Source organism: Flavobacterium sp. LC2016-01, from assembly GCF_009711135.1.
Lineage (GTDB): Bacteria > Bacteroidota > Bacteroidia > Flavobacteriales > Flavobacteriaceae > Flavobacterium.
This window is the reverse complement of sequence record NZ_WMIC01000002.1, coordinates 288,357-519,042: the sequence shown is the minus strand read 5'-3', so window position 1 is coordinate 519,042 and position 230,686 is coordinate 288,357. Positions and strand designations below refer to the sequence as shown.

192 protein-coding genes and 5 tRNA genes (2 of these 197 only partly in view) are annotated in these 230,686 nt (G+C 34.0%); 102 read left to right on the top strand and 95 right to left on the bottom strand.

All coding sequences use genetic code 11. The annotated features are described in order from the left end of the window. The 14 genes from nuoL to aspS form a co-directional block, all read right to left on the bottom strand. A protein-coding gene (gene nuoL, locus GKZ88_RS06610; protein ID WP_155101587.1) for an NADH-quinone oxidoreductase subunit L crosses the window boundary here: on the bottom strand, positions 1-1,482 show its 5' portion. It extends 402 nt beyond the left edge of the window; only the first 1,482 of its 1,884 coding nucleotides appear in the window; it begins with the start codon at positions 1,480-1,482; the stop codon falls past the left edge of the window. Between the two features lie 6 nt (positions 1,483-1,488). Next, on the bottom strand, positions 1,489-1,809 hold the full coding sequence (nuoK, locus tag GKZ88_RS06605; protein ID WP_133523522.1) for an NADH-quinone oxidoreductase subunit NuoK: 321 nt from the start codon (positions 1,807-1,809) through the stop codon (positions 1,489-1,491). Next, positions 1,809-2,348 (bottom strand): NADH-quinone oxidoreductase subunit J, encoded by a 540-nt coding sequence (locus GKZ88_RS06600; protein ID WP_133523521.1) that lies wholly within the window; start codon positions 2,346-2,348, stop codon positions 1,809-1,811. The genes nuoK and GKZ88_RS06600 overlap by 1 nt, the downstream gene beginning before the upstream one ends. Beyond that, a complete protein-coding gene (locus GKZ88_RS06595; RefSeq protein WP_155101586.1) occupies positions 2,348-2,893 on the bottom strand; it encodes an NADH-quinone oxidoreductase subunit I in 546 nt (181 codons plus the stop codon). The genes GKZ88_RS06600 and GKZ88_RS06595 overlap by 1 nt, the downstream gene beginning before the upstream one ends. A gap of 159 nt (positions 2,894-3,052) precedes the next feature. Beyond that, positions 3,053-4,111: an NADH-quinone oxidoreductase subunit NuoH gene (gene nuoH, locus GKZ88_RS06590; protein ID WP_196216450.1), complete on the bottom strand. Its 1,059-nt coding sequence runs from the start codon at positions 4,109-4,111 to the stop codon at positions 3,053-3,055. After that, entirely contained in the window at positions 4,111-5,142 is a 1,032-nt protein-coding gene (locus GKZ88_RS06585) for a 2Fe-2S iron-sulfur cluster-binding protein (protein WP_155101585.1), read from the bottom strand. The genes nuoH and GKZ88_RS06585 overlap by 1 nt, the downstream gene beginning before the upstream one ends. A 93-nt stretch (positions 5,143-5,235) precedes the next feature. Next, entirely contained in the window at positions 5,236-6,606 is a 1,371-nt protein-coding gene (gene nuoF, locus GKZ88_RS06580; RefSeq protein ID WP_155101584.1) for an NADH-quinone oxidoreductase subunit NuoF, read from the bottom strand. A 1-nt stretch (position 6,607) separates the two neighbouring features. Then, the gene (locus tag GKZ88_RS06575; RefSeq protein WP_155101583.1) at positions 6,608-7,138 is read right to left on the bottom strand and encodes an NAD(P)H-dependent oxidoreductase subunit E; all 531 of its coding nucleotides are present in this window, start codon (positions 7,136-7,138) and stop codon (positions 6,608-6,610) included. A 191-nt stretch (positions 7,139-7,329) separates the two neighbouring features. Beyond that, positions 7,330-8,568 (bottom strand): NADH-quinone oxidoreductase subunit D, encoded by a 1,239-nt coding sequence (locus GKZ88_RS06570; RefSeq protein ID WP_155101582.1) that lies wholly within the window; start codon positions 8,566-8,568, stop codon positions 7,330-7,332. 25 nt (positions 8,569-8,593) lie between these two features. After that, positions 8,594-9,115, bottom strand: coding sequence for an NADH-quinone oxidoreductase subunit C (locus GKZ88_RS06565; protein ID WP_155101581.1), 522 nt, complete (start codon positions 9,113-9,115; stop codon positions 8,594-8,596). A 1-nt stretch (position 9,116) separates the two neighbouring features. Next, positions 9,117-9,665: an NADH-quinone oxidoreductase subunit B gene (locus GKZ88_RS06560; protein ID WP_133523515.1), complete on the bottom strand. Its 549-nt coding sequence runs from the start codon at positions 9,663-9,665 to the stop codon at positions 9,117-9,119. Between the two features lie 151 nt (positions 9,666-9,816). Next, entirely contained in the window at positions 9,817-10,182 is a 366-nt protein-coding gene (locus GKZ88_RS06555; RefSeq protein WP_155101580.1) for an NADH-quinone oxidoreductase subunit A, read from the bottom strand. Between the two features lie 243 nt (positions 10,183-10,425). Next, positions 10,426-10,620 carry a cold shock domain-containing protein gene (locus GKZ88_RS06550; RefSeq protein ID WP_007137066.1) on the bottom strand — a complete coding sequence of 65 codons (195 nt, stop codon included), beginning with the start codon at positions 10,618-10,620 and terminating at the stop codon, positions 10,426-10,428. A gap of 305 nt (positions 10,621-10,925) precedes the next feature. Further along, entirely contained in the window at positions 10,926-12,677 is a 1,752-nt protein-coding gene (gene aspS, locus GKZ88_RS06545; RefSeq protein ID WP_155101579.1) for an aspartate--tRNA ligase, read from the bottom strand. 157 nt (positions 12,678-12,834) lie between these two features. Here aspS and GKZ88_RS06540 point away from each other — a divergent pair, with 157 nt between their 5' ends. Both GKZ88_RS06540 and GKZ88_RS06535 read left to right on the top strand, forming a co-directional pair. Then, positions 12,835-13,833, top strand: a complete 999-nt coding sequence (locus GKZ88_RS06540; protein WP_155101578.1) for a TlpA disulfide reductase family protein — start codon at positions 12,835-12,837, stop codon at positions 13,831-13,833. Positions 13,834-14,044: 211 nt separating this feature from the next. Beyond that, entirely contained in the window at positions 14,045-14,392 is a 348-nt protein-coding gene (locus GKZ88_RS06535; protein WP_155101577.1) for a membrane-binding protein, read from the top strand. Positions 14,393-14,422: 30 nt separating this feature from the next. Here GKZ88_RS06535 and GKZ88_RS06530 read toward each other — a convergent pair whose 3' ends face one another. The 7 genes from GKZ88_RS06530 to GKZ88_RS06500 form a co-directional block, all read right to left on the bottom strand. Continuing rightward, a complete protein-coding gene (locus GKZ88_RS06530) occupies positions 14,423-15,556 on the bottom strand; it encodes a PepSY-associated TM helix domain-containing protein (RefSeq protein WP_155101576.1) in 1,134 nt (377 codons plus the stop codon). Positions 15,557-15,789: 233 nt separating this feature from the next. Further along, positions 15,790-17,340, bottom strand: coding sequence for a PepSY-associated TM helix domain-containing protein (locus GKZ88_RS06525; protein ID WP_155101575.1), 1,551 nt, complete (start codon positions 17,338-17,340; stop codon positions 15,790-15,792). 3 nt (positions 17,341-17,343) lie between these two features. Next, positions 17,344-17,646 (bottom strand): hypothetical protein, encoded by a 303-nt coding sequence (locus tag GKZ88_RS06520; RefSeq protein WP_155101574.1) that lies wholly within the window; start codon positions 17,644-17,646, stop codon positions 17,344-17,346. Positions 17,647-17,665: 19 nt separating this feature from the next. Then, on the bottom strand, positions 17,666-17,998 hold the full coding sequence (locus GKZ88_RS06515) for a hypothetical protein (RefSeq protein ID WP_155101573.1): 333 nt from the start codon (positions 17,996-17,998) through the stop codon (positions 17,666-17,668). A 56-nt stretch (positions 17,999-18,054) separates the two neighbouring features. Further along, the gene (locus GKZ88_RS06510) at positions 18,055-20,535 is read right to left on the bottom strand and encodes a TonB-dependent receptor (protein ID WP_155101572.1); all 2,481 of its coding nucleotides are present in this window, start codon (positions 20,533-20,535) and stop codon (positions 18,055-18,057) included. 217 nt (positions 20,536-20,752) lie between these two features. Further along, on the bottom strand, positions 20,753-21,994 hold the full coding sequence (gene odhB, locus GKZ88_RS06505; RefSeq protein WP_155101571.1) for a 2-oxoglutarate dehydrogenase complex dihydrolipoyllysine-residue succinyltransferase: 1,242 nt from the start codon (positions 21,992-21,994) through the stop codon (positions 20,753-20,755). A gap of 72 nt (positions 21,995-22,066) precedes the next feature. Then, positions 22,067-24,841 (bottom strand): 2-oxoglutarate dehydrogenase E1 component, encoded by a 2,775-nt coding sequence (locus GKZ88_RS06500; RefSeq protein WP_155101570.1) that lies wholly within the window; start codon positions 24,839-24,841, stop codon positions 22,067-22,069. Between the two features lie 116 nt (positions 24,842-24,957). On the opposite strand from GKZ88_RS06500, the gene GKZ88_RS06495 reads away from it, so the two are divergent. Next, positions 24,958-25,509 (top strand): hypothetical protein, encoded by a 552-nt coding sequence (locus GKZ88_RS06495; protein WP_155101569.1) that lies wholly within the window; start codon positions 24,958-24,960, stop codon positions 25,507-25,509. A 72-nt stretch (positions 25,510-25,581) separates the two neighbouring features. On the opposite strand, the gene GKZ88_RS06490 is transcribed toward GKZ88_RS06495, so the two are convergent. Both GKZ88_RS06490 and GKZ88_RS06485 read right to left on the bottom strand, forming a co-directional pair. Further along, positions 25,582-25,935 carry a hypothetical protein gene (locus tag GKZ88_RS06490; protein ID WP_155101568.1) on the bottom strand — a complete coding sequence of 118 codons (354 nt, stop codon included), beginning with the start codon at positions 25,933-25,935 and terminating at the stop codon, positions 25,582-25,584. A 41-nt stretch (positions 25,936-25,976) separates the two neighbouring features. Next, a complete protein-coding gene (locus GKZ88_RS06485; RefSeq protein ID WP_155101567.1) occupies positions 25,977-27,002 on the bottom strand; it encodes a LacI family DNA-binding transcriptional regulator in 1,026 nt (341 codons plus the stop codon). Between the two features lie 165 nt (positions 27,003-27,167). On the opposite strand from GKZ88_RS06485, the gene GKZ88_RS06480 reads away from it, so the two are divergent. From GKZ88_RS06480 to GKZ88_RS06470, 3 genes are all read left to right on the top strand, one after another. Continuing rightward, the gene (locus GKZ88_RS06480; protein WP_155101566.1) at positions 27,168-29,807 is read left to right on the top strand and encodes a TonB-dependent receptor; all 2,640 of its coding nucleotides are present in this window, start codon (positions 27,168-27,170) and stop codon (positions 29,805-29,807) included. An 88-nt stretch (positions 29,808-29,895) separates the two neighbouring features. Next, positions 29,896-31,116, top strand: a complete 1,221-nt coding sequence (locus GKZ88_RS06475) for an MFS transporter (RefSeq protein ID WP_155101565.1) — start codon at positions 29,896-29,898, stop codon at positions 31,114-31,116. Continuing rightward, entirely contained in the window at positions 31,106-32,974 is a 1,869-nt protein-coding gene (locus GKZ88_RS06470) for a trehalase family glycosidase (RefSeq protein ID WP_155101564.1), read from the top strand. The genes GKZ88_RS06475 and GKZ88_RS06470 overlap by 11 nt, the downstream gene beginning before the upstream one ends. A gap of 217 nt (positions 32,975-33,191) precedes the next feature. On the opposite strand, the gene GKZ88_RS06465 is transcribed toward GKZ88_RS06470, so the two are convergent. After that, on the bottom strand, positions 33,192-34,166 hold the full coding sequence (locus GKZ88_RS06465; RefSeq protein WP_155101563.1) for a polyprenyl synthetase family protein: 975 nt from the start codon (positions 34,164-34,166) through the stop codon (positions 33,192-33,194). A gap of 264 nt (positions 34,167-34,430) precedes the next feature. Between GKZ88_RS06465 and GKZ88_RS06460 the strand changes: the two genes are divergently transcribed. The 6 genes from GKZ88_RS06460 (at position 34,431) to GKZ88_RS06435 (ending at position 42,845) form a co-directional block, all read left to right on the top strand. After that, complete coding sequence (locus GKZ88_RS06460; protein WP_155101562.1) at positions 34,431-34,952, top strand: YceI family protein; 522 nt, start codon at positions 34,431-34,433, stop codon at positions 34,950-34,952. Positions 34,953-35,060: 108 nt separating this feature from the next. After that, positions 35,061-35,660: a TetR/AcrR family transcriptional regulator gene (locus GKZ88_RS06455; RefSeq protein ID WP_155101561.1), complete on the top strand. Its 600-nt coding sequence runs from the start codon at positions 35,061-35,063 to the stop codon at positions 35,658-35,660. A 17-nt stretch (positions 35,661-35,677) separates the two neighbouring features. Next, a complete protein-coding gene (locus GKZ88_RS06450) occupies positions 35,678-37,009 on the top strand; it encodes a TolC family protein (RefSeq protein ID WP_155101560.1) in 1,332 nt (443 codons plus the stop codon). Between the two features lie 9 nt (positions 37,010-37,018). Then, positions 37,019-38,086: an efflux RND transporter periplasmic adaptor subunit gene (locus GKZ88_RS06445; RefSeq protein ID WP_155101559.1), complete on the top strand. Its 1,068-nt coding sequence runs from the start codon at positions 37,019-37,021 to the stop codon at positions 38,084-38,086. Positions 38,087-38,177: 91 nt separating this feature from the next. After that, complete coding sequence (locus GKZ88_RS06440; protein WP_155101558.1) at positions 38,178-41,354, top strand: efflux RND transporter permease subunit; 3,177 nt, start codon at positions 38,178-38,180, stop codon at positions 41,352-41,354. 246 nt (positions 41,355-41,600) lie between these two features. Beyond that, positions 41,601-42,845 (top strand): TCR/Tet family MFS transporter, encoded by a 1,245-nt coding sequence (locus tag GKZ88_RS06435; RefSeq protein ID WP_155101674.1) that lies wholly within the window; start codon positions 41,601-41,603, stop codon positions 42,843-42,845. A gap of 56 nt (positions 42,846-42,901) precedes the next feature. Here GKZ88_RS06435 and GKZ88_RS06430 read toward each other — a convergent pair whose 3' ends face one another. The 6 genes from GKZ88_RS06430 to GKZ88_RS06405 form a co-directional block, all read right to left on the bottom strand. Beyond that, positions 42,902-48,319, bottom strand: coding sequence for a T9SS type A sorting domain-containing protein (locus tag GKZ88_RS06430; RefSeq protein ID WP_155101557.1), 5,418 nt, complete (start codon positions 48,317-48,319; stop codon positions 42,902-42,904). 108 nt (positions 48,320-48,427) lie between these two features. Beyond that, a complete protein-coding gene (locus tag GKZ88_RS06425) occupies positions 48,428-48,865 on the bottom strand; it encodes a retropepsin-like aspartic protease (protein WP_155101556.1) in 438 nt (145 codons plus the stop codon). Then, entirely contained in the window at positions 48,817-51,477 is a 2,661-nt protein-coding gene (locus GKZ88_RS06420; protein ID WP_155101555.1) for a CHAT domain-containing protein, read from the bottom strand. Before GKZ88_RS06420 ends, GKZ88_RS06425 begins: the two co-directional genes overlap by 49 nt. A 150-nt stretch (positions 51,478-51,627) precedes the next feature. After that, a complete protein-coding gene (locus tag GKZ88_RS06415) occupies positions 51,628-53,580 on the bottom strand; it encodes a PKD domain-containing protein (RefSeq protein WP_155101554.1) in 1,953 nt (650 codons plus the stop codon). A 111-nt stretch (positions 53,581-53,691) separates the two neighbouring features. After that, positions 53,692-54,675: a hypothetical protein gene (locus GKZ88_RS06410; protein ID WP_155101553.1), complete on the bottom strand. Its 984-nt coding sequence runs from the start codon at positions 54,673-54,675 to the stop codon at positions 53,692-53,694. A gap of 190 nt (positions 54,676-54,865) precedes the next feature. Then, positions 54,866-55,165, bottom strand: a complete 300-nt coding sequence (locus GKZ88_RS06405) for a hypothetical protein (RefSeq protein WP_155101552.1) — start codon at positions 55,163-55,165, stop codon at positions 54,866-54,868. Positions 55,166-55,291: 126 nt separating this feature from the next. Between GKZ88_RS06405 and GKZ88_RS06400 the strand changes: the two genes are divergently transcribed. The 7 genes from GKZ88_RS06400 (at position 55,292) to GKZ88_RS06370 (ending at position 63,368) form a co-directional block, all read left to right on the top strand. Further along, positions 55,292-55,876 (top strand): sigma-70 family RNA polymerase sigma factor, encoded by a 585-nt coding sequence (locus GKZ88_RS06400; protein ID WP_155101551.1) that lies wholly within the window; start codon positions 55,292-55,294, stop codon positions 55,874-55,876. Positions 55,877-55,878: 2 nt separating this feature from the next. Next, entirely contained in the window at positions 55,879-56,601 is a 723-nt protein-coding gene (locus tag GKZ88_RS06395; RefSeq protein WP_155101550.1) for a tetratricopeptide repeat protein, read from the top strand. Positions 56,602-56,713: 112 nt separating this feature from the next. Beyond that, the gene (locus GKZ88_RS06390) at positions 56,714-58,378 is read left to right on the top strand and encodes a S41 family peptidase (RefSeq protein WP_155101549.1); all 1,665 of its coding nucleotides are present in this window, start codon (positions 56,714-56,716) and stop codon (positions 58,376-58,378) included. Between the two features lie 34 nt (positions 58,379-58,412). After that, positions 58,413-60,074, top strand: coding sequence for a S41 family peptidase (locus GKZ88_RS06385; protein WP_155101548.1), 1,662 nt, complete (start codon positions 58,413-58,415; stop codon positions 60,072-60,074). Between the two features lie 296 nt (positions 60,075-60,370). Beyond that, positions 60,371-61,150: a TatD family hydrolase gene (locus GKZ88_RS06380; RefSeq protein WP_155101547.1), complete on the top strand. Its 780-nt coding sequence runs from the start codon at positions 60,371-60,373 to the stop codon at positions 61,148-61,150. Positions 61,151-61,213: 63 nt separating this feature from the next. Continuing rightward, the gene (locus GKZ88_RS06375; RefSeq protein ID WP_155101546.1) at positions 61,214-62,350 is read left to right on the top strand and encodes a 1-acyl-sn-glycerol-3-phosphate acyltransferase; all 1,137 of its coding nucleotides are present in this window, start codon (positions 61,214-61,216) and stop codon (positions 62,348-62,350) included. Continuing rightward, a complete protein-coding gene (locus tag GKZ88_RS06370) occupies positions 62,340-63,368 on the top strand; it encodes an asparaginase (protein WP_155101545.1) in 1,029 nt (342 codons plus the stop codon). Before GKZ88_RS06375 ends, GKZ88_RS06370 begins: the two co-directional genes overlap by 11 nt. Positions 63,369-63,549: 181 nt before the next feature. Here the strand turns inward: GKZ88_RS06370 and GKZ88_RS06365 are convergent, their stop codons facing one another. After that, on the bottom strand, positions 63,550-64,791 hold the full coding sequence (locus tag GKZ88_RS06365) for an MFS transporter (protein ID WP_155101544.1): 1,242 nt from the start codon (positions 64,789-64,791) through the stop codon (positions 63,550-63,552). 90 nt (positions 64,792-64,881) lie between these two features. Between GKZ88_RS06365 and GKZ88_RS06360 the strand changes: the two genes are divergently transcribed. Next, a complete protein-coding gene (locus tag GKZ88_RS06360) occupies positions 64,882-65,751 on the top strand; it encodes a LysR substrate-binding domain-containing protein (RefSeq protein ID WP_155101543.1) in 870 nt (289 codons plus the stop codon). 60 nt (positions 65,752-65,811) lie between these two features. After that, positions 65,812-65,898 (top strand) — tRNA-Ser (locus tag GKZ88_RS06355). A gap of 34 nt (positions 65,899-65,932) precedes the next feature. Here GKZ88_RS06355 and GKZ88_RS06350 read toward each other — a convergent pair. The 3 genes from GKZ88_RS06350 to GKZ88_RS06340 all read right to left on the bottom strand — a co-directional run bounded on the left by GKZ88_RS06350 (position 65,933) and on the right by GKZ88_RS06340 (position 69,228). Further along, positions 65,933-67,102 carry an ATP-binding protein gene (locus GKZ88_RS06350; protein WP_155101542.1) on the bottom strand — a complete coding sequence of 390 codons (1,170 nt, stop codon included), beginning with the start codon at positions 67,100-67,102 and terminating at the stop codon, positions 65,933-65,935. A 272-nt stretch (positions 67,103-67,374) separates the two neighbouring features. Further along, positions 67,375-68,334, bottom strand: a complete 960-nt coding sequence (locus tag GKZ88_RS06345) for a nitrilase family protein (RefSeq protein WP_155101541.1) — start codon at positions 68,332-68,334, stop codon at positions 67,375-67,377. Between the two features lie 69 nt (positions 68,335-68,403). Beyond that, entirely contained in the window at positions 68,404-69,228 is an 825-nt protein-coding gene (locus tag GKZ88_RS06340) for a helix-turn-helix domain-containing protein (RefSeq protein ID WP_155101540.1), read from the bottom strand. Positions 69,229-69,541: 313 nt separating this feature from the next. Between GKZ88_RS06340 and GKZ88_RS06335 the strand changes: the two genes are divergently transcribed. From GKZ88_RS06335 to GKZ88_RS06310, 6 genes are all read left to right on the top strand, one after another. Then, entirely contained in the window at positions 69,542-69,904 is a 363-nt protein-coding gene (locus GKZ88_RS06335; protein ID WP_155101539.1) for an S-adenosylmethionine decarboxylase, read from the top strand. Between the two features lie 3 nt (positions 69,905-69,907). After that, positions 69,908-71,140: a DUF4178 domain-containing protein gene (locus GKZ88_RS06330; RefSeq protein ID WP_155101538.1), complete on the top strand. Its 1,233-nt coding sequence runs from the start codon at positions 69,908-69,910 to the stop codon at positions 71,138-71,140. Positions 71,141-71,337: 197 nt separating this feature from the next. After that, the gene (locus GKZ88_RS06325; RefSeq protein WP_155101537.1) at positions 71,338-71,553 is read left to right on the top strand and encodes a DUF350 domain-containing protein; all 216 of its coding nucleotides are present in this window, start codon (positions 71,338-71,340) and stop codon (positions 71,551-71,553) included. Continuing rightward, positions 71,546-73,066 carry a polyamine aminopropyltransferase gene (locus GKZ88_RS06320; RefSeq protein WP_155101536.1) on the top strand — a complete coding sequence of 507 codons (1,521 nt, stop codon included), beginning with the start codon at positions 71,546-71,548 and terminating at the stop codon, positions 73,064-73,066. Before GKZ88_RS06325 ends, GKZ88_RS06320 begins: the two co-directional genes overlap by 8 nt. After that, a complete protein-coding gene (locus GKZ88_RS06315; RefSeq protein WP_155101535.1) occupies positions 73,041-74,669 on the top strand; it encodes an NAD(P)/FAD-dependent oxidoreductase in 1,629 nt (542 codons plus the stop codon). The genes GKZ88_RS06320 and GKZ88_RS06315 overlap by 26 nt, the downstream gene beginning before the upstream one ends. Next, positions 74,647-75,675 (top strand): hypothetical protein, encoded by a 1,029-nt coding sequence (locus GKZ88_RS06310; RefSeq protein ID WP_155101534.1) that lies wholly within the window; start codon positions 74,647-74,649, stop codon positions 75,673-75,675. The genes GKZ88_RS06315 and GKZ88_RS06310 overlap by 23 nt, the downstream gene beginning before the upstream one ends. A gap of 140 nt (positions 75,676-75,815) precedes the next feature. On the opposite strand, the gene GKZ88_RS06305 is transcribed toward GKZ88_RS06310, so the two are convergent. From GKZ88_RS06305 to GKZ88_RS06295, 3 genes are all read right to left on the bottom strand, one after another. After that, a complete protein-coding gene (locus GKZ88_RS06305; protein WP_155101533.1) occupies positions 75,816-76,577 on the bottom strand; it encodes an SGNH/GDSL hydrolase family protein in 762 nt (253 codons plus the stop codon). Positions 76,578-76,643: 66 nt separating this feature from the next. Continuing rightward, entirely contained in the window at positions 76,644-77,426 is a 783-nt protein-coding gene (locus GKZ88_RS06300; RefSeq protein ID WP_155101532.1) for a DUF3050 domain-containing protein, read from the bottom strand. Positions 77,427-77,511: 85 nt separating this feature from the next. Further along, positions 77,512-78,693, bottom strand: a complete 1,182-nt coding sequence (locus GKZ88_RS06295) for an acyl-CoA dehydrogenase family protein (RefSeq protein ID WP_155101531.1) — start codon at positions 78,691-78,693, stop codon at positions 77,512-77,514. 165 nt (positions 78,694-78,858) lie between these two features. Between GKZ88_RS06295 and GKZ88_RS06290 the strand changes: the two genes are divergently transcribed. Next, a complete protein-coding gene (locus tag GKZ88_RS06290; protein WP_155101530.1) occupies positions 78,859-80,604 on the top strand; it encodes a helix-turn-helix domain-containing protein in 1,746 nt (581 codons plus the stop codon). A gap of 197 nt (positions 80,605-80,801) precedes the next feature. On the opposite strand, the gene GKZ88_RS06285 is transcribed toward GKZ88_RS06290, so the two are convergent. Both GKZ88_RS06285 and GKZ88_RS06280 read right to left on the bottom strand, forming a co-directional pair. Beyond that, on the bottom strand, positions 80,802-80,939 hold the full coding sequence (locus GKZ88_RS06285) for an rSAM-modified peptide (RefSeq protein ID WP_155101529.1): 138 nt from the start codon (positions 80,937-80,939) through the stop codon (positions 80,802-80,804). Between the two features lie 18 nt (positions 80,940-80,957). Further along, positions 80,958-81,143, bottom strand: coding sequence for a hypothetical protein (locus GKZ88_RS06280; RefSeq protein ID WP_155101528.1), 186 nt, complete (start codon positions 81,141-81,143; stop codon positions 80,958-80,960). 260 nt (positions 81,144-81,403) lie between these two features. On the opposite strand from GKZ88_RS06280, the gene GKZ88_RS06275 reads away from it, so the two are divergent. The 8 genes from GKZ88_RS06275 (at position 81,404) to GKZ88_RS06240 (ending at position 90,063) form a co-directional block, all read left to right on the top strand. After that, a complete protein-coding gene (locus GKZ88_RS06275) occupies positions 81,404-82,960 on the top strand; it encodes a vitamin K epoxide reductase family protein (protein ID WP_155101527.1) in 1,557 nt (518 codons plus the stop codon). Between the two features lie 53 nt (positions 82,961-83,013). Then, the gene (locus tag GKZ88_RS06270) at positions 83,014-83,184 is read left to right on the top strand and encodes a hypothetical protein (RefSeq protein WP_155101526.1); all 171 of its coding nucleotides are present in this window, start codon (positions 83,014-83,016) and stop codon (positions 83,182-83,184) included. 148 nt (positions 83,185-83,332) lie between these two features. Further along, a complete protein-coding gene (locus GKZ88_RS06265) occupies positions 83,333-83,530 on the top strand; it encodes a hypothetical protein (protein WP_155101525.1) in 198 nt (65 codons plus the stop codon). 86 nt (positions 83,531-83,616) lie between these two features. Next, positions 83,617-83,805 (top strand): hypothetical protein, encoded by a 189-nt coding sequence (locus tag GKZ88_RS06260; protein ID WP_155101524.1) that lies wholly within the window; start codon positions 83,617-83,619, stop codon positions 83,803-83,805. Positions 83,806-84,409: 604 nt separating this feature from the next. Further along, positions 84,410-84,592, top strand: coding sequence for a hypothetical protein (locus tag GKZ88_RS06255; protein WP_155101523.1), 183 nt, complete (start codon positions 84,410-84,412; stop codon positions 84,590-84,592). A 296-nt stretch (positions 84,593-84,888) separates the two neighbouring features. Further along, entirely contained in the window at positions 84,889-87,081 is a 2,193-nt protein-coding gene (locus GKZ88_RS06250; protein WP_155101522.1) for a peptidase domain-containing ABC transporter, read from the top strand. 3 nt (positions 87,082-87,084) lie between these two features. Further along, on the top strand, positions 87,085-88,380 hold the full coding sequence (locus GKZ88_RS06245) for an HlyD family efflux transporter periplasmic adaptor subunit (protein ID WP_155101521.1): 1,296 nt from the start codon (positions 87,085-87,087) through the stop codon (positions 88,378-88,380). A gap of 39 nt (positions 88,381-88,419) precedes the next feature. Further along, the gene (locus GKZ88_RS06240; protein WP_155101520.1) at positions 88,420-90,063 is read left to right on the top strand and encodes a S41 family peptidase; all 1,644 of its coding nucleotides are present in this window, start codon (positions 88,420-88,422) and stop codon (positions 90,061-90,063) included. Between the two features lie 500 nt (positions 90,064-90,563). Here GKZ88_RS06240 and GKZ88_RS06235 read toward each other — a convergent pair. From GKZ88_RS06235 to trxA, 4 genes are all read right to left on the bottom strand, one after another. Then, a tRNA-Asp gene (locus GKZ88_RS06235) sits at positions 90,564-90,637 on the bottom strand. Positions 90,638-90,723: 86 nt separating this feature from the next. After that, complete coding sequence (locus tag GKZ88_RS06230; RefSeq protein ID WP_155101519.1) at positions 90,724-91,650, bottom strand: DUF58 domain-containing protein; 927 nt, start codon at positions 91,648-91,650, stop codon at positions 90,724-90,726. Further along, positions 91,647-94,223: a M1 family aminopeptidase gene (locus GKZ88_RS06225; protein WP_155101518.1), complete on the bottom strand. Its 2,577-nt coding sequence runs from the start codon at positions 94,221-94,223 to the stop codon at positions 91,647-91,649. Before GKZ88_RS06225 ends, GKZ88_RS06230 begins: the two co-directional genes overlap by 4 nt. A gap of 525 nt (positions 94,224-94,748) precedes the next feature. After that, the gene (trxA, locus tag GKZ88_RS06220) at positions 94,749-95,066 is read right to left on the bottom strand and encodes a thioredoxin (protein WP_012023423.1); all 318 of its coding nucleotides are present in this window, start codon (positions 95,064-95,066) and stop codon (positions 94,749-94,751) included. A gap of 263 nt (positions 95,067-95,329) precedes the next feature. Here trxA and GKZ88_RS06215 point away from each other — a divergent pair, with 263 nt between their 5' ends. The 3 genes from GKZ88_RS06215 (at position 95,330) to GKZ88_RS06205 (ending at position 98,756) form a co-directional block, all read left to right on the top strand. Next, positions 95,330-97,795 carry an AsmA-like C-terminal region-containing protein gene (locus GKZ88_RS06215; RefSeq protein WP_155101517.1) on the top strand — a complete coding sequence of 822 codons (2,466 nt, stop codon included), beginning with the start codon at positions 95,330-95,332 and terminating at the stop codon, positions 97,793-97,795. Between the two features lie 99 nt (positions 97,796-97,894). Beyond that, a complete protein-coding gene (locus tag GKZ88_RS06210; protein WP_155101516.1) occupies positions 97,895-98,341 on the top strand; it encodes a very short patch repair endonuclease in 447 nt (148 codons plus the stop codon). A gap of 100 nt (positions 98,342-98,441) precedes the next feature. Further along, positions 98,442-98,756, top strand: a complete 315-nt coding sequence (locus GKZ88_RS06205) for an HPF/RaiA family ribosome-associated protein (RefSeq protein ID WP_155101515.1) — start codon at positions 98,442-98,444, stop codon at positions 98,754-98,756. Positions 98,757-98,888: 132 nt separating this feature from the next. On the opposite strand, the gene GKZ88_RS06200 is transcribed toward GKZ88_RS06205, so the two are convergent. The 9 genes from GKZ88_RS06200 to GKZ88_RS06160 all read right to left on the bottom strand — a co-directional run bounded on the left by GKZ88_RS06200 (position 98,889) and on the right by GKZ88_RS06160 (position 106,147). Continuing rightward, positions 98,889-99,560 carry a hypothetical protein gene (locus GKZ88_RS06200; RefSeq protein ID WP_155101514.1) on the bottom strand — a complete coding sequence of 224 codons (672 nt, stop codon included), beginning with the start codon at positions 99,558-99,560 and terminating at the stop codon, positions 98,889-98,891. Between the two features lie 188 nt (positions 99,561-99,748). Continuing rightward, positions 99,749-100,477 (bottom strand): PH domain-containing protein, encoded by a 729-nt coding sequence (locus tag GKZ88_RS06195; protein ID WP_155101513.1) that lies wholly within the window; start codon positions 100,475-100,477, stop codon positions 99,749-99,751. A gap of 72 nt (positions 100,478-100,549) precedes the next feature. Beyond that, on the bottom strand, positions 100,550-100,921 hold the full coding sequence (locus GKZ88_RS06190) for an MmcQ/YjbR family DNA-binding protein (protein WP_155101512.1): 372 nt from the start codon (positions 100,919-100,921) through the stop codon (positions 100,550-100,552). Between the two features lie 6 nt (positions 100,922-100,927). Next, positions 100,928-101,278: a DUF4260 domain-containing protein gene (locus GKZ88_RS06185; protein WP_155101511.1), complete on the bottom strand. Its 351-nt coding sequence runs from the start codon at positions 101,276-101,278 to the stop codon at positions 100,928-100,930. Further along, positions 101,275-101,676, bottom strand: a complete 402-nt coding sequence (locus GKZ88_RS06180; RefSeq protein WP_155101510.1) for a GNAT family N-acetyltransferase — start codon at positions 101,674-101,676, stop codon at positions 101,275-101,277. Before GKZ88_RS06180 ends, GKZ88_RS06185 begins: the two co-directional genes overlap by 4 nt. A 43-nt stretch (positions 101,677-101,719) precedes the next feature. Beyond that, positions 101,720-102,502, bottom strand: coding sequence for a cyclase family protein (locus GKZ88_RS06175; protein ID WP_155101509.1), 783 nt, complete (start codon positions 102,500-102,502; stop codon positions 101,720-101,722). Between the two features lie 87 nt (positions 102,503-102,589). Continuing rightward, positions 102,590-103,726: a radical SAM family heme chaperone HemW gene (gene hemW, locus GKZ88_RS06170; protein WP_155101508.1), complete on the bottom strand. Its 1,137-nt coding sequence runs from the start codon at positions 103,724-103,726 to the stop codon at positions 102,590-102,592. Positions 103,727-103,810: 84 nt separating this feature from the next. Continuing rightward, positions 103,811-104,365 (bottom strand): crossover junction endodeoxyribonuclease RuvC, encoded by a 555-nt coding sequence (ruvC, locus tag GKZ88_RS06165; RefSeq protein WP_347343857.1) that lies wholly within the window; start codon positions 104,363-104,365, stop codon positions 103,811-103,813. Between the two features lie 6 nt (positions 104,366-104,371). After that, the gene (locus GKZ88_RS06160; RefSeq protein WP_155101507.1) at positions 104,372-106,147 is read right to left on the bottom strand and encodes a WG repeat-containing protein; all 1,776 of its coding nucleotides are present in this window, start codon (positions 106,145-106,147) and stop codon (positions 104,372-104,374) included. A gap of 104 nt (positions 106,148-106,251) precedes the next feature. Between GKZ88_RS06160 and GKZ88_RS06155 the strand changes: the two genes are divergently transcribed. Together GKZ88_RS06155 and GKZ88_RS06150 are read left to right on the top strand one after the other, a co-directional pair. Then, a complete protein-coding gene (locus GKZ88_RS06155) occupies positions 106,252-107,196 on the top strand; it encodes a lysylphosphatidylglycerol synthase domain-containing protein (RefSeq protein ID WP_155101672.1) in 945 nt (314 codons plus the stop codon). Then, positions 107,193-108,296, top strand: coding sequence for a glycosyltransferase (locus tag GKZ88_RS06150; protein ID WP_155101506.1), 1,104 nt, complete (start codon positions 107,193-107,195; stop codon positions 108,294-108,296). Before GKZ88_RS06155 ends, GKZ88_RS06150 begins: the two co-directional genes overlap by 4 nt. A 123-nt stretch (positions 108,297-108,419) precedes the next feature. Here the strand turns inward: GKZ88_RS06150 and GKZ88_RS06145 are convergent, their stop codons facing one another. Both GKZ88_RS06145 and GKZ88_RS06140 read right to left on the bottom strand, forming a co-directional pair. Then, positions 108,420-108,905: a hypothetical protein gene (locus GKZ88_RS06145; RefSeq protein ID WP_155101505.1), complete on the bottom strand. Its 486-nt coding sequence runs from the start codon at positions 108,903-108,905 to the stop codon at positions 108,420-108,422. Positions 108,906-108,953: 48 nt separating this feature from the next. Then, positions 108,954-109,337, bottom strand: coding sequence for a hypothetical protein (locus GKZ88_RS06140; protein WP_155101504.1), 384 nt, complete (start codon positions 109,335-109,337; stop codon positions 108,954-108,956). Between the two features lie 45 nt (positions 109,338-109,382). Between GKZ88_RS06140 and GKZ88_RS06135 the strand changes: the two genes are divergently transcribed. Both GKZ88_RS06135 and GKZ88_RS06130 read left to right on the top strand, forming a co-directional pair. After that, a complete protein-coding gene (locus GKZ88_RS06135) occupies positions 109,383-109,883 on the top strand; it encodes a DUF456 domain-containing protein (protein WP_155101503.1) in 501 nt (166 codons plus the stop codon). A gap of 282 nt (positions 109,884-110,165) precedes the next feature. Then, the gene (locus GKZ88_RS06130; protein ID WP_155101502.1) at positions 110,166-110,768 is read left to right on the top strand and encodes a DUF937 domain-containing protein; all 603 of its coding nucleotides are present in this window, start codon (positions 110,166-110,168) and stop codon (positions 110,766-110,768) included. A gap of 59 nt (positions 110,769-110,827) precedes the next feature. Here GKZ88_RS06130 and GKZ88_RS06125 read toward each other — a convergent pair whose 3' ends face one another. The 5 genes from GKZ88_RS06125 to GKZ88_RS06105 form a co-directional block, all read right to left on the bottom strand. Beyond that, on the bottom strand, positions 110,828-111,736 hold the full coding sequence (locus GKZ88_RS06125) for a pseudouridine synthase (RefSeq protein ID WP_155101501.1): 909 nt from the start codon (positions 111,734-111,736) through the stop codon (positions 110,828-110,830). 322 nt (positions 111,737-112,058) lie between these two features. Then, the gene (locus tag GKZ88_RS06120; protein ID WP_155101500.1) at positions 112,059-113,015 is read right to left on the bottom strand and encodes a geranylgeranylglycerol-phosphate geranylgeranyltransferase; all 957 of its coding nucleotides are present in this window, start codon (positions 113,013-113,015) and stop codon (positions 112,059-112,061) included. Between the two features lie 62 nt (positions 113,016-113,077). After that, complete coding sequence (locus tag GKZ88_RS06115; protein WP_155101499.1) at positions 113,078-113,668, bottom strand: DUF502 domain-containing protein; 591 nt, start codon at positions 113,666-113,668, stop codon at positions 113,078-113,080. 75 nt (positions 113,669-113,743) lie between these two features. Then, positions 113,744-114,682, bottom strand: coding sequence for a mevalonate kinase (locus GKZ88_RS06110; RefSeq protein WP_155101498.1), 939 nt, complete (start codon positions 114,680-114,682; stop codon positions 113,744-113,746). Between the two features lie 48 nt (positions 114,683-114,730). After that, entirely contained in the window at positions 114,731-115,843 is a 1,113-nt protein-coding gene (locus GKZ88_RS06105) for a diphosphomevalonate decarboxylase (protein ID WP_155101497.1), read from the bottom strand. 152 nt (positions 115,844-115,995) lie between these two features. Here GKZ88_RS06105 and GKZ88_RS06100 point away from each other — a divergent pair, with 152 nt between their 5' ends. Together GKZ88_RS06100 and GKZ88_RS06095 are read left to right on the top strand one after the other, a co-directional pair. Continuing rightward, positions 115,996-116,472 carry a TspO/MBR family protein gene (locus GKZ88_RS06100; protein ID WP_155101496.1) on the top strand — a complete coding sequence of 159 codons (477 nt, stop codon included), beginning with the start codon at positions 115,996-115,998 and terminating at the stop codon, positions 116,470-116,472. A gap of 61 nt (positions 116,473-116,533) precedes the next feature. Beyond that, positions 116,534-117,526, top strand: coding sequence for a tetratricopeptide repeat protein (locus GKZ88_RS06095; protein WP_155101495.1), 993 nt, complete (start codon positions 116,534-116,536; stop codon positions 117,524-117,526). On the opposite strand, the gene GKZ88_RS06090 is transcribed toward GKZ88_RS06095, so the two are convergent. The 13 genes from GKZ88_RS06090 to GKZ88_RS06030 form a co-directional block, all read right to left on the bottom strand. Continuing rightward, positions 117,510-118,217, bottom strand: coding sequence for a hypothetical protein (locus GKZ88_RS06090; RefSeq protein WP_155101494.1), 708 nt, complete (start codon positions 118,215-118,217; stop codon positions 117,510-117,512). The genes GKZ88_RS06095 and GKZ88_RS06090 overlap by 17 nt on opposite strands. Before the next feature lie 6 nt (positions 118,218-118,223). Then, complete coding sequence (locus GKZ88_RS06085; RefSeq protein WP_155101493.1) at positions 118,224-118,973, bottom strand: hypothetical protein; 750 nt, start codon at positions 118,971-118,973, stop codon at positions 118,224-118,226. Between the two features lie 10 nt (positions 118,974-118,983). Further along, the gene (locus GKZ88_RS06080; protein ID WP_155101492.1) at positions 118,984-119,700 is read right to left on the bottom strand and encodes a hypothetical protein; all 717 of its coding nucleotides are present in this window, start codon (positions 119,698-119,700) and stop codon (positions 118,984-118,986) included. Positions 119,701-119,850: 150 nt separating this feature from the next. After that, complete coding sequence (locus tag GKZ88_RS06075) at positions 119,851-120,498, bottom strand: HAD family hydrolase (protein WP_155101491.1); 648 nt, start codon at positions 120,496-120,498, stop codon at positions 119,851-119,853. A 4-nt stretch (positions 120,499-120,502) separates the two neighbouring features. Then, positions 120,503-121,711 (bottom strand): NAD(P)/FAD-dependent oxidoreductase, encoded by a 1,209-nt coding sequence (locus GKZ88_RS06070; protein ID WP_155101490.1) that lies wholly within the window; start codon positions 121,709-121,711, stop codon positions 120,503-120,505. Between the two features lie 109 nt (positions 121,712-121,820). After that, positions 121,821-122,498 carry a glycerophosphodiester phosphodiesterase family protein gene (locus GKZ88_RS06065; protein WP_155101489.1) on the bottom strand — a complete coding sequence of 226 codons (678 nt, stop codon included), beginning with the start codon at positions 122,496-122,498 and terminating at the stop codon, positions 121,821-121,823. 198 nt (positions 122,499-122,696) lie between these two features. After that, positions 122,697-124,364: an alpha-amylase family glycosyl hydrolase gene (locus GKZ88_RS06060; protein WP_155101488.1), complete on the bottom strand. Its 1,668-nt coding sequence runs from the start codon at positions 124,362-124,364 to the stop codon at positions 122,697-122,699. A 290-nt stretch (positions 124,365-124,654) separates the two neighbouring features. Further along, positions 124,655-126,517 carry a glycoside hydrolase family 13 protein gene (locus GKZ88_RS06055; RefSeq protein WP_230392468.1) on the bottom strand — a complete coding sequence of 621 codons (1,863 nt, stop codon included), beginning with the start codon at positions 126,515-126,517 and terminating at the stop codon, positions 124,655-124,657. 166 nt (positions 126,518-126,683) lie between these two features. Next, on the bottom strand, positions 126,684-128,798 hold the full coding sequence (locus tag GKZ88_RS06050) for a glycoside hydrolase family 97 protein (protein WP_155101487.1): 2,115 nt from the start codon (positions 128,796-128,798) through the stop codon (positions 126,684-126,686). Between the two features lie 19 nt (positions 128,799-128,817). Continuing rightward, on the bottom strand, positions 128,818-131,121 hold the full coding sequence (locus GKZ88_RS06045; protein WP_155101486.1) for a glycoside hydrolase family 65 protein: 2,304 nt from the start codon (positions 131,119-131,121) through the stop codon (positions 128,818-128,820). Positions 131,122-131,199: 78 nt separating this feature from the next. Then, positions 131,200-131,853, bottom strand: a complete 654-nt coding sequence (pgmB, locus tag GKZ88_RS06040) for a beta-phosphoglucomutase (protein WP_347343859.1) — start codon at positions 131,851-131,853, stop codon at positions 131,200-131,202. A 15-nt stretch (positions 131,854-131,868) separates the two neighbouring features. Further along, positions 131,869-133,224 carry an MFS transporter gene (locus tag GKZ88_RS06035; protein WP_155101484.1) on the bottom strand — a complete coding sequence of 452 codons (1,356 nt, stop codon included), beginning with the start codon at positions 133,222-133,224 and terminating at the stop codon, positions 131,869-131,871. 178 nt (positions 133,225-133,402) lie between these two features. Further along, entirely contained in the window at positions 133,403-134,434 is a 1,032-nt protein-coding gene (locus tag GKZ88_RS06030) for a LacI family DNA-binding transcriptional regulator (protein ID WP_155101483.1), read from the bottom strand. A gap of 235 nt (positions 134,435-134,669) precedes the next feature. On the opposite strand from GKZ88_RS06030, the gene GKZ88_RS06025 reads away from it, so the two are divergent. The 4 genes from GKZ88_RS06025 (at position 134,670) to GKZ88_RS06010 (ending at position 143,255) form a co-directional block, all read left to right on the top strand. Beyond that, complete coding sequence (locus GKZ88_RS06025) at positions 134,670-137,612, top strand: TonB-dependent receptor (RefSeq protein WP_155101482.1); 2,943 nt, start codon at positions 134,670-134,672, stop codon at positions 137,610-137,612. A 17-nt stretch (positions 137,613-137,629) separates the two neighbouring features. Further along, positions 137,630-139,225: a RagB/SusD family nutrient uptake outer membrane protein gene (locus GKZ88_RS06020; protein WP_155101481.1), complete on the top strand. Its 1,596-nt coding sequence runs from the start codon at positions 137,630-137,632 to the stop codon at positions 139,223-139,225. A gap of 20 nt (positions 139,226-139,245) precedes the next feature. Beyond that, a complete protein-coding gene (locus GKZ88_RS06015) occupies positions 139,246-140,319 on the top strand; it encodes a SusE domain-containing protein (protein ID WP_155101480.1) in 1,074 nt (357 codons plus the stop codon). A gap of 62 nt (positions 140,320-140,381) precedes the next feature. Further along, positions 140,382-143,255: an alpha-amylase family glycosyl hydrolase gene (locus GKZ88_RS06010; RefSeq protein ID WP_155101479.1), complete on the top strand. Its 2,874-nt coding sequence runs from the start codon at positions 140,382-140,384 to the stop codon at positions 143,253-143,255. Between the two features lie 140 nt (positions 143,256-143,395). On the opposite strand, the gene GKZ88_RS06005 is transcribed toward GKZ88_RS06010, so the two are convergent. Both GKZ88_RS06005 and GKZ88_RS06000 read right to left on the bottom strand, forming a co-directional pair. Further along, entirely contained in the window at positions 143,396-143,620 is a 225-nt protein-coding gene (locus tag GKZ88_RS06005) for a DUF6814 family protein (protein ID WP_155101478.1), read from the bottom strand. A gap of 14 nt (positions 143,621-143,634) precedes the next feature. Further along, positions 143,635-145,131, bottom strand: a complete 1,497-nt coding sequence (locus tag GKZ88_RS06000) for an MFS transporter (protein WP_155101477.1) — start codon at positions 145,129-145,131, stop codon at positions 143,635-143,637. 347 nt (positions 145,132-145,478) lie between these two features. On the opposite strand from GKZ88_RS06000, the gene GKZ88_RS05995 reads away from it, so the two are divergent. Both GKZ88_RS05995 and GKZ88_RS05990 read left to right on the top strand, forming a co-directional pair. After that, positions 145,479-147,587 carry a prolyl oligopeptidase family serine peptidase gene (locus GKZ88_RS05995; RefSeq protein WP_155101476.1) on the top strand — a complete coding sequence of 703 codons (2,109 nt, stop codon included), beginning with the start codon at positions 145,479-145,481 and terminating at the stop codon, positions 147,585-147,587. 221 nt (positions 147,588-147,808) lie between these two features. Beyond that, positions 147,809-148,801 (top strand): Gfo/Idh/MocA family oxidoreductase, encoded by a 993-nt coding sequence (locus GKZ88_RS05990; RefSeq protein WP_155101475.1) that lies wholly within the window; start codon positions 147,809-147,811, stop codon positions 148,799-148,801. Positions 148,802-148,954: 153 nt separating this feature from the next. Here the strand turns inward: GKZ88_RS05990 and GKZ88_RS05985 are convergent, their stop codons facing one another. Together GKZ88_RS05985 and dnaE are read right to left on the bottom strand one after the other, a co-directional pair. Next, on the bottom strand, positions 148,955-149,926 hold the full coding sequence (locus tag GKZ88_RS05985; RefSeq protein WP_155101474.1) for an outer membrane beta-barrel protein: 972 nt from the start codon (positions 149,924-149,926) through the stop codon (positions 148,955-148,957). A 177-nt stretch (positions 149,927-150,103) separates the two neighbouring features. Further along, the gene (gene dnaE, locus GKZ88_RS05980) at positions 150,104-154,642 is read right to left on the bottom strand and encodes a DNA polymerase III subunit alpha (protein ID WP_155101473.1); all 4,539 of its coding nucleotides are present in this window, start codon (positions 154,640-154,642) and stop codon (positions 150,104-150,106) included. 332 nt (positions 154,643-154,974) lie between these two features. Here dnaE and GKZ88_RS05975 point away from each other — a divergent pair, with 332 nt between their 5' ends. From GKZ88_RS05975 to leuB, 7 genes are all read left to right on the top strand, one after another. After that, a complete protein-coding gene (locus tag GKZ88_RS05975) occupies positions 154,975-155,778 on the top strand; it encodes an SDR family oxidoreductase (RefSeq protein ID WP_155101472.1) in 804 nt (267 codons plus the stop codon). 72 nt (positions 155,779-155,850) lie between these two features. Next, on the top strand, positions 155,851-156,771 hold the full coding sequence (locus tag GKZ88_RS05970) for a helix-turn-helix domain-containing protein (RefSeq protein WP_155101471.1): 921 nt from the start codon (positions 155,851-155,853) through the stop codon (positions 156,769-156,771). A gap of 39 nt (positions 156,772-156,810) precedes the next feature. Then, positions 156,811-160,047: a T9SS type B sorting domain-containing protein gene (locus GKZ88_RS05965; protein WP_155101470.1), complete on the top strand. Its 3,237-nt coding sequence runs from the start codon at positions 156,811-156,813 to the stop codon at positions 160,045-160,047. A gap of 510 nt (positions 160,048-160,557) precedes the next feature. Continuing rightward, positions 160,558-161,952, top strand: coding sequence for a 3-isopropylmalate dehydratase large subunit (gene leuC, locus GKZ88_RS05960; RefSeq protein ID WP_155101469.1), 1,395 nt, complete (start codon positions 160,558-160,560; stop codon positions 161,950-161,952). A 170-nt stretch (positions 161,953-162,122) separates the two neighbouring features. Then, positions 162,123-162,719 carry a 3-isopropylmalate dehydratase small subunit gene (gene leuD / locus GKZ88_RS05955; RefSeq protein WP_155101468.1) on the top strand — a complete coding sequence of 199 codons (597 nt, stop codon included), beginning with the start codon at positions 162,123-162,125 and terminating at the stop codon, positions 162,717-162,719. 139 nt (positions 162,720-162,858) lie between these two features. Further along, positions 162,859-164,379 carry an alpha-isopropylmalate synthase regulatory domain-containing protein gene (locus GKZ88_RS05950; RefSeq protein ID WP_155101467.1) on the top strand — a complete coding sequence of 507 codons (1,521 nt, stop codon included), beginning with the start codon at positions 162,859-162,861 and terminating at the stop codon, positions 164,377-164,379. 151 nt (positions 164,380-164,530) lie between these two features. Further along, a complete protein-coding gene (gene leuB, locus GKZ88_RS05945; RefSeq protein WP_155101466.1) occupies positions 164,531-165,592 on the top strand; it encodes a 3-isopropylmalate dehydrogenase in 1,062 nt (353 codons plus the stop codon). 139 nt (positions 165,593-165,731) lie between these two features. On the opposite strand, the gene GKZ88_RS05940 is transcribed toward leuB, so the two are convergent. Together GKZ88_RS05940 and GKZ88_RS05935 are read right to left on the bottom strand one after the other, a co-directional pair. Further along, positions 165,732-166,088 carry an RNA-binding protein gene (locus tag GKZ88_RS05940; protein ID WP_073483663.1) on the bottom strand — a complete coding sequence of 119 codons (357 nt, stop codon included), beginning with the start codon at positions 166,086-166,088 and terminating at the stop codon, positions 165,732-165,734. Positions 166,089-166,219: 131 nt separating this feature from the next. After that, positions 166,220-166,702: a DUF6252 family protein gene (locus GKZ88_RS05935; RefSeq protein WP_155101465.1), complete on the bottom strand. Its 483-nt coding sequence runs from the start codon at positions 166,700-166,702 to the stop codon at positions 166,220-166,222. 197 nt (positions 166,703-166,899) lie between these two features. Between GKZ88_RS05935 and GKZ88_RS05930 the strand changes: the two genes are divergently transcribed. The 10 genes from GKZ88_RS05930 (at position 166,900) to GKZ88_RS05885 (ending at position 175,997) form a co-directional block, all read left to right on the top strand. Beyond that, positions 166,900-167,466, top strand: coding sequence for a 30S ribosomal protein S16 (locus GKZ88_RS05930; RefSeq protein WP_155101464.1), 567 nt, complete (start codon positions 166,900-166,902; stop codon positions 167,464-167,466). A 15-nt stretch (positions 167,467-167,481) separates the two neighbouring features. After that, a complete protein-coding gene (rimM, locus tag GKZ88_RS05925; protein WP_155101463.1) occupies positions 167,482-168,006 on the top strand; it encodes a ribosome maturation factor RimM in 525 nt (174 codons plus the stop codon). A 208-nt stretch (positions 168,007-168,214) separates the two neighbouring features. Then, the gene (locus GKZ88_RS05920; RefSeq protein WP_155101462.1) at positions 168,215-168,565 is read left to right on the top strand and encodes a four helix bundle protein; all 351 of its coding nucleotides are present in this window, start codon (positions 168,215-168,217) and stop codon (positions 168,563-168,565) included. 98 nt (positions 168,566-168,663) lie between these two features. Continuing rightward, positions 168,664-169,371, top strand: a complete 708-nt coding sequence (locus GKZ88_RS05915; protein ID WP_155101461.1) for a methyltransferase — start codon at positions 168,664-168,666, stop codon at positions 169,369-169,371. 247 nt (positions 169,372-169,618) lie between these two features. Continuing rightward, a tRNA-Asp gene (locus tag GKZ88_RS05910) sits at positions 169,619-169,692 on the top strand. A gap of 179 nt (positions 169,693-169,871) precedes the next feature. Beyond that, positions 169,872-170,693 carry an AraC family transcriptional regulator gene (locus tag GKZ88_RS05905; protein WP_155101460.1) on the top strand — a complete coding sequence of 274 codons (822 nt, stop codon included), beginning with the start codon at positions 169,872-169,874 and terminating at the stop codon, positions 170,691-170,693. Between the two features lie 261 nt (positions 170,694-170,954). Continuing rightward, complete coding sequence (locus GKZ88_RS05900) at positions 170,955-172,307, top strand: TolC family protein (protein WP_155101459.1); 1,353 nt, start codon at positions 170,955-170,957, stop codon at positions 172,305-172,307. A gap of 68 nt (positions 172,308-172,375) precedes the next feature. Then, positions 172,376-173,425, top strand: a complete 1,050-nt coding sequence (locus tag GKZ88_RS05895) for an HlyD family secretion protein (protein WP_155101458.1) — start codon at positions 172,376-172,378, stop codon at positions 173,423-173,425. A 1-nt stretch (position 173,426) separates the two neighbouring features. Continuing rightward, complete coding sequence (locus GKZ88_RS05890; protein WP_155101457.1) at positions 173,427-175,010, top strand: MFS transporter; 1,584 nt, start codon at positions 173,427-173,429, stop codon at positions 175,008-175,010. Positions 175,011-175,331: 321 nt separating this feature from the next. Then, positions 175,332-175,997, top strand: a complete 666-nt coding sequence (locus GKZ88_RS05885) for an HAD family phosphatase (RefSeq protein WP_155101456.1) — start codon at positions 175,332-175,334, stop codon at positions 175,995-175,997. A 147-nt stretch (positions 175,998-176,144) separates the two neighbouring features. On the opposite strand, the gene GKZ88_RS05880 is transcribed toward GKZ88_RS05885, so the two are convergent. The 6 genes from GKZ88_RS05880 to GKZ88_RS05855 form a co-directional block, all read right to left on the bottom strand. Beyond that, positions 176,145-177,083: a YCF48-related protein gene (locus GKZ88_RS05880; RefSeq protein ID WP_155101455.1), complete on the bottom strand. Its 939-nt coding sequence runs from the start codon at positions 177,081-177,083 to the stop codon at positions 176,145-176,147. Between the two features lie 97 nt (positions 177,084-177,180). After that, positions 177,181-177,576 (bottom strand): hypothetical protein, encoded by a 396-nt coding sequence (locus tag GKZ88_RS05875; protein WP_155101454.1) that lies wholly within the window; start codon positions 177,574-177,576, stop codon positions 177,181-177,183. Between the two features lie 75 nt (positions 177,577-177,651). Further along, entirely contained in the window at positions 177,652-178,251 is a 600-nt protein-coding gene (locus GKZ88_RS05870) for a hypothetical protein (protein WP_155101453.1), read from the bottom strand. A 34-nt stretch (positions 178,252-178,285) separates the two neighbouring features. After that, positions 178,286-178,942, bottom strand: a complete 657-nt coding sequence (locus GKZ88_RS05865; protein ID WP_155101452.1) for a DUF1080 domain-containing protein — start codon at positions 178,940-178,942, stop codon at positions 178,286-178,288. 332 nt (positions 178,943-179,274) lie between these two features. Then, on the bottom strand, positions 179,275-179,811 hold the full coding sequence (locus GKZ88_RS05860; protein WP_155101451.1) for a hypothetical protein: 537 nt from the start codon (positions 179,809-179,811) through the stop codon (positions 179,275-179,277). A gap of 167 nt (positions 179,812-179,978) precedes the next feature. Then, positions 179,979-180,060 (bottom strand) — tRNA-Leu (locus tag GKZ88_RS05855). Between the two features lie 109 nt (positions 180,061-180,169). Between GKZ88_RS05855 and GKZ88_RS05850 the strand changes: the two genes are divergently transcribed. The 7 genes from GKZ88_RS05850 (at position 180,170) to GKZ88_RS05820 (ending at position 187,491) form a co-directional block, all read left to right on the top strand. Then, positions 180,170-181,558: a dipeptidase gene (locus GKZ88_RS05850; protein ID WP_155101450.1), complete on the top strand. Its 1,389-nt coding sequence runs from the start codon at positions 180,170-180,172 to the stop codon at positions 181,556-181,558. A 241-nt stretch (positions 181,559-181,799) separates the two neighbouring features. Further along, positions 181,800-182,237 carry an energy transducer TonB gene (locus tag GKZ88_RS05845; protein WP_155101449.1) on the top strand — a complete coding sequence of 146 codons (438 nt, stop codon included), beginning with the start codon at positions 181,800-181,802 and terminating at the stop codon, positions 182,235-182,237. Positions 182,238-182,339: 102 nt separating this feature from the next. Next, the gene (locus GKZ88_RS05840; protein WP_155101448.1) at positions 182,340-182,762 is read left to right on the top strand and encodes a hypothetical protein; all 423 of its coding nucleotides are present in this window, start codon (positions 182,340-182,342) and stop codon (positions 182,760-182,762) included. A 17-nt stretch (positions 182,763-182,779) separates the two neighbouring features. Next, on the top strand, positions 182,780-183,742 hold the full coding sequence (locus GKZ88_RS05835) for a DUF6624 domain-containing protein (RefSeq protein WP_155101447.1): 963 nt from the start codon (positions 182,780-182,782) through the stop codon (positions 183,740-183,742). 158 nt (positions 183,743-183,900) lie between these two features. After that, complete coding sequence (locus GKZ88_RS05830; RefSeq protein WP_073483564.1) at positions 183,901-184,272, top strand: BlaI/MecI/CopY family transcriptional regulator; 372 nt, start codon at positions 183,901-183,903, stop codon at positions 184,270-184,272. Then, positions 184,269-185,687: a M56/M15 family metallopeptidase gene (locus GKZ88_RS05825; protein WP_155101446.1), complete on the top strand. Its 1,419-nt coding sequence runs from the start codon at positions 184,269-184,271 to the stop codon at positions 185,685-185,687. The genes GKZ88_RS05830 and GKZ88_RS05825 overlap by 4 nt, the downstream gene beginning before the upstream one ends. A gap of 121 nt (positions 185,688-185,808) precedes the next feature. Further along, on the top strand, positions 185,809-187,491 hold the full coding sequence (locus GKZ88_RS05820; protein ID WP_155101445.1) for a M56 family metallopeptidase: 1,683 nt from the start codon (positions 185,809-185,811) through the stop codon (positions 187,489-187,491). A gap of 200 nt (positions 187,492-187,691) precedes the next feature. On the opposite strand, the gene GKZ88_RS05815 is transcribed toward GKZ88_RS05820, so the two are convergent. Next, the gene (locus tag GKZ88_RS05815) at positions 187,692-189,056 is read right to left on the bottom strand and encodes a saccharopine dehydrogenase C-terminal domain-containing protein (RefSeq protein ID WP_155101444.1); all 1,365 of its coding nucleotides are present in this window, start codon (positions 189,054-189,056) and stop codon (positions 187,692-187,694) included. Between the two features lie 190 nt (positions 189,057-189,246). Between GKZ88_RS05815 and GKZ88_RS05810 the strand changes: the two genes are divergently transcribed. The 8 genes from GKZ88_RS05810 (at position 189,247) to GKZ88_RS05775 (ending at position 197,252) form a co-directional block, all read left to right on the top strand. Continuing rightward, positions 189,247-189,633, top strand: coding sequence for a DUF423 domain-containing protein (locus GKZ88_RS05810; protein WP_155101443.1), 387 nt, complete (start codon positions 189,247-189,249; stop codon positions 189,631-189,633). 300 nt (positions 189,634-189,933) lie between these two features. Beyond that, on the top strand, positions 189,934-191,538 hold the full coding sequence (pckA, locus tag GKZ88_RS05805; protein WP_155101442.1) for a phosphoenolpyruvate carboxykinase (ATP): 1,605 nt from the start codon (positions 189,934-189,936) through the stop codon (positions 191,536-191,538). A 319-nt stretch (positions 191,539-191,857) separates the two neighbouring features. Next, the gene (locus GKZ88_RS05800) at positions 191,858-192,958 is read left to right on the top strand and encodes a DUF4407 domain-containing protein (protein ID WP_155101441.1); all 1,101 of its coding nucleotides are present in this window, start codon (positions 191,858-191,860) and stop codon (positions 192,956-192,958) included. 213 nt (positions 192,959-193,171) lie between these two features. Then, a complete protein-coding gene (locus GKZ88_RS05795) occupies positions 193,172-193,660 on the top strand; it encodes a nuclear transport factor 2 family protein (protein ID WP_155101440.1) in 489 nt (162 codons plus the stop codon). 262 nt (positions 193,661-193,922) lie between these two features. Then, a complete protein-coding gene (locus tag GKZ88_RS05790; protein ID WP_155101439.1) occupies positions 193,923-195,305 on the top strand; it encodes an ammonium transporter in 1,383 nt (460 codons plus the stop codon). 142 nt (positions 195,306-195,447) lie between these two features. Beyond that, complete coding sequence (trmB, locus tag GKZ88_RS05785) at positions 195,448-196,125, top strand: tRNA (guanosine(46)-N7)-methyltransferase TrmB (protein ID WP_347343856.1); 678 nt, start codon at positions 195,448-195,450, stop codon at positions 196,123-196,125. Between the two features lie 43 nt (positions 196,126-196,168). Further along, entirely contained in the window at positions 196,169-196,807 is a 639-nt protein-coding gene (locus GKZ88_RS05780) for a LysE family transporter (RefSeq protein ID WP_155101437.1), read from the top strand. 118 nt (positions 196,808-196,925) lie between these two features. Beyond that, entirely contained in the window at positions 196,926-197,252 is a 327-nt protein-coding gene (locus GKZ88_RS05775) for an MGMT family protein (RefSeq protein ID WP_155101436.1), read from the top strand. A 137-nt stretch (positions 197,253-197,389) separates the two neighbouring features. Here GKZ88_RS05775 and GKZ88_RS05770 read toward each other — a convergent pair whose 3' ends face one another. Next, positions 197,390-198,715: a HAMP domain-containing sensor histidine kinase gene (locus tag GKZ88_RS05770; RefSeq protein WP_155101435.1), complete on the bottom strand. Its 1,326-nt coding sequence runs from the start codon at positions 198,713-198,715 to the stop codon at positions 197,390-197,392. A 199-nt stretch (positions 198,716-198,914) separates the two neighbouring features. Next, a complete protein-coding gene (locus GKZ88_RS05765; RefSeq protein WP_155101434.1) occupies positions 198,915-200,258 on the bottom strand; it encodes a sigma-54 dependent transcriptional regulator in 1,344 nt (447 codons plus the stop codon). Between the two features lie 158 nt (positions 200,259-200,416). Here GKZ88_RS05765 and GKZ88_RS05760 point away from each other — a divergent pair, with 158 nt between their 5' ends. The 7 genes from GKZ88_RS05760 to GKZ88_RS05730 all read left to right on the top strand — a co-directional run bounded on the left by GKZ88_RS05760 (position 200,417) and on the right by GKZ88_RS05730 (position 207,865). Beyond that, complete coding sequence (locus GKZ88_RS05760; RefSeq protein ID WP_155101433.1) at positions 200,417-201,661, top strand: efflux RND transporter periplasmic adaptor subunit; 1,245 nt, start codon at positions 200,417-200,419, stop codon at positions 201,659-201,661. A gap of 114 nt (positions 201,662-201,775) precedes the next feature. Then, positions 201,776-202,483: an ABC transporter ATP-binding protein gene (locus tag GKZ88_RS05755; protein ID WP_155101432.1), complete on the top strand. Its 708-nt coding sequence runs from the start codon at positions 201,776-201,778 to the stop codon at positions 202,481-202,483. Positions 202,484-202,612: 129 nt separating this feature from the next. Next, positions 202,613-205,045, top strand: a complete 2,433-nt coding sequence (locus GKZ88_RS05750; protein WP_155101431.1) for an ABC transporter permease — start codon at positions 202,613-202,615, stop codon at positions 205,043-205,045. A 296-nt stretch (positions 205,046-205,341) separates the two neighbouring features. Continuing rightward, positions 205,342-206,475 (top strand): Mrp/NBP35 family ATP-binding protein, encoded by a 1,134-nt coding sequence (locus GKZ88_RS05745; RefSeq protein WP_155101430.1) that lies wholly within the window; start codon positions 205,342-205,344, stop codon positions 206,473-206,475. Positions 206,476-206,553: 78 nt separating this feature from the next. Beyond that, entirely contained in the window at positions 206,554-206,793 is a 240-nt protein-coding gene (locus GKZ88_RS05740) for a NifU family protein (RefSeq protein WP_026727037.1), read from the top strand. 213 nt (positions 206,794-207,006) lie between these two features. Next, on the top strand, positions 207,007-207,486 hold the full coding sequence (locus GKZ88_RS05735; RefSeq protein ID WP_155101429.1) for a hypothetical protein: 480 nt from the start codon (positions 207,007-207,009) through the stop codon (positions 207,484-207,486). A 61-nt stretch (positions 207,487-207,547) separates the two neighbouring features. Continuing rightward, positions 207,548-207,865, top strand: coding sequence for a 2Fe-2S iron-sulfur cluster-binding protein (locus GKZ88_RS05730; protein WP_047777672.1), 318 nt, complete (start codon positions 207,548-207,550; stop codon positions 207,863-207,865). 170 nt (positions 207,866-208,035) lie between these two features. Here the strand turns inward: GKZ88_RS05730 and GKZ88_RS05725 are convergent, their stop codons facing one another. The 4 genes from GKZ88_RS05725 to GKZ88_RS05710 form a co-directional block, all read right to left on the bottom strand. Then, positions 208,036-209,025: an aspartate-semialdehyde dehydrogenase gene (locus GKZ88_RS05725; RefSeq protein ID WP_155101428.1), complete on the bottom strand. Its 990-nt coding sequence runs from the start codon at positions 209,023-209,025 to the stop codon at positions 208,036-208,038. Positions 209,026-209,167: 142 nt separating this feature from the next. Further along, positions 209,168-209,722, bottom strand: a complete 555-nt coding sequence (locus tag GKZ88_RS05720) for a hypothetical protein (RefSeq protein WP_155101427.1) — start codon at positions 209,720-209,722, stop codon at positions 209,168-209,170. 148 nt (positions 209,723-209,870) lie between these two features. Beyond that, a complete protein-coding gene (gene mscL / locus GKZ88_RS05715) occupies positions 209,871-210,245 on the bottom strand; it encodes a large conductance mechanosensitive channel protein MscL (protein WP_155101426.1) in 375 nt (124 codons plus the stop codon). 68 nt (positions 210,246-210,313) lie between these two features. After that, a complete protein-coding gene (locus GKZ88_RS05710; RefSeq protein WP_155101425.1) occupies positions 210,314-212,785 on the bottom strand; it encodes a bifunctional UDP-N-acetylmuramoyl-tripeptide:D-alanyl-D-alanine ligase/alanine racemase in 2,472 nt (823 codons plus the stop codon). Between the two features lie 220 nt (positions 212,786-213,005). Here GKZ88_RS05710 and GKZ88_RS05705 point away from each other — a divergent pair, with 220 nt between their 5' ends. Continuing rightward, the gene (locus tag GKZ88_RS05705; protein WP_230392467.1) at positions 213,006-213,611 is read left to right on the top strand and encodes a hypothetical protein; all 606 of its coding nucleotides are present in this window, start codon (positions 213,006-213,008) and stop codon (positions 213,609-213,611) included. Here the strand turns inward: GKZ88_RS05705 and GKZ88_RS05700 are convergent. Then, positions 213,606-214,310: a porin family protein gene (locus tag GKZ88_RS05700; RefSeq protein ID WP_155101424.1), complete on the bottom strand. Its 705-nt coding sequence runs from the start codon at positions 214,308-214,310 to the stop codon at positions 213,606-213,608. The two genes, GKZ88_RS05705 and GKZ88_RS05700, sit on opposite strands and share 6 nt — an antisense overlap. A 224-nt stretch (positions 214,311-214,534) precedes the next feature. Between GKZ88_RS05700 and GKZ88_RS05695 the strand changes: the two genes are divergently transcribed. Then, complete coding sequence (locus tag GKZ88_RS05695) at positions 214,535-214,888, top strand: hypothetical protein (protein WP_155101423.1); 354 nt, start codon at positions 214,535-214,537, stop codon at positions 214,886-214,888. A gap of 162 nt (positions 214,889-215,050) precedes the next feature. Beyond that, a complete protein-coding gene (locus tag GKZ88_RS05690; protein WP_155101422.1) occupies positions 215,051-217,258 on the top strand; it encodes a TonB-dependent receptor in 2,208 nt (735 codons plus the stop codon). 154 nt (positions 217,259-217,412) lie between these two features. On the opposite strand, the gene GKZ88_RS05685 is transcribed toward GKZ88_RS05690, so the two are convergent. Continuing rightward, a tRNA-Phe gene (locus GKZ88_RS05685) sits at positions 217,413-217,488 on the bottom strand. Between the two features lie 104 nt (positions 217,489-217,592). Between GKZ88_RS05685 and GKZ88_RS05680 the strand changes: the two genes are divergently transcribed. From GKZ88_RS05680 to GKZ88_RS05650, 7 genes are all read left to right on the top strand, one after another. Beyond that, on the top strand, positions 217,593-218,327 hold the full coding sequence (locus tag GKZ88_RS05680) for a type III pantothenate kinase (RefSeq protein ID WP_155101421.1): 735 nt from the start codon (positions 217,593-217,595) through the stop codon (positions 218,325-218,327). Continuing rightward, positions 218,320-219,549, top strand: a complete 1,230-nt coding sequence (locus tag GKZ88_RS05675) for a hypothetical protein (protein WP_155101420.1) — start codon at positions 218,320-218,322, stop codon at positions 219,547-219,549. Before GKZ88_RS05680 ends, GKZ88_RS05675 begins: the two co-directional genes overlap by 8 nt. A 50-nt stretch (positions 219,550-219,599) precedes the next feature. Beyond that, positions 219,600-220,151, top strand: coding sequence for an LPS export ABC transporter periplasmic protein LptC (gene lptC, locus GKZ88_RS05670; RefSeq protein WP_155101419.1), 552 nt, complete (start codon positions 219,600-219,602; stop codon positions 220,149-220,151). Between the two features lie 8 nt (positions 220,152-220,159). Next, on the top strand, positions 220,160-220,354 hold the full coding sequence (locus GKZ88_RS05665; RefSeq protein WP_155101418.1) for a hypothetical protein: 195 nt from the start codon (positions 220,160-220,162) through the stop codon (positions 220,352-220,354). Positions 220,355-220,356: 2 nt separating this feature from the next. Continuing rightward, entirely contained in the window at positions 220,357-221,616 is a 1,260-nt protein-coding gene (locus GKZ88_RS05660) for a hemolysin family protein (RefSeq protein ID WP_155101417.1), read from the top strand. A gap of 108 nt (positions 221,617-221,724) precedes the next feature. After that, a complete protein-coding gene (locus tag GKZ88_RS05655) occupies positions 221,725-223,824 on the top strand; it encodes a peptidylprolyl isomerase (protein WP_155101416.1) in 2,100 nt (699 codons plus the stop codon). Positions 223,825-224,098: 274 nt separating this feature from the next. Continuing rightward, positions 224,099-224,536: a hypothetical protein gene (locus GKZ88_RS05650; protein ID WP_230392466.1), complete on the top strand. Its 438-nt coding sequence runs from the start codon at positions 224,099-224,101 to the stop codon at positions 224,534-224,536. Between the two features lie 9 nt (positions 224,537-224,545). On the opposite strand, the gene GKZ88_RS05645 is transcribed toward GKZ88_RS05650, so the two are convergent. Both GKZ88_RS05645 and GKZ88_RS05640 read right to left on the bottom strand, forming a co-directional pair. After that, entirely contained in the window at positions 224,546-225,454 is a 909-nt protein-coding gene (locus tag GKZ88_RS05645; protein ID WP_155101414.1) for a GYDIA family GHMP kinase, read from the bottom strand. 91 nt (positions 225,455-225,545) lie between these two features. Beyond that, positions 225,546-226,859 carry a hydroxymethylglutaryl-CoA reductase, degradative gene (locus tag GKZ88_RS05640; RefSeq protein ID WP_155101669.1) on the bottom strand — a complete coding sequence of 438 codons (1,314 nt, stop codon included), beginning with the start codon at positions 226,857-226,859 and terminating at the stop codon, positions 225,546-225,548. Between the two features lie 180 nt (positions 226,860-227,039). On the opposite strand from GKZ88_RS05640, the gene GKZ88_RS05635 reads away from it, so the two are divergent. Both GKZ88_RS05635 and GKZ88_RS05630 read left to right on the top strand, forming a co-directional pair. Then, positions 227,040-229,211 carry a S9 family peptidase gene (locus tag GKZ88_RS05635; RefSeq protein ID WP_155101413.1) on the top strand — a complete coding sequence of 724 codons (2,172 nt, stop codon included), beginning with the start codon at positions 227,040-227,042 and terminating at the stop codon, positions 229,209-229,211. Between the two features lie 35 nt (positions 229,212-229,246). Further along, on the top strand, positions 229,247-230,686 hold the 5' portion of the coding sequence (locus tag GKZ88_RS05630; protein WP_155101668.1) for a peptide MFS transporter. It continues 237 nt past the right edge of the window; 1,440 of the gene's 1,677 nt are visible here — the first part of the coding sequence; its start codon is at positions 229,247-229,249; the stop codon falls past the right edge of the window.

Sequence of the window (230,686 nt, the reverse complement as noted above, 5' to 3'; positions counted from 1 at the left end):
AGCCGCTTTAGTGAAAAGAGGAGCAAGGTACTCATTTAACCAGCTGTTTCCTGGCAAACTAATTAATCCGCCAAAAGTTGCCAATATAGCTAAAATGATAAGTGGAATAGTGATTAATGCACCGCTTTCGTGTAAATGATGTTTTTGCTCTTCTGTTCCTCTAAACTCTTTAAAGAAAGTCAGGAACATTAATCTAAACATATAGAAAGCTGTCATGATTGAAGCAACAGATCCAACAACATATAGTGGAATACTGTGGTGGAAGGCAGTCATTAAGATTTCATCTTTTGAGAAGAAACCTGAGAAAAACGGAACTCCAGAAATAGCCAATGAAGAAATCAACATTGTCCAGAAAGTAATTGGCATCGCTTTGCGAAGTCCACCCATTTTACGCATATCCTGCTCGCCATGTAATCCGTGAATAACAGATCCAGATCCTAAGAATAAACAAGCTTTAAAGAAAGCGTGAGTGATTACGTGAAATACCGCTACTTCATATGCTCCAAATCCTAATGCTAAAAACATTAATCCTAATTGAGAAACTGTAGAGTAAGCCAGTACTTTTTTAATATCGTTTTGAACTAAACCGATTGTTGCAGCTACTAATGAAGTTATAGCTCCAATAATTGCAATTACAGTTTGTACATCAACAGCTAGATCAAAAACAAAATTTAATCTTGTAACCATAAAAATACCTGCTGTTACCATTGTAGCAGCGTGAATCAATGCCGAAACCGGAGTTGGTCCAGCCATCGCATCTGGCAGCCAAGTGTATAATGGAATTTGAGCTGATTTACCACAAGCTCCAATAAACAAACATAAAGCAGCTAAAGAAAGTAATGGTAAATTTAAATTTGAAGCTCCAGCAATTGCTGTTTTTAAAGTTGCATAATCTAAAGTTGAGAACATTGAACCAAGGATGAACATTCCAATCAAAAGACCTAAATCTCCAATTCTGTTCATGATGAAAGCCTTTTTTGCAGCATCGTTATAATCCTGGTTTTTATGCCAAAATCCGATAAGCAAATAAGAACAAAGTCCAACACCTTCCCATCCAATGAAAAGAACTAATAAGTTGCTTCCAATTACAAGTGTAATCATGAAGAATATAAACAGATTCAAATACGCAAAAAACTTGTGCATATTCTCATCATCATGCATGTAACTGATAGAGTATAAGTGAATCAAAGATCCGATTCCGGTTACGAATAATAACCAAAGAACAGACAATTGATCTAATAAAAATCCAAGATTGATTTTAAGATTGCTTATTTGAATCCAATCAAATAAAGTAACTTCAATTGCTTTTCCAGTTGAAGTTATTTGATTAAAAAGAACAAGCGTAACAACAAAAGAAATCGCTACAGCAACAGTTCCGATTGCTCCAGAAACTGTTTTCCCTAAGCTTTTTCCAAAGAAAACATTAATTAAAAATCCTAAAAAAGGAGTTAATACTAAAAGTAAAGCTAAATTGGTATCCATTTCTATTTATCCTTTTAAGTTTTTTAAGTTATCGATACTAATTGAGCCAATGTTTCTAAAAATAGAAACTAAAATTGCTAATCCAACTGCTACTTCGGCAGCTGCTACAGCCATCGAAAAGAATACGAAAACCTGTCCTTGAGCATCTTGATGATAAGTCGAAAATGCAACAAATAAAAGGTTTACAGCATTTAGCATGATTTCGATTGACATGAAAACGATAATAGCATTTCGTCTGTACAATACACCAAAAACACCAATACAAAAAAGTACAACACTTAAAAAGATGTAATTTTCAATACCTATTTGATTTAATATATTACCCATTATTTATTTAATTTTTCTTTTTTAGACAATAATACAGTTCCAATCATTGCAACTAAAAGTAAAACTGAAGCAAATTCAAATGGTACCATATATTCGTTCAATAATATTTTACCTAATACTTTAATAGATTGGAAATCTTCTCCAGTTGAATCGTATTCACCAACAATTGGTTTAGAGTTAATGAAGATTGTAATCAAAACAATCACAATCAAACAGAACGAAACAATAGCTCCTAAACGCGTAATTCTAGGTCGGTGAACATCTCTTTGCTCATTCAAATTCATAAGCATAATCGTAAACAGGAACAAAATCATAATGGCTCCGGAGTAGACTATAATATGTACAATTGCTAAAAACTGAGAATTTAATAGTAAATAATGACCGGCAATAGAGAAGAAACAAATCACTAAGTAAATCGCTGAGTGAATTGGATTTCGGCTAAAAATGGTCAAGAAAGCGGTAATTACCGTGATAAACGCTAAGAAACAAAATATAACTTGTACAGTTGTTGCGTGTGCAAAATCAGGAATATGTATCATTAGTTAGCGTTATTAAGTTGAGCATTTTTGATAGCCATTTCTAAAGGCATCACCAATTTGTCCTTTCCAAAAATGAAATCTTCTCTTTCGTAGCTGGCAGGAACTAAAACTTTAGAAGTAGTTAAGTAAATAGCATCTTTTGGACAAGCTTCTTCACATAAACCACAGAAAATACAACGAAGCATATTGATCTCGTATATTTCAGCATATTTTTCTTCTCTGTACAAATGTTTTTCATCCGCTTTACGTTCAGCAGCTTTCATTGTAATCGCTTCTGCTGGACAAGATAATGCACATAATCCGCAGGCAGTACAGTTTTCACGGCCTTGCTCATCACGTTTCAGCATATGCTGACCACGATAAACCGGACTCATTTGTCTAACCTGTTCAGGATAATGAATCGTAACTTTTTTTCTAAAAAGGTGTTTAAGCGTGATAGCCAAACCTTTTACAATCGCCACAAGATACAATCGCTCAATAAAAGTCATGTCCTTATTTGACACCACCTTTTTTCTACCCGATAATGATATAGTTTCTATTGACATTTTTTAATCTATGATTTATGATTTACAATTTGAGATCAATCAAATTCAAAATCTATTTTATTTTTATTTGAAGCTTAATCCTGCTATCCGCTGTATCTTTTATGGTGAACCCCACCATAAAAGGATGCCGCTTCTATCAGGGCTAGGTCATTACGGTTCTTAGAATCCTAAGGCAGCTGCGATATCGTGTCTCAATATAACAGCACCCGTAATCATAATATTAATAATCGAAAGCGGAATCAAAATTCTCCAGCCTAAGTTCATTAATTGGTCATATCTAAATCTTGGAATAGTCCAACGAACCCACATATAGAAAAATATGAAGAAACATATTTTTGCAAACAATACTGCAATTCCTAATAAGTTAGCTGTATTTACACCAACATTCTCTACTATATATTGCATTCCAGGATAATTATAGCCCCCAAAAAACAATACTGAAATAATAGTTGCAGAAGTAAACATACTTGCATATTCAGCAAATAAATAGAATCCCATTTTCATAGAAGAATATTCAGTATGATAACCTCCAATTAATTCACTTTCGCATTCTGCTAAGTCAAAAGGAGTTCTGTTAGTTTCTGCAAACGAACAAATTAAGAAAATTAAAAAGGATAAAGGCTGATACAAAACATTCCAGTTCATGCCTTGCTGCTGTAATGAAATTTCTTTTAAACTCATTGTTCCTGTCATCATCAATAATGCAATCATTGATAATCCCATTGCAACTTCATAAGAAACCATTTGCGATGCTGCACGAACAGCTCCCATTAATGAGAATTTATTGTTAGAAGCCCATCCACCAATCATGATACCATAAACTCCAACAGATAGAACTCCAAAAATGTATAATAAAGCGATATTTACATCTGTTGCCTGAAGAATAACTTCTCTCCCAAAAACATGAAGTTTATCTCCCCAAGGAATTACAGCACTTGTCATCAAAGCTGTACTCATTGAGATTGCCGGCCCTACAACAAATAAAAATTTATTAGGTGTATTTGGTTCAAATTCTTCTTTTGAGAATAATTTCATACCATCAGCAAGAGGCTGTAATAAACCTCCCCAACCTGCACGGTTTGGTCCAACACGATCCTGAAGGAAAGCAGCAACTTTACGTTCCGCCCAAGTAGAATACATCGCCATAATCATTGTTACAGCAAAAACCACAACAATTACAACACTTTTTTCTATAATAAACGCACCATCTACCATCATTAAGAATTTTTGTTGTTAGTGTTTAATGGAATTTCAGCCATACTAATTTTTTTACGGTCAATATCTCTACCCATAAGAATATTCTTTTCAGTATCGATTTGTACTTTCTCTAATTTTTGAGTGTAGTTATTTTGGTTGATAACAGAATCTTTTTCAAATTCTCTTGGTCCTTCAATAACCCAGTCATTCACATCTTTGTGATCAAAACGACAGCTGTTGCAAATGAATTCCTCAACTTCATGGTACTCGTCTTTACGACCCGTTACACGCTGAATTTCTCCACCAAACATCCAAACTGTAGTTTTACCGCAACATCCTGGAGTAGTACATTCTCTGTGCGCGTTATAAGGTTTGTTAAACCAAACTCTTGATTTAAAACGGAAAGTTTTGTCTGTTAAAGCTCCAACTGGACAAACGTCAATCATGTTTCCAGAAAACTCATTGTCGATTGCTTTAGAAATCCCAGTTGAAATATTAGCGTGATCACCACGATCTAATACTCCGTGAACTCTGTTGTCTGTCAATTGATCTGCAACTTGTACACATCTTTGGCATAAAATACAACGGTTCATATGCAGTTGAATATTTGGACCAATATCTTCTGGTTCAAATGTTCTTTTTTCTTCAATAAAACGTGATTTAGGATTTCCGTGCTCAAAACTTAAATTTTGAAGATCACATTCACCAGCCTGATCACAAATTGGGCAGTCTAATGGGTGGTTGATTAATAAAAATTCTGTTACAGATTTACGAGCTTCCGTTACTCTGTCAGAAGATTTACTGTTTACTTCCATTCCGTCCATACATCCTGTTACACAAGATGCCATTAATTTTGGCATTGGTCTTGGATCAGCTTCACTTCCTTTAGAAACTTCAACTAAACAACAACGGCATTTTCCGCCACTGCCTTTTAATTTTGAGTAATAGCACATGGCTGGCGGTACCAAATCTCCACCAATCATACGTGCAGCCTGCAGGATCGTTGTTCCTGGCTCTACGTCTATACTTTGACCGTCTATGGTTACTTTCATCTCTTTATGATTTGAATGTTGAAAGTCGGAATATTGAAAAGAATTGCTGTCCTTTTTAACATTATGAACTTTATAACTTTCTGCTTTTTATTTTTATACGATTACTTTACCGCCTACTAAATGCTTTACTTGTGAAAAAGGTTCAGCAACAAAGTGATCTCTATTTTTAATTTTTTCTGGGAAACGAACGTGATATTCAAATTCATCTCTAAAGTGACGTATCGCTGCTGCTACTGGCCAAGAAGCGGCGTCTCCTAGAGGACAGATTGTGTTTCCTTCAATTTTACTCTGAATGCTCCACAATAATTCAATATCTTCTTCACGGCCTTGACCGTTTTCGATTCTCCATAAGATTTTTTCCAACCATCCAGTTCCTTCGCGGCAAGGTGTACATTGTCCGCAAGATTCGTGGTGGTAAAAACGAGCAAAGTTCCAAGTGTTTCTTACCACACAAGCAGTATCATTGTAAACAATAAATCCACCAGAACCTAACATCGATCCGGTAGCAAAACCACCATCACTTAAAGATTCGTAAGTCATTAAACGATCTTCTCCGTTTGCTGTTTTGAAAATCAATTCAGCTGGTAAAATTGGCACAGATGAACCTCCAGGTACAAATGCTTTTAATGGACGGCTTGAAGACATTCCTCCTAAATATTCATCAGAATTCATGAATTCGTCAACGCTTAAACCTAATTCAATTTCGTAAACCCCAGGATTTTTAATGTGTCCGGAAGCAGAAATTAATTTAGTTCCTGTAGAACGTCCAATTCCAATTTTAGCATAATCGTCACCAGAATTATTTACGATCCATGGCACCGTTGCTATAGTTTCAACATTGTTTACTACAGTTGGATTTGCCCAAAGTCCTGAAACCGCAGGGAAAGGTGGTTTAATACGAGGATTTCCTCTTTTACCTTCCAAAGATTCTATAAGTGCAGTTTCTTCTCCACAAATATAAGCTCCAGCTCCACAATGAACATAAAGTTCAAGATCATAACCTGAACCTAATATATTTTTTCCTAACCAGCCTGCAGCTTTAGCCTCGGCGATTGCTCTTTCTAAAATTTTGTAAACCCACATATATTCTCCACGGATGTAGATATATGAAAGGTTTGCTCCTAAAGCGTAACTAGATGTAATCATTCCCTCGATCAATAAGTGAGGAATAAATTCCATCAAATAACGATCTTTAAAAGTTCCCGGCTCTGATTCGTCGGCGTTACAAACTAAGTGTCTTGGTTTTCCTGATTTTTTATCAATAAAGCTCCATTTCATTCCGGCAGGGAAACCCGCACCACCACGACCACGAAGACCTGATTTTTTTACCTCTTCAGTAACTTCATCTGGTGTAAGTGTTTTTAAAGCTTTTTCTACAGAAGCATAACCGCCATTTTGACGATAAACTTCGTAGGTTTTAATTCCAGGAATATTGATTTTATCTAATAATATTTTTTGTGACATCTTATTTATCGTGTAATATTATTTTATCATCTTTACAATCAGCGATTAACTGATCGATTTTATCTTCTGTCAATTTTTCTTTGTAGAAATCGCCTAACTGCATCATCGGAGCATATCCGCAGGCACCTAAACATTCTACGCCGGCAATGGTAAACATTCCGTCTGGAGTTGTTTCGCCCATTTTAATGCCTAATTTTTCAGAAGTATAATCCATTAAATTTTCGGCACCATTTAAACAACAGCAAGAAGTTTGGCAAAATTCGAACATGTATTTTCCAATTGGCTTTTGGTTGAACATGGTATAAAAAGTAACCACTTCATAAACCTCAATTGGTTTGATCTGAAGAATTTCGGCAACCTTATCTTGCAATTCAGTACTAAGCCAGTTGTTGTGAGCATCCTGCACTTCATGCAAAACAGGCAGTAAAGCCGATTTTTGTTTGCCTTCCGGATAATGACTGATCAATTCATTGATACGAGCGATCAATGCTTCAGTCATATTTATTTCTTGTTTGTAATGTTTACGTTCCATTTTTATTTTAGATTTTAGATTTTAGATTTTAGATTTTTCAATCTTTGTCCTTAATCCGTATTCTGCAATCTTTATTAGTTTTTAGATCTTTTGATCTGAATTCTTCAATTCTATATAAGTCTAGATTTTCAATCTAAATTTAGATATGCTATTCTGCAATCTAAAATCTAAAATCTTCAATCTAAAATTTTTTAGGCGTCTAATTCTCCTGCAATTACATTTAAACTTGATAAAATAACAATTGCATCTGATAATAAAGCTCCTTTGATCATATCAGGATATGCTTGGTAATAAATAAAGCAAGGTCTTCTGAAATGTAATCTATATGGAGTTCTGCTTCCGTCAGTAACTAAATAAAATCCTAATTCTCCATTTCCTCCTTCAACCGGATGGTAAATTTCTGCAACTGGTACAGGAACTTCTCCCATTACAATTTTAAAGTGATAAATTAGAGATTCCATATTATTGTAAACATCTTCTTTTGGAGGAAGATAATAATCAGGAACTTCAGCGTGATATTCGTTTCCTGCTGGCATTTTTTCTAAAGCCTGGCGAATAATGCTTAAACTTTCCCAAACTTCAGCATTACGAACACAGAAACGATCATAAGTGTCACCTGATTTTCCAACAGGAACATTAAAATCAAAATCTTCGTAAGAAGAGTAAGGTTGTGCTACACGTACATCGTAATCAACCCCTGCAGCACGTAAGTTAGGGCCAGTAAATCCGTAAGCCATTGCTTGTTCAGCTGTGATTGCACCTACATTTACAGTTCTGTCAAGGAAAATTCTGTTTCTTTCGAATAAGTTTACAAACTCTTGCCAAGCAACAGGAAATTCTTCAAGGAAAGTATCTAGTTTTTTGAAAGCTTCTGGTGACCAGTCTCTTTCGAAACCACCAATTCTTCCCATATTGGTTGTTAAACGAGCTCCACAAATTTCTTCATAAATCTCGTAAACTTTTTCTCTAAATTGAAAAACGTATAAGAAACCAGTATACGCACCTGTATCAACACCAAGAATCGAGTTACAAATTAAGTGGTCTGTAATACGAGCAAGCTCCATTACAATAACTCTTAAATATTGTGCTCTTTTTGGAACTTCAACACCCAGTAGTTTCTCTAAAGTCATCCACCATCCCATATTATTAATAGGAGAGGAGCAATAGTTCATACGGTCTGTAAGAGGCGTGATTTGATAGAAAGGGCGATTTTCGGCAATTTTTTCGAAAGCTCTGTGGATGTAACCAATAGTTGGTTCAGCCTCTAGAATTCTTTCACCATCCATTAATAGGATATTTTGAAAAATACCATGAGTCGCAGGGTGAGTTGGACCTAAATTCAGTACCGAAAGCTCGCTTCCGTCTTCGTTTAGTTTCTCCTTAATTATTTTAGCATAACGATGCTCTGGTGGTAATAATAGTTCTGACATTTTATAATGTTGAATTATTTATTTTTTAGCAATTTGTTGTTGTTCTTCCAAAGAATCTGTCGTCTTTATCAGTTCTTCCGCTGTCTTCCATTGGGAATTCTTTTCTCATTGGGAAAGACACCATTTCATCCATATTCAAAATACGTTTCAATTGCGGGTGACCAATAAAATTGATTCCGTAGAAATCGTATGTTTCTCTCTCCATCCAGTTTGAACTCAAGAAAATATTTGAAACAGTTTTGATTTCTGGCTTTTCACCATCTAAATAAACTTTAATTCTGATGCGTTTATTTTCGATCCAGTTGTGCATATGATACACTACTGCAAATTGACGATCTAATTCGTTATCTGGATAGTGAACTCCGCATAAATCTGTCAAAAAGTTAAATTGCAGATCAGCATCATTTTTTAGAAATAGAATTAACGCTGTGATTTTGTCAGCAGTTGTTTCTATTGAAAAAATATCTCTTTCTTGTTGGAAATTGAAAACATTAGTATCAAATGTTTCAATAAGTTTATCTTGAATCTGGGTATTTTCTAAAGCCATCTTATGAAATGTTATAGGAAGCTAATAATTCTTGGTATTCTGGTGAGCTTCTGCGTCTAACAGATTCGCTTTTTACCAAATCTTGTAATCTCATTACACCGTCTACGATTTGTTCTGGTCTTGGAGGACATCCTGGAACATAAACATCAACAGGGATTACTTTATCAATTCCTTGAAGAACCGAGTAAGTGTCGAAAATACCTCCAGAAGAAGCACAAGCTCCAACAGCAATTACCCAGCGTGGCTCAGACATTTGTTCGTAAACTTGTCTTAAGATTGGAGCCATTTTTTTAGAAATAGTTCCCATTACTAAAAGCATATCAGCCTGACGAGGAGAGAAACTCACACGCTCAGATCCAAATCGTGCCAAATCGTAATGTGATGCCATTGTTGCCATAAACTCAATTCCGCAACAAGATGTTGCAAAAGGTAAAGGCCAAAGAGAATTCGCGCGTGCCAAACCAACAACATCATTTAGTTTTGTAGCGAAGAAACCTTCTCCTACAACTCCCTCAGGTGGCGCAACCATATTTACATTTGAATCGCTCATTTTTATTTTAGATTGTAGATTTCTGATTTTAGATTTTTGATCTTGGAACCGAAATCAATATTTTAAAAATCAATATTGTGTTTTGAGAAATTATTTTTCAAATCTATCTCGATGGCTATCGGGACTAAAATCTGAAACCTAAAATCTTACTTTATTCCCACTCTAGTGCTTTCTTTTTGATGATATAGAAAAAACCAACTAAAAGTAAAGCCATGAAAACAATCATTTTTAACATTCCTTCAATTCCTAAATCCTTGAAGTTTATCGCCCATGGGTAAAGGAAAATTACCTCTACGTCGAACAATACAAACAAAATGGCTACTAGGAAATATTTTACCGAAAAAGGAATACGGGCATTACCAACAGATTCGATACCACACTCAAAGTTTTTGTCTTTAACTTCAGAGGTTCTTTTTGGGCCTAATTTTCCAGAAATTATAATAGTTCCTACCACAAAACCAACAGCCAGAATGAACTGCATTAAAATAGGAATGTAACTGTATTGATCAGATTGCATAAACTTGTGATTTTTACTTAAAGAATAAGCCACAAAGATAACTTTCAACTATGTAAATCACAAACTAAAGGAGGATATAAGTATGCAATGAAACCTCGTTTGTGTGTAATTTTTATTGATTATAAATAACGAGTGGTTTTTTTAATATTTTTTTAAGAAATGACCAAAAAAAAACGTTTCGAAATTAATCGAAACGTTTTCAAAACCATTCAGAGGCAAAAAAAATAAATTGCTATATTTTTCTTAGATTACTGCTACTTTAGCAGCAACTTTCCCTTTTCTTCCTTCTTCTTCTTCATAGCTTACACGGTCACCTTCGCGTAATTCTTCCGCGTTAATTCCTGAAGCGTGAACGAAGATGTCCTTTCCTGTTTCTTCGTCTGTAATGAATCCATAACCTTTAGATTCATTGAAAAATTTTACTGTACCTGTACGCATTGTAATTGTAATAATAATTTATAATAAAGCAAATGTAACATATTAACTAATACAAAAGACACGTACCTGTTAATTTTTTGTAAAAATTATTGATTTACAGTGTTTTTACGTGGTTTATTGCATCTAATATTATATGAAATACCCTAATTTGAGAATCGTTTATTGTAAGAATATAGGGAAAACCGAATTGTAAGAATTTTTTATCCTGATAAGTGTAAAATTTGCAATTATTCTTAAAAATTTAGAAATAAAAAAAGCAGCTGAAATTTTCAGCTGCTTTTTTAGTATAATTTAATTTTCTAAATTTAAATAGTATCAATTTTAATGTGCAATTCTTTCAATTGTGCATCATCAATTGCTGCTGGAGCATCGATCATAACATCACGCCCAGAATTGTTTTTAGGGAAAGCGATAAAATCTCTGATTGTTTCCTGACCTCCTAAAATCGCAACTAATCTGTCTAGACCAAAAGCTAATCCTCCGTGAGGCGGTGCTCCAAACTGGAAAGCATCCATTAAGAAACCAAATTGCGTTTTTGCTTCTTCTTCCGTAAATCCTAAATACTTGAACATTAACTGTTGTGTTGCTTTATCGTGAATACGAATTGATCCACCGCCAATTTCGTTTCCATTTAAAACCATATCATACGCATTTGCGCGAACTTTTCCTGGTTCTGTTTCCAGTAAAGCCATATCTTCTGGTTTTGGAGAAGTAAATGGGTGGTGCATTGCATGATAACGGCCACTTTCTTCGTCAAGTTCCAATAATGGGAAATCTACAACCCATAATGGAGCAAATTCTGCTGGATTACGCAATCCTAAACGAGTTGCTAATTCCATACGAAGTGCCGAAAGCTGCGCACGTGTTTTGTTTGCTGGACCAGAAAGTACAAAAATCATATCGCCAGGATTTGCTTCTGTTGCTTTTGCCCAATTTGCCAAATCATCATTGTCGTAGAATTTATCTACAGATGATTTAAAAGTTCCATCTTCGTTGCATTTTACGTAAACCATTCCAGATGCTCCAACTTGCGGACGTTTTACCCAGTCAATTAACCCGTCAATTTCTTTACGAGTATAATTTCCTGCTCCTGGAACTGCAATTCCCACAACTAATTCAGCTGCATTGAATACAGGGAATTCTTTGTGCTGTGCAAATTCGTTTAACTCACCAAATTTCATCCCAAAACGAATATCCGGTTTGTCATTTCCGTATGTTTTCATAGCATAGTCGTAGGTAATTCTTGGGAATTTATCTACTTCAATACCTTTAATTTCTTTTAATAAATGTCTTGTCAAGCCTTCAAAAACATTCAAAATGTCTTCTTGTTCAACAAATGCCATTTCACAGTCAATCTGAGTAAACTCTGGCTGACGGTCTGCACGTAAATCTTCGTCACGGAAACATTTCACGATTTGGAAATATTTATCCATTCCACCTACCATCAATAATTGTTTGAAAGTTTGAGGAGATTGTGGCAAAGCATAAAACTGCCCTTCGTTCATACGGCTTGGAACCACAAAATCTCTTGCTCCTTCTGGAGTTGATTTGATTAAGTAAGGTGTTTCAACTTCGCAGAAATCTAAATCAGATAGATATTTACGAACTTCCATTGCTACTTTATGACGAAATAATAAGCTGTTTTTTACCGGATTTCTTCTGATATCCAAATAACGATATTTCATTCTGATATCTTCTCCACCGTCCGTTTCATCTTCAATTGTAAATGGAGGAGTTAATGCCGAATTTAGAATAGTCAATTCAGAAACTAAAATTTCGATTTCACCAGTCGGTATGTTTTTGTTTTTGGCTTCACGCTCAATAACAGTTCCTTTTACCTGAATAACGAATTCACGGCCAAGTGTTTTGGCTAATTCAAAAACAGTTTTATCGGTACGGCTTTCGTCGAAAATAAGCTGCGTAATTCCGTAACGGTCGCGCAGATCGACCCAATTCATAAATCCTTTATCGCGTGATTTTTGAACCCAGCCCGCAAGCGTAACTTCGGTATTTATATTTGAAGCGTTTAACTCGCCGCAATTATGACTTCTATACATGATCTAAATTTTAGACTGCAAAAGTAAACACAAAAAATAAAATAATATAGTAAAGTGCTAAGTTGCTGCGTATAAATTTGAAATATTTTGTTAATTGTTAAATTTTACGATTCTAATTTCTTTAGATTTGATGTACTAAAAACAAACCTTAATATTTATGAAGAAATTTTTTATTGCCGGTTTAGTACTTTTCAGTGCTTTGAATATCAGTGCACAATCTAAAAAATATGTCACTTTTGAAGCCAATATTGCAAACAGAAATAGCGACATTATCAAAATTATTAATGACGGAAAAGTTGTTAAGACGATTAATGTTAATGCAAAAGGTATTTTTAAAGATACTTTAGTATTGAACGGAGGAAGAGGCCGTATGTATGACGGTGTTGAATCAACTGAATTGTTTTTGAAAAATGGCTATGATATAAAGCTTAAGATGGATGCTAAACAATTTGATGAATCAATAGTTTATAAAGGTAAAGGAAGTTTAGAAAACAATATTTTGGCACAGCGTATTCTGGCCGATGAGAAACTTTATGATAATAGTGTTGTAAATTTAGATGATGCCGCTTTTACTAAATTAATTGATGCCAAAAAAGCAGCTGATGCAGCCCGACTGAATAATAAGAAATTAGATCCTGAGTTTGTAAAGATTGAAACTGAAAATGGACAGCAAGCGATTGCTGAAATTACAGAACATCGTGACCAAGTGATGAAAATGGCGAAATTAAATAATACAGTATCGCCGGATTTCGAATTTGAAAACCATAAAGGAGGAAAAACAAAGCTTTCAGAATTAAAAGGAAAATACGTTTATATCGATCTTTGGGCAACTTGGTGCGGGCCATGTCGCGCTGAAATTCCTTTTCTTCAAAAAGTAGAAGAGAAATATCACGGAAAAAATATTGAGTTCGTGAGTGTTTCAATTGATGCTCCAAAAGATCATGATAAATGGCAAAAATTTGTAACGGATAAACAGCTTGGAGGAATCCAGCTTTTGGCTGATAATGAATGGAAATCTGATTTTGCAACAAGTTATAATGTAGTTTCAATTCCACGATTTATTTTAATTGATCCACAAGGTAAAGTTGTCGATTCAAATGCAACGAGACCATCTTCTCCAGAGCTCCAAACACAGTTAGATTCATTATTGAACTAATTTATTTACGAAATCGATAACGTTATAGTAACATTCTGATTTCATGGAAACAGCAGTAAAACCAGTGCCTGAGCGCTGGTTTTCTTGTTTTATTAAAATTTCCAATGTTAAGTTTTTACTCAATGTTACCAAATTGTTAAGCAAAAGTTTTTTTAATGTAAACATTTGATTATATTTGATAAAGATTTCTTAACATTAAATACCTACAGATATGAAAAAGAGTGTAATTTTAGCTGCGTTGTTGTTCTCTGGAATGTTAATTGCGCAGGAAACTAAACCTGAATTAGAAGCCGTTGGAAACAAGGTAAAAGCTACATATTACTATGATAATGGTAAAGTGCAGCAAGAAGGCTTTTTTAAGGATGGTAAGTTGGATGGTGTTTGGGTATCTTATGACGAAAAAGGAAATAAAAAAGCCGTTGGGGAATACACAGACGGAGTGAAAACTGGAAAATGGATTTTCTTTAATGAAGACAGTCTAAAAGAAGTAGCTTATGTTGACAGTAAAGTTAGCTCAGTGAAAAGTTTACAGAAAAATGCTTTAGCAAACAGAAATTAATTAATTTCGACAAATTATAAAAAAACCGCTTTATTTAAGCGGTTTTTTTATGTTCTTTTTTGACTTTTTTGACTTTTTTCGGCGTCCAAACCAAATTACAAAACCAGTTACAGGCAATGCTGATGCAAGCAGGCTGACTGTAAAAGCTATTATTTTTCCAGGCAAATCTAAAACTTGTCCGGTGTGAATGCCATAATTCATTTCTACAACCTGTAGTCCGAGCGTTTTTTTATCAAAAGTCTGACTTTGAATTAATTTCCCATCTGACGGATGAAAATAATAATTGCTCTGTTGATCGTATCGCAGCGTATGTGGGTACGCGCCTGTACTCACAATATCCGTTTTTTGCTGCGGTACCATAACAAAAAACATTTCGGCCTTTGGCTGGAGTTTCATTGTCTGTACAAAAGCTTTGCCAATTGCCGTAACAGAAATTGATTTGAATTTTGTAGTGTCGATTACGGGAGTTTTTGTTTCGGCGGCTTTGTCTCCGCCAAAATTAAATGTTTTATAAATTCCGTCGCCAACCCATTCGTAGGTAAAAGTTAAACCGGTAATGGCAAGAATAAGTGCAATCAACGCAATATAAAATCCGGAAGTATTGTGCCAGTCATAATTTACGCGACGCCATTTAGCATTCCATTTAATGGTGAAACTTCTTTTTATATCACTTTTTCGTTTTGGCCACCATTGAATAATTCCAGAAATCAATAATAAAATAAAAACGATTGTTGCGCCTCCAATGATATGTTTCCCAATATAATCAGGCAGAAGAAGATACAAATGAATGTATTCGACAATAATGAAAAAGTCAGTTTTGGGATTTTCGGTTTTTAAATATTGACCTGTGTAAGGATTAAAATAGAGATATAAATTTTCGGCATCTGAATACGTATAAACAATTGCCGAACGGTTTTTTCCGTAATAAGCGACCATGCTTATTTTGTTTTTTGGCACAATTTCCTTCGCTTTTTCTTTTAAAACCGAAGGCATCAAAAAGGGTTTATTCTGAGGTTCAACTAATCGCCATTCTTTTCGGGTAATGTCTTTTATTTCGTCATTAAAACAGAAAATACAGCCTGTAATACAGACAATAAAAACAATAAGCCCGGAAATTAATCCGAGCCATTTATGAAGAAAACGTATTTGCGTTTTGAATCCCATTTTTTTGATTAAAAGCGTAAAATTATGCGCAAAATTTATATGGGACAAATAATTCTAATTAATTCGTTCGCAAGTTTGATAAAGACAGGATTCTAATAAAAGAATTAATCTCGCAATCCGATAGCTATCGGGAGCGAAAGCGCAAAGTTTCTTTCACGCAGATTTGGCGGATTTATTTAAAATATTATCTGCTCAATCTGCGGAATCTGCGTGAAAAATTCCTTTGATTTCTTTTAAGAAACTATTTTTTTTGGTTTCAAATGATATGCGACGTACAATGAAATTGAAGCCAATAAAATCCAGAAAACATCAATAAAGAAGATCTGAATTTTGTTTTGCATAAAGGAATTCCAAAACCAGTTTCCGGTCACAATTCCGTTTGTAACAGGAATTAAAAAACCTAAAATACTTCCTGAAGTCAGGCAGCATTTATTGGTAAAAGAATCATTCTTTTTGATGATAAAAAAGATCGTAAGCAATAGCCATCCACCAAAATAAAGTGTAAATAGATTAGATTGATTTAAAGGATAAAACATTTTGCTTCCAATAAAGGCTAAGGCTGTAATTGGATACATACTCAAACAAATTGCCAAATAAATACGGACAACGGCAGCGTTAAAACGTCTTTTCTTTTCTGGCAGATTGTTTTTTTGTCTAGCCACTAACCAAATCATAACTCCTGAAATTATAACGAAACAAGTTATAATTCCTAAAATAAAACTGATAATTTTTAACGCATAACCGCCATAATCACCAAAATGAATTCGGTACAAAACATTCTTTACAACATCGAGATAGCCGTTTTGTAAAACAGGATCTTTTTTAGCAACTATTTTTCCGTCAGCAACTCGGTAATCAATTTTTCCTATTCCGGTAAATTTTTTGTGGCTCAGCAGTTCACCTTCCACCAAAACATGCATATTCGCATCGCCATAATTTTGAATAAAAACACGTGTAATTTCAAAATCGGCCCAATTGCTTTTTGCTTTTGCAACCAGCTGATTTACATTAAATGGATTTGCTAATTTTTTGTTTTCAAATTTATAATCGGCATCTGTATATTCGAGTTCCTTATATAATTTGTTTTGATCACCTCCGTACAATGCTATCACGGCAGGCGCAACGATTAAAAGTTTAATCATAAAAAAAGCTCCCGTAACAGCATACACAAATTGAAAAGGAAGGCCAATCATTCCTAATGCTGTATGTGCATCTGTCCATAGCGTTTTTAATTTTTCTTTCGGACGGAACATATAAAAGTTCGATACAATTTTGTTCCAATGAAGCAAAACTCCCGTTATAATGGCGAATAAGAAAAACAAAGCTGTAAATCCAGAAAGGTAATAGCCAATAGGATATGGAATTTGTGCAAAGAAATGCAGTCGATATAACAATTCGCCTAATGAATAGGATTCTTCGTAAGTATATGATTTGTAGTTTTTACTGTTAAGATAAAAAAACTGTCCTTCTTTTTGTTTGGCTGGAGCCAAAGTATCTTTGGTTCCTTCCATACTAACGGCAACTCTGTCTTCTATTGAAGGTTTAGAGATGGTAATATTTCTTCCGTGTAAAATATATTTTTTATCAAGATGCTGCAGTGCATCGTTGTAATCTAATTGAATTTCCTTTGTTAAAGCTGTAGATTCACTTCTTTCCCAATTGATGATTTCATCTCTAAAAAAAGAAAAAGACCCAGCGAAGAAAATTACAAAAAGAGCTACACTTATGACAATACCGCTGACAGTATGCGTGTGAAAATAGATATTATAATTACGGTTGTTCATAAATTAGTGCGCCGTTTGATTATAGGTTTGACCCAGATAGATAAAAAGACAAAAAAGCAGACTCAATAGAATATAGATACCCCAGATTTTCCAGCCACTTTTTGCTAAAAAAGCAACGACCATTAATGCAGTCCAAAGAATAAATCCGGTGAAAGCCATTGTCATCAAGACAGCAGCACGATTGAACCAAGCGGCTAATGCCAAATGAAAAGTTATAGATACAAAGTAGCCTCCTAAAATAGCAGCTGTGATTTTTAAAAAACGAGGCCAAAAGGCAGGAGTTAAATATTTCGGATTTGCTGGCATATCGTGGTTTAAACTGGTTTTAGTTGTAGTAGAATTCCAAAATTGCAATAAAAATAAACAATGCCAAAAGTGCTTTGCTGTTTACTTTTTTTAATGGAGTCAGAATAATAATCAGACTTCCAACAGTCATCAGCTGAATAAAAAACATCAAAGTGCCACAGCATAGTGACTTTGTTATAAGCCACATTGAATATGCAGACGCGAGCAAAATTAATCCTGTGATTTTAGTTTGTTTTGGATTTCGTTTCATCCACTTTTCAAAACCCAAATCATACGATAAAACGGCTCTTTTTGAAGTGTAATAAAGCGTGTAAAAAGCTAAAAAAACGATAAGACTGGCTATTGTTATCATATTTTATAGAATTTAAAAACACCTTTTTGTTGAATCAGAAAGGTGTTTTTTATTAATTAGAATCTATAAGAAAAACTTGCTGCTGCGCTTCTCATGTTTCTTGGGTGGATTGTAGACCATCCGTCATAAGTATCAACGTTTGCAATATTGTCAAGTTTAAGAGTTAATGTGAATTTTTCTGTTCCGTAGAAAATCGAAGAATTTAAAACAGTGTAAGAAGGAATTGCAAATTGTCCTGTAACCGTTCTGTTCATGATAAGGTTTTTATCAGCATAATTTCCTCCAAAACCTAAACCAAAACCGTTTAAGTCTCCTTCTGGAAATTTATAGCTAGCCCAGAAATTTACTAGGTTTCTTGGTCCAGAGCTTTCAGGTCTGTGGCCTACGAAATCTGGATCTCCAGCGTTTAAGATTGCATCTACATAGCTGTATCCTGCAACGATGTTTAAGCCATTAATAGGATTTGCGATAAATTCAGCCTCAAAACCTTTGTTTCTTTGTGCTCCATCTTGAAAAGCGGTTTGAGTTGTTGCAGTATAAACGATATAAACCTGATCTTTTACCTGAATATCATAGTAGCTGAATGTAGCGTAAAGTTTATCTTTAAATATGTTTAATTTAGTTCCAACTTCAAACTGATTTGCGTGTTCTGGTTTAAAAGTTCTTGGACGTCTGCTTCCGTCAGGTAAAATTTCTGTTACAGGAGCTGAGTTTGCAAAACCATCCATATAGTTTGCAAAAAGCGAAACTTTGTCAATAATTGGCTGATAAACTAATCCAAATTTAGGAGAAAATGCAGTTTGGTTAAAATCATCATCTTTTGTTGAAACATCACCAGCAGTCATAAAACGGTCAACACGTAAACTTGCCATTGCAGATAAAGCAGGAGTGAAGTTGATCACATCAGAAAAATAAGCACTGTAAACTTCTTGTTTTGTTTTAGCATTAGTCATTGAAGCATCAGCTAAAAGAGCATCAGATCCAGCTTTTGTTAATTTTCCGCTGTCGCCATTTGTAATGTATTTAGCAGGATCAGTAATTCCGAAAAATTCTTCGTTTACTGTTTTTGTATCAAGGTTTCCAATGTAGATACCTCCATTTGAAACATAACTTGAACCATTATCAATACCGCCTCTGTTGAAATAATCAACACCGGCAACAATTCTGTTTCTCATGCTTCCGATAACAAAATCACCAATAAAGTTTTGCTGAATGTCAGTTGTAAGTGTAGTTGAGTTTTGGTAGTTCATGTAACGGCCCAAAACAATTCCTTCTGTAATTCCAGGATAGTATTGTGTTCCTTCATATAAATATGAATAGTAACCATCTGATTTTGATGAACCTCTTGATACAACAGTCTGAGAAGTCCATTGATCATTGAATTTATACATCATTTGTCCTTGAAGGTTATATGATGGAGTTTTGATAGACAATTCGTTGCTAGTATAAGAACGTTTGTTGTCGTAACCTAATTCGTCGATATTGTGAACTCTAAGCGGTGCACCTCTATCTAAAAACAGCATAGTAGGGTTAGTTGCTTCATTGCTCATGAATTCTGTATTAATGAAAAACGAAAGTTTGTCACTTACTTGGTACGATAATGAAGGAGCAAAGAAAAATGATTTTCTGAATCCAGCATCTTGAAAACTGTTTTCAGTATGGTAAGCTGTGTTTAAACGGAAGTTTATTTTGTGTTCTTCGTCTAAAGGAGTATTAACATCTACAGTAACTCTGTTTAAGCCGTAACTTCCAGCAGTATAGTTTACCTCACCTCCAAAGTGGTCGTAAGGTTTTTTAGTAGTCAAGTTGATTAAACCTCCGTAAGAGATTAAGCTGCTTCCAAATAAAGTTCCAGATGGTCCTTTAATTACTTCAATTTTATCAATGTTTGCTGGATCTAAACTTCCGTTTGTTAATCCTGGCAATCCGTTAATCATTGTTGGCTGCACAGCAAATCCTCTTAAAGAGAAATAGCCTGCACCATCGCCGCCACGTCCAGTTGAAGCCCAAAGCGGCGTTAATCCTGGAGCGTTTTTAAGAGCATCGTCAATATTGGTAACCACTTGCTCTTTTAAAAGTTCGCTTGTAATTGTAGTATATACTTGTGGGTTTTCAAGATTTTTAAGTGGTAATCTTGATACTTGCTGCGTTTCTTTACGAGCCAAAGGATTTTTCTTGTTTCCTCCGTTGATTAAAATTTCGTCTAATTGCTCAGAATTTGAAGTAATAGTGAAGTTTTCTATAATTTCATCTCCACTATTAAGTGTAATGCTTTTTTCTTTAGAAGTAAAACCTACTGCAGAAACTCTAAGGGTATAACTTCCTGGTTTTACGTTTTTGATTTCGTAGTTACCATTGCTGTCTGTGTTGGTTCCAATTTTTGTACCTTTTAGTACAATTGAAACATTGTCGGCAGCTTGATTATTGTCTAAGCTGATTTTACCTTTTATAGTTGCTTTTTGCTGTGCCGAGATTGAAGTACTCGCTAATAGGAAAAAACAAAAGCTCAAAAAAGAAATTGTAAATTTATATTTCATTTTTATTTAGAATTGATTTGAATAGTGCAAATTTATGTTATGGTTGCCAACTATACAAGCTATTTTTATTTATTCTAAATAAAATAATTTTTAAAGGGTAAAATTTACATTTGTTTAAAAAATTAACATCTTAAGCTAAAATTAAGCTAATATTAAGAAAAAAAGCCTGTTCAAATTGATGAACAGGCTTTTTAATAGTATTGATTTTTTAATGAAATTACAATTCTAAAGCACGTTTAGCATCTCCGTTCATTAATAATTCTAATGGGTTTTCCAAAGCTTCTTTCACAGCAACCAAGAAACCAACAGACTCACGTCCGTCAATAATTCTGTGATCGTAAGAAAGTGCAACGTACATCATTGGGTGAATTTCAACTTTTCCGTTCACAGCAATTGGACGCTCAATAATATTGTGCATTCCTAAGATTCCTGATTGAGGAGGGTTGATAATTGGAGTACTCAACATACTTCCGAAAACACCACCATTTGTGATTGTGAAAGTTCCTCCAGTCATATCATCAACTGTGATTTGACCATCACGAGCTCTTAAAGCTAATCTTTTGATTTCAGCTTCAATACCGCGGAAAGTTAATAATTCAGCATTACGAACAACAGGAACCATTAATCCTTTTGGTCCAGAAACTGCAATTGAGATGTCAGCAAAATCGTAAGCGATTTTGTAATCACCATCCATCATTGAGTTAACATCTGGATATAATTGTAAAGCTCTTGTAACTGCTTTTGTAAAGAATGACATGAAACCTAAACCTAAACCGCCATGTTTTGCTTTGAAAGCATCTTTGTATTCATTACGAATTTGGTTGATCGGTGTCATGTTTACTTCGTTGAAAGTAGTAAGCATAGCTGTTTCGTTTTTAGCCGAAACTAATCTTTCTGCTACTTTACGACGTAACATAGATAATTTTGTACGCTCAGTTCCACGGCTTCCTCCTGTTGGAGTTCCCATAGAAGGTACTGCATTTACAGCATCATCTTTAGTGATTCTTCCACCTTTTCCAGTTCCTGAAACAGTTGCCGGAGCGATATTTTTTTCATCTAATATTTTTCTTGCTGCAGGAGATGGAGTTCCAGCTGCATAACTTGGTGCTGCTGCTGGAGCCGGAGCTGCTTTTGGAGCCTCAGCTTTTACTTCTGCTTTTGGTGCTTCAGCTTTTGGAGCTTCTGCTGCTGGTGCAGCTGGAGCGCTTCCTGCTGGTTTTGCAGCATCTGTATCAATTAAACAAACTACAGCGCCTACTGCTACAGTATCACCTTCTTCAGCTTTTAGTGTAATTACACCGCTCATTTCAGCAGGTAATTCAAGAGTAGCTTTATCTGAATCAACTTCAGCAATAGCTTGATCTTTTTCTACATAATCTCCGTCTTTAACTAACCAAGTTGCAATTTCAACTTCTTTTATTGATTCCCCTGGTGATGGGACTTTCATTTCTAAAATCATCTTTGTTTTTGTTTAAGGTTTTTATGGTTTCAATCCCGATAGCAATCAGGATTGAAACTTGAAACATTCTTTTTATCTGAATAAATTTTTATCGAATACCATTCTAATTGCATCTGCATGACGACGTTTTGCACGTGTATAACTTCCAGATGCTGGAGCAGCATAAGCTTTTAACGAAGCTAATCTCCATTTTACAAGATCAAAGTTCATTAACATAAAGCTGTAAGCTCCCATGTTTTTAGGTTCTTCCTGAGCCCAAACATAATCATCAGCATTTGGATATTGTGCGATAATTGCTTTTAACTGCTCAACTGGTAAAGGGAATAATTGCTCGATACGAACAACTGCAACATCATTTCTTCCGTTGTTTTCTCTTTCTGCAACGATGTCATAGTAGAATTTACCAGTAACAAAAACTAAAGTTTTTACTTTCTTTTTATCTACTGTATTATCGTCAATTGTTTCTTGGAAACTTCCGCTTGCTAACTCTTCAACTGTAGATACGCATCTTGGATCACGTAATAAACTTTTTGGAGAGAAAACTACCAAAGGTTTACGGAAATTCGTTTTCATTTGTCTTCTCAACAAGTGGAAGAAGTTTGCTGGCGTTGTACAGTCAGCAACGTACATGTTTTGTCTTGCACAAAGCTGTAAATAACGCTCCATTCTTGCAGAAGAGTGTTCTGCACCTTGACCTTCATATCCGTGAGGCAATAATAAAACGATACCATTTTGGTTGTTCCATTTATCTTCTCCACAAGAAATGTATTGGTCAATCATAATTTGAGCTCCGTTAGAGAAATCTCCAAATTGTGCTTCCCAAATTGTTAAGGCTTTTGGGTTTGCTAATGCATATCCGTAATCAAAACCTAGAACTCCGTATTCAGATAATAGAGAATTGAATACGCCAAATTTTCCTTTTTTGTTTTCGATACCATTTAAAAGAATTACTTCTTCTTCTGAATCTTCTACTTTAACAACAGCATGACGGTGAGAGAAAGTTCCTCTTTCAACATCCTGACCAGAAATACGAACATCAAATCCTTCTGTTAAAAGCGAACCGTAAGCAAGTGCTTCTGCAGTTCCCCAATCAAGAGTGTTGTTGTCGTATCCTGTTTTTCTATCAGTAACAATTTTAGTTATTTTACTGATGAATTTTTTGTCTGCTGGTAACGTTGAAATGGTATTGATGATAGAATCCAATCCTTTTTTGTCAAAAGTAGTATCTACTTTTTGTAGCATTTGTGTATCAGTTACCTGAACAAATCCGTCCCATTCGTTTTTCATGAATGGTGTTATAATAGTCAAATCTTTTTTACGGGAAGCTTCTAAGTTTTCCTCAAGATTCGATTTGTATTCTTTTTCTAAAGCATTTACATAAGATGCATCGATTACGCCGTCAGACAATAATTTCTCTGCATAAATATCTCTTGGATTTTTATGTTTTGCGATGATTTTATATAAAACAGGCTGTGTAAAACGAGGTTCATCACCTTCGTTATGACCGTATTTTCTGTATCCTAATAAATCGATAAATACGTCGCGTCCAAACTGCATTCTGTAGTCTAATGCAAAAGATACTGCGTGTACAACCGCTTCAGCATCATCAGCATTTACGTGTAATACTGGAGATAAAGTTACTTTAGCAACATCTGTACAATAAGTAGATGAACGAGCGTCTAAATAGTTTGTTGTAAAACCAACTTGGTTGTTGATTACAATATGGATTGTTCCTCCAGTTTTGTAACCGTCAAGCTGTGCCATCTGAATGATTTCATATAAAATACCCTGACCTGCGATTGCAGCATCTCCGTGAACGGCGATAGGTAATACTTTAGAGAAATCGTCAGGATAATATTTATCTTGTTTTGCTCTTGTGATTCCTTCAATTACAGCTCCAACCGTTTCAAGGTGAGAAGGGTTTGGTGCTAAATTGATGTTGATGCTTTTTCCTGATCTTGTTTTTTTGTCGGCAGTAAGGCCTAAGTGGTATTTTACGTCACCATCAAAATATTCCTGATCGTAATCTTTACCGTCAAACTCACCAAAAATATCTTGAGTTGATTTGTTGAAGATGTTTGCCAAAACGTTCAAACGGCCACGGTGTGCCATTCCCATTACGAATTGTTCAACACCTTTTTCTGCAGCTTGCTCGATCAAAGCGTCAAGCGCTGGGATGATAGATTCTCCACCTTCTAATGAGAAACGTTTTTGTCCAACATATTTAGTATGAAGGAAATTCTCAAAAGAAACAGCTTCGTTTAATTTATTTAAGATAGTTTTCTTTTCTTCTGTAGAGAAATTAGGCTGATTAACATTTACAGCTAATTTATCCTGAATCCATTTTACAACGCCAGGATTCCTGATGTACATATACTCAATTCCAATATGCTGGCAGTAAATAGCTTTAAGACGATTTACGATAGTTTCTAGTGAAGAAGGCGGAATTCCGATTGTCTGTGCTGCATCAAAAACAGTTGAAAGATCTGCAGCTGATAATCCGAAATTTTCAATATCTAAAGTTGGAGAAGACTGTCTGCGGTCACGAACTGGATTTGTTTTAGTAAACAAATGCCCGCGCGTGCGGTATCCGTCAATTAATTTAAGAACATTAAATTCTTTCTTTAGTTTTTCTGAAACCTGACTGTAATCTGTGTTATCGCTCGTCACATATTCAACGATTGTCTGCACTGGATTTTCGTCATTATAAACGGTTTGTCCAAAGTCAAAACCTTGAAAAAAACTTCTCCAGCTAGGCTCAACGCTGTCTGGGTTTACTAAATATTGATCGTATAATTGTGCAAAAAACTCTGTATGCGCTGCATTTAAAAATGAAAACCTATCCATAATATTAGTGAATATACTTTTTGTTAAATAGAATCGCAAAAGTACAACAATCGCATTTATTTAAATCTTTTTTTTACGTACTTTTACGTAAAAATTTGTTAAAATAAACGTTAACTATGAGTAAAAATCGAAATTCAATCGTTTTCAATTCTTTTTTTGTGATTTTGGCAGTATTATTTTTCAACATTGGAAACGCACAGCAAAATTATGTCATTGACAATACCAATCATTTTTGGGATAAGGTTTCGTTTGGAGGCGGTCTTGGATTGGGTTTTGGTTCAGGTTACACCAATATTTCGGTTATGCCGAGTGCTATTTACAACATCAATCCAATAGTTTCGGTAGGAGTTGGACTGCAGTTTGGCTATTTATATCAAAAAAATTATTATGAATCTTTTGTTTGGGGTGGAAGCGCGATTGTACTCGTAAACCCAATTCCGCAAGTTCAATTATCTGCCGAATTAGAGCAAGTTAGGGTAGATACAGACTATGAACAATATTATAATCAGCCAGGTTATTCCGATTCTTATTGGAATACTGCCTTATATCTTGGAGCAGGTTACAGAATCGGAAATGTGACTATTGGCGGGCGTTATGACGTTTTATATAATCCTAACAAAAGTCTTTACGGATCTGGATTTATGCCTTTTGTGAGAGTTTATTTCTAAAGTTGCAAAGTGACAAAGAGACAAAGGTTTTCTCACTTTGCGGAAATCTTTGTCTCTTTGTTACTCTGAGCCTTATTTAAAATTCTTCCGAAACCAAACCTTCTGCCATTCTCTTTTTAAAATCAAAAAAGCAACTTGTTCGGCTAAAATAACTAAATCAGAACCATCAAGTTTTTTGATTTCGATTTCAGAAACATCTATAATGTAAAGTAAATTCAAATATTCAGCAAATTTGTACTGAATCATTCTGTAGATTTTTTCGTGAAGCTGAATCTTTAATTCGTCTGGAGAAATGCTTAACGGAAAATCAATTCCTTCATTGGCTAAATTAAAGTCCTTATTAATTTGTTCAATCAGGTTTAGATATAGGTTTTCTTTTTCGGCATCAGCCAATAAAATATCGGTATTTTCAGGAATTGGAAACATTGATGCTTTTTAAGAATTGACGCAAAGTTAAAACTAAAAAATCATTTAACGGTTGATTCTCTTTCAATGATTCTTGTAGGAAGTTCAATAATTTGATGTGTCACCGGTCGATGCTCTTTTATGTCCATAATTTCATCGATTAAAAGAGAAACCGCCTGATGTCCCATTTCAAATCCCGGTTGGTCAATTGTCGTTAGTTTTGGCGAAATAACTGTACTCATAAACCAATTGCTGAATCCAAAAACGGCAACTTGTTCAGGAGTTTTTATTCCGGCTTCATTAAAATATTTTATAATCCCAATGGCGACTAAATCTGTAATCGCAAAAATTGCATCAATATCCGGATTCTCGGTCATTACTTTTTGCGCATTTTCGTAACCATCTTCAAAATCAGTATTGTTGTCGCAAACATAAACCAGTTTCGAATCGTACTCAATTCCGTGAGCTTCGAGCGCTCTTTTATAACCTAAAAAACGATCGATAGAATTTTGCGGAACATAAGAACCTCTAAAATGCGCGATTTTTTTATATCCTTTATTAATAAGATACGTCACAGCATCATAAGCCGCTTTGGCATCATTAATAACAACTTTGGAACAATCAACTCTTTTGGCAATTTTATCAAAAAGAACAACAGGAGTATTTTTTCGAATCGCTTCATTAATATGACTGAAATCATCAGTTTCATTTGAGAGAGACATTAAAACTCCGTCAACTCGTTTTTGAATTAAAAGAGCAAGTTGTTTTTTCTCGAGTTCGTACTTTTCGTTTGATTGTAATATAATGACCAAATAACCTCTTTTTTCGGCTTCTTCAAGAATACCATTCAATACGCTCGAAAAAAAATGATGTACCGTAGCCGGAATAATGACGCCAATTGTTTTGGTTTCATTAGTTCTAAGGTTTACCGCAACAGAATTGGGCATGTAGTTCATCGTTTCGGCCATTTCGATAACTCTGGCTCGAGTAGACTTACTAATATCTGTATACCCTTTTAAGGCTTTTGAGACTGTGGTAACCGAAATTCCCAAGGCTGAGGCTATATCTATTAATTTTGTGTCATTCATGAAATAAAAGTACTAAAAATAAACTGCATGAATAAAATTTTAAGTTCCGAAAACGTTTTAGGTCTTTTCGAAAACGTTTTCGATTTTTAATTCCTATATTCCTTATAATTAGTTATTAAGTTTGACAGTGATAACCATAATTACTAACTAACCGAACAAAAAAAAATGAAAAAGCTACACCAGTATTTAGGTACATTACTTTTAATGTTTTGCCTGTTTTTTTTACCAAATAATCTATTTGCCCAAAATAAAGGCACTATATCAGGAAAAGTATTAGATGACAGCGGAGTAACAGTTCCGGGAGCAAATGTGACTCTTAAGGAAACAGGAAAAAGTACTATTACAGATGAAAACGGAGGATATTCATTCTCTAATATCGATGCAGGAACTTATACTATTATTGCAACAAATGTGGGATATAAAACTTTCGAAAAGCAAATTGCAATAAAAGAAGGCGAATCTCTAGAGGTGAATTTACTTCTTGAAGGAGAATCACAAAGTCTAAAAGAAGTTGTGGTTACAGGATCATCAGCGCCAAGATCTAAATTGGAATCCAGCGTTGCAATTACAACAATGGGCTCAAAAGCAATCGAAGACAGAGCACCATCGAGCACAGCAGCTTTGCTTCAAACCATTCCGGGATTTGTGGTAGAAGCATCTGGAGGAGAAATAGGAAATAACCTTTTTGCAAGAGGAATTCCATCAGCTGGAGCGTATGAATATGTACAAATTCAAGAAGATGGATTGCCGGTTTTTGAAGATGGTGCTTTGCAATTTGCCAACGCCGATACTTTTTACAGATTAGACGAAACAGTAAGTAAAATGGAAGCTGTTCGTGGAGGCTCGGCATCAATTTTTGCGAATAATGCTCCTGGTGGAATCATCAATTTCATCTCTAAAACAGGTCAGAATGAATTTATGGGAAGAGCAAAATTCACGACATCAGATTACGGAATGTTCAGAACAGATCTTAATTTATCAGGCGCTTTGATTAAAGATAAATTGTTTTTTAATGTTGGAGGTTTCTACAGAGCCGATAATGGTGTGAGAAATACAGGTTTTACAGCAAATAAAGGCGGACAAATAAAAGGAAACATCACTTATAAATTTGATGACAACGATTATTTAAGAGTTAATTTCAAACACCTTGACGACAGAAATACATTCTATTTGCCAATTCCTTTAAAAAGTAATAACGGAAAAGTTGAAGGAATTCCGGGATTTAATCCAAATTATGGAACGTTGACTTCAGTAAATTTCAGTCACTTAAATGTGCCTCAATATGGCGGAGGAACTTTTAGTGCAGATTTAGAAGATGGTTCTCATCCGGTTATCAACTCAATTGGAGCCGAATTTAAAAAGAAAATATCGGAGAAAGTAACATTCAAAAATGCATTTAAACAAACAAGTATTGATTTAAATTACAATGCAATTTTTCCTAACGGAGGTCCTTGGACACAAAGCGCTTATGCAACAGATGTTCAAAATACAACGGCAAGCAATTTAACCTATTCTTATGTAGACAACGGTCAAACTCTTGATCCAAATGCTTTAATTATGAGAGCAGATCTTTGGCATATCGACAAAAAGATGAACAATTTTGCTAATAATTTCTCTTTCAATTTTGATTTAGATCCTGTAAAATTAACAGCTGGTTATTACTATTCAAACTGGAAATCAAACCAATATTGGAATTGGAATTCTTATTTAGTAGGTGTTTCGGATAATCCAAGATTGTTAAACGTAAAAGACAATACAACCGGAGTTGATCACACTTGGAACGGAATAGAAAGAATTACATGGTTAGAAAGAGACGCTCAAACTAAAGGTCTTTTGAACGATATTTATGCTGATGCCGAAATTAAAGCTACAGATAATTTGACCTTCAACGCAGGTTTAAGATACAACAAAGACAAATATTCAGGTTATAGAGACAACGCCAGATTTTTTGCAGAAAACTTAGGAGTTTTAGATAATAATACGGCTGATGATAAGGTTACTACTGTAAAAGGAAATCCATATACATATTGGAGATATGATGTAAGCGAATGGTCTTATACAGCGGCAGGAAACTACAAATTTAATGATAATATGGCTTCGTATGTTCGTTATAGCCACGGTTTTAGATCACCAATCGAAGAATCATTTTATGATAATGCAGCAGATTTAAGCAAACTGGAAAATACAGAAGTAAATCAGTTTGAGTTAGGTTATAAATATTCTAATTCATTCTTTAATGTGAATGCCAATTTATTTCACATGGGTTTAAAAAATGTTGCTTTTACAGACATTTTATCTGACGGATCTTCAGAAAACAAATTTGCCGATGTAAACAATATTGGTCTTGAAGTAGAAACTAATGCGAGATATGAAATCGTAAATCTGAATTTCACTTTCACAGTTCAAAAACCGGAATATGATAATTTTACAGGAACAAATGCTGATGGTTCGACTTTTGATTTTAACGGAAATACAGCACGAAGAATCCCTAAATTTTTCTGCAATTTAAGACCAGAAGTAGATATTACAAAAGATCTTGCGGCTTATGTTCAGTTTTCTTATTACGACAAAAAATTCACGAATCAGGATAACAAACAAGTTTTACCGGCTTATAAAGAAGTTGGAGCAGGTTTAAATTATACGTATAATAATCTTCGTTTTGCAGTAGATGCTTCGAATTTATTCAATGAAATTGGTTTAACAGAAGGAGATCCAAGACAAACAACTTCTGCGGCAAGCGATGTGTTTATGGCAAGACCTATTTTAGGACGCGCGTTTAGATTTTCGGTAGCGATTAATTTCTAAATTTATACATACGGTATTGTAGAGGCGCACTGCTGTGCGCCTCCATACCGTAATCGCAACGTAACCGCAAACAAATCACATCCACAAAATGAAAAACATAGGAATTAAAATCTCTCTTTATCTTAATTATTTTGTCTTCGCTATTTTATTAAACAGCGTGGGAATTGTGATTTTAAAATCGCAAAAAAATTATGGAGTAGATGAAGTTCAGGCAAGTATTTTAGAAGCTTTTAAAGATATGCCAATTGCTATTGTATCCTTTTTTATAGCCTCTTTTTTACCAAGAATAGGCTATAGAAAATCGATGTTAATAGGATTAGGTTTGGTTACTTTGGCTTGTATTTCTATGTATTTTGGAAACTCATTTGACAATGCTAAAATTCTTTTTGCAACCGTGGGAGTTTCATTTGCTTTGATCAAAGTTTCGGTTTATTCCTTGATTGGAACTGTGACCGAAACCAAAAAAGAACACAATGCTTTGATGAGCAGTATCGAAGGTTTTTTTATGGTTGGGATTGCGTTGGCTTATTTTTTATTTCCAGCTTTTAATAACGAAAATGATCCTAATTCATGGCTAAATGTATATTGGTTTTTGGCGGCATTATCGTTCCTGTCATTTTTGTTTTTATTTTTTGTAAAATTCAAAGAACCGGAAGTTTCGGCGGAAGCAAACCTAAAAGATGACTTTCTGCAAATGTTCAAATTAATGGCAAAATTGCTTACCGTAATTTTTGTTATAAGTGTCTTTTTGTTTGTCATGATCGAACAAGGAATTCTTTCGTGGTTGCCAACATTCAATACAAAAGTGCTTCATTTACCGGAGAATATTAGTATAATGATGGCGAGTATTTTGGCGATTTCACTAGCAATTGGACGAATGATTGCAGGGATTGTAACCAAAAAAGTGAACTGGATTTGGGTTTTAAGTGTATGTATTTTTTCGGCGATGCTGATCGTGATTTTTGTACTTCCAAAAACAGTTGGCTTAGAAGTTAAAAACATCAATACACTTTCGGATATTCCTTTAATTGGTTTTGCATTTCCTTTAATCGGATTGTTTATTGCACCAATTTATCCTTTACTAAATTCTATTGTACTAAGTGCTTTACCAAAGAATTTACAAAGCTCAATGACCGGATTAATTGTAATATTTTCTGCTCTTGGCGGAACATTAGGTTCCAGAATAACAGGCTGGTTGTTTAAAAATGAAGGGCCGGAAAACGCATTTTATTTTACTTTAATTCCAATGTCTTTATTATTAATATCCTTTTTTATTCTCAAAAAAATAACTGCAAAAGATGAAATTTAAATTACATATAACCCAAACCATCGAAAAATTATTGGCTCAGGAAGATACTGATGGCGATAAAAAAATTACGATTGATGATCATGGTCCAAAGAAATTTTTGGTGTACGATCAAGATGGGAATCCGGCAGTTATTGAAGGAACTTATCAGCTTTCAAATTTATTGCAGGAATTGGCTTTGGCTAAAAAAAATAAAACCGAATTTGCCGAAATCAATCTGAATGAAATTACCGAAGATCCTGTAAAAAGGATTTCGAGAAAGATAAAAAACCTGTATTGGAAAGGTCTTACGCGAACAATTGATGCCGATGGCGTAAAGAAAATCCTGGAAGACAATAAGATCGAAAATGAATTGGCTTATTTGTATGTTCCTTTTGGAGATGAAATTGTTTTTGATTATTTCAAGAAATTAGAAGCTACAACTCCAAAGTTAAAAGTGGTACAAATGCCTAAAAATATTTCACCAGAATATGTGCTTTCACTGAATAAACAACCCGGAATTTTAGCTTTGGCACTTCAAATAAAAAACAATGAAATTTCAGGTGTTCCGTTTGTAGTTCCTGGTGGAAGGTTTAATGAAATGTACGGTTGGGACAGTTATTTTATTGCCAAAGGACTTTTGATTGACGATAAAATTGATCTTGCTTTAGGTATTGCAGAGAATTTTAAATATCAAATCGATCATTACGGAAAAATCCTAAATGCCAACCGAAGTTATTATTTAACTCGTACACAACCGCCGCTTTATACGTCGCTAATTATGGATGTTTTAGAAAAGTCGAATCCGGATATTTTCTGGATTGAAAGACATTTAAAAACCGCCATAAAAGAATATCAAACCGTTTGGATGGAAGAAGGAAAACGGCTTACAGCAAATGGATTAAATCGCTATAAAGCAGAAGGAATCGGACTTCCGTTTGAAGTTGAAGAAGGGCATTTTGATGATATTCTGGAGCAATATGCGCCTAAATATAATCTTTCAACGAGAGAATTTGAAAAGAAATATCTCGAAAGAGAAGTTGTAGATGCTGAACTTGATAAGTATTTTATTCACGATCGAAGTATGCGCGAAAGTGGGCATGATACAACAAATAGATTGGTTGGAGTTTGTGCCAATTTAAATACGGTTGCAATCAATAGTTTGCTTTATAAATACGAAACTGATATTGCTTTTTTGATTAAAAAGTATTTTAAAAATGAATTTCAATATTTTGAAGACAAATCTTTTTCAAGTGAATATTGGATTTCAAAAGCCAATTCGAGGAAAGAGAAAATCAATAAAATGTGTTGGAATTCAGAATTAGGATGTTATCTGGATTATGATTTTGTAAACGAAAAGCAACATTTCTTTGAAGCTGCGCCAACATTTTATCCGCTTTGGGCGAAAATAAGCACACAGGAACAGGCTGAAATTTTGGTTAAAAAGACGCTTCCAAGGTTTAAAATGAAAGGTGGAATTGCCGGAAGCACCAAAGAATCAATTGCTGGCGTTGACGAAAATGCACCAATAAGACAATGGGATTATCCGTTTGGATGGGCGCCACATCAAATGCTTTTATGGGAAGGTTTACTGAACTATAATTTCAACAAAGAAGCCCAGGAAATGGTGTATCGCTGGCTTTGGTTAATTACCAGAAATGCGGTTGATTATAACGGAACAATTCCAGAGAAGTTTGATTTATCGATTAGTTCGCACAAAATTTTCGCAGAATACGGAAACGTAGGAACGGAATTCGATTACATAACCGAAGAAGGTTTTGGCTGGATGAACGCTTCTTACCAATATGGATTAACGATTTTAGAAGACGATTTAAAACAAAAACTATCAGATTTAGTTGATCCTGATGATTTGTTTTCATAAGCCTTCTCCCGAAGCCTCGGGATCGCTCAGGATGAAACTCCGTTCTATAATAACGTTTGTCAGGCTGAGCGAAGTCGAAGCCCTTTTAGATGATACTGTAAATGACAAACCCGACAGGTTTTTAAAATCTATCGGGTTTACTGTTTCATAAGCCTTCGACTTCGCTCAGGATGACACTCAAAATGTCAGGCTGAGCGAAGTCGAAGCCCTTTATGAACTAAACTTTTCTTCCCATTAAATTCTCACCAAAAGTTCTCAGAATATTTTTCTTTTCGGCGTTAATATCCATTTTATCCAAGGTATCAAAAGCCTTAAAAGTATACATTTCAATAGCATCCTGAGTGGCGCGTGAAGCGCCTGATTGATTAAAAATAGCTTTTGCAGTTTCAATTTTTTCTGAATTGTCATCTAATTGCAAACTGAATAATTGCTCTAATTCAGCAGCTTTTTCTTGAGACGAAAATTCGATGGCTTTTAAATATAAGTAGGTTTTTTTATTCTCAATAATATCACCGCCAACTTGTTTTCCAAAGGTTTCAGGATCTCCAAATGCATCCAGGTAATCATCTTGTAATTGAAAAGCCAAACCTAAATTTAGTCCGAAATCGTAAATTAAATCACCTTCTTTTTCTGAAGTTTTGGCCACAATGGCACCCATTTTCATTGCAGCTGCAACCAAAACGGCGGTTTTGTATTCAATCATTTTCAGATATTCTGGAATGGTTACATCGTTTCTTTCTTCAAAATCAACATCCCATTGCTGGCCTTCGCAAACTTCAAGTGCCGTTTTGCTGAATAATTTGGCCAAGTCTCTAAAAACAGCCGGCTCATATTGCTCAAAATATTGATAAGCCAAAATCAGCATGGCATCACCAGATAAAATTCCGGTATTGATATTCCATTTTTCATGAACGGTTTCTTCTCCTCTTCGCAGTGGAGCGTCATCCATAATATCATCGTGAACTAGAGAGAAATTATGGAAAACTTCAACCGCCATTGCAGCCGGAAGCGCTACTTTATAATCGGCATCAAAAACTTCTGAAGCCATTAATGTCAGCACCGGACGCATTCTTTTTCCGCCAAGTCCTAAAATATATTCAATAGGCTCATAAAGATTTTTAGGCTCTTTTTGTATGTGTTGGTTTTTTAAGTAACTAATAAAAAAATCTTGGTACTGACTTATATCGTGCATAAAATGAAATTCTGATTTACGAGGCTCAAAGATACAATTCAATTATGAATTATTGCTTTCTAAAGATGAAATGCTGAGAAACATTTAATGATGCTTTAAATGAAATTAAAATAATATGTCAAAAAAAAATTAAAAAAACTTGGAAACTTTTTTGGTTTTCAGAGTTTCCTGTATATATTTGCACCCATAATCGGAAACTTAGAACACTAAAAAAGTTTCCTTAAGAATTTGAGCCATTTATAAGCTCAGTAAAATCAGGTATTTATGAAGACAACTTGGACTTTAGATTCGACACAATCAGATGTTTTAATAAAAATGAGACATTCGATAATTGCTTATTTAGGAGGCACAACAAATAAATTTGGCGGTTATGTGAACATTGAAGACAATGAAATTGAAGATGCATCAGTAGAGTTTTCATTTGATATTAATAATAAAAATGAAATCTTCCAGCAAATTGATACCAACCTTCAGCTTCAGGATTTTTTTGATGTAGATGAGCATCCTATTATTAGTTTTAAATCGACTTCTTTTCAAAAAGTAAATAATAATATCAATTTTTTTAAAGGTGATTTAACCATAAAAGATGTGACCAAAGTTGTAGAGCTTGATGCAGAATTTATTGGTGTTAATACCTACAACGGCGAGAAAAAAGTTGCTTTTGAAATTAAAGGAGATATCAAGCGTCAAGATTTTGGTCTGGATTATAATTCATTTAATCATAACGGAGGTCTGGCACTTGGAAGAGATATTAAACTTATTGCCAACTTAGAATTCAGCATATAAATCCTACACAATGAATATAATAATGTAAAATTATTACAAATATAATAGAAACTGTTTTTGTGGCTTCGGTTTTCTAAGTATATTTATAATAACAATCTGACAATCAAAATGAAAGAGAAAATCATATCAAAAGCGAGTGAGTTGTTTTTAAGACTCGGTTTTAAAAGTGTTACGATGGATGATATTGCAGGAGAAATGTGTATTTCGAAAAAAACGATCTACAAATATTTCTGCAATAAAGAAGTTTTAATTGAAGAGAGTACATCCATGGTTCATAAACAGGTACATGAAGTTATTGATACCATTGTAGAGAAACAACATAATGCAATTCATGAGAATTTTGAAATTAGAGAAATGTTTCGTGATATGTTTAAGAATGCCTCAGACACTTCGCCTCTTTATCAGCTGAAAAAACATTATCCGGAGATTTATCAAAATGTAATGACCCACGAAATTGATCAATGCAATCATTATTTTAAAGATAATATTTTAAAAGGAATTAGAGAAGGCTTGTATCGAGCAGATTTGAACATTGATATCTATGTGAAATTTTATTACACTTTGATTTTTCATATAAATGAAACTACGATTTCAGAAAGAGAAGCACAAAAAATAGAATTAGAAGCTTTGGAATATCACACCAGAGCAATGGCAACAGAAAAAGGAATACAAGAATTAGAAAAACAACTTAAAAAAATTACTGCTTAATCATCAATCTATAATTTATGAAAAAAATAATTGTAATACTTCTGTGCTCTCTTGGCTTGTCAGCCCATGCACAAGTAACCTTAACCTTAAAAGACGCGCTTGTTTATGCGCTTCAAAATAAAGCCGATGCCAAAAAGGCAAAATTAGAGGTTGAAAACAGTGAATACAAAATTCAGGAAATCCGTTCTAGAGCGTTGCCTCAGATTTCTGCAAACGGAAACTTAACTCATAATCCAATAATTCAGACAACTGTTATTGATGGAGCTGGTTTTGGTCAGCCAGGAACTACAATTCAGGCAGCATTTGGACAAAAATGGACTTCAAACGCAGGGCTTTCATTAACTCAGGCGATATTTGATCAATCTGTTTTTACAGGTTTAAGAGCAGCAAAATCTACTCGTGAATTTTATCAAATCAACGATCAATTAACAGAAGAACAAGTTATTGAAAGAGTAGCAAACAACTATTATTCGGTATACGTACAACGTGAAAGATTAAAGTTGCTGGACAGTACTTATTTTAATACTACAAAAGTTCATGATGTTGTAAAAGGACAATTTGATAATGGTCTAGCCAAAAAAATTGATTTAGACCGTATTATCGTAAAATTATCAAACATTGATACCGATCGTCAGCAAGTTAAAAATCAAATTGAATTACAGGAAAATGCTTTGAAGTTTTATATGGGTATGCCAATTGAAACTCAAATCATTATCCCAAAAGAAGAATTTGAAGCTGTTCCAGCATCTTTAACTGAGGTTCCAAACGTAGAAAACAGAACAGAATATCTGCTTTTGAAAAAACAAGAAGAGCTTTTAGTATTCAATAAAAAAGCTGTTGAAGCGGGATATTATCCAACGCTTTCTTTAACTGCAGGTTACAATTATATTGGTCAAGGTCCACAACTGCCTTGGTTTGCAAAACCTTCAGATGGAGTGTATTGGTCAGATTACGCAGCGATTGGATTGAATTTACACGTACCAATTTTTACAGGATTTGGAACTCGTGCTAAAGTAAGACAAGCTGATGTCGAAATTAGATCACTTCAGGAAGATATCAAAGACACTAAACTTTCTCTTGATTTGGATTACAGAAATGCGATGGCGCAAATCGATAATAACATAGTAACCATCCAAAACCAACAAGAAAATATGCGTTTGGCTCGTGAAATTTTGAGCAATACAAAAAATAATTATCTGCAAGGTTTAGCATCATTAACCGATTTATTAGATGCTGAAAATGCTAATCAAGAAGCTCAAAATAATTATACAAGAGCAGTATTAAATTATAAAATTGCCGAAGTGGCATTAATCAAATCAAAAGGCGAACTAAAAACTCTTATTAAATAACTAATTACAATGAAGAAAACTATTATAACAATCGTAATCATAATCGCAGCTTTGGGTGTGATTGGATATGTTTTAAATAACAATAAGAAAAAAAATAAGGAAAAAACAGATGTCGTAGCCGAGAAAAATGCTGCGGTTTCAGTAAAGGTTACTCCTGTAAAAACAGAAGTAGTTTCATTAGACTTCGTTGCTAACGGAAACTTTGCTCCAACTCAGGAATTGACTTTCTCTGCTGAAAAATCTGGAAAAGTAATTAGTGTTTTAGCTAAAGAAGGAGATTACGTAAGAGTAGGTCAGACTTTATTGACAATGAGAGGGGATATCATCAATGTAAACGCTCAGCAAGCTCAGGCAGTCTATAATAATGCAAAATCTGATTATGCAAGATATGAGAATGCTTTTAAAACGGGCGGTGTAACAAAACAGCAATTAGATCAGGCAAAATTAGCCTTAACAAATGCTCAGTCAAGTTTAACTCAGGCAAATATCAATGTTGGTGACACAAAAGTTAAAGCACCAATCAACGGATTTATCAATAAAAAATATATTGAGCCAGGATCTATCTTAACAGGAATGCCTGCAACTGCGTTATTTGATATCGTAAATACTGCAAAATTAAAATTGACAGTTACTGTAAACGAAAATCAAGTAGCAAGCTTGAAATTACATGATAATATCAATGTTACAGCAAGTGTTTATCCTGATAAAACTTTCCCAGGAAAAATCACTTTTATTGCTGCAAAAGCAGATGCAAGTTTGAACTTCCCGGTTGAAATTGAAATTGCAAACAATACTAACAACGACTTAAAAGCGGGTATGTACGGAACTGCAAATTTTGCATCGAAACAGCAAAAACAAAGCTTAACAGTTGTTCCTAGAAATGCATTTGTTGGAAGTGTAAGCAGTAATGAAATTTTTGTAGCTGAAAATGGTGTAGCTAAATTGAAAAAAGTAGTGGCAGGAAGAATTTTAGGAGATCAAGTAGAAATCATCAGCGGATTATCTGACGGAGAAAAAGTAATTACTACAGGTCAGATTAACTTACAAGACGGTAATACAGTAGAAATTATTAAATAATTATTTGGCTATAAGCCTTAAGCTATAGGCTATAAGCTAATTCAAAGCTTAAAGCCTACTGCCTACAGCCTAAAGCATAAAGAAAAAATATATGAAATTAGCCGAAATATCCATAAAACGTCCGTCGCTGGTAATTGTATTGTTTACAATTCTGACTCTTGGTGGATTGTTCAGCTACAGCCAATTAGGCTACGAGCTGATCCCAAAATTTGAACAAAACGTTATTACCATCTCTACTGTTTATCCTGGAGCTTCTCCAAGTGAGGTAGAAAATACCGTAACCAAAAAAATAGAAGATGCGATTGCGTCTTTAGAGAACGTAAAAAAGATTGACTCAAAGTCGTATGAAAGTTTGTCGATCGTTTCGATTACGCTGACATCAAACGCAAAAGTCGATTTTTCTTTGAATGATGCACAGCGAAAAATTAACGCCATCATCAGTGATTTGCCAGACGACGTAAAAACGCCGGCATTGACCAAATTTTCGCTGAGTGATTTGCCGATTATGACACTTGGTGCCAACGGGAAAATGGACGAAGCTGCCTTTTATGACTTAATTGACAAAAAAGTGGCCCCAATTTTATCTCGTGTACAAGGTGTGGCGCAGGTAAATATTATTGGTGGTTCTGAGCGTGAAATTCAGGTAAATCTTGATGCGATTAAAATGCAAGGTTACGGGCTTTCGATTCCTCAGGTACAGCAAAATATTTTGACTTCAAACTTAGATTTCCCAACAGGAAATATCCAGACTCGTAATCAAAAAATATTAATTCGTTTAGCGGGTAAATATAAAAGTGTTGCAGAATTAAGAAACTTAGTGGTTTCTTCTCAAAACGGAATTCAAATTCGTTTAAGTGATATTGCCGATGTTCAGGATACTCAAAAAGTAGCCGAAAAAATATCTCGTGTAGATCAAAAAAGCGCTATTGTTTTACAAATCGTAAAACAATCTGATGCCAATGCGGTTGCGGTAAGTGAGCAATTATTAAAAACAATTAAAATTCTTGAAAAAGATTATAAGGTAAACGATCTAAAACTAGAAGTTGCAAAAGACAGTACAATCTTTACACTTGAAGCAGCAGATTCTGTTGTTCATGATTTGTTGATTGCGGTAATTCTGGTAGCATTCGTAATGTTGTTTTTCCTTCATAGTATCAGAAACTCATTGATCGTAATGGTTTCGATTCCTGCTTCGTTGATTGCAACTTTCATCGGAATTTATTTGATGGGATATACCCTGAACTTAATGAGTTTATTAGGATTATCTCTTGTGGTAGGTATTCTTGTGGATGACGCGATTGTGGTTTTGGAGAATATTTACAGACACATGGAAATGGGTAAAAGCCGAATCCGTGCCTCTTATGACGGAACTGCAGAAATTGGTGGAACTGTAACTTCGATTACATTGGTAATTGTTGTCGTATTCTTGCCTATTGCAATGAGTTCTGGATTGGTTTCTAATATCATCACGCAGTTTTGTGTTACGGTAATTATCTCAACGATGTTATCATTATTAGCTTCGTTTACTATTATTCCTTGGTTATCTTCTCGTTTTGGGAAATTAGAGCATATTGAAGGAAAGAATTTATTTGGAAGAATCATTCTTGGTTTCGAAAGCTATTTAACACGTTTCACTGACTGGGTTTCTCATTTATTGACATGGTGTTTGGATCATTATATTAAAACAATTTTAGTTGTGTTAGTATTGTTCTTTGGATCAACAATAGGATTAATGGGCGGAGGTTTCATTGGAGGAGAGTTTTTTGCTTCTTCTGATAGTGGAGAGTTCTTAGTACAGATTGAAATGCCAAAAGATGCTTCGTTAGAACAAACGAACTTCATGACGCAAAAAGCCGAAGCGTATTTAAAAGCTCAAGAATATGTTCATAGTCAAATTACAACGGTAGGACAAACTTCTGAAGGTTTTGGAGCATCTCAAGCTACAGCTTACAAAGCAGAGATCGACGTAAAAATGATCGAGCAAAAAGATCGTACAGATGATGCGAATGTTTACGCAGCAAAAATCAAACGTAAACTTGAAAAAGTATTAGTTGGAGCAAAAGTAAAAACGGTTCCGGTTGGTATCTTGGGTACTGCTGAAGATGCAACTTTAGGATTAATTGTAACAGGTCCATCAACAGAAGCGGCTATGGCTTTTGCTAAACAAGCTGAAGCAGAATTACGCACCATTCCTGGAACAACAGAGATTAAATTAACTGTTGAAGACGGAAACCCTGAAATTAACGTAAAAGTTGATCGTGATAAAATGGCTGCTTTAGGCTTAACACTTCAAACGGTTGGTTTAACAATGCAGACTGCTTTTAGCGGAAATACAGACGGTAAATACAGAGCAGGAGAATACGAGTACGATATCAACATCAGATACAATGCTTTCGACAGAAAAAGTATTACTGACGTTAGCAACTTGATTTTCATAAACGCAGCAGGACAGCAAATTAAATTGTCTCAGTTTGCAGATATTACTGAAGGTTCTGGACCTAGCCAGTTAGAGCGTAGAGATAAATCGGCGTCTGTAACGGTAAAAGGACAAAACGTTGGGGTGCCATCTGGAACAATCGTACAGCAATGGCAGGTGAAATTAGATAAGTTGAAAAAACCAGCTGGAGTAAACTACATCTGGGGTGGTGACCAAGAGAACCAATCGGAAGGATTTGGTACTTTAGGAATCGCATTATTAGCGGCTATTATTTTGGTTTACCTTGTAATGGTGAGTTTGTATGACAGTTTTGCACATCCATTCGTAGTATTATTTGCTATTCCGCTTTCGTTTATCGGGGCGATGCTAGCACTGGCGTTGACAAACAACTCATTAAACATCTTTACCATTTTAGGTATCATCATGTTGATTGGTCTGGTGTGTAAGAATGCGATCATGTTGGTCGATTACACCAACCAAAGAAGAGCAGCAGGAGAATCAATCAGAACGGCATTAATTCAGGCGAACCACGCTCGTTTACGTCCGATCTTGATGACAACAATTGCGATGGTATTTGGTATGTTCCCAATTGCATTAGCATCTGGAGCAGGAGCGGAGTGGAAAAATGGTTTAGCTTGGGTAATTATCGGAGGATTAATTTCTTCGTTATTCTTAACCTTGATTGTAGTTCCTGTAATTTATAATATCATGGAGAAATTAATTCATAAATTCTCTAAAGGAGAAAAAATCGATTACGAAGCTGAAATGGTTGCCGATTATGTGCATACTGAATTAAGTGAAGACGGTTTCAATCCGAAACATACCCATTAATTTTGATTTAATTTTAGACGAAAAGTCCCAAATTCCATTACGGAGTTTGGGATTTTTTTATTGGTTCTTCATGGAAAGAATAAAAAAATTTTCACGCAGATTCAGCAGATTTTAGCAGATCAAATTAGTAAAGATCTGCGCTAATCTGCTTAAATCGTAATTAAATGTGCGTGAAAAAACTACAAGCAGTTTTCAGTATTGTTAATTGAAAAATATGTTTATTTGTATCACTTTACTAAAATTATGATGCTACAAAAAAATAAATCTGCGGCGATTGGTTTCATTTTCATAACCATGTTAATTGACATTACCGGATGGGGAATTATTATTCCTGTAATTCCAAAATTGATTGAAGAATTGATTCACGGCGACATCAGCGAAGCAGCGAAAATTGGCGGTTGGCTGACTTTCGCTTATGCGATAACTCAGTTTGTGTTTGCACCCGTTATTGGAAATTTAAGTGATAAATTCGGAAGAAGGCCAATCATCTTGATTTCTCTTTTCGGATTTTCATTAGATTATCTTTTGTTGGCTTTTTCACCAACAATTCTTTGGCTTTTCATTGGAAGAATTATTGCCGGAGTAACAGGAGCAAGTATCACAACGGCTTCTGCTTATATTGCCGATGTAAGTACAGCAGAAAACAGAGCAAAAAACTTTGGTTTGGTTGGTGCGGCGTTCGGATTAGGATTTATAATCGGACCAGTTATTGGTGGTTTGTTAGGTCAATACGGATCTAGAGTTCCTTTTTATGCTGCGGCCGTTTTATGTATGGTGAATTTTCTTTACGGATTTTTCATTTTGCCTGAATCGCTTAAAAAAGAAAACCGAAGACCTTTTGACTGGAAACGCGCTAATCCGGTTGGAGCAATTTTAGGTTTAAAAAAACATCCAGAATTAATCGGATTGATTTCAGCAATATTTCTTTTGTATGTAGGTTCACATGCAGTGCAGAGCAATTGGAGTTTCTTCACCATTTATCAATTTAAATGGGATGAAAGAATGATCGGAATTTCATTAGGAATAATTGGTCTGCTAGTTGGAGTTGTACAAGGCGGCTTAGTTCGTTTTATTAATCCGAAAATAGGAAACGAAAAAAGTATTTATATTGGTTTAGCATTATACACGATCGGAATGTTATTGTTTGCTTTTGCAACCGAAAGTTGGATGATGTTTGTATTTCTGATTCCGTATTGTCTTGGCGGAATTGCCGGGCCAGCCCTTCAGTCTGTGGTTGCCAGCAAAGTATCACCAAGTGAACAGGGAGAAATTCAGGGAACTTTGACAAGTTTAATGAGTGCTTCTGCAATTATCGGTCCGCCAATGATGGCCAATACATTTTACTTTTTTACGCATAGCGATGCGCCATTTAAATTTGCCGGAGCGCCATTTATTTTAGGCGGTTTTTTAATGTTGCTGAGTACCGTTGTTGCTTATTTTTCGTTGAAAAAACATTCGATTCCAAAAGTTGAAATCGATCAGATAGAATAAAAAAGAAAAAGCCTTCATTATCTAAAATGAAGGCTTTTTTTATAGCTTTTGAAAAATTATTTCTTAATGATTTTTATTGTTTTTTCTCTGCCTTCAGATTTTACTTTCATGAGATAAACACCGCTAGAAAGGTTTGACAAATCAATTTCAGATTGCAGATCATTGATTTTCTTGAAGACAACAGATTTTCCAGATACATCAATAATTTCAACATCATCAATTATAGAATTGTTTTTAATTGTCAATATATCCTGCACAGGATTCGGGTAAAACTGGAAAGCAGTCAAATTAAAATCGGGTGCCGAAAGTGAACCATTTACTTTTGCCGTTACAGCAAGACGATTTTTGCTTTCAATTCCGTTGATAGTTTGAGAAGCATAATACGTAACACCATCAAGTAAAACGGTTGTAAGAGGCAAAGGCGTTTCATTTGATTTTCCGATTGTTTTGCTTGTTCCAGAACCTGATGTGCTGTACCATTTAATGTTTTCGCCTTCAACAACGACATCGGCTAAAGTCTGTCCTGGTTTGAAACTAATAGTTATAGAATTTTTACCTTCTAGTGAAGGAGCCGGTGGATTAATCGTAAAATTGAATGTTACATAACAACCAATTTGATCCTGAACAATTATAATATATTCGCCGGCAGTTAAATTGGTAAATTTATTACTGGCTGAAAATACATTTAAATTAGGAGAAATTGCATATAAGTAACCGCCTGTACCACCAGATGCAATAATTGTAGCCGTTTGATTTTCGATACTAATATTAGCTATTATTGGCGTAGGATCTGTTACGGTAATAGATACATTTTCTACACAGCCATTTTTATCTTTGACGGAAATTACGTGAGTCCCGCCATTAACTTGAAAAGTATTTGAAGCGCTATAAATTCCACCATTAACAGCATAAGTATAAGGTGCCAGTCCGCCGGTCACAGTCGCTTGAATTGTTGCAGGACTAGAGCAGGTTTGTTGAGATGTCAGTGTTGCGATAAGTTGTAAAGGAGTCGAAGCAGTTATCTCCAGACTTAAACTAAACACAGTATTTTGAGAATCCTTAACCTTGGTAATGTAGTTACCTGCAGTTAAACCAGCAAAAATATTAGATGAAGAGTAATTAATTCCGCCATCTATCGAATACTGGTAAGGACCCGTTCCACCTGTTGCATTTACCGTTATTGCTCCAGAAGCATTACAATTTACATTTGTTACTGTAGCAGTTGCGGCTAATTTTGGTACTTCTATAATATTTATATTCGATACGGATACGTTACACTTATTAGCATCAATTACTTTTAATGTGTAACGAGCTGCAACTAAATTTGTAAAAGTATTACTGGTTTGAGGTGTAACTACTGTTACGCCATTTTCATTTTCTAGAGCGTATGAGTAAGGAGCAGAACCTCCAGTTACGTTAGCTGTTATACTATTATTTGTTCCAAGTGTAACAGTTGCAGTTAATGGGGTAGCATCTTTTACTGTTGCTGTGAAATAATACCAACAAGAATTCTGACTATATACTGTTATGCCATAAATTCCTGGTTTTAAGTTAACAAAAGTGTCTGAATTACCCATTGTAACTCCGTCTAACGCGTAAGATAATGGACCTTTTTCATAAGTTGGGATGACTTTAATTATACCATCGTTATTGCCTGGACAACTTACATGCTTAACAATTGCAGTAGAGAAAGGTGGAGAAGAAGCATTCTCTACTATTATTTGATCTGTAACGGTGTTAAGGTCTGCATCACGAACCACTATCGGATAAGCGTAATTAGGAATTAAACCAACAATAATGTTTGATGAGGAATATGTTTCACCATTATTTAGTGAATATTGATAAGGAGCTTTGCCACCTTTTGCAAGTATGGTTATCCTTCCTTTAAAGGTACAAGTCACAGGGTCTGAAAAAGTCGCAACACTTAAGTTTGTTGATGACGAAGCTTCAATTTTTATTCCTGGAATTTGGAAAGAACAGCCTTTAGAATTACTAATTGTTGCATTATAAGTTCCTACAGCTAATTTTGTAAATCTACCAGTTCCATCAGATCCTAGTTTAGTACCAGTTGCTGTATTTTCAAGATAATAAGAATAAAGGTCGGTATCGCCCCCACTTCCAGTTAATACTATATTTTCTTCATTAACAATTTTATAAGTACCAGATATTGGAGAAGGCTCTGCTAAAATTAAAGTCGGTGTTGTAGCCAGACATCCGTTGTAGTCTTTTACCGTAATGTTGTAGTTGCCAGCACCCAGATTTTGAAAATATCTATTAGACTTAAAGTTTGTTCCATCAATTGAATATTCATAAGGTTCTGCTCCTCCATTTGCTGTGGCTTTAATAAGACCTGTAGTATTGCCAGGACAATTTATGCCAACTTCTATGTTAGCAGAAACAGCTAAAAGAGTGGTTTGAGCAACTGTTGTAGTAAAGTCTAAAACAGTGTTTTGTGCATCCTTAACTTTTACAGTATAGTTTTTTGTAGCTAAGTTTTCAAATACATTTGAGGAAACATAAGTTCCATTATCTAATGAATATTGATAAGGCTGAATACCGCCAGTTGCATTGATTTTTATTGTTCCCGTTGGACTGCTGCAAGTTATATTGGTCGCATTGACAGAAGCCGATAACGCTGTAAACGGAATCATATTTATGTTAGATACAGAAACACTGCAGGCATTAGCATCTATAACCTTTAAAGTGTATAGACCATTTGTTAAGTTACTAAAAATATTACTGCTTTGAGGTGTAGCTATTACTACTCCATTGTCATTTTCCAGAGCGTAGGAGTAAGGAGCAGAACCTCCTGTTGCAGTAGCTGTAATAGTCTGGTTAAGACCAATTTTTGCGGTTACATTTAAAGCTTGTGGTTCTGTTATTGTAACCGTCATCGTAGATTTACAAATATTCATATCCTGTATTTCTATGGTGTAACTTCCAGGAGCTAAATTTGAAAACGTATCAAAATTTTGTGATACTCCTCCGTTTAAGCGATAAATGTATTTCCCAGATCCTCCACTTCCTTTTACTGTTATTGACCCATTTTTTGAACCTTGGCAGGTTATATTTTTAACAATGGCTTCTATCGTAGGAGCTGAAGGCAATGGATTGATTACAACAGTATGAGTGGTGGTATTTAAATCAGCATCTCTAACTTTTACCGTATATGTACCAGCATTAAGAGAAGTAAATATGTTTGATGAAGAATAAGTTGTTCCATTATTTATAGAATATTGATACGGAGTTTTGCCGCCCATTGCATCAACAGTTATTCTCGCATAACTTAAACATCCGAGAGGATCAACCTTTGAAACAGCGGATAGTGCTGTAGACTGTGAAGCTTCAATTTTTATTCCAGATACGGTGAAGTCACAATTAGAGTCACCCACGAAAATAGTGTAAAGTCCCGGAGGTAATTTAGTAAATGTACCTACCGTTTCAGGACCGTATTGAATCCCCGTTGTTGTATTAGTAAGGTAAAAAGCGTAAAGATTGCTGCCACCTTTAGGATAAATGAAAATATTTTGATCGTTAACTATTTCGTAAGTTGCAGATAGAGGAGATGGTTCTGATAACGTAATTGAACTAACTGCAATACAGTTATTAGCATCTTTAGTGGTAATATTGTAAGTCCCTGCTTTTAGATTTAAAAAGTATCTGCTTGATTGAAATGCTGTTCCATCTAAAGAATAGGTGTATGGACTTTTTCCGCCACTTGGAGTTGAAATAATAGCTCCGGTAGAAGCTCCATTACAATTTACTGGAATATTTACTGCGGTAGAAAGTGTCAAAGGAGTTGACTGAGTAACTATTGCCGAAAGAGAAACTCTTACATTTTGCGCATCTCTAACTTTTACGGTGTAAGTTTGAGGAGTTAAATCATTAAATACATTTACAGAAGAATAAGCTCCATCATTCAATGAATATCGATATGGAGGAACTCCTCCAGTAGCTGTAATTGTAATTGATCCTTTAGGGTTTTCGCAGGTTATAGCGTTTACAACTAAATTAGCGGCTAGCGTAGATTGTACAACTTTTATACTAGATCTGGTGTAAAAACATCCATTTGAATCTGTAACCTGAGCTTGGTAAGAACCTGCAGAAAGACCTGAAAAAACGTTAGAAGTCTGTGGGCCTTTTAATGTTGTTCCCACATTATCTACAAGAGTATAACTATAAGGAGCTTTTCCTCCAGTAGCGTTAATTTTGATTTGTCCATCATTATTATCTAAGCCGGCATTTGTCACACTTTCAAGTATTTCGACGGGGCTAGCCATTCCTATTACTATGTCAGATTGAATGGAGCATCCTGTCGCATCTTTTACGTATATTGTATGATATGATGGAGACAAATTGCTAAAAACATTAGTTGAAACTAATGGGCCATTATCTATTGAATATAAATATGGGGCTTTTCCGTTACTGACGATTATTTGTGCTGTTCCATCGTTTGTTCCGTAACAACTTGTATTTGTCGTAGATAAAGAAAGTTTAAGCGGCAAATAAGGAGCGATAAAAATTCCTTTTGAACTTACTGTATTTAAGGCATCTTTTACAGCTATGATATAATTGCCAGCAAATATACCAGAATAAGAATTATTTGTCTGGTAAGGTCCTCCATTTAGCGAATAAGTGTAAGGAGCTTTTCCTCCCGTAGCAGTAATTGCCATTGTTAGCATATCCCTTGAGCAGCTAAACTCGTTAACAAAAGTTGATGATACAGTTAAAGCAGGTAAAATAGTTGCCTGAATCGCTGTGATGCAGCCTAGTGAATCTTTCACCATTATAGTGTAAGTTCCTGGACTAAGAGTAAAAATATTATTAGACTGATAGTTCACTCCATCCAAAGAATATTGATAAGGTGCTTTCCCTCCAGTTGCTGTAATAGTTGCTGTATTACCGCTAATCAATGTAGTTGCGCTTAAGATTGTTGGAGCAGTTATTGTATAAATACTTGTAGTTGAACAACCAGCAACAGCATCTAATACTTTTATAGAATGATTTCCTGCAGCCACATTCGTAAAAACATTACTGCTTACAAAAGCAGCGCCATTCAAAGAATAAAAATACTGCCCGCTTCCTCCCGAAACAGTAACGGTTAACGTTGCTGTATTTCCGGTGCATAAAATAGGGCTATTGGTTGCTATTATGTTTACGGCCGGAGTAACTTTTACATTAAAAGAACTCGTGGTAATTGTTCCGTTATTATTAATTCTCGCATAAATAGTTGTAGAAACTGCTGCGGTATTATAATTTGAGGGATTCGCAATTGCATTTGTATTATTGACAGCATCAGCAAGGCTTAAATGATAACTTACGGTAGTCTGATCAGGATCTAAATTACCAATGAGGTATATTTTTTGTTTAGATAAGTCGAAGTTATTGTCGCCAGCACAATGCACAATATCATTTGCTTGGGAATAAATAAAAGAAGTAAATAATAAAAGAAAACAAAGTAGAGTTTTTTTCATACTAATAGATTTGTTAAAATAGCCTAACAAATATAGAAGAATAAATATTGTTAAAATTGCGGTTTCCCGTAAAAACGTTAATAATAATTTTAGCCTATAACAAAACTTTTATTTTAAATACAGATAATGATTATAATAATCGATAATTGCTTTTCCTTCTAATAATACATCAGCACCAATTATTCCGTGGACAGGTTTTGCTTTATGCGATTCCAAAGCTTGATTTACGTGCGATAAATCAAAAATAACAATGCTGAAATCTTTGTTTTTCCAGCTTCCTAACTGCAATTTATTTTCCGATGAAATTTGAGTTTTCATTCCCGTGCCGCCAGCGCCAGATGCTTTTGTTTTTGATTTTTTTGCAGCCAATTCAAAACGCTCAATGCTTTCAAAACCAACGCAGGAATTAGAAGCTCCCGTATCTAAAATGAAATTTCCCGCAATGCCATTGACTTTTGCTTTTATAGCAAGATGCTGTGTTTTGGTAACTTTGAATTTTATTTTTTTATAGCCCTTTTCTCTGAGAACCTCGTGAAGATTTTCCATTTTTGATACCGATTGAATATCAAAAATAAGCCAATTAAAGCCAATAAACTAATTACATAATAGATATAATTTCCAGATTGCTCTTCTTTTGAAATCGACCCATAATATACAAAAGAACTCCAGTAATATGGTGATTTCTTGGCATTCGGAATTGATTTGTCATTCAAGTAATCGAGTTTTGCATTTGCATTTGCCTCAAAATAGGAAGCATTATTTTTAATGTTTTTATAAAAATCAGACATAAAAACGGAAGTCGTAAAATCATTTACTTTCCATAATGAAAATAGCAAATTCTGCGCACCTGCAAACTGAAAACCTCTTGCAACACTCATCGCACCTTCGGCTTTATACAATTTTCCAATTCCAGTTTCGCAGGCACTTAAAACCACTAAATCTGGATTAATATGCAGATTATACAATTCAGAATACAAAATTTCCTGATCATAAAATTTAATGCTCGCCGGAGTTTCAATATCGCCAGACGATGCGTGTGTACTCAAATGTAAAATGGAATAATTGGAAGCATTATTTTTAAAATTAGAAAATGTCGCATCCGAATTTTCTAAATATTTTCCCTTAAAATTACTTCGAATTGATTCCAGTTCTTTCTTCGAATAACTCAATTCAAAAGCAGTATTTTCAAAAACTGGAAAAACGCCTAAAACTGTTTTTTCTGATTTTGAAACCGATTTTGAGTTGAGGTAAATATTGGCCGAAGTGTTATAAGCAATTTTAAAATCATTCAGTAAATAATGCATTTTCGCAAAATTTGTTGTCTTTGATTCTTTCGTAATCAACGCTTCAAAAGGAAGAAAATTTAAAATTCCATCGGGCACAATGATGAGGTTTTGGTAAACGGAATTGTTTGGCAGGTTTAATAAATCATAAGCTACCTTTCCAGAATGATTGTAGCCTGAAATGTCATTTGTAATCGAGTTTGCATTATTGAAATAGTCTATAAAATGAACAATATTATAGAGTTTTCCGTCTCCAAAAGGAAGCCGATTTAATGAAATTCTATTGTTTTGCAAAGTAAAAAAATATTGATTCTCAAATCCCATAAAATAATAAACCATTACTGCTTTATCATTTTCTAATTTTGAAAATAAAGCTTTTAAATCACATTTCTCCGGAATATAATTTTGATTTTCAGACTGAATTTTTTTCAGCGAAAGCATTAATTCATTTTGCTTTTTTATCAATTGATTTATTTTTGAAATCGCAGCTAAATCACCTTTTTGCTGTTCTTTTAAAATAGCATTATTTAGGTTTTGAAGTTCTCGTAAAAGTTGTTTTTCTTCTGCTGAAGCGTTTTTAATATTCGAACGATAACGTTGCAAAATTCCTGATTTGGTTCTTTCAGATAATTGAAAAGCTTCTTCCAGATATTGAATTTTCCCTTCTCTTTCAAATAAATTTTTATAAATCGAAATGCATTTTTCAGTTCGATTACGAGATCTTAATTGGGAGATAATTTTTGAATTTTCGTAAACCAAAGAATTCATTAATAAATCTTCGATATAAAAAGAAAGATCAAAAGCCTTAAGTGCTTTTTTGGGCTGTTTTAGCCAAAGAATTTCTGCCTGTAAATCGAGTACATCAATTAAAACGGTTTCCGCATACAATTGATTTTGGTTTGGAAGTATATTTTTTGAATCGTAATTCGGAATTAAAACTTTAAAAATTGATAAAATCTGCTTTGCGCTTTGATCATATTTTCGTTCCTCAAAAAGTAATAAAGCCTTTTCATAATACAGTTTTGCGAGTTTTCTGGGTTGTTGATTTGGAGTTTCTAAGAATAATTTTTCGGCTTTTTCTAAATAGGAATTTGCAATCTCAAATCGTTGCCATTGTCTGTTTAACGAAGCAAGATTTCGATAAGAATTTGATAAAGTTTCGGGTTGATTTTTTTCGTTTTCTAAATACTTTATAGAAGATTGAAATGCAGTTTCAGCTTTCTGATGAATTTCAGGTCTCATCAAATTTCCGGTAGAATTTAATAAATAACTATTCCCCAGATTATTCCATAAAATGCCTTTCTGAGAATTCGATAATTTTTCCGCTTTTAAAGTGTTTTCCAGTAATTCAATTGCAAAAGAAATTTTACCGGAACTCTGATAAACATTAGATAAATTCAAAATCGCAGCAAACTTTTGCTTTTGCGCATCAGGATAATTTTTGGAAGTATTGACAATAAAAAAGTATTGTTTTATAATGTTTTCGGCACTGTCATAATCACCCAAAACCGTATATAAATTCCCCAAAGGTTTCAAGCAAAATTCAATTATATCATAGTTGGAAAGTTTGTTTTTTTGATAAAGCTGCCAAGCTTTTTCATAACTCGAAATGGAGTTTTGAGTCTGTCCAAACAGGTTTTCATAATAGGCTTTATTACAGTTTAAAACCACAATGGCCAGCAATTCATCTTTGGTTTTTGGTTTCGGATTTCTCCAAAAATCACTTTCTGTATTCTCTAAATTTTGTATCGCTTTCGCGGAAGGATGAGTCACGAAATTATCAACAGCATTGTATATTTTATCTTCCTGATTTTGCCCAAAAAGATTTAGGCTCAGGAAAAAGAAAATTAAACTGTATAAGTGATGTAAGTTCATGTTAAAAAACAATTAGTTATTATATTGTCAGTCTGAGCGAAGTCGAAGACCTTTTTTCGTTACAAAGCCTTCGACTTCGCTCAGGATGACATTTTGTTTAATCTACCACATTATAATATGAACTTACATCACTTATATGGTGAAAAAAAACTAAAACTTCCATATTCCATAAAGCTGAATATAATTGAAATTCTGTTCAAAATTAATCACGTAACGTGCACCCAAACTCGGACCAATTCTGGCAAAACCTGCCGTTAAATCAAATAAAAGCCCTGTTTTAAAATCGGTGAAAGAATTTTTTACTGTATTTTCAGTTGTTTTTGAATCAATTAAAAAATTCCCTTTGTCGCCTTCATAAAGATCCACTTGAATATTCTGATTTTGTTCTGAAGAAACATTCACATTAACCTGAACTCCAGCGCCAACTCCGATATAATTATTAATATTATAGCGAATCAAAAACGGAATTTCCCAATTGATATTTTTGTTTTCAGTTGTTGTTGTAGTGCGCTGCAATTGTCTTACCCCATTTGGATTGGTTAAAAATTCTTCTTCAACTTTAACCGCGCTGTTGTATTGGTTTAATGCATTTAGCCATTCAGCCTGCCAGTAAAAACGATACGATTTAAATGGCGAAATTGTAGCTCCCACAAAATAACTCGTCGATTTGTCTAAATCAGGATAAATATTATAACCCGCTTTTGCCCCAATCGAAATTCCGGGAAGAAATCGAGTCGTGGCGTAGTTGGTAATTATAGGTTCGTTTTTATCAAAAATAATGGCAGTTCGGCTTTTGGTTTTTACTTTATGAAAATCCTCGGCAAACTTCATCGAATATTTTACAAATCCTTTTGTGGAATCTTTTTCCTGAACATTTTTCTGTTCGCTTCCCGGCAAGTAAATATTTTTGAAAGTGAAAATAATCTGTTTTTGTTTGATAATCGTGTCCAGACAGCTTATCGTTGGTTCTTCGTCTTTTGGACAAATTGGACATTCAGGATACATGCTTTCAATCTGGAAAGTCTTTTTGTCGAACATATCCGGAACATCCGTTTCTAAACGAATTTTTCTTGCCGGACCTTCGCCGTTGTTTTGAAAACGGGTTTTAAAATTCACTCTTTTAAAACGCACCAATCTGTAATTCATAAAACTTCCGTTTGATCCCATTTTGTTTGGATCGTGCGAAGTCACAATTTCCATTTCGAGGTTTTTAATTTTATGGTTCTTATAACTTCGATTCGGAACAAAAATCCCGCGCATCGTAACCGTTGCGCTGGTATCTTTAATCATTTCAGGTGTTGTTTTAAAGGTATAAAAAACATTTCGGGTTTCCCCCGGATTGGCATCATCAAATTCTAAAATCGATACATTATGATAGGTTTTATTGGCATCTGAAAGTGATGCATCCAAATCTTCTTCGGTCGTTGTATTTCGGTATTTTTTTCGTTTGATTGTATTTTCGGCGGAAGCCACAAAAGTATTCGAATCGTCAAGGTCGTCGGTAGAAGCCACAAGATTTTCCTTCACTTCACGCTCGTTGGCATACGTTCTAAAATCAGTTAATTCAAAGTTATTATTCTTGAATTGTTTCTCATTGTAAAACAAATACAGTTTGCCGCTTGAAACATAATTTTCCAGATTCTGATAACTTACTACAACTATCATTTCCTGATCTGGAATAGGATCACAGTTTTTAATTATGGCAAAACCATTTTGATCCGCAATTGATGCAATGTCTTTATAATTAGTGTCTGTAATATCATTCACAGCCACTTTTTTAGGACGCGTTGCGGGAGGTTTTCCGTTGTCGTAATTGTTAGTTACGGCAAGGCGCGTGGTGTAAGTTCCTTTGTTTTTATAAACATGTTTTGGTTCTACTTCTTTACTGTAATGGCCGTCGCCGAGTTCCCATAAATACGAATAACTAGGTTTTGGCGCACCCGCTATCGGAATCAAAGGCGGTGTTTCAGGCTTAAAAGTTACGGCATTTCCGTTTTGGATAAAACCAATATTGGCTCTTCGGGTTATGGTGTCTTTTACTTTGGTTTGTCCTATTGAAAAAATAGAGAAGAGTATAAAGAAAATAGACAGTTGTGGTTTCATAACGAGATAGTTTTGGGTTCTAAAATCTTAATAATCAATTTTAAAACAGGATTAAATGTAAAAAAAAGTGATGAGCAAATCACCACTTTTTCTTAAAAAAGCATTTCTAAGTTATTGGATCGCATTAATTGCTGCGACCAATTGCGCTTCGGTACCAAGAGTAGTTTCGGCAAGCGTAAAAGTGTAAACGTCATTGGCGGCAACGGTTACAGCTTTAATCGCATAACGCCATTGACCACTGTCTTCGGTAACAAAAATCACGTGACATTTAAGACCAATCGGGATCTGGCCGTAATGTTCGCTAAATAATCCGGCTGCTGTATAAGTGTCTAATTTTGCAAGAGCATTTGTTCCTTCGCCGTCATAAGATAAATAAATTGCACTGTTGTTATTGTCATAACCATCAGGAGCATCAGCAAGAATGGTAGTTTTTGGTCTTGGATCACTGTAAAAACGGTCCACATTTGTCCAGCCAAAGTTTCCAAAAGTTACATAATAATTTGTTCCTTCGCCTTGAACACCGCCTTTTCCGTTTGCGCCATTTGCGTCGGCTTTTGCTTCTCTCCAAGCCAATTCTCCTGCATCATTAATTACACCCGTCCATAAAGTCATAGTATTGTCTACGCCGTCTGTAAGCGCTGCAGGCACAATCATACTCATTGAGCAAGAAGTTTGAAGTTCAACACCGCCCTGAGTTGCTTTGATAAAGAATTCTCCGCCAGAAATCAAAAGATTTTTCTTTCCGTCTGCAGTAATTCCCATTGTTGGTTTGTTGGTAATCAACATATTTCCTTTGTCAAAAAGCTCTATATATTCAATATCAATTTGCCCTGTTACGGCATTTCCGTTTTTGGTTAAACAGTTTCCGTTAATGTTCAGTTTAACTCCTTTTGCAGATGTTACCGATATCATTCCGGTTCCGGCTGTTACAGTGAATTTTTGAGTGTTTCCTTTTACTCCTTTTTCGCTGATGCTTTTAAAAGCAGCCGATGTTGGCGGTGTAATTTTAATTTCGTCTCCATCGCTGTTGTCGCAGCTTACTAAGGAGATTACTAATAAAAATAATAGACTGATAGTTTTAAATTTCGTGTTCATAATTTCTAGTTTTTATAAATCTGTCTTGAATGGTATCAAGCGGTTTTCAGATTCTGGTTGTTATTTATATTCTTAAATCAATTTGGGTTTGATTTTGTTACCCCTCGTTTTTAAAATATTTTTTCAGGCCTGTATAACACTATATCAATTCGCTTAAAAATTTGTTACCCCTGTTTTTTATTTTTTTTATTTAGGCTGATAAACATTTGTCTTCAAAAAGATTTCCGTCTTCATCTACAGCTACCAAAATGCTTTTCTTCTGCGAAAGCGTAACAATTAAATACAGCCAGACAATTGACCAGAAACCAAATGTGATGCAGGTAAGAAAGAGATGAAAAGAATGGTTTAGGACTTTTTTTTCTTTGGATAAAACTACATACGGCAATTTTTCGTTGTGTTCTACAATTACAAAACCATTTCGTTTTTTAGCCGAAATCATTTCATAAAACTGCTCCAGATTTTTTTCTTTAGTAAATTGATACGTTTCCATTCCTTTTAATATTTTTTAGTTTAAAAGAGTATTACAGGTCTATATCAAATTGATTTTGTAATTGTTACCCTGATAATTAAATTATTTGAGATTCTTTTTTAACTTTAACTAATCAAAAGTTTTTTTATGGAGAAAATTAAAATTCATAGTGACCAAATGTATATTGACGGACTTGCAGCAAATGATTCGGTAATTATTGAATCTATTTACAAGCAGTTCGTTCCTAAAGTCGTTTTTTTTGTCTTGAATAATTCAGGCGACAGAGAGCAGGCGCAGGACATTGTTCAGGAAGTCATGATATTGCTTTACAATCAGGCGAAAGCCAAAACATTGCAGCTTACTTGCCCTTTTGATGCCTACTTTTTTTTATTGTGTAAAAGGAAATGGCTGAATGAATTCAAAAAAATATCAAATAAAGGGGTAACAATTCATGAAGACGCGGTATCTATTAATGAATCTGCGTTAGAATTAATTGCTCAGACTGAAGAATTTGATGAAAAACAGAAGCTTTTTGATACCATGTTTCAAAAACTTGGAGACAAATGCCAAGAGCTGTTAAAGCTGAGTTTTTCGATTAAATCGATGGAAGAGGTTGCTGAAAAACTTAACGTAACGTACGGTTATGTACGCAAAAAGAAATCGTTATGTATAGGCCAGTTAACGCAGTGGATTCAGGAAGCCAAAAATTTTAATTCTCTAAAAAATAAGTAGTCATGAACGAAGAACGCTATATATTATTTGATCAATATCTTGAAGGCGAACTGGCTGTTGAAGAAAAAAATGACTTTGAAAAGCAATTGAAAGATGATGTTCAATTTGCTTCAGAATTTGAAACTTTCAAATCAGTACAGCTGCAGCTTCAGAATAAATTTGGATTTGAAGAAGAGAGAGAAGCATTCAAAGAAAATCTTAATCAGATTGCCGAAGAATATTTCAACAAAAAACCAAAAGTTATAGGTCTTAAACCTTGGTATCTTGCCGTTGCAGCATCGGTTGCGGTGATGTTTGGACTGTTCTTTTTTAATTACAATCAGAATCCGACTTACGCTGATTATAACCATCCTGAACAAGCTTCATTTGCCGAAAGAGGAAGTGAAAATGGCCCTTTAAAAAATGCTGAGAAAGAATTTAATGGCAAAAAATATTCATTGGCAATTCCGTTTTTTGAAGAAGTTTTAGCAAAAGGAAAAACACCAGAAATTCAATATTATTACGGGATTTCTCTTTTAGAAGAAAGTCATTATCTAAAAGCCGAAGCTGTTTTTAATGAATTGAAAGCAGGCAATTCAGTTTATAAAGAAAAAGCAATTTGGTACCTCGCATTATCTAAATTGAAACAAAGAGATTATCAATCCTGTAAAGAAATATTGCAGACAATTTCGCAGGATTATGAAGATTATGATGAAGTGCAACTGCTTCTGGATGAATTAGATTAATAAAAAAAGGTATTTACGTAAAACCGTAACCGAATTTAGAATTTTAGTTCTAAATTCGGTTTTTCTTTTTAAAGAAGTAGTCCCAAACTATCTATCCAAATCTGAACCTAAAATGCAAAGAATTACTTTATTAGTACTTGTTCTGTTTTCGCAAAGCATTTTCAGTGCATCAAAAATTACGGATACCGAAAAACTTGCGGCAACATGCAAAGTCTGGGGATTTTTAAAATATTATCATCCAAAAGTGGCTGGCGGAGAAGTAAATTGGGACAATCAGCTTTTAGAAAAACTTCCATTAATAGAAAAAGTACAAACGAAAGAAGACTTTTCATTAATTCTAGAAAACTGGATTGATAATCTTGGTCCAATAAAAGAAATCGGACCAATCGCTGCACCAAAAGAGGTAAAGTATTTTGATAAGAACTTTGATCTCTCTTGGATAAACAGCAATAAATTGTTTTCAAAAAAGCTTTCCAAAAAATTAAAATTTATTGAAGAAAATAGATTTCAAGGAGAACAATTCTACGTTTACACCGGGGAAGGTGTTGGAAATATTCTTTTGCAAAATGAAAGTTTCGAACATCCCGACTTTAGCGATAAGAGTTCAAAACTGAGAATGGTATTCATGTACTGGAATTTGATAGAATATTTTTTTCCGAATAAATATCTAATGGATCAGAAATGGGATATTACTTTAGAAAAAATAATACCTCTTGCGATTCAATCCCAGAATTACGATGATTTTTATCTGTCAATGCGAAAATTGGTTTCTAGAATTAATGACAGTCATACAGAGTTTTATTTATATCCTTCGCCTTCAGCAGTTCGTAAAGAGAAGTTGTTTTTTCCTGCGAAAGGAAAAATTATTGAGGAGAAATTGGTCGTTACAGAAATCTTGGCAGATAGTCTCGCTCAAGCTGATGATATAGAAATTGGGACAATAATTACTAAAATAAATGATAAAACGATAAAAGAGATCATTGCAGAAAATAGGGAGTTAATTTGTGCATCAAATGAATCTTCCTATTTAGATAAAGTAGTTGAAAAAAATTTAAGTGGCTATTCAGACACTGTGAAAATAGAGTTTTTTAAAGACAATAAGTATAGTACCAAAACAATGACATGGTTTAATTACCATGATTCTCACAGAAATGAATTTAAAAAGGGCGCACGAAAAAAGAAGGAGAAATTCAGGCTTTTAGAGGATAATATTGGTTATGTCGATATGGGAATTATAAAAATCAGAAATATTCCCGATATGGTTGAAGCTCTAAAAAACACCAAAGCTATTGTTTTTGATATGAGAAATTATCCGAACGGTACTTTCGAAGAAATATCAAAATTTTTAAATCCTCATGAAAAGAAATTTGCTATTTACACAATTCCAGATTTAAGTTATCCAGGACGATTTAGATGGACCAGCGGAAGTGACGCCGGTTTTGAGAATAAGGATAATTACAAAGGAAAAGTCATTATGCTGCTTAATGAAAAGACGCAAAGCCAGGCAGAATGGACAGCAATGTGTTTTCAGACATCGGGTAATGCTACCATAATTGGAAGTCAGACCGCTGGAGCAGATGGGAATGTATCTATTTTTGATTTTAAAGGGTTTAATACACAAATTTCAGGAATTGGAGTATTTTACCCAGATCAAACAGAAACCCAAAGAATTGGAATAGTTCCAGATATTGAAGTAAAACCAACAATAAAAGGAATTCAAGAAGGAAAAGATGAGGTTTTAGATCGCGCGTTGCTTTTTATTGAAACAGGAAAATAACCCAAACTACTAATAAATTAAACCCTACATTTTAATGAAAAAAATTACTTTATTTCTCTTTATTGTATTTTCTCAAGCCATTTTCAGCTCGACAAAAATCACCGAAACTGAAAAACTTACTGCAACATGCAAAGTCTGGGGATTTTTAAAATATTATCATCCGTTTGTTGCGGGAGGTAAAACAAATTGGGATGAACAGCTTTTAGAAAAACTTCCTAAGATAGAAAAAGCACAAACCAAAGAAGAGTTTTCATTGATTCTGGAAAATTGGATTGACGAACTTGGCCCGGTAAAAGAAATTGCGCCAATTCCCGAACCAAAAGATGTTAAGTTTTTTGATAAAAACTTCGATTTGTCTTGGATTAATAATGATAAAGTCTTTTCAAAAAAGCTTTCGAAGAAACTCAAATTTATTGAAGAAAACAGGTTTCAGGGTAAACAATTTTATGTGGAGGGAAGTGAACATGTAGAAAATGTTAACTTGATAAATGAGCGTTATGACGATCCCAATTTTGAGGATAAAAATTCAAAACTGCGCATGATATTTATGTACTGGAATGTCGTTGAATATTTTTTTCCATTTAAATATTTAATGCGTCAAAAATGGGATGAAACTTTAATGCAGACATTGCCTGCGGTAATCAAAGCTGAAAATTATACTGATTTTTACACAGCAATGAAAAAAATGGTTTCAAAAATAGATGACAGCCATACAGAGTTTTTTATGTATAAGTCTTCGATAGGTGAAGGAAATGGAAGATTTTTTCCTGCTAAAGGAAAAATAATAGATGAAAAAATAGTGGTGACAGAAATTGTAGGAGATAGTGTTGCCGAAGCTTATAATATTAAAATTGGAGATGTCATTACTAAAATAAATGACAAAACAATTAAAGAACTTATTTCAGAAAATAGAGATTTAATCTGCGCTTCAAATGAGGCTGCTTATTTAGATAAACTCGTAAGGATTGTCCTTGTGAATACCAATGATAATGTAAAAGTTGAATTTTTAAAAGACGGAAAATACGAAACAAAAGATATGATTTGGTTTGATTATCATGAGTCTCACAGAAATGAATTCAAAAAGGGAGTCATGAAAAAGAAGGACAAATTCAAGCTTTTGGATGACAATATAGGTTATGTTGATATGGGGATTATAAAATCGAGAAATATTCCGGCTATGATTGAGGCCTTAAAAAATACAAAAGCAATTGTTCTTGATATGAGAAATTATCCATTGGGTACTTTTAGGGAAATATCAAATTTTCTAAATTCTCAGGAGAAAGAATTTGCCATTTATACCCGCCCATATTATGAATATCCTGGCAAATTTATTTGGGATGGCTCAACAAAAAGCGGTTCTGAAAACAAAGATAATTACAAAGGAAAGGTGATTGTTTTGCTTAATGAGAAATCAGTGAGTCAATCAGAATGGACGGCAATGTGCTTTCAGGCAGCGGGAAATACGACAATTATTGGAAGTCAGACTGCCGGCGCAGATGGAAATGTAAGCCAATTTGATTTTAAAGGTTTTCATACCCTATTTTCAGGAATTGGAGTTTATTATCCCGACGGAAGAGAAACACAAAGAATTGGAATCATACCAGATATTGAAGTAAAACCAACAATAAAAGGAATTAAAGAAGGAAAAGATGAGGTTTTAGACCGCGCTTTGGTTTTTATTGAAACAGGAAAGTAAAACCAAGTTTGTCGTACTGAAGAACGAGGGATCGCACTAGCTGATCGTAAGAAAAAATGGGGGTTTTCTCTGCGAAACTTCTTGTGAGGTCCTTCGTTCATCAGGATGATAAATAAAAAAATAAGCAAGCCTTTGTCAAAGTTTTAAACTTTGACAAAGGTTTTCGTTTTTAAGAAAAAATCTGTTTTCATCTGTGTTTTCACGAAGTGAATCTGTGCCATCCGCGTACCAATTCCCCTCAAAATTGCTATTCTTTTAATATTGTCGTAATTTTGACACCTTTAAAAATTAGACAATTGAATTCAGCACCCATAATTACCGATACACACACGCATTTATATTCAGAAGAATTTGATCAGGATCGTGACGAAATGATACAGCGCGCTATTGATGCTGGAATTACACGTTTTTTTATTCCTGCAATCGATGCTGCCGCAACGCAGTCCATGTACGATTTAGAGAAAAATTACCCTGAAAATATCTTTTTAATGATGGGTTTGCATCCTACTTATGTGAAAGATAATTATCTGGAAGAACTAGCGCATGTAGAAACTGAATTGTCAAAACGAAAATTCTATGCTGTTGGTGAAATCGGGATTGATTTATATTGGGATAAAACACATTTGAAAGAGCAGCAAATTGCTTTTAAGAGACAAATTCAATTGGCAAAACAATACAAACTTCCTATTGTAATTCACTGCCGAGAAGCCTTCGACGAAATCTTTGAAGTTTTGGAAGAAGAAAAATCGGAAGATTTATTTGGGATTTTTCATTGTTTTTCCGGAACTTTAGAACAAGCAGAGCGTGCAATTTCTTACAAAATGAAGCTTGGAATAGGAGGAGTTGTCACTTTCAAGAACGGAAAAATCGATCAGTTTTTAAACCAAATCGATTTAAAACATATTGTATTAGAGACAGATTCACCTTATTTGGCGCCAATTCCTTACAGAGGAAAACGAAATGAAAGCAGTTATTTGATTAATGTTATTGCTAAATTAAGCGACATTTACGGAGTTTCTGCAGAAGAAATTGCAGCAATTACAACCCAAAATTCAAAGGACGTTTTTGGGATTTAACCCACATCTTACAAAACTTTAATTTTTTTTTTGTTCTTTTGCCCACTTAAACCCAAATAAATAATGCAGAGATTTGATGCCATTCGACCGTTTTATGATTCCGAAATAAATGAAGCCCTTCATGATGTAGTAAATCATCCTATGATGAAAACCATGATGAACTTTACTTTTCCGGAAGTAGAAGATGAGGTTTGGAAAGATCAGCTTAAGAAAACGCATTCAATTCGCGATTTTCAATGCAATTTTATTTACAATACAATCCAAAGAGTTTTAGAAAAAAGCTCTGAAGGCTTAACAACTTCAGGTTTTGAGAAATTGGAACCAAATACTTCTTATCTTTTTATCTCCAATCACAGAGATATTCTATTAGATACCACTTTGCTGAATGTTTGCTTGTTCGAACACGGTTTGGTAATGACGGCATCTGCAATTGGCGATAATTTGGTTAAAAAAGCTTTTTTGGCAACTTTGGCAAAATTGAACAGAAACTTTTTAGTTTTAAGAGGATTAACGCCTCGTGAAATGCTGCAGAGTTCTAAATTATTGGCTGAATATATGGGGCAGTTATTGCTTCGCGAAAATCGTTCGGTTTGGATTGCGCAGAGAGAAGGAAGAACAAAAGATGGAAATGACGAAACCAATCCAGGCGTTTTAAAAATGATTGGAATGGGATCTGATGAACCTAATTTGATGGATTATTTCAAAAAATTAAAAATCGTTCCAGTTTCTATTTCTTATGAATATGATCCGACAGATGTTTTGAAAATGCCGCAGTTAATGGCAGAAGCAAACAACGAAGTTTACGTTAAAGATAAAAATGAAGATTTCATGACCATTTTGAGCGGTATCATGGGAACTAAAAAAAGAATACATATTTCTGTTGGAGATGTTCTTGATACAGAAATTGATCAGATTGTTGCCGAAAATGACAATGGAAATAAACAAGTTCAGGCTTTGGCACAAACAATTGATGATGTCATTTTGAAAAACTATCAATTATGGCCAACTAACTTTATTGCGTACGATATTTTAAACGAAACCGATAAATTCGCCCACAAGTATAAAGAGAACGAAAAATCACTTTTTGAGCGTCGTTTAGAAATGAGAATTGGCAGTGATAATCCGGTTACCAGACAAGGATTTTTATCAATGTATGCGAATCCGGTTGTCAATAAATTGAAATACCAAGATGTCATCTAAAGCTAAAATACTTTTAATTTATACCGGAGGAACCATCGGTATGAGCAAGGATTTTGAAACGGGCGCGCTTAAAGCGTTCAATTTTGGAAAACTGCTTCAAAAAATTCCTGAAATCAAACAATTGGATTGTGAAATCGAAACGGTTTCATTTGAACATCCAATTGATTCTTCAAACATGAATCCTGAAATGTGGACAAAAATTGCCACAATTATCGAGGATAATTATGCTAAATATGACGGATTTGTAGTGCTGCACGGTTCAGATACAATGTCATATTCGGCTTCGGCATTGAGTTTTATGTTGGAGAATTTAGCCAAACCAGTCGTGTTTACAGGATCGCAATTGCCAATTGGTGATTTGCGTACCGATGCAAAAGAAAATTTGATTACGGCTATTCAAATTGCTTCACTTCAGGAAAACGGGAAACCGGTTATCAATGAAGTTTGCCTTTATTTTGAATATAAATTATACCGAGGAAATAGAACTTCAAAAGTAAATGCCGAACATTTTAAGGCCTTTACAGCGCCAAATTATCCGGAATTGGTAGAATCTGGGGTGCATTTAAAATTGAATTCGCATTTGTTTCTTCCAATAAATACAGATGCTAAATTGATTGTTCATAAAAACTTAGACAATCACGTAGCGATAATCAAAATGTTTCCTGGCATGAGCGAAGTGGTTTTGGCTTCGATTTTAGCAACTTCAGGTTTACGTGGAATTGTCTTAGAAACTTACGGCTCAGGAAATGCTCCAACCGAAGATTGGTTTTTGAAATTAATTGAAAAAGCAATTAACTCAGGAATGCACATTGTAAACGTAACGCAATGTTCTGGCGGAAGCGTAAACATGGGACAATACGAAACCAGCACAGCATTAAAATCGCTTGGCGTTATTTCAGGAAAAGATATTACTACAGAAGCTGCAATTACAAAATTGATGTACTTGCTTGGGCATAATATCCCGCAAAACGAGTTTAAAGATATTTTTGAAACGGCACTTCGTGGCGAGATTTCGTAAAAGAAATTCCAATAAAAAAATCCCAAATTCCAATTGTAGAAATTCCAAAAAGTTTACATAACAAAACCCGACAGGTTTTTAAAACCTGTCGGGTTTACTATACGCAACAACATTTGTCAAAGTTTAAAACTTTGACAAATGTTTCGGATAATTGGAATTTGGAATTTTAAAAATTTGGAATTTAATTTTTAGAATTTCTATACTGAACCGGACAAGTTTCTAAGTCTTCCTGAGAACTACGGTTTTTATAATACACATAAACAATCACCGAAACAATACAAATGATTCCCTGAATCGCCACCGTATTTCTAGTCCCGATAATGTGAGAAACGTAGCCAATAAGTAAACTTCCCACAGGAATCATTCCCTGATACGCCATCAAATAATAACTGATGCTTCTTGAACGCATATTTACAGAACTCTGTGTTTGAACATAAATATTTATAGCTGAGGTTTGCGCCATCATTCCTACACCGCTCAGCGCCATACAAATAAGCGCGATAGTTAAACTATTTGAGTAAGCAAGTATTATGACGCTAAAACCTAATAATAAGCTCGCAGCAATCATTATTTTATTCATATTGTCAGCTCTTTTAAGATTAGCCAGATAAATAGCCGAAACGATAGAACCAATTCCGGCAGCGCTTTCAAACCAGCTGAAAGTCTGTGCGTTGCCACTAAAAATATCTTTGGCAAAAACCGGCATCAAAGTGTTGAAAGAAATCACAAATAAACTGCTGCACATTAACATTAAAAGCATTTTTGCCATTTCGGTTTCTTTTTTGACATAATCTAAACCTTCAAGAAAATCATCAAGCATTTTGAATTTATCTTCGGCTTTAATGTGCGGTGTGATTCTCATCATGAAAAGCGAAATCAAAACTGGAATATAGCTTAAGAAGTTTCCAATGAAACAAATGTCTTCGCCGTAATTGTGCAGAATAATTCCGGCAAGCGCTGGACCAGCAATTCGGGCGAAATTATTTAGAGTCGAATTTAGGGCAACAGCATTTGGCAAATCTTCTTTATCATTGACAATATCAATCATCATGGTTTGTCTGCAGGTCATGTCAAAAGCATTTATAATTCCCTGAAAAAGACTCAATGCCAGAATAAAATTGATGTTATAGATTTTTAGATAAAGCAGCAAAGCCAAAGCCCCAGCCTGAAGCATGGCTAAAGACTGCAATAAAATCATGGCTTTGTGTCGGTCATATCTTCCGATAACACTTCCGGCCAATGGTGCAAGAAATAAAGTCGGAATCATGCTTAAAAATGTAGCCAGACCTAATAAAAATACGGAACCAGTAATACTGTAAACCATCCAGCTTACAGCGGTTTTCTGTAACCAGGTTCCAACAATAGAAACGGATTGTCCGTAAAAGAAGAGCTTGAAGTTTCTAGATTTTAATGCTTTAAACATGATTTGTAATATTTAATACAAAGGTCGGGATTATGATTACATTAGAAAAATTAATAATTTTACTGATAATAAGTATTTAATCTTATCAATATGGAATTATATCAACTCGAATATTTTATAAAAACGGCTGAGGTTTTGCATTTTACAAAAGCAGCCGAATTGTGTTTTGTTACGCAATCAGGGCTTTCGCAGCAAATCAAAAAACTGGAGGAAGAACTTGGTTTGCCTTTGTTTAAGCGAATTGGCAAAAAAGTGCAGTTGACAGAAGCGGGCTCGGTTTTTTTGATTCATGCCAAAAAAGTGGTCGAAAATGTAGAAAACGGTAAACAGGCAATCGAAGATTTAAATGAAATGATTGGCGGTGAACTGCGAATAGGAGTGACTTATATTTTTGGTTTGCTGATTCTTCCGGTTGTCAACATATTTGCTAAAAAATATCAAAACCTAAAAATTGTTGTTGAATATGGAACAACAGAAGCTTTAGAACAAAAACTTCTTGACAACCAGTTAGATGTCGTTTTGGTTATTTCATCGCATGAAATTGAATTGCCCATTCAGAAAATACCTTTGTTTACCTCTCACATGGTTTTGGCGGTTTCGAGAACACATGCTTTAGCCGATTTAGATAAAATAGCTTTTAAGAAAATAGAAGAAATTCCGCTGGTATTGCCCGGAAAAGGCTCAAATTCGAGAGAATTTGTTGAAGAATTATTTCAAAAATTCAATATGAAACCCAAAATCTCAATAGAGCTGCATTCTATACATGCATTATTGCAAATGGTAGAGAACAGTGATTGGGCGACAATTGTTGCAGAAATGGCGCTTAAAGGCTGGGATCAGCTTAAAGCAATACAAATTACGGGTGTTGCCACTAAAAGAGAAGCTTTTATGTTGACGATAGGCGGTTACCAGAAAAAAGCTGTAAAATTGTTTATGGAAGAATTTAGAAAGAGCATTTAAAGTAATCTTTGATTTTACTTTTGAAACTCATTTTTTTTTGTGTTCTTTGCAGACCAACAAAGAGAGGTGTCCGAGTGGTTGAAGGAGCTAGCCTGGAAAGCTAGTATATGGGTAACTGTATCGAGGGTTCGAATCCCTTTCTCTCTGCAAAGCCTTTTGTGAATTTCACAAGAGGCTTTTTTTATGATACTACAGGAATATAAATATCAAATTTAGCTCCTTGATTTAATTTGCCAGTTGCCGTAATTATACCGCTATGATTTTCTACAATCTTTTTTACTATGGCAAGACCAATTCCGGTTCCCTTGTATTTTGTTCTGCTATGAAGCTGCTGAAACATTTCGAAAACACGGCCTTCAAATTGTTGATCAAACCCAATACCATTGTCGCTGATTATTATATGACAGTAATCAGATGATGACAAAAGATTCTTTGCTTTTTGTTTGGTATAAAGGCTTTCTATTTTAATACGTGGTATTTCGTCCTGTTTTGAAAATTTGAGAGAGTTACTTATTAGATTACAGATAAGCTGATGAAACTGCGAAGGGATTATATAAGCGCTGCAATTTCCAGATACTTCTATAATTGCTTTTTTCAGGATTATTTCTTCTTTTAAATCTTCTACGACTGTATTTATAATGTCATTAATGTTGAAGTTTTCAAATTTCTTTTCGGTTACACTTGTGCGCGAGTAAGTTAATAAATCATTTATTAGTGCCTGCATATGAGAGGCAGCAACTTCAATACGTTCAAAATAGTATTTTCCTTTAGGAGTTAAATTTTGAAATTCATCAGTACTTATTCGGTCTGTGAAAACCTGAATTTTTCTTAAAGGTTCTTGTAAATGATGACTCGAAATATACGTAAATGCTTCGAGTTCATTATTTGTGAGTATTAATTCAGTTGCTCGTTTTTCTTTTTCCTGATTCTGAAAAGTAAGTTCAGTATTGGCAATAACCAATTCTGCGGCGCGTTTTTCTTTTTCCTGATTTTGAAAAACAAGTTCAGTGTTAGCGATAACCAATTCTGCGGCACGATTTTCTTTTTCTTTATTTTGAAAAGCAAGTTCCGTATTGGCTATAGCCAATTCTGCGGCACGATTTTCTTTTTCTTTATTTTGAAAAGCAAGTTCTGCATTTGCTATAACTAATTCAGCTGCACGATTTTCTTTTTCTTTATTTTGGTAAGCAAGTTCTATATTGGCAATAATTAGTTCTGCTGCGCGTTTTTTTCGTTCCTCTATCTGCTGAGAAAGTTTTTTATTGACCAGCAATAACTCGTCATTATGATTTGCTTTACTTTTTTCTGGAAGAGCAATACCATCAGGCGGAATATTTTTTTTTTCACTCATGATTTCTGGTGCATTTACTCAAATATAACCTAACTGAATTTAATGTCTTTGTTTTAAATGTAATAAGTGGATTTATAATACAGAAATAGCGTTATTATTGAAAACTAATAGTATTTATTTTTAAGTTTTTTCTTATATTTTATAATTGAAGATTTAAATAAAAACCCCTTGTAAAAACTAATTTACAAAGGGAAATTTGTATAGCATTGGTTTGTTTTATGAACTTTTATAGATAAATTTTTCAACAGCTTTAGAGAGGCGAAATATTTAATTTATGTTTTTTTATCAGAGTTTAGCCAGACTACATTTTGTTCTGATTCATGATTTTGACCAATAATATCTTTGTACAATTCTGGTCTTCTAGCTTTTATATAGCGATTCCCTCCGGCCTGAATACATTTTTCTGGAGTAAGTACTGCTGTTGCAAAAGAGTCATCAAAAGTGCTGCATTCTGCCAAAACATCACCAAAAGGATCTATAATCATAGAACAGCCATTTTTTAATTGATCATCATCCATACCAATTGGGTTTGAAAATATGGCATAGATTGCATTATCATATGCTCTTGCTGGAAGCCATTTCATTAGCCAGTCACGGCCTTTCATTCCGTTAAATTCTAATCGAAGGGAAGTTGGATCAGCTTCGCGATTTTCCCAAAGTTGAGGAGATACAAAACCCGCACCAGGTCTTGTAGATGGAGTGCACATGGTCACGTGAGGCATAAATATAATATCGGCACCTAAAAGTTTTGTAGCGCGCACATTTTCGATAATATTATTGTCGTAACAAATTAAAATACCGCATTTCCAGCCTTCAATTTCAAAAATACAATAACGATCTCCAGGCGTTAAATATGGATTTATAAACGGATGCAGTTTTCGGTATTTGGCCACTAAACCATTTTTATCTACACAAACATAGGCTTTGAAGAGATTGTCATTTTCGTCTTTTTCGAAAAGTCCGGCTAATAGTATAATGTTGTTGTTTTTGGCAATTTCAATTAATTTCAAAATGCTTTCTCCACTTGGAATCAATTCTGCCAAGTCTAACATTTGTTCTTTTGACAAATGCATTGCAAACGTATATCCGGTTATAGAGCATTCATGAAACGAAATTACATCGCAACCTTCAATTGATGCTTTTTGAGAAAGTTTTTCGATTACCGATAAGTTATAGTTTTTATCGCCGCTTTTGTTTTCAAACTGAGCTGTGGCTATTTTTAGATTTTTCATGTTGCACACTATTAATTTTAGTCAAAAATAGCTGCAGGAATATTTTATAAATTGTAAAAAACCGACATTTTAGAATGACGAAGAAGGAAATCTTTTTATAAGATTATTTGTTAATTTCCCAGTATTATTTAAATATTCTGTTGGCGTTATTCCGGTATGTTTTTTAAATTCTTTTATTAAATGCGATTGATCTGAAAATCCGGCATCGTAACAAATTGTTGTTAAATTGGTCTTGTCAGGTTTGTCATTTAATAGTTTTAAGAAATAGTGCAGTCTCACAACGTTGCCAAATTTTTTCGGATTTAATCCGATGCTTTCTTTGAATTTTCTTTCCAAATGCCTTTCGGTGTAACCCGTATATTCGACTAATTGTTTTATAGCGAAATGACCTTTGTTAGCGATAATAAAGTTTAAAGCATGATCTATTATGAATTGATTTGAAGCTGGTTTTGCATTGATTAACGAGCTAAAAAAATGATTTAGCAGTTCAACTCGTGCTGGGTTATTTTGCTGTAATAATTTTTCCTGAAGCGCCATAATTTTTTGGTCGAATACATCTTCAACAGGAATAATAGAATTGTGAAATTCATAGGCAGGAATTCCTAATAATTGATGAATTCCGTTGGGTTGAAAAACGACAATGATCAGTGTTATTTCATTTTCAGAATAAAGATCTTTAAAACCATTTAGTTGTCCGTATAAAAAAGAAGCGGGCAGATATTCTTTTATATCGGATTTGTTAATTCCAGAAATAAGTTTGCTTTTTACAGAAAATACAAGGCCGGTATTGCCATCAGAAAACAGACGAAATTTTTGTGCAGCAGTTTCGGTATTATCTAAAAAAAGATAATGCTTTATGTAAGGGGATAACTCTTTTGGAGGTGAAACTTGCATGAATTTAGTCGATTTTACAGATAATCTGTTTTGGCTAATTTAGGTATATTTTTCTTGAAAAAACGAAAATATCTCGTCTAGCCCCGATAGAAGCGGTATCCTTTTATGTCCGCCGCGGCGGATATAAAAGATATAGCGGATAGCGGGACTAAAGGTGTTTTGAAAATTGATTTTTCTGCTGCTAAAAATAACTAATAAAAAAGCAGATAGCCTTGTTGCGTGATTCTAAAATTAAGCTTGCATTACGGTTTTCCACATTCTCTATTAATTAAATTATTATATATTTGGCCCAATTGTCAATATATAAATTTAAATGGATTTGCCTCCTTACTCGCCAGGACTTCATAAACTGGTAACATTACATGTCGATGAAATTTCTAAATTAACCAATAGCCAGGGCTTTGTTGCTGTAACTGAATCTATTTTAGAAAAGTATGAACTTGAAAAAGTGGGTGTTGTGGTACATGATTTTGACAACAATAGTTTTACAATTTCTTTCTGTTTAAAAGAATCTCATATTTGCATACATACTTGGCCAGAATATAATCAGCTTACTTTGGATGTTTATTTGTGCAATTATCTTCAGGATAATTCAAGCAAAGTAAGAAGTGTTATGGCGGATTACATCACTTATTTTGATGGAAAAATTATTAAGGATTTTGAAATTAACCGATAAAACATGAAAATTCCTTGTTACGAGTGTAATACTGAAACCGAATTAGAGGTTGGCTTTAAGGTGATAAATTTTGTCTGCCCAATTTGTCATACCTTATATCTTTGTGATAAAGAAGGAAGTTTTCGTAGAAAATCGCAATTTAAAGAAACAATAGAGAATCAGTCGTTAGCGATTGGCGATGTTGGGTTTTTGAAAGGAAGTGAATATAAGGTTACAGGTATATTGATTAAAAAGGTTCATCCAGATTATCGTTGGACAGAGTTTATACTTCAAAACGATAAAAATGAATTCCTTTATCTTTCGCTTTCACAAGGACATTGGATGTTACTTACTGAAATGGAAGAGACTTTTAATGTAAAGTCGCATCCTTTAACGGTAGAACATAATGATCTGGAATATAATATCTATGATTATTCGAATACTGTAATCGTAAATGCAGAAGGTTTTTTTGATTTTGAACTGCCACAGAAAACCATAATTACTGTAGTTGAATACATTAGACCGCCTTACATGATTTCTATTGAATCAATGAATAAGGTAAATACAGCATTTTACGGTGAGTACATTAAAAGAAGTGTTATAAGAAAAGCTTTTAAGAAAACTTTTATGCCACATCAGTTTGGTGTAAATGTTATTCAGCCTGAAGGAATTAATCTGAGGGATTTGGCTGTAATTTTCTGTTTTACAGCTTTATTAATCATTGCTACGAACTGGTATATTTATAAAGATCAGTTTGAGCAGAATGTTTTTTCGAAAACAATACGTTTTAGCGAATTTGACAATAAAGAAATTACAAGTGACCCTTTTGTCTTAAAAGGCGGTTCGGCACCCATGACAATTAAAGTTTCGACAGATGTCAATAATTCTTGGGCAAACCTAAATGTCGCTTTGATCAATGAAGATACCAGTGATGAGATTTATGCGAGTAAAGACATAGAATTTTATCACGGCTATGAGGACGGAGAATCGTGGAGAGAAGGAAGCGAATCTGAAGAGTTTAATATTTGTGGCGTGAAGGAAGGAAAATACCATCTTTTATTAACGCCAATGAAAGCTCCTGAAGATACCAGCAATAATGAAATGCGTATTAATGTGGTTTGGAACGAACCTTCAAGCAGAAACGTTTGGCTGGTTATTATTGGGATGATTGCCATTTATTTAATAATACGATATTTCAGTTATAAATTTGAGAAAGAAAGATGGGCAGATAGTTCTTATTCTCGTTACAACGATTAAATAGATATGAAGAAAGTTTTTGATTTTATATATAATAATGCTGTTTCGCTATTACTTGGTTTAATATGTTTTGGTGTTTACCTTTATTTTACAGTAGCAGGAAACCGAATCTGCGATTGTGAGACAACAGAAAATTACAAGTCAACAGGAAGCCGCTCATCAGTAAATCATTTTTATCATAAATAATTTTTAATAATATGGAATTAATTCATGCTCAACCAATAGTAAATTCAATTATTTATTCTTTTTTAGGAATTGTCATTTTGTTAATAGGTTATTTTATTATCGAAAAAATCACTCCTGAAAATACATGGAAAGAAGTCGTAGAAAAAAATAATATTGCTGTTGCAATTGTTTTGGCAGCATTTATCATTGGAATTTCAATGATTGTTAGCGCAGCAATTCATGGGTAAAAAATTTTTTAGGTTTGAATTTCTTTTACTGTTTGCCGTATTTATTATTGCAACCTGCGGGCTTATTTATGAGCTTGTTGCAGGTACTTTGGCGAGCTATTTATTAGGTGATTCAGTAAAGCAGTTTTCATTTATAATTGGAGTTTACCTGTTTTCAATGGGTATTGGCTCTTTTTTTTCGAAGTTTTTTCATAAAAATTTGCTGAACACTTTTGTAGAAATCGAAATACTGGTTGGGCTCATTGGCGGCTTAAGTTCAGTGGTTTTATTTCTGCTGTTTGAGAGTGTTGGTTCTTTTCAGTTCATTTTATATTTATTTGTTTTTGTAACCGGTTTTCTGGTCGGATTGGAGATTCCGCTTTTAATGAACATTTTAAAAGACAGGGTCGAGTTCAAGGATCTGGTTTCAAATGTTTTTACTTTCGATTATATCGGGGCTTTGCTGGCTTCCATTCTTTTTCCTTTGGTTTTAGTGCCAAAATTAGGAATCATGGGAACGTCGCTTTTCTTCGGAATGATTAATGTAAGTATTGCAATTGCTTTGTGTTTTTTATTGAAAAGCGAATTAAAGAAAGTATCACTTTTAAAAGCAAAAGCTGTTTTTTCATTTTTATTATTGCTTGCCGTTTTTATTTTTTCAGATAAAATTTTGTCCTATTCAGAAGGAAAATTATACGGCGAAAATATTATTTATACCAATTCAACTCCTTATCAGCGCATCGTTTTAACGCATAATAAAAGCGATTATCGATTGTATTTAAATAACAATCTTCAATTTAGTTCGGCCGATGAATACCGTTATCATGAAGCTTTGGTTCATCCGGTAATGTCGATTGCTAAAAATGTAAAGAGCGTTTTGGTTTTAGGAGGAGGCGACGGATTGGCCGTTCGTGAAATACTAAAATACAAAGACGTTCAAAAAATAACTTTAGTTGATCTTGACGCTGGAATGACAAAGCTTTTTAAGACCAATACCGTATTAACAAACTTCAATAAGAATTCGTTAAACAATGCCAAGGTTACAGTAATTAATACCGATGCTTATATTTGGGCAAAAAGCTGTAAAGAAAAATTTGATGTGGCTATTATCGATTTTCCAGATCCGTCGAATTACAGTTTAGGCAAATTGTATTCTTTGAATTTTTATCAGACAATAAAAACGATTTTAAAGCCCGATGCGGCAGTCGTAATTCAGACTACTTCGCCTTATTTTGCTCCAAAATCATTTTGGTGCATAAATAAAACGGTAATGCAGGTTTTTCCGCAGGTAGATGCTTATCATGCTTATGTTCCTTCTTTTGGAGAATGGGGTTATACCATTGCGATAAATGGTTTTGGAACTACTTTTAACGAAGTAAACCGAAAAGCTTCAGGACTCAAATTCTACAATTACCAGTTTGACAGATTTAATTATTTTACCACCGATATGGTTTCGAATCAAGTAGAAATTAACCGTTTGGATAACCAAATTTTAGTACGCTATTTTGATGAAGAGTGGGGAAAATTACAATAAAGGAAGACGAAATTTCGTAAAAGGAATTGGAGCTTCTTTGCTTTTAATTCCGTTTTTGCAATTTTGTTCCAATAAAATAGCCGTTTTGATGCTTCGTTTATCCGGAGCCAATCATCTTTTGGGGCATCGGTTATGGATTAAAGATTTTCCTAAACCAACAGAACAAATCCAGATTCCGTATTTAATTATTGGCGGAGGAATATCAGGATTGAGTGCTACGCGCGAATTTCATAAAAAAGGAATATCTGATTTTTTATTGCTTGAAATGGCAGATCATTTAGGAGGAAATTCCTCAAATGGCCAGAACAAATATTCTAAATATCCTCTGGGAGCGCATTATTTACCGCTCCCGAATATGGAGGACAAAGAACTTCTTGCCTTTCTTGAAGAAGAAAATATCATTAAAGGTTATAATGAAAAAGGGTTGCCTATTTTCGATGAATTACAATTGACTTTTGCGCCTGACGAAAGATTATTTTACAAAAATAATTGGCAGGAAGGTGTTGTTCCAAAAGAAGGAAATTCGGCTGAAGACGATAAAGAATTTATAAGATTCTTTAAAGAAATGGATGCTTTTCGTGCGGCAAAAGGAACAGATCAAAAGTACTTATTTGATATTCCGATTTCTCTTTCGTCAAAAGATGAAAGCGCTAGAACTTTAGATAAAATCACAATGCAAAGATGGTTTGAAAACAATAATTTCAAATCAAAACCTTTGTTTAATTATATTGATTATTGCTGTAAAGATGACTTTGGTTTGGGAATCGAATTTGTTTCGGCCTGGGCAGGAATTCATTATTTTGCTGGAAGAAAACAGAATGCCGCTTCAGATAAAAATGACAGTGTTTTAACCTGGCCAGAAGGCAATGCAAGATTAGCAAGCCATCTTAAAAAATATACCGAAAAGAAAACCTTAAAAAATCATTTGGTTTATGAGGTAAAGGTTGAAAACAATAAAGTTATTGTCAAAGCTTTTGACGATGTCAAAAAAGTTTCTGTTGAAATTATAACGGACAAAGTTGTTATGGCAACGCCACAGTTTGTAAATCAATATCTTATAAAAGACCGAAAAGAATTTACAAAAGAGTTTCATTACACGCCATGGCTTTTAGCAACTTTGATTGTCAATGATTTGCCGGACAATTTCAGTTTTCCGCTTTCTTGGGATAATGTAATTTATGATGCAAAAGGTTTGGGTTATGTGTATGCGCAAAATCAGACTTTGAATCAAGTTCAGGAGAAAAAAGTGATCACGTATTATTATAGTTTTTCGTCTGGAGATTTGAAGAAAACGCGAAAAGAAATTTATAAAAAAGATAAAGAATACTGGAAACAGCTTGTTTTTAGTGATTTAAAAATTGCGCATCCAGATATTGAAGAGTATACGGAAGATATGGAAGTTTTTCTTTTAGGGCACGGAATGATTTCGCCGGTTCCGGATTTTATTTTTGGTCAAGCCAAAGAAAATGCCGCCAAAAACATTGAAAACAGAATCTATTTTGCCCATAGCGATTTATCAGGAATCTCGATTTTTGAAGAAGCTTTTCATCAAGGAATTAATGCCGTAAAACAAATTTTGAATGATACAGCCTTGGATTCATAAAGCCAAAACAGATTTACTGTTTGTCGTTGGGCCATCATTTTTCGTGTTGGCCATTGTTTTGCTTTTTCAGGATTCTATCATAAAAATCGAAAATGATTATTCGTTTTATACTTGGCTTTTTTTAATTGTTTTTATTGATGTAGCGCATGTTTACGCGACTTTGTTTAAAACGTATTTTGTAAAAGACGAATTTCAAAAAAGGAAGAAATTGCTAATTCTTTTGCCTGTAATTTGTTTTGCGATAAGTATGGTTTTGTTTCTTTTTGGGAGTTTGGTTTTCTGGTCTTTTTTGGCTTATGTTGCCGTTTTTCATTTTATAAGGCAACAATATGGTTTTATGCGATTGTATGCCAGAAATGAAGTGAAAACGACCATTTCGGCTTTGATAGATAATCTTGCAATTTATGCATCGACGGGTTACCCGATGTTGTTTTGGTTTTTATCGCCTGAAAGAAAGTTCAACTGGTTTGTTGAAGATGAATTTTTTCATTTTGAAAATCAAGCGCTTTTAGAAATTTTATTTTGGATTTATATTGCGATTCTTGCATTATATGTCTTGCGGACGATTGTTATTTCTTTTCAAAAGAAGTTTTTCAATATCCCTAAAAACGCTATTATTTTAGGAACTGCGCTTTCCTGGTATTTTGGGATTGTTTATTTTAATGATGATCTAATTTTTACTTTACTAAACGTTGTATCGCACGGAATTCCGTATATGGCATTGATTTATTTTAGAGAAGTTGAAAAAAGATCGGATAGCGAAAAAGGAATTTTTAGCTTTATCAAAAGTTATAATGCCGTATTTGTTTATGTACTGATTTTGTTGACAATTGCTTTTTCAGAAGAATTTCTGTGGGAATTTTTTGTTTGGAAAGAGAATATTTCGACAACTGATTTTGATTTTTCCGGATGGCAATTTTTATTGGTGCCGCTTTTGAGTGTGCCGCAGTTTACGCATTATTTGCTTGATGGTTTTATTTGGAAATCTAAGAAGCCGAATTCATAATTTGATGAAAAAACAAAAACGTCTAGTCTAGCCCCGATAGAAGCGGTATCCTTTTATGTCCGCCGTCGCGGACATAAAAGATATAGCGGATAGCGGGACTAAAGGTGTTTTGAAAACTGATTTTTCTGCTTCTAAATAAACTAATCCTGCAAAGCCATTTTTACTTTTGGCAACATACGTTCTACAAACATTTTATAAGCGATTTCGGAAGGATGAAGGCCGTCTGAAGCAACTAAACTCGGATTGCTTAATCCTTGTTTTGTAATATCTGTTATGGAAACAAAAGCGACATTTTTGCTAATGCAGTAATTCTCAGCAAAAGTGTTGTACTGATTTATTTCGCTAGAGATTTTCATGCGGTTCTCATCCGTGTAGTTTTTAGTAAAGGGCGTGTAGGCGTAATCAGGAATTGAAAGCACAATTACATTCTTTTTGTCTCCTTTTGCAAATGCGATTGCTTTGTTTAGCAACTGCGGAAATTCTTTTTCATAAACCGAGAAATCCTGATGCTGATATTGATTGTTTACGCCAATTAAAAGTGTAACTAAATCGTAATTAGATTCTGGATTTTGAGTATTTATTGCTGCAATTAAATCGCTCGTAGACCAGCCGGTTTGGGCAATAATCTTTAATGAAAAAGCAGTTTCGGGATAAATTGTTTTTAATTTGGCTTTGAGCTGTTCTGGATAACGGCAGGTTTCGCAGACACTTTGACCAATGGTATAACTGTCGCCTAAAGCGAGATAATTTATAGATGATGCAATTGGCGTAGTGGGAACTTCTGTTGTTGGAGGTGTGGGCTGAGGTACAGCAGTATTTTCAGAATCTGACTGTTCAGAACTGCAGCTCAAAAGGAATATGGAGAGTATAACAATAACTATTTGTTTGAAATGCGGTTTCATAATTTTGACAAATTAGGGTTGAGGACATTTTAAACAAATAGTTACGTTAAATATTTGGGCTCGGTTTTAAACCATTTCTGTTTTTAAGGCAATTTCTTCCTCAATGGCATTCCAAAGTCCAATTCGTTTTTCTAGGGCTAGAATAGAAACTTCTTCTACTTCTTTCCACTTTTGAGCGTCGTCTTCACACAAATCTGTAATCATTTGCATGGCCATTGGTCCGTGCTCATCGGCATCAAGTTCGATATGTCTTTCGAAGTAATAAAGCAGTTTTGCCAAATCAACTTCTGGAAGATTTTTTTGAAAGTTTTTCAAGATTTCAGTAAACATACTCGGAATCAAATCTTCTCTTCCAAAAGTAAATGCTGCAGCAATCTGATGCGGTTTTCCTTCTTCAATTACTCTGAAAGTAAAATCTAAGAAAGCTTTTATTTCAGGATGAAGCGAACTTTGTTTGATCGCAACAAAAATATTGTGTAGCGAATGTACTTCGGCTAAAAATTTATTGATTCCTGTAGTGTCGGCACCGCAGTCTTCCATTGCCTCAAGATACATTTCATAATGGCTTTGTCTTCTTCCGTCAATCGTTAAATCGGTTTCTTCAGCAAGAACAATTTCGTTGATTAAATATCTTGTTTCCGGATTTTTTGTTGCGAACCAAGGCGTTGTTGTGCACGTAAGTTTGGCTTGTAAAGCTTTTAGCAATGACATAAAATCCCAAACAGCATAAACATGATTTTCTAAAAAACTGTGCAAGTCATCAATATTTTGAATTTTGCCGTATAAAGAGTGGTTTAAAAGCTGGTCTTTTTGAGGTTGAATGCTATTGTTTATAGTTTCAATATTCATTTATGTAAATTTTGCTGCAAAGATAAAAAGCTTCTCGATTAGAAGAAGCTTTTTAAATTGATTTTGTATATAATTTAATAGTTGTTTATGATTTAAATGCTGGAATTCCAGTAACATCCATTCCTGTAATCAATAAATGAATGTCATGAGTTCCTTCATAAGTGATTACACTTTCAAGATTCATCATGTGGCGCATAATAGAGTATTCGCCTGTAATTCCCATTCCGCCTAACATTTGTCTGGCTTCACGTGCAATATGAATTGCCATATCGACATTATTACGTTTTGCCATCGAAATTTGAGCTGTTGTTGCTTTTCCTTCGTTTCTCAAAACACCTAAACGCCAAGTTAATAATTGCGCTTTAGTGATTTCGGTAATCATTTCGGCTAATTTCTTTTGCTGTAATTGTGTTCCTCCAATTGGTTTTCCAAATTGGATTCTTTCTTTAGCATAACGTAAAGCAGTATCGTAACAGTCCATTGCTGCACCGATTGCTCCCCATGCAATTCCGTATCGAGCTGAATCTAAACAGCCAAGCGGTGCGCCTAAGCCAGATTTATTTGGCAATAAATTTTCTTTAGGAACTTTTACGTTATCAAAAATTAATTCTCCCGTAGACGATGCACGAAGTGACCATTTATTGTGCGTTTCTGGCGTTGTAAAGCCTTCCATACCGCGTTCTACAATTAATCCGTGAATTCTTCCGCTTTCATCTTTAGCCCAAACTACTGCAATATCTGCAAAAGGAGCATTTGAAATCCACATTTTGGCACCATTTAAAAGATAATGATCACCCATATCTTTAAAATTGGTAATCATACTTCCTGGATCCGAACCGTGATCTGGCTCTGTTAATCCAAAACAGCCCATGAATTCTCCTGTTGCCAGTTTTGGCAAATATTTCATTCGCTGCTCTTCATTTCCATATTTCCAGATTGGATACATTACTAATGAAGATTGTACAGATGAGGTAGATCTCACACCCGAGTCGCCTCTTTCGATTTCCTGCATAATTAAACCGTATGAAATTTGGTCTAAGCCAGCACCTCCGTATTCCACCGGAATATAAGGTCCAAAACCGCCAATTTCTCCAAGCCCTTTTATAATTTGTTTTGGAAATTCTGCTTTTTGGGAATATTCTTCAATAATTGGAGAAACTTCTCTCTTAACCCATGCACGTGCAGACTCTCGAACTAATTTGTGTTCGTCAGTCAATAAATCGTCAAGGTTGTAGTAATCTGGAGCTTGGAATAAATCTGGTTTCATTTTTGATATGTTTTACAGAAACAAATTTACGTAATAAAAATATAACAAAACAAAGCTAAATTGTTATATTTTTTTAATTTTGTTGTAAAATTAACAAGACTATGGCAAATTAATTTTAGTATATTGAAAATTTATGCGTTATTTTTGGAATCCAAAAACAAATTAATGAGGCTAATCATCTCTTTTTTAATTCTTCTTGTTTTTAATTCGAGTTTTGCTCAACAGACTCAAATTAGTGAACAGGAATACTTAGCGTTGCAGGATAAAATTCGATTTAGTATGAATACTAATGTCGAACAGGGAATCGTATATGCTAAAGAATTGATGAAATCTAATAATAACAAGCATTTAGCTTTTGCTAACGGCGCAGCTTCTTATTTGTATCAAATGGACGGCAATCTAGCTAAATCTGAAGAAACATCTAAAAAATCGTTTCTTTATTTAGACAAAATGCCAGAATCTTCAGAAAAAACAAAATTAAAAGGATATTTATACAATTACAGAGGTTTAACCGAATGGAAAAGAGGCAATTTGAGTGCTGCACTCGAAAACTATCAAAAAGGTGTCAAATTTTCTTTAGAAGTTGAAGATGTTATTCAAGTCGTTAAGTTTAAAAGCAACATTGCTCTTATTAATGAGGAAGTTGGGAATTATCAGTTAGCGATTAAAAATTTAAGACAAAATAACGATTTCATTGATAAAAATGAAAGGGTTTATCCGAAAGAGCAATTTCAAAACAGCAAAAGCAATATCAATTTAGATTTAGGCAATTCATATGAAGGATATTATATGAAAAATCGCAATAAAAAATATTTAATTGATTCAGCGGCCTATTTTTACAAAAAAGCAGTTACTTATTCTCAAAATTTTACCAATAATAAAATTGTTGCAAAAATGAGTTTGGGGAATATTTATTTGATGAAAAAAGATATTGTAAATGCTGAAAAAACATATTATGATATTTTGTTTTTATCAAAGCAAAATAATTCGGAAGATTTGTATCAAATGGCAAATTATAATTTAGGGGATTTATATTTTTACAATAAAAAATATGAAAAGGCTTTAGTTTGTTTAAAAAAAGTTGATTCGATTTCACTTAAAAACAAAGCTCTAGATGATAATTATTTGAAATCTAATTACTTACAGGCTAAGATTTATAGCGCAATGAATAAGCCAGATGAGGCCTATAAACATTCAAAAATTTATTTGAATACGTATGAAAAATCAGAATCAAAATTAAGAGACGAAGCACAGGAAGTAAACTATAAATTAGGGGTAGAAGATTTAAGCGAGGAAATGCTTACTATTCAGGAAAAATATAAATATGACGTTTTAGTAAATAAAGCTTTAAAGATATTTTATGTAGTTCTTGTTTTGGGAATTGTATTTTTTCTGATCAAAAATATCAGAGACAAAAACAAAGCGCATAAAAAAATGAACGCTTTAATTGAAGAATTTAAAGCGAATATCGAGAAAAAAGAAAATCCTCCAATTCTTGCCACAGCTAAAGTTTTAGAAGAAGAAGAGATTCAGCTTAAAAAGGAAAATGTCAATTTAAGTATCGATGAAGCCAAGGAAAATAAGATTGTCGAAAAATTATTGGCACTTGAAAACAAGCTTGAATATCTAAATGCTGACTTTACACTGCCTTATGTAGCCAAGAAAATTAAAACCAATACCACTTATTTATCTTACGTTGTAAATAAACGATTTGGAAAATCATTTGGAGAGTATTCGAATGAACTTAAAATCAATTATGTAATTAATCAAATGATTACGAATCATATGTATCGAAAATATTCTACGCAGGCAATTGCCGAAAGTGTTGGTTTTAAAAATGCAGTTTCGTTTGCAAAATCATTCCGTAAAAGAACGGGAGTTTCTCCGGCTCAGTTTGCTAGTAACATTTAAATTGTTGATTTACCATTTTTTTAAAATGAATAAATTTCTTTTTAATTCAGAATTATTAGCGTACAAATACTTAAATATAGATTTTAATGTAAAAAATAATTCGCAAACTAAGCAGATTTTATAACTGTTTAGTTTGCGAATTTTATTTGGTAAAAACATTTAGACTTTACAACTAAATTAATTTCTAATTCAAGAGTTTATCCATTTCCTCCTTTTCCTTTGCTTGGATCATATGGTGGATCGGTTTCACCATCTCCGCCACGAACGATTATTTGTTGTGTTCTACTTAATTTTTCAGCTTCGAAATCTTCGAATTTTGTTTTTATCGTTTTCATAATTAAATTTATTTAGGTTTATAGTGATATTGTTGGTATTGAAATTCTTAGAGCTAGTTGTACTTCATAGCCGTTTCCTCCTTTTCCTTTGCTTGGATCATAAGGTGGATCGGTTTCACCATCTCCTCCACGAACGATTATTTGTTCCGTTCTAGTTAATTTTTCAGCTTCGAAATCTTCAAATTTTAATGTCTTATTTGCCATGATTTTACTTATTGTGTTTATTGATATTCAAAGCTAGCCAAAATGCAAAACCCTTCGTCGAGATTTGAGTTTTGACACTTTTGTCAAGAAAAATTTCAATGTAAGTAATTGTTTTTCAGATAATTATACCAGGTAGTTAGATTAGTATAATTTATAAATTGTATGTAGTATAATTGATAAAATGTCTACCAACAGTCGTTTTTTCTCGATAAAAACCACAATATTTGTACTGTAATTATGATTTAAAGCAATCGAAAACGATGTTAAAACTAGTCCAAAAATTTCTACGTATAAATAGATACTCAGATATAAAAAATGAGTTTAAGGATTTGTTTCTTTCTCATCCTAATTATCCAAGTTTATTTGCGATAACAGATTCGTTAGATTTATTATCAATAGAGAATGCAGCGATCAGAGTTCCGAAAGAACAAATAGTAGATTTGCCTTCAAATTTTTTAGCTTACTATAATGATGAACTTACATTAGTAGAAAAAGCTAAAAACGATGTTCGAATTACTACTATTAAAAAAGGAGCTCAAAAAATATCGTATGAAAAATTCCTTTTAGACTGGAATGGAGTAATTGTAGCGATCGAACCTAATAATGTTATTGCAAGAGATAATCTAAGAATTGAATATAGCTGGTTAAAATATGGTATGCCATTTATACTGTTAATTGGATTATCATTTTTTTATAATACATACGATTTATTTAGTGTGATTTTTTTAATAACATCAACACTAGGATTCATTGTTAGCGTTTTTATTGTTCAAGAAAAATTTGGTTTCAAAAATAGCATTATAGCAAAGTTTTGCAATCTGAGTACAAATTCGTCTTGCAACTCGGTTATTAATGCTGCAGAAGGAACTGAAAACAAATTGTTTAATTTTTCTGATTTACCATTGCTTTTCTTTACCGCAAGTTTTATAGCAATGTTAATTCAGCCTTTAGATTCGGCAATTTTTATTGGATTTTTAAGTCTGCTGGCAATTCCTATTGTAGTGTCGTCAATTTGGATTCAAAAATTTGAACTTCAGAAGTGGTGTGTAATGTGTTTGGTCATTTCATCTTTGATTTTTATACAAAGCTGTATTTGGTTTTCATCAGATTTGTTCATTTTGACTTTTAGCTTTGAGAGTGTTTTTCCATTCGTTTTTTCACTGCTATTTCTTATTCCAATTTGGCTGACAGTGAAACCAATGATTAAGAATGTTTTAAACAGTGAAAATTCACTTAAAGAATTAAAAAAATTCAAAAGAAATTATTCTTTATTGAACTTCTTATCAAAAAAAGTGCCTGATATAGATGGACTTGAGGAGTTGAGAGGTTTGAATTTTGGAAACCGTAATGCCATTATAAAATTATCAGTAGTTATAAGTCCAAGCTGTGTACATTGTCATAAAACATTTCATGAAGCATTTGATCTTGTTTTAAGATTTCCGGATAAGATTTATTTAAATGTTTTATTTAATATCAATCCAGAAAATACTGAAAACCCATATAAAATAATTGTCGAAAGAATTTTGACTATCAACAGAGCAACACCAGGGAAAACTGTAGAAGCAATTTCAGATTGGCATATTAAGAAAATGAGCCTTAAAAAATGGCTTAAAAAATGGCATGTTGAGCCTGTCAGTATTATGATAAGCCAAGAGATTAATAAACAGTATGAATGGTGTTCTAAGAATAATTTTAATTATACACCAGTTAAAATCGTAAACGAAAAATTATTTCCAAACGAATATGAACTGAGCGAACTGAAATATTTCTTGAATGATTTTGTAGAAGAAGTAGAAGTGCTAGAAAAAATAGCTTAGCGGCGTTTATAAATCCCTTTGCAGGGAAAGACATAATCTTCAAGTGTCTGTAAATGATTGAAGTACTAATCAAGAAACAAAAACCACAAATCATGTTAGAAAAATTCTTAAAAGCGAAGGGAACTCAAAAGTTGTCTAAAGAGGAACAAAAAAATATTTCTGGCGGAAATATCCCTCCAGGATTATGTTGGGATATTTGGACAGAAAAAGAATATAAGTGTTAATATTCTTGTAAAAAAAAAGAATGCAGAGAGGTCTAAAACTTCTCTGTACTTCCCAAAAATTTAGGAATTAAATATGTAAGCTGTGATTTTAGTATATGAAGTAAGATAAAAAAATGAATAAATACCCCAAAACTAAAAAATCAAAGTTATGTTAAAAAATATTTTGAATCTAGAAGGAGCTCAGGAAGTAAGTGCAAGCGAGCAAAAAATGATCATGGGTGACTATGTAAAAGAGACAGTTTCAAGATGCAACGCATGGGATTATGTGTCATCAATGTCGTATGAAGACTGTACAGAGTATTTTGCGTTAGAAATGAATTATTCTGATGCTCTGGCAGCAGGATAATATTTTTGAAGCGCAATTAAGCTCTAAAGAAGTGATTTTGAAGTAAAAGATGTTTTAGAAACGGACAAATAGTAATCTGAAAAGTTATGATTAAGAAAATTTTAAATCTAGAACATGTTCAAAAAATCAGTAAAACTGAGCAAAAAACAATAAAAGGTATTCCAGAATGCTGGGTGCAGGCAATTGAAGCAGGATGCATTTTAATACCGGCTGGCGGTGTTTGTCCAATGGATACTACACCCGGCATTTGCAGCAGTGGCCGTTTATGCTGCTAATCAATACGTTTTTTAAGATTAAACAATATAAAGCCTTATCAAAAATTTAGTCATGTTTTTTTTTGAATTTGTAGGCGCTCGATCGTGGAAAATTGAGCAAATATCCCAATATTGATGATTGGTGTTGGGATTCTCAGGAAAGTAGCCGCTGTGTTGATTTTATTTGGTTAGGTTAACCAGTGGCAGATCTCCTAGAGAAAATTGTTTTTCGTATTTTAAAATAGATAGAAACTTCAAACATCCTAAAAGGATTGGCAGAAGTAGTATAATATAGCCTTATCAAAAATTTAGTCATGTTTTTTTTTGAACTTGTAGGCGCTCAATCGTGGAACATTGAGCAAATATCCCAACATTGATGATTGGTGTCGGGATTCTCAGGAAAGTAGCCGCTGTGTTGATTTTATTTGGTTAGATTAACCAGTGGCAGATCCTAGAGAAATTAAGTTATTAAATAATTGAAATAGTTATGAGCAGTAAGAAAATATTTTCTAACTGCTTTTTTTTTTAAAATGATCTTAACTGAAATACAATTTAAAAGAAAAGACAGAAGCTTCAAATGTCTTAAAACGATTGAAGCATTAACAAAACCCAAAAAACCCACATTATGTTAAAGAAAATTTTTGAACTACATGGAGCTGCTGAATTAAGCAAAGAAGAGCAACTAGGAATTAAAGGTGGTAATGCACCGGTTTGTGAACCAAATACCACTGCTAAAAGATGTCCAAGAACAGCTACTTCGCCAGCGTATTGGATTTGCGTGACAGATCCTAACGAGCCATGTGAATAGACATTTTAAATACAATGAACCTGTTAATTAGTGAAAGAGAGATATCTTTTTTTTTGACATGTTTTTACAAATCTGATAGAGAGGAAAATTTTTCCTCTCTATTTTTTTGTGCACAATTGCTTTCACAAAAGACGATTTTCTCCTTATAATTTTATATTGTATTTGAGAATGGTTTCACTTATTTTTAAATACTTTGAATAATCACAATTTGAGAAACAAAAAATTCTTAAAGTGCGCGATAAATATTACATTAGCAGAGCCAAAATTTACCACTTAAGCTAGAAAATGATTAAAAATTGAAAAAATTCACCCATTATAAACAGACCGACGTTAAAGATTGCGGCCCCACATGTTTAAAAATAATAGCCAAACATTACGGAAAAGTAATCAATATTCAGGAGTTGCGTGATACTAGCGAAACAACTCGTGAAGGAAGCAACTTGCTTTTTTTGAGTGATGCTGCCGAGAAAATCGGATTTAGAACATTGGGTGTAAAATTAAGTTCTGAAAGATTAGAAGAGGCGCCTTTGCCTTGTATTCTGCATTGGAACAAAAATCATTATGTGGTTCTTTATAAAATAAAAAATGGAACGTATTATATTTCAGATCCAGGTTTCGGTTTAATTGAATATAATAAAGAAGATTTCTTAAAGCTGTGGATTGGAAATAATGCCGGTGAACAGACCAAGGAAGGCGTCGCATTATTGATGGAAGCTACACCAAAATTTTTCCAGTCAGATTTTGATAAAGAGGATAATAAAGGCGTAGGATTTGGCTTGTTGGCGCAATATGTGCTGCGTTATAAATCATATTTGATGCAGCTGAGCATTGGGTTATTTGCGAGCAGTTTAATAATGGCAATTGCGCCTTTTTTGACGCAAAGTATTGTTGACGTTGGAATTCAGAATCAAAACCTTAATTTTATTTATCTCATTCTTTTTGCGCAATTGTTTCTTTTTGCCGGAAGAACAGGTTTAGAGCTTATCAGAAGCTGGATTTTGCTCCATCTTTCTACCCGAATCAATATTTCTCTTATTTCAGATTTTTTCATCAAGCTGATGAATCTGCCGATTTCCTTTTTTGATGTCAGAATGACGGGAGATATCATGCAGCGTATTAATGATCATCGCCGAATTGAAAAAATCCTGACTACATCTTCTTTAAGTGTTTTGTTTTCAGTAATCAATATGTTTGTTTTAGGTGCTGTTCTGGCTTATTTTAACTGGAAGATTTTTTTAGTTTTTTTTGCCGGCAGTCTACTTTATTTTGGATGGATAACTCTTTTTCTAAAGCGACGTGAAATTTTGGATTACAAGCGTTTTGCTGAGGTTTCTCAAGAACAAAGCAAAGTGATCGAACTTATAAATGGAATGCAGGAAATCAAGCTCCATAATGCCGAAAAACAAAAACGTTGGGGCTGGGAATATATACAGGCGAGACTTTTCAGGGTTTCAATTAAAGGTTTGGTTTTAGAACAGAGTCAAACGATTGGTTCGTCGGTAATTAATGAGCTGAAAAATATTTTCATTATATTTTTATCTGCTAAGTTGGTGATAGATGGCTCAATAACTTTGGGAATGATGTTGGCAATCAGTTCAATTGTTGGAAGTTTGAACGGACCAATAACGCAGCTTATTGAGTTTGTAAGGGAGCTTCAGGATGCAAAAATATCTTTAGCAAGATTATCTGAAATTCATGAAAAAGAAGACGAAACAGAGCAGGAAAGTCATCAGTCAAGTGATGTGCCTTATGATGCTGATATTGAAATCAAAAATATGAGTTATCGCTATTTAGGATCAGATATTCCAGTTTTGAAGGATTTAAGTTTGATAATTCCTGCCAATAAAGTTACTGCAATAGTAGGTACAAGCGGCAGCGGAAAAACAACTCTAATGAAACTGCTCTTAAAATTTTATGAGCCCGAAAAAGGCGAAATTTCAATAGGAAACGCACAGCTTCGAAACATTTCGCAAAAAGCATGGCGATCAAATGTTGGAGCGGTTATGCAGGAAGGTTTTATTTTTAGCGATACAATTGCCAATAATATTGCCTTTGGAGTTGATAAAATAGACAAAAAACGCCTTATTTATGCGGCAGATGTTGCTAATATTAAAGATTATATCAGCGAGCTTCCGCTGGGTTATAATACAAAAATCGGCGCGGAAGGATTAGGAATGAGTACGGGGCAAAAACAGCGATTACTAATTGCCAGAGCAGTTTATAAAAATCCAGAAATATTGTTTTTTGATGAAGCAACATCAGCCTTAGATGCTAATAATGAAAAAGAAATTATGCAGAAACTGGATATTTTCTTTAAAGACAAAACGGTAATTGTCATCGCACACCGATTAAGTACGGTGATGAATGCGGATCAGATTGTGGTTTTGGATAAAGGAAAAATTATCGAAATTGGAAATCACTCGGCTCTTGTTGAGCAAAAAGGTAATTATTTTGAACTTGTTAAAAACCAGCTCCAATTAGGAAATTAAATCATGGCTGAAGATCATAATACATTAGAATTAAGAAGTGAAGAGGTTCAGGACATTCTCACCAAAGTACCGCACTGGATGATCAGATGGGGGACGGTCCTCATTTTTGCTATCATCCTGATGCTGTTTTTCGTTTCTTGGTTTGTAAAATATCCGGATGTTGTAAATACTGAAATTGTTATTACAACTAATATTCCGCCTGAGAAAATAGTTTCTAAATCATCAGGACGTATTGAGGTTATTTTGGTTAAAGATAAAACGACTGTTTCAAAAAATACTGCCCTTGCTGTAATTGAAAATACGGCCAATTATAAAGATGTTTTCTTGCTGAAAAACATTGTTGAGCGTTATAATATTAATGATTCGAAAAAAGCATTTCCTTTTACGGAATTGAAGAATTTGCAATTAGGTGAAATTGAAAGTGCTTATGCTGTTTTTCAGAAAGATTATGAGGCCGAACAATTAAACGAAGATCTGCAGCCTTTTGAAGTCGAGAACAGAGCTCAGATTTCTGAAAAAGTCCAGATAAAGGAAAGATTGGAAATTCTGCAGCAGCAAAAAATACTTAATGAAAGCGAATTGCAGCTTCAAAAAAATGAAATAGCACGATTTGAAACTTTATTCAACAAAGGAATTATTTCGGCACAGGAAATGGAAGCTAAAAAACTGGGCTATCTACAGGCGCAAAAGAGTTATAAGAGCCTTTTAACGTCGATTTCGCAATTGAGATCGGCTTTGATTGATAACACGAAATTGAGTCAGAATTCGCATATTAGCAGTACTAAAGAAGAAGTTAATTTAGGACGAAACATGGCACAGTCTTTTTTTCAACTCAAAAAAGTGATCAAAGACTGGGAATTGGCTTATACATTAAAATCGTCTATCAGCGGCGTGGTTACTTTTTTGCAGGTTTGGAACGAAAACCAGACTATTAATGTTGGTGACAATGTCTTTTCAATTATTCCTGATGCAAAAAATGGTTTTATAGGAAAAGTAAAAGCGCCGGCATTAAATTCGGGTAAAATAAAAGTAGGACAGCGTGTAAATATTCGTTTGTCAAATTATCCAGATCGAGAATTTGGTGTTTTAAAAGGTACAATTAAAAACATTTCGCTGGTACCAGACAAAGACGGGAATTTATTGCTTGATGTCGCTTTGCCAAACGGATTGGAAACTTCTTATAAAAAACAGATTGTATTTCAGCAGGAAATGAAAGGAAGAGCTGAAATCGTCACCGAAGATTTAAGATTAATCGAAAGAATATTATATCAGTTCAAAAGTATTTTTGAGCAGGTTTAAAACAGCCTTAAACTAGTCATTAACCTAAACCATTTCTAAATGAAGAAAATTCTTCTTGTCCTTTTTTTAGTATTATTTCAAAGTTCTTTTTCAAAACCTATAACCGAAACCCAAAAATTAGCAGCAACCTGTAAAGTATGGGGTTTTTTAAAATATTATCATCCAAATGTTGCTGATGGAAGCAAGAATTGGGACGAACAATTGTTTCAAATTTTGCCGAAAGTAGAAGAAGCGCAATCTGCAGAAGCATTTTCGTTGGTAATTGAAAACTGGCTGACTTCATTGGGAGAAGTTAAAACCGTAAAATTGACTTCTAAAAAAGATTATTTTGATAAAAACTTCGATTTATCATGGATCAATAAAAATGAATTATTCTCCAAATCACTTTCGAAAAAACTGAAATTTATTGAAGAAAATAGAATTCAGGAAAAACAGTATTATGTTGCTTATGAATTTAACAGTAATGGCCCTCCATTGCAATTTAAAAATGAAGTAAAATATGCAGATTTTAAATGGACAGATAAAAATCTTCGTCTTTTGGCTTTTTTTAGATATTGGAATTACATTGAATATTTTTTTCCTTCTAAATATCAGATGGATCAAAATTGGGATAAGTCATTAAATGAATTTCTTCCGAGAGTTATTGCACCAGAATCAGAAAAAGATTTTGATTTGGCAATGCGCGAAATTTCTATAAAAATAAATGATACGCACGCTTCTACAAATATGCCTAACCTGTTTGAATATTTTGGAGATAAATTTATTCCTGCTGATGTTAAAATTATTGATCAAAAAGCCGTTGTTATAGCTTTGAAAAATGATTCTTTGGCAAAAATCAGCGATCTTAAAATTGGAGATGTAATCACAAAAGTAGAAGGAAAAACGATTGCCGAACTTTTAAAAGAAAATTCAAAATATGTTGAAGGATCAAACGAGCCTTCGGTTTTAAAAAATGCTTATTGGGCAATCTTTAATGGAAAAACATCAACTTTTGAGATTGAATTCATCAGAGATGGAAAAACTGCTGTCAAATCAATAAATCGATATAAATATCAAGATTTAAAAATTCAATTTCCTGCTCAGGAAAAATGGAAAATTTTAGATGGGAATATCGGTTATGTGAATTTTGGAGGAGTTAACGAAGAAGATGTTCCAAATTTGATAGCTGCGCTCAAAAATACAAACGCTATAATTTTTGATGACAGAAAAAGACCTCATGATATTATGTATTCTCTTGCAGACTGGTTGAATCCTGAACCTGTAGAATACGCGAAGTACCTTGATCCAGATGTTAGTTATCCGGGTCGTTATGTTTGGAGAAAAAGTGACGAAAAATTAGGAAAGGTTAATCCGGATAATTATAAAGGCAAAGTAATTGTTTTAATTGATGAAAATGCAGTTAGTCATACTGAACATAGTGCGATGGCGCTCCAAACTGTGCCTAAATCGACCGTTATTGGTTCTCAAACAGGAGGCGCAGATGGTGCAAATACTAGATTTTTGATCATTAAAGGATTTTCTTCGTCATTTACTTGTTATGGCGTTTTTTATCCAAATAAAAAAGAAGTACAGCGTATAGGAATTGTTCCTGATATCGAAGTAAAACCAACTATTTTAGGCATTCAGCAAGGAAAAGATGAAATTCTGGATCGAGCGATTCTTTTTGCTAAAAATGGTAAATAATTTTTAAAGAAATAGTAAGACAAAAGCCAAAGGAATAGACTTTACTAAAAGCTTTTGAATTAGATCTTCAAAAAACCTTTGTCAAAGTTTTAAACTTTGACAAAGGTTTTTTGTATATAAATAGCCATCATCTTACTTAACATAGCTCGTGGTTTCAGCCACGAGGACATAATCATGATCACAATACGTCTCCTGTGGTTGAAACCACAGGCTATGTTTAAAATTCAATTCAATAAAGCATTATAAACAAAAAGTCCGCAAAGCTTAAAAAAACTTTGCGGACTTTGCGTAAAATCTTAGCGCCCTTTGCGGTTAAATAATTTCGAAATCCAAATAGTCTTAAATCAAAAAAGCCATCCACAAAAGTGGAAAGCTTTTCATTGGTCTAACTACTAAACCAGCTACGAGTTACAAAGTCGTAGCAAAACAACACAACTAATCTTAGATACCGTATTTGGGCAAAAAAGCCTTTCTTAAAAGAAAGGCTTTCCCCAATATTGCGGTCTGGACGGGACTCGAACCCGCGACCCCATGCGTGACAGGCATGTATTCTAACCAACTGAACTACCAAACCTCTGCGTTATTGCGGTTGCAAAGATAGTACAGAATTTCATTTCTGCAAGTGTTTTGATAAAAAAAATTAAATAAATTTTTAAATCATTAGCCAAAGTTTTGTTTTTCAACTAAATATGTAGTCAATATTTTTTCAAAATTATCGCCAACATTGACCGGAACATACTTAATTTGGTTCTTTGCACACGTTAAGGCAAGGTTTTTAAAGTAAGCTTCTGCTCTTTTTTCATACTCCACTTTAACATTATCAGCAAAAATGGATACTTCTTCGCCTGATTCTAAGTCGATAAACTTTCTTGGAGCATTGTCAAAGTCAAATTTTAGTTCTGTTTCGTTATCAACTACATGAAATAAAACTACTTTGTGTTTGTTGTGTTTTAAGTGCTGTAAAGCGTTAAAAAGCTTTTCATCATCTTCCGACTGAAACATATCCGTAAACAAAATAATCATCGAACGGCGGTGCATTTTCTCCGCTATTTGATGCAAATAGGTAATCGTATCGGTCGTTTTTTTGACTTTTGGCTGAATTAACAATTCTTCCAGTTTATTCAAAAGCATTCTGTGATGGCGATCGCTCCCTTTTTCGGGCGCGTAATATTCGTATTTATCGGAGAAAACGCTTAAACCAACGGCATCGCGCTGTTTCTTTAAAATATTCATTAAAACCGCCGATGCCAAAACTGCAAAACCAATCTTCTTTTCATAAAAAGGCTGATTCGATTTCAGTTCCGGATAATGCATTGATGACGAATTATCAACAATCAAATGACAACGCAAATTGGTTTCTTCCTCAAAACGTTTTGTGTATAAACGGTCTGTTTTGGCAAATAATTTCCAATCGATATGTTTGGTGCTTTCTCCTGCATTGTAGACTTTATGCTCGGCAAATTCAGCCGAAAATCCATGAAACGGACTCTTGTGCATTCCAGATATAAAACCTTCTACAACCTGATTCGCCAGCATTTCAAGATGCTGAAAACTGGAGACTTTCTCTATTTCCGATTCAATTTTCATTCGGTTTCTTTTTTAATATTTTGGGCGCGGTACAAACCGTCTGTCGCCTGCAATAATTTTCGTTTTAATATCGGACTAAAATTAGGGTTTTCTTTTAAGAATCGCTGTACTTCATCAAAAGCATATTTTGAAGAATATTTGCCAACTGTATTATTCAGCCAGTCTTTCGGAAAGAAAATATCGCCGGTGCGCTGAATTTCATCAACCAAATCTAATGAAAATCGGATATATTTCTGTGCACTTTCCTGACGCAAAGGATGATGAAAATTAGCCAAACCAACAGAAACCCACGATTCTTTTTCTCGGTTTTTATCTTCTTTTAAAGATTCCATAAAAGCATTTCGAACCGATTCGTCTTTTGATAATGATGGCAATAAAAATTCAAAACGCTTTTGTTTATCCGGATTTGTAATCGTAGTTCTTGTTTTTTCTAAGATTTCATCTGCTTTTTCATGTTTGAAAATCGCCAGATTCATCGCCATATTGGTATAATCATCTTCGTTCAATTTCAAATTTGGAATCACGATTTCTTTATTCCAAATCTGATACAATTTGGCTTTCGCCGAATCTGAATACGCAATTGAGCTGAATAAATTAAATAACGTCTTTTTGATGTTTGCTGATAAATTAGCCTGCAAGCGAACATTTAAAATATCTTCAAGCTGTTTCTGAACTTTATTCTGCTGTTTTTCGGTTAAAAATTTCCAGTAAATGGTGTTTAAATTATTAGAAGCAATTCTTAAAACCAATTCATTTTCTTCGGTTTGAATTCCCTTAAAAAAACAATCAAACGCTTTGATCGGTGCAACATTCCCATTTAAGGTATTTTCATAAAGATTACTGTAACTCGAAGCTCGTGCAACTTCATCTTTCAATGTTGAAATAGGATCTAAATTATTCCCGTCAAGCGGAAAAACACCGTATCCAAAACCATTATAATTGTAAACGATATGAAGCGGTTTTTCTAGTCCGATTGCTTCTTTCAACAAAAGAGTTTTGTCTGTAATATTGACATTTAAAACCTTTACATTAGCTGCATAAACTAAACCTATCTGAAAAACCTGAGGCCAAACATTATTTGATTTATCCTCTGCTTTTTGAATAATTTCAAGTTTCTTGATTCGGTTTTTAGCATCGTATTCAATCTTATCTGAAAAAATCGCTCTTCCTGATTTATTAACCCAAACTTCACTCCATTTTTTCATATCGAGCGGCGTTTCGGCATCCAGAATTTCCACAAGATTGTTCCAATCTGCATTGTCGTTGGCGTATTTTTTAATATATTTTTCGATTCCTTTCTGGAAAGCTTCTTTTCCCATCGAAGCTTCAAGCTGGCGCATCATAATGGGCGCTTTGTTGTAAATAATGGCGCCGTAAAGTGAACCTGCATCTTTCAAATTGGCTAAATGCTGTTTGATCGGATGCGTGCCCAACGAGCGATCTTCCGCGTAAGCGTTACTATAATGCGCCGAGAAAAACTGTAAATTATGATTAACTTTCGGGAAAATTGGGTTCATGATTTTATCGGCCATAAAATTCGCAAATACCTCTTTCATCCAAACATCGTCAAACCATTTCATGGTTACCAAATCGCCAAACCACATATGCGAAGTTTCATGCGCAATCAATTTTGCACGATCTAATTTCTCGCTGTCGGTTGCGCTGTTGTCCAAAAACAAAGTCGATTCGCGATATTGAATCGCACCAACATGTTCCATGCCACCATACTGAAAAACCGGAATCGAAGCAAAATCTAATTTCTGAAATGGAAACTTCTGTTTGGTATATTTTTCTAAAAAGTCCAAAGATTGCTGATGCAGTTTGAAAATCGTATCGGTGCTAAACTGAATTTTCTCTGGATTATTTTCACGATACAACAGGGTCATTTCTAAATTTCCAGGTTGCTGCGTTGCACTTTTGAATTTTCCGGCAACGAAAGAAAATAAATACGTACTCATTTTATCTGATTCTCCAAAAGTATAGGATGTGAAATCCCCTTTTTCGATTTTCTCTTTGACATCGGCTCCGGCCAAAACCGACCAATCTTTAGGAACGTTCAAACTTAGTTTATAAGTAGCCTTAATATCGGGCTGATCAAAACAAGGAAATAAAGTGCTCGCTCGATCTGGAACTAATAAGGTATAAAGAAAATCGTCGTTTCGGTTTAAAGATAAATTTCCGGCAATGAACGAAATGGAAATGGTGTTTTTTCCTGAAATCAAACTTTCAACCGGAATTACAATATGTCCCTTTTCATGAACAATAGCGATTCTTTTTCCGTTTGCGTCAACTGTTTTTATGTTCTCCGTTTTCTCTTTAAAATCTAATTGCAAAGGCTGACTCAAATCAGATAAAGTCAAATTTAAAAACAGAAGTGATTTAATATCATCATTCTTTTGATTGGGAATATCAAAAAACAATTTGTATTGAACATCTGAAATCTGTTTTTTACGAAAGTGAGCCAATTGCTCTGAAACTCCATTTTCTATAATTAGATTTTCTTTTGATTTTGATTGAGAAAAACCAATCGTAATGATCAAAAAAGAGACAAGAAAGCTGTGAAGAATTTTCATTTTAAAGGAATATAAGATTCGTTAAAAATAAAAAATGTTTGCCACGAATCGCACTAATTTCCACGAATTAAAATTTAGGTCTGATTTATTTGCCACAGATTTAAAGAAAGTGCGTTTGTGGCTTTGACAAAGAGATTGCTAAGTTGAAAAAAGTCTAATCAAGAATCTGCATGAAAAACATAGCCTGCGGTTTCAACCGCAGGGACATATTATATTAACACAATACGTTTCCCGTGGTTGAAACCACGGGCTATATTGAATATTTTTGAGAAAATTTTGCACTAATTATTTAAAGTTTAAAAAAGAGTTAGATAGAATTACATGATTTTCACAGATTAAAATCATTTGATTTATTTAATTCTAACCAAAATTTTAGATAAATAATTCGTGAAAATTCGTGCAATTAGTGGCGAAAAAAATCTTTTTAATCTGTGTATCCTGATAGCTATCGGGAGTGGCAAAAAAAGCAAATAAAAAAGGCTTGACTTTCGCCAAACCTTCTTTATATAAATCATAATCTTACGATTACAACAAAGCGTCTAAACTATCTGCGTAGGTTTGTTTTGGAGCAACTCCAACTTGTTTTCCTACTACTTCACCGTTATGAAACACCAAAACGGTTGGTATGTTGCGCACACCATATTTTGCAGCGAATTCTTGGTTAGCATCTACATCTACTTTACCAACAACTACTTTACCAGCGTACTCGTCGCTCAATTGGTCAATGATTGGACCAACCATTCTACAAGGACCGCACCATGCTGCCCAAAAATCTACCATTACTGGTTTATCTGACTTTAAAACTACTTCGTCAAAAGTAGCATCTGTTATTGCTAATGCCATAATAATTTGTCTTTAAATGTTATCTCAGCTTCTGTCCCAAAGGACAAGTTTTTTGTTCTTTTCTAAACTGAGGTACAAAGTTAGAAATTAAAAACAAATGATACACCATTCATAAATTAGTTTTGATTATAAAAGTATTGTAAATAATTATATCATAAATTCAATTCGAAAACACAAGCTTAACATTATAGTAATTTGAAAATCAGAAATTTAAATATGATTGTTTTTTGTAGTATCTTTAATCAACCATTAAAATTTTCCAGATGAAAGAAACTTTGCATCGAATAAAAGTCTTTTTGCAGTCGGCTGGTTTTAGAAAATATGCCAAACGTTTTGGATTTTTTATTTTAGGATTAATAGCGCTTCTCTTAATTGCCTGTGGCGGATTATCGATTTATTTCAACAGAAACAAAACCGAAATTATTGCCAAAATCAATACCAAAATAAATGAGAACATCAACGGTAAATTCCACATTGGCGATTTTCAATATAAATTTATAACTGGTTTTCCGAATTTTACGCTGGCGTTAAAAGATGTTGAACTAAAAGACAATCAATGGAATACGCACAAACATACTTTGCTGAAAGCACAAGAAATCGAGGTGCGATTAAATGTTTGGAGCTTATTGCAAAAGGAAATCAACATTCACAAAGTTCTTATTAACGATGCTCAGATTTATGTTTATAAAGCTGAAAATGGTTATTCTAATTCAGATATTTTTAAGAAAAAGAAGAAAAAAGCTCCAGAAGATAAATCGAAACCCGAAACTACAATTGATCAAATCGACCTTAATAATGTTCGTTTTACGATAGACAATCATGTTGGGCATAAATTATTTGATTTTGCAGTTGCGAGTTTAAAATCGAAAGTAAATTATGATGGCGACAACTGGCAGACAGATCTTTTTCTGGACACTCAAATTAACAGTCTTGCTTTTAATACCGTTCATGGAAGTTTTGCCAAACAAAAACAGCTCAAAGGAACGTTGAAGGTTTCTTATTCTTCGGATAAAGAAAAAATTGACGTTAAGACTGATGGTTTAAAAATTGGAACCGATTCTTTTGATATTACTGCGTTTTTTAATTTGGGAAAAAGTAATTCGCTTTTCGGAATTAATATTGGAACTTCAATTCTATGGCAAAATGCATCCAATTTACTTTCCGGAAATATCAGTTCAAAACTAAATCGCTTTAATTTAAAGAAACCTATTGACGTTAATTGCGACATAAAAGGCGATTTGAGTGCTGCGGGCGATCCAAGAATTGTAGTTCAAGCCATTATTAAAGACAATGAATTGAGTATTCCCGACGGACAGCTGAATGACTGCAGTTTTAAAGGGATTTTTACCAATAATTTCAAACCAAAAGAAGGCTTTTCCGATGCCAATTCGGCTGTAATTTTGACACGATTTTCGGCTACTTATGAAAATATTCCATTGAAAATCCCACAATTATCAATCAATAATCTTGAAAAACCGCTTGCAACCGGAACCGTAAGTTCCGATTTTGATGTAAGCAAACTCAATGAAATCAGCAATGATAAATGGATTCAATTTTCGGAAGGACATGCAACAGCAAATTTGCAATTTCAGTTTGATATTGTTGATTTATACATTAATAAGCCAAAATTTATTGGGAATGTAAACGTAACAAATACTTCATTTTATTTTATTCCGAAGAATATTCACGCCGAAAAAGTAAATGTACAGCTTGAGTTTACACAAGAAGCTTTGCTGATTAAAAAAATCGCCTACAAACACAAAAAGAACACCATTTATATTGAAGGTAAAATTGACAATTTCCTCAACCTTTATTATGATGCGCCGGAACAAATGGTTGTAAATTGGAACATTCATTGTCCAAATATTGATATCAAACAATTTCTGGGTGTTTTAGCAGCTTCTAAAAAACAGAAAACCGTGGCAAAAACTGCCAAACCAACAGTTTCACGTCATTTGCGAACTGTAATCGAAAAATGCTCCGTAGTAATTGACATTAAAGCCGACAATATAACGTACAACAAACTCACCGCAACTAATACAACGGCGAGAATCCAGATGCTGAATTCGAAATTGGTTATCAAAAACGGTTTTCTGCAAACTTCAGGAGGAACTATTTCTTTTAATGCCGAAGTTTCGCCAAACGGAAAAAACTTCGCTTTCGGGTCAAATGCTCAGGTAAACCGAGTTGATATTGCAAGTTTTTTAAAGTCTTTCAACAACTTCGGAATCAAATCTTTTTCTCCAAATAACATCCACGGAAGATTAACCAGCACCGCCAATGTTACCGGTTTGATGAACAGCAATGGTGAATTGATTACAAATTCAACCCACGGAAGTTTGAATTTTAATGTCAGCCAAGGCGCTTTGGTCAACTTTGAACCCATTATGAAAGTGGGAAAATATGCTTTCCCGTTTCGCGATGTTAAGAATATTACCTTCAGTGATTTGTCTGGTGATTTTAAATTGCGAGGCGAATTAGTAGATATTAATAAATTAACAATCAGTTCGAGTGTTTTAAATCTTGATGCAAATGGCGTTTATTCCTTTGGCCGAGGTACAAATTTGGCACTTACAATTCCGCTCCGAAATTCTAAAAACGACGCCAAACTTTCTTCAAAAGAAGAACGAAAAGCCGTTCGAGAAAAAGGTATTATTCTGCGTTTAGTGGCTTATGATGATAATGGGAAGATGAAGATTAAGCTTGGGAAGAAGGAGAAAGAGAAGTAAAATTTTAACTTTGTTCAAATAGTGCAATTTTAACAGAACAACCTATAACCCATTAAATACCACTAATTATTAAATTCCAACTTCTTTAATAATTAAATCATGGATTGTTTTACGCCCGAACAGCGCTCCAAAAACATGCGTGCGATAAAAAGCAAAGACACCAAAGAAGAAATCGCTTTGGCAAAAGCGCTATGGCATATTGGATACCGCTACCGTAAAAACAATAAAAAGGTTTTTGGCACTCCAGATTTGACTTTTGCAGCTTTAAAAATTGCCATTTTCGTTGACGGTGAATTCTTTCACGGAAAAGATTGGGAAACCAGAAAAAAACCGCAGACCAATTCAGAATATTGGATCAAAAAAATAGAACGTAACATGCAGAGAGACCTCGAAGTCAATAGCTATTTAGAATCTCGCAATTGGAAAGTTTTACGTTTTTGGAGCAATGATATTAAGAAGAATTTGGGTGCTTGTATTTTGGAAATTCAGAATACGATAATTTTCAGATCGGAAATGATGGCAAAAATTCCTTCTTCTTTAGAATGATAAAAAAGTGGCTAATAATTTCATAATGTTTTATTAACTCGCTTGGCATTTTCCTTTAAAAAAGATAGCTTTGAGAGACAATCATAAAATTTAAACCATTATGAAGATTCAAATCAACACCGACAAAAACATTGAGGGACACGCAAGATTAGAAAGCTACTTTTCTGAAGAATTAGAAAAAGGTTTAGCTCGTTTTGAAGACAAAATTACCCGTATTGAAGTTCATTTTGGGGATGAAAATGGGGAGAAATTCGGTTTGCATGACAAAAAATGCTTAATCGAAGTGCGTCCGCAAAAATTACAGCCTATTACCGTTACAGAACACGCCGAAACATTAGAAAAAGCTTTTAGCGGTGCTCTAACCAAAATTAAAAAATCACTAACTACAACTTACGAAAAACAAAAAGCTTTTTAAATTTTAAAGTATATAAAAAAAAAAGACGTTTCAATTTGAAACGTCTTTTTTTTATAGTTTGAAAAGTGACAAAGGTCTAGAGTTACAAAGGTTTCTTTGCGTCTTTGCATCTTTGTAACTTTGTAACTTTTTTTATGACTTAGGAAGAGGCGCTCCTACAGCAATATCACATCTGTGTCCTGCCTGCCCGTGTGGCGGATTCATTCCTTCGGCTACTGTCTGCGCTGGTTCGGTGCTTAACAAAGCCGGAACCGCATTATTTCCTGCAGGCGGCGTTACGGTAAACGATTGTGTAGCACTTCCGCTTTGTGCTGTATTTGTTGCTACAGGTTTTACAACTGGAGAATTTAAAGGCGCACCAACCGGAATATCACATCTGTGACCTGGTTGTCCATGCGAAGGATTCATCCCTTTTCCAACTTTTACCGGTGCAGTAACTGTAGTTGTAACTACATTTTTTTGATTTGGATTTACCTGAACCACTTGTGGCGTTTGGGTTGTTACCACTTGTCCTTGCTGTGGCGGAGCCGAATTTAATGGCGCGCCAACGGCAATATCACAACGATGTCCCGGCTGTCCGTGAGCAGGATTCAATCCTTTTGTTTCTCCTAAAACTGTATTTGGGTTTGCCGTCTGAGTTTGTACAACGGACGTATTTGTCGCAGTTTTTATGGTATCTTTTGCAAGTCCAAGTCGGACCAATTCTGATGTTGCAGTATTTTCCTGAGGTTCTAATTCTTTTTTACAAGAAATAAAAAGCAGTGAAGAAAAAGCCAGCGAACTTATTAAGATTTTCGGATTCATAATTGTGGTATTTTAAAGCACTCAAATATAAAAATTTTAAACTATATAAGTGATTTGTGATAATTTAAGTTTTATGTAGAGTTATTTTAATATTTGGCTTTTCAAAACTCATTAAGTTAAAAAAAAAACCATCAGTTATGCTGATGGTTTTTATCTTATATACTAAGGGTAAAATCCTTTCGGTCAAATTACATGTAACTTAAAATCTCTTTTTTATAAGCATCATATTCTCCTTGCATGATTAAACCATTGTCAAGAAGTTTTTTGTAGTTCTGTAATTTATCAAAAAGTTCTTCTTTAGATAACTCACTTAATTTACGGTCTCCTGTCGGAGCTTGAGTTTGAATTGGTTCAAAAGTTTCAGTATAAGCTGGAGCAGAAGGCAAGATTTCAGCAAAACTTGTTACTTCTTCTGTTTCTATTTCTTCAACTTCTTCCTCTTCTTCAACTTCTTCTTCAACTGTTTCTTCTTCAAAAATTGGTTTAGCAGTTTCTTGAACAGGTGCTCCTGCAACAACAGGGTTTTTTAATAAATCCAATTGTTCTTTAGCAAAAGTATAAATTTTTCTAGCTTGAATTTTTGGAATATAATCAATAGTAACAGCTAAATCTGTTTTTGTTGCAAAAGAAAATTCAGAACCTAAAATGTTTTCTTTTACAAAAGTACTTGCAATATCATCCCAGGCATAATCTGTAAAATCCATAGAAAGTCCTAAATTTTTAGGTTCACAGATGATGATACGTTTGTTTGTTACTACAATACTATCAGGAAAAACAGTAATTGCAGGTTTTTTTTGTACAGCGATATAACCAACTTCTTCACCTTTCATCAATAAATCTGTAAGTTTAGAAGTGATTTTTTCAATCGCTTTTGGATCTTGTTCTTCGTTTAGAAATTTTTTAAATTGTTCTTTCATGATGCTATAAATTGCTAATTTGCAAACTGATTCGGGTTTTTAAGTTTCGATCTTACTCTGCAAATGTAATGCCTAATTTTTTAATTCAATAATTTCATTTTGAATTTTCTTTGTCAAACTTTTGAACACCAATTCATACGAATGATCTATTAATTCTTTGACAAGTTTGTCTGGAAGATTTCCGTTTAAAGCAATCGTATTCCAGTGTACTTTGCTCATATGAAATCCCGGTTTTATTTCGTCATATTCTCCTCGGAGTTCTTCTGCACGGTCCGGATCGCATTTTAAATTAACTGAAGGCTCATTTTTTTCCCATTGTGATAAGGAAGATAAAGCAAACATTTTGCCGCCCACTTTAAAAACCAATGTGTCTTCATCAAAAGGAAAATGTTCACTGACCCCTTTTTTTGAAAGACAATATTCGTAATACGTTTCTAAATTCATAATTGTTTATTTACCAATTTCACCTAAATGCGTGTATTTAAAGCCTTTTTCATATTTCAGTCCGTAGCCAAAAATTCGATCCATTGCCGAATGTGAAAATAAAATAATTCCGGCTAATTGAACACTTTCGATACTGAAATAACATCCTAAACCATAAATTAAAAGTGCAATTCCTTTATGGTGAAAGACATTGTATAAAAATGCACCAGCTTTATTCCCAAAAGCATATCCAATCATAGACAAATCTGGAGCTAAAATTAAAACCAAAAACCACCACCAATCATAATTTAACTGGTTGAAAAGAAATATTCCGAGAATAAATAAAGCCGTTTCTTCGAGTTTTAATACTATTTTCATTTGACTATTTTTTCCATCATCTTTTCAGGATGATTGAGTTTTGTAAATCCGAATTTCTCGTATAAAAAGTGTGCATCGCTTGTCGCCAATCGCCAGATTTTAACTTCTTGCAATTGAGGTTCATTCATCATCGCTTCAATTAAAATTGATGAATATCCTTTTCCACGATGTTCCTCCGTAATAAAAACATCCATCAAATAAGCGAAAACTACATAATCCGTAATGGCGCGCGCAAAGCCAATTTGTTTGTCATCTAAGTAAATTCCAAAACAAACCGAAGCATCAATTGTGATCTGCACTTCTTCAATCGTTCTTCCCGCAGCCCAGTAAATGTCTTTCAAAAAGTTTTGTATAAATGGAACGTCGAGTTTGGTTTTATCTGTTGAAACGGTTATCATTAGTGGTCAGTGTTCAGGTTTTGAGTGTTCAGTATTAGCGAATCTACAATCTAAAATCTGCAATTTTATACAATAAAGGTTTGCTTGGACTTGCATCATTTTCAAACGAAGTGATTTGAAGATTTAGTATATAATTTCCATCTTCAACTTCATCAGAAACATAAATCATTTCGGTAATTGTAGCATTTAATCGCGCATCCGAATTTAGATTATGCGTGTCTTTTACATTCCAAAACGCTTTATGAGCCAATAATTTACCTTCATCATGTTCTTTATCGACACTTGGCAAATCAATCAGTAAATGCTGAATTTCGCTTTCGCGGATGAAAATCGCAGCTTCTTCAGACAAATATGGCGGATTTGTATTCGAATATTTTTTTGATTTCTTTTCCTTTTGATTTGGAAGTGTCCTAATAATTAAAGCCTCTGTCTTGCTGAGCGAAGTTGAAGCATTAAGCACAGTCGAAATGCTTTCTTTCGTAATCACAAAATCATCTCCAATTTTCTCAGGCGCAACCGTAATCAGTTTAGCAAAAAAGAAAAACTGTTTAAGCGATTGGTTAATGCTGTAAAAGTCATTCGTAATATGCCCGAGACATTCCGTGTGCGTTCCATGCCCATGTGGATTGAAGAAAATATTATTGAAATTTGTAGATGATTTTCCTTCAGAAACTTTCCCGATCCAGTCTCCAAAAACTACAGGTTCAATAACTGGTTTTTCGATATACCAGGCAATTGGGTTTTCGTCAGTATTGGTTAATGGAATAGAAATATCAATAGGTTTTGATAAGTCGATTTGATATTTATTGTCAAGAAGTGCTAGCATAATGGAACACGGATTTTACGGATATTCTAACGCAGATTTTACGGATTTATCAGCGTTGCTTGCATCCGTTTTATCAGCGTCCAATTTTTATTCTTCCAAATTTAAATAAAATAAATCTGAAGCAATTCCATCCGTTAAAAATTTTCCTTTTGGAGTTGGTTTTAGAATGTTGTTTTCAATTGAAAGCAAATCGTCGTTTAAGAATTTTTGAGCTTGTTTATTCAGATAATCTAAATATTCCAATCCAAATTCATTTTCAATTCTTTCTAAAGAAACGCCCCAAATCGTTCGCAAACCTGTCATAATATATTCGTTATAACGGTCAGAAATCGTCAAAATTTCTGTTTCGATTGGAAGTTCATCATTCTGAATTGCTTTTAAGTAAAGCGAATTATTCGCAATATTCCAGCCTCTTTTTTCGCCGTCATAACTGTGTGCCGAAGGTCCAATTCCGATGTATTTTTTGCCCAGCCAATAAGCCGAATTGTTTTTGGAGAAATAATTCTCTTTTCCAAAATTGGATAATTCGTAGTGAATAAAACCATTTTTTTGAAGCGTTTCAACCAAAATCATAAAATGGTTTGAAGCTGCTTCGTCTTCAGGTGCAGCAATTTTTCCAGTTTGAATTAATTTGCTTAAAGCCGTTTTGGGTTCAACCGTTAAGGCATAACTCGAAATATGCGGAATGCCGAAACTCAAAGCGGTTTCAATATTCTGTTTCCACATTTCGTCCGTCATTCCTGGAATTCCGTAAATCAAATCAAGCGAAATATTATCAAAGTATTTTGTCGCTTCTTCTAAACATTTTTTGGCTTCCGCCGAATTATGAGCACGGTTCATCATCTTCAAATCTTCTTCATAAAAAGACTGAATCCCAATGCTTAATCGATTTATCGGACTTTTAGATAATTCCAAAATTCGCTCCGCAGATAAATCATCCGGATTGGCTTCCAAAGTAATTTCCGGATTTTCTGAAACTTTGTAGTGTTTATAAACTTCTGAAATTAAAAAGTTTATTTCGTCATTTGATAATACAGAAGGAGTTCCGCCGCCAAAATAAATGGTTTCTACAATCTCATTTTCAAACTCATTTTTACGCACAACAATTTCTTTGGCCAAAGCCAAAACCATTTCGTCTTTCTTTTTCATCGAAGTCGAAAAATGAAAGTCACAATAATGGCAAGCCTGTTTGCAAAAAGGAATATGAATGTAGATACCGCTCATTTTTTTTAATTAGATAATGTGTCAATTTGATAATTAGATAATGAAAATTAGGCTTGGAAGAAATTATCTAATTGACTAATTATCTCATTTTCTAATTTTATCTTCATTTTGTTTCACAAAAGCATCCCAGCCTGAATAACTTTTTCCAACAACAACTTTTCCTGAATTAAAAAAATGACAAACCGCTGCTGCCAAACCATCTGTTGAATCTAGGTTTTTAGGTAATTCTTTCAAACCTAAAAGCTGTTGCAGCATTTTAGCAACCTGTTCTTTACTGGCATTTCCATTTCCGGTAATCGCCATTTTTATTTTTTTTGGTTCGTATTCTGTAATCGGAATTCCTCTTGAAAGTCCTGCTGCCATTGCAACGCCTTGTGCACGCCCCAATTTCAGCATCGACTGAACGTTTTTACCAAAGAAAGGCGCTTCAATCGCAATTTCGTCTGGATGATGCGTTTCGATTAATTCGATGGTGCGTTCAAAAATGATTTTTAGTTTTTGGTAATGATTGTCGTATTTGGACAATTGCAGCTCGTTTAACTGCAAAAACTCCATTTTCTTATTGACGACTTTAATCAATCCAAAACCCATAATTGTGGTTCCGGGGTCAATACCTAATATGATGCGTTCTTGTGCCACTTTTTTTTAATTATAATAGAAAGAGAATTTTTTCTCTATATTATCCTTCGAAATATTCGATTTTAGGACTTCATTTTTGTCATTCACAATATAATATTTGCCATTATTCAAAACATAAAATTCAGTTTCTTTTTTCTTTGAAAAGAGACTCGGCTCCAAATAAATTTTTTCGTACTCAAATGGAATTACTTGTTTGTTTTGAATCGTTACAACACCGTATTTGCCATTTTTAGATAGAATAATTATTTTATCACTATCATAAAAAAGACTATCATAGATTATTGGAATAACTGTTTTTCCTTCTTTTGTAATCAAACCGTGTTTGTTGTTTTTTGTTACAAAATGATAATTTTCACCGGGACCATATTCAACCCAATTTGACATTTCGCTGTATTCAAAAGGAATGATAATTCTTCCTGCTCGGTCTATAACGCCGTATTTATCATTTTGTTTGGCGATAAACCTATTTTTCTGATCATAAGTACAAGGTGATAGATCCTGAAAAACAAAATTAAAAATTGATTTTAGGTTTTTATCAATTATTCCGACCTTATTGTTTTTCTGTATAACGTAATAATCTAATTCTCGGCCATTTGAATAAATTGACTCGTTTTCGATTGGATAAGTAATTTTATTATTAGAATCGATTAGCCCAAATTTACCTTTATATTTTACAATTGCATTGTAATTACTTGCAAAATCTTCAAATTCATCATATATAACAGGAATTATCAATTTGCCTTTTGTGTCAATAGCGCCGTATTTTCCATTTAAATCCTGAATGTGATAAATCTTTTCAATTTTTTTATTGATGCGACAGTAATCAAAAGAGAAGTCTTTTATCTTCTCATAAATTTTCTTTCCATGTTCATCGAGTAAAACGAGATTATTGCCCTTTTTAGCAACAAAAATTTCAGATTCATGATAAGATTCTTCAGGATGTCCTATTGTATCATATCTGGGTTTGGCTACTTCTTTTCCAAATTCATTTATGATTCCATATTTGTGATTTTTAGAAACAATAGCAATTCTGTTTTCATTGAATCTATCACCGGTATCGTATTTGTCAAACGGAATTATTTCTTTTAGATTTTTATCCAGATAAGCAATTTGGTTGTTTTTTCGAACTAAAATTAAGCCATTTTTCCAAAATGTAATTTCGTCATTCCCTTTAATATTAATATCTGTTAAGGCAATTTCATCATAAATAAAACCAGATTTTTGCTTTCCAAACGAATCAAAAAAAGCCCATTTTCCTTTTTTATATAAAGAGACTAAACTATCTGCAGTACTTTCATTTGCATTTTGATAAATAATTGGAATTATCTCTTTTCCGCTTTTGTTTATAAAACCGTAAAGATTATTTTTCTTTATCAGAGCTAACCCTGTTTTTTGAAAATAACTCTCATCTTCATATTGAAGTGGAATTACAATTTTTCCGTTTCGATCAACAAAACCATATTTATTGCCTTTTTTTACACAAGCTAGATCTTGACTAAACAGACTAATGTCATCATATTCAAAAGGAACAATTACATTTTCATGAATGTCAATGTAGCCATGTTTATTTTTTAATTCAGCTAATATCATTCCGCTCTCATCCAACGGATTTAAGAATTTATATTTGCCCAGTGGAATAATAACATTTCCATCTGCATCATTATATCCCCAAGAACCTTCGCCCATTATTCGGATATATTCTTTAGGTATGTTTTTGTCAACTTTATTGCAAGCAAATACTAATAAAAATGAAAAAAACAATATGATGCGTTCTTTTGTCAAGAGATTATGGTTTCAAGTTTAAGGTTTAGAAAATTAACTCATTTTCTAATTTTCAAATTGGCACATTTCCATTGCCACATCTTCAAATTGATTACTTTTGCGGCATGATTTCAATTCCTCACAAAGCTAAGCAATTCCTTGTTCTTCTGGCCAAACTTTTGATTGTTGGCGGCGCATTTTATTTTATTTACAATCAGCTGGCAAACAACGACAAATTAGACTGGAATAAGTTCCTAGTTTTATTCCGAAAAAATCAATCGGTTTTAGGGATTTCGTTTATACTGCTTTTGAGTGTTTTGAACCGTTATTTTGAGATTCTGAAATGGCAGAATCTGGCCAAAGTAGTTCACGAAATCTCGGTTTACGAATCTACTAAACAAGTTTTAGCTGCTTTAACAGCCGGAATTTTTACGCCAAATGGAGTGGGAGAGTACGCCGGAAAAGCGTTGTATTATCCTAAATCGGAGGCCAAAAGAGTCGTTTTTCTAAACTTGATCTGCAATGGGATCCAGATGATTCTAACCATAATTTTTGGGATTTTCGGCTTGCTGTATTTTAATGCGCAATTTAATGTCATAACTGCCAAAACGGTATTAATTTTATTTGGTGGCTTTGTACTGATTCTGATTGTTTTGTTTTCCATAAAAAAAATAAAAGTAAAAGGCTATTCGATTGAAAAACTGATTCATAAGATTAATGAAATTCCGAAATCAATTCATCAAAAAAACATCTTTTTAGGAATTTGCCGTTATTTGGTTTTTTCGCATCAATATTACTTTTTGTTTTTAGCCTTTGATGTCGATTTGCCTTATTTAACTTTAATGGCAGCAATTACATCAGTTTACTTTTTGGCTTCATCATTGCCAACTTTTCAATTCTTGGATTTTGCTGTAAAAGGAAGCGTGGCCATTTATTTCTTCGGAATTTTGGGCGTGAACGAATGGATCGTAATTTTCATCAGTACACTCATGTGGTTTCTAAATGTCGTTTTACCAGTCGTTTTGGGAAGTTATTTTGTGCTGAATTTTAAAACCAAAACAGCAGAATGATTTTTGCTTTATTCTCCATATTAGCAATTTATGTGTTTAGCATCAGTTTGCTTATTTATGGTTTTTCCAAAGTCAAAAAATATCAAAAATCAAATAAAAAACCGCAGACGAATTTTACGATTATTGTTCCTTTTAGAAATGAAGAAGAAAATCTTCCAAAACTTCTAGAGAGTTTTTCAAAACTAAATTATCCAACAGATTTGTTCGAAGTAATTTTGGTAGATGACAATTCAGATGAAAAATTTCAATTATCAATTGTTAATTATCAATTATCAATTATTGACAATATTCGCATTTCAACTTCACCAAAAAAAGATGCCATTACAACCGCAATGCAACATGTAAAAACCGATTGGGTTATTACAACAGATGCAGATTGTTTGGTTCCGGAAAACTGGCTTTTAACTTTTGATAATTACATTCAAGAAAATAAAGTTTCAATGTTGGCAGGCGCTGTAACATATCAATGCGAGAATTCATTTTTAGACCATTTTCAGCAATTAGATTTAACAAGTCTGCAAGGAGCTACAATTGGAAGTTTTGGTCTCAATAAAGGGTTTATGTGCAACGGTGCCAATTTTGCATACAAAAAATCATTGTTTGAAAAGCTAAACGGTTTTGAAGGAAATAATAAAATTGCAAGCGGAGATGATGTTTTTTTACTGCAGAAAGCCATTGAGAAATTCCCAAATGAAGTTGAGTATTTAAAAGCAGAAGAAGCAATTGTCATTACAAAACCAACCGAAAATTGGAAATCATTATTTTACCAGAGAGTGCGTTGGGCGGCCAAAACAAGTTCGTATAAAAGTACCTTCGGAAAAGCTTTAGGATTAATTGTTTTCTTAGGGAATTTCAGTTTTGTACTTGGATTTTTCTTGGTTCTTTTCGGAATCGTTTCTTATCCGCTTTTTGTTTTGTCTGTCTTTTTTAAGTTTGCAGTTGATTTTATTTTACTTTCAATCACTAATAAATTTCTATCGGAATCTAAAAATAAAAGTCTTTTGTTGAGCAGTTTACTATATCCTTTTTTCAGTTCAACTGTTGCTTTGTACAGTTTGTTTGGTTCTTATGAATGGAAAGGGAGAAGTTTTAATAAATAAAATTCCGAAAATAAAGCCATATAAGTCATATAAGAAATTTTAGCTCAGTTTCTGAGTCTTATGAAGTCTAGTTTTTCCATAAAGTTTTAAATGAACTTCAATTACTTATATGGTGAAAAAACACTACTTTTCGTTTTTTGCTTTGATGATCACCGGCAAAATAAACTGTGTTTTTACCGGAATTCCGCGTTTTATAGCAGGGCTTACTTTTGGAAAATCAACCAGGCGCGCATGCAGGATACTGTCAACTTTGATGGTATCATAAGCAACAGAATCTTTAGGAAACTGGGGTTCAAATTTCATTTTCGCATTCGGAAAAACAGTTACTTTTACTTCAATTGTATCAAGTTCAGGATACAAAATAGACAAGCTGTCGATATCTAGTTTTTGCTGTACAAGCTGTGCCATAATATCAAAAAAACATTTTTGGCGCTGTTTTTCATCTGCAATTGTTTCACATTCTGCAAGACTTGGATATTCGTCAACTTCTTTCCAGTTAATGGTTTTCAGTTCTTTTTGAAGTAATTCTTTTTCAGACGGAATCTTCTTCTCAAAATATTGACAAGAATTAAAGAATAAAAAAACTAAAAAAATGAAAAACTGCTTCAAGATTTTGAGGTTGAGTTGAATAAAGTGATTTGTGGTATAAAAATACGATTATTTTTTTTGTGAACCTTTGTATTCTAAATAATCTTCATAGCTTTCTGAGAGCCATTGCTGTTTATTTTGTGCGGCAACTTCCTTTTGATCAGGATATAAAGCCGCAAGTCGGTCTGAATAGGTTGCAATCTGAACCGTATAATTATAAAATTCAGTTTTAGAAAAAAGAACTTCCGGATCTTGTTTACGTTTAAGATATTCTAGAAAAAGAGAGTCAAATTCTTTAAGTGAAAAATTTAATACTTTTTTCTTAGTACTTTTATAAATGCTGTCCTGAAGAAGAAGATCATTTATGGGAAGTTTGGGAGTCTGCGCGCGCAAATTCGAATGAATCGAAAATGCTAGAAAGCAGAATGCAAATATTTTTAAAAATTTTGACATAGCTTATTTTTTATTGGATCTGCAAATACAATTTACAAAAAATATATGGATTTAGTATTGTTGTTGCTCGGTTTTATATGTATGATTATCGGTATTTTTGGCAGTTTTTTGCCTGTTTTGCCCGGATTGTCAAGTTGTTGGATAGGATTGCTGCTTTTATATCTCACGGAAGCCGTCGAAAACAATTATTGGGTTTTGGGTATAACATTATTGCTCACGATAATTATTACGATTCTTGGTTATGTAATTCCGTCAAAAGGAACTAAAAAATTCGGCGGAAGTTCTTACGGAGTTTGGGGAACAAACATTGGATTAATAATTGGTATTTTGGCTCCAATACCTTTTGGGGTTATTATAGGGCCGTTTGTTGGTGCATTTTTAGGGGAACTTATTTACGATTCCAGAAACCATCAGAGAGCCTTAAAGGCGGCAACAGGGTCGTTGCTTGGGTTTTTGGCATCCAGCTTTATAAATTTTATGTTTTGTATTATTTTTCTTGGCATTTTTTTACATCTTACATGGGAATATCGAAACATTTTATTTTAATCCTGTAAAAGTACTCAGGAATTTTCTTACTATTTATTTGTTTTTTTAAAATATTGAAATTTTTCAAAAAATATTTTCATTTTCTTTTGATTTCGAAAGCGTTATGTTTACTGGTATTTATGACAGTTTTTGTTAACGGGCTGTTAATCGGGTATGTATATTCTTAACTTATTTTTTGGAAATGTTAAAATATTTTATATTTTTATCCTGATAAACGATAAAAAGCCTCACTTTATCGATTATTTTAAACAATTATAAATAATTATTTTATAAGTTATGAGTATGACCCCAAACCTACAAATTGAACTTAGACGTTTTATTTCTTCTAATGTTGTTTCCAAGCTAAACAAGTTTTATTTCGAGAATGATGCACTTTTAATTAAGGGAATCGATGTTTCTATAGGCACAATTTTAATGGGTCTATACAACAAAGCCGAAGAATTAGGCTTTTACAAAGAAGTAGTAAAATTAATTGAAGACGACTCGACATTTTATCAGGAAGTTGATTTTGCTTCAGGCCGCATTTTATCAGTCGACGACTGTTACCGTATTGAAGGAAACGCCATCTTAAAAGAAATCTTCACTACTAAAAAAGGCAGAATTTCTGAAATGATTTCAAACGAAGTCGGAATCAAAAGTGAAACTGCCCGCGAAATATTAAACTTTTCTGCACTTCTTGTGATTTCCTATCTTAAAAATAATATTCAGCTGTTAGACAGTTTGAAATTACTTCTTGAAGAACAGAAAAGAGAAATTCTGAACAGCATTCAGCCTGGAATCAAAATCATCTTAGGATTTACATGTTACGAGACCGTTGAAGACAAAAACCAAAACATCGGAAGATCTATTTTCACACTTTTTGGTCATAACTTTTTCAGTTTCTAAAAAAAAATCCCGTCTTACAAAAGCAAAACAGGATTGATATTTAATCTAATTTGAAAGACTTATGCGTTTTTCAAATTGATAACCTCTTGGTCTGTCAAGAAACGCCAGTTACCTCTAGGCAGATTCTTTTTAGTTAAACCAGCAAATGAAACGCGGTCTATACGCAAAACATCATAATCAAAATGTTCGAAAATAGCACGAACTACTTTTACATTAGATGATTTTAGTTTAAGGCCAACTTCGCTTTTTGCTTCTTTTTCAATATAGCTAACTTCTTCAACAAAGACACGGTGTCCGTCAAGAACTAAACCTTTGCTGATTTTTTCCAAATCTTCAAATTTCAAGTTTTTGTCTAAAGAAACCTGATAAATTTTAGATGATTTCTGACTCGGCAAAGTAAACTTGCGAATCATATCGGTATCATTAGTAAACAGCAGCAATCCAGTTGTATTCTTGTCCATTCTTCCAATTGGAGCAATTTTTGCATTAGTAGAACCGCGAACAAGCTCTAGAACGTTGCGATATTCCTGCCCTTCATCAAGCGCAGTAGTAAAGTTTTTGGGCTTGTTTAATAAAATGTATTCTTTCTTTTCTGGAGTTAAAACAACACCGTCAAAGTTTACAACATCATTCAGTTTTACTAAATAACCCATTTCAGTAACTGGAACGCCATTTACTTTTACGTTTCCAGACTGAATATATATATCAGCATCACGACGCGAGCACACTCCAGAGTTTGAAATGTATTTATTCAGACGAATTTCATCTGAAGCCTTTTGTCTCTTTGGCGCCTGATTTTGTTTCTTAATTTTCTGTTCCGCTGCTTCTTGAGCCGCTTTGACTTCAGGCTTCACTTTTTTTGGCCCTTGAGCGCGCTTAGCCATAGGAGGTTTTGGCTTGCTTGAGTTTGATCTTGAGCTGTTTGGTTTCGATCCGCCTCTTTTATTATTGCCTTCCTTATTGTTCATAAATTCTGTAATTTGTGCAAAGATAGTTTTTTCTGACCAAATAAACTTAAGTTCAATGTTCTTAGATTAATAGCAAAAAAAATAAAAGAAATTTGAAGCACCGCAATTGGCTTTTTTTCAGGCATTAATTCCCGCTTTTCGTTTCAATCTTTTATTTTTTTAAAGAAAAAAAATAAAAGGATTTCCACTGCAATCGGGGCTAGAATTCAAACAATTGGCTTCTTTTTATACATTTTGCCTTTATATAATGTTTTCGGTAAACAGATTTTATAAGAAGAATAAAATCTGTTCAATCTGCCAAATCTGCGTGAAACAACTTTTTCTAGTATTTAGAAATCAATTCACGCCCGTGCCACAAAACGCTCGGATTAATCAAGACAATGCAGAAAACGCCAGAAACAATCAAAAATTTCAAAACATTATGAAGCATTAAAAACTGCTCTTTCGAATTTGATTTCCAAAGAAAAATCAGGAAAAAAAGCAACACTCCAAAACACACATAAAAGTAAATGTCCATATAGCCAACATCATAAATATTGACTAAAATATAAACTGGAATAATAGTTAAAAAAGTCAAAACCGTAATAACCTGTTTCGATACTTTTTCTCCGTATATAATAGGTATTGTACGATAATCATTGGCTAAATCGCCTTTCAAGTTCTCCAAATCTTTTATCATTTCCCGAATCAAAAGCAGCAAAAACAAAAACACTGCATGCGCCGAAATGACCATAAAATGGCTCATATGATCTTCAATTTCTTCAAATGAAATCTTATTGTAGAAATACAATAGAATAGCAAAAAATGGAATTACGGCCATAAAAGATGCCATTAAATTACCAACAATTGGGTATTTTTTAATTTTATGAGAGTAAAACCAAATTAGAAAAATATAACCTGAAAAGAATAAAAAAGCACGCCAAGAAACAATAGATGCCATTAAAACCGCGAGGAAATTTAAACAAAAATAAACCGTCAATTTTGTTTTTTGGCTTACCAAGCGATCCAGCATCGATTTGTTTGGTCTGTTGATTAAATCTTTTTGACTGTCGTAAAAATTATTGATGATGTACCCCGAAGCAATTGTTATAGCCGAAGCAAAAACAATCAAAAACAAATAAAAATCCAGCAGAATATCAAGCGCTCTTTTTTCTGGAGCCAAAATAAAAATCGCCGATAAATATTGTGCTAAAACAATAATAGGGATGTTATAACCGCGTACTACAGAAAACAAACTGACAATTTTCATTACTACAAGTTTGTGCTGTCTGCTTAACATAAATTATAAAGTATGATAGATTAGATTTGGGAAGTTAAAAGATATTTTTTGATTCTGAAAGTTTAGAGTTTGTTTTTTAACAATTCACCAGATCCGTACCCTAATTTTCGAATGCAGGCCAAAGCTTGTTTTTGCGTAATATCAATATCCTGAATATCTTTTTTTTCTACAAAAACCACAGATCCGCTCCACGGATTTGGTGCATCCGGAATAAAAACTGTGAATTTCTCTTCACTTATTTGCTCAATTAAAAAAGCAAATTGCAAGCCGGCATCAGTAGGAACCAAGATTACTTTTAAGTTTTCATTAGATTCAAAACCCAGAATGTTTTCATTCATGCTTTTCATAAATGAATATCCGGGAACAAAACTCAAAATGCCTTCTTCTAATTTTTGAACCAGATTTTTTGCTATTACAGTTTTTGCAAGCAACCCAGCTAATAAGCAAATGATAATAATAATTAATATTCCGATAAGTTCCTGAATTGCAATTCCTAATACATTAACCTTTGGAAAGCTATTTACAAGAGGAAGTGTGGTTTTTTGAACAATGCCATAGCCTTTTTCTAAAAAAACAAGCAGAACAACTAAAGGAACTAAAAATAAAATTCCTCCTAAAAAAGTTGCTTTGATAATCTTTAAAATACTTTTCATATGCAATAATTTTTTAGGATTAAGATTTCAGAAAAATGTATTCAAATAGCGGTAACTTTTTTAAGAGATTAAAACTTAAAATTGATAAACTACTTCTAGTTTGTAATCTTTCAAAGATGCTTTTGCGCGCTCTAAATCTTCGGTGAAACCAAGAATATAACCGCCTCCGCCAGAACCGCAAAGTTTTAGGTAATAATCGTTGGTGTCAATTCCGTGCTGCCAGATTCCGTGAAATTGTTCAGGAATCATTGGTTTGAAATTGTTTAAAACAACTTTAGAAAGCTTTTTGGTATTTGTAAACAAAGATTTCATGTCGCCGTGTAAAAAGTTTTCTACGCAGGCGTCAGTATATTTAACAAATTGATTTTTAAGCATCGTACGGAAACCTTTGTCTTTTAGGTTTTCCATGAAAATATTAACCATTGGAGCCGTTTCGCCAACAATTCCAGAGTCTAATAAAAACACAGCACCTTTTCCGTCAAAACTCTGAGTCGGGATTCCTGTTGCTTCAATATTATCTTTAGAATTAATCAAAATCGGAATACTCAAATAGCTGTTTAATGGATCTAAACCAGAACTTTTTCCGTGGAAAAAACTCTCCATTTGAGAAAATATATTTTTAAGCTGTAATAGTTTTTCGCGTGTTAAATTCTCTAAAACCGTAATTTTATTGTTAGCATATTTGTCGTAAATAGCCGCTACAAGCGCACCGCTGCTTCCAACTCCGTATCCCTGCGGAATACTAGAATCAAAATACATTCCGGTTTCGACATCATTTTTTAAAGTTTCTAAATCAAACGTAACCAAATCTGGCTGTTGAGCTTGTAAAACTTCAAGATAGGATGCAAAGCTTTTTAAACTTTTGTTTGATGCAATAGCTTCAGCTGAAGGCTCTTCAGACTTTTTTAAAGCACCGTTGTAAAAATTATAAGGAATAGAAAGTCCTTTAGAGTCGCGGATGATTCCGTATTCTCCAAAGAGTAATATTTTTGAGTAAAATAATGGTCCTTTCATGATTTATGTAATGTCTTTTTTGAAAAATTTAATTAAAGATACGCAAAATTACAATGCAATTGCCCCGCTCCCAATTTTGTCGCAAATGTACTGACGATTCTGACAAAATACAACTAATTCGTCTTGAATAAATTGCAATACTTTTTCGCTAACGTTTTCGGGATAAAGCACATGCACATTTGCTCCCGCATCAAGTGTAAAACACACCGGAATTTGGGTTTCATTTCTGAATTTCCAGATCGCATTAATGATTTGCAGTGTATTTGGTTTCATTAAAATAAAATACGGCATTGAGGTCATCATCATGGCGTGCAAAGTCAAGGCTTCACTTTCGACAACTTTAATGAATTCTTCTAAATCTCCGCTTTCAAAAATCGAAATTAATTGATCCAGATTTTCGTGTGCTTGAGCAAAACGTCTTTCAGCATACGGATGATTGTGCATTAAATCATGACCAACTGTACTTGAAACTTGTTTTTCGCCTTTATCAACCAATAAAATAGTGTCTTGATAATTCTTGAAATTTTCATGAATAGCGTACGGAAATTCAACTCCAAATAAATCGGTACTTCCTTCAATATTGGCCTGATTTCCCCATACAACAACATTTCCTTTTATACTTCGGCAAGCACTTCCTGAACCTAAACGTGCAAGAAAAGAAGCCTTTTGATAAAAATATTCATCAGTCATTTCGGGATTTAGCAATCTCTCCAAACTCATAAAATTCATTGCCAAAGCGGCCATTCCAGAAGCCGAAGAAGCAATTCCTGAACTGTGTGGAAATGTATTTTGTGTATCAATCGTAAAATGATAGTCTTTCAAAAATGGCAGATAAATTTCAACTCTTTCTAAGAACTTTTGAATTTTTGGTTTGAAATCTTCTTTTGGTTTTCCTTCAAAAAGCAAATCAAAAGAGAATCCATTTGTCACGCTGAGCGGTCCCGAGGCTTCGGGAGAAGCGTCTCTTTTTTTAAACCCCAATTTCGTAATTGTTTTACAATTGTTCAAAGTAAAACTCACCGAAGGATTTGCCGGAATTTGATTGTCCTTTTTTCCCCAATATTTCACTAATGCAATATTGCTTGGAGCACTCCACTCAAAATTCCCATTTTCGATTGTTGAAGTATATTTATTTGGAATAAAATCAGCTGCTGTAAACATGAATTATAAAATTTTGGCAAAGATAGTTTTTAAATTTTTTCACCCTATAAGTAATATAAGAAAATATAAATGAGCTTTGCTAAAATGAACTTATATCACTTATATGGTTTAAACTTTTCTTTTAACTATTTTTGACTACAAAATTTAACAAAATGAATAAATACGTAAAAATTGCAATAGCTTTATTGGTTTGTTTAGCAGTGGGATATTCTGCCAGTACAGTAACCAGACCAAGCGTTGAAAGCTGGTATCCAACACTTGAAAAACCATTTTTTAATCCACCGAATTGGATTTTCATGCCGGTTTGGACAATTCTTTACATTTTTATGGCTGTTGCTGCTGGATTAGTTTGGGATAAAATTAAAGAGCAAAATGAAGAAGTTAAAAAAGCGCTTCTTCTCTTTATAATTCAGTTAACCTTAAATGCTGTATGGTCGTATTTATTCTTCGGATTAAAAAACACGATGCTGGCTTTAGTTGAGATCATACTTTTATGGTTGTTTATTTATGAAACATATTTGAAGTTTGTGAAAATCAATAAAACTGCAGGTTATTTGTTGATTCCTTATTTAATTTGGGTTGCGTTTGCGGCGGTTTTGAATGGCAGTATTTTGTGGCTGAATAGGTAGTATTTTGTTTCAGGTTTCAAGTTTTTCTTTGTTTCAAGTTTAATCAATACTTTTTTATTTTATGAATAGATTTAAAGTTTTTGTTGTTTTGGTTTTGATGTCATTTAAAACTTTTGCTTGTTTGAATTGGGACATTAAAAAATTAAAGAATAAAGTTGAAGTTTATCGTGATCATAAAGAGTATTTCGTACCTAGAGGACACCAATTTAAAATTAAAGATTTTTCGAGTTTAATTCTAGATCTTGAAGAAGGATATGAAAAAACAAAAGATATAGATTATTTATCTGATAAAGGATATGTTTTAATTATTCAGGGAAAATACAAAGAAGCTTTAGCATTATATCTAAACATTGAAAAGATTAAACCAAACAGATATTCTACAGCTTCAAATCTTGGAACTCTTTATGAATTAATGGGTGAAAATGAGAAAGCTTATGACTGGATTAAAAAGTCAATTAGGATTAATCCAGAATCTCACGAAGGATCTGAATGGCTTCATCTAAAAATACTTGAAGCTAAGATTCAAAAACTAGAGAATCCAACGGGTGAATTTTTTATTGGCACTAATTTCGGCTCTGGAATTACTTTAAAGACAAAGCTTTCTGATGAAGAATTGATAAAGCTACAAGATGCTTTGTTTTTTCAGTTAAATGAAAGAATTTCGTTTATAAAACCGAAAGATCAAATTATTTCTGTTTTGTTATTCGAATTAGGAAACATTGCGTTTATGGACGAAAATTTTTCGAGCGATACTTCTGAAATATATGAGCTTTCAAAAAAGTATGGATTTCGAAGTGATGTCCTAAACGAAAGATTGATAGTCTGTTATAAAAAGATGAATGATTTTTTTTTAAAAAACGGTAAGGATTTGGATAAAATCGCTACTCGTGAACAAGCATTGACGGACAAATTAATTAAAAAAGCAAGAAATGATGATGATAGTTTTAACCAAATGATAATGGTCTTTTCAATAATTACGTTGTTTTTGTTAAGTAGCACAATTATTCTTTTTTTCAAATGGAAGAAACTAAAAAAAGCTATTCCAGCTTCTTAAATTCTTCATTCTTAAGAAACAAAAAATCCATTATAGTTAGAACATTTGGGTTTTCAAGAAGCGTTTTCGATTTCGGATCTGAGTCGCAAAAATCAATAAAAAGTTCTTTTTCTTCGGGTTTTAGTTTTAGATTTTTGATAAAAAAATCGGGTGGACAATAAGCCATTATCAGTTTCTTAAAACGATCGTCGCCAAGTTCAATTGTTTTCTTCTGCTTGCCTTTTAAAGGGAATGAAACTCGAAGAGCTTCTCTAATTCTATTATCATTAACTCCTGTATTCCAGGATAAATCTTTGACATTTTTGCTGATTAATACATCTGCAACAGCATCAGCATCAACCTTGACTTTATCAAATTCGATCTTAGTGATGATAACTTCATTCAATTCTTCAGGTTTCAGGACTTTATTCACGATCAGATTATTCTGATTGATGTTTTCCTGAGAAATTTTCAACCTTGAGAAAAAAGAATCTTTGTAGAAAAAGATAAGACTGTCATGCGCTTTTACCAAAATTGAAAATTCTCCCAACTCATTTGTTTTAGTACTGATTTTAGTGGTCTTATTAATTACTTCCACTTTTTTAAGTGGTATGTTCTCTGAAAGAACTTTTCCGTTTATTAATTTTTCCGTTTGAGAAATACTGAGCTGATAAGTAAAGAAGAAAATTGTGGTAAGTAGTCGTACTTTCATTAAACTTTAGTTTTTAATTTCGGATTTCAGCTTCTTAAATTCTTCATTTTTAGTATATAAAAATTCCATAGTCGACAAAACATTCGAATTTTCTAAAAGCAATTGGGAATTTGGATCGGCCTCGCAGAATTGGAGAAAAAGTTCTTTTTCTTCAGCATTTAATTTTAAATCTTTGGTAAAGAAATCTGCTGGGCAAGTTGTTGAAATTAATTTTCTAAAATCAATTTTTGGAACTTCTTTTTTAGGCTCTTCGTCTTTCTTTAACAAGTTGTAAATTTTTTTTCCCAAGTAAATGAAATCTATATCAAGTGGAGTTCCCTTTACCTCATTAAAACCTTGAATTTTTAATCCTTCTTTTGATTTATGTGAATTTAGTTTGATTTGCTTTATATCTTCTTTGCTAAGTGAAATTGAGGTAGTTTTCCTGTCTAAAATCACCACTTCATTCAATTCTTCCGCTTTCGGGATCATATTTACAATAAGATTATTGGTTTCGATTTCCTTTGCTGTAATTTTTAATCGTGTGAATAAATAATCTTTGGCAAAAAACAATAAACTGTCATGTGTTTTTACGGCAATCGAAAATTCTCCTGAAGCATTTGTCGTTGTACTGGTTTTGGCAGTTTTATTAATGACTTCAACATTTTTTAGAAGTAGATTTTGAGAAACTACTTTCCCGTGAAGTGTTTTTTCGGTTTGAGAAATACTGAGCTGATAAGTGAAAAAGGAAATTGTAGTAAGTAATTTTACTTTCATTTAATTGATTTTAGTTTTTGTTTTCAGCATTTAATTTTTGAAACTCTTTGTTTTTAGTGTGCAAAAAATCCATGGTATAAAGTAGATTTTTCTGTTCAACAAGGGTTTCGGCCTTAGGATCGGCGTCGCAAAATTGAAGAAACAATTCTTTGTCTTCAGGTTTTAGTTTTAAATCATTTGTAAAGAAATCCAGTGGAACCGTTGCTTCTGCTAGTTTTTTGAAATCTAATTCTTTGAATTTTTCTTCGGTTTTTTTATGCTTTTTCCGAAATAGACTGAAAATAGTCATTAAATCGACTCCATTTGCTATTGTTCCGTCGTAAACGCCTGTAGATAATGGAGGTCTTGGTACTATAATTGAGTTTTCATCGGCTGGACCAACTTTAGGAAATGTAATTTTAGTAACAACCACTTCGTCAAGTTCTTCAGGCTTTAAAATCATATTGACAATAAGATTGTTTTGATCAATAGTTTCCTGCCAAACTCTTAATCTTTTGAAATAATAATCTTTACAATAGAAAATCAAACTGTCTTTTGGGCGAACCAAAATAGAGAATTCTCCCAGTTCATTTGTACGTGTACTCGTTTTAGCCGTTTTATTGATTACTTCTACTTTGTTAAGTGGAATATTCTGCGAAAGAACCTTTCCGTTCAATAACTTTTCGGTTTGAGAAATGCCAAGTTGATAAGTGAAAATAGAAATTGTGGTAAGTAATTTTACTCTCATACAGGATTAATTAGTTGAGAGTAAAATTATTAGAATAGTCTTAATGAAAACTTGTGAAATCTGTAAATTCTTGTTAATTTGTTTTGTGGAGTTCTCGGTCGAAGTTTTTCAGTTCATAGGATTGTGACTGAAAACTGCGACCGAATACTTTTACAATATTTCAATTAATTCCGAAGCATTATTAATAACCAATTTTGCACCGCTGATTTTCAATTCTTCTTCGGTTCTGTAACCCCAAGAAACGCCAACGGGAAACATATTTGCATTTACAGCGGTCTGCATATCAATATCTGAATCGCCTACGAACAGAATTTCTTCGGGTTTTAAATTCCAGTTTTTGCTAATGGTTACAGCTTCAAACGGATTTGGTTTTTTTAATGCTTCCGTACTTAAACCAACTGCAGTATCAAAATAATCAGGAAATATTTCTGACGCTATTTTTTTAGTCAGTTCATCAGCCTTGTTGGAGAAAACCGCTAATTTGATATTTTGTGACGTCAAATTGTCTAATAATTCGACAATTCCACTATAGGGTTTTGTTTTTAACGTGCAGATTTTTCGATATTCATTCACCATCAAATTAAAACAAATTTCAATTTGCTCTTCATTATTATTCGAAGCAGGCAAAGCTTTGCTGACTAAATTTCGTAAACCGCTGCCAATAAAATATTGATAGGTTTCGTAAGTATGCGTTGGGTAATTTAGACCTTTCAGCACTGTATTCATGGCATCTGAAATATCGTGTAATGAGTCTACTAACGTTCCGTCTAAATCAAAAATAATTCCTTTAAATTTCATTCTATTAAATATTTTGAGCCAAAATAAACCCGCTTGTCCAGGCATTTTGAAAATTAAAACCTCCTGTAATAGCGTCGATATTGACAATTTCACCCGCAAAATAAAGATTTTGATGCAGTTTGCTTTCCATGGTTTTGAAGTTGATTTCCTTTAAATCGATTCCGCCAGCAGTTACAAATTCTTCTTTAAAAGTACTTTTTCCGTTGACCTGAAATTTTGCTTTTGTAAGCTGAGAAGCTAAATTCTGCAATTGAATTTTCGATAAATCAGCCCATTTGGTTTCAGCTTCAATCTCAGAAGCCAGAACTAAACTTTCCCATAAACGATTGGGGAAATCAAAAGGCGATTTTTTAGAAACGGCTTTTTTGGCGTGTTCTTGTTTTAAATCTTTTAGGATTTTTTCGGTATCTTCGGTATCAACATCATTTAACCAATTCACAAAAATGGTAAACTGATAATTTTTATCGAATAAAGTTCGTGCACCCCAAGCAGAAAGTTTTAGAATCGCGGGTCCGCTCATTCCCCAGTGTGTGATTAACAAAGGTCCAGTTGATTCTAGTTTGGTATCTTTTACGTTCACGGTAACTTGTGCAACAACGCCGGGTAATTCTTTAATTCGGGAATCTTTAATATTAAAAGTAAATAGGGAAGGAACCGGACTTACAATGGCGTGGCCTTGCGTCTGGAGCATTTCCCAAATTTTCGGATTGCTTCCTGTTGCCAGAACTAATTTTTCTGTGGCATAATTTTCATCCTGCGTATCAATTTTCCAATGATTTTCGGCTTTAAAAATCGATTGTACGCTTTGACCTGTCAATACTTTTATGCCTAATTTTCCAGTTGCTTCTAAGAAACAATCAATTATAGTTTGCGAAGAATTCGAAACCGGAAACATTCTTCCGTCATCTTCAATTTTTAATTCTACGCCGTGTTTTTCGAACCATTCGATAGTATCTCCGGAACAAAATTGATGAAACGGACCACGAAGTTCTTTTTCGCCTCGCGGATAAAACTTAACCAGTTCGTTTGGTTCAAAACAAGCGTGTGTAACGTTGCATCGTCCGCCTCCGGAAACGCGGACTTTAGAAAGAACTTCTTTTCCTCTTTCTAAAATGGCAATTTTGAGTTTCGGATTTTTCTCTGCAATATTAATAGCAGTAAAAAAACCTGCAGCGCCTCCGCCAACGATGATGATATCGAAATTTTTGATCATATTTTTTTGTTTGCCACTAATTTCACGAATTGGCACTAATTTTTTTTTGAAATCCTCTAAATAACTTTGTCAAAGTTTTAAACTTTGACAAAGTTTATCGCGACGAATTTTATATTTTATCTGGAAAATCAGTGATGATTCCGTTTACTTTATAACTTTTTATTTTTTGAATGTCTTCGTCAATATTTACTGTCCAGGGTAAAACCAGGAATCCTTTTTCCTGCATTTGCTGAGTGTTTTCCTCAGTCAATAAATGATAATAAGGATGAATCGCTTTTGCTTTTATGGTTTCGGCGAAAGCCAAAGCTAAATGCAAATCGGTTTCAGTTAGTACACCAATTGGGATTTTTGAATCTAGATTGTGAACTTGTTGTAAAGCATTCCAATCAAAACTTGAAACTATAAAATGCTCGTATTTCCAATGTTTTTCTGAAACATATTCATCGATTAAAGTGATGACTTTTGTTAAAGTGTCAGCGCTTTTTAATTCAATATTGATGAAGCATTTTTTATTGACCAAATCAAAAACCTCTCTTAAAGTTGGAATTTCATGCTTTCCATCAATCAAAAATGATTTTAATTCGGACAAAGATAAAGTATTTACAAAACCTTTTCCGTTGGTCATTTTGTCGATGGTTTCATCGTGAATTACGATAATTTGACCGTCAGAACTCAAATGAACGTCGAGTTCAATTCCATCTGAATTTAAATCTAAAGCTTTCTGAAATGCTTGTAAAGTGTTTTCAGGTTCGTAGGCTTTCGCACCGCGATGGGCAATCTTTAGCATTGTGTGAAGTTTAACCGCAAAGGTCGCAAAGTTTTACGCAAAGGTCGCAAGGATTGTATAAAAAAGTTTGCCACAGATTAAAGGATTAAATTGATCTTGAAATCTGCGATAAATTATGTCTCTCGCAGATTTTGCAGATTCGACAGATTGTTTTTTAAATTATCTGTGCAATCTCCTAAATCTGCGAGAGAAAAAAGCTTAAATCTTCTCCAGTAAAACGATGTCAAATTCACTGTCGATAATCACTTTTCCATCAATAACTTCTGTATTTTGATTGGAGTAGGTGTCTTTTAATTTAGTTCCGTTCGGGAAGAAATCGCCAACAGGAAGTTCTTTTCTGCCTTTTGGTAAATCTACTCCCATAATTACTTTATCGGTAAAAGCACCTTTTGTAAATGTTCTTGAAAAAGTATAAGGATTAGCATTAATCAGATTATGAATTCCGGCTCCAACGGCAGGATGATTTTTTCTAAACTGCCCTAATTTTTGCCAATGTAAAAGTGTTTTCTGGGTTTCAGAATTATTCTGAATAGCATCCCAATTCATGTTCGAACGTAAAGTTGCATCGCCCTGAGTTCCTTCAACTACTAAGGAACGATTTGATTCATCTCCATAATAAACTTGCGACATTCCTGGCGAAAGCAATAATTTATTTCCGGCTTCAATACCTTTTACTCGATTAGCATCAAAAGGCTGACCGTCATCGTGCGAAGACATATAATTAAGGACAGAATATCCTTTTAAGTCATTATTTAAATGATTCGAATATTTAGAAAATAAACCTTCGTAATCATTTTGAGCCGCGTTCCATTTAAATTCAAAATTGATCATGCTGTTGAAACCATTTTGGAAATAATTTACTTTTCGGTCTCCAAAATCATAATCCTGCCCACCGCTGATGCCGTAACCGTAAACTTCGGCAATGGTGTAAAACGGATTTTGATCTAATATTTCAAGAGGATGATGTTTTTTCCAGGTTTCAAAAGCGTAGTCACATTCTTTTTTAAAATCGGCCCAGACGTTTTCGTCGGTATGTTTTACGGTGTCTCCTCTGTAACCGTCAACGCCAAATTCTAAAACGTAATCTGTAAGCCATTTTATGATGTAATATTTTGGTGTTCTTGGGTAATTTGTTCTTTTGAAGAATTCATCCAGCGAAGCGATCTCTTTTTCGTAACGGCCTTCTTTTTTCCACTTTTCGATTAAAAAAGGCGGTAATTGTACTTCCTGAGTACTTTCTGTTCTTACGTCTGGAAGATTGTCTACCAATGTACACATCGTCGTATTTTCGAACGATTTGTAATCACAGACAACGCCGGTTCTTACCCAGTCTGAAGGCCAAACAGGATCTTCTGGAGTTACTGGACCAGTATGATTTATTACGCCGTCAAGAATTATTCTGATGCCTTTTTCGTGTGCTTTTTTTACAAGTTTTGCTAAATCTTCTTTAGTTCCGAAGTTAGGATCTAAAGCAGTCCAGTCTTTTGCCCAATAACCGTGAAAGCCATAACTCAATCCAGTTCCTTCATCAACGCCATCGTGAATTTGTTCGACAATCGGCGTAAGCCAAATGGCATTTATTCCTAATTTCTCAAAATATCCTGATTCTATTTTTTTAGTGATTCCGATAATGTCACCGCCTTCAAATCCGCGTAATTTTCCAGGAGTTTTAGTGCGATTGAAATTTAAATCGTTCGAATTATCTCCGTTGTAAAAACGATCTGTAAGTAAAAAATAAACATTTGCTCCTTCCCAGACGAAAGGTGTTTTCGAAGTATTATCGTTATTCATTGAAACTGATTTTGAGCCAGAACAACTCATTGTTAAGTATACTAAAGATAAAAAAAGGAAAGTGTATTTTTTCATTATTTTAGAATATTTTAGGATGGATTGTGTTGAAAAAAATAGCCACGAATTCACGAATTATTTTTTGACAATCTTTGACAGTAAAAATTCGTGAATTCGTGGCGGAAAATTGTTGCCTAAATTTTAAACACATAGAGACATAGCTTTTCTTTGTCTTAAAAAGGTTAAAATAAATGACTCGTCATTTACACATAGCTGTGCCTATTTAGGATAGCTATGTTTATTTAAACAAGTGAAACGCCTTTTACCGACCTAAAAAATCTATGTCTCTATGTGTTTAAATAAAATATTTATTCCAATTCTAAAACCAAAGCTGATTTTGGCTCTAAAGTAATTTCAGTAGCTAAATCAAATGTTTTTCCTGTAATAACATCTTTTCCTGATTTAAAGTTTTTGATGTTTTCTTTGAAACGATTTGTTTTTACAACCTGCTCTTTTGCATTGTTATTGAAAACTACCATTACGGTTTTAGCATCAGTATATCTGAAATAAACATATGTATTGTTTTCCGGAATATAATGTGTCATTTTTCCGAAATGAACGGCCTCATTCGATTTTCTCCAGTTGAATAATTTTGAAGTAAAATCAAAATATTCCGCTTGCTGAGCTGTTCTTCCTGATGCTGTGAAAGCATTGTTTTTATCGCCAGCCCATCCGCCCGGGAAATCCTGACGAATATCGGCATCACCTTTGCTTTTATCACCGCCCATTCCAATTTCTGTACCATAATACACTTGCGGAATTCCGCGAATGGTTGCCAATAAAGTCATGGCTAGCTTGTATTTTGGCAAATCATATTTGAACTTTTCGTTCATACGATCGGTGTCATGATTTTCGGCAAAAACTAAAATATTATTAATGTTTGGATATAAATAATCCATCGCAAAATTGTTGTAGAATTTAATCAATCCGCTATCCCAGTTTGGTGTATCTTCGTTGAAAGCTGAAGTAATTTGACTTTGAAGTGTAAAATCCATTACACTTGGCAAATTCGAATTGTAGTTTTTAATCGCTCCAATTTTACTGTCTTTTTGCCAATACGCCAAACTTGCCTGATTGTGCATCCATATTTCGCCCACAATATTAAAGTTTGGATATTCATCTGTAATTGATTTTGCCCAATTTGCCATAGCCGTCGGGTCAGAATAGTTGTAAGTATCCACTCTGAATCCATCAAGATTAGCGAATTCAATCCACCAAATGGCGTTTTGCGTTAAGTATTTTGCAACCAGAGGATTTCTTAAATTCAAATCGGGCATTGAAGGTACAAACCAGCCGTCAACACAAACTTCCTGATCTGCTTTTGAAGCGTGTGTATCTGGAATTACTTCGCGTCTGTGGTTTGTCTGAGTGAAATTTTCAAATTGATTGAACCAGGTTTTGGTTGGCGTATCTTTGATCATCCAGTGCGTAATTCCCCAGTGATTCGTCACATAATCCATAACCAGTTTCATGTTCTTTTTGTGCATTTCTGCAGAAAGACGAGCGTAATCGTCATTCGTTCCGTAACGTGGATCGATTTTGTAAACGTCCGATTGTCCGTACGTATGGTACGAATGCTGTTTGTCGTTGTCTTCGCATAAAGGCGTACTCCAGATTGTGGTTGCACCAAGTGATGAAATATAATCTAAGTTTTTAATAATTCCTTCAATATCTCCGCCGTGACGCCCACCCGGTTCTGCGCGGTTTCCTTTTTCAGTTAAAACGGCATCGCTGTCGTTTTTAGGATTTCCATTTGCGAAACGATCCGGCATGATTAAGTAAATCAAATCCGATGCATCGTAACTTTTTCGGTCTGCCGAATTTGCTCTTCTTTCTTTAAGCGAATATTTCTGGGTGAAAGCTACTTTATTATTGTTTTTGAAAGAGAAAACCAATTCAGATGCTTTGATATTTTGCGTATCAATTGTAACGAAAAGGTAATTCGGGTTTTCTGTTTTTTCTACATTTTTAATCACAACATTGTTTGAAACCGAAGCTTCGTATTGTGAAATGTTTTTTCCGTAGAACATAATCTGCAGTTCCGGATTTTTCATTCCGGCGTACCAAAATGGTGGTTCTACTTTTTGGATTTGCGCTTTCGCGGAAGCGGAAAAGAACAAAACCATTAGAACTAATTTGTAGAATGTGTGGTTAATTTTTAGGTTATTCATAGTTTTTCTTTTTAGTTCGATTTCCTGCAAGGTTTTCAAAACCTTGTAGGTATGAATTGAGTAAAGTTTTAGAAGACCTACAAGGTTTTGAAAACCTTGCAGGACACTAAGTGAGATTAAAAAAAAGACAAGTAATATTGGGGAAAATTACTTGTCTTAAAAAAAATTATTTCGTTTCAATTATGCTGATTGCATAACCTCCGCCAGGAGCAGATAATTGAGATAATTTTGATTTGCTTGTTACAGCAATTTTCTTGATGGTATAAGCTTGCGGATTGGTTTTGTAATGCGCATCTTTTGCATCAGCATAAATTGTTGCAGTGTATTTTTTTCCTTTTTCAAGGAAACTGAAATCGATGTTAGATGTACGAGGCGTTTCTCCGTTTACGTTTCCAATAAACCAGTTGTTTGTTCCTTTTGCTTTACGGGCAACCGTGATAAAATCTCCTGGTTCAGCTTCGATATATTTACTTTCTGACCAGTCTACAGCCACATCTTTAATGAATTGGAATGCATCTGGAAAACGGTTGTAGTTTTCTGGAGTATCAGCTGCCATTTGCAATGGGCTGTACATTGTAACGTATAAAGCTAATTGGTTACAGATTGTACTGTTTACATGTGATTTGTTGTCCGGATTCATTTTGCTGATATCCATTTCGAAGATCCCCGGCGTGTAATCCATTGGACCTCCAATTAAACGTGTAAATGGCAATACTGTAACGTGATTTGGTTTAGAACCACCAAAAGCTTGGTATTCTGTTCCTCTTGCTGCTTCGTTACCAATTAAGTTCGGGTATGTTCTGCAAATTCCTGTTGGACGAACCGCTTCGTGAGCGTTCACCATAATTTTATAATCAGCTGCTTTTTCGATTGCGTATTGATAATGGTTTACAATCCATTGATCGTAGTGATTTTCACCGCGAGGCAAAATATCGCCAACGTAACCGCTTTTTACAGCATCATATCCGTTGTCTTTCATGAATTGGTACGCTTTGTCCATATGACGCTCATAGTTGCGAACAGAACCTGAAGTCTCGTGGTGCATGATGATTTTTATGTTTTTAGATTTTGCATATTCGTGCAAACCTTTTACATCAAAATCTGGGTAAGGCGTCAAGAAATCAAAAACATAATCTTTTGAATGTCCAAACCAGTCTTCCCAGCCTTCGTTCCAACCTTCAACTAAAACGGCATCAAAACCATTTGCAGCGGCAAAATCAATGTATTTTTTTACGTTAGCATTGTTTGCACCGTGCGTTCCGCTTGGTTTTGCTTTTGAGAAGTCAGAAACTCCCAATTGCACTGTTGGAAAATCATTTGTGTATGACCAAGAGCTTTTTCCTGTAATCATTTCCCACCAAACACCAACATATTTTACGGGTTTGATCCAAGAAGTATCATCAATTTTTGAAGGATCATTTAGGTTTAAAGTCATTTTTGAAGCCAAGATTTCTCTAGCGTCGTCGCTTACCATAATCGTTCTCCATGGCGAATGGCTTGGCGCCTGCATATATCCTTTGTCACCTTTTGCATCTGGTGTTAACCAAGATTCGAAAACTAAGTTTTTATCATCTAAATTCAAGTGCATACAAGAATAGTTGATCAAAGCTGCTTCGTGCAAGTTGATGTAGATTCCGTCAGCCGTTTTTAACATCAAAGAAGTCTGAACTCCTGTTGGTGAAAAGTTTTTCTGAGAAACGTTTGCTGTATAGGCTTTCTCAGATAAACCTCTAATTTCAGATAATTTTGATTTTGTATAATCGTATTCCTGCGTGTCATAATCGCCTGGAATCCAGAAAGCAGTGTGATCTCCAGTCATCGCAAATTGAGATCTTTCTTCTTTAATTACGAAATAAGTAAGATTCTTTTGCGCTGGAAATTCATATCTAAATCCAAGTCCGTCTTCAAACAAACGGAAACGGATAACGATTTGTCTGTCTGTTCCTTTTTGATTTAAAGTTACAGCTAGCTCATTATAATGATTTCTGATATTGTCAACTTCTCCCCAAACCGGTTTCCAGGTTTCATCAAAAGTCGAAGTTTTGGTATCCACGACAGTGAAATCATTCAACAAAGATTTTTTATCATTTTTAAGTTCAAGACCTAATTTACTGGTTTTTACAACTTCTTTGTTTTTGTATTTTAAATTGTAAGTTGGAGTTCCGTCGTTTTGAAGCGAAAATTCCATTACGAACTTTCCTTCGGGTGATTTTAACTGTTGTGCTTCTGCAATCGAGCTAAAAGCAAACAAAATTAAACTTGCGAAAAATAAGTTTTTCATGTTTTTTAGTTTTATGTAATTAATTTATTTGTACAAATTTACTTGCAATTACAGGATTCCCATTAACTACAATTGTTAAATCTTGATCTCCATCTACCGTAAAAGTGGTTTCGTTGTGATTTACAGCTACTTTCAAAATTTGGTTTCTGAAATTAATTTTAAACGAATAGCCTTTCCATTCTTTTGGAATTTTTGGAGAGAAATGCAATTGATTATTTTTCACTCGCATACCACCAAAACCTTCCACAATACTCATCCAAGTTCCCGCCATTGACGTGATGTGACAGCCTTCTTCCACTTCTTTATTATAATCGTCCAAATCCAGACGAGAAGTTCTTAAATAGAACGTATAAGCCATATCCATTTTGTCTAAAACCGCAGCCTGAATCGAGTGAACGCAAGGCGAAAGCGAACTTTCATGAACCGTAAACGACTCATAAAAATCGAAATTTCTTTCTAATTCTTCTCTCGAAAAATGATCTTCGAAGAAATAGAAACATTGTAAAACATCGGCTTGTTTGATGTACGGCGAACGTAAAACGCGATCCCAAGACCATTTTTGGTTAATTGGACGCTGTGAACGATCTAAATCTTTTACCGGAACTAAATCTTTGTCTAAGAAACCGTCTTGCTGTAAATAAATTCCAAGTTCTTTTGAAGTTGGGAAATACATATCATCGGCCACTTTTTTCCATTCCTGAATTTCATTCGCCGAAAGGCTGACTTTCTCTAAAATGCGTTTGTGATCTGAAGGATATTCTAAAGCGACTTTATTGATTTGTTCCGAAGCAAAATCAATACACCATTTTGCAATATAATTGGTGTAGAAATTATTGTTGATGTTGTTTTCGTATTCGTTTGGACCAGTAACTCCCAGAATTACATATTGATTTTTTTCTTTAGAAAAAGAAGCTCTCTGGTGCCAGAAACGCGCAATTCCGATTAAAACTTCTAAACCTTTTTCAGGAATATAAGAGTAATCGCCGGTGTAGCGGTAATAGTTGTAAATCGCAAAAGCAATCGCACCATTTCTGTGAATTTCTTCGTGTGTGATTTCCCATTCGTTGTGGCATTCTTCACCATTCATGGTCACCATCGGGTACAATGCAGCGCCGTTTTTGAAACCTAAATTATCTTTAGCATTTTCAATCGCTTTGTCTAATTGATTGTAACGGTACGTCAATAAATTTCTTGCAACCTGCTGATCTTTTGTCGCCATATAAAACGGAATACAATACGCCTCAGTGTCCCAATATGTTGATCCGCCGTATTTTTCTCCGGTGAAACCTTTTGGACCGATATTCAAACGAGAATCTTTTCCTAAATAGGTTTGGTTCAATTGGAAGATGTTGAAACGAATTCCTTGTTGTGCTTTTACATCGCCTTCAATAGTGATATCTGACATTTCCCAGATTTTTGCCCAAGCCTCAATTTGATTTTGAAGCAAAGTTTCATATCCTGAATTTACTGCCGATTTGATTACTTTTTCGGCTGCAGCCAAAGTGTTTTCGTGGTTTAAAGAAACCGTATATCCACCAATTTTTTGAATTGATGAGGTTTGTCCTTTTGCAATAATAGTTCCGTAAGTGTACTGAACTTTATCAATAGTTGAATCGATTGTAGATGGCGAAACGTTGATGTTTTCTCCGTTTGCCAAAATCGTATTGTGCATGAAAGTCGTAACTTTAAAATGCGTTTTAAATGTCTGAGCAGTAACAAAAGCTTCGTTTGTACCTTTTTTTACTTCAAGCGGTTCCCAGAATTTTTCATCCCAGTTAGCATCTTCATTGGTAACACCGGCGTCAACGTAAGGTTTGTAAACGATTTTTGCATCTTTATTTAAAGGTGTAATATCGTATTTAATGATTCCGGCTTCATCTAAATCTAATGAAAGAAAACGACGAACATTTACAGCGATTTCAGTTCCGTTTTTCAGAACTGCTTCAAAAGAACGATTGTACCAACCTTCTTTCATATTCAATTCTCTGCGGAAGTTTCTAACTTCGGTACACGTATTTAAATCAAGATTTTCTTCGTTGATTTCAATGTCAATTCCGATCCAGTTTGGAGCATTTAGAACTTTGGCAAAATATTTCGGATAACCGTTTTTCCACCAGCCCACTTTTGTTTTGTCTGGATAGTAAATTCCAGCGATATAACTTCCCTGAAAAGTTTCAGCTGAATAAGTTTCTTCAAAATTGGCGCGTTGTCCCATAGCACCGTTCCCGATACTAAAAAGACTTTCAGACGATTTTACTCGCTCCGCATCAAATCCTTCTTCTATAATAGACCAATTGTCTGGTTTTATATAATCTTGGTTCATTTCTTTTAATTTGATAATTCAGTTAATTAGAAAATGAGATAATTACACGATTTGGAAATTATCTAATTGGCACATTTTCTAATTGATTAATTTTTCTACAAAGCCTGCTGTGATTTGGGTAAAATCTTTAAAAATATAGTCAGCTTCATGTAAAATTGTTTCCTCACCAATTCCCACACTTACCATTTCTCCGATATTTGCTGCCTGAATTCCGGCAACCGAATCTTCAAATACAATTGAATTTTTTGGATCAATGTTTAATAATTGAGCCGCTTTTAAGAATACTTCAGGATCTGGTTTTGCATTGGTAACGTCATTTCCGTCAACAATAACATCGAAGTAAGACAGAGTTCCTGTTTTTTCTAGAATTGGTCTTGCATTTTTACTGGCAGAACCCAATGCAATTCCTTGATTTTTCTCTTTTAATAGTTTTAGAATTTTTAAAACTCCTGGAAGAACCTCACTTTCATCCATGTGAACTAAATAAGACAAATAATCTTCATTTTTTTGAATCAGCCATTTGTCTTTGTCTTCCTGAGAAGCCTGAACATTTCCTAATCCAAGTATAATATCTAACGAACGAACACGGCTCACGCCTTTAAGAAGTTCGTTGTCTTCATGCGTAAAATTTATATTTAATGCCTGAGCAATTTTTTGCCACGCCAAAAAGTGATATTTAGCGGTATCGACAATTACGCCGTCAAGGTCGAATATGAATGCTTTTTTCATTATAAGTGAAATTCTTATTTATGATTTTTGAATGGTGTCATCTACATCTTTTACTTTGTAGACTAAAAGAGCGGCAATTAAGAAGCTTACTCCGCTTGTGATTAGTGCATAAATGGCATCTCCATTGTAAAGATATTTTACAATTGGACCTCCAATTAATGCGTTTACAATTTGTGGAATAACAACGAAGAAGTTGAAAATTCCCATGTAAACTCCCATCTTTTTTGGAGCGATTGATCCTGCAAGAATTGCATAAGGCATTGCTAAAATACTTGCCCAGGCAACCCCAATTAAGATCATTGGCAGTACAACCCAGTCTTCATTTGGCATGAAATAAATCGAGATTAACCCAATTCCTCCAATGATTAATGAAACGGCGTGAGTTGATTTTCTTCCAATTTTTTTAGCGATATACGGTAAGAAGAACAAAGCGACAATAGCAGAAACTAAGTTGTAAACGCCAAATAAAATTCCAACCCAGTCGCCAGCATCCTGATATTGCTGAGATGAAGTGTCGTTTAAAGGCAATTTGTAAATGTGATGCGCAATTGCCGGAGTAGTAAAAACCCACATTCCGAATAATCCAAACCAGGAGAAAAACTGAACCCAACTAAGCTGACGCATTGTAGTTGGCATTTTTGCAAAATCAGTAAAAATGTCTGTGATTTTTGATTTTTGTTCAGAATCAGAAATCGCATCATTTTGCGGATCTTCAAATTTTGCTAACTCTTCTGGCGAGTATTCTTTGGTTGTGAATAGAGTTACTAAGATCGAACCAATTAAAACCGCAGCGCCAATAATAAATGACAATGTTAAGTTTAATGGCACGCTTCCTGGAACAGTACTGTTTGAAATATGAAAATATTTTGTCAGTACATAAGGCAATGCTGAACCGATAACGGCTCCAAAACCAATTAATGAAGTTTGAATACTAAAACCTGCAGTACGTTGATCTGTTCTTAAATTATCGCCAACAAGCGCACGAAACGGTTCCATAGCAATGTTGAAAGAGGCATCCATAATCATTAACATTCCGGCACCAACCCAAAGAGCAGGTAAAATGGAAATGAAAATATTAGCCTGAGGCATTAAAACTAATCCTACCGAGGCTAAAATAGCGCCTACAAGAAAAAAGGGTTTTCGTCTGCCGAATCTTCCCCAAGTGTTATCGCTATAGTGACCAATGATGGGCTGTACTATTAATCCCATTAGGGGAGCAATAATCCAGAACCAAGAAAGTTCATGTACGTCGGCACCAAAAATTTGAAGAATTCTGCTGGCATTTGCATTCTGAAGTGCAAATCCCATTTGTATTCCTAAGAAACCGAAACTCATGTTCCAAATTTCCCAGAAACTTAATTTACGCTTTTCCATTATCGTAATTAAGAAATTAATTAGACGATAAGCGCTTTGCTTATCAAAACTTACTGTTTTTTCGAAGTAAAAGTAAAAGCTTTGATGGGCGTAAAAGTATTAATTATTTTTTTAAATAGCCTAATAAAAAAGCCATAAATATTTTTTATGGCTTTAGAATGTGTTGATTTTAAGAAAATTAGTCAGTAGATTCTCGTTTTATTAAATGTGTTTCTATGACTTCTGTAGTATAATTTTCGTTTTCTTCTTCGTCATCGTCATGTTCGGCTTCAAGTCTTTCGATAAGCATTTTGGCTGCTTTGTTTCCCATTTTTTCACCGCTCTGACTTACCGTTGTAATGCTTGGCGTAGAGTATTTTGAGATAATTCCGTCTGTAAATGCAATTACAGCCAAATCTACAGGAACTTTCAGTCCCATTTTTGATGCCGTTTTGATAATCGTTACTGCAAAAAGCTCGTTTACTGCAAAAACAGCATCAAAAGCTCTAGCGTGTAAAAGCTCAGAAATGGTTATTTCACAAGTATCAACATCTTCAATTTTAATGATCAAATCTTCGTTGAAAGGGATTCCGTTGTCTAAAAGCGCTTTTTCATAACCATCGGTTCTTAGTTTTCCAACGCTTACATAATCGACAGTTGTTACTAAAGCAATCTTTTTTCGACCGTTATCAATTAAACTTTGAACGGCTTCATATGCTGCAGCTTTATCATCAATAATTACTTTATCACACAAAATATCATTGGTAACACGGTCGAACATTACAACCGGCATTCCCTGATTTATAACTTCAGTAATATGATGAAAGTCGCCTTTATATTGTGTTTCTTTTGAAAGTGACATGATAAATCCGTCGATACTTCCGTTGGCCAGCATCTCCATATTTAAAACCTCTTTATCGAACGAATCGTCAGATAAACAGATTACTACACTATAACCGTGTTCGTTAGCCACCTGTTCAATTCCGTTGATTACAGTAGAGAAAAAATAATGTACAATTTCCGGAATGATAATACCAATACTTTTGGTTTTTCGATTTTTTAAGCTAAGGGCAATGTTGTTGGGTTTATAGTTGTAAAACTTGGCAAAAGCTTGCACTTTTAGACGTGTTTCTTCGCCTATTTCCAGACTGTTTCGAAGTGATTTTGAGACAGTTGAAATAGATACGTCAAGTTCTTTTGCTATCTGTTTTAAGGTTATTTTACGTTTCATGGTGTTTTTTGGAAAAAATCTAATTGATAATAAAGATGGATAATATTTTTGGTATTGACAATTTTTGACTTAAAAGATTACAAAAAATAGAAAGTTTTCAACACTACCACGTTTTCGTAAACCAATAAAAAGTGCCACCGGTTGTTCGTGTTAATAAATTCATAATTTTGAAATTCGAAGTAAAATTAAAAACTTAACTAACAATCACAAACTCAAACTAATTTAAACAAAAAGTATGAAAACAATTTACAAAAAGTTGTTATTTTTATTCCTACTGCTGCCGTTTACTGTGTTAGCTCAAAGCACACTAAGCGGAACTGTTGTCGATAAGGCCACAGGACAGCCGATTCCGGGAGTAAATGTAAATGTACAAGGCTCAAAAGGAGGTACTTCTACAGATTTTGACGGGAAATTTCAATTGCCAAATTTAAAAAATGGTGATAAAATTGTCGTGTCATTTATTGGATACGTAAGCAGTACAGTGACTTTTTCTGGACAAAAAAACGTAAGCGTTTCACTTGAAGAAGATACAAACCAACTTAAAGAGGTTGTTGTACAAGTAGGTTATGGTACCGTTAAGAAAAAAGATGCAACAGGAGCTGTAACGGTTTTAGGCGCAAAAGATTTCAATAAAGGACCAGTTGCATCTGCAGATCAAATGATTCAAGGTAGAGTGGCTGGTTTGCAGATTATTAACGGAGGCGGTTCTCCAGGAGCTGATCCGATCGTAAGAATCCGTAGTGGATCTTCTCTTAGTGCAAACAATGATCCATTATATGTAATTGATGGTATTCCTGTTGCAAATGGAGGAGTTGAAGGAGGAAGAAACCCGCTGTCTACAATCAACCAAAATGATATCGAATCTATTTCAGTTTTAAAAGATGCTTCTGCAACTGCCATTTATGGTTCACGAGCTTCAAATGGTGTAATTATCATTACTACTAAAAAAGGTAAAGCTGGTGATATTAAAGTGAGCTATAACGGTAATTTCCAAGTTTCAGAAATTACTCAAAAAGTTGATGCTTTATCAAGCGGGCAATTTAGAGATTTTGTTAACGCAAACGGAAGTGCATCTCAAAAAGCAGCAATGGGAGCGGCTAATACAAATTGGCAAGACGAAATTTACAGAACTGCTATGGGTACTGATCAAAACGTATCTGCTAGTGGAGGAAAAGATAACATTTCGTACAGAGCTTCTGTAGGTTATACGAATTTAAATGGTGTTTTATTAAGAGACAACTTTGAAAGAACAACTTTAGGTGTATCGTTAAATGGAGACTTTTTTGACAAACATTTAAAAGTTCAGGTAAACAATAATACATCTGTAATTAAAAGTAATTACAGTAATACTGGAGCAGTTGGTGCAGCTGTAGGTTTTGACCCAACTCAGGCTGTAAAAAATGCTGATGGAACTTATTTCCAATGGATGACATCTCCAACAGAATTTAATCAATTGGCTGGAAAAAACCCAGTTGCAATGATTGAGCAACAAGATAATTTAGGTACCTTTAATAGAAGTATTGGGAATATCCAATTGGATTACAAAATGCACTTTTTGCCAGAATTAAAGGCAGTTGTGAATTTAGGTTATGATCAAATGAGCGGTAGAGGTTATGGCAACACTCATCCAGATTATTTATTCGGTCTTAAAGGTTCTGGATATAATAATTCATATGTGAATATCGAGAAGAGAAATAACAAGTTAATGGACTTGTATTTGAACTATAACAAAATGATTGAAGGCATCAGTACACAAATTGATGTAACAGGTGGTTATACTTACCAAGATTTTAGAGAAGAAAAAAACAAATCAAACTATAATTTTGAGAATGATGTAAATACTGTAGAATTGTTTACTCCTACACATATCAATTTACAGTCTTTCTTTGGAAGAGCTAATTTTACAGTAGCAGATAAATATTTAGCAACTGTTTCTATTAGACGTGACGGAACTTCAAGATTTACAGAAGAATATCGCTGGTCAAATTTCCCTGCTGTTTCTCTTGCATGGAAATTGAACGAAGAAAGTTTCTTGAAAGATGTTGCAAGTATCAACTCTATTAAATTAAGAGGAGGCTGGGGTATTACTGGACAGCAAAATATTGGAAACGCTTATCCTTCGATTCCTTTGTATTTAGCTTCAAACAGTGCAGCTCAATATCAATTAGGAAATACATTTTATACTACTTATAGACCACAGCCGTATAACAGTAATTTGAAATGGGAAGAGACAACAACGATTAACGTTGGATTAGATTTTGCTCTTTTCAATAATAGAGTAACAGGTACAGCAGATGTTTACCAAAGAACTACAGACGATTTATTATTAAATACACTGAATCCAGCTTTCTTCGGATTCTCTAATAGAGATAATTACAACGTAGGTAGCCTTAAAAATAAAGGTATTGAATTATCTGGGGAAGTAATTCCGGTTCAAAATAATAATTTAGAGTGGAGAATTGGCGGAAATATAACATTCCAAAATTCAAAAATTACAGCATTAACAACAACTCAGGATAATACTCCTGGATTAGAAGCCGGAGATAATATATCAGGTGGAACAGGAAATAAAATTCAAAATAACCAGGTTGGTTATGCACCTAATTCATTTTATGTATTTGAGCAGGCTTACGATGCTGCAGGAAAACCAATGGATGGTGTTTTTGTAGACCGCAATAAAGATGGAATCGTAAATGAAGATGATATGTACCGTTTTCATAAACCAGCTGCTGATGTTTTTTACGGATTCTATACAAACTTAAATTACAAAAACTGGGATTTTTCTATGAACTGGAGAGGTTCTTGGGGTAACTACATGTACAATAATGTAGATTCTGGTAATGGTGTATATAACACGGTTTTAATCAGACAAAATGATTTAGCAAATGGTGTTGAGAATCTTTTAGAAACAGGTTTCAAACAAGGAAGTAATTTCCAGTTAAAATCTGATTACTATGTGCAGGATGCGTCTTTTGTTAAATTAGACAATGTTACAGTTGGATATACTTTCAATCAAAAAATAAAAGGTATTTCAATGTTAAAATTAACTGCATCAGCTCAAAATGTTTTAACGATCACCAAGTATGAAGGTTTGAATCCTGAAATTTCAAATGGTATTGATAATAATCTTTATCCACGACCAATTACTTTCATGTTAGGATTAAACGCTAACTTCTAATTCAAATAACAAGAAAAATGAAAAAGATACAAATAAAATTATTAGGTATTTCTTTGTTTATGATGACGATGTTGTTTTCATCATGTACAGATGATCTTAACCAATCACCTGATAACGGAGATTCTGTAAGTAGTGACGAACTTTTTAAAGATCCGGCTGCTTACAAACAAAATTTAGCAAAATTATATGCAGGTTTTGCTACAACTGGTCAGCAAGGACCTGCAGGAAGTCCTGATATTTCTGGAATTGATGAGGGAACAAGTCAATACATCAGAGGTTTTTGGATGATGCAGGAATTAACAACTGATGAAGCAGTAATTGCTTGGAATGACGGAACAATTAAAGATTTCCATTCACAAACTTGGTCATCAGCAGATACATTTATTGCGGCAACATTTGCACGTTTTTCTTTCCAGATTGTAAACTGTAATGAGTTTTTAAGACAAACTACAGATGCAAAATTAGCAGGAAGAGGTGTAACAGATGCAGCTGTTTTAGCTGATGTTAAAGCATATCGTGCAGAAGCTCGTTTTTTAAGAGCGATGACGTACTGGCATTTAGTAGATACTTTTGGAGCAGGATCTATCGTAACAGAGGATTCTCCAACAACATTCTACTACCCAGAATATTCTTCAAGAGCTGAGATATATAAATTTATCGATGAAGAACTTACTGCAATTGAGCCATTGTTGAAAACACCTAAAACGAATGAAGCTTACCGTATTGATCAGGCTGCTGCTTGGATGCTGCATGCTAAATTATATATGAACGCTAAAGTTTATATTGGTACAGATCATTATACTGAAGCACTTCCTTTAATTGATAAAGTAATCAATTCTGGATATTCAATTCATAATAACTACAATCAGTTATTCTTAGCTGATAACGATAAAAATGGAGCGCAGAAAGAATTTATTTTTGCAATTGCTTTCGACGGAATTCACACTCAAACTTATGGAGGAACAACATTTTTAGTTCATGCTCCGGTAGGTGGAAGCATGGTAGCGTCTCAATTTGGTATCAATGGAGGCTGGGGAGGTATTAGAACAACTTCTGCTTTTGTAAATAAGTTTGATGCTGTTACTACAGATACTCGTGGTCAGTTTTATACTAACGGACAAGCAAAAGAAATTGCTGACATAGGAAGTTTTACTGATGGTTATGCTATACAGAAATTCAAAAATGTTGATGTAAATGGTGTTCAGGGATCAGATAAAGCAGGAAACTTTGCAGATACTGATTTCCCAATTTTCAGACTTGCAGATGCTTACTTAATGTATGCAGAGTGTGTTGTTAGAGGTGCAGGCGGAAGTTTAGCAACTGCAACTACTTATGTAAATGCTTTAAGAACAAGAGCAAAAGCGAATACGGTTAACCAAGGTGATCTTACTTTGAATTTTATCTTAGATGAAAGAGGAAGAGAGCTTCATTGGGAAGGACACAGAAGAACAGATTTGATCCGTTTCGGAAAATTCACTGGAGGTTCATACTTATGGCCATGGAAAGGAAATGTGGCTGGAGGTACTTCTACACAATCTTTCAGAGATTTATTCCCAATTCCTGCTGGAGCTTTAGGAGCAAATCAAAATTTAAAACAAAACCCTGGATACTAATTAACTAAAAATATACCAAAATGAAAAATATAACTAAATCATTAATTGCTTTATTAGCATTAGTTGCAGTTTCATGCAACGTTGAAGATGTTCAAGACAGACCAGTAATCGAAGCAGTTGCTGCACCTGTATTAACTGCTCCTCAAAGCGGTACTGCATATGTTTTATCTCCAGATGCGGCTGCAAATCAAGCAGAGCGTTTTACTTGGGCTTCTGCAGATTTCGGTGGAAGTGTTGAAGTAAATTATGTAGTAGAAATTGACAAAAAAGGAAATACATTCAAAACACCTAAAGAATTAGGAACTGTTAAATCTCAAAATCAAGTTTCAGTTTCTGTAGAGAAAATGAATGGTGCTGTATTATCTTTAGGCGCAATTCCATTTACTGCTGGAGATTTTGAAGTTCGAGTTAAATCAACGGTAGGTACTCAAACTCAGTATTCAAATGTTAACGGAATTGTTATAACTCCTTACACTACTGAAACTCCAAAATTATGGATTCCTGGAGGATATCAAAATGCAAGCGGTTACGGTGCAGACTGGACTCCTGCTGGTGCTCCTACATTAATGGCTGAAGGTTACGGAAAAACTGCTTTTGACGGTTATGTTTATTTTGCAGCTGCTAGCGAATATTTATTGACTCCTAAGGCTAACTTTGATAATAAATATACAAAAGGAGCGACTGCTGGAACTATCATTTATAATGGAAGTGATAATCTTAAAATTGATGCACCTGGATACTACAGAATTAAAGCAGATACTGATCCTACAAAATTAACAATTTCTACATTAAAAACGACTTGGGGAATTATTGGTAATGGAACTCCTGGAGGATGGGATACTGATACTCCAATGACTTATGATCCTGCAACTAAAAAATGGACAGTTACTGTAACTTTAACTACTCAGGCTGCTCCAGATAATGGTATGAAATTTAGAGCTAATGGAAACTGGGATCTTAACTACGGAGATACTGGAGCTAACGGTTCTTTAGAAGAAGGAGGTACAAATATTGGTACTACTGCTGGAAAATACTTAATTACTTTGGATTTAAGTAACCCTAGAAACTATACTTATACAATGGTAAAACAATAATAAGTTGAAACATAGAAAGAGGCTATCTACGGATAGCCTTTTTTTTAATAACCATATTAATTATGAAAAAAACTTTACTATTATTTTTCTTTTTGCTGTCGGCAATTTCATTTGGACAAGTGCAAACGGCAAGCTATTCAGTTAGTCCATCTACTTTTGAGGAAACTACTTCTATTACCATTACCATAAACGGAAGCAGTATAAATGAAGGTACATGGGGCGTTACTGGAAATGCTTTATACATGTGGGCATGGGCATTTGATACGAATGACACAACTCAAAAAGGGACACCAAACAATGGTACTTGGGAAGCTTCAAGCGAGGAAAGTAAATTTACTTACAATGCAGGAACCGATACTTATACTAAAACCATTACTCCAACGACTTATTACAATACAACAGGAATAGGAAAAATTGGTTTTTTAATTAAAGCTAAAAATGGAACTGGTGACAAAAAATCGCAAGATATTTTAGTTGAAGTCGGTTCTTTTCAAGTGACTTTGACTTCTCCTGCAGAAAATAGTACAACAATTCTAGTATCAGGTTCTAACTTTAATATTGCTGCAACAAATACAAACGGAGTAGCAAGTTATACGTTGAAAGCAAACGGAACCACAATTAATACAAATGCGAGTACTGCAAGTTATTCTTATACTGCAAATAATGTTACAGACAATCAAAGTTATGAGTTAGTAGTGGTTCAAGGAACTGTTACGATTTCTAAAAAGTTTTCGGTTGTTGTAAATCCAAATACGGTTTCACAAGCTATGCCAGCAGGTCTAGCTGACGGAATAAATTATAATGCCACAGATGCCACAAAAGCAACTTTGGTTTTAGATGCACCTTTAAAAGATTTTGTTTACGTTGCCGGAAGTTTCAATAATTGGCAGCCAACAACGGCTTATGCCATGAAGAAAGATCCGTCTTCTGATAAATTTTGGCTAGAATTGACAGGATTAGTTTCGGGAACAAATAATACCTATCAATATTGGGTAGGAGAGAGTACGCCTTTGGCAAATTCTCCTGCATTAGTAAAAGTGGCAGATCCTTATTCTACTTTGGTTTTGTCTCCTTATGATGATGGTGGAATTCCTGCAGCTTCTTATCCAAATTTGCCAGCTTATCCGGCGGGACAAAATTTTGAAGTTACAGTATTAAAAACGGGTCAAACACCATACAATTGGCAAGTGACAAATTTCACGAAACCAGAAAAAGACAAATTGGTTGTTTATGAGGTTTTGGTTAGAGATTTTGACGCCAAGAAAAATTATCAGACTTTAATAGATAGAATAGATTATTTTAAAACACTTAAAATAAATGCTATCGAATTAATGCCGGTAATGGAATTTGAAGGTAATGAAAGCTGGGGTTACAATACGTCATTTCACATGGCTTTAGATAAATTTTATGGTACATCAGATAAATTAAAAGAGCTTATCGATTTATGTCATCAAAACGGAATCGCAGTGATTTTGGACGTGGCTTTAAATCACGCTTTTGGAAGAAATCCAATGGTTAGAATGTGGATGAATGATCCTGACGGAGACGGTTTTGGATCACCAACTTCAGAAAATCCATATTTCAATACTGTTGCTAAACATACTTATAGTGTAGGTGAAGATTTTAATCATCAGTCGGCAAAAACGCAATATTACGTAGAGAGAGTGGTGAAACAATGGATTCAAGAATATAAAATTGATGGATTCCGTTGGGATTTAACAAAAGGATTTACTCAGGCTTGTACGGCTTCAGATGAATCTTGTACCAATGCATATCAGCAAGACAGAGTTGATGTTTTGAAAAAATATGCTGATTATTCTTGGAGCCTTGACCCAACACACTATACCATTTTTGAACATTTAGGTTCTGATAGTGAAGAACAGCAATGGGCAAATTACCGTGTTGGTGAAACGCCAAGCAAAGGAGTAATGATGTGGGGTAAAATGACAGATCAGTACAATCAATTGTCAATGGGATATTCTACAAGCAACAATATTTCAAGAATGATGAGTTCTAGCCGCGGTTTTACCGGAAATCGTTTAATGGGTTATGCCGAAAGTCATGACGAAGAACGTTTAATGTATAAAAATGTTCAGTACGGAAATTCAGCTGGAACTTATAATGTAAAAACTTTAAATACAGCTTTGTCTAGAATGTCTGCTGTTGGTGCCGTTTCACTTTTGATTCCTGGTCCAAAAATGATTTGGCATTTTGGCGAATTGGGTTGGGATGATTCGATTTATACTTGTAACGATGGAACTGTAAATGATAATTCGACAACTATTGCCGGTGATTGTAAACTTGACACAAAACCACAGCCACAATGGGCAGAAAATTGGTTAGGTGACACAAATCGTAATAAAATTTATTATGATTGGGCAAAAATGATCAATCTAAAAGTGACTGAACCGGTATTTTTAGGAACAGCAACTATGGCAAACGCTAATACATTGACTGTAAATATTAAAATCACAAACAGTAATTTGGTCGCAACACAATTAAAAGATGTTTTGATTTTAGCCAATTTTGATGTAACGGCGCAAAATGTTGCGACTGGTTTTCAGTATACTGGTACATGGTATAATTTAATGGATAACTCTTCTTTAAATGTGACTGATGTTAATGCAACAGTAAATTTAGGTCCAGGAGAATATAGAATTTATGGAAATAAAACGGCCAATTTAGCAATTCCAGATTTCGGAAAAACAAGCGCTGTAAATTTATATCCAAATCCGGTTTCAAATTATTTTACCTTAAATGCAGCAGTATCTAAAGTTCAGGTATATTCAATATCAGGACAATTGGTAAAAAGCTTTACTTCAAATGGAAATGCAGATTTTCAATACAATGTAAGCGATTTGAAAACAGGATTATATGTAGTAAAAGCGCATGATGAGAATGATAAGATTCAGGTGATGAAGTTCATAAAAAAATAAATACGTCATTTTAAAATTTAGACAGAAAGCAAACAGTAGCTTTTAAGTGTAAAATTTTAATGGTATTTAAATTTTGGTTTTTTAGTAGTTAAAAGGGCTGTCTATTTTTAGACAGCCCTTTTTTGTTTAAGTTGTTTTGGTTATTTTTTCTCATTGTATTCTCCAATCAGAGAAAAATAGCCAAAAGTTCCTAAGCCTAAAACGATTAACGGGGTTAGAATGAATAGGGTTATAATTCCAAATACCGTATCATCCTGCTGGTCTGATAAAATTTTTGGCAAGCCAAATTCAAACACGCAGAAATAAGCAGCAGCAATGGAAAGTATAATCCACAAAACACCTAAAATTTTCTTAACTGTATTCATATTATATGTAGGTATTAAAGGTGATTCGTTTTGTTTTTATTATCAATGTAAACCATTCCAATTACAAAGCAGATCGAAGCAATAATAATTGGGTACCAAAGCCCTTCAAGATAAAATTCAGGGTCTTTATTTGCTTTTGCATGTGTTACTAAATAGGTCGAAATTGCAGGAAGCAATCCTCCAAAAATCCCATTTCCAACATGATAAGGAAGCGACATTGAAGTGTATCTGATTTTAGTTGGAAACATCTCCACTAAAAACGCTGCAATTGGCCCGTAAACCATTGTAACAAATAAAACCTGAATGAAAACCCAAAAAATTAATTTCCATTCATCGGCAGAATTTAAATTGATTGTAATATTCGTTTGTGATTTCTTTTTGTTATTAAAATCTGTATTTTTTTCGATATACGTAGTTCCGTCGGTATAGGTTTTTGAAATAGTGGTTATTACGTCATTACTAGCGGTTTTTTCAATATTACTTGTAGTTTTTTCTATAATTTCTGTCTTCTGATTGAAATTAACTGTATTGTACATTTCATCATAAATCGACCAATAAGAACAAACGGCAAGGAACATTCCAAGCATCATAATGTATTTTCGACCAACTTTATCACTCAGCCATCCAAAAACAATAAAAAATGGAGTTCCTAGCAACAAAGCAATTCCTAAAAGTTCATCAACTTGAGAAGAATCGATATTCATGACGGTTTTCATGAAACTCATAGCGTAAAATTGACCAGTGTACCAAACAACGCCTTGTCCCATTGTTGCGCCAAAAAGAGCTAATAAAACAAATTTTAAGTTGTATCTGTTTCCAAAACTTTCCTTTAACGGATTCGTACTGGTTGTTCCTTCTTTTTTAGCTTTTGCAAAAACAGGAGATTCGTCCATATTTTTTCTGATTAAATAGGAAACGCCAACCATTACGATCGAAACCCAAAACGGAACACGCCATCCCCAAGTATCAAAATCTTCGGCAGAAAGTACATTTTTGGTGGCCAAAATAACCATTAATGAAATAAATAAACCAACAGTCGCTGTAGTTTGAATCCATGACGTCCAATATCCTTTTTGCCCAACTGGCGCGTGTTCTGCAACATAAGTTGCCGCACCGCCATATTCGCCGCCCAAAGCAAGTCCTTGAAGCAAGCGCAGAATCAATACTAATAAAGGGGCAACAAAGCCAATAGTTTCATAACTCGGAATACAGCCTATTAAAAAAGTAGAGCCTCCCATTAATAACAGCGTAGCCATAAAAGTATATTTACGCCCAATAATATCACCAAGTCTTCCAAAAAATAAAGCTCCAAAAGGACGTACTACAAATCCCGCAGCAAATGTTGCTAAAGTGGATAAAAATGCCGCCGCCGGATTATCACTCGGAAAGAATTTTGTCGAAATAACAACCGCTAAACTCCCAAAAATATAAAAATCGTACCATTCAATCATTGTTCCCATTGAGGATGCCGAAATAACTTTCCAAATACCTTTAGTAGAAGTTTTGCTCATAAAACCGTTTTGTATACTTAATAATGATTAAATAATAAAATTATCGTTTTACGAATATAAAAGATATTTTGTTATTCAGTTAGTACTTTTTTAACAAAAACAAGTTATTTATTGACTTTTGCGTTTTTAGTAGTATATAGTTTATAAAGTATCTGAAAAAGTGAAATTAATCGCAAAGTTGACAAAGAAAAAATGCCAAGTTCCAAAAGTTAGATATCAATACAAAGCTTTGCGAACTTTGCATTTTTATAAAACCAAGCAAGAACAAAAACTTAGCGCCCTTTGCGGTTAAATAGTCTCAACTCCCACAAAAAATGCTATTTTTGTTAAAACTGACAAACTTAAATATGAAAAAAACATTTCTTATAATGGCAATTACAACCGCAGGAATTTCATTTGGACAAAATAAAATTCAATATCCGCAAACTAAAAAAGGTGAAACTTTCGATGTTTATTTTGACACAAAAGTAAGTGATCCTTACCGTTGGCTTGAAGACGATAAATCTGCTGAAACTGGAGCTTGGGTTAAGGCCGAAAATGAAGTAACTTATGGTTATTTAGATCAAATTCCGTTTCGTGAGCAACTTAAAAAACGAATGGAAAAACTATGGAACTATGAAAAAATAGGAGCTCCGTCTAAAGAAGGAAAATTTACGTATGTTTCTAAAAACAACGGACTTCAAAACCAATCTGTTGTTTACAGAAAAGACCAGAACGGAAAAGAAGAAATTTTTCTGGATCCGAATACTTTCTCTAAAGATGGAACTTCTTCTCTTGGAGGATTAGATTTTTCTGAAGATGGTTCAAAAGCGGCTTACTCCATTTCTGAAGGAGGAAGCGATTGGAGAAAAGTAATAATTATTGATGCCATTTCTAAAAAAGTTTTGGAAGATACTTTAGTCGATGTAAAATTCAGTGGTATTTCTTGGCACGGAAATGAAGGTTTCTATTATTCAAGCTATGATAAACCAAAAGGAAGCGAATTATCTGCGAAAACAGATCAGCACAAATTGTATTTCCACAAATTAGGAACTTCTCAAAAAGAGGATAAAGTAATTTTTGGTGCCGATCAAAAAAGAAGATATGTTGGAGGTTATGTTACTGAAGATAATCATTATTTAGTGATTTCTGCTGCCAATTCGACTTACGGAAATGAATTGTACATTAAGGATTTAACCAAACCAAACAGCCCGATCGTAACTATTGTAGACAATTTTAACAGCGACAATAGTATTATAGAAAATGAAGGAAGCAAGTTGTTTATCGATACTGATCTAAACGCTCCCAACAAGCGTATTGTTACGGTTGATGCAAATAACCCGAAGCCGGAAAACTGGAAAGATTTTATCAAAGAGACTGAAAATGTGCTTACGACTTCAACTGGTGCAGGATACTTTTTTGCTAACTATACAAAAGAAGCTGTTTCATTTGTTCAGCAATATGATTACAACGGAAAGTTAGTCCGCGAAATCAAACTTCCAGCCATTGGAACTGCTGGAGGATTTGGAGGAAAAAAGAATGAAAAAATCTTGTATTACAGTTTTACTAATTACACAACACCAATCAGTATTTATTCATTTGAACCGAAAACTGGAAAATCTGAAATTTATCAGAAACCAAAAGTGGACTTCAAAAGCGAAGATTACGAATCAAAACAAGTTTTCTATACTTCAAAAGATGGTACAAAAGTTCCGATGATTATCACGTATAAAAAAGGAACAAAATTAGACGGTAAAAACCCAACTATTCTTTACGGTTACGGCGGATTCAATATTAGTTTAACACCAAATTTCAGTATTTCAAATGCAGTTTGGATGGAAAATGGAGGTGTTTATGCAGTTGCCAACTTAAGAGGCGGAGGCGAATACGGAAAAAAATGGCATAATGCAGGAACTAAACAGCAAAAGCAAAATGTGTTTGATGATTTTATCGCTGCAGCAGAATATTTAATTGCGCAAAAATATACTTCATCTGATTTCTTAGCAATCCGTGGAGGATCTAACGGAGGATTATTAGTTGGCGCAACAATGACTCAGCGTCCTGACTTAATGAAAGTGGCATTACCAGCCGTTGGAGTTATGGATATGCTGCGTTACAACGCCTTTACAGCGGGTGCAGGTTGGGCTTTTGATTACGGAACAGCTCAGGATAACAAAGAAATGTTTGAATACTTAAAAGGATATTCGCCAGTTCATAATGTTAAACAAGGTACACATTACCCAGCGACTATGGTAACAACAGGAGATCATGATGATCGTGTAGTTCCGGCGCACAGTTTTAAATTTGCTTCAGAATTACAGGAAAAACAAGCGGGAGAAAATCCTGTTTTAATTAGAATTGATGTTAAAGCGGGTCATGGAGCAGGGAAATCTGTTGCGGCTACAATCCAAGAAAGTGTAGATATCCAGGCTTTCACACTTTACAATATGGGTTTTAAAGCTTTGCCTAGTAAGTAAGATTTTAAACTAAGTTTTTTAGCCACGAATTCACGAATTATTTTTTGTGAATATCGTGGCTTTATTTTTTAGTACCTCTCGCAGATTTTGCAGATTAAGGTGATGCTATGTGCAAAAATCTATTGAATCTGCAAAATCTGCGGGAGAAATAACTTCGTGGAAATTAGTGTAATTCGTGGCGAACTTTTTTCCTTAAATTTGAGAAACCAAAAAAACAAACGATGAAAATTATAAGATGGGGAATTATAGGCTGCGGAAATGTAACTGAAGTAAAAAGCGGACCAGCTTTTCAGAAAATCCCAAATTCAGCTTTAGTTGCTGTTATGCGCAGAGATGCTGCACTTGCTGAAGATTATGCCAAACGTCATAATGTCCCGAAATGGTATTCGAATGCAGTTGATTTAATAAATGATCCTGAAGTTGATGCGGTTTATATCGCAACTCCGCCCTCTTCTCATAAAGAATATACAATTTTATGTGCCAAAGCCGGAAAACCTGTTTATGTAGAAAAACCAATGACTTTGACTTTTGAAGAATGCAATGAAATGATCAGCGTTTGTAAAGAACACAATGTTCCATTATTTGTTGCTTATTACAGAAGAGCTTTGCCTCGATTTTTAAAAATAAAAGAAATAATTGATCAAGGAAAATTAGGAAACATTCGTCATGTAAACTGTGTTTTATATCATCCTTTCGAAGAACGTTATGATGATGAAATCAATCTTCCGTGGACGGTTTTACCACATATTTCTGGAGGCGGAATCTTTGTAGATTTGGCTTGTCATACATTAGATTTTCTGGATTTTGTTTTAGGTCCGATAAAATCAGTGCGCGGGCATGCAACTTCGCAGCTGATGGCATATCCTGCCGAAGATTCAGTTTCAATGTCGTTCTTATTCGAAAACGGGATTCACGGCTCAGGAATATGGAATTTTGCCAGTTTTGAACGTTATGATAATACTGAAATTGTTGGTGATAAAGGAAAAATATCGTTTTCAACCTTTGGAAATGATCCAATTCATATTCAATATACAAATGGAGAAAAAGAAAGTATTTTAATCGAAAATCCATTGCATATTCAACAGCCTTTTATTGAAACTGTAGTTGCTGAACTTTTAGGGAAAGAAAATGCTTCTCCATCAAAAGGAATTTCCGGAGCAAGAACAACTTGGGTTATTGACGAAGTTTTGAAGGAGTTTAGGAATTCGAAATAAGGTATTGTCACTCTGAGCGAAGTCGAAGAGCGAGTGCTATTTAAACAATCTTGTCATTTCGACGAAGGAAGGATCACAAAAAATAAGGACAAAAAAAAAGGATATTCGCGAGAATATCCTTTTTTCAAAAAACTATAAAACTTCTATAAAAAATTATAGACTGTATTTAAGACCAACTGTTAATCCTAAACCTGAAATACCAACATAAGTACTGATATCGTCAGTTGCTTTTGTATTATCAAAACCAGCTGCATTAGTTGTTTTGCTGTTTGAAGTATTTGTGATTTTTTCAACATAATTAGTATGTTTTGCAGAATAAGAAGCATCTGGACGGAAAGTCGTTGCAACATCTAATTTATCTACACCATTTTCTGTATATGCTTCAGTCTCTTTAGTTTTTCCGTGTACTGTAAAGTTACGGTACTCTAATTCAGCAAAAGCAGAGATATGTTTTCCTAATTTATAAGAAGTTCCGACAGATGCCATGAAACCAATTGTAGCATTAGGTTTTACAACATCTTTTGAATAAGCTTCAGTCAATGCTACTTGATTAGCTCCTGCAAAAGTTGTGTAAGTTCTGTTTGTTTCAATATCTAAAGTTCCGTGAATTGGAACAATAACTCCAACTTTAGTATAAGGTTCAAAACCATGTGCCTCACCTAAAAACATTACAAGAGCTGGTGCGATATCAAAAGCTTTAATTCTTCCTTCAGCAGTAAAATCTAAATAAGTCGCTGCAGGACTTTGAGCAGGATTATAAGAAATAAGTCTATCTGTAGTTTGAGCCATTGTTTTAGTATTACTATTGTAATAGTTTGCTGCTACCTCAACTCCTAAACGTGTAGAAAAACGGTAACCAGCAGTAATTCCACTTCTAAAACCTTGTCCAAAAGAACCTGTAACACCTTCTCTAGAAACTAATTTATTATTAGCAAGAGTACCTTCATAAACATCTCTATTTGCAGGTTGTCCCCCAACTGTTGGAAACTCAGTAGAAGCAGTTTGGTTGAAATAAGATCCACCCAATTTAAAATACCAGCTTTCTGGTTTATCTGCTTTTTCTGTTTGCGCCATTGTGGCCATAGAGCAAACTAATAATCCTAATAAAAATAGGTTCTTTTTCATAATTCTGATTTAATTAATTTATGCAAACTTAAAATATTTTAACATATTCTTTTTGTATGCAATGTTAGACTTGGAACGAAAACGTTGTAATTTCGGGCAATATTACTAAAAAAGTATTATGCATGCATATTTTTAACATTAAAATTTTACATTCTATTAAATTTTAACTGTTAAAATTTAATTCAGCTTAAAATTGATCTGCATTTTCTCTAATTCCTGTAATAGCTCTGCTGAAATTTTAATCTTTAATCTTCGGCTTGGCATAGTCAATTTAGTTACTACTTTGACTTCGTCTACCTCTTTCATCTCCTGCATTTTGGCCTCTCCTGAAACGGTTTCATTATCATCATTGTCATCTTCAAAAACCGCATCTTCGTTGTCTTCAAATTCACTTGTTGTTTCAACCTCTACTAAACGCTTAACATTTTCGATTTCCATGATGTCGAAACTCACGGTATTATCACCTTTGTTTTCATTGAATAAATGGCTTAATTTATGAATAAACTCAGGCTGAAGATCTTTGATATTTAATAACAGAATCAGTTTTTTAGCAAAGGCTTCTAAGATATCCTGAAGCTGTCTTATTTCAACAAACTGCATTCTAGGATCTGATTTTTTTCCTGTATCATGATTTACCCAGCCATCTTTTATTAAAATTTTCAGGTAAGCAAAATTATTCTGAATTAAGAAATGTCGGAACTTTAAGTATTCTTCACCAAAAATCTTAAACTCAAAACTCTCATCATATCCTTCAAGATTAAATACTGCCCAGCCTTTTCCATTTTTGGCCACACGATGCTGTACGTTATTAATGATTCCTGCAAAATTTAGATTTTTACCCACATATTCATTCATGCTTTTCAAGGCTTCTAAACGAGCATTGCAGAAATATTTCATCTCAAACCTAAAATCATCTAAAGGATGTCCCGAAATATAAATCCCTACAACCTCTTTTTCTTTGGCTAGTTTTTCCATTGTACTCCAGTCTTCACACGGAGGTACAACTGGTTCTGCAATCTGCACTTCGCTTGCTTCTCCAAACAAACTTACCTGAGAGGAGTTTTCATTTTCCTGAAACTTCGATCCGTAACGTATCGCCTTTTCGTAGAATGTAATTCCGTCTCCATCATCGTGGAAATATTGGGCTCTTGTTGTTCCTTCAAAGGAGTCAAAACCTCCTGCAAGTACTAAGTTTTCAATCGCTTTTTTGTTGGCCGCGCGTAAATCAATTCGCTTCGCTAAATCAAAAATCGATTTATATCTTCCATCTTTTCTATTTTCAACAATGGTTTCTACAGCTCCAGAACCAACGCCTTTAATAGCGCCCATTCCGAAACGAACGGCATAATCATCGTTTACTGTAAATTTATAGTACGATTCGTTGACGTCTGGACCCAAAACCTGCAATCCCATACGTTTACATTCTTCCATAAAGAACGAAACCTGTTTAATATCATTCATGTTATTCGAAAGTACCGCTGCCATATATTCAGCAGGATAATGCGCTTTCAAATAAGCCGTTTGGTACGCAATCCAGGCATAACAAGTCGAGTGCGATTTGTTGAAGGCGTAACTCGCAAAAGCTTCCCAGTCTTTCCAAATTTTTTCTAGAACTTTTGCATCATGACCTTTTGCTGATGCTTGTTCTACGAACTTCGGCTTCATTTTATCCAGTACGTCTTTTTGTTTTTTACCCATCGCTTTACGCAAAACGTCGGCCTCACCCTTTGTAAATCCTGCCAAAGACTGAGACAAAAGCATTACCTGCTCTTGGTAAACGGTAATTCCGTAAGTTTCTCCTAAATATTCTTCACAGGCATCTAAATCGTATTTGATTTCTTCGTCACCGTTTTTTCTTCGAACGAAAGATGGAATATACTCCAAAGGTCCCGGACGATAAAGTGCATTCATGGCAATTAAATCTCCAAAAACCGTCGGCTTCAGATCTTTCATGTATTTCTGCATTCCTGGTGACTCGTACTGGAAGATTCCAACGGTTTCACCTCTTTGGAAAAGCGCATACGTTTCTGCATCATCAATCGGAAATGTATCGGGATCCAGATCAATATTCGTTCTGTATTTTACCAGTTTTACGGTATCTTTTATCAGCGTAAGGGTCTTCAGACCCAGGAAGTCCATCTTCAGCAATCCGGCACTTTCTGCAACCGAGTTGTCAAACTGTGTTACATATAAATCCGAATCTTTTGCGGTTGTTACGGGAACATAATTCGTAATGTCCGACGGCGTAATAATTACACCGCAGGCGTGAATTCCCGTGTTACGCATCGATCCTTCCAGAATTTTTGCCTGCTGAATGGTTTCTCCTGCCAAATCATCTTCATTGGCAATCGCGATTAATTCTTTTACATTATCAAATTCATCCGAACGAAGCGCTTTTTTAACTTCCTCTTCACTCTCCGAAATAAATCGCGCCAAATTCCATTTTGAGGGCATCATACCCGGAATCAGTTTGGCAATTCTATCGGCTTCAAACAATGGTAAATCCAGTACACGAGCCGTATCACGAATCGCCGATTTGGTTGCCATTTTACCATATGTGATAATCTGCGCCACCTGTTTTTGACCGTATTTATTGATTACATAATCCATTACACGGCCACGACCCTCGTCATCAAAATCGATATCAATATCGGGCATCGATACACGGTCAGGATTTAGGAAACGCTCAAAAAGCAAATCGTATTTAATCGGGTCAATATTGGTAATTCCGAGGCAATATGCAACCGCTGATCCGGCTGCAGATCCACGTCCCGGACCTACCGAAACGTCCATTTTTCTAGCCTCGGCAATGAAATCCTGTACAATCAAAAAGTAACCCGGATAACCGGAATTCGAAATCGTCAGCAACTCAAAATCCAGACGTTCCTGAATCGATTCTGTAATTTCGCCATATCGTTTTGCGGCACCAACCATTGTAAGGTGTCGCAAATATTTATTTTCTCCACGAACACCGCCATCAGCTTCATCTTCAGGTACTACAAATTCCTGTGGAATATCAAATTTAGGAAGCAATACATCGCGGTAAAGTGAATATCCTTCAACCTTATCTACAATTTCCTGAATGTTGATAATCGCTTCCGGAAGATCAGAAAAGAGTTTTTTCATCTCTTCTTCCGACTTATAATAATATTCCTGATTTGGAAGTCCGTAACGATAACCGCGTCCACGGCCAATTGGTGTTGCCTGCTTTTCACCATCTTTTACACAAAGTAAAATGTCGTGTGCATTGGCATCTTCTTTATTTAAATAATAAGTATTGTTGGTCGCAATTAATTTGACATTATGTTTTTGCGAAAATTCAATCAGAGTTTTGTTGACACGATTTTCATCTTCCTGATTGTGACGCATTACTTCTAAATAGAAATCATCGCCAAATTGTTCCTTCCACCAAATCAAAGCTTCTTCGGCTTGGTTTTCACCGATGTTCAGGATTTTACTCGGAATTTCTCCGTATAAATTTCCAGACAAAACCATGATATCTTCCTTGTATTGTTCGACGATTTTACGGTCAATTCTCGGAACATAATAAAATCCGTCCGTAAAAGCGATTGACGACATTTTGGCCAGATTGTGATAGCCGTTTTTGTTTTTGGCTAATAATACAACCTGATTCCCGTTGTCTTTTTTGCTTTTGTCCAAATGGTTGTCGCAAACATTAAATTCACAGCCGACAATTGGCTTGATCTCAGTTTCAGTAGGCTCTTCACCCGCTTCAACCAAAGCTTTATTTTTTCCTGATGCTGCTTTATTGTGGTTCATCACGGCGCTCACAAAGTGAAAAGCACCCATCATGTTTCCAGTATCGGTCATCGCAACAGCCGGCATTCCGTTTTTGGCTGTAGCCGAAACAATATTCCCAATTCCAATAGTCGATTGCAAAACCGAAAACTGCGTATGATTATGTAAATGCGAATATTTTGCAGCTTTAAAATCTTCTCTGTCAGAATACGAAACGGCAGGTTCTTTACCAACAGATTCTAAAGCTTTTAATTGCTCTCTGATTTTATCCGAAGCCGCTTTTAAATTGATGTGTTTTAAACCAATTAAAGGAAATTCCTGTGGATTTCTTTCCTGAAATTCTTTGAAATAATCCTTCGGAACATCTAGTTCTTCTTTGGTAAAAACTTCTCTTCTGATTAATTCTAAGAAACAGCGCGTCGTGGCCTCAACGTCGGCAGTTGCGTTGTGCGCTTCCGCGAAAGGCTTATTGAAAAGATAACTGTGTAATTCGGTTAAGGTTGGCAATTTGAATTTTCCTCCACGACCTCCCGGAAGTTGTAATAACGAAGCGGTAACTTCGGTACAAGTATCTAAAACCGGCATGGTGCTCATTGGCGAATCGACTCCCATTCTGTGGAATTCGGCACCCATAATATTAACGTCGAAACCTAAATTCTGACCAACAATAAATTTGGTTTTGCTTAAAGCAATATTGAATTTCTCCAAAACTTCAGCCAGCGTGATTCCATCGGCTTCAGCCAATTCAGTCGAAATTCCGTGAATACGTTCCGCATCATACGGAATATTAAATCCGTCTGGTTTTACCAAGTAATCCTGATGCTCAATTAGCTGTCCCATTTCGTCATGAAGCTGCCAAGCAATCTGAATACAGCGAGGCCAGTTATCAGAATCGGTTATTGGAGCATCCCAGCGTTTTGGTAATCCGGTTGTTTCGGTATCGAATATTAAATACATAGAGTTTTAAAAGTCAAATTTTAAGTTCCAAATTCCAAATCTTACATATTGCAAAACATTGACAACATGAAACATAACAAAATGCGAAATGAAAAATGGAAGGAAGTCAAATTTACGCTTTTTTTTAAGCGAATGAAAAACGAAGTTATCAACAAAAGCATAATTAACATCTTCGTTTTCTAAATGCGAAAACAGCTGAATTTCGTTCTTTTTATCTTAAAAAAATTCGATTATTCATTTTGGATACTCATTGCACCAAAATGAACACTTTTAAGCTGCACTGTATCCTGAACTTTGCTTCATCAAATTATAACAATTAAAAAATAATAATCATGAAAACAATTTTTATCACAGGTGCATCATCAGGTTTAGGAAAAGCAACAGCAAAATTATTTCAAGCAAAAGGATGGAATGTAATTGCAACAATGAGAACTCCGGAAAAAGAAACTGAACTTTCTCAATTAAAAAACGTAACGCTTTTACCTTTAGATGTTACCAATTATGACCAAATTCAAAGTACGGTTCAAAAAGCGATTGCATTAAGCGATATTGATGTCGTTTTTAATAATGCTGGTTATGGATTGATTGGTCCTTTGGAAAGTTTTAACGATGATCAAATCACAAAACAGTTAAATACTAATTTATTGGGAACAATTCGCGTTACGAATGCTTTTATTCCGTATTTCAGAGAAAAAAGAAATGGTCTATTTATCTCAACTACTTCTATTGGCGGATTGATTTCTTTTCCTTTAGGATCTGTTTATCACGCAACAAAATGGGGGTTAGAGGGCTGGAGCGAAAGTATGGCATTTGAATTAAATCAATTTGGAATAGACATTAAAACGGTTTCTCCAGGCGGAATTAAAACAGAATTTCTTCACGGTTCCCTTGACACCGGAGTCAAACCAGAATACGAAGCAATGGCAAATAAAATGTTTGAAAATGTAGATGTAATGTTTGAAATAGCATCGACTCCGGAACAAATTGCCGATGTTGTTTATGAAGCTGCAACTGACGGAAAAACCAAACTGAGATATGTGGCTGGAGAAGATGCTAAAGCACTTTACAAACAAAGACTGGAACAAGGAGACGAAGTTTTTCGCGCTGCATTTGGCAAACAATTTTTAGGAGCATAATTTATTCCTGATACCGTTCAGATTTTGATAATCTGTGCGGTATTAGTTTTCAATTTTTTATACATTTATATCATGGAAAAGAAAAACAATAATCCGTCAAAAATTTCCTCTATATCGCAATTTCACAGTTTGTTTCAGCTGGAAAAACCGCTTCATCCAATGATAACTTTGGTTGACAATACTAGATTGGTTATAAATGCCGGTTTAACAAATAATGCTTTTTTGCTCGATTTCTATAAGATATCTTATAAGTATTCTACCAATGGAAAAATGGGCTACGGTCAGGGTTATTATGATTTTAATGAAGGCGGATTAATGTTTACTTCACCCAATCAGTTAATTTTTACAGACAATGAAGAAGGAGCAGAATATTTTGGCTATACACTGCTTTTCCATCCAGATTTTATTAGAAATTATCCTTTAGGGAAAAACATCAAAAAATACGGTTTCTTTTCCTATGATACCAATGAAGCACTGCACCTTTCTGACAGCGAAAAAACAACCATTTTAGGAATATTAAATAGCATTGATAATGAACTTCATAATGCTATAGATGAAATGAGTCAGGATGTAATTGTTTCGTATATTGATGTTTTACTGAATTACAGCAATCGTTTTTACAAACGCCAATTCATTACCAGAAAAACGGTCAGCAATGATTTATTACTTAAAGTAGAAGATACTTTAAATGATTATTTTAATAATGCCGAAACGTTAAAAAGAGGTTTGCCTTCTGTAGATTTTCTTGCTTCACAAGTGAATGTTTCCAGTCATTATTTAAGCGATATGCTTCGCAATTTAACAGGACAGAATGCACAGCAGCATATTCATTCCAAATTAATAGAAAAATCAAAAGATTTCCTGATGACTACAAATCTTTCGGTGGCAGAAATTGCTTATCAATTGGGTTTTGAATATCCTCAGTCATTTAGCAAACTGTTTAAAAAGAAAACCCATCTTACTCCATTAGAGTTTAAAAATTCTCTCAATTAGATTTTTAAATTATATTTGACGCTGTTAAGCCTACTTTACATGCTCAAAAAAATATTTTTTTTATCCTTATTATTCTTTTGTAATCTAATTTTTTCTCAATGTCCAACTGGTGATATTGTATTGTATCAACAATCTGATATCGACAATTTTGTTCGCTTATATCCAAATTGTGAAATCGTACCTGGCAATATATTAATTGGAGGAAGCGCTAATGACTTTTCAAAACTTACTTCGATTAAAAGAATAGAAGGCAATTTAGTTATGGAGTATGCTAAAATATCAGATGTCTCTAATTTTTTTAATTTAGAATATGTAGGAGGTAATTTAACAATTAGAGCAACATATATTAAAAATTTAATTGGATTTAATCAGTTAAAAACCGTTAATGGAAACCTGTCAATTTATGAAAACCATCATAATGAATTAGAAACGATCAATGGCTTTAAGAATTTAGAAACCATTAAAGGTGATTTGCAAATTAGCAATGCCTTCTTAAAAACAATTTCCGGATTTGATAAGTTGCTTGAAGTAAATAATTTTAATATTGGCGAAAGTCCTAATTTAAGTCAACTAACAGGTTTTAACACTTTAAAAACAATAAATGGCTCTTTTAATGTTACAAATAATGGATTATCAAACCTCTTAAGCACTGTTAATGGCTTTAATGCATTAGAAGTCATAGGCAATCAGTTTAGCGTCGGATCCAATTCACTAGTTTCGATTCAAGGATTTAAAAATTTAAAAAAAATAGGCGGACATTGCTACATATCTGCCTTTGGCATTAACTCTCCTTTATTAAAGACAATTCCGGAATTTGAAAGCTTAGAAATTATTGGTTCAGGTTTAACTTTAGAGCAAAACGGAATAATCAACTTATCAAGTTTTAATAATCTGAAATCGATTGGAACCATCAGTCCTCTTGTTGGATGGCTTATCATAATGAACAACAAAGAACTTAAATCAATAGACGGTTTCAATAATTTGAAATCAATTGCCGGAGTAACCGAAATTACAGATAATAAAAAGCTTGAAAGTTTAAAAGGACTGAAAAATCTAAACCAAATTGGAGGCGGTATCAATATTAATTACAATCTTTCTTTAAAAAACTTAAACGGACTTCAATCTTTAGTAAGATTAGGGGAACAATCAGACTCTAATTCCAAAACACTCGGAATACTTGGCAATTCATCTCTTACTGATTGTTCTGCCATTTGTGACTTACTATCTTCACCTTTTAGATATGGTTTGATTGAAATTAGAGAAAACCCATCTAAATGCAGTAACGAAAATGAGTTAAGACAAGAATGTGTCCCAGATTTTGACAGAGATGGTATCCTGGACAATGTCGACCTTGATGATGACAATGACGGGATTCTGGATACTGTTGAAGATAATGGAATTCCAAATAGAGATACCAATGGAGATGGATTTCCAGATTCAAGAGATTTAGACAGTGATAACGATGGCTGTCATGATGTTATTGAAGCTGGCTTTGAAGATAATGATGGAGATGGATATTTAGGAAATTCACCTTGTACTGTTGATGCAAATGGACTTGTAAAATCTGCACCTGACGGCTATACCACTCCTGCAGACAGCAATAACGATGCTATTTTTGATTTTCAAACCGCCAATATGCTGAATGCTGGTAAAAATGGAAACTTAAATATATGTTCTAATGAAAATCCTGTAGATTTATTTAATTATTTAACTGAAAATCCAGATAGAGGAGGAATATGGAGTCCATCTCTTCCTGGAGGAAACGGAATTTTTAATCCTTCAACTGATCTATCGGGAATTTATACTTATACTGTTTCTAATGGTCAGTGCGGTACTAAAAGTGCTCAAGTAACTGTTATTAAAAAACTATTGCCCAATGCAGGAGAAAACAGCACTCTAACAATTTGTCGCAACAGCGAACCTGTAGATTTATCAACCATTTTAAATGGTTTGCCAGATACCGGAGGAATTTGGGCTCCTTCACTATCGAGCGGAACCAGTTTTTTTGATCCTAAAAAAGATATTGCCGGAATTTACAAATACACCGTAAGTAATGAATCCTGTGCCAGCGATTCTGCCGAAATAGTGGTTAATATTCAAGAATTACCGAATGCAGGCGAAAACAATAAATTGTCTATTTGTGCCAATGATAATCCAATAGATTTACTTACGATTTTAAAAGGCAATCCAAATATTGGCGGAACATGGAGTCCTCCTTTATCAAGCGGAACGGGCATTTTTGATCCAAAAAAAGATATTTCAGGAATATACATCTACACTGTTTCAAATGAAAAATGTGGTAGCGCTAAAGCTGAAATAGAAATAAAAGTAGACCCTTATCGCAGTGCTGGACAAAATGGAACTTTGTCTATTTGCGAAAATAGCGCTCCTGTGGATTTATTTCATAGCTTGAATGGCTCACCCAGTAACGGAGGAATATGGAATCCTACATTGTCAAGTGGAAATGGAGTATTCAACCCAGAAAAAGATGCTCCGGGAATTTACAAATATACAGTAACAAATGGCTCATGTCAAAATAGTAATTCTGAAGTTGCAGTAAAAATCATTAAACGCCCAAATGCGGGAGAAAGCAATAGCCTTTCGCTATGCATTAATAATGGCCCTATAAATCTATTTGACAAATTAAAAGGGAATCCAAACAAAGGAGGTTTTTGGAATCCAGAATTATTAGGAGGAGACGGAATATTTAATCCTTTATTAGATACTTCAGGTGTATACACCTATAAGATAGACAATGGAAATTGCGGTATTGATTTAGCCGAAATAACAGTAACGCTAACTTACGCTACTACTATTTCTGATTACAAAATAAAAACAATTGATTTTAGCGATTCTAAAAATATTGAAATTATAATCAATTCAAATGCACAATATGAATATTCTTTAGATGGAGTGAATTTTCAAAAGGAAAATATATTTGAAAATTTAACAGGCGGAGATTATACAGTTTTTGTAAAAGAATTAAACGGCTGTGGATATCTTGAAGAAAAAATATCATTACTCAATTACCCTAAATTCTTTACTCCAAATGGAGACAACTATAATGACACTTGGCAATTGACAGGCTCAACGGAAAAAAAATATTTGATTACCATTTTTAATAGATATGGCAAACTCCTAAAAGAATTATCTAATAATAACCCTTCATGGGATGGCACATTTAGTAATCTACCACAACCATCTGACGATTATTGGTTTCAAATAAAATTTATTGATGGACAAATTCAGAAAGGGCATTTTTCATTAAAAAGATAAAACTCTAATTTTATCTAATTCAAAAAACAGGTTTAAAATTCATAAAATTTCATAAAAATACACTTCTTGGATGTCGTAGTATTTCGATGATTTATTGAATCTAAATAACGTCTTAAAAACTCTTTTAAAAGCCTTCAAAAACCAACAAAGCATTCTTTTTGCTTGGAATTCAAAACTGGTAATTATTACTATTTTTATTCAATTTGTTACATTTTTTCCATTAAACAGCTATATTTTATAGCTATTTTGAGATAAATTTGCAAACTATCAAAACAAAAACCAATCAAATAAAACAAAAACCGAAAAAGAAAAACAAAATCGTTTTTAAAATCATTTTTCTTCCAAATTTTAGCTTACAAAAGGCAATTCGCAATTTGTATTTTACTTTGGGTATCGTATATAATGAAATATTGAAATTGACGCTTTTGTATCTTTTTTTACTTTTGTTTGGCTAATATAAATGAGCAGGAAATTGCTTTGGTTACAGAATTACAATTAAAAAAAAATAAAATGAGTAAGACATTATTTGACAAAGTATGGGATTCACATGTAGTGCGTAAAATTGAAGATGGACCAGATGTGTTTTTTATTGACCGCCATTTCATTCATGAAGTTACGAGTCCTGTTGCTTTTTTAGGATTAAAAGCCAGAGACGTTAAGGTTCTATACCCAGAACGTACTTTTGCAACTGCAGATCACAATACACCAACTATAAACCAACATTTACCAGTTCAGGATCCTTTGTCAGCAAATCAGCTGCAAGCTCTTGAAGACAATGCCAACGAATACGGAATTTCGCACTGGGGATTAGGTCACATTAAAAACGGAATTGTACACGTGGTAGGTCCTGAAAACGGAATTACTTTGCCAGGTGCTACTATTGTTTGTGGTGACTCACATACATCTACTCACGGTGCTTTTGGCGCAATTGCTTTTGGTATTGGAACTTCTGAGGTGGAGATGGTGCTTTCTACGCAATGTATTATGCAGCCTAAACCAAAGAAAATGCGTATCAACGTAAACGGTCAACTAAGCAAAGGTGTTGGACCAAAAGACGTTGCACTTTATATTATTGCGCAATTGACTACTTCTGGAGGAACAGGTTATTTTGTTGAATATGCTGGTGATGTTTTTGAAAACATGACTATGGAAGGCCGTATGACAGTTTGTAATTTAAGTATCGAAATGGGTGCCCGAGGCGGAATGATCGCTCCTGACCAAACTACTTTCGATTTCCTTGAAGGAAGACTTTACGCTCCAAAAGGTGAAGCATGGACTAAAGCTGTTGAATACTGGAAAACTTTAAAAACGGATGCTGATGCTGTTTTTGATGCTGAATTAAACATCAACGCTGCAGACATTGAACCAATGATTACTTACGGTACTAACCCTGGAATGGGAATTGGTATCTCAAAACATATTCCGAATGCCAACCAAGTGGAAGGCGGTGAGGAAACTTATAAAAAATCTCTTGCTTATATGGGATTCCATGAAGATGATGTAATGATTGGAAAACCAATTGATTATGTTTTCTTAGGAAGCTGTACAAACGGACGTATTGAAGATTTTAGGGCTTTCGCCGAAATTGTAAAAGGAAGAAAAAAAGCAGATAATGTTACCGCTTGGTTAGTTCCGGGTTCTCACGTTGTGGAAGCTCAGATTAAAGAAGAAGGTATTTTAGATATTTTGACTGAAGCTGGTTTCGTATTACGTCAGCCGGGCTGTTCTGCTTGTTTAGCGATGAACGATGATAAAGTTCCTGCTGGAAAATACGCAGTAAGTACTTCAAACCGAAACTTTGAAGGTCGCCAAGGTCCTGGATCGAGAACATTATTAGCAAGTCCAATAATGGCTGCCGCTGCTGCTGTTACCGGAAAACTAACAGATCCGAGAGAGCTTTTTTAAAGATTTATGAATGAAGATTAACGATTTTTGATTTCAGATTTCGGTAACCTTTATTAAAAAATCTTCTAAAATTTCAATTTACATTTTACAAAAAAATTTAACGATTACAATTTTACATTCTAACAATAAATCTAAAATCAGAAATCGTTAATCAAAAATCAAAAATCAAAATGGCATACGATAAATTTAATATACTTACCAGCAGTGCAGTGCCGCTGCCAATTGAAAACGTAGATACAGATCAAATTATCCCGGCTCGTTTCTTAAAAGCTACAAAACGTGAAGGTTTTGGAGACAATCTTTTTAGAGACTGGAGATATAATGGCGACGATACTCCAAAAGCTGATTTCGTTTTAAACGATGCAACTTATTCTGGAAAAATTCTTGTGGGAGGAAAAAATTTCGGTTCTGGATCTTCAAGAGAGCACGCTGCGTGGGCAGTTTACGATTATGGTTTTAGAGCTGTAGTTTCTAGTTTCTTTGCTGATATCTTCAAAGGAAACTGTCTGAACATTGGTGTTTTGCCAGTTCAAATCAGCCCTGAATTTGCTGAAACTATTTTCAAAGCAATTGAAGCTGATCCTAAAACAGAATTAGAAATCAACTTGCCAAACCAAACGATTACTTTGTTGGCAACTGGTCAGCAAGAATCTTTTGCGATTAACGGATATAAAAAGAACAATATGATTAATGGCTTTGATGACATTGATTATTTGCAAAATATTAAAGAAGATATCGTGGCTTTCGCCGATAAACTTCCTTACTAAACACAACCAACTCAAACGCAGTTACGCAAGTTTCAACTTTAAAGTTGGACTTCGTAGCTGCTTTTAATTTAATTCTGATCACAAAAACATAAGACATTAAGATTACCCATGCTTATTATTAAAAGCAAACAATATAATAATGGAAAAAAGAAAAATTGAAATAATGGATACGACGCTTCGTGATGGTGAACAAACCTCAGGAGTATCTTTTTCTGCTGCAGAAAAACTGACCATTGCACAATTATTGTTGGAGGAATTAAATATTGATCGAATCGAAATTGCTTCGGCGCGCGTGAGCGAAGGAGAATTTCAAGCTGTAAAAGGCATTACCACTTGGGCTGAAGAACGCGGTTATATTGAAAGAATTGAAGTGCTTTCGTTTGTCGACGGCGGCGTTTCTATTGACTGGATGAAAAAAGCCGGAGCCAAAGTACAGAATTTGTTGACCAAAGGTTCCATGAATCACTTAACGCATCAATTAAAAAAAACGCCAGAACAACACTTTTCCGAAATTGCAAATATCATCGCTTTAGCGAAAGAAAATAATATTGAAACGAATGTTTATTTAGAAGACTGGAGCAACGGAATGCGAAATTCTCCAGAATATGTTTTTCAATTTCTTGATTTCTTGTCGACTCAGCCAATAAAAAGAATTTTACTTCCTGATACTTTAGGCGTTTTAATTCCGTCGCAGGCTTTTGAATTTATTTCAAAAATCAGAGCAAAATATCCTAATATTCATTTCGATTTTCACGCACATAACGATTACGACTTGAGCGTTGCTAACGTCATGGAAGCCGTAAAAGCAGGCATCAACGGACTTCATGTTACGGTAAACGGAATGGGAGAACGCGCAGGAAATGCACCGCTTGAAAGCACTGTTGCTGTTATAAATGATTATTTGCCAGAAGTTAGCATCAACATCAAAGAAACCTCTTTGTATACTGTAAGCAAACTGGTTGAAACTTTTACCGGATATAGAATTCCGGCCAACAAACCAATTGTTGGTGATAACGTTTTTACTCAAACAGCTGGAATCCATGCTGATGGTGACAATAAAAACAATTTATATTTTAATGATTTGCTTCCGGAACGTTTTGGAAGAAAAAGAAAATACGCTTTAGGGAAAACTTCAGGAAAAGCCAATATCGAAAAAAATCTTCAGGAATTAGGTTTAAAATTAAATCAGGAAGATTTGAAATTGGTTACCCAAAGAATCATCGAACTGGGCGACAAAAAAGAAACCGTTACCAAAGAAGATTTGCCATACATTATTTCTGATGTTTTGGACAGTCATACTTACGAAGAAAAAATAAAAATCGAGTCCTATATATTAGTACACTCAAAAGGAATGCGTCCGTCTACGACTTTGTGTTTAAAATTTGGTGAAGAAATCATCGAGGAAAATGCACAAGGAGATGGTCAGTTTGATGCTTTTATGAATGCTTTATCCAAGATTTACAAAAGCAAAAAATTAACGCTTCCAAAATTAATTGATTATGCAGTTAGAATCCCGCCCGGAAGTAGTTCTGATGCGTTGTGTGAAACCATTATCACATGGGTCAACAACGGAAAAGAATTCAAAACCCGCGGATTAGACTCAGATCAAACCGTTGCGGCGATAATTGCAACGCAAAAAATGTTGAATGTAATTGCCTAAGATGCTAAGTCGCTAAGATTCTAAGTTGCTAAGATTTTTTTCTTTGAACTTAGAAACTTAGAAGCTCAGAATCTTAAAAAAACTAAGCCAATAAGAAAAAACCTTAGAATCTTAGCAACTCAGAACCTTAGAATCTTAAATAACACATAGAATGAAATTAAACATAGCCCTTTTAGCCGGAGACGGAATCGGACCAGAAGTAATAAATGAAGCTGTAAAAGTATCTGATGCTATTGCAAAAAAATTCAATCACGAAATAACTTGGACTCCTGCTTTGACTGGAGCTTGCGCAATCGACGCAGTTGGAGTTCCTTATCCTGATGAAACTCATGAAATCTGTATGAAAGCCGATGCCGTTTTATTTGGAGCAATTGGTCACCCAAAATACGATAACGATCCAAGCGCACCAGTTCGTCCAGAACAAGGTTTGTTATTGATGCGTAAAAAATTAGGGTTATTTGCTAACGTTCGTCCTACTTTTACATTTCCTTCTTTAATTGATAATTCTCCTTTAAAAAGAGAAAGAATCGAAGGGACAGATTTGGTTTTCTTAAGAGAATTAACAGGCGGAATTTACTTTGGAGAAAAAGGAAGAAAAGATGGCGGAGAAACTGCTTTTGACAATTGTGTTTACACTCGTGCAGAAGTACAGCGTTTAGCTAAAAAAGGTTTCGAATTAGCAATGACGCGTTCTAAAAAATTATGCTGCGTTGATAAAGCCAATGTTTTAGAAACTTCACGTTTGTGGAGAGAAACCGTTCAAGCAATGGAAAAAGATTATCCAGAAGTAACAGTTTCTTACGAATTTGTTGATGCTGTTGCAATGCGTTTAGTTCAATGGCCAAACTCTTATGATGTATTAATCACTGAGAATTTATTCGGAGATATTTTAACAGATGAAGCTTCTGTAATTTCTGGTTCAATGGGATTAATGCCTTCAGCTTCTGTTGGAGAACATACTTCATTGTACGAACCAATCCACGGATCTTATCCGCAGGCAACTGGATTAAATATTGCAAATCCATTAGCAACTATTTTATCTGCAGCCATGATGTTCGAAGATGCATTCGGATTAAAAGATGAAGCTGAAGCTATTCGTGCTGTTGTAAACAAATCTTTAGAACAAGGCGTTGTTACAGAAGATTTAGCTCCAAAAGGAACTAAATCACACAAAACTAGTGAAGTTGGTGACTGGTTAGTTGCTAATTTGTAATAAAAAGAAATCGTAGAGACGCACAGCAGTGCGTCTTCTCGGTATGTTAGACGCACTGCTGTGCACCTCTACAGAAAAATTACCATAAAAAAAAGGGATCAACGAAAGTTGATCCCTTTTATATTTTAGAAAAAAAATATTAATATCCTCCTCTGTTACCACCACGGTCATTTCCACCACGGTTTCCTCCACCATAACCTCCGCGTGAATCTCCACCACGGCTGTTATTGTTAAAGCTTCTTCTTTCACCTTCAGGTTTTGGTTCAGATTTATTTACAACAATTGAACGACCTTGAACAGTAGCTCCGTTCAATTCATCAATTGCTTTTTGAGCTTCCGCATCGTTTGGCATCTCAACGAAACCAAAACCTTTGCTTCTTCCAGTAAATTTATCAGTGATGATTTTAACTGAATCTACTGCTCCATAAGCCTCGAAAGACTCTCTTAAATCTGCTTCCTCAATACTGAATGGAAGGCTTCCAACAAAAATGTTCATATGTACTTATTTATAATATGTAGCAAATGTACTCTTATTTTTCTGTAATCTACTATATATTAGTTTATTTATGTTTTTATTTAGATTTTAAAAACGAATATGAATAAAACTAACCCAGCAATTGAAAAAGTTTAATATTCAAGTCTTGGCGTAATAGGAACTTTATAGAAAACACCTTCTGTAAAAGTAACTTTCGGATTGTCTACATCTGCAGTATTGCTATTTACAGCGCTAAATTTGAACGTACCGGAAATTGTGTTGTTTACACTGTCATAATCCGTAATTACAATTTGACCGCTGCCCTTTTTTGTACCTGTAGAAAATTCGGTTTCTTTCCCAGGAAAAGTATTGGCATAAGATGCTTTTACAACATCATTAACACCTAAAATATAGGTTTTCTTAGCCGTATTATCCACTTGAAGCATCACTTTTTCATAACCTAAAGAGCCTTCGATCACAAAATTACTGTTGATGGAAACGGCCGCTTTATAGCCAACAGCTCTCCAAAACACATTGTCTTTCAAGCCTTGAAATGCGGGATTATTAAATTTTACATCTTCTGTGCATGAAGTAGCAGCAATAAGAAGTAATAAAAAATAAAAGTATTTTTTCATGTTTTCGTGGATTTGATGCAAAAGTATTGCATTTGAAATAAATATCTAAAATTTCGAGTCAAAAACAATAAAAAAACAACCAAAATATGTCTCGACAATATTTAATAGTATTTGGAACGCATATTTCACAAAAAAATTATATCTTTGCGCCCTTAATTAACAGAGGTCGAGTACCTCAAAATTTTAATCATAAGATTATGTCAGTAAAAATTAGATTACAAAGACACGGTAAAAAAGGAAAACCTTTTTACTGGGTTGTAGCTGCAGATGCACGCTCAAAAAGAGATGGTAAATACTTAGAGAAAATCGGTACTTACAATCCAAACACAAACCCAGCAACTGTTGAGTTAAATCTTGACAGCGCAGTAAAATGGTTGCACAATGGTGCTCAACCAACTGATACTGCTAGAGCAATCCTTTCTTACAAAGGTGCTTTATTGAAACACCACCTTGATGGAGGTATCCGTAAAGGAGCTTTAACTCAAGAGCAAGCAGACGCTAAATTAGCAGCTTGGTTAGATGCTAAAGCTGGAAAAGTTGATGCTAAAAAAGATGGTTTATCAAAAGCACAAGCTGATGTTAAAGCTAAAGCTTTAAAAGCTGAACAAGAAGTTAACGCTAAGCGTTTAGCTGCTGCAGCTCAGGCTGAAGCTGATGCTATTGCTGCTGCAACTGCTGCAGAGGCGACTGAAGAAGTTGCTGAAGTTGAAGCTGCTGAAGAAGCACCAGCTGCTGAAGAGAATAACGAAACAACTGAAGCATAATTTTACCTAGCGATAATGCGTAAAGAAGAATGTTTTTATTTAGGTAAAATCGCTAAAAAATTTAGTTTCAAAGGTGAAGTTCTGATCTATTTAGACACAGACGAACCTGAGTTATACGAAAATTTGGAATCAGTGTTTGTTGAACATAACAAACACTTGGTTCCTTTTTTTATTGAAACAAGTTCTTTGCATAAAAACGACTTTCTGAGAGTTCGTTTTGAAGATGTAAATAACGAAGAAGAAGCAGATGCCTTAGTTGGAAATGCTGTTTATCTTCCTTTAACCATGTTGCCTAAACTTTCTGGCAATAAATTCTATTTCCACGAAGTTATTGGTTTTGAAATCGAAGACCAGCGTTTAGGTGTTTTCGGAAAAATAACTTCAATTAATGATTCTTCTGCACAGCCTCTTTTTGAAGTTTTGAATGGTGAGGTAGAAATATTAATTCCAATGATCGACCATTTCTTGGTAAAAATTGACCGAGAAAACAAAAAAGTCATCATGAACCTTCCTGAGGGATTGGTGGAAATGTATCTTTAATTTAGAAATTCCAATTTTTTAAATTCCAAATTCCAACCTTGAAAAGGTTAGATTCCAAGTTTTAAATTTCAAACCCAAAATGGGAGGAAAATTTTAAATCTTATAAAAAAACATATTTCGTTTTGCTTAAAATTAATTTGAAGGAAAAAACTTATATTTCGATACTGTTTACTTTACCTTTAAACTTTCATTAATTGGAATTTACTTTATGAATAAACCATACGATTTAGAAGAACGAACATTTATGTTTGCAAAAGAATGTAGACAATACATTAGAAGTTTATCAAAAACAACATCAAATATTGAAGATGGCAAACAACTAATAAGATCGTCTGGTTCAGTTGGAGCAAATTACATTGAAGCAAATGAAAAACTTAGCGATAAAGATTTAATATTTAGACTTAAAATATCTCGTAAAGAAGCTAAAGAGTCTAAATATTGGTTGAGATTACTACACGAATTAAATCCAGATCAAAGATCCAATTCTGATTCACTATTATTTGAAATAGAAGAATTAAGAAAAATTCTATTAGCTATAATCACTAAAACATCAAAATAATTAATTGAGATTTTAGTCTTACTTTTGCATCGTAAAATAAACTATCCACATTCAGCTTAAAATTGGAATTTGGAATTTAAAAATTGGAATTTTAATTTATGTTTTCATTCAAGCAATTTAGTGTCAAACAAGACAAAACCGCTATGAAAGTTGGTACTGATGGTGTTTTGTTGGGTTCTTGGGCTCCGATAAATCACAATCCATTTAGTGTTTTAGATATTGGTGCAGGAACTGGAATTATTGCTTTAATGCTTGCACAGCGAACTCATGCGGAACAAATTGATGCGCTTGAAATTGATGAAGATGCTTACGAACAAGCGGTAGAAAATTTTGAAAATTCACTTTGGGGCGATCGCTTATTTTGTTTTCACGCGGGTTTAGATGAATTTATTGAAGAGCCGGAAGACGAATATGATTTGATAGTTTCAAATCCGCCTTTTTATGCTGAAGATTATAAAACCGAAAACGAACAACGAGATTTAGCACGATTTCAAGATGCAATGCCTTTTGAAGAAATCGTCGAAGCTGCCGATTTACTTTTATCTGAAAATGGAATATTAGCCATAATCATTCCTTTTAAAGAAGAAGAAAAATTCATTGCTTTAGCAAAAGAAGCCGAATTGTTTCCAATCAAAATTACTCGAGTAAAAGGAACTCCAAAATCAGAAATTAAAAGAAGTTTACTGGCTTTTAGCCGAAATGAAGTTTCTGACATTGAAACGGATGAATTAATAATCGAAATAGATCGTCACATTTATACTCCCGAATATATTGAATTGACCAAGGATTTTTATCTGAAGATGTAAATCGAATACTATGATTTACGCAAAGGGCGCAAAGTTTTTTAAAGCTTTGCGCCCTTTGCGTTTTTTAGTTTTGCGTGCTTTATGGTTAAAAAGAAAGAAAGTTCTTGCTTTTTGAATTTGTTGCCGTCCCGAGGCGTCCCGATAAAATATTGGATTTTAACCAATTAAAAATTTCTCAATTTTTATTCGCAAAAACCCTTGCAGAATCCAACTTCTGTTGTATTTTTGCACTCACAATAACGCAGTTGGTTTGGTAGTTCAGTTGGTTAGAATACATGCCTGTCACGCATGGGGTCGCGGGTTCGAGTCCCGTCCAGACCGCAATATTGGAAGAAGCCTTTCTTAACGGAAAGGCTTTTTTGATTTTAGAAATTCTTCTAAAATAAATCCCAAATAAAAAATTCCAAATTCCAAACTCCCAATGTACTAATTGGAATTTGGAATTTTAAAATATTGGAATTTTAATTTCTTATATTTATATATCGCAAGAAATTATTTCAATGGAACAATCAACTTTTAAAGTAGACCAATATTATATCACAAAAGTAGATGCTGATAAAAAAAGCATTTACTGTCATCATGATATAATGGGAGAATTGTTTGTTCCAAGACATAAACACGAAAAAGCGCAAATGTTATATGCGGAAGGCGATGTCGTTTTTGTGACCACCGAAACGAAATCTTACTTTTTGCCCGCAAGACATTTTATCTGGATTCCGGCAGGTTTAGAGCACAGTATCGAACCAAAGTCGGAACACGTGATGATGCGAAATCTCTATTTTCCGGTTGAAAAAGAGGAAGAGGAGTTTTATAAAGTCGAAGGAATTTATCCCGTCAATAATTTACTGCTGCAAATGATGCTTTTTACCAATCGATGGAATGGTGATCTTAAACAAGGAACTTCAAATTTTACCATTGCGAAAGCGATAAAAGCGATTCTTCCTCAAATTTGCACCAATAATTTGCCTTTAGAATTGCCACAGCCAAAAGACAAACGACTTGGGAAAATTCTGCGTTATATCGAAAACAATCTCGGAGAAACGATTTTATTTGCTGAGGTTGCTCATGAATTTGGTTACAGCGAACGCTCCTTGTATCGCCTGTTTCAAAAAGATCTCAAAATGTCTTTCATTCAATATTACACCATTCGCCGAATCTTAAAAGCGATCGAACTTTTATTAGAGAGAAAACTTTCGGTAAAAGAGGTAGCCCAGGAAGTTGGTTATAATAGTGTTCCGACTTTCAGTAACACATTCTTCAAGATTTTAGGCCAAAGACCTTCTGATTACTTAAATGGTGAGGAGATTTTGGAACGAAAATGATTTATTTTTTCTCCCGCAGATTTTGCAGATAATTAATTGTATTAAAATAAAATCTGAACAATCAGCCAAATCTGCGAGAGGTATAAAAAATAATACCAACTAAATCTATTTTGTAATAAATTGTTTTTCAGTATTTTAATATAACGTTTTCGAAAAATGCGATTTTAACATTTGTCCGAAATGAATACGTTATTGACTTTTTAGAATTATCAGTCAACAGAAAAATGTAGGAACTTTGCACCATAAATTATTTATGTACTCATGTTTCTTAAAACAACAAATTCTACAGACGATTGTTTTCTCAAAATCCTGTTATTATTTCTAATAGTATTTAATACTACGCAAGCTCAGGAAATCCATACGGTTTCATTAAACGAAGCGGTAAAACTGGCCAAAGAAAACAATAAAAAAATTCTTAGATCTCAATTGGAGATCACGCTCTCGGAGCAAAACATCAAGGAAAGAAAAGACCTCCGTTTGCCGGATATCGAATTAAACGGTGAATATTCCAGAATTACCAATATTACGGAATTTAAAGGAAGCGGTTTCTTAAATGGTAAAGAAGTAACCAAAGCAATTCCTGAAATTTATCAGGTGAATTCGACTTTTAAAATGCCAATTTATGCTGGAAATAAAATCAATAATGCCATCAAAATTGCCAATCAGGAAAGCGAAATTGCCAAAATAAAAACGGAAAAAACCGAAAATGATATCGAGCTTGAAGTAGTAGCAAATTATCTGTCGATTTATAAAATGATGGAACTTCAGAAGATTTTTGAAGAAAACATCAAAGAAGAAAAAAGCCGATTGAAAGAAGTACAGTCGCTTCAAAAACACGGAACGATTACCAAAAACGAAGTCATTAGAGCCGAATTACAGCTTTCGGATCGTGAATTGAACGCGCTTACCAATTCCAAAAACATAAAAATTGCGCTTCACGATCTGAAAACTTTAATTCAGATTCCGGAAAACGAGGAAATCGCGATTGATACAACTTCTAATCTGGATGAAATGAACAGTTTGGATCAATATGATTTTTATTTGGAAAAAGCTTTCGCTAATGAAGAAATGCGAATCGCAAGTCAGGAATTAAATATCAAAAAAACAGAACTGAAACTGGTTAAAGGAAATTATCTTCCAACGGTAAACTTCTTCGGGAATTATGGTTTTTATTACCCGAATTACAAATTTTTTCCGCCAAATCCATATTTGTACACTTTAGGACAAATTGGTGTTGAAGCGAGTTTTGACATTTCTTCTTTATATAAAAACAAAACGAAAGTCGCACAAGCCAATACAAAAATCGAATGGCAAAAAATGCAGTCGGAAATTGTAAAAGAGGAGATTCAGGATCAGCTTTTTAAAGAACATACCCAATATCAGGAAATCCTTGAAAAGTTTGTAGTGGTGGATAAAGCTTTGGCTTTAGCCGATGAAAATTACCGAATCGTAAAACTGAAATATTTAAATCAATTGGTTTTAATTACCGAAATGGTCGATGCTGATAATGCTTTGCTTCAGGCGAAATACAACAAAATTTCTACACGATTGGATGCCGTTTTAAAACATTATGAGTTGCTTCATACGGCTGGGATTATGCCAAACGAGATTTAGTTTAGAGCATAGAAAATAGAATATAGAGAATAGACTAGAAAAGAAAAATAGACAGAAATATAGAGTTTATGGTTAAGATAAAAAATGAAACTAGAAGAAACAGAACGTTTCATATATTAATAACAATAATTGCTTGTGCTTTGGTTGCGAGCGGAATTATTTTGGGAATTTGGTTTTATGTATTCAACAGGAATCATGAAGAAACCAATGATGCACAAGTAGAACAATATGTAACGCCAATTATGTCGCGTATTACGGGTTATGTGCAGGAAGTTCGTTTTTACGAAAACCAATTTGTGCATAAAGGCGATACTTTGGTGGTGATTGACAATCGCGAATATAAATCGAAATTGAATGTGGCTCTTGCCGATGTTCAAAATGCGAAACAAAATAGCGTTGTAGCCGAAAAAAATGTGGCAACAACAGCAAGTGCAACGGCCATTAACGAATCGCAGTTGGATGGCGCGAAATCGACGCTTTGGAAAACAAAACTGGAATACGAAAGGTATAAAGCTTTGGTGAAAGAAGAAGCGGCAACCTCTCAGCAATTAGAAAAAGTAAAGGCTGATTACGAATCGGCGCAGGCGCATTTTGACGAAATGAAAAACAGAATTCATTCGGCTACTTTAAGTACTTCTGTTGCCGAAGCGAATGTTCCGACAACGCAAACGAATATTGCATCAAAACAAGCTCTGGCCGATAATGCTGCATTGTTTCTTTCGTACACGATCATTACCGCACCTTATGACGGCTGGGTTGGAAAACGAACTTTACAGCCTGGACAATTGGTAAAAGAAGGACAATCTTTACTTTCAATTGTAAGCAAAGAAAAATGGATTACAGCCAATTTTAAAGAAACGCAATTGCAATATTTAACCATAGGTCAGGATGTTGAAATTAAAGCCGATGCTTTGAGCGACAAAACTTTCGTGGGTACAATTGCGTCTTTATCGCCTGCGAGCGGAGCAAGATTTTCATTGCTTCCTCCGGATAATGCAACGGGAAACTTCGTGAAAATTGAACAAAGAATTCCGGTTCGAATTCAGTTAAAAGACAACGGCAAACAAACTGATTTTTTAAGAGCGGGAATGAATATCACTGTGATCGCAGCACACTAAAATGGAAGATAAAAGTATTTTTAAATCCTGGGTTCCAAAATGGGCAATCATTATTATTTTGTTTGTCTGTTTGCTGCATTCCATGATTTTATTGGGAGTTTATACTTCAAATGTAACTTACGCAGCAAGTTTTCTGGACATTGAGCCCGAAGATTTGCAGTTTGCGATGTGTGTTACATACGGAACTTTGCTGGCAACGATTTTGATCGAAAGTCGATTTTCGAGTTTTTTTCCTGCCAAAAATTACTTGATGGCGGTTTATTCCGTAATCGGAATTACGATTGTTTCATCGGCTTATATTACTAATTTTTATCTTTTTTTAGTACTGAGAGTTGTTGAGGGAATCTTAATGGCGCTTCCGGTAATTACGATCAGACAATTATTGATCGAACAGTTTAATTCGAAAAATGCCATTATCATTGGTTTCTCCTTTTATTACGGTTCGCTGTTATTGTCGACGCCATTTATTATGAATATTGCGGTTTGGTTTCTGGATCATTACGATTGGAAATACATGTTGTATGTTTCGGGCGGATTGCAGGTTTTGAATGTCTTTTTAATCTTAGTTACTTTTCGTGGGCACCGAATCACAAAGAAAATTCCGTTGTATCAAATCGACTGGATGAGTTATTTTTTGGTTTTAACTGCCATTCTTTGCGGTGCCTACTTTTTTGTTTATGCGGAGAAAAAATATTGGTTTGAGTCTTCTCAAATGGTTTTAATACTGATGATTGCCTTGATTACAGGCGGTTTATTCATCTTTAAAGAACGTTTGGTAAAAAGACCGACTTTTGATTTTGAAGTTTTTAAATACGCCAATCTGCGAATCGGATTTTTATTGTTTTTCCTTTTTTACATCAGCAGAGCAACACTGAGTCTTTGTCATTCGGCGATGTTTTCGATTTGGAACTGGGATCCGTCGCGCGTTGCAGGTGTGCAATACATTAACGGCTTAGGAAATGTAATCGGTTTAATTTTAGCCGCCTATTTCCTGATGAAATCCGTTTCGACGAAAATCATTTTTATAATTGGTTTTTCGCTGATTGCGTTGTTTCATTTTTGGTTTACGTTTCTTTTTGTTCCCGATGTGGCTTTATCGGATATTATTATTCCCTATGTTTTACAAGGGATTGGAGTTGGATTTTTATTTGTTCCGTTAATTTTGTTTACCACATCTTCGGTTCCGGCAAAAATGGCGGTTTCTTCTGGAATTGTCGGCGTTTCCGGTCGTTTTTGGGGAAGCACAATTGGTTTTTGTGTGATGCAAAATGCGGTAGTATTTTTAAACAAAAAACACTTTTTAAAACTAAGTCAGTTTGTAACGGGCGAAAATCCCGAAGCACAACAAACTATTGCTTCAACAGCACAAAGTTTTATAGCAAAAGGATATTCGGCAGATAATGCGAATACTTTGGCCTTGAAAAAAGTATTCGGAACAGTTGCCAAACAAGCCACTTTATTGGCCGATATGGAGATTTATACTACTGTAGGTTATGGTTTATTGGTTTTGATTATTCTGATTGCGTGTAATCAGCATTTGAGACAAACAATGACTTTGGTTAAAAGCAAAATTTGGATCGGCTAAAATGCAAATTCCAATTTTTTAAAATTCCAAATTCCAAAAGGTCCAAAGATTTATTTTAAAGCAATAGATTAATAAGGTTAAAAGGATTTTTCTCTCGCAGATTTGGCAGATTGAGCAGATTAAATTTTAAATAAAAATAAATAATCCGTGTAATCTGCCAAATCTGCGAGAGAAAAAAATAATTGCGTCTCTGCGACTTTGCAAGATTCAAAAAAACTCTTAACGAATCTCCGCGAAAAAACTCTGCGAATCTCTGCGAAAAACCTCTGTGCAACTCTGCGGAAAAACTTATCTTGCAGCCGTTAAAAACAAAAACATAAAATGAAACAGCAATGTGTAATTTTTGATATGGATGGCGTGATTTCGCACACGAATCCGCATCATGCAAAGGCTTTTGGGGCGTTTTTCGATAAATATGGAATTCCGCATTCCGAGCAGGAATTTGAAGAGCATATGTACGGAAAACATAATAGTTATATCATGACGCATTTTTTCAAACGTCCAATTGCAGGAGAAGAACTTCTAAAACTCGAAGATGAAAAAGAAGAAATGTTTCGTGAAATTTATAAAGACAAAGTTGATACGATTCCGCATTATCTGGATTTTTTAAGCGAATTAAAATCGCGTGGATTTAAAACAGCAGTTGCCACATCAGCGCCGCGTGCGAATCTGGATTTGATTGCAAATGCTTTAAAAATATCAGACAAAATGGATTCGATGCTATCCAGCGAAGATGTTACGTTTCATAAACCAAATCCGGAAGTTTATCTAAAATCGGCAGAGTGTGTTGGTGTTTCTCCGTCTGATTGTGTGGTTTTCGAAGATTCTTTTTCTGGTGTTACAGCGGGACTAAATGCCGGAATGAAAGTGGTTGGCGTTTTGAGTACACATACAAAAGACCAGCTTCCTGTATGTGATTTTTATATCAATGATTATAGCGAAATTAATGTGGATAAGATAACGGAGTTATTAAATTCCAATTCTTAAATCTCAAATTCCAAACTATACCAGACCTTTCTCAAAGTTTTAAACTTTGAGAAAGGTTTTTTCATATTATAGCCGCAAAGTATTGTCATTTCGAGGAAGGAGAAATTACAAACTAAATGAATTGCCTCCAGTTTTGACTGGAGGTTTTTATTTTTTCTTAAGAAACAAGCCATTGTTTCCTATGGCAAATACAGCACCATCTTTAGCAATAATTTTCCAGATTAGGTCAGTAGTTTTATTATAAACTATTTTCCAATCTAAGCCAGCATTTTTAGTTTCTAAAATTTGTCCATCATAGGTTGAAATGTAACCAGTTTTTTCATTAATAAAACAAACAGATAATGGAGAACCTTGCAATTTTGATATTTTTGTCCAACTATTTGATCCGTTAATAGTTTTGTATAATTCCTGTTTAGAATTAATATAATAACCAATATTATCTGATATAAAGGAAATGGAAGAAATGTTTGAATCTGAATTTAATGTTTTAGTCCAAGATTGACCGCCATCAATTGTTTTAACAATTTCACCTACATCGGTATTGTCATAGGTAGCACCGCCGTAAGCATATGAAACTAAATCTGAAGTTATTTGTATATCTTTTAAAGAACCGAAACTATTGATGTTATACTTTTCTGTCCAAGTATTTCCAGAATCATTTGATTTTAAAATTGAACCGCCTCTTATTAGTAATCCCTTATCAGGGCTATAGAATTTAATGGCAAAAATACTTGAACTGCTTGAAAGGCTTTCAATTTTGTTAAACGTAGTACCGGAATTTGAAGTAGCAAACATGTCAAGTCTTGCGGTATAGAATTTTTGTTCATTTACCATAAAAGCACTCATAAATGATTGATTATCTCCTACATTTAATTTAGTCCATGTTTTTCCGCCATCGTTGGTTTTTGCTAAAAATCCTAAACTGCCGGAAATTATTCCTTGATTTTTATTGATAAAGGAAATGTCAGTTAAGCTTTGAGTGGTATTGGTATTCATTTTCTCAAATGAATTTGCAATCGTATCTTCATTAGAAGAGCAGCCTAGAATTCCCAAAGTTAGAATCAAAAAACAAATCAATTTTTTCATAAAAATATTTTTAGTTAGATGGTTGAATGTCAAAACAGTTGATTGAATTGTAAGGTTTTTTAAAGGTGAATTCTCAGTTTTTCTCCAAAAATATTTTCTAGTAATGTGTTGCTAAAAAAAAGTTGATATTCCCTTTACTGTCGGTTGATTTTCTGAGGTCAAGAATATACTTATTTTGAGGTTCAATATCGCTTACTGTGCCACACCAATTCAGGTATGTCTGTGCTAAAGGCAAATCACTTAATTTTTCGTTGTTTGAAATGCAGCTTATTTGTCCGAATAATTCATTGATATTTTTGAAATCAAGGTAAGCAGTCGATTTTTCGTTTTTTATTTGACCAATAAAAGTCTTGGCTATAACCAAGGAATCAATATCTGCACCGGTTTTGTTGTAAAATTTTACTTCAACACTACCGTCTGCAGCGGTGTTTTCTTCTGAAGAGCAAGCTGCAATTCCTAAAATCAGAATTAGGAAGCCTAATAGTTTTTTCATAACAATCTTTTTTAAGTAGATTGTTGAATACCAAAATGGTTGCGTAGAATTGGGAAGAATTTTTTTGTTTAAATATTATTTTGAAATTATTGTTTTCCAAAGTTGATTTTTTTCATCAAGAATATAAACCTCATTTGATTCTAAACGAATAAACTTTTGAAGTTTGATTTTTTCCGGAAAAACAATCTCACCAACGCGGCTCATTTTTCCGTTTTCCATTTTAAGGATTTGGATTTTTTTTCTTTGGTCGGTGGAAGGATTGTTATAAACGATAAAAAAGTTGGTGTTTTCTATTTTCAGAGGAAATCCATCTAAAGTTAAACTTTTGCAGTCTTTTTTGTTTAGCAGAATATAAAATTCTTCGTTATAAGTGAATTTATTTATTACGAAAATATCAGTATTCACGATATAACCTAATTCCTGAAATTCAGCATAATTTTCATCTGAATCATCGTTGCAGAATGAGGTTTTTAAATTAGGATTACATTGATAAATAAGGCATTTCGGTTTTTTCTTGGGTAGTTTGCTCTTTACAAGTTGAGTCACAATAAGTTTTTGAGCTTTTATTTTTTGCGATACTTTTGAAAATGTATTTTCAGAAGATTTCTGAGCATGTGCAAAAGCAGTAAAAATCAAAAGGCAAATCAAAATTGTGTTTTTTATCAAGTTTCTCATAGAGGCTTTTTCTTAGAAGATTTTTATTTGCCGTTTACTCTTTTGAAATATTTTTTATTTTGATGTTTTTAAAGTCAATCGGAGAACGCTCATAATTTAAAGAGATTTTGCCTTCAGTAGAAGAAGCTTCTGTGCCTTCGTTCACTAATTTTCCGTTTAAATATTGCGTGATTTTTCCGTTGAAAGATTTAATGACAACCAAATTCCATTCGCCATACGGATTTTCATTTTCTAAAAACTTCGGAGAAACCACGCTTGCACCAGCCTCAACTAATTTTCCATTTACTTTTGCCGTTACCTGATCCAAAAAGATAAAATCGCCGGTAGTTTTTTCTTTTATTTGAAACTGAATTCCTTTTGGCCAGATTTTATCAGAAGCGTCAAGCGGAATATTATACATTACACCGCTGTTTTTTGTACCTTTCATTTTGTATTTCTCGTCAAGATTCCATCTGTATTCCAGAGTAAGTTCAAAATTTTTATAGCTTTTTTTGGTCATCAAACAGCTTAGATCTTCGCCGTGCATGCGAATCATTCCATCTGCAAATTCATACACTTTTGATGGTTCCTGTTGTGCTGTATTTGTTTTGGTAAAAGCATACCAATCGTTTGTTTCTAAGCTTTTTTGCTGAACAGCACAGGAACTTAGAATAAAAAGAAGAAGAATAACGAAAGTTGATTTTTGGAACATAACTATTAGTTTAAAACAAAGCCGATTAATCTGCCTGAAGATTTATTAGAAAGTAAAAATAGCGATACCGGCTAATATAAAAAATAGATAGTTCTGGTTTTTTTGTTTTGAAAATTTATAAAGAGTTCCGACGGAACGGAACATATTGTAGGGATGGATTTTAATCCATCTTCGCAATCAGAATTGCTCAGTTTGCTATAGCAAGGAACGAGGTTACTTTGTGATTACTGTTAAAGATTGCAAAAAAAATCGAGTTTTGAAGGCGGTCTTTTATTAAAAGAGATTAATTGTCATTTTGTAATAAAATTTTAATGAAAAAACAACTTATAAATTTATGACATCCAGTATTCATATTTATATACAATTGTCCAAATTCCGACAATTTTTTTTAAAAAACAGCTGTGACCATAAGCGCTTCCTAAAGATCTTGAATAAATTATAGATACAATACAGTTTTCAAAGTTATTGTCAAAAATAGGTTTGCTAATGGCTACTACATTTTGCCCTTTATCCGAATTATTAAAGAGTACTTTTATTTCTTCCTTAGTCAGGCAGTTTTTGTTTTTATAATACTTGGAATTAATGCCTAATTGATTTATTAGTTCTGAATTCCAAACCTCATTAGTTTTGACATTATTCTTTTCAAATTCTTTTAATGTGACTTCGGATATTTCAAAACCTTTAGTTTCGTCTTTAAATTCTTTGATATTAAATGGAGTTTGAGATTTTTCGCATTCGATATAAAAGGTAGATTTGTTTTTTTCAATTTCGCTTTTGATTATTGTTTTAAATACTTCTTCCTCAGATTTATTTTGAGAATAACTTAAAGTTGAAACTACAAGCAATACTATTTTTAAAGCTATTTTCATAATATCGATTTCAGTTTTTTTTAAATGTTGAGAAGCTATTTAATTGATCAAATGTATGAAGAGTTTTGAAAATCAATATGATATCTTTATAATGAGATAAAAAGATTAAAATGAAAACTTAAAATGCAAAAAAAAAAGCTCCTGAATATCTTCAGAAGCTTTTTTAGTGCGGATAATAGGACTCGAACCTACACGCCTTGCGGCACCAGATCCTAAGTCTGGCATGTCTACCAATTTCACCATATCCGCGTAATTGTGGGTGCAAAGATAAGCATACTTTCGAATATTCAAAGAAAAATTTCAAAAAAATTATTAATTCTCTTTTTTGTACTTTTGGGTTTCTATAAAAATTATTTAAATGGAAAATATTAAGTCTTACGTTCAACAACATAAAGATCGGTTTATCAATGAATTGATCGAATTATTAAAGATTCCGTCGGTTAGTGCCGACACTGCATATTCACAAGATGTTATTGATACAGCAGAGGCTGTAAAAGAAAGTTTATCAAAAGCAGGCTGCGATTTTGTCGAAACTTGCGATACTCCGGGTTATCCAATTATTTATGGAGAGAAAATAATCGACCCAAATCTTCCAACGGTTTTAGTTTACGGACACTACGATGTTCAACCGCCAGATCCATTAGAATTATGGACTTCACCACCATTTGAACCGGTTATCAAAACTACAGATATTCACCCTGACGGTGCCATTTTTGCGCGTGGAGCATGTGACGACAAAGGTCAGATGTACATGCACGTAAAAGCGCTTGAATATATGGTACAAAGCAATACGTTGCCTTGTAACGTAAAATTTATGATCGAAGGTGAAGAAGAAGTAGGTTCAGCAAGTTTGGCTTGGTTCGTAGAACGCAATCAAGAAAAACTGAAAAACGACGTTATTTTGATTTCTGATACCGGAATGATTTCTAACCAACAGCCGTCAATCACGACAGGTTTAAGAGGTTTGAGTTATGTTGAGGTTGAAGTTACAGGTCCAAACCGCGATTTGCATTCAGGATTGTACGGTGGAGCAGTAGCAAACCCAATTAATATTTTGGCAAAAATGATCGCTTCTCTTCACGACGAAGACAATCATATCACGATTCCGGGATTCTATGATAAAGTTCAGGAATTATCTTCAGAAGAAAGAGCTGAAATGGCAAAAGCGCCTTTTAGTTTAGAAAAATATAAAAATGCTTTAAACTTAAATGATGTTTACGGCGAAAAAGGATATGTAACCAACGAGCGCAACTCAATCCGTCCTACTTTAGACGTAAACGGAATCTGGGGCGGTTATACTGGCGAAGGTGCTAAAACGGTTATTGCGAGCAAAGCTTTCGCTAAAATCTCGATGCGTTTGGTTCCAAATCAGGATTGGGTTGAGATTACAGAACTTTTCACAAAATATTTTACAAGTATTGCTCCGGCTGGAGTTACAGTAAAAGTAACGCCGCATCACGGTGGTCAAGGTTATGTAACGCCAATTGACAGCATCGGATATCAAGCGGCAAATAAAGCGTATACAGAAACGTTTGGAGTTCCTGCAATTCCGGTTCGTTCAGGCGGAAGTATTCCAATTGTGGCTTTATTTGAAAAAGAATTAAAAAGCAAAACGATTTTGATGGGATTTGGTTTGGATTCTGATGCAATTCACTCGCCAAACGAACATTTCGGAATCTTTAATTACTTGAAAGGAATTGAAACTATCCCGTTGTTTTACAAGTATTTTGTAGAGCTTTCTAAGTAGGTTTTTTAACCGCAAAGTACGCTAAGGTTTACGCAAAGTACGCTATGTTTTTTTGCTCGCAAAGACGCAAAGGCGCAAAGTTTTTTAAGGTTTAGATATTTTGTCAAAGTTGACTTTAATATAAATCCGTTCAGAAATGAGCGGATTTTTTGTTTTCAGTGTTTTGGAATTTGGAATTTTAATATTGTAATTTCAAAGAATTTAGTATTTTTATAAGAGAATAACTAAAAAAAATACCGCTATGTATCCAAAATTAAATTCGGTTTTCAAGATAAAAATAGTTTTGTGTTTTGCTTTTGTTTTGTTTTTCAATGTCAGAACCACTGCGCAGGAAGCAAAACCAAAAGTAGGTTATTATCAAACAGCAGATTTGACTGAAAAACCAACTTACCCAGGAGGTATGCCGGAGTTTTATAAATTTGCTGGCCATTTTTATAAAGTGCCCTCAACGCCAGAAGGAATTGTAATAAAAGGAACCATACGCGTTACTTTTATTGTGCAAAAAGACGGCTCACTAACCGATATGAAAGTTGTCAAAGATCTTGGCTACGGAACGGGCGAAGAGGCTTTGAGAGTACTGCGGTTGTCTCAAAAATGGATACCTGGCAAACTAAATGGCCAAGTGGTACCGGCTGAATTTCATCTTCCAATTTCTATTCAGGAACCTGATAAACAATAGTAAAATTTTAATTCAATAAAAATTTTACTATAAAAGTTGCACGTTTGATTTTTATTTCTACATTTGTAGAGCAGTATCTATAAATGTAGAAATAGTCATTTTATGAAAAGCCATTTTTTATTATTGTTATCCGGATTATTGCTTTTAAGCTGTAAAGGCGAATTGGTGAATCAGAAAATTGATCATAAGAAAGAAGGCGTTTGGATTGATAATTATGTACAAGACAGCACGACATATAAATCCTATGAATATTATAAACATGATATTCCGGTAAAAAAGTGGAAATCTTATATCAACGGAAAAATTTATAAGACTGAAAAATACAAAAACGGAATTTGTATCGTAAAAAGTTATTACGAAAACGGAAAATTAGAATCAAAAGGAAAAACAAAATTAGAATCGAATTCGATTGAAACGCATTGGTTTTATTTTGGAGAATGGAAATTTTATTCGGATAAAGGAAAATTGAAAAACATCAAAAATTACAATAAAGGCGAATTAATCTCAGAAGAAAATATCAAATAAACCACTTACATTAAGCCATGAAAAAAATAGTCGTTTTTAGTTTTATTGTCCTGATTTGTATTTCCGCGCAAGCGCAGACTTATAAAGAATGGGTTCGCAAAGCGGATTCTTGCTACGCGAAGGAAAACTATAAAATGTCTGTTGCTTATTATGAAAAAGCTTTTAAAATGGAACAAAAATCTGCGAAAAATTTTTACAATGCAGGCTGTTCTGCGTCTATGGCAAAAGAGAATAAAAAGGCATTTAATTGGTTGAATTTGGCCATTGATAATGGATATCAAAACATGGATGAGCTTCAAATTGAAAGGGATTTAATAGGGTTGCATTCAGAAAAAGAATGGAAAAAAACAATTGAGAAACTGCAAAAGAAACTCGAGATTATAGGAGTAAATTACGATAAGGCATTGGAAAAAGAGCTTTCGGAAATTTATACCGAAGATCAGGAAATTCGTGGAGAATTTATGAATGTGTATAAAGCGCCAAAACCTGATAAAAAGAAAATTGACAGTATTGGTAAAATCATGATAAAAAAGGATAGTATTAATCTTATTAAGGTTATGAACATACTGGACGAAAGAGGATGGTTAGGGAAAAATGTTGTAGGTGTTCAGGGAAATAAGACTTTGTTTTTGGTAATTCAGCATTCTCCTTTAAAATATCAGCAAAAGTATTTACCAATGTTGAGGGAAGCGGTTAAAAACGGTAATGCAAATCCAATAAATCTGGCGTATTTGGAAGATAGAGTAGCTTTAAGAGAAGGAAGGCATCAAATTTACGGAAGTCAAACAGCAAAGAATAGTATAACTAATAAATGGCATATATCACCTTTGATAGATCCAGATAATGTAGATAAGAGGCGCGCTGAGGTTGGACTTGGACCTATAGCAGATTATGCAGCAAAAATGAATATCGAATGGAATGTGGAGGCTTATAAAAAAGAATTGCCTGAATTAGAGAAACTTGAAAATATTAAAGAATAAAGAATAAAGAATAAAGAATAAAGAATAAAGAATAAAGAATAAAGAATAAAGAATAAAGAATAAAGAATAAAGAGTAGATTTTATTCTTCAGAAAAAAAAACAAACAGGAGAGAAAACCTCAGACCCTTAGAATCTTAGCAACTTAGAACCTTAAAAAAATGCAATTATCAAACTCAGAAGAACAATTAATGGAACATCTTTGGAAGCTTGAAAAAGCTTTTATGAAAGATTTGCTTGAAGCGTATCCAGAACCAAAGCCTGCAACAACAACCGTTGCAACGCTTTTAAAACGAATGATTGATAAGAAATTTGTGGCTTACAATGAATTCGGAAATTCTCGTGAATATTATCCGTTGGTAAAAAAGACGGCTTATTTTTCAAAACACGTAAATGGATTAATCAGCAATTTTTTTAATAATTCGGCCTCACAATTTGCTTCGTTTTTTACAACCGAAACAAATCTATCTGCTTCAGAATTGGAAGATCTTAGAAAAATAATCGACTCGGAAATTCAAAAAAAGAAAAAATGATAGACTTTCTTGTAAAATCAACGATTAGCTTAAGTATTCTTTTGGTTGTGTACCATTTATTCTTGCAAAAAGAAAAAATGTTTCGCTTCAACAGGTACTTTTTATTAGTCAGTTTATTGTTTTCAATAGGAGTATCTTTTATATCCTTTGAAATTGAACAAGATATTCCTATTGCGTACAATAATGTAATTAAGTTTCAGACCATAACGGCAAACACGCTTCCAATTCAGGAAGAAGTGACAGGTATAAACACAGTAGAACAAACGAATTATTGGCTTTCTCTATTATGGATAACTTATGTCGCAATAACTTTAATACTAAGCTATCGATTTATTCAAAATATTTACAGAATCACATCCAAGGCTAAAGTGTCTAAAATCATTGTGCATCAAAATATAAGAATGGTTTTACTCTCAGAAGAAACTTTGCCTTATTCTTTTTGGAATTCCATTTACTTAAATCAAAATGATTTTGAAAATGGACTAATAGAACAAGAATTGTTCACGCATGAAATTGCCCATGTAAAGCAAAAACATACTCTTGATGTGGTTTTTATAGAAATTTTGAAAACGTTGTTTTGGTTCAATCCTATTTTTATTTTTTACAAAAAAGCCATGCAGCTTAATCACGAGTTTTTGGCAGATGAAAATGTAATAACGGCCCACAATGATGTTTGTTTATATCAAAAGCTTTTACTCAATAAATTAAGTACTTCACAGCCCATTTATCTGGCTAGTAATTTCAATTTTTTATCAACAAAAAAACGACTTATCATGATGACAAAAACCACTTCGAAAACAAGAACTTTAGTAATGAAATCTTTTGCTGTTTTAGGCATTTTGACACTATTTTTATTATTTGCTTTCAAACCATTACCGTTGGGCAGCAAAAAGACTATAGTAATTGATGCAGGACATGGCGGGGAAGATGTTGGAGCACAAATTGGTGCCGAGCAGGAAAAGAAAATTGTGGAAAGTATTGCTAAAAAAATAAGCGTGCTGAATGGCAAAGATGAAATTGAAATTATTTTGCTTAGAAACGACGATAGTTTTGTAGAATTAAGTGAAAGAGTAGCGAAAATAAACAAGATAAACCCGAGTTTGGTAATTTCTTTACATGTAAATAGTTCACAAAATCTAAATACAAATGGAGTAAATGCATATGTTTCAAAAAAGAATGCGTTTTATGAAAAATCAAAAGAAAGCGCTGAAAATTTAGTCGATAAAATCTCAAACGAAAAACTTGCTAAAGGAGAAGTTAAAGATGCAAACTATTATGTGCTTAAAAACTCAAAATGCCCTGCATTAATAGTAGAAATTGGCTATTTATCAAATGAAAATGACAGAAATTATCTGGTTAGCGAAAATGGACAAAATGAAATTGCAAATAAAATAGTTGAATTCATAAAATTATAGATGTCTACCAAGACATGCTATTGCTTTGAATTAAGCAATTAAATATTTCTATCGCATCAGCAGCGTATAAAATATTTGGAAATCGTTAATGAATGGATTTTAAACTTCAAAAAAAGAAAAAATGACAGACTTTCTTATAAAATCAGCCTTAGCTTTAAGCGTCTTTCTTGTCTTTTATCATTTGGTATTAGAAAGAGAGAAGATGCATCAGTTTAATAGATTTTATTTGCTTTTTTCAATCGTAATTTCATTAATTATTCCTTTTGTTACATTTGAAGTAATCAAAGAAATTCCAGCAAATCCTACAAGTCAGTTTGTTGTAAATCAGCCAATAATGCAGATGCAAAATGTTGCTGAAGAAACCAACTACAAATTGATTTTCTTATGGAGTTTATATGCATTAGTGACTTTGATATTGACTTTAAGATTTGGAAGAAATATTAAAAACTTTAAATCTAAAATAAGCAGTAATCCTTCAGTAGATTTTAAAAATTCGAAATTGGTTTTGGTAGAAGAAAAAATCCTGCCGTATACTTTCTTGAATTACATTTTTATTAATGCGGATGATTTTAAAACCCAAAATATTGAAGCCGAATTATACACGCATGAATTAGTTCATGTAACTCAAAAACACACATTAGATATTTTGTTTGTGGAGTTTTTAAAGACCGTTTTTTGGTTTAATCCAGTCTTTTTATTTTATAAAAAAGCAATACAGCTCAATCACGAATTTCTTGCTGATCAAGAAATTGTGAAAACTTATAACGATGTTCCATTTTATCAAAATCTGCTTTTAAATAAGGCAAATGGAAGTCAAACGATTTACTTGGCCAGTAATTTGAATTATTTAGTAACAAAAAAACGATTAATTATGATGAAAAAAAGAACGTCAAAAAACACAGCGTTTCTAAAGAAAATTGCTGCCTTGCCCGTTGTTATTGGTTTAATGTTTCTCTTATGCGTAGAAACTATTGCTCAAGAAATTAAAACGGATGCAGGAAACAAAAAAACACAAAGCGCTAGCGCTACGTCTTTCGATAAATATTACGCCAATACTAACTTTGTTTTCAAAAATAAAGGCAATAATGTTTTCGTTGAAAAGAAGTTCTCTGAATTAACAAATCAGGAAAAAAAGCTTATTCCGCCTCCGCCATCTCTTGCTAAAAAATCTCCTAATTCAAAGGAATATGAAGGTTTTAAAAACAGTGAAAATTATGCTGTTTGGATTGATGGTAAACATGTTCCTAATTCCGATTTAAATGAGTATAAGGCAAGTAATTTTGTTTCTTACTTTAATAGTTTTGTTCATAAAAACGCCAGAAGCAAGAAGTTTCCGCAAAGTTATCAAGTAACATTGTTTACTGCAGAAGGTTATGATAAAGCGTATAGTGAAAATCAAGTACGAGATGCTGGAACCATGACAATTATCGCTAGTGAAGATACACGTAAAAGTAAAACTCAAAAAACGCCAGAAAAAGAAACCACAGCAACTGTAAACGAAATCGATAAACAGCCAGAATTTCCAGGTGGAATATTGGAGTTCTACAAATTTGTAGGGAAAAATTTCAAAGTGCCAGCAGAAGCGGGTGCAACTAAGATTCAAGGGAAAATATATATGGAATTTATGATTGAAACAGACGGTTCGCTTTCAGAATTCAATATAGTCAAAGATTTAGGGTTCGGAATGGGCGATGAGGCAATCCGTGTTTTGAAACTTTCTCCAAAATGGAGTCCGGGAACTCAGAATGGACAGCCAGTTCGTGTTCTGTATAATTTGCCAATAACCATTCAATCGGCACAGTAATTTTTGAGATTCTAAGTTGCTGAGGTGCTAAGGTTCTGAGATTTTGTAGAGACGCACTGCAGTGCGTCTAACTCAAAGGAGGAAAACCTCTGTCTCTTTGTCACTTTGCACCTTCAAAAAAAAAAATCCGCTTCTTTTGCATCATAGAAGCGGATAAAATAAACTAAAAAAAAATTCTAAAAAAAAATCAAAAAACTGGACTAAAACAAGTCCGGGTTGTATCCAAAATAAGGTACAGTTTGTTCGTTAAAAATAACACCGTACTCTTCTAATTCGGTTAATATTGGTTCGTAAACTTCCTTTTTTATCGGAAGCTGAACACCAGGAGTTGTGATCTTTCCGTTTAAAATAAGCAGCGTTGCCATTGCAACCGGAAGTCCAACTGTTTTTGCCATTGCGGTATACGTCTGATCGTCGCCAATGCAGACCATTTTAGAGTCAATTTGTTTTTTTTCGCCGTTTAATTCGTAGCCAAATTTGTGATACATCACGATCATATCTTTATCTTTTGGTTCCAGCGTCCAGCTTTCAGTTAAGATTTTTTCTAAAATCTGAGCAGGAGTTGCATTGGGCAGATTCACTTTTTTATTTGAGTTGAATAAATCCAATTCCAAAAGTTTATCCCACATAATATCGTCCTGATCAATTTTAAGGATAAAACGAGTTTTAATCTCAACAGAATCTGTTGGATGATAAGGCAAAAACGAATTCATAAATTGGCGATAACTCATGTTTTCAGAATCTTCGATAACATAACTGTCATCCGTCATTCCGAGCTGGACAAACATATTCCAAGCTTTTGAAAAACCAACTCTTCGAATTGTCCCTCTGTATAAAGTCAAGATATCATCAAGTCCGTAAACCGATCTGTATTTAAGTGAATCCCGATTCGAATATGCTTCAAATTTTCCATAGCCTTCTACTTCCAGAAATTCCGTTCTGCGAAATAAAGCGCTGTACGGAATATATTTATAAGTTCCTTCCTGAACAAATTTAGCTGCGCCGCCCTGACCTGCTAAAACGACGTTTCGAGGTGCCCAGGTAAATTTGTAATTCCACAAATTATTATCAGATTCAGGAGCTACAAGTCCGCCGCAGAAAGATTCAAACAAAAGCATTTTACCGCCTTTTGATCTGATTTCGTCAATTACTTTCATGGCGCTCATATGATCAATTCCGGGATCAAGCCCAATTTCATTCATGAAAATCAAATTGTTTTTCTTTGCTTCTTCGTCAAGCGCCTGCATAGCGTCACTTATATAAGATGCCGTAACAAGATGTTTTTTAAAATGAAGACAGTCTTTGGCAATTTCAATATGTAAATGTGCTGGAAGCATCGAAATTACAATCGAAGCTTTTTCGATTGCCGATTTTCTTTCTTCAGAATTAAAAATATCTAAAGCAATTGGAGTTGCATTTGGATGCTTTTGAGTCTTTTTTTCGGCCAAAGCCAAAGATAAGTCCGCTACAATTAAATGAAGGTTTTCAGTTTCAGATTTTGAAAGTAAATAACGGATAAGCGATGATGCTGAACGGCCTGCCCCAAAAATTAAAATGCGTCTCATATTTTAAATATATAACACAAATATATTAAAATGTTACAAATATAACAATTGAAAATAAAATAAAATGTAATTTATTTTTGAAATGAGTTAAAAAATAGATTTTTCGGCTATTGCCAAATATTTTGGAAAAAGGAAATGTCTTTTTAGAATTGTATTAAGTATTTTTGCATCGTAATTAGAAAACAAAAACATGAAAAGAAGAATAGTTTTGACGGGAGCTTTTATAGGAATGTTGGCTATTATTTTAGGCGCTTTTGGAGCTCATTTGCTAAAAAAATATTTGTCTGTAGAGGAATTAAATACTTTTGAAGTTGGGGTTCGTTATCAAATGTATCATGCCTTCTTTTTGTTTTTTATTTCAACCCGAAAAGATATCTCCGAAAAGACATTAAAAACAATTTATAATTTGGTTGTTGGCGGTGTACTTCTTTTTAGCGGTTCAATTTATTTATTAGCTACAAAAAACTTCACTTTATTCGATTTTAAATTTATAGGATTCGCAACACCTTTAGGCGGATTGCTATTAATTGTTGCCTGGTTGACATTATTTGTTACGATTTTAAGGCAAAAATCATAAAATCCCGAATAAAAAATTCTATCTAAAAATTAATATTTAATTTTGTCTCATAAATAACATATAATCTTATTTGTGTGAATTTATTTTGTTTTTTGCTTTAAAAAGAGAAAAATATAACAAATTCGCTCAATAGGTTATAAGATAACAAATTAGAGGCTCTTATTTTTTTATTTTATTGAATTTAAAGTTCATTTTTTGCTTTTTTGATATAAATAAAAGTGAAAATGAAATATTTTTAAAGGATTTACAATAAATCTGTAATTTTGCATTCTATCAAACATCACACACAACTTAAAATTTATGGACACTAACACACTTTTCTCGCAATCGATTTCGTTAAAAGAATTAGGAATTGAAAATGCTAAAGTTCGCTATCAATTATCCCCAGATGAATTGCATGCTATTACTTTACAATCAGGCCAAGGTGTCGAGAGCTCAACAGGAGCGCTGGCGATTAATACAGGTGAATTTACAGGACGTTCTCCTCAAGATCGTTTTATTGTAAAAGATTCGATTACAGAAGATAAAGTTTGGTGGGGAAATGTAAATATTCCTTTTGCACCAGAAGCTTTTGAAAAACTATATAACAAGGTAACAAAGTTTTTATCAGACAAAGAAGTTTTTGTTCGTGATTCATACGTTTGTTCTGATGACAAGTACAGATTAAATGTTCGTGTTGTAACTGAAACTGCGTGGTCAAACTTGTTTTGCTACAATATGTTTTTAAGACCAGAAGAATCTGAACTTTCAAATTTTACTCCAGAATGGACAGTAGTTTGTGCACCAAGTTTTATGGCAGACCCAGCTGTTGACGGAACACGTCAGTCTAATTTTGCTATTTTAGATTTTACTAAAAAAATCGCACTTATTGGTGGAACGGGTTATACAGGAGAAATGAAAAAAGGAATTTTCTCTGCTTTAAACTTCATTTTGCCAGTTTTCAAAAATACACTTCCAATGCACTGTAGTGCCAATGTTGGTAAAAACGGAGATACTGCAATTTTCTTCGGATTGTCTGGAACAGGAAAAACAACTTTATCTGCAGATCCAGAACGCAAATTAATTGGAGATGATGAGCATGGTTGGACAAGCGAGAATTCAGTTTTCAACTTTGAAGGCGGATGCTACGCTAAAGTAATCAACTTAACTGAAGAGAATGAACCAGACATTTACAGAGCAATCAAAAAAGGTGCTCTTCTAGAAAATGTGGTTTTCAAAGCAGGAACAAACGAAGTGGATTATGATGATGTTTCGATCACTCAAAATACTCGTGTAAGTTATCCAATAACGCATATTGATAATATTCAGCCGGGTTCAATTGGACATGATCCTAAAAATATATTTTTCTTGACAGCAGATTCTTTCGGAATTCTGCCTCCAATTTCAAGATTGACTCCAGGTCAGGCGGCTTACCATTTCATTTCTGGATATACTGCAAAAGTGGCTGGAACAGAAGCTGGTGTAACTGAACCACAGCCAAATTTCTCTGCTTGTTTTGGAGCGCCTTTTATGCCTTTGCATCCAACAAAATATGCTGAAATGTTAAGCAAAAAAATGAAAGATGCCGGAGTAAAAGTTTGGTTAATCAACACAGGATGGACGGGCGGTCCTTATGGAACTGGAAGCCGTATGAAATTAAAATATACTCGCGCTATGATTACCGCTGCATTAAACGGTGAACTAGATAATGTAGAATACAAAGATCACGCAGTATTTGGAATTGCAAAACCACAATCTTGTCCAAACGTTCCTGAGGAAATTTTGAATCCAAGAAATACTTGGACAGACAAAGATTTATACGATAAAAAAGCGTTAGAATTAGCTCAAAAATTCAAAGCTAATTTTGCCAAATTTGAAGAGTTTGCCAATGCCGAAATCTTGGCTGGCGCACCGATTACAGAATAAGGGGGCAATTACTAATTCAAAATTAAAAAAGCTGTTCAGTGATGAACAGCTTTTTTTTTTAAAATATCCAGTCTCGGTCTCAGTTTACAGTGTCACCCTGAGCGGAGTCGAAGGGCTTTTGTATTACTTGGGGCTTCTCCCGAAGTCTCAGGATGCTCGGCTTGACAATGGTTCATTCTACATGAAACCTTAAACAAAAATTAACTATTGATTAAAACTAAAAACACAAGCGCAAGTAAAAACAAATCAACTATTTACATGTAAATTAAATTTTTGGCGTTAAATTTGCCATATCAATCACAATCAAAAATCATCAATCATGTTAAAACAATTTTTTATCCTATGTTCAGGAGCCGACCGAGATCTCTTGAAGGATTGTTCAGAAGGCGAACAAACCAAATATGTTGGTATCGGCGCCACCGTATTCTTTACCGCAGTAATGGCTTTTTTGGCTAGTGCTTATGCGCTTTTTACTGTTTTCGATTCTATTTATCCCGCCTTAATCTTTGGATTTGTATGGAGTTTGCTGATTTTTAATCTTGACCGATTTATAGTTTCTACTATCAAGAAAAGAGATCGTTTTATGGACGAATTTCTGCAGGCGACTCCCAGAATTATGTTGGCGATTATTATTGCGATTGTAATTTCGAAACCTTTGGAAATTAAAATATTCGAAAAAGAAATCAATACTGTTTTATTAAAAGAAAAAAACGAAATGGAATTGGCCAATAAAAAACAAATTGGTACTTATTTCAAAACAGATTTAGATAAAAATAAAGCAGAAATTGCAGCTTTAAAAGCCGATATTGTAAAGAAAGAAAAAGAGGTAAATGCTTTATATTCGACTTATATTACAGAAGCTGAAGGAACTGCCGGAACTAAAAAATTAGGGAAAGGTCCTGTATATAAAGAGAAACGTGAAAAACACGATGCATCTCTTAAGGAATATGAAACTTTAAAAACCACAAACGAAGCTAAAATTGCTGAGAAAGAAAAAATTGGCAAACAGCTTCAGGCCGATTTAGATAAAAAGGTTTCACATACACAGCCAATTATTGAAGGTTTCGACGGATTAATGGCGCGTATCAATGCGTTAAATAAATTGCCTTGGCTTCCGTCATTTTTTATCATGCTGTTGTTTCTGGCAATCGAAACATCGCCAATTATTGCTAAACTATTGGCTCCAAAAGGCGAATTTGATTTTAAACAAGAAGAAGCAGAAACGGCAATGAAAGCAACTTTGGCACAAAATAAATACCAGCGTGATTTATTGGTTAAAACCAGTGCCGAAATGCATGATAAAGTTTATGCTGATATTGCTGAGGATAAAGGTCTGTTTGAACTGCAAAGAAAAAACGCAAAAGAATTACTGGAATTGCAGTCACATAAATTTGTAGAAAAACAGAAAGCTACGCTTTAGTCTAAAGTTGGAAAGTTTAAAGTCTTAAAGTCATATAGAAAAGCAAAAGCCAGAAATAGAAATTCTATTTCTGGCTTTTTTATTTTGGATAAAAAAGCTTTCAGACTTTCGACTTTTGACTTTAAGACTTATAATGTAGCCCTATGATTAATATGAACTTCTATTTCTTATATGGTGAAAAACATTTAACTTTAAAGTCAAATAACTTAACTCATGAAAAAAACAATTCTCCTCCTTTTATTCGTTGCTTCTTTTGCAAATGCTCAAACTGACAAAGGCAAAATCAATCAGACTTTAGATACTTGGCACAAAGCTGCCGCCGATGCTAAATTTGACGCATACTTTGATTTAATAGCAGAAGATGGAATTTTCATCGGAACCGATGCTACTGAAAACTGGACCAAAAAGAACTTTAAAATTTGGGCAAAACCTTATTTCGATAAAGGAAAAACATGGCATTTTACCGCTTTAGAACGTCATGTCTTTTTTGACAAAACAGGAACTATTGCATGGTTTGATGAATTGCTGAATACGCAGATGAAAATTTGCCGCGGATCAGGAGTTTTGGTTAAAGTTGGAAAAGAATGGAAAATCCAGCATTATGTTCTTTCTATGACAATTCCGAATGAAGAAGTTGATGCTGTTACCAAAATAAAAGCACCAATCGAAGACGCCTTGATTGCGAAGCTTCAAAAAAAATAAACATTTTTCAGTTTTATTCTTATAATCCTAACTTTTAGAGTGCTTTACAAAGCGCATTGTCAAAATAATTATAATACAATTGACAATTTTAGGCATAAATTAGAACTTCAAAATAAAATACTCTCAAAAAACACCCCTATAATTTACAAAATCAGCTAAAATAAAAACTGTACCACTATTTTAACAGCCCCTGAAATCAAAATATTTAATTTTTTTTAACTTTGACCCCAAAAAAAATAGGGTTCAATAAAGTATTTGAAAAATGAAAATAGAAAAACGCTGGATCATTTCCTTTATTATGATAAGCATCGTTTGCATCACGGGTGCATTTTGGCCAGCAATGACCGAAAATAGTTATGTGTTATCTGAATTTGGCACTACTGATCATATTGTTCCGGCAGATGTTGCCTGGATGCTTACTTCATCTTGTTTAGTTTTAATCATGACGCCTGGTTTATCTTTCTTTTATGGCGGAATGGTGGGCAAAAAAAATGTGATTTCGACCATGCTTCAAAGTTTTATTTGTTTGGGAGTGGTTACGCTTTTATGGGTTGTCGTTGCTTTTAGTCTTGCTTTTGGAGAGCCTGTTGGCTTTGGTTCTGGAGATCATTTTTATAGTTTCTTCGGAAATCCTACGACTTTTGCTTTTATGGATTATGTGGGCGTTTTGCCTCATAAAAAGTTGGCGAGTACAATTCCGTTTATGCTTTTTGCTTTGTTCCAAATGAAATTTGCCATCATTGCACCGGCAATTATTACAGGTTCATTTGCAGAACGTGTTCGATTTATCTCGTATTTAATTTTCATCAGCTTATTCACACTCTTCATATATGCTCCTTTATGCCATGCCGTTTGGTATCCAACTGGTATTTTAGGAAGCTATTTTGGCGTAAAAGATTTTGCCGGAGGAACGGTTGTACACATGAGTTCCGGTTTTGCTGCTTTGGCGGGAGTTATTGTTTTAGGAAAAAGAAAAAACAGTCAGCATATTCCAACTAATATTCCTTTTGTATTATTAGGAACCGGAATGTTATGGTTTGGCTGGTTCGGGTTTAACGCAGGTTCTGCTCTTGCTGCAAACGGAACCGCTGCTATGGCTTTTGCCACTACAACAACTTCATCGGCTGCTGCAATGTTAACGTGGATTTTCTTTGACCGAGTGAACGGACGAAAAGTTTCGGCCCTTGGGGCTTGTATTGGAGCTGTAGTTGGACTTGTTGCCATTACTCCTGCGGCAGGTTTTGTTTCTGTTCCTGAAAGTATGTTTTTTGGTTTTGTAACGGCTTTGGTTTCTAATACAGCAGTGAATTGTAAATATTCAAAAAGATTCGACGATACGCTTGACGTTTTTGCCTGTCATGGTGTTGGAGGAATTATGGGAATGATTTTAACGGCGATTTTTGCTCATGGAGAAAACGCAAGCTTATTACACGGCGGATGGAGCGTTTTTGGACATCACATGATGGCATTGGTTTTAGTTTCAATTTTCACTTTCTTCGGAGCTTACTTCTTATTCAAAGTAACAAACTTCATTATTCCACTGAGGGTTTCTGAAGAATCAGAACATATTGGACTTGATTTATCACAGCACGACGAAACACTTGACCCAAAAACAAAAGCAATTACAGAGCCTCATTACGGGTAAAAAATAGGCCACAGATTTTACGGATTAAACAGATTAAAAAAATCTTCAAAATCTGTAAAATCTGTGGCTAAAAAATTTAAACCATAATTACGCCTCGTCCATTCGTTTATATTCCTTAATTTTGCGGAAAATTTTTGTAAAAGTGGGAAGTAAAAATAAACTTAAGAGATTCAGAGAAAACGAAACATTTCAAAACGTTTTTCAACCAACCAGAGAAGAAGTTGTAGGCAATTTAATGCCTTTAAGAGGGAAATGGAATTCTGATTTCTTTAAAAATGACAATCCATTAGTTTTAGAATTAGGATGCGGAAAAGGAGAATATTCTGTTGGATTAGCTGAAAAATACCCAGACAAAAATTTTATCGGAATTGACATTAAAGGTGCTCGTTTCTGGAGAGGCGCTAAAACTGCTGTTGAAGACGGACTTCATAATGTGGCTTTTGTGCGTACGCAGATCGAATTAATTAATCATATTTTTGCTGAAGATGAAGTAGATGAAATCTGGATTACTTTCCCAGATCCGCAGATTAAATACAAAAGAACAAAACACAGAATGACTAATTCTGAATTTCTTCAATTGTATAAAAAAATCCTTAAAAAAGACGGTGTCGTAAACTTAAAAACCGACAGTGAATTCATGCATGGCTATACACTTGGGTTGCTTCATGGAGAAGGACACGAGGTGCTTTACGCTAATCATAATGTCTACAAAAATGAAGGAAGTCCTGAAGTTGTAACTTCAATCCAGACATTTTACGAAAAACAATATTTAGAAATTAATAAGGCAATTACGTATATTCGTTTCAAAATTAAAGACTAATTTAATTTTATAAAACAAATATTCTAACTGATCAAGCAACTGAATGGCATTATTTACTCCATTACTTTCGGGCTTTATTGCGGCTGCAATTGGGATTATTCCGCCAGGTTTAATCAATATGACCGCAGCTAAAATAAACATGAAAGAAGGGAAAAAGAATGCGCTGTGGTTTGTTATTGGTGCAGTTCTGGTTATTTTCTTTCAGGTTTCTGTGGCCGTTTTATTTGCTCGCGTCATCGACAATCGACCGGATGTTGTGACTTTACTGCGTGAAGTTGGCTTTGTAATTTTCGCCATTTTAACAATCTACTTTTTGTTTATTGCTAAAGAACCGAAAAGCAAAAAGAAAGCAAAAATCAAAAAAAGCAGCAAAAAGAGCCGTTTCTTTCTTGGAATGTTGCTTTCGGGCTTAAATTTCTTCCCTATTCCTTATTACGTTGTTGTAAGTGTTACATTGGCTTCCTATCATCTTTTTGCATTCGAAAACAATATCATTTTCACTTTTGTACTGGGATCCGTTTTGGGTTCATTTGCCGCTTTATACAGTTATATCGCCTTTTTTGGAAGAATCGAAAAGAAAACAGATTACCTGATGCGCAACATGAATACCATTATTGGGAGCATCACAGGTTTGGTCGCGATTGCAACACTTTTTAATATTTTAAGTTATTATTTCGGGTAATATTATAGCCACAGATTAAAAGGATTAAAATGATTTCTTTTACTTTGTTAAATGTTTTCCACGCAGATTATAGCAGATAGTCTATTTAATCCTTTTAATCTGTAGCAAAAAAAATATCATGGCTGAAGAAAATTTTTTTGAAAGAGTTTATGCAGTTGCCAGACAAATTCCGTACGGAAGAGTAACTTCTTATGGCGCAATTGCTAAAGCTTTAGGAACTGCACGCTCTGCCCGAATGGTTGGCTGGGCAATGAATGCCTGTCATAATATGGATGATGTTCCAGCGCACAGAGTAGTAAACCGAAAAGGGCTTTTGACAGGAAAACATCATTTTGACGGAACTAATTTAATGCAGCAGCTTTTAGAAAATGAAGGCGTTAAAGTTGTAGATAACCAAATTATTGATTTCGAAAAACATTTTTGGGAACCTGAAGTGGAATTTTAAGATAATTTACACGTAAATATCTTCTCTGTCAGGCTGAGCGGAGTCGAAGCCCTTTTAGGTAATGAAGCCTTCGACTTCGCTCAGGGTGACATTATCGTAAAAATAAAATTCTCCCCCTTTTAGTTGTTCTTTTTTTCTTAAATCAAACAAATCACAAAACTGGTTTTATCTTCATCGGTTTGGTAGCTTAAATAGCCTCCGTGCGCTTCAATAATGTTTTTAGAAAGCGTTAAGCCAATTCCGGCGCCGTCTTTTCTGGTGGTGAAAAATGGAAGAAAAACTTTATCCTGAATCTCCGGATCGATTCCTTTTCCGTTGTCAGCAATTGAGATAAAAAAACGATTATTCTCCGTATAACTTGATACATATAATTTCTTTTCCGCCTTTTCTTTCATCGCATAAATACTGTTTGTAATCAAATTAATAATCACCTGTTCCATTTGATTTTTATCAATTAAAATCGAACGCGAACTGTGAATTTCATTAATTAATTCAATGTTTTCGGCTTTTAAAATCGGACTCATGATGCGGAGACAGTCGTCAAAAAGCTCGTTTATCGACGTCATTTGCTTTGTTGGCGTTGGCAGCATGGCCAGTTTGCGGTAATTTTCAACAAAAGCCTGTAAGTGATCACTTCTGTTTATAATGGTCGAAATACTGCTTTTAATATCATCAAAATCATCATCTTCCAAACTTTCCTGATCAACAATATGAAGTAAATTCTGCGAAAGTGCACGAATTGGAGTCAAAGAATTCATTAATTCATGCGAAATAATTTTCATCAGATTGATCCACGCTTCCTTTTCTTTTTTCTCGATAACACGCTGAATACTATCTAACAAAATAATAAAATATTCTCTGTTATAACTTTGAGTTCTCGAAGTCTGGAGCATAAAAGTCTGCACATCCTGCTCTTCAATTTTAATAGAAATAGCCGATTTTAATTCGCTGAAATCTGTTTTTTCAATTTCAAAACAGAGCGACGGAAGATAGTTTTTAAGGTATTTCCAGTGGCTCACTTTTGGCACTTTAAACAAATCCGAAAAACAGTCATTCATCAAAAAAATATTCCAGTCTTCGTTTTCTTTTTCCAAAATCAAAGCGGCGCTGTCAATATTATTCAGAAGCGAACGATAAATCAATTCTTTCGAAATTTGTTCCTGCTGTTGTACTTTCAATGTTTCATACAAAAGGTATAGACTTTCAAAATTGTCTTTTTTATTCTCTTCGGGGAAATTTGTGCTGAAATCATTCTGCAAAATCGAAAGCAAAGTTCTGTCGTAAAACTGCAATTGATTTTTTACATAAAAGTACATTTCGGCCAGCATAATAAGAACAAAAACACCAACCAAAAGTGCGTTATAATAAAACATTTTATAAATCAGAAAAACGCAGAAGAAAAAGAGAATCATTACAAACAAAACTCTAACAAACAAAGCGTTATAAAATTTCCAGTTTTTCATCTTTTTTATTTTTTTCTTGCCACAGATTATAGAGATTAAAATGATTTTAGGTTTTGTCTTAAAATTAATTTTTCACGCAGATTTTGCAGATTCAGCAGATAAAAAAATCCCTTTAATCTGTGACCCGAGCGATAGCGAACGGGCGAAGCAAATCTGTGGCTCAAAAAAATCTTGATTCTTGGCTCTTACTTCTTACTTCTTAATTCTTCAAATCGTATTTTTCAATTCTTCTGTACAAAGCGGCTCTTGACAATCCTAATTCTTCGGCTGTTTTAGAGATATTTCCGTGGTGTTTAAAAAGTGCTTTTTCGATTGCTGTTTTTTCCAATTCAGACAACGGATTCTCATCATTTTCCTGAATTTCTTCAAAATCTAAAATATCCAAATCATGAACTGAAATGGTATTATTGTCGGCTAAAATCAGCGCACGTTCAATCTTATTTTCCATTTCACGGACATTTCCTTTCCATGGATATTTTTCTAAATAAGGTGCCACATTTTCCTCAAAACGCCAATTGTCCTGATTGTACTTTTCAGCAATCTGGTCCAGAACAAAGTGGGCCATTGGCACAATATCTTCTTTTCGTTCGCGAAGAGACGGTAAATTGATTTCCATCGTATTGATTCGGTACAGCAAATCTTCTCTGAAAACTTTATTTTTTACCTCGGCTTTAATATCATTATTAGTTGCCGAAATAATTCGGACATTCAAAGGCCTTGCTTTGCTTTCGCCCAAACGTGTAACCGTTTTGGTCTGTAAAACATGCAATAATTTAGATTGCAGATGAAGTGGAATATTTCCAATTTCGTCCAAAAAAATAGTCCCATTTTGAGCCGATTCAAATCTTCCAGGCGTATCTGTTTTGGCATCAGTAAAAGCACCTTTTGCGTATCCAAAAAGTTCACTTTCGAATAAATTATCACTTAAAGATCCTAAATCAACGTGAACAAAAGGTTCGTTTTTTCGTTCTGAATTTTGGTGAATAAATTCGGCAAAAACATATTTTCCGGTTCCATTTTCGCCTAAAATCAAAACATTGGCATCTGTTCTGGCCACTTTTTCGGCAATAGAATACGCTTGTTTTATTTTTTGAGAAGTTCCGGTAAAATATCGTTTTTCTGTTTTTTCAACAACTAGTTTTTTATTGTTTTTTCGGCTTTCGGCGACAGCCTTATCAATTATTTCGAGTAGTTTTTCATTGTTCCAAGGTTTCAAAACATAATCAAAAGCACCAATTTTGATACCTTCAACAGCGGTATCAATTTTCCCGAAAGCGGTCATTAAAATCACGATTGTATTTGGAGAAAGTGTTTTAATTTCTTTCAGCCAATGAATTCCTTCGCGCCCATCTTCAAAACCAATTCGGTAATTCATGTCCAATAAAACAACATTTATGTCATTTTCAGATAAAGTAGAAATGATTTTTTTTGGACTATTTTCAGTAAAAATCGTTTCAAAATGCTTTTTGAGAATCATTTTTGCCGAAAAAAGAATTTCTTCTTGATCGTCAACAATTAATATTTGGGCTTGTTTTTTTCTCATCCTGTATTTTTTTGTCCGATTTTGAACGGTCAACTGTTCATTATCGAACACTCTGGTTTTGGGTTGTTTTGAAAAGCTTCTTTAAAATCAATGCTTTACAAATTATAATTTTTGTGGCACAGTATTTACCTATTGGTAATCAGTAAATTATTTAAAAAATGGACACCGTTATCCCTCGTAAAAATAGAAAATTTAGATATCTCACAATAGCAATTGGAGTTTTTTTAGTTTTGGCCACCATTATCTTTTTTTCGTTTAATACTAAAAGAAGTTTAAATGTAAAAGCCGAAGAACTTTCTATTCAAAAAGCCGAAAAAGCTTTTTTTGAAGATTTTGTTGTTTTTCAAGCAAAAGTTGAACCTTTAAATGTAATGCTTGTAAACGTTACCGAAGGTGGCTCTGTAAAAGAGATTTTTGTCGAAAACGGCGCAATGGTTACAAAAGGTCAATCGCTGGCAAGACTTTATAACCCAAACACAGAACTGAATTACTTGACTCAGGAAACGGCTATTATTGAGCAAATCAATAATTTAAATACTGGAAAACTGAACATTAGAAATCAGGAATTGAATTTAAACAAAGATTTGGTTTTAATCGAACACGATTATAATGATGCCAAAAGATTGTACGATATGAACTCGAAATTGTACGATAAAGAGGTGATTTCGAAAAACGACTGGAATACTTTTAAAGAAAGTTTACGTTTTCAGGAAGAAAGAAAAAGAACAATTCAGCAGAGTATTCAAAAAGAAAAACAAACCAATCAAATTCAGATTTCGCAAATCAACCGTTCTATCCAAACCATGGAGAAAAGTTTGGATATCTTAAGAAACAACAAAAAGAATTTCTTGATCACCGCTCCGGAATCTGGCCGATTAACATCATTTGAAGCTGTGTTAGGACAAAATTTTCAGGCAGGTCAAAGCATTGGAAAAATTGATTCAAAACGCGGCTACAAACTTGCGGCGGACGTTGATGAATTTTATTTGGAAAAAGTTCGCGAAGGCTTAAAAGGACAAGTAGAATTTAAAGGAAAAGCGCTTGAAGTTATTGTTACCAAAGTAATTCCGGAAGTCAAAAACGGTCATTTTACGGTAGAATTGGCTTTTACATCTAAAGAAAATATTGTTTTACAGGACGGACTTAGTTTTGGAGTAAAACTGATTTTATCTGAAAGAAATAAAATATTGGTTCTGCCAAAAGGAAGTTTTAATCAAGAAACTGCAGGAAAATGGATTTTTGTGGTAAAAGGAAACAAAGCAGAACGAAGAAATATAAAATTAGGAAGAGAAAATCCTTCGTACTATGAAGTTCTTGAAGGACTGAAAGAAGGCGAATCTGTAATCACTTCATCGTATTCAGATTATAAGGATATTGAGGAGCTTTCTATTCAGTCGCAGTAAGCAGTCGCAGTTTCCAGCATTCAATTCACAATTTACAATTAATAATTCACAATTATAAAAGTTTCAATCATCAATCAAAAAACGTAATCAACAACATTTAACACCTTTACAAAAATGATAACAATTCAAAATTTAACCAAAGTTTTTAGAACAGAAGAAGTAGAAACATCAGCATTGAGCGGTATTTCTTTAGAAATTAAAAAAGGTGATTTTTTAACTATCATGGGACCTTCAGGTTGTGGGAAATCGACTTTATTAAATATCATCGGGCTTTTAGACAGTGCCAATGATGGAAGTTATAAATTATTAGATCAAGAAATGATTGGTCTAAAAGAAAAAGGACGAGCGCAGGTTCGCAAGGAAAATATCGGATTCATTTTTCAGAATTTCAACCTAATCGATGAACTTTCTGTTTATGACAATATCGAATTGCCTTTGCTTTACAATAATGTAAAAGCATCGGACAGAAAACAAAAAATTGAAGCTATTGCCGAGAAATTAAATATTTCGCACCGATTGAAACATTTTCCACAGCAGCTTTCTGGAGGACAGCAGCAAAGAGTTGCCGTTGCAAGAGCTTTGGTAAATGATCCAAAAATCATTCTTGCCGATGAGCCGACAGGAAACTTAGACAGTAAAAACGGTAACGAAGTAATGGAACTTTTAACCGATTTGCATGCAAAAGGCGCAACGATTTTGATGGTAACCCACTCTGATTATGATGCTTCGTTCTCGCAAAGAACCATTCATATGAAAGACGGTGTGATATTCTCTGAAAAATTAAATCAGAGAAATGTAGATGTTTTTATGGACGCTAAATAATAAAAAGATGGTAAAATTTATCGTAGCAGCAATTGTAATTCTGGTAGAATTCGTCTGCAAAATATGGGCTATTATTTAAAAAACGGATTGGGTTTTAAAGACCCCAAATAACTACAAAACACAAATACCATGATTTCTAACTGGTTTAAAATATTTATTTATCATTTAAAGCAAAACAAACTGTTTTCGGCTTTAAATGTATTAGGATTAAGCATTGGGATTGCCAGCGTAATCTTTGCAATACTATATTGGAACAATGAACATTCGTATGATCAATGGAACCCTAACAAAGAAAATGCTTATATGGTCTTAAACAAGATTGGGGCAACAGGTGATACTTGGGCATCAAACTCGATTCCGTTTGGAGAAACCTGCAAAGCGACAATTCCTGAGATTGAACAGATATGCTTTTTCAACACTTGGTATGACGAGGATATCATCAAATACCAAGATCAAAAACTGATGGCGAAAAAGATCATGGCAAGCGATGAAAATTTCTTTAATTTTTTTCCTTTCGAAATTCTGAATGGAGCAAAAACCAATATTCTAAAAGAGAAAAATAGTGTTGCAATTTCTGACGAACAGGCAAAGCTTCTTTTTAAAGACGAAGATCCAATTGGCAAATCGATTATATTCAACACAAAAGCTTACACCGTAAAATCTGTTTATCGTATTACCAAACCTTCATCAATTGAACCAAATTATGTTTTTAGCGGTGTAAAACGTGAACCCGACGTAAACAGCTGGGGAAATTTTAATTACGGTTTGCTTGTTAAAATTAAAAATGGAGCTGATCCTGTGGCTGTTTTAAAGAAAATGCAAAACGTGAATTTTGTAAACAGAACCGTGAAAGATGCAAAAGAAAACGGCCAGACAGTTGAACAATATGTAAAAGAAAATGGCGAAATCACGGTTATTTTAGACCAATTGCAAATGTCTCGTTTACATGGAACGAAAAGTTCGGCAGGGCAAAATTTTCCTGAAGGTGTTGGAAATTTAAAACTGCTTTATATTATGGCCGGTTTGTCTATTTTGATTTTGGTTTTATCATTGGTAAACTACATCAATTTAGCTACTGCATCGGCAATCAAACGCGCAAAAGAAGTTGGTGTCCGCAAAATTGTGGGTGCTACCAAAAACCAGATTATCACTCAATTTATATTTGAAACTGCAATAATTGTTGTACTTGCCATTGTGTTTGCACTTGCAATCGTTGAGCTTTCATTGCCGTATTATAATACATTTTTGAGAAAAACTTTAACCATGAACGGGAGCGAATTTTACCTGCAGCTTATTATGATTTTTGGATTAGTAATCATACTTGCGGGTATTTTCCCTGCCATTTACATCTCAAATTTTGAAACTTTAAAAGTACTGAAAGGCAATTTTTCAAGAAGCAAAAGCGGTATTTGGATTCGGAATTCGATGCTTATTTTTCAATTCGGAATTGCCGCTTTCTTTATCATTGGCGCCTTGATTGTCAATTCACAGGTAAATTATATGATGAACAAAGACCTTGGTTTTAGTGGAGATCAGGTAATTTCGATTCCGTACAACAAACCAGACAGACAAAAAAGAGTACAGCAGTATGGTGTTGATAAACAACAGATCCAAAAAATATCAGGAGTTCTAGATGTTTCTACTTTTGCAGGAAGTTTTGGCGGAAGTACAAATTCAAGTTCTGGATTTACTCATAATGGTATTTTTGTGCAGCCTCGAAATGCAGAAATTGATTTTGGTTTTCTTGAAATGATGAAAATCAAAATTGCTGAAGGACGCGATTTGTCTCCTAAATTTGCTTCAGACACTGTAAGCAGCATGCTGATTAATGAAACATTGGCAAAAACTTTGAATTTAAAAAATCCAATAAACACCATTATAACCTCAGGCTGGAGCGTAGGAGACGGTGATAATTTGAAATTTAAAATTGTCGGAGTTGTAAAAGATTTTCATATTACTGGCCTGCAAAATAAAGTTCCTCCAATGGTTTTTATAAACATCAAAACCTTAAAATGGAATAATTTCAACAATATCTTTGTAAAAGTTTCGCCAAATAATTTAACTGAAACATTAGAAAAATTAAAAACCTATTGGGCTAAAAATGTAAATCCTGATTATCCTTTTGAATATGAGTTTGTTAATAAAGGATTTGCTAAAACTTACCAAGAACAAATAAAGCAAAAAGACCTGTTTTTTATTTTAAATTTAGTTGTAATTGTAATTGCTGTGTTCGGATTGTTCGCTTTGGCATCATTTTCGATGGAGAGAAGACTGAAAGAAATTGCAATTAGAAAAACGCTGGGTGCAGAGACTGATATCTTGTTGAAAGAATTATCAAAACAATATGTCTTGTTCTGTTTGCTTGGATTTGGAATCGGAATCGTTCCGGCTTATATTTTATTACAAAAATGGCTTGAGGATTACGCTTTCAGAATAAATATTTCGACTTTGCCATTTTCAATCGCATTAGTTTCATTATTAGTCCTTACGTTGCTGATTGTGCTGACAAAAGCATATCAAGTAACTAAAATAGATGTTTTGAAATATTTAAAATACGAATAACTTGTAGACCATTTTTTTAGAAACCCGCCAAATCAGAATCTTGGCGGGTTTCTTTTTGTCTTTTTTCTGCTTAAATTTTTATCTTTTTCATTTAAAATTTATTTTTGTCTGCTTTACTTTTTAAAATTGCTTCGAAAAAATACAACTGTATCATTTTGAATAATTTCGATATCAATAAATACGATTCAAAAAAAGTAAGAATCCAAACTTAATCTGTTATCTTTGCAGTCTGAAACAAGTTTAAATAAACATAGTGCTTAAACAAGTCTCATCATTAGAAAACACCTACATTAAAAATGAAATTAGACAGAAAAGAAATTCTTAAAGCTTTAGAAACTATCACTATAGCTGGAGAAGGAAAAAATATGGTTGAAAGCGGTGCAGTTGCTAATGTTATTACATTTGGCGATGAAGTTGTAGTCGATTTAGTACTTCATACACCCGCAATGCACATCAAAAAAAGAGCAGAAGATGATATCAAAAAAACAATCCACGAGTTGATATCTCCTGAAGCTAAAGTTAAAGTAAACATTAAAGTTGAAGCCAAGGAAAATCCTAATGAAATAAAAGGGAAAGCAATTCCTGGCATCAAAAATATTATTGCCGTTGCTTCTGGAAAAGGGGGAGTCGGCAAATCTACTGTTACCGCAAATCTTGCCGTAACACTTGCAAAAATGGGCTTTTCGGTTGGAATTTTAGATGCTGATATCTATGGTCCTTCAATGCCAATTATGTTTGATGTTGAAAACGAAAAACCAATTTCGATTACCGTTGACGGAAAATCAAAAATGAAACCAATTGAAAGTTATGATATTAAAATACTTTCTATCGGTTTCTTTACAGCGCCTAGCCAGGCTGTAATCTGGAGAGGCCCAATGGCAGCAAAAGCATTAAACCAAATGATTTTTGATGCAGATTGGGGAGAACTAGATTTTATGCTTCTAGATTTGCCTCCAGGAACTGGAGATATTCACCTTTCTATCATGCAGTCACTGCCAATAACAGGAGCAGTAGTAGTAAGTACGCCTCAGGCCGTTGCTCTTGCCGATGCTAAAAAAGGAGTTGCAATGTTCATGCAGGACAATATCAATGTTCCAGTATTAGGAATTATTGAAAATATGGCCTACTTTACACCAGAAGAATTACCAGAAAACAAATATTATATCTTTGGACAGGAAGGTGCAAAAAACCTTGCTGCAGATTTAGATGTGCCATTTTTAGGTGAAGTTCCAATTGTACAGTCTATTCGTGAAGCAGGAGATTACGGTCGTCCGGCAGCTTTGCAGACAGCTTCAGTAATTGAAACTGTTTTTGAAGAAATCACTAGAAATGTTGTACAGGAAACAGTAAACAGAAACGAAAATTTACCAGCAACAGAAGCCATTAAAATTACAACAATGGCAGGATGTTCTGCAGTAAAGAAAAATTAGATAATTGAGATAATGAGATAATTAGATAATTTTTAAAATTTTCTAATTGGCACATTTTCTAATTGACACATTAATATTATGACAACAGAAGAATTAACAAATAACGTTTTATTAGCTTTAGACGAAATAAGGCCATTTTTAAAATCTGACGGCGGCGATATTACGCTAATTTCTATAGATGAAGATAAGCATGTAAAAGTTCGTCTTGAAGGAGCATGCATTAGCTGCAGCGTAAATCAAATGACTCTAAAAGCAGGGGTAGAAACTACTATAAAAAAGTATGCACCACAAATTGAAACTGTGGTAAATATCATGTAGTGAATCGTTTTTCCTCAGCGTTTGCGGCTTTGTATTATTAACAAGAATAGTATTTCTTTTGAGGTTTTTCCTTGTATTTTATAAGAAAAACAATAGAAAGAGAATTAAATATTGCGGAATTAACAAAAAACAACATGAAGATTTAAGAGGTTTAGTTGTGGTATTATTACTTATTTAACTTAAATTTGTAAAATAACCCTAATTCTTAAATTTATGAAACACTATTACACTTTATTTTTATTGTTGTTTTTTGTATCTGTAAATTATGCACAAGAAGCACAAACTCTGATTGTGGACAAGGCTTGGGTAAGTGAATCAGAAGAATGGTCAGATTTTAAATTTTCAGGGCAAATTGTATTTAACACAATTGCAAGCAGTGAAGAGGGAAGTTTAAAAATTGGCAATTATGATTTTTTATATGATTTTGCCGAAGGAAAAGCAAAGTTTGCAAATAAAGCAACTTACAGTACAGCTGAATTTTCTCACCCAAGAAAGCTTTCTGTAACCACAGATAAACAAGGAGTTGTAAATTCAACATACGAAGGAACATTAATCTTTCAAGGCGACAGAGATTATTATTCTGTAATTGCTGTTGTAACATTGCTCGAAAAAAGTGGTAATATGTTGGGTGTAAAAATGCATCTTAAAGAAAATTCACAAAAAGAATACGCATTTAGCCTAAAACCAAGTTAAATTGAACATAGGATTTTTTCACGTTATAAAATCCTGACCCTTAAAATTCCAAATAATAAAAATGGATGTATTAATTAAGATTAAAGATCGAGAAGGAGTTATACACGAATTACAAGCTCCAACTGATATGGCAATGAACATAATGGAGTTATGCAAAGCATACGAACTTCCTGTTGAAGGGACCTGCGGAGGAATGGCCATGTGTGCTTCTTGCCAGTGTTATGTTTTAAATGATGTGGCATTGCCAGAAATGGGAGACGAAGAAGAAGCCATGTTGTCGGAGGCATTTTATGTTAAATCTAACAGCCGTTTAGGATGTCAGATACCAATCACTACAGATTTAGAAGGTCTGGAACTAGAACTGGCTCCAGAATATTAATATTAAAAAAGGCGAGAATTTTGATTCCCGCCTTTTTTGTTTTACGAATTAAACCCGACAGGTTTCAAAAACCTGTCGGGTTTTCTGTAAGTAGACAAATCAAAAAAGCCGTAATTACATTGCTGTGATTACGGCTTTTTCTTTATAACAATTTAATTTAATCTCTCAGATTATACTAATCCAGCTTGGATTAAATACTCTGCAATCTGAATTGTATTTGTTGCTGCACCTTTTCTTAAGTTATCAGCAACAATCCACATATTTAATGTGTTTGGCTGGCTTTCGTCACGACGAATTCTTCCAACAAAAACATCATTTTTACCTTCTGCGTATAATGGCATTGGGTATGTGAATGTATCTAAATTATCCTGCACTACAACACCATCTGTATGGTGCAAAATTTCGCGAACTTCATTTACTTCAAAATCATTTGTAAATTCCACATTTACTGCTTCACTGTGCCCGCCAACAACCGGTACACGAACTGCAGTAGCGGTAACTCTGATCGTGTTGTCACCAAGAATTTTTTGAGTTTCACGAACTAATTTCATTTCTTCTTTAGTGTATCCGTTATCTTCAAAACTGTCGCAATGTGGGATTGCATTTCTGTGAATTGGATATTTGTAAGCCATATCACCTTGAATTCCTGCGTACTCATTCTCTAACTGTTTAACCGCTTTTACGCCAGTTCCAGTGATTGATTGGTAAGTTGAAACAATAATTCTTTCAATGTTGTATTTTCTATGCAAAGGCGCCAAAGCCAAAACCATTTGAATTGTAGAACAGTTTGGGTTTGCAATAATTTTATCTTCTTTAGTTAATGATGAAGCATTGATTTCTGGAACCACTAATTTTTTAGTCGGATCCATTCTCCATGCAGATGAGTTGTCAATAACTGTTGTTCCAGCAGCAGCAAATTTTGGAGCCCATTCTAAAGATGTATCTCCTCCAGCAGAGAAAACTGCGATATCAGCTTTCATATCAACTGCAGTCTGCATTCCAACAACTTTATATTTTGTTCCTTTATATTCAATTTCTTTTCCTACTGATCTTTCAGACGCAACAGGAATTAATTCTGTAACTGGAAAATTTCTTTCCGCTAAAACTTTAAGCATTACTTCGCCAACCATTCCGGTAGCACCTACAACTGCAATTCTCATTATTTATATTTTTAAATAGCTATTAATCTAATTTTACTCTGCAAAAATAGTTATAATAAAAACGAAAACAATATGCTTCACAAAAAATAACAAAATGTTATAAATTAAACAATATGTAAAATTATCTGAGCCACAAATAATTTTAAATACTATCAGGCCAATTTGTCTCCAATTCATCTTTTGCACAACCTGCAATAAATTCATCGAAATGATTCAAAAAGCCACTTTCCAACATTTCTTTTCCTTTCTGATCTCCAAAATAAAATCCGATATCTATAATTTTTTGAAGTGCCATTAGTAAATCACTATCCTTGGTTTTGTCTTCTGAGTATTTCAATTTTGAGATTTCAATAATTTCACAAATCAGAGCCTCTTTTGATTTCAGATCTAATTCTTCTATAAGCCCCGTATTCTGAAAAATAATATCAAAAATCAAATAATACAAAATTTCTATCTCCAGATTACCTGATTTACGATACAATGGCGTAAGTTTTGCCAATATTTTAATCAGGGCAAGACTTATTATCTGCTCTTCTTCTCCTTCAAAATCATAAACAGCCATCAAAAAGCCCAGTATAGCGTTCACTCCTTTTAAATCTTTATTGTTCAAATTAAACAACAACAGATCTGAAATAGCAACTGCCTTTTCTTTCTTTAACGGTTTAAGCTCTGCTTCAATTTGTTTAGTTATATCCATAGAATATGAACCGCTCCTAAAAAGCTTCTGAACTCGGTCATTTAAAACCTGTATTTTCATATTCTTACAATCTTTAGTATTAGATTAAAAAAAACCGCCCCAATTAAGAAGACGGTTAAGTTAGACTTAGTGTAGCGGTATTATATTTTTATTTATTTTTTAATAAATCTCTAATTTGAGTAAGTAATTCTTCCTGAGTTAGTCCGGCTGGCGGAGCAGGAGCTTCTTCTTTTTTAAGTTTGTTTACTCCTTTAATAACTAAGAATAAAACAAAAGCGACAATAACAAAGTTAATTACTGCTGACATAAAAAGACCGTATTTTACACCTCCAAAAGCGGTAAGATCTTGAATTTTTTCTAAATGCGCAGCTTCTAAAGCCGGTTTTAATACTAGTGGCGTAATTACATCTTCAATAAATGAACTTACAATTTTACCAAAAGCTGCTCCAATAATTACTGCAACAGCAAGATCAACCACGTTGCCTTTTATTGCAAATGCCTTAAATTCTGAAAAAAATCCCATATCGTATCTGTTTACATTTATAATAAGTGAATACCGAAAATACGCAATTTTCTTTAAAGTTCTTAAAATTATCTAAAAAATACCCGTTTTACGCGCTGCGAAATGCTGGTCATAATCTCATACGGAATTGTTTTTAAAGCTTCGGCCATTTCGATAACGGTTGGGCTTTCGCCAAAAATAATTACCGAATCACCTTCTTTACAGTCAATATGACTTACATCAACCATCAGCATATCCATACAGACGCTTCCTAGGATTTTGGCTTTTTGATTTTTGATTGTGACAAAACCAACTTCATTTCCCCATAATCTCGAAATTCCGTCAGCATAACCTATTGGTATTGTGGCAATTTTTGTTTCTTTTTCAGCCATAAAACGACGTCCGTAACCTACGCTGTCGCCATTTGGAATGGAGCGAATCTGAGAAATAATCGATTTTAAAGTTCCAACATTCTCTAAATATTTTTGTTCTGATGGATCATTAGAAACGCCATATAAACCAATTCCCAAACGAACCATATTGTATTGTGCATTTGGAAAATTGCTGATTCCCGAAGTATTTAAAATATGACGAATTGGATTTATGTTTAATTCCGACATTAATTTTGAAGACAATTTCTCGAATAAATGGATCTGTTTTTCAACAAAATCAAAATGTTTCGGATCATCGCTTGTTGCCAAATGTGACAAAATACTTTGAACCCGAACGCTTGAATTATTTTTTAAAGTTTCAATTAATTCATCAATTGTATTTTCTTCAAAACCTAAACGATGCATTCCGGTATCCACTTTAATATGAATTGGAAAATCTTTTAAATTCTTTTCTTTGGCAATTTTCAAAAAGGCATTCAAACCTTTTAAACTATAAATTTCAGGTTCTAATTTGTATTGAATAATCGACGGAAAACTTGTTGATTCTGGGTTTAGAACCATAATAGGCAATTTTATTCCGCCGTTTTTCAGTGAAATTCCTTCATCGGCGAAAGCCACACCTAAATAATCTGTTTTGTGATGTTCCAGCAGTTTGACAATTTCCAGGCCTCCATTTCCGTAACCAAAAGCTTTCACCATTACCATAATTTTGACATCATCGGCAAGTTTCGATTTATAGTAATTTAAGTTATGACTTATAGAATCCAGGTTTATTTCAAGAACCGTTTCATGTGTTTTTTCTTCAAGCAGCGAAACAATTTCTTCAAATTGAAAAGATCTTGCGCCTTTAATCAAAATGGTTTCATTACTAAAATTCAGCGTTTCAAAAGCGGCAATAAATGAAGCCGTATCCTGAAATGCAATGCAGTTTGAAAACTTAGCTGCAAAAGAAGAAATCGTTGGTCCAATGCCAATTACACGATTGATTTTATTATCCGAAATAAGCTGGGAGACTTTAGAATACAATTCTTCATTTGAAAAACCGCTTTGAAAAATGTCCGACAGAATAACCGTTTTTGTGGCGTTCTTTTTTTGCTGGCTTTCTAAGAAATCCAAAGCAATTTTAAGCGACTGAAAATCGGAACTGTAACTGTCGTCGATTATACTGCAGTTATTAATTCCGTTTTTGACTTCCAAGCGCATTTGCACTGGATACAACATTTGCACACGATTTTGAATCGTTTTTGAATCGTATTTAAAATAAAGCAGAACCAATAAACACGAAATGGCATTTTCTATTGAAGCCGAATCGCTGAATGGAATTTCTAAATCGAAAATTTCGTTTTTATATTGGTATTGAATATTGGTAATTTCGTTTTTAGTTTCTTTCTTCAGAATAAAAACATCTGCATTTTTATCTGTAAAACTCCAAGAAAACAGTTTTCTCGGATGCATCATATATTCAGCTGTAAATTGTGATATACAGGAATCAACAATTTCATTTTTTTGATAAATAATAATAGGACATTCTTTAAACAAAAGCAGTTTTTCATCTATCTTTTGTACTAAATTTAAAAATCCTTCATCATGTGCGGAGCCAATGCTTGTTAAAACACCAATGTTTGGTTTGATGATTTTTTCAAGCTTTTCCATTTCATTTACAGTAGAAATACCAGCTTCAAAAATCCCTAAATTGTGTTTTTCATTTATCGCAATAACAGAAAGCGGTACGCCAACTTGAGAGTTATAGCTTTTTGGACTTCTGATAATATTATAATCTGGGCTCAGCAAGAAATTAAGCCATTCTTTTACAATCGTTTTTCCGTTGCTTCCGGTTAAGCCGATAACAGGAAAATCAAATAAATTGCGGTAATAAGCGGCAAATTGCTGTAAAGCATTTAGCGTATTTTTGACCACTAAAAAATTAGCTTTGTCCGCAACCTTTTCAGGAATATATTGAACAACAAAATTTTGAACGCCTTTTTCAATAAGTTCCGGAATATACAAATGAGCATCATTGTTAACGCCAGACAAGGCAATAAACAACGTTTTAGATCCGTTTTGCAATGAACGGCTGTCGATTGATATATGATCTACAAAAATATCCGTTTCTGGCGTACTATTTTGAGCGTGAAGAACCGGAATTATGTTTTTTAAGTTGATGCTCATTGAGAAATTCTTTTTGTCAAATTTAAAAAAAGGTTTGCCACGAATTACACTAATTTTCACGAATTAATGATTTTTATAATAGAGTGTAAATATGCTGACAGATTATAATCTCCCAATTATTATCAGCAAATAAAAAAATAAAAATTTGCGGAAATTAGTGTAATTCGTGGCTAAAAACTTTATTTCATTATATTTGTTCAACACCACAAATTACAATGCTTTGAAAAAAATACTTCCACTTTTCTCTTATATTTTACATCCGATTTTTATCGCGATGTATGCCACTTTATTTTATCTTTTTTGCAAAGAAGACGCTTTTACTAATCAAGAAAAATACTTTGTTTTATTTCAAATTCTGATTATTACGATTTTAGTTCCAGTTTTATTTTTCCTTTTGCTGAAATCAACCGGACATGTAAATTCTATTATGGTTCAGGAAACTTCACAGCGAAAAATTCCTTTGCTTTTACAGTGTTTTTTATATATTTTATTGGTAAAACGAAGCATCATAATAACACGATATCCAGAACTGCATTTCTTTTTTCTTGGTGCATTGTTCACATCAATTTTGGCTTTAGTCTGCTCTTTATTTAAATTGAAACCAAGTCTTCATGTGGCAGCAATAAGCGGATTTGCCATTTTTGTCATCGGATTAAATATTCATTTACAGATGCAGAATCCCTATTGGCCTGCTCTTTTAATTTTATTGACGGGCGTTGTAGCTTCTTCCCGAATGGAAATGCAGGCGCACACTTCGAGAGAAATTTTAATTGGATTGCTTATTGGCACATTGCCACAAGTGCTTTTTATCTATTTGTGGCTATAAAATGTAAAAAATAAGTCCAATATTCATTGTCTTCATATTGACCTTTTCACCAGAAATTGTCGAAACTGAATTGTATAAAGGATTTAAGCCATAGTAAGCAAAAATGTTCCAGGTGTTGTAGCCCGTTGCGAGATAAATTCCGTATTGAAATTTATTGATATCTGGATTATTGGCAATTTTATACGTGTTTTCACCATCGTCTAAAATAGATTTGCTGGAGAAAACATAACTCATTTTTACTCCTCCATAAATTCTCCAGAATTTTGTGCTTTCGTAAGTAGAATTTCTCCATCTGAACTCAATTGGAAGATCTACAGAATATTGCCTGTAGCGGTTTGAAACAAATTCGCCGTAGTCATTTACACCATAAATTGGAGCACCTTTTGTATCTTCAGAGACAGCGAAGTTCTGATAAAAGTTCTGATAGCTTAATCCTAGTCCGGCAGCAATTGCAACGGTTCTGCTTTTATTTATTGGCATATCACGCAAAAATCCGGCAGAAAGTCCGGCAGAAAATTTATCCTGTTTTAGTCTTTCCGGAGTATTTACCAAAAGATTATAAGCCAGCGAAAAATAAAACTGATCCTCACGATACAAAGAATCGATTTTAATCACGGGCTTAATTTCAGGCTTCACTTCTCCTTGCGAAAAAACATTCAGAAATGAAACAAAAAACAAACAAGTAAAAAATAATCGCATATCGAATTTTGGTATTAAAGAGGTTTTCAAGTTTTAACGTTTTTTGCAGTAATTTTATTTCACTTACAAATATAATATAATGCCAGTTTGAAGAGGCTGTTTGAAAACAATTATTCTCTTTTTCTGTAAGAATAAAAGCATTTGTTGCACTTTTTTCAATAAATCTGCGATAAGAACAAAAAAATGAATCATTTTTTCATTCCGCTTTTATACCTTTGTCTTTCATGAAAAGAAAACAGCTCATATTAAGTGTTTCAATGACGCTGACAATATTGTTTACAATATTGTTTCAGTCTTTGCACAGTTTTGAGCATATTGTAAAACAGCTTTCAGAAAAACAGTGTCACCACAATTATAACGATCCAAGCGGTGAAATCACGCACCAGCATCACAATTATGACTTATGTTATGTCTGTAATTTTGCTTTTGGAAGTTATACTGTTGCTGAAATCTTCTCGTTTCAGTTTCGTGCTTTTCATAAAGAAATCCCTTATTTCTTTTCGTTTTCAGAGAATATCAGTTCATTTTCAGGAAGCGCTTATTTGCTTCGGGGTCCGCCATCGGCTATAGTTTCTTAAATTTCGATCATTCGAAAAAAATCACATTTCTTTTAATTTAAATTCAAATTACATTGAGTTTCCTAATCCTATTTCAATAAATCAGGATTAGAATGCTTTACTGTTCGTTTTTGTTTTTTCATTCAAAAGAAAAAAATCAATTAACTATAGCATCATTTCCAAATGAAAAAATTACTACTAGCCCTAATTTTGGGTTTTTCGAGCGTACTTTCTGCTCAAAATTCGGTTTCAGGAATTGTTACCGACAATCAAAATCAGCCAATGCCAGGCGTTTCTGTATACGCACCCGAATTACATAAAGGAACAACAACAGACGCAAACGGGAAATACGAAATGAACAATCTTCCAAACGGAAGTTTACGACTTGCTTTTAATTTTGTTGGATATGCCAATCAAAATCAAACTATTGCGAAATTAACAAAAGAAAATACGCTGAATATTACACTTTTACAATCAATTATGGAAATGGATGAAGTAGTTGTTTCTACGCCATTTAATAAATTGCAGTCGCAGAATGTAATGAAAATTGAACACGAAAGTATCAAAACTTTACAGCAAAAAGGGACTTCAACTTTAATTGAAGGTTTGGCGACAATTCCCGGAGTTTCTCAAATTTCGACAGGAACTTCAATCGGGAAACCTGTAATTCGCGGACTTAGCGGGAATAGAGTTTTGGTTTATTCTCAAGGTGTTCGTATCGAAAATCAGCAGTTTGGAGACGAGCACGGTTTAGGTTTAAATGATGCCGGAATTGAAAGTGTTGAAGTTATAAAAGGACCAGCTTCATTATTATATGGTTCAGATGCTTTGGGAGGAGTTTTATATTTTAATCCAGAAAAATTTGCTGATGCAGGTGATTTTAAAGCAAATTTCAGCCAAAAGTATTTCACAAATACACAGGGAAGCAATTCATCTATTGGATTAAAAACTTCTACAGAAAATTGGAAATTTTTAGCCCGAGGAAGTTACAACACACATTCAGACTATAAAATTGCCGATGGTGACCGCGTGACAAATTCGCGTTATAATGAAACCGATTTTAAAACCGGAATTGGCTACAGCAATTCTACTTTTTCTAGTGTTTTAAGATACAATTACAATAAATTGGATATTGGAATTCCAGAAGATGGAATTGCAGAACAATCTTCAAGCAAAGACACGCAATTTCCTAGACAAGGCATTTTTAATCACTTATTGAGTTTGAATAATGTTGTCTTTTTTGAAAATTCAAAATTAGATGTTGATTTAGGTTATATCTCAAATGATCGAAGCGAATTTGAAGACAGCAACGAAGCTTCATTGCACATGAAACTTAATACGTTAAATTACAATGCTAAATATCATTTTCCAAAATTTGGAAAAATTGAAACCATTTTAGGTGTTCAGGGAATGCATCAGACGAATACAAATTCGGGTGAAGAATATTTGATTCCGGATGCTACAACAAATGATTTTGGTGTTTTTGGAACAGCAAATTATGAATGGGACAGCAGCGTTATTCAAGCTGGATTACGTTTTGACAATAGAAATATTAGCTCTATAGCACACGGAATTGAAGGTGAAGAAGGCTATTTCCAAGCTTTAGACCGATCTTTTGACAGCTTTAATGCTTCATTAGGATATAAAACAAAATTAGCAGAGCCATTAACGCTTCGTTTAAATGTTGCAACTGGTTTTAGAGCACCAAACTTAGCCGAGTTAACTTCAAACGGTGTTCACGAAGGAACAAACCGTTACGAAATTGGAAATGCAAATTTAAAAACAGAACAAAACGTTCAAACCGATTTAAACTTAGAATATAAAAATTCGCATTTTGAATTTTTCGTCAACGGATTCTATAATCATGTGAACAATTATATTTATACTTCTCCAACTGGAGAAATTTTAGAGAATAATGATGTGTTTGCTTATGTTCAGGATAATGCCAAATTATTTGGAGGTGAAGCTGGCTTGCATATTCACCCGCATCCGCTGGACTGGCTGCATTTTGAAACGAGCTTTGAAACCGTAACTGGTAAAAAAGACAATGATGATTATTTGCCTTTAATTCCGGCAAACAACTGGAATAATACGCTTAGAACTGAGTTTAATATCAAAAACTGGCTAAGCGAAGGTTTCGCCTCTTTAAATGTTTCTTCAACTTTTAGTCAAGATAATGTGAGCGGTTTTGAAACAGCTTCTAAAGGTTATACTTTGGTGAATCTTGGTTTTGGAGGAACTGTGAAGTTAGGAAAAACAGCTTTTGATATTAACTTAAACGGAAACAATTTATTTGATAAAAGATACATTGCACATCTTTCAAGATTAAAAACAGACGGTATTCCTAATATTGGAAGAAATATCGTTCTGGGCGTTAATTTCAATTTATAGACTTTATTTAACCGCAAAGCACGCTAAGGAAAAGCACAAAGTTCGCAAGGTTATTAATTTAACTTTGCGAACTTTTGCGTTAAATCTTAGCGTGCTTTGCGGTAAAATAGAAAAGTTATAAAAACAAAAAACCCGAATATTGCTATTCGGGTTTTGGTGGTACCTCCAGGGATCGAACCAGGGACACATGGATTTTCAGTCCATTGCTCTACCATCTGAGCTAAGGTACCGTCTTGTGCTCAATGCGGGTGCAAAGATAGAATCATTTTTCGTTTATCCAAAACATTTTTTTAAAAAAATCAATTCGTATCTTCGCAATGGTAATAAAATAGATATGATTTTAACTGTAGATATTGGGAATACAAGAATTAAAGCGTCTGTCTTTGAGGGAAATACTGCTTTGGAGAATTTTGTTTTTGAGAAAAATGAACTCGAAAAAAAAATTAAAGAAATATTAGAAAAATTTCAAAATTGCTCCGATTTGGTTGTTGCTTCTGTCGGAAGTATAGAAAAACAGTCTTTTTTAATCTTCGAAAATCGATTAAATATTCATTTTTTTACTCATGAAGATATTTTTCCTTTTCATAATAAATATGCAACTCCAAAAACTTTAGGAATTGACCGAATGATTTTGGCAGCTGGTGCAACTCTGAAATTTCCTAAAAAAAACAGATTAGTAATTGACGCTGGAACTTGTATTACCTACGATTTTATCGACGAAAATGATAATTATCTGGGTGGAGCAATCTCACCGGGACTTAGATTACGATATGAATCGCTGCATCAATTCACGGCTAAACTGCCTTTGCTGACTTTTCAAGAACCAGAATCATATGTAGGAAATTCTACTGCAGAAGCTATTCATTCAGGAGTTGTTAATGGCTTCGTCTATGAGATCGACGGTTTTATCGATGAATATCGGGCGGCGTTTGCAAATTTTATAATAATTTTAACGGGAGGTGATGCAGAATTTTTGGCTAAACGATTAAAAAATACCATATTTGCCAATTCAAATTTCCTATTAGAAAGTTTGAACCAAACATTTCAATATAAAATCGACAATGATTAAAAAAATTATAATAAGTGCTTGTTTACTTATCTCGTTCGTTTCATTTGCTCAGCAAGGTACAGCTTCGCCATATTCTTTTTACGGAATTGGAGATGCAAGATTTAAAGGTACTCTAGAAAACAGATCTATGGCTGGGGTTTCAATAGAACAAGATAGTATTCACTTGAATGTTGATAATCCTTCAAGTTATGCTAGTTTAAGACAAACTACATTTACAGTTGGAGGAAGTTTTGGTACTTCTACATTAAAAAATTCTGATCATTCTGAAAAAGCACAGCGAGCAACTTTTGATTATTTATTGGTAGGAATTCCAATGGGAAAATTAGGTGCAGCTTTTGGTTTGGTTCCGTTAACTTCAGTTGGATACAAAATCTTAAACGATAATACAGATACAGAAGGAGCAACAAACAGCCAATTTCAAGGTAAAGGCGGTGTTAATAAGGTGTTCATTGGTTTAGGTTATAAAATTAAGCCAAATTGGAATATTGGAGCTGATATGCAATACAACTTTGGATCAATTACTACAACAAGTCTAGAGGCAATTACAGGTGTTTCAAATGCAACGACAGAAACAAATAAATCGGAACTGTCTGGTGTTAATTTTAATATCGGAACAATGTATCAGACTAAGATCTATAAAAAAATGATGTTGTTTACTAGTTTAAATTACACATTTGCAAGTACATTAAATGCTGACAATACAAGAGTAATTTCGGTAACTGACGATCCAGATCCTATTACATCTGATCCAGTTTCAGCAAAATTAAAAATGGGTAATAAAGTGACAATTGGCGGGGGTGTTGGTATACCTAGAAAATGGCTTGTTGGTACTACATTGGCATTTCAAGGTGCAGGACAATTTCAGAATTATTACAATTCAAGCGATGATGTCCGTTATGAAAAATATACAAAATATGCTCTTGGAGGGTATTATATTCCTAATTATACTTCATTTACAAATTATTTCAGCAGAGTTACTTACAGAGCTGGTTTGAAATATGAAAAAATCGGATTGGTGATTAATAACCAGTCAATCAACGATGTAGGAATGACTCTAGGCGCAGGTTTCCCTATTACAGGTTCTTTTTCAAATGTGAACGTTGGGATTGAATTTGGTAAAAGAGGAACAACTTCTGCAGGGTTGATTCAGGAGAATTACTTAAACTTCAGTGCAAGTTTCTCTTTCAATGACAAATGGTTTAGACAACGTAAAATCGAGTAATACCTCAGTTATATTTTTAGAACCTCATTACAATTTACTACTTTTGGCAAATGAATTTACCAAAAAGATATACAATAACCGCTGTCACAGTTCTTGCTGTGACACTGTTTTTTGGGTGCGAAAGTAACTTTAAAGAAGTACAGCGAAGCAATTTTGCCGAATTTGTTCCAGGAAGTGACGCGGATACTGTTAACATAAAATATACTGATTCTGGCCGTATAACGGGTGTTTTGATTAGTCCTAAAATGTTGGATTATTCTAATCTTGAATTTCCTTTCACAGATTTCCCAAAAGGAATTGATGTGACTTTATATGATAAAAAACAAAAGCGTACTTTTATCAGATCAAATTATGCGGTTTCTTATAAAGAGACTGGAATAATAGATTTGCAGGGAAAAGTAAAAATCACTTCAGAAACAGGTCAGATGCTAGAGACAGAGCAGTTATATTTTGACCAGAAAAACGAGTGGTTTTATACAGAAAGAAAATTTAAGCTTACAGATGCAAAAGGAGTATCAAATGGGCAGGGAATAGATTTTAGCAAAGATTTTAAAATGATTAATTCGCAGCGAATAAGCGGTGAAATTGAATCAAACGAATAAAAATTATTATGGGTTTATCAAAATTTACACAATACCTTTACCTAGTAGTTGCCGCTGCTTTTATTTATGACGGAATTACTAAATTAAATGATCCTGTTGCTAGTCCGTGGTTAAGTTTTGCGATTGCGGCGGTAAGTGTTTTTATGTTTTTCTTCAGAAGAAAATATAATAAGAAATTTTACGATCATTATAAAAAACAGTAAAAATGGAAATTAGTATTATAATATTATGTTTAATACTATCAGCCTTTTTTTCGGGAATGGAAATAGCCTTTATTTCCTCTAATAAAATTTATCTTGAAATCGAGAAAAAGCAAGATAACTTTTTGTCAAGAATCTTAACCAGACTAACTCAGAATCCGTCAAAATTTATTGCGGCAATGCTTATTGGCAATAATGTTGCGCTGGTAATTTATGGATTTTACATGGGAGATTTAATTCTTCAATGTTTTGTTAGTTTAGGATTTCAATTTTCTGCTTTGACAAGTCTGCTTGTTCAAACTGTGCTTTCGACTTTTATTGTTTTAATAACAGCCGAATTTCTTCCGAAAGTATTTTTTCAAATTTATGCCAATTCTTTAATCAAGTTTTTCGCAGTTCCAGCTTATGTTTTCTACAAGCTGTTTTATTATATTTCGACTTTTTTTATCTGGATTTCGGACTTTGTTTTAAAGAAATTTTTTAAGACCGAAGGCGATCAGGTACAGTTGTACTTTAGTAAAGTAGAGTTAGGGAATTATATTACTGAGCAGATGAATTCTGTGGAAGATGATGAAGAAGTAGATTCTGAAATACAGATTTTTCAGAATGCATTGGAGTTTTCAGGTGTAAAAGCGCGTGATATCATGACGCCTCGTACAGAAATTGTCGATATCGATCTGTTTGAAAGTGTTTCAGATTTAAAAGCACTTTTTATTGAAACGGGGTACTCTAAGATTGTTGTCAGTCAAAATTCTCTTGATGATATTGTGGGATATGTCCATTCTTTTGATTTGTTTAAAAAACCCAAAACAATTAAATCTGTTTTAATGACCGTGGAGTTTGTTCCAGAAACAATTTTGATTAAAGATGCTTTGGATCTTCTGATCAAAAAAAGAAAAAACGTTGCCGTTGTATTAGATGAATATGGCGGAACTTCTGGAATTATTACCATAGAAGATATTGTGGAGGAGCTTTTTGGAGAAATTGAAGACGAACATGATCTTGATGAAGAGCTTTTGGAACAGGAATTAGGAGAAGGCAGTTACTTGTTTTCGGCTCGTTTAGATGTTGAATATTTAAATGAAACCTATAAATTAGAAATTCCAGAAGAAGACTCATATGGGACCTTAGGTGGATTTATTGTGAATTCAACTAAGAAAATTCCGCAAAAAGGAGAGAATATTGTAATCGATAACTATCATTTTGTGATAGAAGAGGCAACAAATAAGAAAATCGAATTGGTGAAAATGACCATAAAAGACTGATTTTTTTTAATAATTAAAAAAATTGTTGAAAATAAAACGCTAGTTGTATTGTTATTAACTAGATAATTGTATTTTCGCAAACTGAATATAAAATTAACGATAATAAAAATGGCAGTTTTAGCAAAAATTAGACAGCGTTCCGCTTTATTGATAGGAGTTATTGCACTTGCATTATTTGCATTTATAATACAAGATCTATTTAATAAAGGAACATTTAGTCAAAGTTCAAAAGATGTGGGAAGCATCGACGGAAAAGATATTTCATTTGAAGACTTTAGAGTTAAAGTTAGTAATGTTGAAAAAAGTGGTCAAGGAATTACTTCCACTGAAGCTGCAAACAGAGTTTGGGATCAAGAAGTTTCAATCGCTTTATTATCTTCTCAATTTGATAAATTAGGATTGAGAGTAGGTGAAAAACATTTAATTGAGGTTTTAAAATCAGATCCAAATATTGGTAAAAACCCAATGTTTTTGAATGCAGCAGGTATGTTTGATGTTGTAAAATTCAAAGATTACTTTAAAACTAATCCTGAAGCAGCTCAATATATTTCTGCTAAAGAAAAGGATGCAGAATTAAATGCAAAATTCCAAATCTACAATACGTTAATCAAATCTGGACTTTATACTACTGCTAGTGAAGGAAAGTTGAAATATGAAATGGAAGCTAACAAAGTAAACTTTAGTTATGCTGCAGCATTATATTCTTCTATTAAAGACAGTGACGTAAAAATCTCTGATGCTGATATCGTAGATTATATGAAGAAAAACGAGAAAAAATTCAAAGCGGATGAAACTCGTGAAATTCAATATGTTTTAGTTGAAGACAAAGCTTCTAAAGAAGATGAAGCTGAAATCAAAGCTAAAATCACTGCACTTTTAAAAGGTGGTACAAAATATAATGAAGTAACAAAACAAACTGATTCGGTACCAGGTTTTAGAAACGCAACAAACATTGCAGAATTTGTAAACTCAAATTCTGATGTTCCTTACGATTCTACTTATGTTCCTAAAAATGCATTGCCAGCTGTTGATGCTGATAAATTATTCAGCTTGCCTGCGGGAGCAATTTACGGACCATATGTTTACGGGAAATATTACGCTGTTTCTAAATCTTTAGGATTTAAAGCTGGTGTTAACGCAAAAGCGAGTCATATCTTAATTGGTTATGAAGGTTCTCAAACTCCAAACCAAAAAGAGAAAAGAACTAAAGAAGAAGCTAAAGCTAAAGCTGAAGAGATCTTAGCTCAAGTTCAGGCTAATCCAGATAGTTTCATGATGCTTGCTTTCACAAGCTCTGATGATTCATCTGCACAGCAAGGTGGTGATTTAGGATATTTTGGTCAAGGCCAAATGGTAAAACCTTTCAATGATTTTGTATTCAATAACGGAATTGGTAAAGTTGGATTGGTTGAAACTCCATTCGGTTTCCATATTATTAAAATTACAGACAAACAAGACGGAATTCGTTTAGCTACAATTGCTCAAAAAATCGAGCCATCTGAAGCTACTTCTGATAAAGTATTTACATTAGCAACTAAATTTGAAATGGACGCTGCTGATAAAGATTTCAATGCAACTGCAAAAGAATTAGGTTTAAAAGTTGCTGCTCCAGTAACTGCAAAAGCTATGGATGAAGCATTTGGTCCATTAGGAAACCAAAGAAACATCATCAGATGGGCATTTGACAAAGAAACAAACATTGGAGATGTAAAACGTTTTGAATTAGCTAATATTGGTCACGTAATTGCTCAATACAAAAGCGAAAACAAATCAGGTTTAGTGTCTGTAACTTTGGCAAGACCTTATGTAGAGCCAATTTTGAAAAACAAGAAAAAAGCTGAAATTTTAAAAGCTAAAATGACAGGATCTAGCATCGAAGCTGTTGCTAAGAGTGCTGGTGTAGCGGTTCAGCAAGCGACTAACGTTACTATGGATAACCCAGTGTTGCCAGGTGGAGTTGGACAAGAGCCTAAAGTTGTTGGAAATGCATTTGCTTTAGCTGCAAATAAAGTTTCTGCACCAATTGAAGGAAATACTGGAGTTTACGTAGTGAAAAACGTTAGCACAGTTAAAGCTCCTGCAATTGCAAACCATGCAGAATATGTTGCTAAGTTAAAATCTCAAAGTGCATCTGATGCAAACAGAGTGTTGCCAGCTTTGAAAAACAATGCTAAAATTGAAGATAACAGACTACAGTTCAACTACTAGTTTAGTAATTAAATAAAAATACAAGCCCGAAACGTTTTAAATGTTTCGGGTTTTTTGTTTAATCATTTTTGAAATTTGTAATATATATCACCCTGTTTTTGTAAATTATATAGGAATAATAGAAATATAATTTAAAAAATTTGGGTTATTAAAATTATTACAGTTAATTTGTCGAAATTTTTATTTAAACAGAATAAATTTTGTCTGTATAGTATTTAAAAAATAGCGAGAGAAAAAATGGATAAGTACTTTAATAATCAGATGTTTAATGTTTTTGGCGTTTAATCTTTTTCGGAGAAAGCCACGGGTTTATTCCAAAATTGAGAATCATATTTATGGAATAATCATTGAGCTTTTAAAAGTAAGCAGTACCGACATCAATGTTGATGAATTAGGCGGTAAATACTATTTAAGCAACGAAGAACAGCATTTTAAGGTTACGATCTTAAGTAACGATTATGTGATCAGATTAACGAATACTCGTGATTCTGTTGCTGAAAAATATGACAAGGGTTTTGTTGAAGATGTTTTAAAAGCGGTAAAAGAAGAAAAACATCGCAGAATGGAACTTGTCTATGATTCTATTAATAATAGTATAGAAAAAATGGCAGAGCGTCTCCACAATACGCTTATTGAATCTAATGAATTAGAGAATCAAAAGGTTCGTCATCTGCAATCAGAACCTGCTGAGGATAAAAAAGTGAATTTCTAACAGAAGTTTTTATAAAATCATTTCTTCATAAGTAAGAATGGTTTCATATCCTTTTGAATGAAAATAGGCAGCCGGATTGTCTTTTGATATTACCATTACAAAATCGCCTCCCCACGCCCCAAGACTTTTAATTGTGCCGTCAAAATCAGGAAAAGCCTTTTCTTTTATTGTTTGAATTTCCAGAATGTCGCTTAAATGATTTTCATGTTTTTCAATAGCTTTTGCAAATTCTTTTAGTGTTTTAGAATGCAAAATTGCGTTGGTGATTTTATTATTCTCTGCAACACTTTTAGCTAAATTTTGATCTTTGTGTTTGTTATATGCGTGAATTGCGGCTTTGCTGTTCTGTTTTTTGTTTAGATAAACAAAGAAAATATTTTTGGTAAAGTCAGGATTGAAAACTACGGGCTGAACGCTGTTGTTTTCTATTTTATAAAGTATTGGAGTATCGTTTTGTGCGCATGCAATGTCATAGCCGCTTCCGCCAAAACTGTTTCTCAGCAATGTAAAAGCATTAATTTTTGTCCACTGCGCTATATTATTAATCAAAGTCGATGAAGTTCCTAGTCCCCAATTTCTTGGAAACGTCAGGTTTGTCGTGATTTTATATCCTCTTGAATTGTTGATGAAATCTGGATTTAATAAATATGCTTCGTGAAGAATATTGATCAGCGTTGTTTTGACGGTTTCAATTTCTGAATCAGTGTTATTTATGATTTCATCAAATGAAATGGTGTTTTCAAACCAAAGCGTATTATCATAATCGTAGCTTTTCCAATCAATGCTTTTATCTTTTGCATTTTCGATAATTAAATTCTGTCCAAATTTAGTGGGCAAAGCAAAAGCATCTGCGCCGTCTAAAACTAAATATTCTCCAGAGATGAATAATTTTCCGTTACTGTAAAAGGTTGTTGACATACGTGATTTTTTAGCCCCGATAGCAGTGAAAATCCTTTTGTGCCGGGGTTCGGCACAAAAGATTGTAACGGATAGCGGGATTAGCTTCTAATTATTTTCTTAAATTTTCGATAAACTCAACTACAGCGCTGTGTGAAACTGCCGTTTTTTTGAAATGCGTTTTAATTAACTGGCGCTCTTCACTTGTTGCTTCAAACTGATTGATGATATTATTAAGGTGCATTTTCATATGTCCTTCCTGAATTCCAGTTGTTGTAAGAGAACGCAATGCGGCAAAATTTTGTGCAAGGCCGGCAACTGCTGTAATTTCCATTAATTCAGTTGCTGAAGGTTTTTGAAGAATTTCTAAACATAATTTTACCAGCGGATGCAATGAAGTTAAACCGCCTACAGTTCCTAAAGCCAAAGGAATTTCGATCCAGAAAGTAAAAATTCCGTTTTCGATTTTTGCATGTGACAAACTTGAGTATTGACCGTTTCTTGATGCGTAAGCATGAACCCCGGCTTCGACAGCTCTAAAGTCATTTCCGGTTGCTAAAACTACAGCATCAACACCATTCATAATTCCTTTGTTGTGTGTTACAGCTCTAAAAGGCTCCACTTCGGCAATTTGAACGGCCTGAACAAAACGTTCTGCAAAGTCCTGAGGATTTGTGATATGCTTTTCTGATAAATCTTCAATTGGGCAAGAAACTTCAGCTCTTACAAGGCAATGCGGTACATAATTAGATAAAATACTCATAATTACCTGAAGTGTATCTTCTTCAGAAAATAAATCAGAGTTTTGAAATTCCTCTTTTAAAGTCGAAGCAAATTGCTCCAGACAAGAATTGATGAAATTGGCACCCATGCTGTCTTTGGTTTCAAAAGTAGCATGAAGCTGAAAATAATTTTCAAGCAGATTTCTTTTGTCTTTTAATTGAATATCTAAGATTCCGCCGCCTCGCTGTTGCATATTTTTAGTAATGCTCTGCGTTTCAGAGAAAAATTTAGGTTTAATTTCTTCAAAAAAAGATTGAAATTTTTCGGCATTTCCATTAAAGGTAAAATGAACCTGGCCAATTTTTTCGGTATTGATTATTGTTGTTTTAAATCCTCCGCGTGTTGCCCAGAATTTTGCTGCTTTTGATGCTGCGGCAACAACAGAACTTTCTTCAATTGCCATTGGGATGGTTTTGTATTTCCCATTAATCAAAAAATTAGGAGCAACTCCAAGCGGAATATATAAATTGGTAATTGTGTTTTCAATAAATTCGTCATGAAGCTGCTGAAGCTTTTCGTCTGAATTCCAGTAATTTCTTATAATATTTAGAGCTTCTTCAGGAGTAGAAAAATATTCGTTTGCGATCCAGTTTATTTTTTCTTTTTTGGATAATTTAGAAAATCCGGCAACAGCGTTGTTCATTCTCAGTGTATTAAATAATAATGTGGTCACAAAGATACTATTTTAAGAGTTTTGATTGCAATCTATTTCAGACATGAAAGTACGCAATCGTTATTTTTTTTAACATTTAACACTTAAAATGTGTATTATGTTTATTTTTTTTACTAAAATTGGGCTCTTTTTATATTTAAAATAATTATAATGAATACAAGTAAATTTACTGCAGTAATTTTATTTTTAACTGCGGTTGTTTTTGGACAGCAGAAAATAACTGTCGAAAACATTTTTGGAGGTACATTTCGCGCTAAAGGAATGGACCAGATGCAATCCTTAAAAAATACCAATCAATATACTGTTTTAAATGTCGATCTGGCAAGCAGAAGTATGCAGGTTGATTTATATGATTTTGCAACTCTGAAAAAAGTTTCCAACTTAATTGATACAAAAAGCTTTAACGAACTTGCAGACGGAATTGACGCCTACACTTTTGATGCTTCAGAAAAGAAGATTTTAATTGCTTGTCATTCTTCTAAAATTTTCCGCCACTCTTTTACTGCAGATTATTTTGTTTATGATATTGCAGCAAAAACGTTGACAAAACTTGTTGATTTTCAAATTCAGGAACCAACTTTTTCACCTGACGGAACAAAAATCGCTTACGCAAAAGAAAATAACCTTTATATATATGACGTTGCTTCAAAAAAATCGGTTGCTGTTACAACAGACGGAAAGAAGAATGCAGTTATAAATGGTATTACGGACTGGGTTTATGAAGAAGAATTTGCTTTTGTGCGGGCATTTGACTGGAGTAAAGACAGTAAAAAATTAGCTTATATCCGTTTTGACGAAAGCCAGGTTCCAGAGTTTTCAATGTCAATTTTCCACAAAGATTTATATCCAACAATCGAAACGTTCAAATATCCTAAAGCTGGAGAAAAAAATTCAGCAGTTTCATTGCATATTTTTGATGCTGCGGCAAGCACTTCAAAAAAAGTTGATTTAGGAAACTACAATGATTTTTATATTGCGAGAATGCAATGGACAAATGATAATAATGTATTATCGGCTCAGGTTTTAAACCGTCACCAGGATAATTTAGATTTATTGTTTATTGACGGAACTACAGCTGCTGCAAAAGTAGTTTTGAACGAAAAAGACAAAGCTTATGTTGATGTTACAGATAACTTAACTTTCCTAAAAGACAACAGTTTTATCTGGACAAGTGAAAAAGACGGATTCAATCATATTTATGTTTATGATAAAACCGGAAAACTTAAAAATCAGGTTACAAAAGGAAATTGGGAAGTGACTTCATACTACGGTTTCGACGAAAAAACTAAAACTATTTTCTATCAGTCTACAGAAAATGGTTCTATCAACAGAGCAGTTTACCGTATTTCATTAGACGGGAAAAACAAAGTTGCTTTAACAAATAAAATTGGTACTAATAAAGCGACGTTCAGTCCAAATTTCCAATATTTCATTAATACCTATTCTAGTGCTTCTCAGCCTTCTACTTATACTTTAAACGAAGCAAAATCTGGAAAAGAAATTCAGGTAATAGAAAACAATCAAGCTCTATCTGATAAATTAAAAGAATACAATCTTCCTTCAAAAGAGTTTTTTGTTTTAAAAACTGCTAAAGGAAATGAATTGAACGCTTGGATCATGAAACCAAAAGATTTTGATGCTTCAAAAAAATATCCAGTTTTCATGATTCAATATTCTGGTCCAGGATCACAGCAAGTGGTAAACGGATGGGGAAGCTCTAATGAATACTGGTTTATGATGCTTACTCAGCAAGGTTACATCGTAGCTTGTGTTGACGGAAGAGGAACTGGATATAAAGGTGCAGATTTCAAAAAAGTAACACAATTACAATTAGGTAAATATGAGGTTGAAGATCAAATTGATGCTGCAAAAGTAATTGGTTCTTATCCGTATGTTGATGCATCAAGAATTGGTATCTGGGGATGGAGCTACGGAGGATTTATGGCTTCAAACTGTATTTTCCAAGGAAATGATGTTTTCAAAATGGCAATTGCAGTTGCGCCGGTTACAAACTGGAGATTTTATGACAGTGTTTACACAGAAAGATACATGCAGACGCCACAGGAAAATCCAAGTGGATATGATCAAAATTCTCCTATAAACCATGTTGAAAAATTAAAAGGTAAATTTTTATTGATTCACGGTTCTGGCGATGACAATGTTCACGTGCAAAATTCAATGCAGATGATGGAAGCTTTGATTCAGGCAAACAAACAATTTGATTCTCAAATTTATCCAGATAAAGACCATGGAATTGCTGGCGGAAAAACCAGAATTCAGCTTTATAATAAAATGAGTAACTTTATCAAAGAAAATTTATAATCTAAAAATATTAACCTTAAATAAGAATGAATAATATGGGAGAAACTAAAGTAAAAACTGCGCATCCAAAAGGACTTTGGGTATTGTTTGGGACGGAGATGTGGGAGCGATTCAATTTTTATGGAATGCGAGCTTTATTGACTTTATTTCTTGTGAACTCATTATTAATGAAGGAAGAGGAAGCGTCATTAATTTATGGAGGTTTTCTTGGACTTTGTTATTTGACTCCAATGCTTGGAGGTTTTGTTGCCGATCGTTTTTTAGGTAACAGAAATTGTATTTTATTAGGCGGATTATTAATGGCAACAGGACAAATGTTGTTATTCACCAGCGGAAGTATTTTTGAAAGTAATTTGCCTTTGGCTAAAATTATTATGTACTCTGCTTTAGGGGTTATTGTTTTTGGTAATGGATTCTTCAAACCGAATATTTCTAGTATGGTTGGAAGCTTGTATCCAAAACAAGAAAAGACAAAATTAGATAGTGCTTTTACTATTTTCTATATGGGTATAAACATTGGAGCTTTTTTAGGACAATCAATTTGTCCTTTGTTGGGAGATGTTAAAGATGCTGGTGGAATTAGAGATATTCATGCTTTTAGATGGGGATTCATGGCGGCTTCTGTGGCAATGCTTTTAGGAACCATCCTTTTCTATTTCTTAAAAAACAAATATGTGGTTTCTCCTGAAGGAAGACCATTAGGAGGTTTGCCTTCTAAAAATGAAGCTTCAGACTTTGAAGAAGGTGAAGCGCAAAAAGCTAATTTTTCTGCTAAAGCTTTGGTAGTTGCTGGACTTGCATTTGTGGCTTTAGGATTCTTTTTTCATTATGTAGTAGGTCAGAATTTGATTTATACTTTGATTTATTCTAGTGGACTTGCATTGGCAGGATTGATTATTTCTGATACTTCATTAACTAAAATTGAAAGAGACAGAATTATTGTAATCTATATTGTTTCCTTCTTTATTATTTTCTTCTGGGCGGCTTTTGAGCAGGCTGGTTCTTCATTGACATTTATTGCAGATAATCAAACAGATAGACATTTCTTTGGTTTTTTAATGCCTCCATCAATGGTTCAAATTTTCAATGGATTATTTGTAGTTATAATGGCAGTGCCTTTTAGTGTACTTTGGGACACATTAAGAGCTAAAGACAGAGAGCCAATTTCGCCAGTAAAACTAGCTGCTGGTTTAGTTATAATTTCGATCAGTTTCTTTATGATCGCAACTCAGGTTTCTTATATCGGAACATCTGGACTGTTATTGGTAAAATGGCTTATTTTATTATATTTCTTAAATACTTGTGCTGAGTTATGTTTGTCTCCAATTGGTTTGTCATTGGTAGGTAAATTATCTCCAAAACGTTTTGCTTCTTTATTATATGGAGTGTTTTTCTTGTCAAATGCATCAGGATATGCTTTAGGCGGAACTTTAGGTTCGATTTTGCCGGCTACAGGTGATAAATTTGCAAAAGCA

Excerpts from the sequence above, each read along its gene's own strand:
- nuoK (WP_133523522.1), bottom strand. The coding sequence starts at position 1,809 with ATGGGTAATATATTAAATCAAATAGGTATTGAAAATTACATCTTTTTA.
- GKZ88_RS06600 (WP_133523521.1), bottom strand. The coding sequence starts at position 2,348 with ATGATACATATTCCTGATTTTGCACACGCAACAACTGTACAAGTTATA.
- GKZ88_RS06595 (WP_155101586.1), bottom strand. The coding sequence starts at position 2,893 with ATGTCAATAGAAACTATATCATTATCGGGTAGAAAAAAGGTGGTGTCA.
- nuoH (WP_196216450.1), bottom strand. The coding sequence starts at position 4,111 with ATGATGGTAGATGGTGCGTTTATTATAGAAAAAAGTGTTGTAATTGTT.
- GKZ88_RS06585 (WP_155101585.1), bottom strand. The coding sequence starts at position 5,142 with ATGAAAGTAACCATAGACGGTCAAAGTATAGACGTAGAGCCAGGAACA.
- nuoF (WP_155101584.1), bottom strand. The coding sequence starts at position 6,606 with ATGTCACAAAAAATATTATTAGATAAAATCAATATTCCTGGAATTAAA.
- GKZ88_RS06575 (WP_155101583.1), bottom strand. The coding sequence starts at position 7,138 with ATGGAACGTAAACATTACAAACAAGAAATAAATATGACTGAAGCATTG.
- GKZ88_RS06570 (WP_155101582.1), bottom strand. The coding sequence starts at position 8,568 with ATGTCAGAACTATTATTACCACCAGAGCATCGTTATGCTAAAATAATT.
- GKZ88_RS06565 (WP_155101581.1), bottom strand. The coding sequence starts at position 9,115 with ATGGCTTTAGAAAATACCCAGATTCAAGATAAACTTATTGAAACATTT.
- GKZ88_RS06560 (WP_133523515.1), bottom strand. The coding sequence starts at position 9,665 with ATGAGCGATTCAAATGTAAATATGGTTGCGCCACCTGAGGGAGTTGTA.
- GKZ88_RS06555 (WP_155101580.1), bottom strand. The coding sequence starts at position 10,182 with ATGCAATCTGATCAATACAGTTACATTCCTATTTTAATGCAGTTCATT.
- GKZ88_RS06550 (WP_007137066.1), bottom strand. The coding sequence starts at position 10,620 with ATGCGTACAGGTACAGTAAAATTTTTCAATGAATCTAAAGGTTATGGA.
- aspS (WP_155101579.1), bottom strand. The coding sequence starts at position 12,677 with ATGTATAGAAGTCATAATTGCGGCGAGTTAAACGCTTCAAATATAAAT.
- GKZ88_RS06540 (WP_155101578.1), top strand. The coding sequence starts at position 12,835 with ATGAAGAAATTTTTTATTGCCGGTTTAGTACTTTTCAGTGCTTTGAAT.
- GKZ88_RS06535 (WP_155101577.1), top strand. The coding sequence starts at position 14,045 with ATGAAAAAGAGTGTAATTTTAGCTGCGTTGTTGTTCTCTGGAATGTTA.
- GKZ88_RS06530 (WP_155101576.1), bottom strand. The coding sequence starts at position 15,556 with ATGGGATTCAAAACGCAAATACGTTTTCTTCATAAATGGCTCGGATTA.
- GKZ88_RS06525 (WP_155101575.1), bottom strand. The coding sequence starts at position 17,340 with ATGAACAACCGTAATTATAATATCTATTTTCACACGCATACTGTCAGC.
- GKZ88_RS06520 (WP_155101574.1), bottom strand. The coding sequence starts at position 17,646 with ATGCCAGCAAATCCGAAATATTTAACTCCTGCCTTTTGGCCTCGTTTT.
- GKZ88_RS06515 (WP_155101573.1), bottom strand. The coding sequence starts at position 17,998 with ATGATAACAATAGCCAGTCTTATCGTTTTTTTAGCTTTTTACACGCTT.
- GKZ88_RS06510 (WP_155101572.1), bottom strand. The coding sequence starts at position 20,535 with ATGAAATATAAATTTACAATTTCTTTTTTGAGCTTTTGTTTTTTCCTA.
- odhB (WP_155101571.1), bottom strand. The coding sequence starts at position 21,994 with ATGATTTTAGAAATGAAAGTCCCATCACCAGGGGAATCAATAAAAGAA.
- GKZ88_RS06500 (WP_155101570.1), bottom strand. The coding sequence starts at position 24,841 with ATGGATAGGTTTTCATTTTTAAATGCAGCGCATACAGAGTTTTTTGCA.
- GKZ88_RS06495 (WP_155101569.1), top strand. The coding sequence starts at position 24,958 with ATGAGTAAAAATCGAAATTCAATCGTTTTCAATTCTTTTTTTGTGATT.
- GKZ88_RS06490 (WP_155101568.1), bottom strand. The coding sequence starts at position 25,935 with ATGTTTCCAATTCCTGAAAATACCGATATTTTATTGGCTGATGCCGAA.
- GKZ88_RS06485 (WP_155101567.1), bottom strand. The coding sequence starts at position 27,002 with ATGAATGACACAAAATTAATAGATATAGCCTCAGCCTTGGGAATTTCG.
- GKZ88_RS06480 (WP_155101566.1), top strand. The coding sequence starts at position 27,168 with ATGAAAAAGCTACACCAGTATTTAGGTACATTACTTTTAATGTTTTGC.
- GKZ88_RS06475 (WP_155101565.1), top strand. The coding sequence starts at position 29,896 with ATGAAAAACATAGGAATTAAAATCTCTCTTTATCTTAATTATTTTGTC.
- GKZ88_RS06470 (WP_155101564.1), top strand. The coding sequence starts at position 31,106 with ATGAAATTTAAATTACATATAACCCAAACCATCGAAAAATTATTGGCT.
- GKZ88_RS06465 (WP_155101563.1), bottom strand. The coding sequence starts at position 34,166 with ATGCACGATATAAGTCAGTACCAAGATTTTTTTATTAGTTACTTAAAA.
- GKZ88_RS06460 (WP_155101562.1), top strand. The coding sequence starts at position 34,431 with ATGAAGACAACTTGGACTTTAGATTCGACACAATCAGATGTTTTAATA.
- GKZ88_RS06455 (WP_155101561.1), top strand. The coding sequence starts at position 35,061 with ATGAAAGAGAAAATCATATCAAAAGCGAGTGAGTTGTTTTTAAGACTC.
- GKZ88_RS06450 (WP_155101560.1), top strand. The coding sequence starts at position 35,678 with ATGAAAAAAATAATTGTAATACTTCTGTGCTCTCTTGGCTTGTCAGCC.
- GKZ88_RS06445 (WP_155101559.1), top strand. The coding sequence starts at position 37,019 with ATGAAGAAAACTATTATAACAATCGTAATCATAATCGCAGCTTTGGGT.
- GKZ88_RS06440 (WP_155101558.1), top strand. The coding sequence starts at position 38,178 with ATGAAATTAGCCGAAATATCCATAAAACGTCCGTCGCTGGTAATTGTA.
- GKZ88_RS06435 (WP_155101674.1), top strand. The coding sequence starts at position 41,601 with ATGCTACAAAAAAATAAATCTGCGGCGATTGGTTTCATTTTCATAACC.
- GKZ88_RS06430 (WP_155101557.1), bottom strand. The coding sequence starts at position 48,319 with ATGAAAAAAACTCTACTTTGTTTTCTTTTATTATTTACTTCTTTTATT.
- GKZ88_RS06425 (WP_155101556.1), bottom strand. The coding sequence starts at position 48,865 with ATGGAAAATCTTCACGAGGTTCTCAGAGAAAAGGGCTATAAAAAAATA.
- GKZ88_RS06420 (WP_155101555.1), bottom strand. The coding sequence starts at position 51,477 with ATGAACTTACATCACTTATACAGTTTAATTTTCTTTTTCCTGAGCCTA.
- GKZ88_RS06415 (WP_155101554.1), bottom strand. The coding sequence starts at position 53,580 with ATGAAACCACAACTGTCTATTTTCTTTATACTCTTCTCTATTTTTTCA.
- GKZ88_RS06410 (WP_155101553.1), bottom strand. The coding sequence starts at position 54,675 with ATGAACACGAAATTTAAAACTATCAGTCTATTATTTTTATTAGTAATC.
- GKZ88_RS06405 (WP_155101552.1), bottom strand. The coding sequence starts at position 55,165 with ATGGAAACGTATCAATTTACTAAAGAAAAAAATCTGGAGCAGTTTTAT.
- GKZ88_RS06400 (WP_155101551.1), top strand. The coding sequence starts at position 55,292 with ATGGAGAAAATTAAAATTCATAGTGACCAAATGTATATTGACGGACTT.
- GKZ88_RS06395 (WP_155101550.1), top strand. The coding sequence starts at position 55,879 with ATGAACGAAGAACGCTATATATTATTTGATCAATATCTTGAAGGCGAA.
- GKZ88_RS06390 (WP_155101549.1), top strand. The coding sequence starts at position 56,714 with ATGCAAAGAATTACTTTATTAGTACTTGTTCTGTTTTCGCAAAGCATT.
- GKZ88_RS06385 (WP_155101548.1), top strand. The coding sequence starts at position 58,413 with ATGAAAAAAATTACTTTATTTCTCTTTATTGTATTTTCTCAAGCCATT.
- GKZ88_RS06375 (WP_155101546.1), top strand. The coding sequence starts at position 61,214 with ATGCAGAGATTTGATGCCATTCGACCGTTTTATGATTCCGAAATAAAT.
- GKZ88_RS06370 (WP_155101545.1), top strand. The coding sequence starts at position 62,340 with ATGTCATCTAAAGCTAAAATACTTTTAATTTATACCGGAGGAACCATC.
- GKZ88_RS06365 (WP_155101544.1), bottom strand. The coding sequence starts at position 64,791 with ATGTTTAAAGCATTAAAATCTAGAAACTTCAAGCTCTTCTTTTACGGA.
- GKZ88_RS06360 (WP_155101543.1), top strand. The coding sequence starts at position 64,882 with ATGGAATTATATCAACTCGAATATTTTATAAAAACGGCTGAGGTTTTG.
- GKZ88_RS06350 (WP_155101542.1), bottom strand. The coding sequence starts at position 67,102 with ATGAGTGAAAAAAAAAATATTCCGCCTGATGGTATTGCTCTTCCAGAA.
- GKZ88_RS06345 (WP_155101541.1), bottom strand. The coding sequence starts at position 68,334 with ATGAAAAATCTAAAAATAGCCACAGCTCAGTTTGAAAACAAAAGCGGC.
- GKZ88_RS06340 (WP_155101540.1), bottom strand. The coding sequence starts at position 69,228 with ATGCAAGTTTCACCTCCAAAAGAGTTATCCCCTTACATAAAGCATTAT.
- GKZ88_RS06335 (WP_155101539.1), top strand. The coding sequence starts at position 69,542 with ATGGATTTGCCTCCTTACTCGCCAGGACTTCATAAACTGGTAACATTA.
- GKZ88_RS06330 (WP_155101538.1), top strand. The coding sequence starts at position 69,908 with ATGAAAATTCCTTGTTACGAGTGTAATACTGAAACCGAATTAGAGGTT.
- GKZ88_RS06325 (WP_155101537.1), top strand. The coding sequence starts at position 71,338 with ATGGAATTAATTCATGCTCAACCAATAGTAAATTCAATTATTTATTCT.
- GKZ88_RS06320 (WP_155101536.1), top strand. The coding sequence starts at position 71,546 with ATGGGTAAAAAATTTTTTAGGTTTGAATTTCTTTTACTGTTTGCCGTA.
- GKZ88_RS06315 (WP_155101535.1), top strand. The coding sequence starts at position 73,041 with ATGAAGAGTGGGGAAAATTACAATAAAGGAAGACGAAATTTCGTAAAA.
- GKZ88_RS06310 (WP_155101534.1), top strand. The coding sequence starts at position 74,647 with ATGATACAGCCTTGGATTCATAAAGCCAAAACAGATTTACTGTTTGTC.
- GKZ88_RS06305 (WP_155101533.1), bottom strand. The coding sequence starts at position 76,577 with ATGAAACCGCATTTCAAACAAATAGTTATTGTTATACTCTCCATATTC.
- GKZ88_RS06300 (WP_155101532.1), bottom strand. The coding sequence starts at position 77,426 with ATGAATATTGAAACTATAAACAATAGCATTCAACCTCAAAAAGACCAG.
- GKZ88_RS06295 (WP_155101531.1), bottom strand. The coding sequence starts at position 78,693 with ATGAAACCAGATTTATTCCAAGCTCCAGATTACTACAACCTTGACGAT.
- GKZ88_RS06290 (WP_155101530.1), top strand. The coding sequence starts at position 78,859 with ATGAGGCTAATCATCTCTTTTTTAATTCTTCTTGTTTTTAATTCGAGT.
- GKZ88_RS06285 (WP_155101529.1), bottom strand. The coding sequence starts at position 80,939 with ATGAAAACGATAAAAACAAAATTCGAAGATTTCGAAGCTGAAAAATTA.
- GKZ88_RS06280 (WP_155101528.1), bottom strand. The coding sequence starts at position 81,143 with ATGGCAAATAAGACATTAAAATTTGAAGATTTCGAAGCTGAAAAATTA.
- GKZ88_RS06275 (WP_155101527.1), top strand. The coding sequence starts at position 81,404 with ATGTTAAAACTAGTCCAAAAATTTCTACGTATAAATAGATACTCAGAT.
- GKZ88_RS06270 (WP_155101526.1), top strand. The coding sequence starts at position 83,014 with ATGATTGAAGTACTAATCAAGAAACAAAAACCACAAATCATGTTAGAA.
- GKZ88_RS06265 (WP_155101525.1), top strand. The coding sequence starts at position 83,333 with ATGTTAAAAAATATTTTGAATCTAGAAGGAGCTCAGGAAGTAAGTGCA.
- GKZ88_RS06260 (WP_155101524.1), top strand. The coding sequence starts at position 83,617 with ATGATTAAGAAAATTTTAAATCTAGAACATGTTCAAAAAATCAGTAAA.
- GKZ88_RS06255 (WP_155101523.1), top strand. The coding sequence starts at position 84,410 with ATGTTAAAGAAAATTTTTGAACTACATGGAGCTGCTGAATTAAGCAAA.
- GKZ88_RS06245 (WP_155101521.1), top strand. The coding sequence starts at position 87,085 with ATGGCTGAAGATCATAATACATTAGAATTAAGAAGTGAAGAGGTTCAG.
- GKZ88_RS06240 (WP_155101520.1), top strand. The coding sequence starts at position 88,420 with ATGAAGAAAATTCTTCTTGTCCTTTTTTTAGTATTATTTCAAAGTTCT.
- GKZ88_RS06230 (WP_155101519.1), bottom strand. The coding sequence starts at position 91,650 with ATGAAAATTGAATCGGAAATAGAGAAAGTCTCCAGTTTTCAGCATCTT.
- GKZ88_RS06225 (WP_155101518.1), bottom strand. The coding sequence starts at position 94,223 with ATGAAAATTCTTCACAGCTTTCTTGTCTCTTTTTTGATCATTACGATT.
- trxA (WP_012023423.1), bottom strand. The coding sequence starts at position 95,066 with ATGGCATTAGCAATAACAGATGCTACTTTTGACGAAGTAGTTTTAAAG.
- GKZ88_RS06215 (WP_155101517.1), top strand. The coding sequence starts at position 95,330 with ATGAAAGAAACTTTGCATCGAATAAAAGTCTTTTTGCAGTCGGCTGGT.
- GKZ88_RS06210 (WP_155101516.1), top strand. The coding sequence starts at position 97,895 with ATGGATTGTTTTACGCCCGAACAGCGCTCCAAAAACATGCGTGCGATA.
- GKZ88_RS06205 (WP_155101515.1), top strand. The coding sequence starts at position 98,442 with ATGAAGATTCAAATCAACACCGACAAAAACATTGAGGGACACGCAAGA.
- GKZ88_RS06200 (WP_155101514.1), bottom strand. The coding sequence starts at position 99,560 with ATGAATCCGAAAATCTTAATAAGTTCGCTGGCTTTTTCTTCACTGCTT.
- GKZ88_RS06195 (WP_155101513.1), bottom strand. The coding sequence starts at position 100,477 with ATGAAAGAACAATTTAAAAAATTTCTAAACGAAGAACAAGATCCAAAA.
- GKZ88_RS06190 (WP_155101512.1), bottom strand. The coding sequence starts at position 100,921 with ATGAATTTAGAAACGTATTACGAATATTGTCTTTCAAAAAAAGGGGTC.
- GKZ88_RS06185 (WP_155101511.1), bottom strand. The coding sequence starts at position 101,278 with ATGAAAATAGTATTAAAACTCGAAGAAACGGCTTTATTTATTCTCGGA.
- GKZ88_RS06180 (WP_155101510.1), bottom strand. The coding sequence starts at position 101,676 with ATGATAACCGTTTCAACAGATAAAACCAAACTCGACGTTCCATTTATA.
- GKZ88_RS06175 (WP_155101509.1), bottom strand. The coding sequence starts at position 102,502 with ATGCTAGCACTTCTTGACAATAAATATCAAATCGACTTATCAAAACCT.
- hemW (WP_155101508.1), bottom strand. The coding sequence starts at position 103,726 with ATGAGCGGTATCTACATTCATATTCCTTTTTGCAAACAGGCTTGCCAT.
- GKZ88_RS06155 (WP_155101672.1), top strand. The coding sequence starts at position 106,252 with ATGATTTCAATTCCTCACAAAGCTAAGCAATTCCTTGTTCTTCTGGCC.
- GKZ88_RS06150 (WP_155101506.1), top strand. The coding sequence starts at position 107,193 with ATGATTTTTGCTTTATTCTCCATATTAGCAATTTATGTGTTTAGCATC.
- GKZ88_RS06140 (WP_155101504.1), bottom strand. The coding sequence starts at position 109,337 with ATGTCAAAATTTTTAAAAATATTTGCATTCTGCTTTCTAGCATTTTCG.
- GKZ88_RS06135 (WP_155101503.1), top strand. The coding sequence starts at position 109,383 with ATGGATTTAGTATTGTTGTTGCTCGGTTTTATATGTATGATTATCGGT.
- GKZ88_RS06130 (WP_155101502.1), top strand. The coding sequence starts at position 110,166 with ATGACCCCAAACCTACAAATTGAACTTAGACGTTTTATTTCTTCTAAT.
- GKZ88_RS06125 (WP_155101501.1), bottom strand. The coding sequence starts at position 111,736 with ATGAACAATAAGGAAGGCAATAATAAAAGAGGCGGATCGAAACCAAAC.
- GKZ88_RS06120 (WP_155101500.1), bottom strand. The coding sequence starts at position 113,015 with ATGTTAAGCAGACAGCACAAACTTGTAGTAATGAAAATTGTCAGTTTG.
- GKZ88_RS06115 (WP_155101499.1), bottom strand. The coding sequence starts at position 113,668 with ATGAAAAGTATTTTAAAGATTATCAAAGCAACTTTTTTAGGAGGAATT.
- GKZ88_RS06110 (WP_155101498.1), bottom strand. The coding sequence starts at position 114,682 with ATGAAAGGACCATTATTTTACTCAAAAATATTACTCTTTGGAGAATAC.
- GKZ88_RS06105 (WP_155101497.1), bottom strand. The coding sequence starts at position 115,843 with ATGTTTACAGCAGCTGATTTTATTCCAAATAAATATACTTCAACAATC.
- GKZ88_RS06100 (WP_155101496.1), top strand. The coding sequence starts at position 115,996 with ATGAATAAATACGTAAAAATTGCAATAGCTTTATTGGTTTGTTTAGCA.
- GKZ88_RS06095 (WP_155101495.1), top strand. The coding sequence starts at position 116,534 with ATGAATAGATTTAAAGTTTTTGTTGTTTTGGTTTTGATGTCATTTAAA.
- GKZ88_RS06090 (WP_155101494.1), bottom strand. The coding sequence starts at position 118,217 with ATGAAAGTACGACTACTTACCACAATTTTCTTCTTTACTTATCAGCTC.
- GKZ88_RS06085 (WP_155101493.1), bottom strand. The coding sequence starts at position 118,973 with ATGAAAGTAAAATTACTTACTACAATTTCCTTTTTCACTTATCAGCTC.
- GKZ88_RS06080 (WP_155101492.1), bottom strand. The coding sequence starts at position 119,700 with ATGAGAGTAAAATTACTTACCACAATTTCTATTTTCACTTATCAACTT.
- GKZ88_RS06075 (WP_155101491.1), bottom strand. The coding sequence starts at position 120,498 with ATGAAATTTAAAGGAATTATTTTTGATTTAGACGGAACGTTAGTAGAC.
- GKZ88_RS06070 (WP_155101490.1), bottom strand. The coding sequence starts at position 121,711 with ATGATCAAAAATTTCGATATCATCATCGTTGGCGGAGGCGCTGCAGGT.
- GKZ88_RS06065 (WP_155101489.1), bottom strand. The coding sequence starts at position 122,498 with ATGCTAAAGATTGCCCATCGCGGTGCGAAAGCCTACGAACCTGAAAAC.
- GKZ88_RS06060 (WP_155101488.1), bottom strand. The coding sequence starts at position 124,364 with ATGAAAAAATACACTTTCCTTTTTTTATCTTTAGTATACTTAACAATG.
- GKZ88_RS06055 (WP_230392468.1), bottom strand. The coding sequence starts at position 126,517 with ATGAATAACCTAAAAATTAACCACACATTCTACAAATTAGTTCTAATG.
- GKZ88_RS06050 (WP_155101487.1), bottom strand. The coding sequence starts at position 128,798 with ATGAAAAACTTATTTTTCGCAAGTTTAATTTTGTTTGCTTTTAGCTCG.
- GKZ88_RS06045 (WP_155101486.1), bottom strand. The coding sequence starts at position 131,121 with ATGAACCAAGATTATATAAAACCAGACAATTGGTCTATTATAGAAGAA.
- GKZ88_RS06035 (WP_155101484.1), bottom strand. The coding sequence starts at position 133,224 with ATGGAAAAGCGTAAATTAAGTTTCTGGGAAATTTGGAACATGAGTTTC.
- GKZ88_RS06030 (WP_155101483.1), bottom strand. The coding sequence starts at position 134,434 with ATGAAACGTAAAATAACCTTAAAACAGATAGCAAAAGAACTTGACGTA.
- GKZ88_RS06025 (WP_155101482.1), top strand. The coding sequence starts at position 134,670 with ATGAAAACAATTTACAAAAAGTTGTTATTTTTATTCCTACTGCTGCCG.
- GKZ88_RS06020 (WP_155101481.1), top strand. The coding sequence starts at position 137,630 with ATGAAAAAGATACAAATAAAATTATTAGGTATTTCTTTGTTTATGATG.
- GKZ88_RS06015 (WP_155101480.1), top strand. The coding sequence starts at position 139,246 with ATGAAAAATATAACTAAATCATTAATTGCTTTATTAGCATTAGTTGCA.
- GKZ88_RS06010 (WP_155101479.1), top strand. The coding sequence starts at position 140,382 with ATGAAAAAAACTTTACTATTATTTTTCTTTTTGCTGTCGGCAATTTCA.
- GKZ88_RS06005 (WP_155101478.1), bottom strand. The coding sequence starts at position 143,620 with ATGAATACAGTTAAGAAAATTTTAGGTGTTTTGTGGATTATACTTTCC.
- GKZ88_RS06000 (WP_155101477.1), bottom strand. The coding sequence starts at position 145,131 with ATGAGCAAAACTTCTACTAAAGGTATTTGGAAAGTTATTTCGGCATCC.
- GKZ88_RS05995 (WP_155101476.1), top strand. The coding sequence starts at position 145,479 with ATGAAAAAAACATTTCTTATAATGGCAATTACAACCGCAGGAATTTCA.
- GKZ88_RS05990 (WP_155101475.1), top strand. The coding sequence starts at position 147,809 with ATGAAAATTATAAGATGGGGAATTATAGGCTGCGGAAATGTAACTGAA.
- GKZ88_RS05985 (WP_155101474.1), bottom strand. The coding sequence starts at position 149,926 with ATGAAAAAGAACCTATTTTTATTAGGATTATTAGTTTGCTCTATGGCC.
- dnaE (WP_155101473.1), bottom strand. The coding sequence starts at position 154,642 with ATGTATTTAATATTCGATACCGAAACAACCGGATTACCAAAACGCTGG.
- GKZ88_RS05975 (WP_155101472.1), top strand. The coding sequence starts at position 154,975 with ATGAAAACAATTTTTATCACAGGTGCATCATCAGGTTTAGGAAAAGCA.
- GKZ88_RS05970 (WP_155101471.1), top strand. The coding sequence starts at position 155,851 with ATGGAAAAGAAAAACAATAATCCGTCAAAAATTTCCTCTATATCGCAA.
- GKZ88_RS05965 (WP_155101470.1), top strand. The coding sequence starts at position 156,811 with ATGCTCAAAAAAATATTTTTTTTATCCTTATTATTCTTTTGTAATCTA.
- leuC (WP_155101469.1), top strand. The coding sequence starts at position 160,558 with ATGAGTAAGACATTATTTGACAAAGTATGGGATTCACATGTAGTGCGT.
- leuD (WP_155101468.1), top strand. The coding sequence starts at position 162,123 with ATGGCATACGATAAATTTAATATACTTACCAGCAGTGCAGTGCCGCTG.
- GKZ88_RS05950 (WP_155101467.1), top strand. The coding sequence starts at position 162,859 with ATGGAAAAAAGAAAAATTGAAATAATGGATACGACGCTTCGTGATGGT.
- leuB (WP_155101466.1), top strand. The coding sequence starts at position 164,531 with ATGAAATTAAACATAGCCCTTTTAGCCGGAGACGGAATCGGACCAGAA.
- GKZ88_RS05940 (WP_073483663.1), bottom strand. The coding sequence starts at position 166,088 with ATGAACATTTTTGTTGGAAGCCTTCCATTCAGTATTGAGGAAGCAGAT.
- GKZ88_RS05935 (WP_155101465.1), bottom strand. The coding sequence starts at position 166,702 with ATGAAAAAATACTTTTATTTTTTATTACTTCTTATTGCTGCTACTTCA.
- GKZ88_RS05930 (WP_155101464.1), top strand. The coding sequence starts at position 166,900 with ATGTCAGTAAAAATTAGATTACAAAGACACGGTAAAAAAGGAAAACCT.
- rimM (WP_155101463.1), top strand. The coding sequence starts at position 167,482 with ATGCGTAAAGAAGAATGTTTTTATTTAGGTAAAATCGCTAAAAAATTT.
- GKZ88_RS05920 (WP_155101462.1), top strand. The coding sequence starts at position 168,215 with ATGAATAAACCATACGATTTAGAAGAACGAACATTTATGTTTGCAAAA.
- GKZ88_RS05915 (WP_155101461.1), top strand. The coding sequence starts at position 168,664 with ATGTTTTCATTCAAGCAATTTAGTGTCAAACAAGACAAAACCGCTATG.
- GKZ88_RS05905 (WP_155101460.1), top strand. The coding sequence starts at position 169,872 with ATGGAACAATCAACTTTTAAAGTAGACCAATATTATATCACAAAAGTA.
- GKZ88_RS05900 (WP_155101459.1), top strand. The coding sequence starts at position 170,955 with ATGTTTCTTAAAACAACAAATTCTACAGACGATTGTTTTCTCAAAATC.
- GKZ88_RS05895 (WP_155101458.1), top strand. The coding sequence starts at position 172,376 with ATGGTTAAGATAAAAAATGAAACTAGAAGAAACAGAACGTTTCATATA.
- GKZ88_RS05890 (WP_155101457.1), top strand. The coding sequence starts at position 173,427 with ATGGAAGATAAAAGTATTTTTAAATCCTGGGTTCCAAAATGGGCAATC.
- GKZ88_RS05885 (WP_155101456.1), top strand. The coding sequence starts at position 175,332 with ATGAAACAGCAATGTGTAATTTTTGATATGGATGGCGTGATTTCGCAC.
- GKZ88_RS05880 (WP_155101455.1), bottom strand. The coding sequence starts at position 177,083 with ATGAAAAAATTGATTTGTTTTTTGATTCTAACTTTGGGAATTCTAGGC.
- GKZ88_RS05875 (WP_155101454.1), bottom strand. The coding sequence starts at position 177,576 with ATGAAAAAACTATTAGGCTTCCTAATTCTGATTTTAGGAATTGCAGCT.
- GKZ88_RS05870 (WP_155101453.1), bottom strand. The coding sequence starts at position 178,251 with ATGAGAAACTTGATAAAAAACACAATTTTGATTTGCCTTTTGATTTTT.
- GKZ88_RS05865 (WP_155101452.1), bottom strand. The coding sequence starts at position 178,942 with ATGTTCCAAAAATCAACTTTCGTTATTCTTCTTCTTTTTATTCTAAGT.
- GKZ88_RS05860 (WP_155101451.1), bottom strand. The coding sequence starts at position 179,811 with ATGAAAATAGCTTTAAAAATAGTATTGCTTGTAGTTTCAACTTTAAGT.
- GKZ88_RS05850 (WP_155101450.1), top strand. The coding sequence starts at position 180,170 with ATGGAAAATATTAAGTCTTACGTTCAACAACATAAAGATCGGTTTATC.
- GKZ88_RS05845 (WP_155101449.1), top strand. The coding sequence starts at position 181,800 with ATGTATCCAAAATTAAATTCGGTTTTCAAGATAAAAATAGTTTTGTGT.
- GKZ88_RS05840 (WP_155101448.1), top strand. The coding sequence starts at position 182,340 with ATGAAAAGCCATTTTTTATTATTGTTATCCGGATTATTGCTTTTAAGC.
- GKZ88_RS05835 (WP_155101447.1), top strand. The coding sequence starts at position 182,780 with ATGAAAAAAATAGTCGTTTTTAGTTTTATTGTCCTGATTTGTATTTCC.
- GKZ88_RS05830 (WP_073483564.1), top strand. The coding sequence starts at position 183,901 with ATGCAATTATCAAACTCAGAAGAACAATTAATGGAACATCTTTGGAAG.
- GKZ88_RS05825 (WP_155101446.1), top strand. The coding sequence starts at position 184,269 with ATGATAGACTTTCTTGTAAAATCAACGATTAGCTTAAGTATTCTTTTG.
- GKZ88_RS05820 (WP_155101445.1), top strand. The coding sequence starts at position 185,809 with ATGACAGACTTTCTTATAAAATCAGCCTTAGCTTTAAGCGTCTTTCTT.
- GKZ88_RS05815 (WP_155101444.1), bottom strand. The coding sequence starts at position 189,056 with ATGAGACGCATTTTAATTTTTGGGGCAGGCCGTTCAGCATCATCGCTT.
- GKZ88_RS05810 (WP_155101443.1), top strand. The coding sequence starts at position 189,247 with ATGAAAAGAAGAATAGTTTTGACGGGAGCTTTTATAGGAATGTTGGCT.
- pckA (WP_155101442.1), top strand. The coding sequence starts at position 189,934 with ATGGACACTAACACACTTTTCTCGCAATCGATTTCGTTAAAAGAATTA.
- GKZ88_RS05800 (WP_155101441.1), top strand. The coding sequence starts at position 191,858 with ATGTTAAAACAATTTTTTATCCTATGTTCAGGAGCCGACCGAGATCTC.
- GKZ88_RS05795 (WP_155101440.1), top strand. The coding sequence starts at position 193,172 with ATGAAAAAAACAATTCTCCTCCTTTTATTCGTTGCTTCTTTTGCAAAT.
- GKZ88_RS05790 (WP_155101439.1), top strand. The coding sequence starts at position 193,923 with ATGAAAATAGAAAAACGCTGGATCATTTCCTTTATTATGATAAGCATC.
- GKZ88_RS05780 (WP_155101437.1), top strand. The coding sequence starts at position 196,169 with ATGGCATTATTTACTCCATTACTTTCGGGCTTTATTGCGGCTGCAATT.
- GKZ88_RS05775 (WP_155101436.1), top strand. The coding sequence starts at position 196,926 with ATGGCTGAAGAAAATTTTTTTGAAAGAGTTTATGCAGTTGCCAGACAA.
- GKZ88_RS05770 (WP_155101435.1), bottom strand. The coding sequence starts at position 198,715 with ATGAAAAACTGGAAATTTTATAACGCTTTGTTTGTTAGAGTTTTGTTT.
- GKZ88_RS05765 (WP_155101434.1), bottom strand. The coding sequence starts at position 200,258 with ATGAGAAAAAAACAAGCCCAAATATTAATTGTTGACGATCAAGAAGAA.
- GKZ88_RS05760 (WP_155101433.1), top strand. The coding sequence starts at position 200,417 with ATGGACACCGTTATCCCTCGTAAAAATAGAAAATTTAGATATCTCACA.
- GKZ88_RS05755 (WP_155101432.1), top strand. The coding sequence starts at position 201,776 with ATGATAACAATTCAAAATTTAACCAAAGTTTTTAGAACAGAAGAAGTA.
- GKZ88_RS05750 (WP_155101431.1), top strand. The coding sequence starts at position 202,613 with ATGATTTCTAACTGGTTTAAAATATTTATTTATCATTTAAAGCAAAAC.
- GKZ88_RS05745 (WP_155101430.1), top strand. The coding sequence starts at position 205,342 with ATGAAATTAGACAGAAAAGAAATTCTTAAAGCTTTAGAAACTATCACT.
- GKZ88_RS05740 (WP_026727037.1), top strand. The coding sequence starts at position 206,554 with ATGACAACAGAAGAATTAACAAATAACGTTTTATTAGCTTTAGACGAA.
- GKZ88_RS05735 (WP_155101429.1), top strand. The coding sequence starts at position 207,007 with ATGAAACACTATTACACTTTATTTTTATTGTTGTTTTTTGTATCTGTA.
- GKZ88_RS05730 (WP_047777672.1), top strand. The coding sequence starts at position 207,548 with ATGGATGTATTAATTAAGATTAAAGATCGAGAAGGAGTTATACACGAA.
- GKZ88_RS05725 (WP_155101428.1), bottom strand. The coding sequence starts at position 209,025 with ATGAGAATTGCAGTTGTAGGTGCTACCGGAATGGTTGGCGAAGTAATG.
- GKZ88_RS05720 (WP_155101427.1), bottom strand. The coding sequence starts at position 209,722 with ATGGATATAACTAAACAAATTGAAGCAGAGCTTAAACCGTTAAAGAAA.
- mscL (WP_155101426.1), bottom strand. The coding sequence starts at position 210,245 with ATGGGATTTTTTTCAGAATTTAAGGCATTTGCAATAAAAGGCAACGTG.
- GKZ88_RS05710 (WP_155101425.1), bottom strand. The coding sequence starts at position 212,785 with ATGAGCATCAACTTAAAAAACATAATTCCGGTTCTTCACGCTCAAAAT.
- GKZ88_RS05700 (WP_155101424.1), bottom strand. The coding sequence starts at position 214,310 with ATGCGATTATTTTTTACTTGTTTGTTTTTTGTTTCATTTCTGAATGTT.
- GKZ88_RS05695 (WP_155101423.1), top strand. The coding sequence starts at position 214,535 with ATGAAAAGAAAACAGCTCATATTAAGTGTTTCAATGACGCTGACAATA.
- GKZ88_RS05690 (WP_155101422.1), top strand. The coding sequence starts at position 215,051 with ATGAAAAAATTACTACTAGCCCTAATTTTGGGTTTTTCGAGCGTACTT.
- GKZ88_RS05680 (WP_155101421.1), top strand. The coding sequence starts at position 217,593 with ATGATTTTAACTGTAGATATTGGGAATACAAGAATTAAAGCGTCTGTC.
- GKZ88_RS05675 (WP_155101420.1), top strand. The coding sequence starts at position 218,320 with ATGATTAAAAAAATTATAATAAGTGCTTGTTTACTTATCTCGTTCGTT.
- lptC (WP_155101419.1), top strand. The coding sequence starts at position 219,600 with ATGAATTTACCAAAAAGATATACAATAACCGCTGTCACAGTTCTTGCT.
- GKZ88_RS05665 (WP_155101418.1), top strand. The coding sequence starts at position 220,160 with ATGGGTTTATCAAAATTTACACAATACCTTTACCTAGTAGTTGCCGCT.
- GKZ88_RS05660 (WP_155101417.1), top strand. The coding sequence starts at position 220,357 with ATGGAAATTAGTATTATAATATTATGTTTAATACTATCAGCCTTTTTT.
- GKZ88_RS05655 (WP_155101416.1), top strand. The coding sequence starts at position 221,725 with ATGGCAGTTTTAGCAAAAATTAGACAGCGTTCCGCTTTATTGATAGGA.
- GKZ88_RS05645 (WP_155101414.1), bottom strand. The coding sequence starts at position 225,454 with ATGTCAACAACCTTTTACAGTAACGGAAAATTATTCATCTCTGGAGAA.
- GKZ88_RS05640 (WP_155101669.1), bottom strand. The coding sequence starts at position 226,859 with ATGAACAACGCTGTTGCCGGATTTTCTAAATTATCCAAAAAAGAAAAA.
- GKZ88_RS05635 (WP_155101413.1), top strand. The coding sequence starts at position 227,040 with ATGAATACAAGTAAATTTACTGCAGTAATTTTATTTTTAACTGCGGTT.